The organism is Mycobacterium spongiae (genome assembly GCF_018278905.1).
Taxonomy (GTDB): Bacteria; Actinomycetota; Actinomycetes; order Mycobacteriales; family Mycobacteriaceae; genus Mycobacterium; species Mycobacterium spongiae.
In genome coordinates, this window is sequence record NZ_CP046600.1 from 4,265,074 (window position 1) to 4,495,759 (window position 230,686).

Consider the following 230,686-nt stretch of genomic DNA (forward strand, 5'->3'; position numbering starts at 1 on the left):
CGTCTTAGAGCACTGGTCCTTAGGAAATCTGAGGCTGGGAAGCGACGGCCAGTAGGAGCACCACCGAAGTGCGCGCCTGCAAGTCCGAAGACCTGCCAGCCGTGCCGGGCGCGCCGCGTCCGGCGGCTCATCGCCTCGTGGAGTGGGCGCGTGGCCGTACCCGGCGATGGTGTGTGCGCATATTCGCACCCGAGCTGGATCGGCGCTGTGTCAACGGGCGGTGACCATCCCGTCGATTGAAGGACAGCTCGTGACCCAGCTAGACCGTCGTCAACCTTTTACTGCAACCATTACCGGCTCCCCCCGTATCGGCCCGCACCGCGAACTCAAGCGTGCGACCGAGGGCTACTGGGCCGGGCGTACTAGTCGATCCGATCTGGAGTCCGTTGCCGCGACCCTGCGCCGCGACACGTGGTCGGATCTGGCCGCCGCCGGCTTGGACTCGGTGCCGGTGAACACCTTCTCCTACTACGACCAGATGCTTGACACCGCCGTTCTGCTTGGCGCGCTACCGGAACGAGTACTCGGGGTCTCCGACGAGTTGGACCGCTATTTTGCGGCCGCCCGCGGCACCGAGACCATCGCGCCGCTGGAGATGACGAAGTGGTTCGACACCAATTACCACTACCTGGTTCCCGAGATTGGGCCGGCAACCAGGTTCACGCTGAACGCGGACAAGGTGCTGTCCGAGCTGAAAGAGGCCCACCGGCAGGGGATTCCGGCGCGCCCGGTCGTCATCGGGCCGGTTACCTTCCTGCTGCTGAGCAAGGCGGTCGACGGTGCGCCCCGACCCATCGAACGGCTCGAGGAATTAGTCGGGATCTACTCGGAGCTGCTGTCGTTCCTCGCCGACGGCGGCGCCCAGTGGGTGCAGCTCGACGAGCCGGCGCTGGTGACCGATATCTGCGCCGACGCGCCCGCGCTGGCCGAGCGGACGTACACCGCGCTGGGATCGATGTCCAACCGGCCGGCCATCCACGTCGCCACCTACTTCGGTGACCCGGGCGCAGCGTTGGCGGCTTTAGCCCGCACGCCCGTCGAAGCGATCGGGGTCGACCTGGTGGCAGGTGCGCGCGCGGCAGTGGCGTCGATCGTCGGGGCACCAGAACTGGCCAGCAAGACACTGGTGGCCGGCATCGTCGACGGACGCAACATCTGGCGCACGGACCTGGAGTCGGCGCTGAGCCGGCTGGCAACGCTGCTGGGTTCGGCGGCGACGGTCGCAGTGTCTACGTCTTGCTCGACGCTCCACGTGCCCTATTCGCTGGAGCTAGAAACCGACCTGGATGACGATCTGCGCAGCTGGCTGGCGTTCGGGGCGGAAAAGGTGGCCGAAGTTGTGGTGTTGGCGCGTGCGCTGACCGACGGGCGCGACGCGGTCGCCGAAGCGATCGAGGCATCCAATGCCGCGGTGGCGGCCCGCAAACGCGACCCGCGCCTGCATAGCGAGCAGGTTCGCGCCCGCATCGACGCAATCGTCGCGTCCGGCGCGCATCGAGGAAACGCCGCCGACCGCCGCGCCAGCCAGGACGCGCGGTTGCACCTGCCATCGCTACCGACCACGACCATCGGCTCCTACCCGCAGACCGCGGCGATCCGCACCGCCCGCGCGGCCTTGCGGGCCGGCGCGATCGACGAGACCGAGTACGTCCGCCGGATGAAAGCCGAGATCGCCGATGTCATTGCCTTGCAGGAAAGGCTGGGACTCGACGTGCTGGTACACGGTGAGCCCGAGCGCAACGACATGGTGCAATACTTCGCCGAGCAGCTGGAGGGCTTCTTCGCCACCGAGAACGGTTGGGTGCAGTCCTACGGCAGCCGCTGTGTGCGCCCACCGATCCTCTACGGCGACGTGTCCCGCACCCATCCGATGACGGTCGACTGGATCACCTATGCGCAGTCGCTGACCGACCGGCCGGTCAAGGGCATGTTGACTGGACCGGTCACGATCCTGGCGTGGTCATTCGTCCGCGACGACCAACCGCTGGGCGAGACGGCCAACCAGGTAGCGCTGGCCATCCGCGATGAGACCGTGGATCTGCAGTCCGCGGGCATCGCGGTCATCCAGGTCGACGAGCCAGCGCTCCGCGAACTGCTGCCGCTACGACGCGCGGACCAGCGAGAGTACTTGCGCTGGGCCGTAGCGGCCTTCCGGTTGGCGACCTCCGGCGTAGCCGACTCGACTCAGATACATACCCACCTGTGCTACTCGGAGTTCGGCGAGGTGATCGAAGCCATTGCCGACCTCGATGCCGACGTCACCTCTATCGAGGCGGCACGTTCCCATATGGAGGTGCTCGAGGATCTGAACGCCATCGGCTTCGCCAACAGCGTGGGTCCAGGCGTCTATGACATCCACTCCCCGCGAGTGCCCAGCGCAAACGAAATGGCGGAATCGCTGCGTGCCGCGTTGCGGGCGGTGCCGGCTGGACGGCTATGGGTCAATCCCGACTGCGGGTTGAAGACCCGCAACGTCGAAGAGGTAACCGCGTCCCTGCAGCACATGGTTGGGGCTGCGCGGGAGGTCCGGACGGCAATCTAGTCCGCCGCTGGGGCCGAGACATCCGACAGCACCTGGACCGGCACATCGTCGGCCCAGGGCTGCCGGGTCACCATGTCGGCGACCCGCACATAGCCGCGCTCGAACTCACCAGTCGCGGCGTCGACCAGTCGGTACTGCTGAGTCTGCTTGTGAATCGGCTGCGCATCGAGCAGGACGACCCGCACCTCTCCCGGTTCGAAGTGGCAGCGCTGCTGCATCGCTTCGATCAGCTGCTCGTTGTGCATATGGCCGTCGCCGAAATTCCACCCGATGGCGGTGCTGCAGATCCGTTCCCCGTCGGTGATGACGTAGTCGTCCTCGTTTTCGCCGACCATCGCTCGGTGGGCCAGAGTGAACAGCGCCCTGCCATGCGTGTTGAAGCCGCGGAACGCGTACCCCATGTAGATCGGGATCTGGGCCGCTTCCGGACTGCCGTAGAAACGCTCCAGCTGTGCCTGCGGCATGCTGGCGATCGCGACGATGCCCCTGCCGATCTTCTCGTTCGCCGACGGCTTGAGGCACCACAGCGTGGTGTCCCAATTGCCCGCGTAATAGCGCATGCCCGGCAGGAACGAGACCTTGCGCGGGAACAGGTTGCCGACTACCACGATGCCCACAATCACCACGAACAGAATCGCCACTGGCACAGGGTTTTTCAGATCACTCAGCCCAAGCTTGGCATGCCCGACGAATAGGGACAGGACGCCGAAGATCATGAACACGTTCCACTCCAACGGCACTCCCATTGGGATCGCCGTCAGGATTGCCAGGTGGAACCCGATCATGATCGCCGCAGCCGCCGTCAACGGCCAGCCGGCGTCCGATAGGAACAGCACCACCGGTACGGCCATCTCGATGAGAGTGCCGGTGTGGGCGAAGAACTGCGACAAGTGTCCGGGCCGCAGGTCGTCGGGGAACTTCTTGAAGAACATCCGCTTGATGAACCGCGGCCGGAACAGCGGGTTGTTGGACATCATGGTGGAGATCACGAACGGGAAGTGGCGGTTGAGCTTCGATGTCGCCGCACCCAGCCAGATCACCAGAAAGACCAGTTTGGCAGCCACGATCATGTCGACTCCGCCAAACAGGAAGGTGACCGTCAGCGTGGCGTAGACCTCGCCGCGCGCGGCCAGGAAGATCACTTTGTCGCGCAATCCCAAGACTCCGAGAATGATCAGGATGATTACGATCTGCCAATTCGGCAACAACCCGACCGTGGTGCCGAGTTCCGGTACCGGGCCGGAACCGTCGGTGAACAGCGCCGACAGCAACATGGTCAGCAGCAGCGCATAGAGTGCGACATCCACCGGCGTGCGCTTGGTGCCCCTGGTTAGCGGCACGCGGCCCGGCCACGGTGGCAGCCGGATGGTGCCGAACCTCATCCAGTAGAGGATTGAGCCCATCGGCGGGAAGAACCGGTTGTTGAGCGGCCCGAACCCGCAGCCCAGCCCGATCACTTCGAACAGCATCGTGTAGAGCACGACCTTCTGGAAGACGATCGGCTCCGCATACCACGACGTGACATCGGTGAACCCGTTGATGCCTCTAGTGCTGAACACGATCAACCAGGCGAAGAGGATGTAGAGCGCAATCTTGACGACGTAGAACAGGTGCATCGCCACCGGGGTGCCGAATCCCACTTCGGCCCAGTGACGCGCCATGGGACGGATTTTTTCGCTGCGGGTGCCTTTGCTCCATTCGGCCATGTCGATGTCCGGCAGTCGCGGCTTCAGAAATCCCATAGCCCACAACATTAGAGCGCGTTGTCCGTTCTGAAGTGAGCGGCAGGCCGCTAAGAGTCGTCCTCCAGGTTTCGAAGCCACGTCGCGGCTGCCGCGCCGGCTCGGCGATGTCGGCGACGCGACGTCAGCAACCGTGGACTCACCGTTGCACCGGCCGCTGGGCTAGCCCAGGCAATCGACGGGAGCACCAGCGATTCCCCAGCTTCGTCTCAGCCTGGACTCAACTCTCGTGCCCATCCTGTAATCACCGGCCGCTGCCTGCGGTATCGGCGAAAGAGCTTCTCGACGCAAGGAGAGATTGGCATGGCACCGCTATCTACACAAAGCCCGGCATTCGCCTGGGATCAATTAGTAGAGTTGCCCGATCTCGGGGATCTGGATTGGCACCAGGGAAGCCAAGTGCTCAATTTTTTCCCCAAGGACAAAGACTATCGGGAGTTGCCATCGGCGCGCGCGATGGTGGCAAAATACTTCGGCAACGCTAAACCTCTCAACACCGATGCGGCAGTACTGAAGTACGCTTCCGACCACGTCACGCTGCGTGGCGCCTTCTTGGAAATGGGTGTGTGCACAGGAAGAACGATCAACTTTATTGCCGCGCTCAATCCAGAACAGCGGATCTGGGGATTCGACTCCTTCAACGGACTTCCCGAGCAATGGCTGCGCACCGACCTGGCCGTTCCTGAAGGGACTTTCGGGATCAAGGTCGACGGGTGGATGCCGCCCGTTCTCCACAATGTGAGCCTGGTAAAGGGCTTGTTTCAAGAAACTCTTCCAGAATTCAAGAACCGCGTTCTGAACACGACTCCGATCGCTTTCCTCCATATCGATTGCGACATTTATTCGTCCACGAAGGCGATTTTCGACCTGTTGGGCGACAACATAGTTCCGGGCACTGTGATTGCTTTCGACGAACTGTACAACTACCCGGAAGCCGAAGACCACGAGTTCAAGGCACTCCAGGAATTCCTGCGCCGGACGGGGAAGAAGGCGGACTACCTAGCCTTCAATCAGCGTTTCGAACAGGTGGTCATCCAGATAACTTAGAGTCAACCAACGCCCGCTGATCGCGCCCCGTGTAGGCGCTGAGCGGCCGGATCAACGCGTTAGCCGCGGCCTGTTCCATGATGTGCGCAGTCCAGCCGGTGATCCTGCTCATCACGAAGATCGGTGTGAAGCTAGCGATGTCGAATCCCGTCAGGTAGTACGCGGGACCGGTCGGAAAGTCGAGGTTCGGCTTGAGTCCGGTAGCCGCCAGCATCTCAGCCTCGAGAGTGTCGTAGATGTTCAGCCAGCGCTGACCGTCGCGGACCGAGGCGATACGAGCCAACGCCTGCCTCATGGTCGGCACCCGGGAGTCGCCGTGCTTGTAGACCCGATGCCCGAAGCCCATGATCTTCTCCTTGCGACCAAGCTTGCCGTGCAACCATTCCCGCACGTTGCCTGAATCCCCGATCTCGATCATGTCGTGCATAACGGCTTCGTTCGCGCCCCCGTGCAGCTGCCCCTTGAGCGCGCCGATCGCCGCGGTCACCGCGCTGTAGATGTCGGATTGGGTCGACGTCACCACCCTTGCAGCGAACGTGGAAGCGTTGAAGCCGTGTTCGGCGTAGAGGATCATCGACTGCTCGAACGCCGACACGATGGCGGGTTCGGGCACCTCGCCGAAGCACATCCGCAGGAAGTTCTCGGCATAGCCGAGCCCGCTGTGCGGTGCGATCGGAGCCAGCCCGCGACGCCGCCGCATATCGACAGCGACGATGGTCGGCAACACCGCCATCATGCGCAGCGCCTTGGCGCGGTTGGCCGATTCGTCGTCCTCGTCGGGGTCTTCCGCGCCCAGATAGCTCATCGCGGTTCGCACCACATCCATCGGATGACAGTTGTCCGGCATTCGTTCCAACAGCGACAACATCGAGCGGTCGAGTCGCCTGCCGGCGCGCTCCCGTTGACAGAACAACGCCAACTCCGGATCGGTGGGAAGCTCACCGCGCCACAGCAGAAAGGCGACCTGCTCGAAACTGCAGCGCTCGGCTAGTTCCTGAACCGCATATCCCCGGTAGGTGAGCGAATTGGTCTCCGGCACCACTTTGGAGATCGCTGTGGTGTCCACCACGACACCGGCGAGGCCTTTCTTGATTTCGGTCGTTGACGTGGTCACTGATCAGCCCCCCTCGAGCGTGAAGTTGTATGTCTGGGTGTCGAATTCGTTGTAGTCCTGGTAGCGGAGCAGCGCGTAGAGCCGATCCCGATGTTGCATTTGCTCCAGCAGACTCGATTGTGTTCCCGCTGAATGGATTTCGCGGAGCCCCGCCTCGATCGCGAACATCGCGAGGCGCAAGGTAGTGACCGGATAGATGACGGCGTTATAGCCAATGTCGCTCAGCTGCCGCGTGGTCAGCAGCGGCGACTTGCCGAACTCGGTCATGTTGGCCAGCAGCGGGACGTCGATGGCGGCACGGAACTTCTCGAAAGCGGCGACGTCAGCCAACGCTTCGGTGAAGATCATGTCCGCGCCCGCGTCGGCGTACGCGCGGGCACGGTCGATCGCGGCATGCAAGCCCTCGACGCCGGCGGCGTCAGTGCGGGCGCAGACCACGAAGTTGGGGTCTCGCCGAGCGGATACCGCCGCCCGCAACCGCTGGACCATGTCGGCCGCCGACACAACAGATTTCCCATCGAGGTGGCCACACCGCTTCGGGTTGACCTGATCCTCGAGATGACATCCGGCCAGACCCGCTTCCTCCAGGACCGATATCGTGCGCGCGGCGTTCAGCGGCGATCCGAATCCGGTGTCCGCATCGATCAGCGTCGGCAAGTCAGTCGCCGCGGCAATCTGGGCACCACTGGCAGCCACCTCGGTCAGTGTGGTCAACCCGATGTCCGGCAGACCGAGATTGGCCGCCAACGCCCCGCCGGAAACATAAACTCCTTCGAAGCGCGGGGGGCCAATGTCAGCGACGACCTTGGCCACCAGCGGGGAGAAGGCACCCGGAAGTCGCTGCAGCCGACCCGAATCCAAGCCGGCCCGCAATGCGGCACGCTTATCGGCGACGCTGACCGCCACACCTACCACCGGGTTCACCGGAAGATTCCCGACGAAATCACCGGCGCCTTGTCCAAGACCCGCGGCTCGATCAGCACATTGAGCCCGCCGAGGGCTCCGCCCTTGAGGTCGGCCAGGTTCTCCACAGTGGACAGGAACCTTTGCTGTTCACCGGATTCCACCACGGGTTCGGCAAGCTCGGCGAACTTGTGCAGGTATTGCTCCCGAGCAAACGGTCGCGCACCTAGCGGATGCGCGTCAGCCACGGCCAGCTCGTCGATGATCACCTCACCGCTCTTGAGCCTTACTTCCGCGCGTGCCCCGAAGGCCTTCTCGGCCGGGTCGGTCGAGTGATAGCGGCGCGTCCACTCGGGATCCTCGACCGTGGAGATCTTGTGCCACAACTCGACGGTGTCGGGCCGGTGCGCCCGCTCCGGCGCATAGGAACGCTCGTGGTGCCAGCTGCCGTCCTGCAGCGCCACCGCGAAGATGTAGGGCAGCGAGTGGTCGAGGGTTTCTCGAGAGGCGTCCGGATCGAACTTCTGCGGGTCCGCCGAGCCTGTGCCGATCACGACGTGGGTGTGGTGGCTAGTGTGCAGGACGATCGTGGCGACCTGGTCCAGGTCGCCGATGCGATCACGCATGCGGCGCGCCAGGTCAATCGGCGCCTGGCTCTGGTACTCCGCGGAGTGCTCCTTGGTGAAGCTGTCCAGAATGGCGCGCTTGGGTTCACCGGGAGCGGGCAACGGCACGTGGTAGATGTGTTCCGGGCCGCTGAGTAGCCATGCGATGACACCGTCCTCGCCCTCCCAGATCGGCGCCGGCGAGCCTTCACCGCGCATCGCCCGGTCGACGGCCTCGATGGCGACCTTGCCGGCATGCGCGGGTGCGAACGCCTTCCAGCTGGAGATCGCTCCCTTGCGCGACTGGCGCGTGCTGGTGGTCAGGTGCAGGGCCTGGCCGATAGCGGAGTAGATAGTCTCGGCGTCGAGCCGCAGCATGGTCCCGATGCCGGCGGCTACCGATGGGCCCAGGTGTGCGACGTGGTCGATCTTGTGCTCGTGCAAGCAGATTCCGCGGACGAGGTTGATCTGAATCTCATAGGCGGTCGCGATGCCGCGGATCAGGTCGGCACCGCGCACGCCGAGCTGCTGGGCGACGGCGACGAGAGGCGGAATGTTGTCACCGGGGTGGGAGTAGTCGGCGGCCAAGAATGTGTCGTGGAAGTCGAGCTCGCGCACAGCAACGGCGTTGGCCCAGGCCGCCCATTCCGCCGAATACGTCCCGTCGACGCCGAAGACCCGGGCACCCTGCCCCGCGCGATGCGGCAACGCCTGCTGGCGGGCAACCGTGACAGGGCGGCGCAGTACCGACGCCGCACTGGCGGCAGCGTTGTCGATGATCCGGTTCAGAATCATCTCGGCGGTCTCGGGCTCGACGGCGACCGGATCGGTGGCGACCTCGGCGATCTTGTAGGCCAGGTGTTCGGTGCGCGGGAAGTCGTCGGCGCTGCGCCGAGACCGAATCGCGTGCAACAACATGATTTGCACACTATGCAAGCTCGTCGGCGAAATAAATACCCTGCAAGTGCGTATTCTTGCGTCCTTAGCCGCAGCACGTTGCGAAGGTTGCGAACATACCGTCGAGTAATATCACAGCGGTGGCTAAGACGTTTTCCGGTGCTCGGCTGCGGCGACTGCGCGAAGAGCGCAGGCTCACCCAAGCGGCTCTGGCCGGCGCCCTGAACCTGTCCACCAGCTATGTGAATCAGCTGGAGAATGACCAGAGACCGATCACGGTGCCCGTGCTGCTGGCCCTCACCGAGCGCTTCGATCTGCCGGCGCAGTACTTCTCTTCCGACTCGGACGCCCGATTGGTGGCCGATCTCAGCGAGGTCTTCACCGAAGCAACGACCTCGCCCGCGATCGGCCCAAGCCAGATCGAGGAATTCGTGGCCCGAATGCCCGAGATCGGCCGCAGCCTGGTCGCGGTTCATCGACGGCTGCGTGATGCCACCGAGGAATTGGAGGGCTATCGATCTCGGGCGACAGCCGAGACGTCATCGCCTCCCGAGCGACCAATGCCGTTTGAGGAGGTACGCGATTTCTTCTACGACCGCAACAACTACATCGGCGATCTCGACACCGCGGCGGAACGTATGTTCGCCGAAAGCGGGATGCGTCCCGGCGGGTTGGACGTCCAGCTGCCTGAGCTGATGGCGGATCGGTTTGGCATTTCCGTGGTGATCGGCGACGATCTCCCGGCAACCACCAAGCGCCGCTACCACGCGGACACCAAAGTGCTTCGGGTGGCCCATTGGCTCCTGCCGGGCCAGCGCGCTTTCCAGATCGCCACTCAGCTGGCGCTGCTCAGCCAGTCGGAGCTGATCTCGGCGATCCTGGCGACCGACAGCGAGCTCAGCACCGAAGCCCGCGGGGTCGCCCGGATTGGGCTGGCGAATTACTTCGCCGGAGCATTCCTGCTGCCCTACGGCGAGTTTCAGGGTGCCGCCGAGGAGCTGCGCTACGACATTGACTTACTGGGCCGCCGGTTCGGGGTGGGCTTCGAGACGGTGTGCCACCGGTTGTCGACCCTGCAGCGTCCGCACCAACGCGGGGTGCCCTTCATTTTCGTGCGCACCGACAAAGCCGGGAACATTTCAAAGCGGCAATCGGCCACGGCATTTCATTTCAGCCGGGTGGGCGGCAGCTGCCCGCTGTGGGTAGTGCACGACGCATTCGCCCAGCCGGGACGCATCGTCGTCCAGGTCGCGCAAATGCCCGACGGTCGTTCGTACTTCTGGGTGGCCAAGACCACCGCGCCCGAAGGCCGCGGTTATCTGGGCCAGCACAAGAGCTTCGCCGTCGGGTTGGGTTGCGACCTCGCGCACGCCGACAAGCTGGTCTATTCAACCGGGGTTGTCCTCGACGACCAGACAACCGCGGTACCAATCGGAGCAGGCTGCAAGATGTGCAGCCGGACCGCGTGCGCCCAGCGCGCATTCCCGTATCTCGGCGGCCGCGTCGTCGTCGACGAGAACGCGGGCAGCAGCCTGCCCTACTCATCCACCGACTAACCGGCTTGATCGCCTGGGTCTCCAGCTTGGCAGTTGAAATCCCTTGTGTCACTTTAGTTTCACGAGCATCAGAACCAGGATTCTTGTCGGTACCGGATCATAGAATTAGAACATGCTTTCGAGTAGTCGTGAGGAGATCGTCGAGGTCTTTGACGCGCTCGATGCCGACCTGGATCACGCACGCGAGCTGTCGTTTGATGCGCTGACCACTCCAGAACGGTTGGCGTTGCTGGAACGCTTGGAGACGGTCCGCCGCCGGCTGCCCGCCATCGAGCATGGGTTGATCAATCAGATCTCCGAGCAGGCTGGCGAGACCGAGCTCGGCGGCCGGCTGCCCAGGGCATTGTCGGATCGGTTGCGCATCACCCGCGGCGAAGCCGGCCGGCGGGTGGCCGAGGCCGCCGATCTAGGGCGGCGGCGGGCACTGACCGGCCAACCGTTGCCGCCGCTGCTCACCAAGACCGCCCAGGCGCAGCGCGACGGACGTCTCGGTGACGGCCACGTTCGGGTCATCCGTGACTTCTTGCGTCGCCTGCCGGTCAGTGTCGATGCCGAGACCCGCGAGAACTCCGAGGCCCGGCTGGCCAAGCTGGCCACCCGGTTTCGCCCCGACGAGCTAGCCAAGCTAGCCCAGCGGCTTATGGACTACCTGCACCCCGATGGCGACTACACCGACGAGGAGCGGGCTCGCCGACGCGGGCTGACGTTAGGCAACCAAGACGTCGACGGCATGTCGAAGCTGACCGGCTGGTTGACTCCCGAAGCTCGGGCGACCCTCGACGCGGTGTTGGCCAAGCTGGCCGCACCCGGGATGTGCAACCCCGACGACCAGACCCCGGTCATCGACGGCACAGCTTCAGAAGAAACCGCCCAGCGGGATACCCGCAGCACTGCCCAACGCCAACACGATGGACTCAACGCGGCGCTGCGCGCCGTCCTATGCAGCGGAAAACTTGGGCAACACAACGGGTTACCGGCGAGCATTGTCGTGTCCACCACGCTCAAAGAGTTGGAATCGGCCGCGGGTAAGGCACTCACCGGTGGGGGCAGCCTGCTGCCGATGAACGAGGTGATCCGCTTGGCCCGGCACGCACACCATTACCTCGCACTCTTCGACCAGGGAAAAGCGATCGGGCTGTACCACACCAAACGCCTGGCATCATCCGGGCAGCGAATCGTGCTGTACGCCAAAGACCGCGGATGCACCCGCCCCGGTTGCGACGTGCCCGGCTACCAATGCGAAGTGCATCACATCACGTCGTACGCGGCCTGCCGCACCACCGACGTCAACAACCTGACGTTTGCCTGTGGCCAAGACCACTCGTTGGTCGAGCCTGGCGGCTGGACTACCAGAAAGCGCGCCAGCGGAAACATCGCATGGATCCCACCGCCCCACGTGGATCACGGCCAACCCCGCACCAATAGCTTTCATCACCCGGAGAAGCTCCTCGCAGACGGTGACGACAGCCCGCTAGGCCGCCAGGCGGCTAGGCCGGCGGGCGGTAGAAGATCAGCAACTGCCCCACAGCCCCGGCGAGGCCAAGCCCCGCCGCGATGATCAATCCCTGCCAGCCGTCGAACCAATTCCTGCCGAAGATCAGCCAATCGAGGCTGAGCTTGCCGGCACCCAGCATGGCGACGACGACGGCGCTGACCGCCAGCACCAGGTTGTACTCCCAGCCTTCGTTGACGATGAAAAAGCCGTTGGGGCGGTGCACCGTCCATGCCGCGACCAGCATCAGGGACACGAAGCCCGCGGCCGGGATCGGTGTCAGCAGCCCGGCAGCAAGCCCCAGTCCAGCAGCCGTCTCGGTGGTGGCGGCCAGGGCGGCGTGAAACGTACCGGGCTTCATTCCGATGCTCTCGAACCAACGTGCCGTGCCCGGTATTCGGCCGCCGCCGAAGAACTTGTTGAGGCCATGCGCGGCGAGGGTCAGGCCCAGCAACAACCGCAAGATCAGCAACCCGACGTCGTTTGGAGTCATAGCCGCAAACCTAGAACATTCACCGAGATTCCGCCGCAGCAGCGCCGCGCCGCTGACCCCGGCCAGCGGTGTGGGACTATGGCTGGCGTTGCGGCCTTTGTCCGAAAGGTACCGGCAGGAGACATCACAGCTTGGACAAGCCCGAGGGGGTGCACCACGACTCGCATCGCAGGAGGCACCACCGGGCCCAACGTGGTCTTGCTCGACGGCACGGGGAATCACCCGCGGGAGATCCTGGGCAACAAGGGCCACACCATTGATGCGATGCGACGGCACGGTTTTCCAGTACCGCCAGCGTTCTGTCTCACCACCGAAGTTGGCGTTCGATATCTCGCCGAGCCCGAACCGACCATGGCCGCGATCTGGGACGACGTACTGGACCGGATCAGCTGGCTGGAAGCCGAGACCGCGCGCACTTTTGGCGGGGCTTCGCGTCCGCTGCTGGTCAGCGTGCGCTCAGGCGCCACGCAGTCGATGCCCGGCATGATGGACACGATCCTGGATCTGGGCATCAACGACGCCGTCGAACAGGCCCTGGCGGAGCAGAGCTCGCTTGAGTTTGCCCGCGACACCAGGCGGCGGTTCACTCGCATGTATCGACGCGTGGTGGCGGGCGATCAGGCCAGCGAGGCTAGCGTTCCGGCCGACCCCTATGCGCAGCTCCGCGCCGGCATCGAAGCCGTGTTCACCTCCTGGAATTCGCCTCGTGCCATTGCCTATCGCGACCACTACGGCCTGGACGACCGAGGCGGCACGGCGGTGGTCGTACAGGCGATGGTATTCGGCAACCAGAGCGCGAACTCTGGAGCTGGAGTGTTGTCGTCGCGCAACCCGATCACCGGCGCCAGAGAACCGTTCGGCGAATGGCTGGCCGGCGGCCAGGGTGACGACGTGGTATCGGGGTTGGTCGACGTCGCACCAATCGCTGCGCTGCGTGATGAGCAACCGACCGTCTACGACGAGCTGACGGCCGCCGCCCGCCGCTGGGAGCAGCTGACCTCCGATGTCCAAGAGATCGAGTTCACCGTCGAGGACGGCAACCTGTGGCTGTTGCAGGCGCGCGCGGCGGCGCGGTCGGCGCAAGCCGCGGTGCGGATAGCGCTTCAGCTGCGCCACGAGCGTCGCATCGACGAGCTGGAGACGTTGCGCCGGGTGACGCCCGCGCACATCGAGGCTCTGCTCATGCCGGCCCTGCAGCCAGAAACACGTTTGGCGGCAACGCTTTTGGCCAAAGGTTTGCCCGCGTGTCCGGGCGTGGCGTCAGGTCGGGCGTACGCGGATGTGGATGAGGCGATCGACGCCGCCGACCGCGGTGAACAGGTCATCCTGGTACGCGACCACACCCGGCCCGAAGATGTCTCGGGAATGCTGGCCGCACGAGCGATCGTCACCGAGGTCGGCGGTGCCGCCAGCCACGCGGCCGTGGTCAGCCGCGAACTCGGCAGGGTCGCCGTGGTGGGTTGCGGCCACAATGTCGCGGAGTCGCTGGCCGGCAAGCACATTACCGTCGACGGCTGCACGGGCGAGGTACGCGCCGGCGAACTGGAGCTCTCTGCGTGGTCGGAAAACGGTACACCGGAACTGCGCGAGCTCGCCGACATCGCGTTGCGGGCCAGCCCCCTAAGGGTCCATGCCGCTGGCGACTACCCGAGGCTGGATGACCATTCGCAAGCCGCGGTGCGGGCCGCTCTAGCCGCCGGCAAGAGCGACGTTGTGTCGGCCAGGCCGCTGGTCACCATGTTGGTCGCGGCGCACCTGGCCGACGACGACACGACACCGCTGCGGCCAGATCCGTCTGCCACGAAGTGATTTCGTCCCAGCACCGACACGCGCCGATCGGCGGCTAGAGACATGCATTCAGCAGTTCTAGGTACGCATCGAGGTCAGGCACGGCCGACTCGGCCGCATGCACGCTGATCGCGATGGTGTCCCCGATACCATGCACCCCGTGGGTCAGGCTCATCGCCGGTGACAGCGCGGGGAACCCGGCCGTCAGTACCACGGGGGCACCGCCAAGACTCAAATCGGGTGCGCCGCGATAAACGCTGGACACCACGGTATTTCCGGCCACCTGGGTCGGCCGGGCTTCCGCGTCGAACCGCGATACGCCCCAACGCAGTAGCGCTGCCGGCACCGCCGCGAAGGCCTGATCGGCCGAACGCGCGGCCGGATGCTCGAAGCGGCGTCTGCCGTTGGCGAGGTCAGTGGCGATCCTGCGCAGTCGATCGTCGCGCCCCAGCCGCGGGTACAAGCCGACCACAACGTTGGCGAAATGGTTGTGCGCCTGCGGCACACCCGGTTTAGCCATCGGCACCTCGGCTCCAAGTGCGTCGGCGGAGGAGTTCACCAGCCGGGACAGCGCGGTGGACAGCGCCCCCAGCACGCTGACGGTGACCGTCGGGCCCTGCAGTTGCGAACGGTGACGGACCAGCGTGCGCAGTCCACGTGCGCCCTCGGGACGCGAATTCGTGGGCAACGGCGGGCGCGACCCGATTCCTGGTGCCACCAGCCCCGCTCTCGTATCGCGAATCAGCCGGCGATGGGCCCGGGCCGCAGCGACGGCTCGCCACGGCAAGAAACCCACGCGCGGGCTGGCCGGCGTGGGCACCGGGCGGGGCCGGCCCAGAAGCCAGGCCGCCATCGCGGATGCACGAGCACCGTCGCCCAGGGCGTGCGCGACTTGCATGACGGCGACCGAGCCGGGGCTGCCAACCCCGGGGATGCCCCGCACCGGGGTGAATACGTGCAGTCGCCAAGGCATTCGGCGAATGTCCAACTGGTCAGCGGCCAGCCCGACAATGGCCGCCAGGCATCCCTGCCAGGTCTGATCGGCGAGGTTGCGGTGAACCACCTGCTCGTCTCCGATGGCCGTCGGTACCCACCTCGGGTAACCCACGGTGCACCCGTCGTCAACGCGGATTCCTAGATCGGGGCACGCACGGGCTCGATCCCGGATCGGCTCGAGGGCACGCTCGATCTCTGTCGATTCGCCATCGAAGGCGTACAGCAGGAACTGGTCGTTGGGTATTTTGGCCGACATCCAATAGAACTGCGCGTCGACGGCCGCCATGCGGTGCACCGTCGCCACGTCAGCCAGGCGGGCCGGTGAATGCCAGGATCAGCTCGGCGACCTTGTCGGGCTGTTCGAGCTGCAGGAAGTGCCCGGCGCACTCGACGATGGCCACCTCGCTTCCGGGCGGCAACACCATTTCCGCCCAGTGCGTGAGGGCGGCGGTGGCGCAGCCGTCGTCGCGGCCGTGCAGGTACAAACTCGGCAGGAGCGGCGGCTCGGTCCACAGGAGATTCAGATCGGCATAGCGTGCGGGGGGCCGAGTGTTGCGCATCGTGGCTCGGTAGGGTCCGAGCGCGGCCCGCCAGCTCTCCGCGGTCCCAATGGCGGCATCCACATGGCGCAGATCCTCGTCGGCGCGATAGCCAGGCGACCAGCGCCGCCACAGCAGCGGCAGCACCCACGACGCGGAACGCTCCGGCAGCCAAGGTAATTGAAAGTAGAGGATGTACCAGCTGCGCAGGAGCTGGTGGGGCAGCTCGCGCACCAGCCGGGCTCGGTCGCGCACTCGGCCCAGGGGCCACAAAGCCGCGGCCGGCGGGACCGACATGATGACCGCCTTCTCGAACGGGCTGTCCGGCATCGCGGCCAGGCCACTGGCGGCAAGCGCTCCCCAATCGTGACCGATGACCACGTCGTGCTCGGTGGCCCCCGCGGCTGAGCGCACCAGCAAGGCGTCGTCCATCATGGCACCAACGTGATAGCTGCCGTCGGCCGGAATCGACGACGGCGCATAGCCGCGCATGAACGGTGCCACCACCCGCCAGCCGGATTCGGCAAGTCGGGGGGCGACCTTGCGCCACCCGTAGGCGGTGTCGGGAAAGCCGTGCAGACACAGCGCGATCGGGGCGTCGACCGGTCCCCAGGTCAGTGCCTTCAGGTCACCATTGGTGCTCTTGATGTCGATCCAGTGTGGTTCAACCATGGCAGGCTTGCTTCACCGCAATGACCCGCTCTCTGGGCTCTGGCCCCAGTGCCGCAGCTTCGTCTGCCATTGTTGACTCCCTTTCGCCACGTCCCGCCCGCATGCTCCAAAGTAATCGGCACACACCAGGGGCCCAACGCCGGCAACAACAGTCCAGTGCGGAGCCCCGTGTGGCCAGCAGAGGGTGGGTAATCGCGGCCGGCCGGGCCGTAGGAAAATCGCGGTTAGACGACCAGACTCGTGAGAGGAATGCCGGCAATCGTCAAGATTGCTTCCAGAAGGACAATGCCTTCAAATAGGCCCGCCACGGTCAGCAGGCCGAAGGCTGCTGCGATCGGATTGCCGACTGCATTGACGAGCCCGACTGGATCGCCGTTGACTGCTTGCTGGATCCCGTCCAGGAACAGGTTGAGACCGTAGGACGGGACCGAGGTCACACTGGCGTTCAGGATATCGGCCGTCGGTTGCAGCACCCCGTAGGCCGTCGCGGTGTCACCGGTGATCGTGTCGACGAACGCGGTGTTCGCGACCTTGATGGCGTTGATGACGTTGTTGATCGAGGAAACCAGGGACAACTCAGAAAGTTCGGACAGCTCGGTGGGAACGCCCAGGGTGTCGGGCGCCGGCAACGGCATCGAGGAAAGGGTGTTCGCGATGTCCGACGGTGACGGGACGGACGGCGCGAGCGAGCCCCCTTCGCTGAAGTGGCTCGCGAACGCGCTGATTCCCTCTTGGGTCCCGAGGGCCAGATAGCCAGGCATGGACGTGGTTGCGCTCAGCGGTGGGAACAGCCCGAACGGGGTGGGCACATTGGGTGGGCTCGTCGAGTAGCCATAGGCGGGGTCGCCGTATCCCCAGTTGACGAGGTACCTCAAATTCGGCTCGATCAGGTCGGCGATCGGGGGCCCCACAACTGGCACTGCACGCAGCGGGGTCAAGAGCGGCAGATGTTCGGTGGGAATGACGTAGTACTCGGTCGTGGTGGGTCCGACCGTGTTCGTCAATTGAACGGCCGTGTCAATCTGCGCGGGCGTGAGGTGCGGGTATGTGGGATGTAGGAAGAAGATGCCCGCGGCTGCGTTGAGGTTTGCGAGCATATTGATCGGGTAGCGCGGGAAGTCGGCGAAGCCGTCGTATTCGATCGTGTAGATGGTGGTCGGGAAGCTATTGGCCGGGGTCGCGCCGTAGAACGTCATGCCCAGACTCGGCAAGGTCAGCCCGGGAAAGCGGGCCAGGATCCCGCCGTTGGGATTCATGAGGTTAGCGGCCAGCACAAAGCTGGGGTTGTCGAATTGGCCGTTGCCGGTCGGGTCGAGGGCCTGCATTTGCAGGGAGGCAATAATCGTGCTCTGGGAGTAGCCCTGAACAGCGACCGGGATTCCGTCGCCAAGCGGCGGTAGGTTGTAATTCGAGGTGGGGAGATACGGGCGCAGCGCGTCATCCAGGATCTCGACGCCGCGTGCAACCGACACGTTCACGACCAAGTCCTTGACAGCGGTAAGCGGATACAAGCCCTCGGGCGTGTCAAGAGCTAGCGCGTTTGCCACCGTGAACATGGGTGAAACATGGGGGGCGACGTAGTTGTTGAACATGGTCGCGACGTAGTCAAGACCAGGTATCGGCCGGCCGCTGCCGCCCATGATCAACGTTGTATACGGCGTCGGTGTCAGTGACGGTGTCGCAGTGGCGGCTGGCGACATCACCATCGCGTCAGCGGGCGCGCTGAGCGCTCCCAGCGCGCCTGACACCGCGGCGGCGTTGGCAACCTCGGCGGCCGCGTAGGCTCTCGCAGCCGCGGCCAACGCATCAGCAAATTCATTGTGAAACGCTGCCGTTTGCGTGATGACAGCCTGATACTCCTGACCGAATGCGCTAAACAGCCTCGCGATGGCCGCTGACACCTCATCGCCGGCCGCGGCCACCAGACCCGACGTCGGGCCCGCCGCGGCGGCACTGGCCGCGCTGATCGTCGAACGAATTCCCGCCACATCCGCGGCCGCCGCCGCCATCAGCTGCGGCTGCGTCATCACAAACGTCATCGGCCCATCCCTTCCGGCGAGCAGGGCTCTTCTCGGCCAAACCGAATGGCTGTGCCAACCGCTGACCCGGGGCCTCATCCATCACGAGGCCAGCATCGGGCCAGCATAGAGCGATCCCACCCAGTCCGTCTGGCGTTTACCCAAAAGGCGGCTTGGTCGCCGCGGAGTCTGCCGGAGAAGGCCTCCCCGGCAACGGCGACAGACCCGTAGATTCCTAGGAATGGCGACCACCGTGCAGACCCATTCAACATCTGAGAAGGTATGGGCCAACTCGGGCGACTCGCACTTCATCGAGCCCGCCGACCTGTGGAGATCGCGGCTGCCCACCCGACTGGCCGATCTCGTGCCGCGAAGCGAGAAGGATCCCGACGGGCGATGGGAATCGATCTACGTGGATGGCCAGGTGTTCCGTCGCCGGCTTCCTAGCCTTGCTCAAGAGGAGTTCATGCGGTCGACGGTGGCCGCCGCGGGCGCCCGCGATGTCGACAAACGGCTAGCGGACCTCGACAACGAAGGGATCTGGTCGGAACTCGTGTTTCCGTCACTGGGAATGTGGTCGAGCGCGTTTCGCACCCCAGAGCTGTTTCGCGAGACGATGCGGGCATCCAACGATTGGGCGGCAGAAACCATCATGGAGCACTCACCGCGGCTCATCCCAACGGCGCAGGTGTCAACGCTCGATATCGACGATGCTGTCGAGGAGCTCCAGCGCTGCGGCGCAATGGGCTTCAAGGCGGTATTCCTCCCGGTAGCGCCGCATCCGGCGCAGCGCGACTACAACCATGCCGACTGGGAACCGTTCTGGGCGGCCGCCGAGGATATCGGCATTGTGATCGCATTCCACATCGGAACTGAGCCAATCGATTTCGCGGCGGGCAACTCCATAGGCGTGACCCACCACGGCCCGGGCGGCGCGGTGCTCAACTACACCGAGACGTCGTTCGGCGGCCAGCGTGCGGTGGTCAAGCTGGTCGCCTCGGGAGCGCTGGATCGCCACCCGCAACTCAAAGTGCTGGTCGCGGAAGGCGGAGCGACCTGGGTACCGTTTGTCGCCGACCGGATGGAGGAGGGCTATCGCCAACACGCCATGGTGGTGCGGCCCAAGCTCAAGCGCAGCCCGCGCGAGATCATCTACTCGCAGGTGTACGCGTCGTTCCAACACGACTCCTCGGCGATTGCGGCGATGACGGCGATGGGTTTCAACAATGTGCTCTGGGGCAGCGACTACCCACACATGGAAGGCACTTTCGGCCACACCCAAGAGACGTTGCACCAGCTATTCGACGGCCTCGACCAGCGCGTCACCGACCGCATCCTGACCGGCAGCTTTGCCGAGTTGTTCCCAGACGCCCCCCTACCCCCCAGAGGTGAGGGCGCCGACGACGCCCTCACACCAACTACGTAACGTCAGAACGCGTGAGTACCGTCAGCAGCCCTCACACGGTCGAGTTTTCCGGCGCCCAGGGGATCACCCTCGTCGCAGACGAATGGAATCGCGGCGCCGCTAGCGGTGGCCGACCAACGGTCCTCATGCTGCACGGCGGCGGCCAGAACCGGTTCTCGTGGCACAACACCAGCCAGATCCTGGCCGACGAGGGCTACCACGTCGTTGCCATCGACACCCGCGGCCACGGCGATAGCGATCGCGCGCCCGGCGCGGACTACGCCGTCGAAACGCTCACCACCGATGTCATACACGTCCTTGCTGCGATCGGGCGGCCGGTGGTGATCATCGGGGCGAGCATGGGCGGGCTGACCGGCATCCTCGTCGCCCACGAGGCCGGCCCGAACGTGGTCACCCGTCTGGTGCTGGTCGACGTGGTACCCCGATTCCAGAAAGACGGCAGTGCCCGCATCCGCGAGTTCATGTTCAGCAACCTCGACGGCTTCGACTCCCTGGAGCAGGCCGCCGACGCGGTCGCCGCCTATCTGCCGCACCGGCGGCGGCCGCGTAACCCAGAGGGCCTGAAGAAGAACCTGCGCCTGCGCGACGGACGCTGGTACTGGCACTGGGATCCGGCGTTTCTGACCAAGCCGGCCGACGACCCCGAGTTGCGCACCGAGAAATTCGAAGACACCGCTATGAGCCTGGCGATCCCGATCCTGTTGATCCGCGGAAAGCTCTCCGACGTGGTAAGCCCCGACGCTGTCCAGGACTTCCTGACGAAAGTGCCCAACGCGGAGTTCGTCGAACTGTCCGACGCCGGGCATACCGCGGCCGGGGACGACAACGACGCCTTCACCGAAGCCGTGGTGGCGTTCGTCAAGCGGGCCTAGTTAGCCGGTTTCTCGGCGTGGCCACCGAACTGCTTCCGCATCGCCGACAGCGCCTTGTTGGCGAAGTCGTCAAGATCCCGGGAGGCGAAGCGGGACTGCAGCGCGGTCGTCAACACCGGAGCGGGAACGCCTTCGTCGATGGCCGCGATGGACGTCCACCGGCCTTCTCCGGAGTCGGACACGCGCCCGGAGAATTCCTGCAGCTCGGGCGATTCGTGCAGCGCGATCGCGGTCAGATCCAATAGCCAGGAGCCGATCACGCTCCCCCGGCGCCACACCTCGGCGACCTCGCGGATATCGAAATCGTACTGATAGCACTCGGGGTTCGATAGCGGCGCGGTTTCGGCATCACCAGTGCGCACGCGGGTACCGATGTCGGCGTTGCGCAAAATATTCAGCCCTTCTGCAAGCGAGGCCATCATCCCGTACTCGATGCCGTTGTGCACCATCTTGACGAAGTGCCCGCCCCCGGCTGGCCCGCAGTGCAGGTACCCCTTCTCCGATTGCGCAACCTCGCCGTCTCGGCCCGGGGTACGCGGCGCCGCGGCCACCCCGGGGGCCACCGTGGCAAAGATCGGCTCCGCGTGCGCGAACGCGTCGTCATCGCCGCCGATCATGAGGCAGTAGCCGCGATCAAGTCCCCACACGCCGCCGCTGGTGCCACAGTCGAGCAGCCGAATCCCCTTATCGGACAACAGCTTTGCGTGCCGCATGTCATCGCGGTAGTACGTGTTGCCACCGTCGATCACGATATCGCCGGGGCCGAGCGTAGTGGCCAGCGCCTCGATCACCCCGGTGGTGATGTCGCCTGCGGGCACCATCACCCAGACGACGCGAGGCGCGGCGAGCTTGTCGCGCAGCTCGCTCAGCGAGGACACGCCCGTTGTCTGCGCCACCCCGGCCATGGCTTCGACCGCTTCGGGGTTGTGGTCGAAGACCACGCACTCGTGTCCACCCGCGACCAACCGGCGAACGATGTTGGCGCCCATCCGGCCCAAGCCGATCATCCCTAGCTGCATCTACTTCCGTCTCCTAACTGTCCTGAGTTGGCGCATTGGGACTGTTGGCGATTGGCGCGAACAGCGCCGGCATTCACCGGGTAACGCGGTGGTCGAAGATCACCACAAGATTCGAGGAGTGGCGGCGGCCGAAATCAACCCTACATCGCATGTAGCCCGACGGCCTTGCGCCCTCGCTGCCCTGGAAGGATGGACAGAATGCCGGGCGTCGCCGATGCGATCCACATCGCGGCCTACATTCTGGCCGTGGTCGCGGTGGCCGAAGCCGGTGGTGTCGTCGTGTTGTGGCGGCTTCTTGTCCGCAGTCGCCGTGAGGCCGACGAGCTTCGGGAGCGAGCCGATGCCCGCAACTGGCTATTCTCCAGCGGGCGCGAAGCAGTGAAGACCGTGTGGCAGACCGCCGACCTCGTTCTCAAGGAGGGCTTCGGGGCGGCGGTGCGAGGTTCCATCGAGGACCTCGCCGACTGGGCCGAGGTGGAACGGCCGGACCTGGCCCGGGTCACTCCTGACGGCCGCGTCGTGATCCTGTTCTCCGACATCGAGGCGTCCACCGCCCTCAACGAGCGGATCGGCGACCGCGCGTGGGTCAAACTGATCAGCGCGCACGACAAGCTGGTGCACGACCTCGTCCACCGCCGTGACGGACATGTGGTGAAGAGCCAGGGCGACGGATTCATGATCGCCTTCGCTCGCGCCGAGCAGGCAGTCCGGTGCGGTATCGACATCCAGGACGCACTACGCAAGGACGCAAAACGCAAACGGCGGACGGGAATCAAGGTGCGCATCGGGATCCATATGGGCCGCTCGGTGCGCCGCGGCGACGATCTGTTCGGCCGCAACGTAGCGATGGCCGCCCGGGTTGCCGCGCACGCGGTCGGCGGCCAGATACTCGTAAGCGAACCGGTGCGAGACGCCATCAGCAGGTGCGATGACCTCTGCCTCGACGACGGCCGTGACGCCGAGTTGAAAGGCTTCGCCGGCGACTACCGCTTGTTCGCGGTCGAATCAGCCGGTGAATCCGATCTGGTCCATTAGCCCTCCGGGTCGGATTCGGACAATCTTTCATGCAACTTGGCGCGGATCTCATCGGGTGTGTACGCGCGTCGCTTCCGTTGATCGCGCACCACCAGCGCGCCACCGGCGACGACTCCGGCCACCCCGGCCAGCCCCACCCATTTCCACATGCTGCGCATCAGCTCAGGCTAGCTCTGCCTATGGTGCTGGAGTGGACTTGAGCACGTTGACCCTCGATCAAGCACTCACCGAAACCCGGACCGGCGACCTGTGGTTGTTTCGCGGCCGTTCCCGCCCCGACCGCGCCATCCAAACCCTGACCAACAGCCCGGTCAACCACGTCGGCATGACGGTGGCCATCGACGACTTGCCGCCGTTGATATGGCACGCGGAGCTGGGCGACAAGCTGGTCGACATGTGGACGGGAACCCATCACCGCGGCGTGCAGCTCAACGATCTTCGCCAAGCCGTCCGGCAGTGGGCCGAGCGCTACCAGCAGCGGTGCTGGTTGCGCCAGCTCACCCCGTACGCCAACCGCGACCAGGAGAACGAATTGCTGCGGGTCGTTGCGCGAATGAACGGAACTGCGTTTCCGACCACTGTCCGACTGACTGGCAGATGGCTGCGCGGCCGGCTGCCGACCGCCAACGACTGGACGCGGGGAATCCCACTGGTGGACAGGAAGGTTCGCGAAAGAACGCGGCGACGCAAGGAAACCAAGCGCGGGATGAGTTTGGAGACCGCCTACTGCGCAGAAACCGTCGCTATCACCTACGAGGAAATGGGATTGCTCGATACGGACAAGGGCTCGAACTGGTTCGACCCGGGGTCGTTCTGGAGCGGTGACACGCTGCCTCTTGCGCCCGGCTATCAGCTCGGCGAGGAGATCGCGGTTGTGGTGACCTAGATCGGCTGACTCATCTGACCGACTAACGACCCGCAGCGCTACATCGCGGCCGGTCTTAGGTTATTCGACCGCCATCTCCCCCATCGCCGACCAGTCCGACGCGTCGATTGTCTGGCTGATGATCTTCGGCGTGGCTGTCAGCGCCTGCGGCAACTCCCGCATCGCCAGCTTGAAGTGATCGCTATTGACGTGTGCGTGGCCCGCGTCGCCGTCGCGGAATCCTTCGACGAGCACATATTCGGCCGGGTTGTCCAGGCTGCGCGACCACTCGAACCAGAGGTTGCCCGGTTCGGCGCGAGTCGCCTCGGTGAACGGCCTGACGAGCTCCGGCCAGCGGTCGGTCCACTCGGGTTTGGTTTCAAACTTGACAACGATAAAGATCACAGCCGGTCCTGTCTGGTCGTCGATCCGCGCGAGCAGCGTCAGGATACGTCGTCACGCGATCTCGGCGTTGGCCGTTGCCGGACACCACGGCGGCGGCACCCGGCCTCGCCCGATCCGCGTCCGGAGTGCCGGAATCCGGCCGCTCCCAGAAATTCGGTCATCAGGAATAATCCGGACGAACTCCGGCGCGAAAAACGCGGTCACAGCGTGACAAATTGAGGCAGCCATGCCCGCACGAGATTGTGATGCATGTCATACTCATTCTTGACGGGCCGGCCGTGGCAATCGAGGCACGCGAGATTAATGTGACCTGCGCCGCAATTTGTTTTTGTTGCAGAGCTCACTACTTCGCTAGCTCGAGCCGTTACGCATTTGTAATTTCGGGTGCGTCAGCAGGGTCCACATCGGGGGCCGGAATGGGTAGTTCCGGGGCAGGCTCATCAGCCAACGCGGGAGGCCCGCCCGGGGGCGGCACATCCACGGCAGGAGCACCCGGAGGCGGCGCATCCAAGGCGGGAGCACCTGGTGGCGGCGCATCCGGGGCAGGAGCACCCGGAGGCGGCACATCGAGGGCGGGAGCACCCGGAGGCGGCGGATCCATAGGAGGCGGACCCAGCGGCGGCGCGTCTACGACCAGACCTGCAGGATCCATCGGCAAGAACATGTGGTGGGTGAATTGCGGCTGGTAGGCGCCCCCACCACCGATGCGCACACCGCCACCTTCACCACTGGACACCGGGGTCCCATCGGGCAGGGTCACCGCCGTGTGGCCACCGTTCCAACCGATCACCAAGGCGTTGGGAGCAGTTCCGTAGTGGAAGCCACGCGCCATCAACGCGGCTTCTTCGTTCCCGGTATTGAATCTATCCCCGAAAACCGGACGGTCAGTCGCCGCATTCGATATCCACGATGCCAGCCCGGAGCAGTCGGTTCCGGCCGGAGAATCTCCGCCCGGAATATACGGAGTTCCGGAAACCTGATTAATGAGCGCCAACAGCGCTGCAATACCAATCATGGGCCGGAACGCTATCAATGGAATAAGTGCCAAATCAAAATTTGTGTCGCTTATCACCGGGGGTCTGAATATCATGTTTGCCCATGTACGCCGGCAACATTACATAATCGCATATAAAATGCAACGAATTAAATTCTATTCGGCTAACCTGCTTTATTAAATCGTTGCACGAGCGCACTAAACGGCCGTCGAACAGGGTACAGATCGTAGTTGGGAACTGCCGTGATGGGCGATAGCGACTCGCGACGCGATGCGAATCCGCACCCGCTCGCAACCCGCGTCCACGAGTTCGGCTAGCGACCCGCCTTTCCGCCGGAGGCCGTGTGGAAACGGAACTCCACGACATCGCCGTCGGCCATGACGTATTCCTTGCCCTCCATCCGGACCTTGCCGGCCGCCTTCGCGGCCGCCATGGATCCCGCGGCGATCAGGTCGTCGTAGGACACGATCTCAGCCTTGATGAAGCCCTTTTCGAAGTCGGTGTGGATCACCCCGGCCGCCGTCGGCGCGGTGTCGCCCTGATGGATCGTCCAGGCCCGCGCCTCCTTGGGGCCGGCCGTAAGAAAGGTCTGCAACGCCAGGGTGTGAAAACCCGCTCTGGCCAGAGCGTCGAGGCCGCGCTCAGTCTGACCGATCGATGCCAGCAGCTCACCGGCCGACTCGTCGTCGAGTTCGGCCAGCTCCGACTCGATGGCGGCGTCCAAAAAGACCGCGTCCGCAGGCGCAACGAGCGCGCGCAACTCGGCAACGCGCGCGTCGTCGGTCAGCACTGCCTCGTCGGCGTTGAACACATACAAGAATGGCTTGGTGGTCAGCAGGTTCAACTCCCGCAGCGGCGAGGCGTCCACGCCGGCGGCAAAGAGCGTCGTGCCGCCGTCAAGCAGCTGCTGGGCGGCCAATGCCGCCTCATACACCGGCTTGCGTTCCTTATTATTACGAGCCTCTTTCTCCAGGCGGCCGACGGCGCGTTCCAGGGTTTGTAGATCGGCCAGGATCAGCTCGGTCTCGATGACCTCGATATCGGACCTGGGATCGATCCGTCCGGCGACGTGCGTCACGTCGCCGTCGGCGAACACCCGCACCACCTGGCAGATGGCGTCGCATTCGCGGATGTGGGCCAGGAACTTGTTGCCAAGGCCGGCGCCCTCGGATGCACCGGCGACCAGGCCAGCGATGTCGACGAAGGTTACTGGTGCGGCGACGATGCGCTCCGATCCGAAGAGCTCAGCGAGGCTGTCCAGGCGCGGATCGGGCAGTGCAACGACACCCTCATTCGGTTCGATCGTTGCGAACGGATAGTTGGCCGCCACCACGTCGTTCCGAGTCAGCGCGTTGAACAGAGTCGACTTGCCGACGTTGGGCAGACCCACGATTCCCAGGCTCAAGCTCACAGAGAGCCAAGTTTAGGGCCCGGCGCCGGTGGCGGGCGCCGGGCCGTCCGCCGGTATCACCGGCGAGGCCGGTGCATGGCACGCCAGTGGTCATTGGCCAGGCATTTACGCGTCTTTCGGCCTATTGCCGGTACGGTCAACGTGTGTCAGCGCAGCGGGCGAGGTCGGCGGTACAGACCGGTCACCGCTCGATCCACCCCAACATCCCCGGTGTGCCGTCGTGGGGTGCCGTGCTCATCGCCATGACCGCTACTGCCGTGGGTTATGCAATCGACGCAGGTTCGGGTCACAAAGAGTTGACCCACGTCTTCGCCGCCTTCTACATAGGCGGTTGCCTCGCGGCGGTGCTGGCGGTACGGCAAGCGGCCGTGTTCACCGCGGTCATCCAGCCGCCACTGATACTCTTCTTCGCCGTTCCCGGCGCCTATTGGCTGTTCCACAGGAGCAAGATCGACAAACTCAAAGACCTGTTGATCAACTGCGGCTACCCGCTTATCGAGCGGTTCCCTCTCATGCTGGGCACTGCTGGTGTGGTGCTGCTGATCGGGCTGTTCAGATGGTATTTCGGAATGACACACCGCACCGGGGCGGTCGCGAAGTCCACCGACGATACCGCCGGCGCGGGCACCACGCCACGGTCGGCTGTCAGCGGGGTGGTTACAAAACTGCGGTCGCTGTGGGCCGATTTTTCCGACGACAGCTCCGACGAGGCCCAGACCACCGAGCCACCACCGGCTCATGCCAAGGGCCATCGCCCTTCAACGCGTCGAACGGCCCGCGGCAGCCGGCCGGACGAACGGCCCGCACGGACCCGCTCCCGGCACACCCGGCCGCCCGCTGAGGATAAGCACCAACCAAGGGGCGAGCGTCCGCGTCGGCACCACGACGTTGACCCTTCCGACCCACCCCGCCGGCGCGGCCGCCCCGCCGGGCCGCCGACCGATCCGAACCTGGGCATGCAACCACCCCGGCACGTGCGTCGAGACCCGCAACGGCGTGGCCCCTACGAGCGTCCCGCGCCACGCAGGGGCCGCTTCGATCCCAACGAGACACACGAGCGGCCGCAGAATTACGGGCCGGCACAGCGCTTCAACCCGTACGAGCGCTACGGGGCGGCCCATGAACCCCCTTACGAGCCATACCAGCCCCCGTATGAACCGTCGGGCCGGCACGCCACATCCTGGCCCGACAACCCGAATCCGGGGCACCACCCGATCTCGCAGGTCCGCTACCGGAAATCGCCACCGCAGGAGGAGCGCCGGGACACGTACCGCGATGAGCCGCGAAACGAACGAAGCCAGAATCGACGGAGCCGCCCGCGAACACCACGCAGACCACAGCCGGAATCGTGGGACTATGACGACTGAGACGGCCCGCCCAATCCCTCAGCGAGGTGGCCGGATCTCCCGGGGCAAGGCGAACACCAACGTCTCGTTGGCGGTCGTCACCGGCTGCACCACCTCGTAGCCATAGTCGGCGAGCCGTTCCAGCACACCCCGCACCAGCACCTCGGGGACCGACGCGCCCGACGTGACGCCCACCGTAGTGACGTCCGCCAACCACGCCCGGTCGATGTCCTCGGCCCAGTCGACCAAGTAGGCGGCGCGTGACCCGGCATCGAGCGCGACCTCAACCAGTCGCACCGAGTTGGACGAGTTGCGGGAGCCGACGACGATCACCAGTTCGCACTCGGGTGCCATCGCCTTGACTGCAACCTGGCGGTTCTGCGTGGCATAGCAGATGTCGTCACTGGGTGGGTCTTGGAGCTTCGGGAAACGACGCCGCAGTAGCTCGACGATCTCCATGGTCTCGTCGACAGACAAGGTGGTCTGCGACAACCAGACCACCTTGTCCTCATCACGAACCGTGACATGCTGCACCGAATCCACCCCGTCGACCAGCTGGACATGATCGGGAGCTTCGCCGGCGGTGCCGACAACTTCCTCGTGGCCTTCGTGACCGATCAGCAGGATGTCATAGTCCGCACGGGCGAAGCGCTTGGCTTCGTTGTGCACCTTGGTGACCAGCGGGCACGTGGCGTCGATGGTCTGCAAGTTACGTTCGGCCGCCGCCGCGTACACCGTCGGTGCCACCCCATGCGCAGAGAACACCACGATGGCCCCCTCGGGAACCTCGTGGGTCTCCTCTACGAATACCGCGCCGGCCTTGGCCAGGGTGTCCACCACGTGCCGGTTGTGCACGATCTCATGGCGCACGTAGACGGGAGGTCCGTGCTTCTCCAGCGCGCGTTCGACGGTTTCAACGGCCCGATCGACGCCCGCGCAGTAACCGCGCGGCTCGGCCAGCAGCACACGTTTGCGGTTCGGTTCGTCGACTGTCGAACTCCCAGACTTGGAAGCCCCGGGTAATCCCATGTCGACAGTTGGCGCCATGGTTTCAGGGTAGTCGGCTTGGAGTTCGCCGCCGCTTCAGGCAGTCTTGAACGCATGGGTTCTGCACCGTATGGGCTTCGGCTATTGGTGGGCGCGGCCACAGTCGCGGTCGAGGAGACGATGAAGCTACCACGAACCATCTTGATGTACCCGATGACGCTGGCCAGCCAGGCCGCGCACCTGGTGATGCTATTTCAGCAAAACCTGGCTGACCTGGCGGTCAAGGGAGACAGTACTTTGGAGACGCTGTTTCCGCCGAAGGACGAACAGCCGGAGTGGGCAACGTTCGACGAGGATTTGCCCGATGCGTTCGACGGGCCTTCGATTCCGTTGCCTGGCTCCGCAGGTGCCGACCCGATCGATAGCGACCGTCGGTCCGAAGGACGCTTCGCCTTGTACTCGGTGTCCGATACGGCCGACTCCGCCGACGCTTCGGCTGCCGACCGCCCAACGAAACCGGCGCCCGCCAGGCAACGGAAGAAGTCGACCTCCGACTCGACCGTCGCTGCCCCCGCCGTGGCGGCCGAACTCGACTACTCGGCGCTGACCCTGGCCCAGCTGCGGGCCCGGCTACAAACGCTCGATGTCGCCGACCTCGAGGCGCTGCTGGCCTACGAGCAGGCCACCAAGGCCCGAGCCCCGTTTCAGACGCTGCTGGCCAACAGGATCACCCGCGCGTCGGCGAAGTAGCCCGTTTCCGGCGTAGCTTGAACTCAATGGGCAACTCGGCCGAGAACCCCTTCCCGGTTCGCGCGGTAGCCATCCGCGTCGCCGGCTGGATCGACAAATTGGGCACCGTGTGGGTAGAGGGGCAATTGGCGCAGATCACGATGCGACCCGGCGCCAAGACGGTGTTCATGGTGCTGCGTGACCCGGCGGCCGACATGTCGCTGTCTGCAACATGTTCGCGCGAATTGGTGCTGGGCGCACCGGTGAAATTGGCCGAAGGCACGCAGGTGGTCGTGTGCGGCAAGCCTTCGTTCTATACCGGACGCGGAACATTTTCCTTGCGGCTCAGTGAGATTCGTGCAGTCGGAATAGGCGAACTGCTCGCCCGCATCGATCGGCTGCGGCGACTCCTGGACGCCGAGGGTCTCTTCCACCCGCGGCTTAAGCGACCGATCCCTTTCCTGCCCAACATGATTGGGCTTATCACCGGCCGTGCGAGCGCCGCCGAACGTGATGTGACGACGGTGGCCACCGACCGCTGGCCTGCAGTGCGTTTCGCGATTCGGAACACCGCCGTACAGGGGCCCAACGCCGTCGTGCACATCGTCGAGGCGCTGCGCGACCTCGACGAGCACCCCGATGTCGACGTGATCGTGCTGGCCCGCGGCGGCGGCAGCGTCGAGGATCTGCTGCCGTTCTCCGACGAGACGTTGTGCCGCGCGATCTCGGCGTGCCGCACACCGGTGATCAGCGCGGTTGGCCACGAGCCCGACAACCCGCTCTGCGACCTGGTCGCGGACGTACGGGCGGCCACACCCACCGACGCGGCCAAGAAAGCGGTCCCCGACATTGCCAGCGAACGACAACAGCTCAATGAGTTGCGCCGGCGCAGCGCCCAGGCGCTGCGCAATTGGGTATCCCGCGAGCAACGGGTGCTCGCCCAGTTGCGTGGCCGCCCGGTCCTGGCCGACCCGCTCCAGGCACTCACGGCGCGCGCCGACGGGATTCAGCGAGCCCGCACGGCGCTCCGGCGCGACATCACCCGATTGGTCGCCACCGAGACCGAACGCGTCGGACACCTGTCAGCGCGACTGACAGCATTGGGCCCGGCCGCGACACTCGCCCGCGGATATGCCGTGGTTCAGACGTTTCCTGGACCGGCCAGCGCACCCACGACGGTGTTGCGGTCGATTGACGATGCGCCGGCCGGCACCAGGTTGCGGGTGCGAGTCGCCGACGGCGCCATCGCGGCAACCAGCGAAGGACGTAGCGATGGCCCTTGATGACAACGCCGTCGACGGCCCTGATCCACCACAGTCCGCTACGCCTATTAGTCAGCTCGGCTACGAAGTTTGCCGAGATGAGCTAATTGAGGTGGTGCGACTTCTGGAACAGGGCGGGCTGGACCTTGATGCGTCGCTGCAGCTCTGGGAAAGGGGAGAGCAACTCGCCAAACGGTGCGAGGAGCACTTAGCTGGCGCGCGCCAACGGGTGACGGATGTGCTGGCTGGCGGCGAGGATTCTGACACTGAGGCAAACTGACGCAGGCTGGCCATCGCTCGTTCGGACGCAAGTTCTCACCCAAATTGGAACGCGTATTAGCTATGCTCGCCCGCATGGGTGATGCATCACTGACAACCGAACTTGGCAGCGTCCTGGTTACCGGCGGCGCGGGCTTCGTCGGCGCCAACCTGGTCAGCACGTTGCTCGAGCGTGGACACCGGGTACGCTCCTTCGACCGCGCCCCCTCGCCGCTGCCCGCACACCCCAAGCTGGAGGTGCTGCAGGGCGACATCACCGATGAGGCGGTCTGCGCCAAGGCGGTCGACGGCATCGACACGATCATCCACACGGCGGCGGTGATCGACTTGATGGGCGGGGCGTCGGTCACCGAGGAATACCGGCAGCGCAGCTTCTCAGTGAATCTGGGCGGCACCGAGAATCTGGTGTATGCCGGACGGAAGGCCGGGGTGAAGCGATTCGTCTACACCGCATCTAACAGTGTGGTGATGGGCGGCCAAAACATCGCGGGCGGCGACGAGACAATGCCCTACACCACCCGGTTCAATGACCTCTACACCGAAACCAAGGTGGCCGCTGAGCAATTCGTCTTGGGGCAAAACGGTGTTGAGGGCATGCTGACCTGCGCGATCCGGCCTAGCGGGATCTGGGGCACTGGCGATCAGACGATGTTCCGCAGGCTGTTTGAAAGTGTGATCGATGGCCATGTCAAAGTCCTGGTTGGACGCAAGTCGGCGTTGTTGGATAACTCCTACGTGCACAACCTGATTCACGGTTTCATCCTGGCCGGCGAGCATCTGGTGCCCGGTGGCAGCGCGCCCGGTCAGGCCTACTTCATCAACGACGCCGAGCCGGTCAACATGTTCGAGTTCGCCCGGCCGGTCGTCGAGGCCTGCGGGGAAAAATGGCCGCGGATGCGGGTTTCCGGCCGTTTGGTCCGCTGGATCATGACGCTGTGGCAGCGGCTGCATTTCCAGTTCGGCTTTCCCGAACCGCTACTCGAGCCGCTGGCGATCGAGCGACTGTACCTGGACAACTACTTCTCGATCGCTAAGGCGCGCCGCGACCTCAACTACGAGCCCCTGTTCACCACCGAACAGGCCCTCGCCGAATGTCTGCCGTACTACGTGGACCTTTTCCACCAGATGAAAAAAGAGGCCCAAGCAAAATAGACCGGCAAACCCGCCAACTCATGTGGCGGCTTGGTGGATCTGTCGGTCGGTGGCCACCTTGGCAACAGCCTCGCCGAGGAGTGCCCCGGCATAGTCATCGCTAGTCCGCACATACATGCAGATCCGCTCGCTGCTTGCGCCGAAGCGGCGCTTCTCGAGTTCGGCGTCCATACCCATCCGGAGCTTGCGCAGTGAAAGTTCGCAGGCTCGGCGAACGCAATGAAGCAGCGTCACGCGGTGAATGTCGCGATCCCGATAGGCGTCGTTCAATCCTAGAAGCAATGGCGCATAGACATCGCCGTGCTTGTGTGCTGCCCAGAACCCGACCGGTTGTTCCGGGCCGCCCGTGTCGGCGCGGATCCCGGCTCCGACGGGAGATTGTCGTCGTAGCACCTTTATCCCGCATACCCGACGTGGTTTAGACAATTGGCGGTCAGACCGCTATCCGGCATAGCATTGAGGTTTGCCCAAGGGGCGTCCGTCCGCAGGTAGACGCCAAAATGCGCAAACTCTTCATCAATGCATCACCGGAAACTCACCACCTCGCCGCCCCAGGCGGCCCGAATGTGCGCGTCGACGTCGCGCACGACAGCGTCGCTCTTGCCGATAATCAGGCAGGCGCGATGGGACCCCTCGTAACACGGCCAGGCTGGCTCACCATCGGGACCCGTGGGATTGGCCCACGTGGCGAAATTGATCCACCGCGTCCGTACTCTCTCCGAGACCGCTTTGGCGGCTTTGGCGCCGCCCAGCTTCAATGTTGGGTCCTGAGGGCCTCCGAGATTGCCCCAGACATAGGGCAACTCGGTACCGTGGGCGGCCCGGACCAACAGCAGTTTCAACAGTGGAGCCGAGTAGTCGAACCGGTACAGATACACCGGCGCCACCTGGCTGTGCCCCTCCGCCAGCCACACCGACGGCATCCGGAAGCCGACATCGGTAGCAATACTCAGTGGCCGTGCTTTGCGCCGCATTTGGGAGTAAGCCGACCCGATCTGCTCCTCGGTTGGCAATTGCAAGTCCGGCTGCTCGGCGGCAATCTGGGTGAACATCGACGTGATCGCGCGCGGAGTGATCGGCATCAGCGGCGACCTCAGCAGCCGGAACAGCGCGGCCTCGTGCTTGTTGGTGCCGATGATCAACGGAACCGGGTGCGAGCGGCCCTCCCGCGCCAGCTTGACCGGGTAGTCGGGCAGCAGCTCACCGTCGACGATCGGCACGAACGCCAACGTGCCGGGGTTACGGACCGGCACTTCGTTGAACACCTCGTTGGACGCGGCGAGGATTGCCGAGGTCGGCATTTCACGCAACCTGTCCGCGTCGGATGCGGGAATTCCCAGCTTGTCCAGGACACATACGGCGACCCGCCGAGCCCTGCCGTGGTCGTACACCGAGGTAGCCGGTGAGCTCTGCGCGATCGCGCCGGCGAACAGACCCGCAGCTGCCGGGGTAGCGAGCAGGGTCGTGATGATTCCCGCGCCCGCAGATTCACCGAACAGCGTGACCTTCTCCGGATCGCCGCCAAACACCGCAATGTTGTCGCGCACCCAACCCAACGCGGCCAGCACGTCACGCAGCCCGATATTCGAGTCGAACCGCCGCCGCGCGGTGTTGAACGACGACAGGTCAAGAAAGCCAAGCGATCCAAGCCGATAGTTGACCGTCACCACGACCACGTTGCCGCTGCTCGCCAGCCTGCGGCCGTCGTAGAGCGGCTGACTGCCGGATCCCATGATGTAGGCGCCCCCGTGCAGCCACACCAGCACGGGCTTGCGGTCACCAGGCTCGGTATCGGCTGACGCCCAGATGTTCAGACGCAAACAGTCCTCGCTCTGCGGCGCCCCCAAGTCGAGCGGCATGTTGGGAATCGCCGGTTGCGGGCAGGCCGGCCCGAAGGATGTGGCGTCGGCGACCGCGGCCCAAGGCTCCGGCGGCTCCGGCGCCCGGAAACGCAGGTCACCCAGGGGCGGCGCGGCATACCGAATGCCCTTCCAGGCTTTCACAGCCCTGAACCCGCCCCCTGTTAAGCCTCCGTCGGTGCCCCGGACCGGCCCGTAGCTGGTTTCGACCACACATTTGTCAGTTGCCATGCTCGTGAACTCCCGTTTGCCTACGTTGCCCTAGGCTAGTGGCCCGCCAATCACCGCATGACTGGCACACCACTGGCGGCTAGGGTTGCGCTCAACACCCGCGCATCATCGAAGTGGAGGGTGACCGTTCCCGCATGAACACCGAGTTCACGCTCACCCAGAAGCGCGCCCTGGCCGTATTCACGGCGATCGCCCTGCTGTTCGGTGCGTACTTCCTGCGTGGCTATTTCGTCCTTATCGTGGTGGCCGCCGTTGCGGCGTACCTATTCACCCCGCTCTTCAATTGGTTCCACAAGCGCCTCAACACGGGCTTGTCGGCCGCCGCCACCCTGTTGTCGGCGATGGCCATCGTTATCGTCCCGGTCGGACTGTTGGTGGTACTGGCGGTCGTTCAGATTGCCCGCATGGTCGACAACGTCGCCGATTGGGTGCAGACGACCGATCCAAGCCAGCTTGGCGACCAAGTTCTGCGCGTGGTCAATGACGTGGCGGCTCGAGTGCCGTTCCTCCACACGACGGTGACCGCGGAGACGCTGCGCAACGCGATGATTTCCGTGGCACAAACCGTCGGCAAGGGGCTGCTGTATTTCTTGCAGGACGCGGCAGGGAGTATCCCCGGCGCGATCGCGTCGGCCATCATATTTTTGTACGTCTTTGTCGCACTGCTGGTGAACCGCCAAAAAATGCGGACACTGATCGGCCAGCTCAACCCACTCGGAGAAGAAGTCACCGATCTGTATCTGAAAAAGATGGGTTCCATGGTGCACGGCACGGTCAGCGGCCAGTTCGTGATCGCGCTATGTCAAGGTGTCGCCGGCGCCGCATCAATCTACGTCGCCGGATTCCACCATGGTTTCTTCATTTTCGCTATTTTGCTTACCGCGCTGTCGATCATCCCGCTGGGTAGCGGTATCGTCACCATTCCGTTTGGCATCGGGATGATCCTCTACGGCAACATCGCCGGCGGTGCGTTCGTGGTCATCTGGCATCTCCTGGTGGTCACCAACATCGACAACGTTCTGCGACCGATTCTCGTACCGCGCGATGCCCGGCTGAATTCCGCGCTCATGCTGCTGTCGGTGTTCGCGGGTATCGCGATGTTCGGGCCGTGGGGCATCGTCATCGGTCCAGTGCTGATGATCGTCATCGTGACGACCATCGACGTCTACCTCGCCGTGTATAAGGGCGTTGAACTCGAGCAGGACGAAGAACCGAACGACAAACCCGAACAACCCGTTTGGCGCAGATGGCTGCCGCGCGGGAAGGTAAACCCGCCAGCTACTGCCGAACCAGCCGCTCAGTAAGGAACTCGACCATCCGCTTGCGGGCTTCGTAGGCGGGCTGGCCGTCCACCTCCCGGACCTCCTCAGTCAGCACCGAGTGCGCCATCCGGCCGAAGCCGTGCTCGTTGCCGGGGCTCGAGTCGATCTCGATCACCTCGAATGCGTCACCCAGCCGCCGTTTGAGCGTCTCGAACCGCTGTCCCGGAGCCATCTTGTCCTCGCTGAACCGCAATCCCAGCGCGCACAAACCCTCGTCGGTGCAGCGGTCAGCGACGATGGTCAACTCGGATTCACTCAACCCGGGATCGCGACGCTGTGCCGGGGTCATCGGCAACGGCACCGAAGGCTGGCTGAGCACCGGCGCCAGCACGATGTCGTCGACGGCGGCTGCCAACGCGAAACCCCCGGTGAAGCATTGGCCAATCACACCGACGCCGCTACCGGGCGTCGACGCGTTGAGGTCTCGTGCGAGTGCCCGCAGGAACATCGACACCGGACGCGCCTTGTTGGTGGCAAACGCCGCAAATTCCCTTGCTACACAGGCGCGCGTGAGGGATTGGGCCATATATCCGGGCGACACCGGCTTGCCGGGCTTGCCGAACAGCGACGGAATCGCGACGGTGAACCCGTTGTCTACCAGGTGATTCCCCAAGGCCAGCACGCCGGGATGGATGCCCGGGATCTCCGGAATCAGCACCACGCCCGGGCCCGCCCCCTTGCGATAGACGTCGTGGGTGTAACCACCACCGGTAAAGGGCTCACAGTTCCACCCGGTGAGGTCGGCTTCGGGTCCGTTCATGAGATGTCCTTTCTCTCGGCTCTATCGGCCTGCCGGCAGGGGTGATTGCGATTGCGTCGCCGATGCCAGCGTGCGGAACTGGTCGGCACTGCCCGCGCCGGTGATCGCGATCTGAGTGGGTCCACGCGTACTGCCGAGGCTGGTGGTCCACACCGGCTCGACGGTCGCCCCACTGTCGTCGGCGCCCTGGTAGACCACCCAGTCGGTACCGGCTACGTCGACCGAACCGCTCGGGTACATCGCCGCTTGGGGCGAGTGAATCGAGCCGACCAGCTTGTCTTCGTCGGCATTGCTCTGGGTCAGGCTCACGTACATCCCGGTCGGGCTGATGTAGCCGACGATCGATGTCGCGGCGTTGAGCCGCTGACCGGTGGCCGGGTCCGTTCGCCCATTCTCGATACCCCCTCGGCCACCGGAGTTGGGTTGCCAGCCGGCCGGCAGCCTGGGCAGCCGGATCGGGAACCCTAGCGTCTGCGCGTCTGCCCGCAGGGCCGCCGCGGCGTCGTAGGCCGGGACCGGCCCTTCGTTCGTCCGACCCGGCTGAAATGAGCACATCCCGACCATGCCTGCCAGCACGATGCACCCAATCACCAGCGGCGCGAGAGACCAGAACATGTCGCGACCGTCCTGGAGCAACCGTGGCTTGGCTGGCTTGGGGGTCGGCTGTGGCTCCGCGCTCGTCACCCCGCCAGTATGCAGGCCAGTATCCCAGCTCCAGGTCATCGACCTGCTTCTGGGACAATCACCAACCATGACAGCTCAGGGATCCGGTTCGTCGCCGGTCGCCGTTGCCGGTCGCGGCCCGTCGCAGGCCCGGGCGCGCGGGGAAGCTCCAGACCGCAACCTGGCTATGGAATTGGTGCGGGTCACCGAGGCCGGCGCCATGGCCGCGGGCCGCTGGGTGGGCCGTGGCGACAAGGAAGGCGGCGACGCCGCGGCGGTCGACGCGATCCGCGAACTGGTGAACTCGGTGTCGATGCGCGGCGTGGTGGTCATCGGCGAGGGCGAAAAAGATGATGCGCCGATGCTGTACAACGGCGAAGAGGTGGGCAACGGCGACGGCCCCAACTGCGACTTTGCCGTCGACCCGATCGATGGCACCACGCTGATGAGCAAGGGCATGCCCAATGCCATCTCGGTGCTGGCGGTCGCCGACCGGGGCGCAATGTTCGACCCGTCGGCAGTGTTCTACATGAACAAGATCGCCGTCGGACCCGACGCCGCACACGTGCTGGACATCACCGCGCCGATCGCCGACAACGTCCGGGCGGTCGCCAGGGTCCTGGGCTTGTCGGTGCCGGACATGACCGTGTGTATTCTCGACCGGCCCCGGCACGCGCAGCTGATCGCAGAGGTCCGGGCAACCGGGGCACGGATCCGACTCATCACCGACGGCGATGTCGCCGGCGCGATCTCGGCGTGTCGGCCCGAGTCGGGCACCGACATGCTGGCCGGTATCGGCGGCACCCCGGAAGGCATCATTGCCGCGGCAGCGATCCGTTGCATGGGCGGAGCGATCCAGGCGCAGCTAGCACCCAAGGATGATGCCGAGCGCAGCAAAGCGCGCGACGCCGGCTACGACCTCAACCAGGTCTTGACTACCGAAGATCTGGTGTCCGGCGACAATGTCTTCTTCTGCGCCACCGGCGTCACCGACGGCGACCTGCTCAAGGGGGTGCGCTACTACCCCGGTGGCTGCACTACCCAGTCGATCGTGATGCGGTCCAAGTCGGGCACTGTCCGGATGATCGAGGCCTATCACCGGCTTTCGAAGCTCGACGAATACTCGGCCATCGACTTCACCGGTGACAGCACGGCCGCCTATCCCCTGCCCTAGGGCGCGACACCACACATCCTCAACACAGCAAGGAACCCACTTCCATGGCAGACAGTGTCTCCACTAATCCGACGGACACCGAATACCGCATCGAGCACGACACCATGGGCGAGGTGCGGGTACCGGCAAAAGCGTTGTGGCGTGCGCAAACCCAGCGCGCGGTGGAGAACTTCCCGATTTCGGGCCGAGGCCTGGAGCGCACGCAGATCCGCGCGCTGGGTCTGCTGAAAGGCGCGTGCGCTCAGGTGAACAAAGACCTCGGGCTGTTGGCAGCGGACAAGGCCGACGCGATCATCGCTGCAGCCGGCGAGATCGCCGATGGCCAACACGACGACCAGTTCCCGATCGACGTCTTCCAGACCGGTTCGGGCACCAGCTCCAACATGAACACCAACGAGGTGATCGCGAGCATCGCGGCCGCGAACGGGGTCACGGTGCATCCCAACGACGACGTCAACATGTCGCAGTCGTCCAACGACACCTTCCCGACAGCCACCCACATAGCCGCTACCGAGGCCGCGGTGAGTCATCTCATCCCGGCGCTGCAGGTGCTGCACGACGCCCTGGCGGCGAAGGCTCTCGACTGGCACACGGTCGTCAAGTCGGGCCGCACCCACCTGATGGACGCCGTTCCGGTAACGCTGGGCCAGGAGTTCAGCGGGTATGCCCGCCAGATCGAGGCGGGCATAGAAAGGGTGCGCGCGTGCCTGCGCCGGCTGGGCGAGCTGGCGATAGGCGGCACCGCGGTGGGGACCGGCCTCAACGCCCCGGAAGGTTTCGGCGTCAGGGTGGTCGCGGTGCTTGTTGAACGGACCGGTTTGTCCGAACTCCGCACGGCGGCAAATTCTTTCGAGGCGCAGGCGGCTCGCGACGGTCTGGTGGAAGCCTCCGGCGCGTTGCGCACGGTCGCGGTGTCGCTGACCAAGATCGCCAACGACATCCGCTGGATGGGATCGGGCCCGCTGACCGGGTTGGCCGAAATCCAACTGCCAGACCTGCAGCCCGGCAGCTCGATCATGCCCGGCAAAGTGAATCCGGTTCTGCCCGAGGCGGTTACCCAGGTTGCCGCGCAGGTGATCGGCAATGACGCCGCGGTCGCCTTTGGCGGCGCCAACGGCGCCTTTGAACTCAACGTCTACATTCCGATGATGGCTCGCAACATTCTCGAGTCGTTCACCCTGTTGACCAACGTGTCGAAGCTGTTCGCCGCGCGCTGCATCGCTGGGCTCACGGCGAACGTCGACCATCTACGCGAGCTCGCCGAGTCTTCACCGTCGATCGTGACACCGCTGAACTCCGCCATCGGCTACGAGGAAGCGGCGGCGGTGGCCAAACAGGCACTCAAAGAACGCAAGACAATCCGCCAGACCGTCATCGACCGGGGCCTGATCGGCGACGCGTTGTCCCTCGAAGAGCTGGACCGCCGCCTCGACGTCCTCGCCATGGCCAAGGTAGAGCCAGGCGACTAGGCGGCCCGCCACTCACCGGTGGTCAAGGTAACGCTGACAGCGCTCATGTTGCCGCCCCCGCGTTGGCCGATCGCACGCGTCGGTGCCATCCTGGTCTGGCAAGTCCCGCAAGAGCGAGCGCAGCGGCCGCGCGGCACGCCGCGAGTGAGGGTGATTCAGCAATGACGGCTCCCCCCGGTGGCGGTCCCTACGATCCTGGACAGCAACCCAATTGGGGCGGCCAGCAGGGTGGTCCCCAACCGTACCCCCCGGGCGGTCCGTACGGAAACCCGCAGCCCGGCACGGGTCCCTACGGCGCCGGCGGATACCCGTACCAACAGTTCCCGCAGAGCGGTCAGCAACCTCCCCCCGGTTGGCCGCCAGGACCCTACTCCCCTGGGCCACCGCCGAAGGGACCGGGCTCGAAGACGCCCTGGCTGATCATCGCCGGGATCGCGGTGGTGGGTGTCATCTTGCTCGTGGTGATCGTGGTCATCGGGCTCAACTACAACAAGTCGACCCCGGCAAGTCCCGTGGGGCCTGGCCCATCGGGTCTCTCGTCGACGACCGGACCCCCAACGTCGCAGCCGAAGAACTCTGCGCAGACGGCCACGGGCTGCACCCCCAACGTGTCCGGGGGCGACCAACCCGGCGGTGGCACGATCAGCGCGGGCGAGCTCTGGTTTCCCGTCACAGCGGCACCGGGATGGATGGTGTTCGCCGACGACGTGAACCCCAACCTGATCGACGCGGTGGGGGTCGGCCAAGAAGTGCCCGGTGCCGACCAGTGGATGATGCAGGCCGAAGTGGCCATCACCAACTTCGTGGCCAGCATGGACCTCGCCGAGCAGGCATCGACGCTGATGCAATGCGTAGCCGACGGCCCAGGCTACGCGCAGTCGTCGCCCACTCTGGGCCCGATGACGACATCGTCGGTCACAATCGACGGAGTCAGGGCCGCCCGGGTGGACGCCGATATCACGATCGGCGACGCAGCCGCACGCAAGGTGAAGGGCGACTCCGTCACCATCATCGCGGTCGATACCAAACCGGTCACCATTTTCATGGCTGCCACACCCATCGGTGACGCTGATTCCGCGGCTGTCGTCGACGGGGTGATCGAAGCGCTGCGAGTCGCATCATGAGGCAGCCGCGCTAGCGCCTCTAGGGGTCAGCTACCGGCGCCGATACGTGGGTGGCCTCCGATCGGCCGCGCAGCACCGTGGAATAGGATCCGGTCCATCGCTTCTGCTCGGCAGTGTCGGCGCGGACAATGGCCGCCGCCGAACACAGGATTCGGCGGTCCGAGGTCTTGGCAAGATCGGCCAACCGCGCGGCCTCGTTGACCGCGTCGCCAATCACCGTGTATTCATAGCGATTTTCGGCGCCGATATCGCCCGAGAACACCCGACCCGCCGAGACGCCAATACCAAAATCGACAGCCGCAAGCTGGCTCAGCTGGACGCCCAATGCTCGTGCTGCCGCAAGCGCCGCCGACGCCGGTTCGTCCGTCCACAGCGGAGCGCCGAACACGACGAGCGCGGCGTCGCCTTCGAATTTGTTGATCAGTCCGCGATGTTCATCGACCACGCCGACGACGATCCGGAAGAAGTCGTTGAGCACCTCGGCAACCTCTTGCGGCGGACGACTTTCCGCAAGCTTCGTGGAGCCCACCAGATCGATATACAGGACCGCCGCGTCGACGACGTCACCCGAAAGCGAGGCACCCTCGTCGATCGCGCGGCGCGCGACATCGGCTCCGACGTGACGCCCGAAGAGATCGTGTAATCGGTCGCGTTCGGCGAGCCCGGTCACCATCCGGTTGAATCCGGTTTGCAGTCGCCCGATTTGGGACCGCTCGTATACCCCGACGTACGAAACGATGTTGCCGCGCTCGACCTCGGCCATCGCGTCGACGACCTCGCCGACTGGATCCGAAATAGAACGCGAGGTCAGAATCATGACCGGCAGCCCGAGGATCACCGCCGCCAGCGAGACCATCAAGACTGGCACGTCCAGCGATGCGGACTTCTCGATGAGCCAGCCGTACGAACGCAGCACCACGAAGGCAGCGATGATCGCGATGGGAAGTGCGCTACACAGAAACCAGAGCAGAACCAGGCGTGCAAAAACTCCCGGTACCTTTAGGCGCGGTTCGGCGCCTCGGGTGGCCGCGGCCATGATCGGCCGCAACGTATGTTGCGCGAGGACTAGGCCCGTACCCGCGGCGGCGGCGCCTCCGAACACCACACCCAGCACCACGGGGACCAACAGGGCGGCTCCTTGATCGAGATTCAACAGCAGGAGAGCTCCGCCGCACACCGCCCAGGTCACCGCGAGGATCACCGATTGACGGCCACCGAGTTTTATCGCCGCCTCCGCCTGATCCGGAGTCGGTTCGGCCCCAGCGACATACCACCGCAGGATCGGGGCAAGGATCAGCACACCGCTTAGCGTCACGGTGAGGGTGCCCAGCACGACCAGCACCACCACCGTCACCGTGTTCTTTGCCGCGAAGTCCGTGTTGGCCGTGGCAGATGCCTCGTTCCTGAGAGGGATCAAGATGGCCGACGCCGCAATAACGGAGAGAACGTAGGCCAGGGCGAGGGCGATCCCGTACTGAATCGACAGCACGCGAGCGCTCAGTCGGGGCCCAGTGCCCGTCGCGGCCGCCTTGGTCACGCTAACAAGGTAGCCCTGCGGGTCGCAGGCGCGCGCTAGGCACCGTTATTCGGCCCACCAGAGTTCTGCCCTGGAATGTCGGTGATGACCAAGTTGGGCATCGGCGTGGGCGACGGTGTATTGGGCAACCCAGGGATCTGGCCGGGCGGGATGTCATGGAGTTCGTTGGCAGGCGGCCCGTTTTCCCGGCCGCCGTAACTGCTGCCCGGTGCCCGTGGCCCGAGCAGCTCGCTGACAGTCACCAGCCGGTAGCCGTTGGCCTTGAGCACTGGGATGAATTGGTAGACAAGGTCGACGGTGCTGGAGTACGTGTCGTGGAACAGCACCACCGAGCCCGGCTTGATGTAGGTCATCAGCATGTACCGCGTGGCCCCCGTATCGGAATCATTGGCCCAGTCGAAAGGAATGACATCCCAGAGTATTTCGGCTTGTCCAAACCGGCTGGCGGCTTCGCGAACCGCATCGTTGGACAACCCGCCGGCCGGGCGGTACAACGTCGGCGTCCGGCCCGTCGCGGCGGCAATCGCGTCGTTGGCCCGAGAAAACTGGCCGGCGATCTCCGCGGGCGGAATAGTCGTCATGTTCGGGTGTTCCCACGTGTGGCTGCCTATTTCCATCCCGGCGTCCGCGATGCGCTGCGCGCCCGCCGGGTTGGCGGCCACTTTGTTGCCGATCAGAAAGAAGGTGGCCTTGGCATTGTTCTCCGTGAGAATGTGCAGCAGCCGGTCGGTGTACGGACCCGGCCCGTCGTCAAATGTCAGCGCGACACATTTGACGACCGCACAGCTCAGGTTGTCGGCACGGGTAACGCGCCCGGTCAAGCCGCCCACTACCAGTACCGCGCCGGCTACGACGATGCCGATAACCGTGCGCCAGTAACGCCAGGTCTGAGTATCGGCTTGTTTCCGCACTAAGAGAGTCTAGCGAACGGCGCCGTACCCACTACCAGCGCAAACCCAACCGTCGAGCAGTCCCACGGCCCGACTAAGGTCTGTCAATGCGGCCCTTTGATCTCCTCCAGCATCTCGGTGACCAGCGCCGCGATCGGCGAGCGCTCACTGCGCAGCAGCGTGATATGCGCGAACAGTGGGTGCCCTTTGAGCTTCTCGATCACCGCGGCAACCCCGTCATGGCGGCCAACCCGCAGGTTGTCGCGCTGCCCGATGTCGTGGGTCAAGACCACCCGCGACCCCGTGCCCAACCGGGACAGCACCGTCAGCAGCACGTTGCGCTCCAGTGACTGCGCCTCGTCGACGACGACGAACGAGTCGTGCAGCGACCGCCCGCGGATGTGCGTCAGCGGCAGCACCTCAAGCATGCCCCGAGAAAGCACTTCCTCGAGCACCGCCGGGCTCGCGAGCCCCTCGAGCGTGTCGAAAACCGCCTGCGCCCAGGGACCCATCTTGTCGCTCTCGCTACCGGGCAGGTAACCCAGCTCCTGACCACCGACGGCATACAGCGGACGGAAAACCACCACCTTGCGGTGGGTTCGGCGTTCCAACACAGCTTCCAGACCCGCACACAACGCCAACGCGGACTTGCCGGTGCCCGCTTTGCCGCCCAGCGAGACGATACCCACTGACTCGTCCAACAACAGCTCGAGCGCCACCCGCTGCTCGGCGGAGCGGCCCCGCAGACCGAACACTTCACGATCACCGCGGACCAGCTGAACACGTTTGGCCGGCGTGACCCGGCCCAGCGCATGTGAACTGCCACCCAGTAACCGAATTCCAGTGTGACAGGGCAGGTCCCGAGCTTCGACCAGGTCGATCTCGCCATCGGAGAACAGCGCGTCGATGTCCTCTGCAGAGGTCTCGATCTCGTCCATCCCCGACCAGCCGGAAGCGATGACGTCCTGCGCGTGATACTCGTCGGCGGCCAAACCCACTGCCGCCGCCTTCACACGAAGCGGGATGTCCTTGCTGACCAAGGTGACCCGCTTACCCTCGGCAGCGAGGTTGGCGGCGCAGCTCAAGATCCGGGAATCGTTGCTATCGGTGCGAAAGCCCGCGGGCAGTACCGCCGGATCCGTGTGGTTGAGCTCAACGTGAAGCGAACCGCCCTGGGCGCCAACCGGAATGGGCTGATCCAGCCGTCCGTGCTCCAACCGGAGATCGTCGAACAGCCGCAACGCCTGCCGAGCGAACCACCCCAGCTCGTGGTGGTGGCGCTTCGCCTCCAATTCGCTGATCACCACCAGCGGCACCACCACATCGTGCTCGGCGAACCGACTGCAAGCCCAGGGGTCGGATAGCAGTACCGAGGTGTCGAGCACATACGTGCGGGTATCGTTCACTGAACGCTCCTCGAGCGAATGATGCCCGCGCGGACCCACACGGGCATGTCGGCGGGAATGGCGGCGCCAGGACCGGGGCCGGTCCTTCCTGTGTCATGACAGTAGTCCTGACGAAAGGTGCCGCCCTGGCAGCAGAGCACGTCGCTGGCCATCGACTGCGACGCTACTCCGCTAGCGGCATCCCCGCAGAGCAGGCGCGCCGAGACCCGGACCAGACATGCCAGACGCTCCTGGCCAAGAATCCGCTAGCCGGTGACGAAGTGCTTCAGCTGTGGCTCGTCGGCCAATTCCCAAGCGGTGATGCGGTCGGAAATCACCTGGCGCAGCGCTGCCTGGTCGAAGATTCCCGCATCGGCCACCTTCTGCACCTTGTCCTGATAGGCCTCGATGTCGGCACCGAGGACAGCGAGGTCGGCGGCGCGGGCGGCAATCGCGGCGATCGTCTCCTCGCGGGTGTAGCCGAGGCAATGCGTGACCAGGTTGGCGAAGAACTCCTCGTGGCGGGCTTCGTCCTTGGCAATCCGGTCGATGAGCCCAGCCAGAATCGGCTCTTCGATCTGCGCGGCCAGATTGCGCGAATAGACGGCGTGGCAGCCCTCCAGCAAGGCCATGTGCGCCAGGGTCTCGACCTGCGTGTACTTGTCGGCGCGGTAACCCTTCATCACGTGCTGCACCCGAACGTTCTCGTTGGCGGTCGGATCAACCTCCCTGGTCACGACCAGGTATTCACGCAGCGCTATGGCGTGCAGATGCTCCTCCGCGGTCCAGCGGCCGAGCCAGCGGCCCCACCAGTCCTCAAGAATGAAGTGCTCAACGAGCTCGCGGTGATAGCCGGCCAGGTTGTCCTTGAGGATAAGCAGGATCTCGCAAGCGTCGGTGATCGTCCGGGGCAGCGTCGCCTGGGAGGGATCCCAATCGCGTCCGCCGAGGAACGCGAAGTTCTCACCCTGGTCGAACGGAACGTAGTCGTGAGCGAACCAGAGGTCCTCGGTGCCCAGGTGGCGGTCCATGTTCTGCTCAACCACGGGCTCGAGTTCGAGAGTCAGCGCATTAGCTACAGGTTTCTGTGCCATGCGGTAACTGTAACCCGCATACACAGGTTTCGCGAAATCCCGCGTTCCCGTGTCGCGATCCGCCTGCCTCGCTAGCGACCGACCAGACTCCAGTCCTCGAGCCCCTCGTAGAGCGGGAAGTCTCTGGCCAGCCGGGTCACCCGCTGGCGCAACGCCGGCACATCCACCCCGGATGCCGATTCGCCAGCGGCGAGCGCAGTGGCAATGATGTCGGCAACCTCGCTGAATTCAGCGTCACCGAACCCACGGGTAGCCAGCGCGGATGTTCCCACCCGCAGCCCCGAGGTCACCATCGGCGGCCGCGGATCGTTGGGGACCGCGTTGCGGTTGACCGTAATCCCGACCTCATGGAGCAGGTCCTCGGCGGCCTGGCCGTCGAGCGGAGAATTTCTCAGGTCAACCAGGACAAGGTGAACGTCGGTGCCGCCGCTGACCACCGATACTCCGGCCTTCGCGACATCGGGAGCCATTAGTCGATCGGCGATGAGCCTGGCACCAGATACCGTGCGCTGTTGCCGCTCGGCAAATTCAGGCGTGGCGGCGATCTTCAGCGCGACCGCCTTGCCGGCGATCACGTGCATGAGCGGTCCGCCCTGTTGGCCGGGGAAAACCGCGGAATTAATGATCTTGGCATACTCCTTTTTGCCCACGATCAACCCGGAACGCGCGCCACCGAGGGTCTTGTGCACAGTGGTCGACACCACATCCGCGTGCGGCACCGGCGATGGGTGTATGCCCGTGGCCACCAAGCCCGCGAAATGTGCCATGTCCACGAACAGCTTGGCGCCGACTTCGTCCGCGATCGCTCGAAACGCCGCGAAGTCGAGAACCCGGGGGTAGGCAGACCAGCCGGCGATGATCACGTGCGGGCGGAACTCGAGTGCGGTAGCCCGCACCGCGTCCATGTCGATCAGATGCGTTGTCGGGTCGACGCCGTAAAAGCCGTTCTCATACAACTTGCCCGAGAAGTTCAGCCGCATCCCGTGAGTCAGATGACCGCCATTGGCGAGGTCGAGGCCCAGGAGCCGCTCACCCGGCGACATCAACGCGTGCAACACCGCGGCGTTGGCCTGCGCACCCGAGTGTGGCTGCACGTTGGCGAACTCGGCGCCGAAGAGCTCCTTGGCCCGGTCGCGGGCAATGTTTTCCACTACGTCGACGTGCTCGCAACCGCCGTAGTAGCGCCGTCCCGGCAGACCCTCGGCGTACTTGTTGGTCAGCACGCTGCCCTGGGCCTGCAGCACAGCTCGCGGCACGAAGTTCTCCGAGGCGATCATCTCCAGGGTGTCGCGTTGCCGGGCAAGCTCCTTGTCCAGCATCTCGGCGATATCCGGGTCGATCTCGGCGAGTGGGGCGGACATTACGGAAGCGCCGGTGCGCGCGTCAGGGGTAGCAGTCACGGTCGCCAGTGTATCGAGCGCGCCGTGGCGAAATGGATCTGCTGGTACGCCCAGCCCCCAGCCGTCGAGCGCGCTCTCGCGGCTGCCAGACTGAAGCCATGCCGCGGCTTAGCGAGCCGAGCCCGTATGTGGAGTTCGACCGAAGTCAGTGGCGTGCGCTGCGCATGTCGACGCCGTTGGCCCTCACCGAAGAAGAATTGACCGGCCTGCGGGGCCTGGGCGAACAGATCGACCTTCTCGAGGTCGAAGAGGTGTACTTGCCGCTGGCCCGGTTGCTCCATCTTCAAGTCGCCGCCCGCCAGGGGCTGTTCGCCGCCACCGCGGAGTTCCTGGGCGAGCCGCAGCAGAATCCGGACCGGCCCGTGCCGTTCATCATCGGGGTGGCCGGCAGCGTGGCAGTTGGCAAGTCAACCACCGCTCGGGTACTCCAGGCGCTGTTGGCTCGCTGGGATCACCACCCGCGCGTCGACCTGGTCACAACCGATGGATTCCTTTACCCCAACGCCGAACTAGAACAACGAAATCTCATGCACCGCAAAGGTTTTCCAGAGAGTTACAACCGCCGGGCACTGATGCGGTTCGTCACTTCGGTCAAATCCGGTTCGGACTACGCATGCGCACCGGTCTATTCGCACCTGCACTACGACATCATCGGCGGGGCCAAGCAGGTGGTCCGGCATCCCGACATCCTGATCCTGGAAGGCCTCAACGTATTGCAGACGGGCCCGACCCTCATGGTGTCCGATCTGTTTGACTTCTCGCTCTATGTCGATGCCCGCATCGAAGATATCGAGCAGTGGTACGTGTCGCGGTTCTTGGCGATGCGTACTACGGCCTTCGCCAACCCGGAATCGCACTTCCACCACTACTCGGCACTGTCCGACCCGAAGGCCGTCGTTGCCGCCCGTGAGATCTGGCGGACAATCAACCGGCCCAACCTGGTGGAGAACATCCTGCCGACCCGTCCCAGGGCGACCCTGGTGCTCCGCAAAGACGCTGACCACTCCATCAACCGGCTGCGGCTGCGCAAGCTGTAGTTCTACGTCGTGCTGCGACCACCCCGAGCGGGCAGGCCGACGCGGGGCGCACCGCGATACGTGTCGCGACGACGCCCCGCGCGGCGGGGAGGGGAGTTACGCCGCCAGGCGACGCAATCCCAGGTATTGCAGACCAGCGAACACTGCCGTGTACACACCACTGGCCAGCGTCACAACCACGCCCGCCGTGGTCATTGGCACCAGTTCGGCGGCCACGATCGCTGTCACGGTGAACACGAGGTTTGCCGCGATCACCGCGATTCCGGCACGGCGCACGCGGGGCAACGCGGCCAGGGCGAACACCACCAGCCCATAGAGCACGAAAAAGGCGCCCGAGCTGTACTCCTGGCCAGACGTGAAGCCGGTGAGCCGGGAAATCGGGTCAGCGGCGGCGGCAACGACCAAGCCCGTCAACCCGGTCAACGTGGCGTCCGCGCGCATGGCGAACCGCAGCAGCGAGTCCTTTGATTCATACAGTGGCTTCGTTTCGAACAGGCGCTTGGTGTCGGTGCCGGGGATGGCGGTCATATTTCTTCACTCCTCGTTGGCTTGGCCCTCGTTGGCTTGGTCGAACACCTCTGAGAGTGCCGTCGTAGCACTGCCAGATCGATGCATGGCACTGCCAATCGCTGCCATGTATCGGATGACCAGGGGCTACGGCCGGCTATTCCCGGCGCGCATCCTCGTCGGGTTACTCGCTGGGGACGCTGACCCGCCCCCGCAGGTCCGCCGCAATCAGACGAGCCGCGGCGTTTTGCCAGTTATGCAACGAACGCTGCGGAACTTCGGTGACCAACCACTGCCAGGCTTGCCGGGCGGTGGGGTCCAAACCCGACGCGGTGGCGTTTTGCGCGTACGCCCGCACGCCGACAACATACGGAAAGTACAGCGAGTTGTAGTACCGCCACTGCTCGGTGGTTCCGAAGTCGCCGGCGTCACGCGGCTTGAGCCGCTCGATGCCGTCGGCTAATACCGCCTTGAGTTCATTGGCCCGCTCCAGCGGGTGATCCGGAGCGCCGCGGGCGGCCAGTCGCTCATCGATCACCGGCAACGCGGTGAGCGGGCTGGCGACCAGCTTGGTCAGATCACCGTAGTGGCCCAGCGCCCGGCGGGTAAGCCGAACGAAGGTGTCGTCGTCGACGCCGTCAAGCGGATTATCCGACCGCAGCGGCAATGCCGCCCCGGTGTGCCGCAGCGTTGCCCGGTCGGCTCGCAGGGTGGGCGATCGGGAGAATGCAAGTCGGTCCAGCAACCCCGCAAGCGGATCGGCCAGTACCTGCACGATGATCGCCACCGCGAGGCTGGTGAACAGCAGCACCGTCAGCGCGGTCTGCGTGGTGGCCTCATCGCGGGTCAACGCCAAGCCGATCAGCGCCTGCCCCCCGAACAGTGCCGCTACCGCCGTTGTGCCCGCAAACGAGCGGAGCATGTCGGCGCGCAGCGCCTGACCCTCGTCGAACGCGTCCCATAGGGCTACCGCGACCCCGAGCAGCAACAAGTCCAGACCCGTCGAGGCCAACGCCACCCAGCTGGGCAGCAAGCCCAGGGGAATCACCAGAATCGCGTTGCCGAGGGCGAAGAACAGCGTCGCTACGATGATGATTCCCAGACCATTCCGGGCGACCGACACCGGCTGGCTCGGCCGCCGCAGCGCGGCGACCATGGCGCCTAGGGTCGACGTTGAGATCACCACGGACATGAGCACGTGGCCGCCCCGCAGCGGTGGCTCGACGCTGCCAGCCAGCATCGCGCCCACTAGGGTCAGTGCGCCGACCGTGCCGACGAGAAAGAACTCGCCGGTACGTGCCCGCCAGCTATCGGATGGCCGCGACAGTTCGACGAGCACGGCAAACCATGCCACGCCGGGGATGGCAACCAGATAGATCTCGATCTGACTCAGCAACGCAGTGTGTACAACACTCGTTGTCCGCACCGCGTCCAGAGCCACCACCAGTGCGAAGCCGCACAGTCCGACCGCCGCCAGAACGAGCACCGGCTTGCGTGGATCACGGGCCAATAGGTACAGCCCAAGCCACCCGCTCAGCGTGAACACCACCGCCGACAGCGCAGCCACGCATCCAGTGTGGCATGGGCTGACCGACTCGGCAGCTACCCGTTGGGTCCAGGTAGCCCGGACAGCGACCCGCCGGTGCCGCCGGGCGCACCGTCGCCACTCGCACCGTTTCCGGCATCCCCGCTCCCGGCGGCGCCACCGGAACCGCCGGCCCCGCCGTTGCCGATCTGCTGGGCATTGCCGCCAATGCCGCCGTTGCCGCCGTCTCCGCCTTCGCCGCCGATAAAGGCGGGGAAGGCGGCCAGGCTATTGCCGCCCCGCCCGCCGGCACCGCCGGCCCCGCCATCACCGAAGAACGACCCGCCGCTAGCGCCGTTGCCGGCGTCGCCGCCGTTACCGGCGTTCCCACCGACACCGCCAAAGCCGCCCACTACGCCGCTACCCCCGCGGCCGCCGTCGCCCCCACTACCGCCGGAGCCCCACAGACCCGCGGCGCCACCGCTGCCGCCGCTGCCTGCGTCGCCGCCCATCCCACCGGTCCGGGGCGCTCCGCCGGCCACCTGCCAGGAGCCACCGCCGCCGCCATTGCCGCCGGTACCCCCGGCACCGCCATCGCCGAACAGCGATCCCCCGGCCCCTCCGTTGCCGGCGTTGCCGCCCTGTCCGCCGGCACCCCCGGCTGCGGGGGCGGCGCCGTTGGCGAGGCCGACGCCGCCCGCGCCGCCGTTGCCGCCGTTCCCAGCGGCGCCACCGTTGCCCATCAGCCCCGCAGCGCCGCCGCTACCCCCGTGGCCGCCGGCGCCGCCGTTTCCGCCTGTACCGAACGCGTTCGGGCCGCTGCCGCCTCGACCGCCGTTGCCGCCAGCGCCGCCGTCGCCGGACAGCGCCCCGCCGCTACCCCCGTTGCCGCCGTTGCCGCCGATGTTTCCGGTACTGCCGATGCCGCCGCCCCCGCCGGTGCCGCCAGTACCCCACAACGCGACGCTTCCGCCGTCGCCACCAGTCGCGCCGGTGCCGCCGACACCGCCCGCCCCGCCAGCGCCGATCAGGGCATCCCCGCCGTTGCCGCCGAGAGCGCCGACACCACCCCTGCCACCGGACCCGCCGTTGCCGAACAGCCCGGCGTCGCCGCCCTGACCGCCAGCAACGCCGGAGGTGGTGCTATCCCAGCCGTTGCCCCCGTTGCCGAACAAGAGTCCGCCTGCGCCCCCATTGGGGTTCGCGGCGGTGCCGTTGGCGCCGTCACCGAGCAGCGGGCGGCCCAGCAACGCCTCAGTGGGCGCGTTGATGATGTCGATCGGGGTCGGCAGGTTTGGCACGGGTCCCAGCAGCGTCCCGTCTGCGCCCGCGATGCCGTTGGGCAGGCCGTTGGAGCCAGTGCCAGCAGGGCCGCCGGCGCCGACCAGCCCGGCGTTGCCACCATCACCGCCGAACCCGCCGGCCGCAACCGGGGTGCCACCCATGAGGCCGTTGCCCCCGGCTCCGCCGTTGCCGAACAGCGCCCCGCCGAGCCCGCCGTTCCCACCGAAGCCGGGGCTGGAGTTGTTGGCGCCCGCTCCGCCGCCCGTACCCGTGCCGCCGGCTCCGCCGTTGCCGATCAAGCGGGCGTTGCCGCCGTTACCGCCCTGCCCGCCCTCGGCGAAGTTGCCGCCAATACCACCGGGCGTGCCGCCGTTACCGCCGTTGCCGCCGTCGCCATAGAACAGCGCGCCGGTCCCGCCGTCGCCGCCGGTCCCAGCTTCCCCGGCGAGGAAGCTGGCATCACCGCCGGCTCCGCCGTGACCGCCGTTGCCGAACAGCAAAGCCCGGCCGCCGAGGCCGCCGGTGCCTCCGGTGCCGGCGCTCGCCCCGCTGCCGCCCATGCCGCCGTTACCGCCGTCGCCAAACAACCCCGCCGCCCCGCCGAGGCCGCCGCTACCGGCGCTGCCGGCCCCGCCGACGCCACTGGCCCCGCCGGTACCGCCGTGCCCCCCGTCTCCCCAGAACCAGCCGCTGCCGCCATTGCCGCCGGCGCCGCCGCTTCCACCGGCGTTTGTCCCGCTGCCGCCGGTGCCGCCGTTTCCGCCGGCACCGGAGTCGCCGTATAGCAATCCGCCGCGCCCGCCGTCACCTCCGGACCCGCCCGCTGGGCCGGAGAAGGAACCCGAGGTACCGGCCTGCGCGCCAGCGCCACCGGCGCCGCCAGCGCCGATGAGCCCAGCAGATCCGCCGGCCCCGCCGGCCCCACCGGGACCACCGCCGATGCCACCCGACCCACCGATCCCCCCGTTGCCGTAGAGCCATCCGCCATTGCCACCGATGCCGCCGGCCCCACCGGTCCCTCCCGCCAGGGCCGTACCACCGGCACCGCCGGCACCGCCGTTGCCGATCAAGCCCGCGGACCCGCCAGCCCCGCCGACCTGCCCGGGCGCGCCGGAGCCACCGGCCCCGCCGTTGCCCCACAACAATCCGCCAGCCCCACCGGGCTGCCCGGTGCCTGGGGCGCCGTTGACACCATTACCGATCAGTGGGCGCCCCAACAACGCCTGGGTGGGCGCATTGATAACGCTCAGGATGTCCTGCTCCACGCTTTGCGCTGCCGACGCGTTGAGCGCCTCGGCAGCCGCGTAGGCTCCACTCGCTCCGGTCAGTGTTTGCACAAACTGTTGGTGCAACGACGCCACCTGGCTGCTCAGCGCCTGGTAGTCCAGGGCATGACCGGCAAACAGCGACGCCACCACAGCCGAGACTTCATCAGCACCGGCCGCAGGGAGTTCGGTCGTCGGTGCCGACGCCGCGGCGTTGGCCTCGCTGACCATCGCACCAATGCCGGACAAGTCCCTCGCGGCCCGGAGTAACGCGTCTGGCGCGGCAATCACAAAAGACATCAGTGCCTCCTCGATATACCGCCTGGGTGCAGCGTAGTTAGGCAGCGCGTGTCGCGACCATGCCCAGCTCAGGCGGCAATGGAGACAAGGTAATCACGCCTTCGGCTGCCCACACGGCTATCAACGTGACAACCTTCAGAGTGCACAATTGCCCAGCGTTCGGTGTGCACATTGCACACACACTCAGCGTCCGGAAATCCGGGGCGGATGGCCCGGGCGCCTAAGCACCGGCGAAAAGTGGTATCGCCGCGTCTCGACAGTCCTTAGCTGACGCCGGTTATCTCGGCGGAGAACGAATCGACGCCCAGTCCAACCCCGCCGCTCCACGGCTCAAAGCCGGCCTGAATGCTGGTCAGATACCAGGAGTCGGTGATCGGCTCCATGGTCCTGGTGTGCTCGACAAAGCTCAGCACATTGAAGTCCCAGGCTTCCATCGGCGAGGTCGTGACGTAGGACATCACGTTGTTCAAACCGTTATGGCCGTCCCACACCACAAAGTCTTGCCCGTCGATCGTGGTGTTGCCCACCACCGAACCCACCGGCTGGATCGGACCCTGCTGGTTGAACCAGATCATGATCTCCTGCTCATTGACCCCGGTCGTCGTCGGACTGGGATCCAGCCAGATGTCATAGGCAGCGTTCCACACGCCGGTGGTGGGATAGGCGTAATCGACACTGCTGGTGACGGATTCGATCTGACCGAGCTGCAACGGCAGCGTGGTCTCCACCGAACTGGTGCCCCAGTGCCAGCCTTCAAAGATCGACGGATAGCCCAGCGGCGCACCGTTGGTGGGCGCGGAGCCGTTGATCTCGGTGATGGCGAACCCGTCGGAACCAACAACAATGGTCTGACCCAAGGAGTTGTTCCACGCGTTGTTCTGAACCACGTAGCCGCCGGTGGTCGTCGTCGTTCCGAACTGATCAGAGATCACCGTCCCGCCGGTCGGCGGCTCCGGTGGAGGTAGCACTGGAGGTTCGCCACCGCTAACACCGGTTATCTCGGCGGAGAACGAATCAACGCCCAGCCCCACCCCGCCGCTCCACGGCTCAAAGCCAGCCTGAACGCTGGTCAGATACCACGAGTCGGTAATCGGCTCCATCGTCCGGGTGTGCTCGACAAAGCTCATCACATTGAAGTCCCAGGCCTCCATCGGCGAGGTCGAGACATACGACATCACGTTGTTCAAACCGTTATGGCCATCCCACACCACAAAGTTTTGGCCATCGATCGTGGCGTTGCCCACCACCGAACCCACCGGCTGGATCGGACCCTGCTGGTTGAACCAGATCATGATCTCTTGCTCATTGACCCCGGTCGTCGTGGCATCAGGATCTAGCCATATGTCATAAGCGGCATTCCAGATACCTTCGCTGGGATAGGCGAAATCAACACTGCTAGTGGCGGTTTCGATCTGACCGAGCTGCAACGGCAGCGTGGTCTCCACCGAACTGGTGCCCCAATGCCAACCCTCAAAGATCGATGGGAAACTCAACGGAGCACCATTAGTCGGGACAGAGCCATTGATCTCGGTAATGGCAAACCCATCAGAGCTGACAAGAATGGTCTGCCCAGCGGTGTTGTTCCAGGCGTTGTTCTGCACCGCATAGCCGCCGGTGGTCGTCGTCGTTCCGAACTGATCAGAGATCACCGTCCCGCCGGTCGGCGGCTCCGGTGGGGGTAGCACTGGAGGTTCGCCACCGCTAACACCGGTTATCTCGGCGGAGAACGAATCAACGCCCAGCCCCACCCCGCCGCTCCACGGCTCAAAGCCAGCCTGAACGCTGGTCAGATACCACGAGTCGGTAATCGGCTCCATCGTCCGGGTGTGCTCGACAAAGCTCATCACATTGAAGTCCCAGGCCTCCATCGGCGAGGTCGAGACATACGACATCACGTTGTTCAAACCGTTATGGCCATCCCACACCACAAAATTGCGCCCGCCGATGGTGGCGTTGCCCACCACCGAACCCACCGGCTGGATCGGACCCTGCTGGTTGAACCAGATCATGATCTCTTGCTCATTGACCCCGGTCGTCGTGGCATCAGGATCTAGCCAAATGTCGTAAGCGGCATTCCAGATACCTTCGCTGGGATAGGCGAAATCAACACTGCTAGTGGCGGTTTCGATCTGACCGAGCTGCAACGGCAGCGTGGTCTCCACCGAACTGGTGCCCCAATGCCAACCCTCAAAGATCGATGGGAAACTCAACGGAGCACCATTAGTCGGGACAGAGCCATTGATCTCGGTAATGGCAAACCCATCGCCAGTAACAACAATGGTCTGCCCGGCGGTGTTGTTCCACGCGTTGTTCTGAACCACATAGCCGCCAGTGGTCGTCTCCGTTCCGAACTGATCAGAGATCACCGTCCCGCCGGTCGGAGGCTCCGTTGGTGGCGGCTCCGTCGGCGGTTCACCACCGCTGACCGGTTCGCCGTTGATCAGCAGCTCTGTCGGCGCCACAAAGGTGCCCTCATGAGCGGCCTGGAAACCCACAGTGATCGACTCCCCAGGCGCGATCGTGCCGTTGTAGCTCTCGGGAGTCAGCGTGTATTGGGTGCCCGACTGCTCTAGCTGAGAACTCCACGCATTCGTAATCGACGTGTGTTCCGGCAGCGTGAATTGCAGCTGCCAATCACTCACCGCAGTCGCACCCGAATTGGTAATCGTGTAGTCGGCCACATAACCGCCATCCCACTGCGATGTCGCCCCGAACGTCGCCACCAAACCCGACTCACCAACAGGCGGCTCCGTCGGAGGCGGCTCGGTCGGAGGCGGCTCGGTCGGAGGCGGCTCGGTCGGAGGCGGCTCGGTCGGAGGCGGCTCCGTCGGCGGTTCGCCACCGCCGACCGGTTCGCCGTTGATCAGCAGCTCTGTCGGCGCCACAAAGGTGCCCTCATGAGCGGCCTGGAAACCCACAGTGATCGACTCTCCAGGCGCGATCGTGCCGTTGTAGCTCTCGGGAGTCAGCGTGTATTGGGTGCCCGACTGCTCTAATTGAGAACTCCACGCATTCGTAATCGACGTGTGCTCGGGCAACGTGAATTGCAGCTGCCAATCACTCACCGCAGTCGCACCCGAATTGGTAATCGTGTAGTCGGCCACATAACCGCTACCCCACTGCGATGTCGCCCCGAACGTCGCCACCAAACCCGACTCACCAACAGGCGGCTCCGTCGGAGGCGGCACCGTCGGAGGGGGCTCCGTCGGCGGCGGCTCGGTCGGAGGCGGCTCCGTCGGCGGTTCGCCACCGCCGACCGGTTCGCCGTTGATCAGCAGCTCTGTCGGCGGTACATAAGTGCCCTCATGAGCGGCCTGGAAACCCACAGTGATCGACTCTCCAGGCGCGATCGTGCCGTTGTGACTTTCCGGAGTCAGCGTGTATTGGGTGCCCGACTGCTCTAATTGAGAACTCCACGCATTCGTAATCGACGTGTGCTCGGGCAACGTGAATTGCAGCTGCCAATCACTCACCGCAGTCGCACCCGAATTGGTAATCGTGTAGTCGGCCACATAACCGCTATCCCACTGCGACCCCACCGCGAACGTCGCCGCTATTCCAGTGCCTGCGGAACTCGCGGAATTCGACTCGACCGCCGCGATTCCAGCGGCGTTGAGTAGGGGCGCCCTGCTAAAGGTGGGCGTTGCGGCCTTGGCGGCGGCAGTGACGGTGGCCGCGGGGGCACCGCCTTCCGGGTTGCTCGCGACGCTAGCCGAAGTCAGGCTGCCCACCTCGGCAGATCCACCCTGCCCGCCCGCGCCGCCAATGCCCAGCAGCTGAGCGGCCCTGCCGCCCGTGGTCACATTCACCACGCCCAGCACGTCGCGCGCGATGCTCTGCAAAGACGTCGCGTTGACCGCTTCGGCGGCAGCCAACGACTCTGCGCTGCCCGCCAATGCGCCCACAAAACGGCTGTGATACTGCGCCACTTGGGCACTGACTGTTTGATATTCGTTGGCTTGTGCATTGAACATTGCGGTAATGGCCGCCGAAACCTCATCGGCAGCTGCCGCCAGCACCTTCGTCGTTGCGTTAGCCGCCGCGCCATTCGCGGCGATCAGTGCGGAGCCGATACCAGCGACATCAGTTGCCGCCGCTGCCAGCGTCGCCGGATTGGCAATCACGTATGACATAAAGCCGCCCTTCGCGAGGTATAACAGATTTATATCGATACAATCATGAAACCATCACGACACCGAATGCCATTACTGACACAGCGTCGTTGCTGTTTCATCGCTAGAACGTATCACGGAGTTATCACGACTCCGAGACATCGGCTCCGCGACATTGAGGTGAACCGGTCGGGGTGTTCCAGTCGTTATGCGACTCTGTTGTCCGTGTTCGAGCAGGAAGAATCACCAACGACGTGGAATCGAACAAGCGCGGCGGCACACGCCGGATCAAATCGCCCGCAAACTCGCCGAGAGCCGCAATTTACGCATTGACTCTCCAATGGCGCGCGCGTAGTATCCGGCGACCACGGCTGAGCCGACGACTGCTAACCGTTGGGCCGGAGCCTCGCTCGCGGGTGCACGGGGCTCGCGGTGAACGTGGGACGCCGTCAGGAACCGGGTCCGGGCACGAGAGCCACACGGGTGTGCGACCCCGACGCCCACAGTGCGTGATCGACCAGCTGCCGGTTCGGACCTACTTGCCGTACCTGCGATGCCGAGCACTGAAATCCCGCAGCGCGCGCAGAAAATCGACCCGGCGAAATGCCGGCCAATGAGCCTCCGTGAACCACATCTCCGAATACGCGCTCTGCCACAGCAGAAACCCGGACAGACGTTGCTCCCCGGAAGTCCGAATCACCAAGTCGGGGTCGGGCTGACCAGACGTGTACAGGTTTTCCGAGATGCCTTCAACGGACACCGCATCGACGAGTTCCTCTGCGGTCGCACCGTTGGCAAGTTCTTTGCTCAACAACGCGCGCACCGCGTCGACAATCTCCCGACGGCCGCCGTAGCCCACAGCGACGTTGACATGCAGGGATCCAACCCCCGGCGTGGACTCCACCGCTTCGCGCAACCTGCGGGCGGGTTCCTCGCCAAGCAGCTGCAGATCGCCGACGGTGCGCACACTCCAGCGGTTGGCAGGCGCGCAGATCTCCTCGACCACATCGGTGATGATTTCGATCAGCGCGGCGAGCTCGTCGGGATCACGTTGCAGGTTTTCGGTGGATAGCAGGTAGACGGTGGTCATTTCAATGCCGGCTTCCTGGCACCACCGCAGCATCTCGGCGATCTTCGCCGCACCCATCCGATAGCCGAAGCTGACGTCCTCGTACCCGGCGTCGCGTGCCCAGCGCCGGTTTCCGTCGCACAAGACCGCGATATGCCGGGGAAGCGCGGATTTCGACGCCGCTAACCCCTGCCGCAGACGCAGCTCGTACAGCCGATACAACGGTTCTTTGAGCCGCGGCGGAATGATCTCCACGAGTACCCAGACTACTGTGATCTGGACCAAGTTCCGCCGGGCAGTTGGAGCAACCTCACCTCGCGTCGGGTGCCCTCGGGTGCCCATCCCGACTACCCTGGATCGGCGACAACCATCCATAGTCCCAAGACGGGGCGACAGTAGGTATTGAGCAGCCGGGAGCCGAAATGAGCAGCCGGGCAAGTCTGGCCACCAACGGGGAGCCCGAATCGCACGGGTTCACCCCATCCGATGCTGCCCACCAGATCGTCGAGGGCGTCACTCGGGTCCTGACCAAGCCCCGCTTTCGGGGCTGGATTCATGTCTATTCCGCCGGAACCGCCGTCTTCGCGGGTGCGTCGCTGGTCGCGGTGTCGTGGGCGCTCGCCTCCACCGAGGCGGGGCTTGCCACGCTGGCCTACACGGCGGCCACCGTGGTGATGTTCGCGGTCAGCGCCACCTATCACCGTGTCCACTGGCAATCCGCCACCGCTCAGAAATGGATGAAGCGGGCGGATCATTCGATGATCTTCGTATTCATAGCTGGCAGCTACACACCGTTTGCCCTGCTGGCCCTGCCTGGCCACGACGGGCGAGTGGTGTTGTCGATCGTATGGGGCGGCGCGGCGGCCGGCATCATTTTGAAAATGTGCTGGCCTTCGGCACCGCGCTGGGTCGGAGTGCCCCTTTATATCCTGCTGGGTTGGGTGGCGGTGTGGTACACCGGCACAATCCTGCACAACGCCGGCGTTGCCGCAATGGTGCTGCTGTTTGTCGGCGGCGCGTTGTACAGCATCGGTGGTGTCCTCTACGCACTGCGCTGGCCCGATCCCTGGCCGTCGACATTCGGCTACCACGAGTTCTTTCACGCCTGCACCGCGGTGGCGGCGATCTGTCACTACATCGCGATGTGGTTCGTAGTGTTCTGAGACGCTACGCCCGTCGCACATCTCAGTCACGGGTGATCATTCGGTGCCGCTAGGCACGTCCAGCGCGGCTGCGAGTTCAGCTGCACTGGTTACCGGCAGATCACAGACCCGGCCGCGGCATACGTACGCGGCGTCGACGCCGGCAACCCGATCCCGACCGATCAGCAAGGCGGAGGAGCCGGCGCCACCACCGATGACAATCGCACCGCCCGGAGCCAATCGGCGAGCGTCGGCCAGCAGTTGCGACTGCTCGCCGTCACACGCGACCGCGATCTGCAGCGGCCCGCACACCACAGCTTCGGCGACGGACAGCCAGTGTCCGGCCGAGCGGGGCGCACGCGCAAGCAGCGTCGAATGAGCGTCCAGGGTCGCGGCCACCGCCTCCAAGTAGCGCTCCGCGCGGACCTCGTCGACCAAATGCGCCGCGACCAACAGCGCTTCGCTGATCGAGGACGCACCGGACGGCGTCGCTCCGTCCAACGGGTCAGCGGGCCGCAGCATCAACTGCTCGGCGTCGTCGGCGGTGTCGAACCAGCGGCCACGACGCTGCGGGTCAGCGAACCGCTGCAGCGCACCATCCAGCAGGTCGGTGGCCCACGTGAGCCGCGCTTCGTCGCCGGTCAACTGGTACAGCGCCAGCAGTCCGGTGGCCAGCATCGCGTGGTCTTCGAGAATCGCGGCGCTATCTCCGACCACCCCGCCGAGGCTGGCTCGCCGCAGCCGGCCCTCGACAACGTGCAGGTCTAGCAGCGTGGTCGCGCAGTCCCCAGCGGCGTTGGCCAGCTGGGGATCTCCTAACGCCACGCTGGCCTCTACCAGCGCAGTGATCGCCAGCCCGTTCCAGGCCGTGACGACCTTGTCGTCGCGAGCGGGCTGCACCCGAGTAAGCCGCGCCTGAAGCAACGCGATCCGGATCCGTTCGAGCCGGTGGCGGTCGTCCGGATCGGTCGGTAGTTGCAGGACCGACGCCCCGCGTTCGAAGGTGCCGGATGACGTGACCGCGAAAACCTCGGCCGCCCACCTTCCGTCGTCGGCACCGAGCACCTCGTTCAGTTGCGCAGGCGTCCAGACATAGCTCGAACCCTCACGACCGTCGGCGTCGGCGTCGAGCGACGACGTGAACATGCCTCCATCGGCCAGCTCGTCGAGCAGAAACCGCGCGGTGTGCATGGCGACCCGGCGAGCCAGCGAATCGCCGGTGCGGCGCGCCCAGTGCGCGTACACCCGGAGCAACAGCGCGTTGTCGTACAACATCTTCTCGAAATGCGGTACCACCCAGGCATTGTCGACGCTGTATCGGGCGAAGCCGCCAGCCAGTTGGTCGTAGATGCCGCCACGGGCCATCGCGTCGCAGGTGTGTGTGAACGCGTCCAGCACCGCCGCTGACCCGGTGCGCTCGTAGTCGCGTAGTAGCCCCTCGAGCAGCGCCGATGGCGGGAATTTGGGAGCTCCGCCGAAGCCGCCGTGAACGGCATCTCGGTCGCGCAGCACACCTGCAACGGCGCTGTCACACAGCTCCGGCGCGATCTCTGGACCGCTGGCAGGCAGCCCCGAGAATGCCGACGTCATCGACCGCAACTCGCCGGCGATATGGTCAGACGCCTCCTCGACCTCACCACGGCGGTCACGCCAGGTGGCCGACACAGCTGAAAGTAGCTGCAGGAAAGCCGCTTTCGGGTAGTAGGTGCCGCAGTAGAAGGGGCGTCCGTCGGGCGTGAGGAAGCACGTCATCGGCCAGCCGCCCTGCCCGGTGAGTGCGACGGTGGCGTTCATGTAGACCGCGTCGATGTCCGGCCGCTCTTCGCGGTCCACTTTGACGCAGACGAAACCCGCGTTCATCGCGGCAGCCACCTCATCGTCTTCGAAGGATTCGTGGGCCATGACGTGACACCAATGGCATGCGGCGTAGCCGATGGACAGCAGGATCGGGACATCGCGTGCCGCCGCCTCAGCCAGAGCCTGCGGCGTCCACTGCTGCCAGTGCACCGGGTTGTCGGCATGCTGTCGCAGGTACGGGCTGGTGGCCAGCGTGAGGGTATTCCTGCCCGAAGAACTAGCCGGGCTCATCATCGGACCACGGTAGTCGGCCGGATTCGATGCCGTCGTCGCCGTCGTCGCCCTGGGACTCCTGCGCGCCGCCGACGATGTCGGTACCGGCGTCAGCGGCCTGATCGGGTTCCGGGTGCTGGCGGTCGAAAGATTCGGGGACTTTCTTCAGGCGCCGGTTCATCGACCGCAACAGAAACGACGTCGCGATCACCAGCAGTACAACCACCAACAAACCCAGCGGACTGGCCTTGCCGAAATCGGGTCCGGTGTTGGCGGGGCCGCCTTCCGCGATCACCCTGACACAAAGGGCGCTCACAGGTACGGCTCGATCCCGGCGAACAGTTCAGTCTCCGGTATCCGGGCCGGGACGCGAGATCGGGCCAGTTCATATTCCTCGGTCGGCCACAGTTTCCGCTGCCACGAGAGTGGAGCGGCAAAAAACTCCGCATTCGGGTCGATCTGGGTCGCATGGGCGCGCAGCGCATCGTCGCGCTGGGCGAAATACGCCGAGCACTCGACCCGCGTAGTTACCCGGTTCGCAAACGGGTCGTTCTCAGGCCGCCAATGTTTGAGCCACTTCCCAAACGGGCCTTCCTGGCCGCGCTTGATGAACTCGTCCTGCAGCATCTGCATGCGTTCGCGCAAGAAGCCGTGGATGTAATACAGCTTGGACACCGTCCACGGCTCGCCAGCGTCCGGGAACCGGTGATGGTCGCCGGCCAATTCGTAGGCGCCGATGGACACCTGGTGGCAACGAATGTGGTCCGGATGCGGGTAGCCGCCGTTCTCGTCGTACGTGGTCATCACATGCGGCCGGAACTCACGGACCACCCGCACCAGGGCCTCGATGGATGACTCCAGTGGCACCTGCGCGAAACAGCCTTCGGGCAGGGGCGGCGGCGGGTCGCCCTTGGGCAGTCCCGAGTCGACGAAGCCCAGCCAGGTGTGCTCGACACCGAGGATCTCGGCTGCCTTCGCCATCTCGTCGCGGCGGATGTGGGAGATGTGGCTATGTACGTCAGGCAGGTCCATAGCCGGGTTGAGGATTTCGCCGCGCTCACCCCCGGTCAGCGTGACCACGATTACCCGATGGCCCTCCTCCGCATAGCGGGCAAGGGTGGCAGCACCCTTGCTGGACTCGTCATCGGGATGGGCATGCACCGCCATCAACCGCAGTTTGCTCACGTGCCCCCTTGTCCGTCTGCGGGTCGGTCCGTCTGCCAGTCACCCCCTGGGCGTATAAGTGACCCTATAATTCCAGTTCCCGATCGTCTCGCGTGGTCGGCACGTCTCGTATGGTCGGCCACCCAACCAACCACGCATCCGGTATGAACCCAGATCCCGTCTCTCGTCCCGAAGGCCGCTACGGGCGTCCGCGGTTGTCCCCGCGAGCACGCCGGCGCGTCGCGATCGGGCTTGGTGTGCTGGTGGCCGCGGGCGCCACCGCCGTCGCCGTTTTCGGCTACCAACAACACGCCACCAGCGACGTCACCGGTTCACTGGCCGGGTATCAACTGATCGACGATGAGACCGCAAGAGTAACGATCAGCGTGACGCGGGCGGACCCGTCGCGGCCGGTGCACTGCATTGTGCGGGTCCGGTCCATCGATGGCAGCGAGACGGGTCGACGAGAGGTGCTCGTACCGCCCTCAAACGACACCACCGTGCAAGTGACGACGACGTTGAAATCGAGTAGGCCGCCGGTGATGGGAGACGTATACGGCTGTGGCACGGACGTACCCGCCTACTTGCGGCCGAACTAAGGGCACAACAAACGCCGAACTGGGGATATTCGAGTCACCAACCGTTTGTGCAGTGGTAACATAGGTGAATGCACGGTCCTGCTGGGACCGTGTATTGCTGCATTAGTGGCCGTGAGCAGAACGGAGCCGCAGCACCCGGGGAGGCGACCCGCATAAGCCCGATAGCGGGATCAGAGCTTACGCGACTACGCGGAACGACAAAGCAAGGAGCGCGACGAGATGACGGATACTCAGGTGACCTGGTTGACCCAGGAATCACATGACCGACTCAAGGCCGAGCTCGACCAGCTGATCGCCAATCGCCCGGTCATCGCCGCCGAAATCAATGATCGCCGCGAGGAGGGCGACCTACGCGAGAACGGGGGCTACCACGCCGCTCGCGAAGAGCAAGGCCAGCAGGAGGCCCGCATCCGGCAGCTGCAGGATCTGCTCAACAACGCGAAGGTCGGCGAGGCACCCAAGCAGTCCGGCGTTGCACTGCCCGGTTCTGTGGTGAAGGTCTACTACGACGGCGACAAATCCGATAGCGAGACATTCCTTATCGCCACCCGCCAGGAGGGCGTCAGCGACGGCAAACTCGAGGTCTACTCACCGAACTCACCGCTGGGTGGAGCCTTGATCGACGCCAAGGTCGGCGAGACCCGCAGTTACACGGTGCCAAATGGCAATACGGTGCAGGTCACCTTGGTCAGCGCGGAGCCGTATCACTCCTGATCTGCGCTGAGCAGTCGCAGAGCTAACCGAGCGCCTGCTCGAGATCTGCCAGAAGATCGGCGACATCCTCGATCCCGACCGAAAGCCGCACGAGGTCGTCCGGCACCTCCAATTGCGACCCGGCCGTGGACGCGTGCGTCATCGCGCTGGGGTGCTCGATCAGCGACTCCACGCCACCCAGTGATTCAGCCAAGATGAAGACCCGGGTGTTGGCGCAGAGATCCTCGGCAGCCCGGCGCCCGCCTCGCAGCCGCACTGAGACCATGCCGCCAAAAGCCCGCATCTGGCGCGCGGCGATTTCATGCCCAGGGTGACTGGGCAGTCCCGGGTACAGCACGGTGCTCACCTGAGGATGCCCAGCGAGGAATTCCGCGATCGTAGCGCCGTTCTCGCTGTGTCGCTGCATCCGCAGCACCAGCGTCTTCAGACCGCGCATCGTCAGGTAAACGTCGAATGGCCCCGGCACGGCGCCAGCGCCGTTCTGCAGAAAAGCGAAAGCGTCGTCGAGCTCTTCATCGTTCGTGGCCAGCGCACCGCCCACCACATCGGAATGCCCGCCGATGTACTTGGTCGTAGAGTGCAACACCACATCGGCGCCGAGCACCAACGGCTGCTGCAGCGCGGGAGACGCGAAAGTGTTGTCCACCAGTACTTTTACCGACCGTTCGGCACTCAGCTGCGCTATGCCAGGGATGTCGGCGATCGATAGCACCGGATTGGTGGGCGTCTCCACCCAGATCAGGCGGGTACGAGGGGTGATGGCAGCGCGGATCGCGTCGAGATCGCCAAGCGCCACCGGCGTGTACTCAACGTCCCACTGTGTGAATACCTTGTCGATCAAGCGGAATGTGCCGCCGTAGGCATCATCGGGAATGACGATGTGGTCCCCGGGCCGCAGCATTGCCCGCAACGCGCAGTCCGTGGCGGCCATCCCGGAGCTGAACGCCCGGCCGAAAGCCGCCTCCTCGACGGCGGCCAGGGATGCCTCCAATGCGGCCCTGGTGGGGTTGCCGGTGCGGGCGTATTCGAATCCGCCCCGTAGCCCACCTACGCCGTCCTGAGCGAATGTGCTGCTGGCATAGATCGGCGCGTTGACAGCTCCGGTCATCGGGTCGGGGCGGTAGCCGGCGTGGATGGCCCTCGTGGCCAGCCCACGTGCCGGTCCATCGCGGTGTGCTTCGCAGTCTTTGCGCATCGCTGACCCACCCTAATAGCCCTAATGGCAGACGCCACCCCGATCGCCAATTCGCGGTCGGGGTGGCCTACATCGTCGGGGTGGCCTACTACGTCGGTGTGGTGTTCACCGAAGCACTCAGGTGCGCAGCGAGTTTGCGTTCCCGCGTCAGATCGGCAGGCACACCGTGGTCATGATCTTGTCTGCCAGGGTTTGCCGTTTGGCGTCCCATAACGGAAACAGGAAACCGATGTAGCAGATAGCCGCGTCGATGAGGTGGGCGAGCTGGCGGACAACCGACATGCCGAAGCCCAACGGCTGTCCCGTCGTCTCGCTCACTACTTTGAATTTCATCACCGACTTGCCGAGGCTCGACCCGGTCGTGCCCTGGCGGTAGCCGTAGTCCCAGACCAAGTAGGCAAAAGCGACCATCAGGAAGAAAAACATTGCCAAGAGGCCGATTATCGAGGGCTCAGAAACGCAGAACTGGCCCATGTCGTACTCACTGATGTCGGTGACGCATGACGACGTTTGCGTAACCATCATGATCAGCCAACCAAACCCGATAATCACGTAGGCCGGAGCCGAGTCGATGAGTGCGGCGATGACCCGGGTGAACCACGGCGTGTAAGACTCGGGGGGCATGTCACGTACCGCCGGTCCGGGAGGTGGCGGCGCGTAGCCGCCGGCGGATTGCGGCGGCGGCGGGTAAGAACCGCCTGGGGGCGGAGGAGGCGGCGGCGGATAGCTGCCCGGCTGCGGAGGCGGTGGAGCGAAGGAGCCGCCGCCGGGCGCCGGGGGCGGGGGCGGCGGGTAGCCGCCAGGTGCCGGCTCGGAACCACCGGATGACCCAGGAGGAGGTGGCGGCGGCGGGGGGTATGACCCGCCGGGCGGCGGCTGTTCGGTCATGGGCGAACCTTCCACTGGGGAATTGTTGACGTAGGCGGGAATACAGTACCTGAGGACGGTGTTCGCTGAGCGACCGGGCGTGAGTCACGTCACAGTTCCACTCGGGGCCATTCTGGACGTCGTTCTCGACCGTGCCGAACTCCCCCAGCCTCCGCGGTCCACGGCGTGTTGGAGACGAATTAGTTTGCTCGATCGGCAGCGCGACTGGCCACTAACGCCGCGCCGTCCCCTCCGACAAGAAGCCCAACAGGTCGTATCGGGTAATGACCCCCACGGGCTTGCCTCCTTCGACGACCATCAACGCGTCCCAGTCACGCAATGCCCTACCGGCCGTGCTGACCAGCTCGCCGGCGCCGATCATCCGCAGTGGTGGGCTCATGTGCTCGGAGACCGCGTCGGCTAGCTTGGCGCGCCCGGCGAAAACGGCCGAGAGCAGTTCCCGTTCAGAGACACTGCCGGCGACCTCGCCAGCCATAACGGGCGGCTCGGCACCGACGACCGGCATTTGGGACACTCCGTACTCGCGCAGAATGCCGATCGCGTCCCGGACGGTCTCTGACGGGTGGGTGTGCACCAGGTCGGGCAGTGCACCCGACTTGCGGCGCAGAACATCGGAAACCGTCGACTGCTCGGTCGACCCGTCAAGCCGGCTCCGCAGAAACCCGTACGAGGACATCCATGCGTCGTTGAAGATTTTCGACATGTAGCCACGACCGCCGTCCGGAAGCAGTACGACGATCAGCGCATCGGGCCCAGCCTTCTCGGCGACCCGCAGCGCGGCTACCACCGCCATCCCGCACGACCCGCCGACCAGCATCGCTTCTTCACGCGCGAGCCGCCTGGTCATATCAAACGAGTCCGAGTCCGACACCGCGATGATCTCGTCGGGCACCGAGGGGTCGTATGCCGCCGGCCAGAAATCCTCGCCGACACCCTCGACCAGATAGGGCCGTCCACTACCGCCCGAATAAACCGACCCCTCGGGGTCCGCACCAATGACTCGAACTGGTCCTTCTGGCCTACCCCCCGAGATCTCTTTGAGATAGCGGCCCGCGCCGCTGATCGTCCCGCCGGTGCCGATACCAGCGACGAAATGCGTGACCCGACCGTCGGTATCTGTCCATATCTCGGGGCCGGTGGTCGCGTAGTGACTCGCCGGGCCTTCCGGGTTGGCGTATTGATCTGGCTTCCAGGCGCCATCGATTTCGGCGACCAATCGGTCGGAAACGCTGTAGTAGCTGTCCGGGTCTTCGGGCGGCACAGCCGTCGGGCACACGACTACCTCGGCGCCATAGGCGCGCAACACATTACGTTTGTCCTCGCTGACCTTGTCGGGGCACACGAAGACGCATCGGTACCCGCGGCGTTGTGCGACGAGAGCCAGACCAACACCGGTATTCCCCGATGTGGGTTCGACGATTGTGCCACCGGCCCGAAGCTGCCCGCTGGCCTCGGCAGCATCAATCATCTTGACAGCGATCCGATCTTTGGAACTGCCGCCCGGATTGAGATACTCCACCTTTGCTGCCACGGTCGCCGAGCCGTCGGGGACAACGGAGTTCAGCCGAACCAGCGGCGTGCCGCCGATGAGCTCACTAACGTGCTGCGCGATCCCCATGCGTTCATGGTGTCAGGCCGCTTCGGGCCGCGCACAGCTAGTCACCCCAGCAAGCCTCAGTCCACCTCGGGGCGCCCCGCCTATCAGGACATCGCGGTAGCCGCTAGCCGGTGGCCTCGCGGATGTAGTCACCGATTTGACGCAACGATCGCACCGCCTCCGGCAGCATCGGCGCAGCGAGTTGGAAGTCGTGAACCTGGCCGGGCCAAACCCGTACCTCTGCCGGCACGCCGACTGCGGCCAGCTTGCTTGCGGCCAGCTGCGCGTCGTGTAACAAGACTTCGGATCCGGACACGTGGATCAGGGTCCGCGGCAGTCCGGGTTCGATGTGTTCCAAGGGCTCGTAGACATCTTCGGGCTTGCCGTCTATGTCGTTCTTCGCGGCAGCGCCAGCAACCAATGCGTCGAGCGCATCGAATGCCTTCGCCGGAAACATCGCGTCGGTCTTAATATTGGGATGCGCCTGCTTGTGTTTCTTTGCTAGCTGCAGCAGCGGCGAGATTGCCACCAGCGCCGCCGGTGCCTCTGACTCGGCGCCCTCGGCTCCCTCGGCCAAGAGTCGTTGCGCGAGCGCCAGGCTGAGATACCCGCCTGCCGAGTCGCCCGCCAGCACAATCTGGTCCGGCTCATATCCCATCAGCCGAAGCCAGCGGTAGCCATCGTGACAGTCGTCGAGCGCCATGGTGATCGAGTGCTTCGGCAACAGCCGGTAGTTGACCACCAGAACGGGCGAATCAGCAAAACTCGAGAGCGTTTCGACGAGCCGACCGTGGGAGTTTGCTCCGCATGTCAGGAATGCACCGCCATGCAGATAGAGAATTACTCTGCGGGTACCGTCCGCGGGGAGCACCCCTCGAGCGCGGACAAGCTGTGCGGAGGCATTTGGCAAGCTCACCGCCGCCCGCACGGTGGTCGGCGCCGGCAGCAGAACCCGGGCGGCATGATCGATGAGACCCCATGGCCACGGCACCTGCGGAACGTAGCTACCGACAGCCAATATCGGCCTGATCGTCAGTCGCGACGTTAGCGCAGCTAACCGCGCAGGAATGCTTGGGCCCGACTCAACGACCTCGACAGGAGCACCATCGCTGATCGCGAACCTGCGTGTCTCAAGTCTACGTGCCTTCAGCACATCGCGCGGTCGAATGGCATCTCTGGGTGAACCAGATACCTTGCTAGGTGCGGTCATGCTCAACACTTCCTACGCCGTTGTAGTCCGATACAGCATGTGACGAAGTAGCCGAGCGTTCGGTTCACGTGCCCACCGTGGCGTCCAGCCAACCTCGCGAACTTAGCTTGACAGCTTATGTCATCGACAACATCTAGTGAGTCTGTTTCGATATCACATTTGATCCACACCGTAATCGCGTGATTCAACAGCAACCCCAGCTAAGTCGATCTAAACTGATCTTATGAGCATTCGTGCGCCGCGGCGTTCAACGATCGCCTTGGCCACAGCGGGTGCGCTTGCCTCGACGGGAACGGCCTTTATGAGTGCACGCAACCTACTGGTCGGCCAGGCGACGCACGCGCGCACCGTGATTCCGAAGTCCTTTGACGCCCCCCCTCGCGCCGACGGCGTGTACACCCGAGGCGGCCAGCCGGTGCAACGGTGGCGCCGGGGCACGCCCTTCGATGCACACCTGATGGTCTTCGGCGACTCCACAGCGACCGGCTATGGCTGCACCAGTGCCGAGGAGGTGCCAGGCGTGCTGATCGCCCGTCACCTTGCCCAGCAGACTGGCAAGCGCATCCGGCTCAGTACCAAGGCCATCGTCGGCGCCACGTCCAAAGGTGTTTGTGGGCAGGTCGATGCGATGTTCGTGGCCGGGCCGCCGCCGGACGTGGCGGTGATCATGATCGGCGCCAACGACGTCACGGCACTCAACGGCGTCGGTCCATCGGCGGAGCGGCTGGGCTCGGTAGTGCGCAAGCTGCGGGCCCGCGGCGCGGAGGTGGTCGTTGGTACCTGCCCGGATCTGGGAGTGATCACCGCCATCCCCCAGCCACTGCGCGTCCTTGCGCACGCTCGTGGGGTGCAGCTCGCTCGGGCGCAGACAGCGGCGGTCAAGGCTGCCGGCGGAGTCCCGGTGCCGCTCGGACATCTACTGGGCCCGAAGTTCCGGGCGATGCCTGAGCTGATGTTCTCCGACGATCAGTACCACCCTTCGGCCGCCGCGTACCGGCTAGCCGCCGATGAGTTGGTCCCGGCCCTTCTTGATGCACTGCGCGAGAAGATCGGTACGCCACCGCGTGCCGTGCCGGCACGTGCTGCCATCCCGGCGTTCACTGCTCACCACACGCGACGCAGCGTGGTGTCTCGGCTTTGGCGCCGCCCCGCGACCGCGTGTCCGACACCCGCGGCCGCTCCGGCTGGCGGGTAGCGCCGCTGCAGATCCCCCAGGTCGGCGCGGGTAGGCGGTACCCCCACCCCGATCGGTTCGCGACCGGCTCGTAAGGTCGGGGGTCGCCGGGTTAGATTCGGCTTGGCCACACCCCAACGGAGGGAGCACCATGCCAGAAGCCGTCATCGTCTCAGCCGCCCGCTCGCCGATCGGCCGCGCTATGAAAGGCTCGCTGATCAGCATGCGCCCTGATGATCTGGCCGCCCAAATGGTGCGCGCCGCGCTGGACAAGGTGCCCACCCTCAACCCGCATCAGATCGACGACCTGATCTTGGGTTGCGGGCTGCCCGGCGGCGAGTCTGGGTTCAATATGGCGCGCGTCGTCGCCGTCGCGCTCGGCTACGACTTTCTGCCGGGCACGACGGTCAACCGCTACTGCTCGTCGTCGCTGCAGACCACGCGGATGGCTTTCCATGCGATCAAGGCCGGCGAGGGCGACGCCTTCATCTCCGCCGGTGTAGAGACGGTGTCTCGAACCGCCAAAGGCAGCTCCGACTCCTGGCCGGACACCAAGAACCCGCTGTTCGACGAAGCCCAGGAGCGTTCCGCCGCCGCGGCCGCGGGCGCCGACGAATGGCACGACCCGCGCGCCGACGGAAAGCTGCCGGACGTCTACATCGCGATGGGCCAAACGGCGGAGAACGTCGCAATCATGACCGGCATCAGCCGCGAAGACCAGGACCACTGGGGCGTGCGCAGCCAGAACCGGGCCGAGGAGTCGATCAAGAACGGATTCTTCGAGCGGGAAATCTCACCGGTCACCCTCCCGGACGGCAGCACAGTCAGCACCGACGACGGCCCGCGCCCCGGTACCACCTACGAGAAGGTCAGCGAGCTCAAACCGGTGTTCCGGCCCAACGGCACCGTGACCGCGGGCAACGCCTGTCCCCTCAACGACGGCGCCGCCGCGGTGGTGATTACCAGTGACACGAAGGCCAAGGAGTTGGGCCTAAAGCCGTTGGCACGCATCGTGTCCACGGGGGTCAGCGGCCTGTCCCCGGAAATCATGGGGCTGGGCCCGATCGAGGCTTCCAAAAAGGCGCTGCAACGTGCCGCGATGTCCGTCAATGACATCGATCTGTTCGAGATCAACGAAGCCTTCGCCGTTCAGGTGCTGGGCTCGGCCCGGGAGCTTGGCATCGACGAGGACAAGCTGAACGTCTCCGGCGGGGCGATCGCCCTGGGCCACCCGTTCGGGATGACCGGCGCACGCATCACCACGACGCTGCTGAACAATCTCACCACGCACGACAAGACGTTCGGCCTGGAAACCATGTGCGTAGGCGGTGGCCAGGGTATGGCGATGGTGATCGAGCGGCTCAGCTAGTCCGTTCACACGAAAAAGCCGGCACGCGCGTGCCGGCTTTTTCTGTCGAAACAGGCTAATCGCTCTGCAAGTAGCTGAGCAGCCGCAGGATCTCGATGTAGAGCCAGACCAGGGTGACGGTGAGACCCAACGCGATACCCCATGCCGCCTTCTCCGGTGCGCCCGCGCGGATCATCTGGTCGGCCGCGTCGAAATCGATCAGGAAGCTGAACGCCGCGATACCAATGACCACCAGCGAGAAAATGATGGCCAGTGGTCCACCGCTGCGCAGGCCTAGGCCCTCGCCGCCGCCGACCCCGAACATGGCCAGCACCAGGTTGCCGATCATAAGTGCCAGCGCACCGAAGATCGCGGCGACGATCATGCGGGTGAACTTTGGTGTGACGCGGATGGCGCCGGTCTTGTAAACGACGAGCATGCCGAAGAACACGCCGATGGTGGCTAGCACCGCCTGGCCGATGAGCATTCCGGCGTTGGCGCCGGACACCATGAAATTGGCCATGACAAACGAGATCGAGCCTAGGAACAATCCCTCGAGCCCGGCATAGCTGAGCACGATCGCGGGGTTGTCCTGCTTGCGGCCGAAGGTGGCCACCAGCACGAGCGCCAAGCCACCCAACGCGCCCACCAAGGCCAGCGGCATCGCAAGTGCGACGTTCGATGCGACCAGGAAGTAGGAGACGACGGCCGTGGCCGACAAGACGGCCAGCGTCAGGCCGGTCTTGGTGACGACATCGTCGATTGTCAGTGGACGGGTGGCCCGAGAGTCGCGAGCCTCCTGATACGGAGCAGGGTAGGGATTAGCTTGGTACCCCCGCTGCATCTGGGCGGTGCCCGTTCCGAATTGCGCGTATCCGCCAGGCTGCTTAGGCAGCGAACGAAATACCGGGTTGCTTGTCTCCCGCACCGTCGGATCCTCTCTTGATGGCTCCCATATGAGTATTGCTTAGAGCTGTGCGAACATCTGCTCAACGCTCCACGGACCGCCCAGGTTCCCAGCCACGCTGGGCGTACTCTGCGTTCCCGGGCCCCAGTGTTGTCCAGAGTCGTCGTCAAGCTACCGATAAACCTACCGCCAAACCTACCGATAAAACCCTAGCCCCGCGGGCAGAGCGGAGCGAGCAACGCTCTAGATTGCTGATCAAACTCTCGCGCAGCATGTGCGCACCGCGACGGGCGGATACTCCGGTAAGAGAGGATGAGGCGTGGCTCTGGATCTTTCTAAGGATCTTTCCAAGACCGGTAATGGAGGATCCGACGAGGTCCTGACCCGCGTTGACGGCGGTGTCGGCGTGGTGACGCTCAACCGCCCCAAGGCGATCAACTCCCTCACCCACACCATGGTTGGCCTGTTGAGCAGGGTACTTACCTCCTGGGAATCCGACGATGCGGTGCGCGCGGTGGTGCTGGACGGCGCCGGCGATCGCGGACTCTGCGCCGGCGGCGACGTCGTGGCCGTGTACCACAGTGCACGCAGCGACGGAGTCGAAGCGCGCCGGTTTTGGCGGGAGGAGTACCTGCTCAACGGTCAGATCGGCAGGTTCGCAAAGCCGTACGTGGCCTTGATGGACGGCATCGTGATGGGCGGTGGTGTCGGTGTCAGCGCGCACGCAAACACTCGGGTGGTCACCGATACCTCCAAGGTCGCGATGCCGGAAGTGGGCATCGGATTCATCCCCGACGTTGGCGGGGTGTACTTGTTGTCACGAGCCCCGGGAGCGCTGGGGCTGCATGCCGCACTGACTGGGGCGCCGTTTTCCGGCCCCGACGCGATCGCTCTCGGATTCGCCGACCACCTCGTGCCGCACGACCAGCTCGCCGCGTTCAACCAGGCGATCGTCACTGACGGTCTCGACAGCGCGCTAGCTTCCTACGCCATCGAGCCTCCACCGAGCGCTCTTGCTACACAACGCGATTGGATCGACCAGTGTTATGCCGGCGACAGTGTCGCCGACATCGTGGCCGCGCTGCGCGAACACCCCACGGCGGCAGCCAACGATGCAGCCGACGTGATCGCGACCCGCTCCCCCATCGCGCTGTCGGTGACCCTGGAAGCGGTGCGGCGCGCCGCCAGCCTGGAGAAACTGGAAGATGTTCTGGTCCAAGATTATCGGGTGTCATCGGCGTCGCTGCGCTCACACGATCTCGTGGAGGGCATCCGCGCGCAGCTGATCGACAAGGATCGCAATCCGAAGTGGTCACCGGCGACACTCGACGCGGTTACGACGGCCGATGTCGATGCATATTTTGCGCCCGTCGACGACGATGTGAGCTTCTAGAAAGGCGGTTCGGTGTCAGACAACACGAATTACGAAACCATCCTGGTCGAGCGTGACGAGCGGGTCGGCACCATCACCCTGAACCGGCCCAAGGCGCTGAACGCGCTCAACAATCAGGTGATGAACGAAGTCACCAGCGCTGCAACCGAACTGGACGACGACCCCGGTATCGGCGCCATCATCATCACAGGGTCGGCCAAGGCCTTCGCGGCCGGTGCCGACATCAAGGAAATGGCCGACTTGACGTTCGCCGATGCGTTCGGCGCCGACTTCTTTGCCGGCTGGGGCAAGCTTGCCGCTGTCCGTACCCCCACCATCGCCGCGGTGGCGGGGCACGCGCTGGGCGGTGGCTGCGAACTGGCGATGATGTGCGACCTACTGATAGCCGCCGACACGGCGAAGTTTGGACAGCCAGAGATCAAACTAGGCGTTCTGCCCGGTATGGGCGGTTCACAGCGGCTGACTCGAGCCATCGGCAAGGCCAAGGCTATGGACCTGATTCTGACCGGACGCACCATCGATGCCGCTGAGGCCGAGCGCAGCGGACTGGTTTCGCGGGTAGTGCCGGCCGATGACCTATTAACCGAGGCCAAGGCCGTCGCCACCACCATTTCGCAGATGTCACTGTCGGCTGCGCGGATGGCCAAGGAAGCCGTCAACCGGGCTTTCGAATCGTCATTGTCCGAAGGACTTCTCTACGAACGCCGACTCTTCCATTCGGCTCTGGCAACCGACGACCAGTCCGAGGGGATGGCGGCGTTCATCGAGAAGCGCGCCCCCCGATTCACCCACCGATGACTGAGCCGGGTTCGGCGACGAGGACCGCCGCCGACGCCTCAGCCACCGACGAACCGCCGGCTGAGGCGGATGCGGCCGCCGAGGGCGCGGCCAGCCCTGACGCCGCAGCATCCGAACCGTCAGCGCCGCGACCGACCCGCAGTGCTTGGTGGATTCGGCACTACACCTTCTTCGGCACCGCGGTGGGCCTCATTTTTGTGTGGTTTTCGATGACTCCGTCGCTGCTACCGCGGGGACCGCTGTTCCAGGGTCTGGTCAGCGGCATTTCCGGTGCCATCGGCTACGGGCTGGGCGTCTTCGCCGTGTGGTTGGTCCGCTACATGCGCTCCCTGAATACCAGCCCGCCGCCGCCGCGGTGGGCGTGGCTGCCGTTGATCGCGGTCGGCGCGGTCGGAATGGTATTCATGGCTATCTGGTTTCGCGTCTGGCAGGACGACGTCCGCGACTTGATGGGTGTCGAGCACTTGAAATGGTTCGACTACCCGCTGGCCGCGGCGCTGTCGCTGATCGTGCTGTTCACGCTGGTCGAAATCGGCCAGGCCATCCACTGGCTGGTCCGTTTCCTGGTTCGGCAGGTCGACCGGATCGCGCCGTTTCGGGTCTCGGCGGCCATCGTGGTGGTTCTGCTCGTGGTGCTGACGATCACCCTGCTCAATGGTGTCGTACTGAAGTTCGCGATGAACTCGATGAACGGGACCTTTGCCTCGGTCAACGACGAGATGAGCCCCGATTTCGCACCGCCGACGACCGCATTGCGATCGGGAGGCCCGGAATCGTTGGTGTCGTGGGAGTCGTTGGGCCACCAGGGCCGAATCTTTGTCCAGGCGGGCCCCACTGTTGCCGACCTCAGCGCGTTCAACGGAACTCCAGCCATCGAGCCGATCCGGGCCTATGCGGGATTGAACTCCGCCAGCGGTATCGCGGCGACCGCGCAGCTGGCCGCGCGCGAGCTGCAGCGCACCGGTGGACTGAACCGCGCCGTCGTTGCGGTCGCGACGACCACCGGCACGGGCTGGATCAACGAGGCGGAAGCCGCGGCGCTGGAGTACATGTACAACGGCAATACCGCGATCGTGGCCATGCAGTACTCGTTCTTGCCCAGCTGGCTGTCGTTTCTGGTGGACAAGGAAAATGCCCGGCACGCGGGGCAGGCGCTTTTCGAGGCGGTTGACGAGCTGATCCGGCAGATGCCGGAATCGAACCGGCCCAAGCTTGTCGTATTCGGCGAGAGCCTGGGTTCTTTCGGCGGAGAGGCGCCGTTCATGAGCCTCAACAACGTTCTCGCCCGCACCGACGGCGCACTGTTCAGCGGACCTACGTTCAACAACACGGTCTGGACCAGCCTGACCGCCAACCGCGATGCGGGTTCACCGGAGTGGCTACCCATCTACGAGGACGGTCACAACGTTCGTTTCGCTGCCCGCGAGGGCGACCTACGGCGTCCGAATGCCCCCTGGGGCAAGCCACGGGTGGTGTATCTGCAACATGCGTCCGACCCGATCCCGTGGTGGCGGCCCGAGCTGTTGTTCAGCCAGCCGGACTGGCTTAAGGAAAAGCGCGGCTACGACGTCCTACCTCAAACGCGATGGATCCCGGTGGTGACGTTTATCCAAGTCTCGGCGGACATGGCAGTGGCGGTGCATGTCCCCGACGGGCACGGCCATCGCTACGTCGCTGAAGTCGCCAACGGCTGGGCCGCGGTGCTGTCGCCGCCGGGCTGGACACGGGAGAAGACCGAGCGGTTGCGTCCGCTGCTCCATGCCAACGCGAAGCCACCGCGGTCGCCGGAGAATGTCGGCTGAGCCGCGCCCTGGGCTTGCCCTGGCCGATCTACCGGTTCAGGTCGGCGAGCACTCCGGCGGCTGCCAGCGCGTGGTAGCCACCGACGACGTCGGTGGCGCGGTGCAGCCCGAGGTCGAGCAATGCAGCCGCGGCGAGGCTGGACGTGTAACCCTCCGAGCAGAGGATCACCCACTCGACGTCGTCCCCGGCGGCCTGCGGTAGCCGCGCGTCGCTCGTCGGGTCGCACCGCCACTCCAAGACGTTGCGTTCAATCACCAACGCCCCGGGAACCTCGCCCTCGTGGGCTCGCTGGGCCTGCGGTCGGATATCGACGAGCACGGCGCCGCGCCGCAGCGCCTCGGGTACTCGGTCGGCGTCAAGGCGTTGATACCGGCCGCGGGCCGCGTCCAATACCTGGTCGATCCGGCTCATCAAGACCCCTCGGGGTGATCGGTCAGTTCGGTGCGCTGGCGACGCAGCGTGTTGCGGTCGGTGACCTCGTAGTACGACATTGTGGTCAGCGGCGGCGAATAGGCATGCACGCTCAGTGTCGGAGGCATGCGGGTCGCGCTCGGGGCCGCGACCTGGACCTGCCGCGGCGCCCACACCACGTCATGGACCCATCCCAGCGGGAACCCGGCCTGATCGCCAGCGTCGAGGCGCCGGCGTCGTAGCCGCCGCCCGTCCCAGCGGAATTCGTTGAGCGCCCCGGACAGCACCGTCAGCGCTCCCAGCGACTCGCCGTGGTCGTGCAATTCGGTCGGGTGACCGGGAACCCAGCTGATCAACCAGACGTCGAGTTCATCGTCGCCATGAATACGGGTGAACCAGCGCTCCGTGTCGGGCAACCCGGCCTCGGGCAGCAGATGGTCGCACCGGCCACTGAGTACGTCGTCGGCGGCTTGATCGGTGGCGTGCAGCAGATCGGGCACGCCCAACCGGGCGCGACCCGCGGTGGGACCCGAGACGGGCACCGGGCGAGCGTGTGCGGCAAGAGGCTGAGCAAAGGGCTGGGCAAGAGGCTGAGCAAGAGGCATAGCCACGGGGGGACTCCAGAGCGTGAGACGGATTGGGCAGTTGGCGGCGCGTCAGAGCCGACAACACTCACAAAATCCGAACCACTGCGTCACGACCGACAGTGTTGCATAGATTGATACCGTGCGCTGGTGCCAGCATTGCCCCGTGCTGCGAGGTGTGGTTGTGGTCGCAGCCGGTTTGGCAATCTCGTCGTTGGTCATGGGCGTCGCGGGCTGCACGCGTGAGGGCACCAGCGGAACGGCCACATCATCGCCGGCGGGCCGGGTGTCCAGCACGCAGTCATCCGACATCGTCGGAATCTCGCCGGCCGGAGTAACGACCAGCGTGGATGCCCCAGCGGATTCGACCGAGGAAGAGTATTTCCAGGCCTGCCACGCCGCAAGGCTGTGGATGGACGCCCAGCCCAAGACCGGGGAGTCGCTGCTGGAGCCCTACTTGGCCATGGTTCAGACATCACAGGTAGGTGCCGCGGGCACCTGGAATATCCGGTGGGCGGATCTGACCCCGCCGCGGCAGGCGGCGGTAATCGTGGCCGCGCGGGCCGCCGTCAACGCCGAATGCGGCTAGCTGTCGGCGCAGGACCTTCGAACTGGTGTGCGATTGAGATCAGGGAGCACAAAAGTGCCGACCGGGTCGAAAATGCGCCGGTTCCACCGAGCAGAATGAAGGGATGTCAGGGCCAGCAGCCATGCGGTCGAGCAAGTCGTCGGCCACTCGGGTGGCGTTGGCGCTCGGCAGCGGCGGCGCCCGCGGCTACGCCCACATCGGGGTGATTCAGACGCTGCGTGAGCGCGGTTACGAGATTGTGGGGATCGCCGGCTCATCCATGGGAGCGGTTGTCGGTGGAGTGCAAGCGGCGGGACGGCTCGACGAACTCGCCGACTGGGCCACGTCCCTGACGCAGCGCACCATCCTGCGGCTATTGGACCCGTCGATTACTGCGGCCGGCGTGCTGCGGGCCGAGAAGATTCTCGACGCGGTGCGCGACATCGTCGGGCCGGTAGCCATCGAGCAACTGCCCATTCCCTATACGGCGGTGGCGACCGACCTTGTGGCGGGCAAGTCGGTGTGGTTTCAGCGCGGCCCCCTCGACGAGGGCATCCGGGCCTCCATCGCGATACCGGGAGTGATCGCCCCACACGAAGTTGGAGGGCGCCTGCTCGCCGACGGGGGCATCCTGGATCCGCTGCCCATGGCGCCGATCGCCGGGGTGAGCGCCGACCTGACGATCGCGGTGAGCCTCAACGGCGGTGACGCCGGGACCACCCGCGACGACGAGCCGGGGGTCACCGTCGAGTGGTTGAACCGCATGGTGCGCAGCACCTCCGCGTTGTTCGATGCCAACACCGCCCGGTCGCTGCTCGACCGTCCCACGGCCCGCGCCGTGCTGAACCGGCTCGGTGCGGCCACCCCGGACTTGGAGGCCTGGTCGGAAGCCGCAGACGCCGAGCGGGGTCCAGTCAGCCGCGACGAATCGAGTGATGCCGATGTCGCACCCGAAATCCCGAAAATGGGCAGCTTCGAGGTGATGAATCGGACCATCGACATCGCTCAATCCGCGCTCGCCCGCCACACGTTGGCGGCCTACCCGGCTGACCTGCTCATTGAGGTGCCGCGCTCAACGTGCCGAAGCCTGGAATTCCATCGAGCGGTGGAAGTGATCGCGGTCGGCCGAGCGCTCGCCACGCAAGCTTTGGACGCCCTCGAAGTCGACGATCAACCCACCGCGCCCGCGATCGAGGGGTGATCGAGGCCTGATTTAGGGACCCAGCGCGGCAGCGACCGCCGATGCCTGCCGCCTCCCTTGGTTACGCCCGGCCACTGCCGCGCCCATGCGGCAGCGCGGGTCCAGCGAATTGGGCCCAAAAGCCGCCAGCGACTCGTCGTCGGCAAACACGGCGAACGCCGTGCCGGTGAACGCAGCGATCTCGGCGGCCACCCCTGGGCCGAACGGCGATGGCCCGTCCGCGCCAGCGGGCACCATGACCACCGCCGTGTCACAGTCGGTCGCGACGCCAAGGTTGACCGAACTGGCCACCCCACCATCGATGTAGCGGCGATCCGCGATGGTCACCGGCGGCCACACGCCCGGCACCGCGCAACTGGCCGCCACCGCGTCGACGAGTTCGACACCGGAGTCGCGATCAAACACCACCAGTTCGCCAGCGGCGGCGTCGATCGCGGTGAGCCGCAGCGCCCGGTCCGGCCAGTCGTGTGCGGGCAAGCGCTGGGCGATCACCTCACGGCGCACGGACTCGGGGACTGTTTTGGTTGCCAGCGCCACCGCCCCGATTCGTTGCAGCCGCAGCTGGGTCCGATCGACGCCACGAGCTAAGCCACGAGTCCGCGGAGCTCGCAAGGCCGCCAGGAAGAGTTCGGAGATGGCATCGATGTCGACGCCCGGGTCCAGCTCCGCAGTGGTCTGCGCGACTTGCCGCTCGAACAACACGTCGAGGGCACAACCGCTACTGATCTGGGCGGCGACCGCCGCACCGGCGGACGTCCCGACGAGTACATCCGCCTCCAGCAGTCGTTGCGCCACGGTCGGCGATTCGTCGGCGATGCCGCACAGAACACCTGTCTCCCAGGCGATTCCCGCGAGTCCGCCGCCGGCCAATACGAGCGCGCGTCTGGTTTCCACGTCCAGTCAGTGTGCCAGCCCGCTCACTGACCCTTACGGCCGCGTGCGCGGCGCCTCGGGGGCCGCCGGCCGCCAGATTCACACCAATGCGATATTGCCGTGCACGGCGCCGCTGATGCTCTTGGCCACCTCGAAGGGGAACTCGACCAGCGCGGTGCCGACCTGTTCGGCGCCATCGTGGACCGCGTTGATGATCGTCGCCGGATCCCCGGTGAACAGGGACAGCCCGATGTCCCAGGCCGCATATTGCGGCGCCGTGATCAGGTCACGGACGTCGACGAATAGCGACGTCGGCAAGTTGGCCGGTCCGACAGGTACTCCGTTCCAACTCACCAGCGTCCAGCCGGCCTCGGGACTACCCTCCACGACGACAACGCCGGTGTTGGGCAGCGACTCGGTGAGGACAAGCAATGGATTGGGGTTTTCGACGTTCATCATGACCCCGGTCGAGATCGTGCCTGCGCTGGAGTACGCGACGGACGTGATATCGCCGCTCGCGGCCACGACCGGGTTAGCCAAGCTGGTGGTATAGATCGTTTCGAGTGCGCCGGTGAAACCGGTGTTGAAAACTACCCCGTTGAAGTCGGCGGAGCCGGGGGCCAGCATCGGCAACAGTGGGAATCCGAAGATCCATGCGGCCGGGCTCATCGCAATGAGCAGGCCCGCCGGGCTCACTTGCGGGAAGTCCTCGAAAACGCCGGCTTGGATCTCGTTGAGCGCCGGCAATATCTGCGCGGTCAGCCCAGTTGCCATCTCCAACGGCGCAGCGGTCATCTGCGTCCTGAGTAACTGCGAGTCGAAGATCGCCGCGTAGGGGCCCTGCGGGCCGAGTACGCCAGCGACAGCCGCCGCCTCTAGAAGGCCCGTTGCATTGAGCGGAGGCCCGGGCACCGCCGTATTCAACAAGTCTGCGACGTTGGCGTCCGTCTCCCCGTGCCGCACGAAGTCGATGACGATCGTCTGCCCGTTGCCGGGGATCGCCAGCGAGCCGGTGCCGCCATCGCCGATGAAGAACCCACCGCGACCGAAGGCCCCCGCAAGCCCGTCGCCGGCTGGACCGATCCCACCGGCCCCGCCCGACGCTCCGTTGCCGAACAACAATGCCTGGCCGCCAAAGCCGCCGGCACCACCGAACGCGCCCGCGACCGCTGTGTCACCGCCGGCGCCACCGATGCCGCCGTTGCCCATCAGCAAGCCGCCGTTGCCACCTAGCCCGCCGGTACCGCCGTCGAAGCCGATGCCGCCCGGCCCACCGTTGCCGATGAGCCCGGCGCTGCCGCCGGCACCGGCAGGCACCGCTCCCACGCCACCGGTGGGGCTGTAGCCGGCGCCCCCATCGCCGAAGAGGAACCCGCCGGCGCCGCCGGCCGGATCTGCGGCAGTGCCGGCGGCACCGTTGCCGATCAGATCACGCCCCAGCAGCGCGTTGGTCGGCCCGTTGATGATCGGGTTGACCGTCTCGCCCACCGGGCTGCTGATCCAGGCTTGGCCGGCGGCGTGAATCGGGCCATAGACCGCCGTCTGGAACCCCTGAGAAACGGCCACACCGATAACGTCGAGCGGATTAGCTCCGGTGCCAATCAGCGGGAGCACGGCCTGGGCTGGAATACTCACCGCGCCTGCCGCCGCTTGCATGGACGCGGCGGCGGCCGCCTCAGTGCTCACATACGATGCCGCCGCCGTGCTCAGGATGCGCACAAACTGCTGGTGATACGCCGCCGCCTGCGCAGCCGCCGCCTGATAGCCCTCAGCGTGCGCACCGAACAGCGACGCGATGGCCACAGACACCTCGTCGGCCGCCGCAGCCGCCACCCGAGTCGTTGACGCAGCCGCCGCCACATTGCCGGCACCCACAACCGAACCGATCCGCGTTACATCGGCTGCCGCCGTCTCCAACACATCGGGCACCGCAAGCACAAACGACATCGCCTACCTCCGTGTTATCGCCTCGTAGGCAACACTAGAGCGAAGGTTCGCCAAAGTCGTGCGTATCGGCAAAGTGAGTCGGCCTCACACCGACGGGTGCAGCGCCTCGTCAACCTCGGGCCGCAAATCGGTCCGGCGCAGTTGGTGCTTGGGCCGGTCGGGTAGCGGCAGACTTGGGGTGATCTGCAGCGCAGCGTCGACATGGACCAACTCCCCGGGCTCGAGCAAGCGCCACCGCGGATCGTCGTCCATCGGCTCGCTGGCGAACACCACCGAAGGCCGAGAACGCAGGCCTTCCGACCGCGCACCAATGCGCCTGGTCCGCAAGCGGAATTCGCGTTCCCGCGACAGCGCGCCGTCACGGCGGTCGAGGATGTAGAGCTCGTGGGCGTCTGGGTAGCGCAGCGCCCATACGTCGGTGGCCGTGCTCAGCACCACGTTGACGGCATAGATCGGCACATTCTCCGCAAGCCATGTCACCGCCTCGACCAGACCGGCGGATTCATCACCGGCGTGGGCGCGAATCGAACCGGTGATGAGGGCGAACACTCGCTCGGAGTCAGTTTGCCCCCGCACCAAACCGGCGGTACCAACGGCCCGCAGCCGCTCGTCGAGCGCGTCGGGGTCCCCGAGCGTGCCGTTGTGGGCAAAGATCCTGTCGTCTTGCAGGAACGGGTGCGTGTTGACCACCGAGTGCGCCCCGGTTGTCGCATAGCGAACGTGGGCGACGAAGGTGGTGCCGGTCATGTGGTGGGCCTCGGCAGCGAAGTCGGCGTCGTGCCACGCCGCAATCGGCTGCTTGCGCAGTTCCGGCCTACCTCGGCCGTCGAAGACACCCACGCCGGAGCCGTCCGGGTTCCTCCTGCTCTGCGCGGCAAGGTTATCCGGGGCATCCAGCAGCCAAAAGGTCGCGGCGACAACATCGGTTCCGGCGTGCAACGCAAAAAGTCGGCACATGACGCCGACGGTAACGGCCAACCGGCGCTCACCCCACCAGCTGTGGTGACCGCGACCGCGCGCCGCTGGTCAGCGCCTAAGCCCCGGAGCAGCCCGACCGGTGATCAGCGGCAGATCGAAGAAGGTCTGGATGCCTGCTGGCGCGGCGCACGTAGCCGGGATCGCATTGACACAGTGCGCCGCGGTCGCGACTATCCCGGGGTTGCTGACCAATCCGGCTTCCACACTGTCGGGCTGCCAGCCCTTGATAGTGACAAGAGTATCCGGGTTTCCGCGCACTTCGATCTCGTAGCGCTCCCCGGCCGGCCCGAACGACCAAGGCGGATCCAGATTTTCCGACCCCATCAGCCAGTTCACCGTGATCTGGACGACCACTGTTTCATCCACCAGCGCCTCCCAGTGGAAACGACGTCCGGCGACCTGTCCAGGCTTGATCACCCCAATGGGCGAGTCGATCGGCGCTGCCGCCACCGCGACTTCCTGCGACGTACGGATCTTGGGATCGGCGGCAAAGCCCAATCGGTCAACACACAAACGCACCGACTGGATGAAGCCGCCGTCCAGCAACTTTTGCATCGGTCCGGTCAATGCGCTGTCCGGCGTGCCACCGAAGCCCATCACATAGCGCAGCACATCGGGCGCTCCGTAGGTACGGAGGTCCGAAAACTCCTCGGCGCGAACGAAAGTCACGCCGGTCGACATCACCGACAGTAGTAGCGGGAACAGCTCGGTGACCGCTCCGGGCCCGATGCCGGCGCCGTGCAACGTCGCGTTGCCGGCCTGCGCGGCGACCTCCAGCGGGGCCGCCTCCTTCTCACTCGGGTAGAACCAGCCGAGCGGGGTGACCACGTTCTTGCCCGAACGCAGCAGTGCCGCAACCTCGTCGACACTGGGCATCAGCGGCGCATAGATCACCGCATCGGCCTGCAGCGCGAGCACCTCGTCGATGTTGTTGGTCGCAATCACGCCCAATGGTGACGTGCCGATGATTTCGCCGACGTCTTTGCCGTCTTTGGCCTCAGAATGCACCCAACAGCCGACGAACTCGAGTTCGGGATGCTCGAGCACGCCTTTGATTGCGGCCACACCAACCGATCCCGTTGCCCATTGAACTACCCGCAGCGTCACTGGTCCTCACCTTCCTCGCGAGCGCTCTTGTCAACTGCGTTCATCGATGACCCGGTAGTCGCCGTCGGCGTACCGGGACCGGATGGTCTTCTTGTCGTACTTGCCGACGCTGGTGCGGGGAATCTCGGTCACGAATGTCCATCGTTCGGGCAGCCACCACCGAACGACCTTGTCCGCGAGAAATGTTCGCAGATCGTTAGCCTCGACGGTGGCCCCTTCTTCGACGACGACAACGGCCAGCGGCCGTTCCTGCCAGCGTTCGTCGGGAACGCCGACGACCGCAGCCTCGACCACGTCGGGGTGGGCGATGAGGCGATTCTCCAGCTCGACCGAGGAGATCCATTCCCCACCGGACTTGATGACGTCTTTGGCGCGATCAGTCAGGGTGATAAAGCCGCGCTCGTCGACGCGGCCGACGTCGCCGGTGCGCAGCCAACCGGAGTCGAACTTGGACTCGTCACGCCCCCGGTAGTAGGAGCCGGTGATCCAGGGGCCTCGAACTTCCACCTCACCCACCGCTTTGCCGTCATTGGGCAGCACGTGGCCGTCGTCGTCGACGATCCGCGCTTCGACGCCGCACACCGGTTGGCCCTGGGTCACCCGGTACGCCCAGTGCTGGTCGTCCGGGGTCCCCGGCGGCGGCCACGCCATGGTCGCCAAAGGCGATGTTTCCGTCATACCCCACAGCTGCCGGATTTGGACGTGGTGCTTGTCTTCAAAAGTCCGCATCAGCGATTCCGGCACCGCCGACCCGCCACAGGCGACCAGACGCAACGACGACACGTCATGACCAGGATCCTTCTCGAGGTGATGCATGACGTCGTTCCAGATGGTCGGTACCGCACCGGCCAGCGTGGGTCGCAGGTTCTCCACCATGTGGATCAGCGAGCGAGCATCGAGGTGTCTGTCGGGTAGGACCAAGTCGGCACCTGCCATCAACGCGGCATACGGCAGGCCCCACGCGTTGGCGTGAAACATCGGGACGATCGGCAGCACCCGATCGGCGGCACCGACCCCGATGCCGTTCGCGGTGCATGTCACCATCGTGTGCAGATAGCTCGACCGATGGCTGTACACGACCCCCTTGGGGTTGCCGGTGGTGCCGCTGGTGTAACACATCGCCGCAGCGGTGTTCTCATCGATGTCCGGCCAGTCGAATTCGGTCGACTCGCCGTCGATCACCTCGGCGTAGCGCAGTACGGCCTTGCCCGATTCTTCCAGCGGTGTCGTGTCGCCCTCTCCGACCGCGATCACCGTGTGCACGGTGTCGAGGCTGGCCAACACCGGCGCCAGCAGTCCGGCAAGCGACAGGTCGAGGAGAACGACCCGGTCCTCGGCTTCGTTGGCGACGTAGGCGATTTGCTCAGGCATAAGCCGGATATTGAGGGTATGCAGCACCGCACCCATCGACGGCACGGCGAGGTAGGCCGTCAAGTGTTCGGTGTTGTTCCACATGAACGTCGCGACCCGCTCATCTCCGGCGATGCCCAGGCGCCGCAGCGCGTGTGCCAACTGGGCGGCCTGGTGGCCCACCTCCCGATAGCTGCTATGCCGATAGCCATCACCCGTCGCGGTAGTGACCGTCCGCAACCCATGGATACCGCAGCCGTGCCGCATGATCGCAGTGATGGTCAGCGGGACTTCCTGCATCGTGCCGTACATCGATGTACCGCCTTACGGGTCTAGGCGCCCATCACGTCATGGATCCGTCGGCCGAATGCTATCGCCGCACGAAGGCGGGGAGAAACCCGTTCCCCGCCAGAAGCGCCGTCACGCTGCGTCCGCTAGGCGAGCGCGGGTTCGCGCTCCAGCAGTTCAGGCATGACCCAGTCAGCCGAGGTGTCACTCGCGTCCTCCGCGAGATCCCCGACCGAATCCAGGGTCGAGGCAACACGTGTAAGGGTGACGGTGCCGGAATAGTCGCCGATGTAGAGATGCTTCCCGTCCGGGCTTTCGACCACACACGAGGGGCTCTTGCCGGTGACGGTGCCGATGACGTCGTGGGTGAGCGTGCACAGCACCGTGACGCGATCGCCGCTGACCAGGTAGGCACGGTCGCCGTCGTCGCTGAGCGTCAGGCGGGTCAGCAGGCCCCCAGTCTCGCCGATCTTGCGCGTGCTGGTGATCGTGTTGGTGCGGGTGTCGATGATGTCGACGGTGGCAGCAAAATCCGGACCACAGCTGGCGACATAGGCGATGTCGCCATCGGGACTCAGAGCGACGTCGCGGACGGGTGACCCGATCTCAATCGTGGCGGCGACGCGCAAACCTGGCTGCTCGCCGGTGGCACCCGAGGACTTGGAGCCCTTTCGGCGCTTGCGCGAGCGGCCGCCGCGCCCGGCGTCCTTCTCGGACTGCGCGCGGGTTGCGACGACGACCAGCTGACCACCCGATGGCCCGTTGGTGCCGACGTACAGACGACCCCCGTCCGGGGAAATCGTCACACACTCGGTCGTGGTGCCTGGCGAGGTCGCGATCTCGACCACCTCGACCCGCTCCGTCGTGGTGTCCAAGACCGCGACGTCGGCGCAGCGTGCACCATTCCGGCTGGCGTACACGTATTTTCCATCCGGGCTCACCGCCAGATCACTGACACTGAGCGCCAATGGATGGCTGTCGATGACCGCGTTGGTGCACGTGTCCACGACGGCGATCGAGTCATATGCCATGGACACGGTGCTGACGTAGGCCCGATTGGTTTCGAGACCGCCCATCGCGATCGCAAACGGCTCGGCGACGTCGGCGATGGTGTCCACGACACGGCCGGTGTCGGTATCGATGATGGAGAGGCTGTCGGAGCGGTAGTTGGTGACCATCACCCGGCTGCCATCGGGGCTGATGCCAATGCCGCTGATCGGACCGCTGTTCAGCGGAATCTCAATTTCGACCGGCAAGACCGGTGCACTGCCGAACTCGAAGACCTCGACGTCCCGGACATCCCGGCCACCTCGAGCGGCCCTCTGGTCGTTAACATCGCTCATCCTGGCACCGCCTTTTCTGCATCCCTGTCCCTTGGACCCGCAGGCGGCATCAGCGTCCGCTCCGCCCCGTCCAACCGGGATAACCGAATTTCGGCGCTAAAAGCGCCGATTTGACTACGACTTGACTGCGTCCCGAGAGAGTCTATCTGTCGAATACCGATCGAATAGCGCCTTAATTACGCGCTGTTACCCACCTCACAGGGCAAACTCAGGCTCCACTCAGGCCGCGGTGGATGAAAATGTGGAGCCAGAATGGCGAGCAAACACGTCTGTACGTCTTTTACTATGACTTTCTTCCGAGTAGCTAATCAAAGGTGCTCGGGCACGGGACGTGCTCAATAAGAAATTCTTATAATCCCGTCCCGAAAGAGGTAAATATCACAATCGCGTCCAAGTGCGCGCGTTACGCCGGCACGATTTACCGAGTCGGATGCGAACCTCAGCGCCGCGCCGATCCAATCGTCAACCCGGCTAAGCCCCGCTAAGCCCCCTCCCTAGCCGAAATGGGTACGCGGCCGGGGCAGCGGGACGCCGTCGACGATGATGTCGAGCTTTTCGTTGTAGAACGCCACCAGGCCGGCGATCGCGGTCACGGCGGGCAACGGGTAGTGGTAGGTCCAGGCGAGATCCGAATGTAGGGCGTCGCCGATGCGCACCGCCCAGTAACCCGAGGTCGTTCCCTTGTACGGACACAGCGTCTGCGTCGCGGTGGGTTCCAGATGTTCGAAGGCGACATCGCCCGGATCGATGTAGTACCGGGTGGGTAAACCCGTTTCGAATAACAGGACGGGCGATCGCGTATCGGCGAGCGGGGTGCCGTCGAGCTCGACTCGCACGTGGCGGTGCGAGCGCAACGCGTCGACCCGCGAATACGGATTGCGCGGATGGCCGTAGATCGGCTCCTCCTCCTCGAACCAGCGCAGCGGGTTCCATTCGAATCGGACCGTGCCCGAGACGGGGCTGTCCGTGCCGGCATCGAACACCCGCGCAGCCGATCGGAACGTTTGGCCCGCACCGACCAGCGAGTGCAGCCGCGACGGGCCCAGCTGCACCCGCTGCGGGTGGTTCTCGTCGCGCAGGAACTCCGCGCGCACATCAGCCAACGGGACGTAGTACTGCGGGTAGTACGGCAGCTCCCAGACATAACGCGCGGCCGTGGTGTCGAACACCAGCTCAGGACCGAGATAGCCGCGGACTCGCCGCGGAGCTGGCTCGATTCGTCCCCGGGCGGCCGCCATTGCCGGGTAGTCGCGGTCTTCATCCATGGGCGATTCCCAAGGTATCCGAACTGTCGTGCACGGGCCTAGGCACTGGCTGGCCTCCCGGCACCCGCTGCCGCGTTGTCGCGGCTCAGCGCCGCCGATCTCGCACCTTGTAGGTCGAGGGCCACGACTTGCGGGAGGCATCGCCGGTCAGCGGCGTCCCCATGCCTCCGACCTTCACGTTGTAGGCCTCCTTGCCCGGGCCGACTTCGCGATCGGCGTGTTCCTGGGCGAGGTAATACAGTTCGTCGATCGTGGCCTCGTCGTAGGCGACGAAAGACGTGCTCCGTACGATGTCGTCGGCCCCGGCGAGCATCCGGTCGAGCAGGACCCGCGAAACCACGATTACCGCGCCAAACAGCGAGAACGGAATGACCCACGAACAGACGAACGACAGGGGGGTCGTCGCGTCGCGACCCGTGACGTGATGTCCGAAGAGCTGCTGCGCCAGCGGCGGAATCGCCGCGGACACCGTCATGCCGGCGAACACCGCAATCCAGGCCCAGCTCACCAGCTTGGTGATGCGATCGAACAACTCGGTCTTGACCACGTCGGGAGGGTGCTCTGCTGCGGCGAACTGACGGACGAAGGGCCTACCGACCAGCTGGCCGACCAGCGCCACGAGCAGGATCCCGGCGATACTCAGCGACAACAGCCATTGCTGGACAACCGATTCGCCAACCGCAAACGTCACCACGGCCAGTACAAGAAAAGTTGCAACAGAACCGACTTCAAGCCAGTGCTCCGAGTGCCCGGCGGTTCGCCCGATCGCGAGCACCGCGACCGCGATCGCCAGCGCGACCACCACGGCCAGGGTGGCCTGAACATTGCCGATCAGCACCCAGTAGACGATCCACGGCGCAAGGCCAACCAGCATGCCCACGATGGTTCAGTGTATTTCCGATTACGGGCGGTTCGACGGCGCCGCGTCAGCAAACAGGCGGACAACGGGAATCAGAAGACAGGCGTTGCGCGCGGCGGCGAGGCGATGATCGCGGGCAGCACAAATGTCCGCGCATAGCGACGGACCGTATCGGGGTCGTTTGTTCCCGGAACGACATCCATGAGGAGCGACAGCGCAACAGCGAGGATGTAGTGTCCGACATCAGCGGGTTCCAAGCCCGGGCGCAATTGGTCACGGAACAGAACGAACACCTGCTCGTAGAGCCCAGCGACCTTGGCGCTCAGGATTGACGAGTTTGCCAGCAAACTCGCGAACCCATGTTCGCCACTTGCGGCCAGCAGTATGAGTAGCGGATCACGACTGACGACGGTCGTCACGAACACCAATGATTCGGTGATCAGATTCTCCACGTCGTCGGTTGGCATCAAGTCCCGCACCACCTGCGCCACATAGCGATCCATCACCTTCACGGCCACCGCGACCACGAGTTCCTCGCGTCCGGCAAAATGCCGGTAGAGAACGGCCCTGGTCACGCCCGCTTCTCGAGCGACCTCCGCCATGGTCGTCTCCATCCCCCGCTGGGCAAAGCAGGCTTCGGCCGCATCCACCAGCAGCCGCCGGGCCTGTTCGGGAGTGTTTCCCCCACCGAGCGGCCGGCCGCGCCGACGGGCCAGGTCGCCCCCACTCTTCTCCAAGTTCGTTGACTTTTTAGTTGACATCAATCCTATTATGTCTATTATTTGTGGATGGACACTCAGCCCACCCAGGCACGGTACGGGCAATTGCGGACCGGGGTTCGGGCGCTAAGCCATGTCTTCGGGCTCACGTTCAATCACGACCAGGTCTTCGAGGCGGTCGTGGCGTTCGGGTACCCGACACTGCATCGCGCCTTCCGCGAACTCGCCGAACTGCCCGAAGGACGTCGTCTGCTGACACAGAAACCCGACCTTTTGGCACTACTCGGCAACGATGAGTACCTGGCCAACCTACCGCCGGGCTCACTGGGCGCGGCATACCGCGACTTCCTGCGCCAGCACCGCCTGGATGCGGGAGTATTCGACGCTCGGGATGTCATTCAGCCCGTCATCGACCGCAACGGTTGGGACCCGGACTTCGGTTACATGATCGTGCGGGGGACGGCCCTGCACGACATGTTCCACGTCCTCGGCGGCTACGGACCGGATCTGGGCGGCGAGATCGGCAACTTGGGCTTTCACCACGGTCAGCTGGGAAAGTGCCGGACAACCGCGGTCTTCGGGCTGCTTGCGTGTGCAGTGGTGCGCGGCGGCTCTTGGCGGCGTAAACGAGCGTTCTTCCGCGAGGCCGTGGCGCGAGGACAAGCCGCCCGCAACTTGATGGCGGCCCCTTACGAAGAGCTGCTGGACCAACCGCTGTCTGAGGTGCGCGAGAAGCTCGGCATCGCAGCATCGCGGACCGCGCATCCGGCGGGGCATTTCTTCACCAGGTGGCAACTGCCTACCCGCGGTAACTCCGCACCCTGTGAGCCGTGGGACTACGAGGCGGCCTGGGCACAAGAACCAGCGACGGCCAGCACCTGACCCGTACCCCCAATCGGACTGGAACCGACACTTGACGGATTTTGAGTCTGCAATTCTGTCCGACCAGGGTTGCTATAACGCGTACGGGTGGCCCAATGTCGCGTTCCAATCACATGGTCTGACATAGGCAAACTACGTCCAACCGACTTTAGATCCCCCCATCGAGAGTTTGCCCAACATTCCTGCCCGCCTGGCCCGGTCCCAACGTCGACCTCACCGAGATCGATCCACGGATCGAGGCTAAGGCTGCCCGTTGAGCCCGTTTTGGCCGAGCAGCAGCCCGCCGCCGCCGCCGGCGCCCGGGCTGCCGATCACCGCACCGACGCCGGCGTTGCCGCCGTTACCACCCGTGCCGAACAACACGGCACCGCCGCCGATGCCGCCGTCCCCACCGCTGGCGGTGCCCTCGCCGCCGGCCCCACCGGCCGCGCCGCTACCCCACAACAGTCCCCCGGCGCCACCGGCCCCACCGGACCCGCCAGAGGTTGCGGGCGCCACCCCGCCAGACCCGCCAGACCCGCCAGCCCCGCCGAAGCCTATCCAGCCAGCACCCCCACCAGCCCCACCACGCCCACCGTCGCCGCTGCCTGACACGTCGCTCGCGCCGGCCCCACCGGACCCGCCGGACCCGAACAGCAGCCCAGCGCCACCACCAGCCCCACCGTTCCCAGCGGGACCGCCCGACCCGCCGTCCCCGCCTTCCCCGCCGGCCCCGCCGGACCCGAACAGCAGCCCAGCGCTGCCACCGACACCCCCGACACCCCCGCTGGGGCCCCCTCCGCCGGTCCCGCCGGCCCCGCCCGGGCCGCCGAAGAGACCTGCGCTACCGCCGGCACCACCGGCACCACCCACGGTGCGGCCGAAGCCACCGGCACCACCATCGCCGCCGCCCGCGCCGACCAGCCCGCCGAGCAAACCACCCGCACCGCCTACACCACCGTCCCCGCCGGTGCCATCACCGCTGCCTACTAAGCCACCGGCTCCGCCATGCCCGCCCGCGCCCAGCAGACCGCCAGCGCCGCCGACACCACCGACACCAGCAACCCCGTCCATCGTCTGCACCCACCCACCGGTGCCGCCCACTCCGCCGCTACCCGATAACCAGCCACCGGCCCCACCAGCCCCACCAGCCCCACCGTCAACGACTAGTGAGCTCCCCCCGGCCCCACCGGTGCCGCCGGTGCCCCATAACCCGGCCGACCCACCGGCCCCGCCGTTGCTGCCGGTGCCCTCCGCTGCGGACCCACCGGCCCCGCCATCCCCGAACAGCCACCCACCAGCAGCGCCGTCAGCGCCGCTACCGGCCGCCCCAGGGGTCCCGTTGCCGATCAGCGGGCGCCCGGTCAGGTCCTGGATCGGCGCGTTGATCGCGCCCAGCACTTGTTGTTGCAGAGCATGAAGCGGTGAGGTGCTCGCCGGGGCATTGAAACCGTCCAGCCCCAGCAAGAGCCCGCTGATTCCCCCGACACCGGTGGCTCCTGGCATGGTGCCGAGCCCGCCCACGCCCGCATTGCCGCCATTGCCGATCCACACCGCGTTGCCCCCGGCCCCACCGTCACCACCGGTCCCGGCGACACCGGTCCCGCCGATCCCGCCGGTGCCGCCGGCACCGCCGTTACCCAGCAGCAGCCCGGCGGTGCCCCCAGCCCCGCCGACGCCACCCACGCCGCCGCCGACACCGATGCCGCCACTCCCGCCGACACCGCCATTGGAGAACGCTAGTCCGCCGTTACCGCCCGCCCCACCAGCACCACCAGAAATGCCATCCGCGCCAGACACCGCGGCCCCACCTTCCCCGCCGACTCCGCCATCAGCAAAGAACAGACCGGCATTACCCCCAGCGCCACCATCGCCACCGCTGGAGTTGCTGGCGCCGCCGTCGCCGCCGGCCCCACCGGCACCAAACAACCCACCGCCGGCACCGAACAACCCACCGGCGTTACCCCCGGCACCACCGGCGCCCCCGTCATCGCCGCCGAATCCGCCGTCCCCCCCGGCGCCACCCGAGCCACCGAAGAACCCGGCATTACCCCCCGCGCCACCAACACCACCAGTAACTCCGCTAGCCCCGCCGTTGCCGCCGTCGCCGCCGCCAGCGCCGACCAACCCCGACATCACGCCCCCGGCCCCGCCAGCACCACCAGCGCCACCGGTGACGCCGCGTCCGCCGCCACCACCGAGACCGCCGCCACCGAACAACCCCCCAGCCCCACCAACACCACCAGCCCCACCAACACCATCAGCAGCAGACGCGACGCCGCCGACACCACCAGCCCCGCCGTCACCCCACAACCAGCCCCCAGCACCCCCAGCCCCACCAGCCCCAGCAGCACCCGCCGCTGAGTTGCCGCCGGCACCGCCGGCACCGCCGATCCCCAACAACCCCGCGGCCCCCCCGGCCCCACCGTTTTGCCCGGCCGCACCCGAGCCACCAGCCCCGCCATTGCCAAGCAGCCACCCCCCCGCAGCCCCATTGGCCCCGCTGCCGGGCGCCCCGTTGGCACCGTTGCCAATCAACGCACGCCCAGTCAACGCCACACTCTGCGCATTGACCCCATCCAGCAGCTGCTGCAACGGACCAGTGTTGGCCGCCTCCGCGCTTGCATAGGCTCCGCCCGCGGCGCCCAGCGCTTCGACGAACTGATCATGAAACAACCCCACCTGCCCGGCGAGCGCCTGATAGGCCTGGCCATGAACGGACAACACCGCCGCGATCGCCGCCGACACCTCATCCTGGGCCGCCGCCACGATCTCGGTCGTCGACGCCGAAGCCGCCGAATTCGCCGCACCCAGCGACGAACCCAGAGTTGCTATCTCGCTCGCCGCTGCCGCCAACGCCTGCGGTGCCGCACCGACCATCGCCATGTCATACCTCCGCTGGGCAACCGGGGTCGATCGATAAATCATCGACGCATGTTGGTACCGGCGACAAAGTCCGCCGAAACCCCACCCTACGATCTCCGAAACCCCTACCACACGCTCTTTTGCGCCATATGTTCATGAGAATTTGCTCGTAGTTGGGGTGAGCCAAGGGCCGCGGGCATGCGCCATGTGCCATGCGCCATGCCGGGTACCGCCACAACCCCCAGCAGCCGCGCTGTCGACCATCGGCGAAGCTTTTCCCAGCCATATGAAACCTGACTTCTATCAAGCTAGTGCGCACCTACGTCGTGAATTTGGGCGAGTGCTTCGTCGGGGTCGGGAGGTGGGGTTCGGCTGCAGTCAAGGTCTGACTCCCGGCTTGGATGGCTACAGTGCGGCATCGGCGAGCGGTCCGGACGAATTTCTTGATGCTCCATCCGGTTTGGTGCTAGACCCAGCGGGATAGGGCCATCGCGGCGAAGACGACAATCAGGTGTGCGTCGATCGAATCGCGGGTGCGATGGTAGATCGGACGAGCTTGCACGTCGTGTTGAGACATGCGGAAGGCCCTGTCGATGCGCCAAAGCTGGTGGTAGGAGTCGATGACGAACTGTGCTGACTGCGCGGTGAGGTTAGCGGTGTAGCCCTTCCACCGGACGCAACAACATCGGTGCCCCCACTGGGACTCGAACCCAGACTTGACGGATTTTAAGTCCGCTGCCTCTGCCAATTGGGCTATGGGGGCCCGCTGGGCGAATCTAGCGCGCGAACAGTCGTCCCGGGGCACCAACCCCATGGCACCCCCGGCATGCGTCTCGGCCACCCCTCACGTATGATCCGCGCGCTGCGCAGCTCATAAGGATGCCGCTCTCCGACAGCAGATTTCACCGCAATGTCACCCACCAAGAAGGTGTTACATCTGTCGACGCCAGCGTTAACACGACGTAAACGTATGCCTCCCTAGGGCCTTCCGTCGCGACTCTAGAGCCCTGGCTGGTTAGCGTTACGCCAACACACAGGGGCTCTTACGCAACTACTCAGCGTCGGCCAGGGGTGACGACGGTCGGCAGGTCTCACACAAGGAGTTATGGATGTCGTTTCTCACCACAGTGCCCGAAGAGTTGCAAGCCGCGGCCACGCAGCTCGGGGCCATCGGGTCCACCATGGCAGCCCAGAACGCTGCCGCGGCGGCTCCTACATCGGCCATTGCGCCGGCAGCCCTTGACGAGGTGTCGGCGTTGCAGGCGGCGCTGTTCACCGCGTACGGCACCCTGTATCAGGAGGTCAGCGCCGAGGCTCAGGCCATGCACGAAATGTTCGTGAACACCCTCGGCATCAGTGCTGGCACCTATGGCGCGACCGAGTCCCTCAACTCATCCGCGGCAGCGACACCACTCTCCGGTGTGTCAAGCATCATCCAGGGTATGACGAACGCCATCCCGGCGGACATCAACGGCAATCTCGCCAACATCCTCAATATTGGGGCCGGTAACTGGGCGTCGGCCACGTCGACTCTGGTCGGCCTCGCAGGCGGTGGTCTACTGCCCGCCGAGGAGGCCGCCGAGGGCAGCGCCGCTATCGGCGCCGCCGAAGGTTTGGGCGAATTGGGTGCCATCGCTGCGGCAGAGGGAGCACTCGGCGCCGGGGCTCCGATCGCGGCCGCCGCGGGTGCGGCAGGCTCGGTCGGCATGTTGTCGGTGCCGCCCACCTGGGCCGGACCGGCCACCCTGGTCTCCAGCACGACCCCGCTGACGAGCGCGGGCTTGACCGCCGGCGCAGCCAGTGGCGCGCCGGGGACGTTCATGGGGATGCCGGCGGGGTTGGGTTCTGCCGCACGCAACAGTGCGGGCTTCGGGGCGCCGCGCTACGGCGTCAAGCCCATCGTCATGCCAAAGCCGACCGCTGTCTAGGAATCAGGGGCGCAGCAGCGCCATCGACAATCGAAATATTCATCCAAAACTATTCATCAAAAAGAGGGATAAATAATGGATTTTGGAGCTCTACCCCCTGAGATCAACTCGGCCAGGATGTACGCCGGCGCGGGTGCCGCGCCGATGCTGGCCGCCGCGGGGGCATGGAACGGCCTGGCCGCGGAGTTGAGCACTACCGCCACCTCCTATGAATCGGTGATCACCCAGCTGACCACCGAATCGTGGATGGGTCCGGCGTCGATGGCCATGGTTGCCGCTGCCCAGCCCTACCTGGCCTGGCTGGCCTACACGTCGGAATCCGCCGCGCAGGCCGGCGCGCAGGCGATGGCGTCGGCGGCCTCCTATGAGGCGGCGTTCGCGATGACGGTGCCACCACCCGAGATCGCCGCCAACCGGGCTCTGCTCGCGGCGCTGGTCGCGACCAACTTCCTCGGCATCAATACGCCGGCCATCATGGCTACCGAGGCCCACTACCTTGAGATGTGGGCGCAGGACGCCATGGCCATGTACGGCTACGCGGCCTCCTCAGCGGTTGCCGGGGTGCTCAACCCGCTGACGCCGCCGGCCCCGTCCACCAATCCGGCCGGGGCGGCCGTCCAGGCCGCCGCCGTGGGCCAGGCCGCCGCGGCCGCAACCACACAAGCGGTGGGCCTCGAGGGCCTGATCGGCAACCTGTCTGGCGCGGTCATGAGCCTCGCGTCTCCGATCACTTCGGTTGCTGAGGCAACCGGGTTGACCGGAATCATCGCGGACATCGAAGAACTGCTCGGGGTGCCGTTCATCGCCAACATCATCAACAGCGGCATCAACACCGCGGCGTGGTATGTCATGGCCGCCATCCCCACCGCGATATTCCTGGGCAACACCGTCGGTGTTGCCGCGCCAGTAGAGGCAGCCGAAGCCGCCGTCGGGGGCGCCGCGGGCGTGGCTGCCGCAGCCGGCGCAGCGGGCGCAGGCCTGGCGGACTCGGTGGCGCCGGCGGGCATTGGGGCCGCTCTGGGCGAGGCCTCGCTGGTCGGCAAGCTGGCCGTGCCGGCGAGCTGGGCTTCGGCCGCCCCCGAGGCGACAGCCGGCGCGACCGCCGCGGCGGGCAGCGGCTGGACCGTCGCCGAAGAAGCCGCACCGGCTACCGGGGTAGCAGCGATGCCCGCGGGAATGGGTGCGGCCGCCAAGGGCGCGGGAGTCGGCGCCGGGCCGCGGTACGGGTTCAAGCCCATTGTGATGCCTAAACAGGTCGTCGTGTGATGTCGAAAAAAGAGGAGGACATGTCACTCGTTTAAGGCCCACAGCTGACCACCAGGTCGTAATGTATCCGCTAGACGGCTACAACCGCGTACATCAGAAGTAAGCAGAACTATCCAGAAGTAACCAAGTCCAAGACTTCAGACTAAGGAGATAGCCAACATGGCAACGCGTTTCATGACCGACCCGCACGCGATGCGGGACATGGCGGGCCGCTTTGAGGTGCACGCCCAGACAGTGGAGGACGAGGCCCGCCGGATGTGGGCATCCGCGCAGAACATCTCGGGTGCGGGATGGCGCGGTCTGGCCGAGGCGACGTCGATGGACACCATGACGCAGATGAACACGGCCTTCCGCAACATCGTGAACATGCTCCACGGGGTGCGCGACGGTCTGGTGCGCGACGCGAATCACTACGAGCAGCAAGAGCAGTCGTCGCAGCAAATCCTTAGCAGCTAGCCCACCAGCGTCGAGTCAGGAGGACAACAGCAATGACCATCAATTACCAGTTCGGCGATGTCGACGCCCATGGCGCGTTGATTCGCGCGCAGGCCGCATCGTTGGAGGCCGAGCACCAGGCCATCGTTCGCGATGTGCTGGCTGCTGGTGACTTTTGGGGCGGCGCCGGTTCGGTGGCGTGCCAGGAGTTCATCGCCCAGTTGGGTCGCAACTTCGCGGTGATCTACCAGCAGGCCAACGCCCACGGGCAGAAGGTGCAAGCCGCCGGCAACAACATGGCGAGCACCGACAGCGCCGTCGGCTCCAGCTGGGCCTGACGCCACACCGTCCCACAGCGTGGCCGCACACCGTTTGGTGTGCGGCCACGTTGTTGTGTGCACAGTTGTGCACGGTTCCAGCGAACTCGGCGGCCGTCCGCATGTGAGAACGATATGAATTCAGCGACACCTGCATGTGTGGATGACACAATGCGGGAGCATTCCTGCATGTCGGGTAATGCGCGCAATCAACGTCCGCGCCAGGCCATCCTGGGCAAGCTGCCCAAGATTTTTCGTGCCGATGGGTCACCGATCCGGGTACTGCTCGTCGACGACGAACCGGCACTGACCAATCTGGTCAAGATGGCGCTGCACTACGAGGGCTGGGAAGTCGAGGTCGCCCACGATGGGCGGGAGGCCATAGCCAAGTTCGACAAGGTCGGCCCCGACGTGCTGGTGCTCGATATCATGCTGCCCGACGTCGACGGGATGCAGATCTTGCATCGCGTCCGGGAATCCGACGCGTACACCCCCACTCTGTTTCTCACCGCACGCGATTCCGTGATGGATCGAGTCACCGGTCTGACCGCGGGCGCCGACGACTACATGACAAAGCCGTTCAGCCTCGAGGAACTCGTCGCCCGCCTGCGGGGTTTGCTGCGCCGCTCCAGCCATCTGGCCAAGCCCGCCGACGAGACCCTCGTGGTCGGAGACCTCAAGCTCGACGGGGCGAGCCGCGAAGTCAACCGCGACGGCACGCTGATCTCCCTCTCGTCGACCGAGTTCGAACTCCTTCGATTCCTGATGCGCAACCCACGCCGTGCGCTGAGTCGCACCGAAATCCTCGACCGGGTCTGGAACTATGACTTCTCCGGCCGCACGAGCATCGTCGACCTGTACATCTCCTATCTCAGGAAGAAAATCGACGCCGACCGAGAGCCCATGATCCATACCGTCCGCGGGATTGGATACATGCTACGGCCACCGGAATGAGCACACTGTGACGCGCAACCGAGGCATGGCCTGGTCCAAAGCCTGGTCGAAACGGATTTCCCGGTGGCTCCCGACTTCGTTGCGCCGTCGGCTGCTGTTGGGCGTCGTCACCGTCGTGACCTTGGTACTGGTGGCTGTCGGCTTCGTCTCGGTGCTCAGTCTGCGCGACTACGTCAACGCGATGAACGACGCCGCGCTCGTGGAGTCCCTGCACACGATGGACCACTCGTACACGCGGTACCGCACTGGCGCATCCACCGTGCAACATCCCGGCAGTCGATCGGTGTCGGAGGCCGTGCTGGAGTTCACCGGCCAAACACCGGGAAACCTCATTGCCGTATTGCGAGACGGCGTCGTCATCGGCTCCGCAGTCTTTTCCGAAGACGAGCCACGACCGGCCCCGCCCGACGTCATCAGAGCGATCGAGGCAGAGACCTGGGTCGACGACGGCCCAGCACGTGTCGAAGACCTGGGCAGCCTGGGTCCCTACCAGGTGGGTAGCCGCGCCAACGGATCCGACATGCTCGTCGTCGGGATATCGCTAGGGCTGACCAACGACGTCATCGCCCGCAAGTACATCGCTACCACGGTGCTGGTCGCGGGCGCGCTGCTGGTCACCGCGGCACTCACGGTAGGGCTGGTCGGCTATGCACTTCGGCCACTACGCCGGGTCGCCGCAACCGCCGCCGAGGTCGCAGGGATGTCGCTCGCGGATGAGGAGCACCGGATCCACGTGCGGGTGCGGCCAGAGGACACCAACCCTGACAACGAAGTCGGCATCGTCGGGCACACGCTGAATCGATTGCTGGACAACGTCGATAGCGCGCTGGCGTATCGTGTCGATGCCGATCTGCGGATGCGCCAATTCATCACCGATGCCAGCCACGAGCTGCGTACCCCGCTCGCCGCGATCCAGGGCTACGCAGAACTGACCCGGCAAGACAGTTCGAACCTTCCGCCGACGACCGAATACGCCCTGGCCCGCATCGAGTCCGAAGCGCGCCGGATGACGTTGCTGGTCGACGAGCTGCTGCTACTCTCCCGCCTGAGTGAAGGGGAAGACCTAGAAACCGAAGACTTCGACCTGACTGATCTGGTCATCAACGCGGTGAATGACGCGGCGGTGGCGGCGCCGACCCACGACTGGGTACGCAACCTGCCCAACGAACCCGTGTGGGTCAACGGGGATCATGCGCGGCTCCATCAGCTCGTCAGCAACCTCCTCACCAACGCCTGCGTGCATACGCCACCCGGGGTGACGGTAACCACCGGAATCACCTGCCACCGCCGCGGCCCCGACGCACCCTACGTGGAGTTGACGGTTGCCAACGACGGCCCCGAGATCGACCCCGAGGTCCTACCGCACCTCTTCGATCGGTTCGTGCGCGCCAGCACGTCGCGGTCCAATAGGTCCGGTCATGGACTGGGTTTGGCGATCGTCAACTCAATCGTCAAAGCCCACAACGGATCTGTTGTGGCAGAGTCGGCCGACGGCCAAACGGTGTTTCGGGTACGACTCCCGATGATCGTTCAGCCAACGGCCAGACCGCAACCCTCGCCGACGGGATCGTGACAGACGTGCGCCGCCTAAATAACTCAGGCGCCCAGTGACAACGCGATACCGTCCAGGATGTCGTGTTCACTGACGATCAACTCATCGATGCCGGCCCGAGCGCGCAGCTCACGCGCCAACTCCTCGACCACGATCGCGCCACCGCCGATCACGTCGACCCGGCCCTCGTGCATGGGCGGCAGCGCCGCGCGCTGCGTTCGCGTCATACCGATCAGCTGCTCACACACGGCCAGCAGTCTGCCGCCCGCTACCCGCGAAAGGTGGATTGCCGCAGCATCATACGACGGCAGGTCCTGGGCCAGCGCGGACAGCGTGGTCATCGTCCCGGCCAGCCCGACCCAGGTCCGAGCCCGCTGCAGCGGCACCACGCGAAGGGCGGGCTCAAGTCGCTCGCGGACCAGCTGGCGCGCCGCGAGGACTTCCTCGGGCGTCGGGGGGTCGGATCGCAAACAGCGCTCGGTGAGCCGGACGCAGCCGATGTCGGCCGAGTAGCCGGCCACCACTCCCCTTCCCTCCAGCCCCTCGCCCAGCACGATCTCCGTAGAGCCGCCACCGAGGTCGACGACGACGAAAGGTGCATCGGCGCTGGGTAGTTCGCCGACGGCGCCACGAAACGACAATTCGGCTTCCTCGGTGCCGGTGATCACCTCGGCCACTGCGCCCGGGATCACAGGGTCCAAGACGTCGGCGGTCATCCCGAAGAAGGCGTCGCGATTGGCCACATCGCGGGCGGCCGAGGTGGCGACCATCCGCACCCGTTGGACGCCGTGAACCTTCAGAAGTTCCGCGTAATCGGTCAGTGCCGCCCGGGTCCGCGCCATCGCCTCCGCCGCGAACTGGCCGGTGGCGTCCACCCCCTGGCCCAGACGAACGATCCGCATCTCCCGGTGCACGTCGCGTAGCCGCCCACTCTCGGCGTCGGCTATCAACAAGCGAATCGAGTTGGTACCACAGTCGATCGCAGCGACCCGGTTCATCGCCACTGCCCAACCACCAGCGTCGCGGACCGTTCGAGCTCGAGGCTCGGTTCGCCGGCCAACAACGCCAGCGCCTCGTCGCCGAACGGGTTCACACCGGGGCCCTTGGCCAGTGAATGCGCGATCACAACATGTAAGCACTTGACACGGTCGGGCATGCCGCCGGCGGAAAACGTTGTGCCCAAAGGTTCAATCGCGTCCCGTTCGGCCAGATACGACTCGTGGGCTCGCCGATAAGCGGCGGCCAATTCCGCATCGTGGCGCAGTCGCTGGGTCATCTCGCGCATGAGTCCACTGGTTTCCAACCTACTAGCCGCCACCGTGAGCGTCGGATGCGTCAGGTAGTACAACGTCGGAAACGGGGTGCCGTCAGGAAGTCTCGGCGCGGTCTTGACTACCCCAGGTTCGCCGTTGGGGCAGCGATAAGCGATCTCAAGAACGCCGCGGGGTTGGCGACCGAGCTGGCGCGCGACCACCTCCAGATCGGCGTGATCAACCACCGGGCGGTACGGGATTCTCCGAAGCCGGCGGCGCCGGATCGGGTGGTCCGGACTCCGGCGCCGGTGGTGGGATGGCCGCTGGAGGCAGGTGGGGCTCGTCGGCGATCGTGTGCCACAACGAGGTGTACCAGGGCTCGTTCTTGGCCCGGGTGACCTCGTCTGACCCCGGTTGTTGCGGCACCGCCGCCGTCGCCGGAAGCTGCACCTGGAACGGGGTTTCCCCGGGCATCACAAAGCCAAGTCGTTCGCGGGCCTGCGCGGCGATGTACGCCGGGTCAGCGAGCCTGCCCTCCTGCGCCTCGAGTTCGGCGATCTGTTGGCGCAGCGCGGCTTCGGTAGCGGCGAGCTGATCCATTTCGGTGCGCTGCGCGAAGTAAGTGCGCACTGGTCCCGCGATGGTCAGTGTCAGTACGCATACCACTGCGGCAAGGACCGCCGCGCGCCGCGCGGTGAATCCCAGCCGCTCCTCGGCCCGCTGCTCGATCGATTCGGAGAACGACCGCTTGATGGGTTCGGTGACGCTGTCCTGGGGTGCGCGCGCCGCGCCACGGCTGGCATGGGGTGAGGGCGTGGATGGCTTGGAGGCCGGTTTGGTGGAGCGGCGGCCCCGCGTTGAGTCGCCCTTACCCGGGCGCGATGCCGGGGCACGACGCTTCGATTCGGGCCGGTTCGCTTCGGGCATCGACCTATTTCGTCTCCAGGAGGTAGCGGGGGAAGGCCAGATCACCGGCGTAGCGGGCGGCGTCGCCCAGCGCCTCTTCGATGCGCAACAGCTGGTTGTACTTGGCAACGCGCTCACTACGGGCCGGTGCCCCCGTCTTGATCTGGCCACTGCCTACCGCCACCGCCAGATCGGCGATCATCGTGTCTTCCGTCTCGCCGCTGCGGTGACTCATCATCGTGCGATATCCGGAGTTGTGAGCCAGCGCCACCGCGTCGAGGGTCTCGGTAAGTGTCCCGATCTGGTTCACCTTGACGAGCAACGCGTTCGCCACGCCACGTTCGATGCCCTCGTCGAGCCGCTCGGGGTTCGTGACGAAGATGTCGTCGCCAACGATTTGCACCCGGTCGCCGATCGATGTGGTAAGGGCTGCCCAGCCGTCCCAATCGTCTTCGGACAGTGGGTCTTCGATGGACACCAGGGGGTACGCGTCCAGCAGGCCGGTGTAGAACTCGGTCATCTGGCCAGCGCTACGGGTGGCGCCCTCGAAGGCATAGCCGGTGCCGTCGGTATAGAACTCGGTGGCCGCGGCGTCCAGGGCCAGCGCCACGTCGGCGCCGAGCCGCAGGCCCGCCGCCTCGATCGCCTGGCTGATCAGGTCCAACGCCGCCGTGGTGCCGGCCACATCCGGCGCGAAGCCACCTTCGTCACCCAACCCGGTGGACAACCCCTGCTTCTTCAGGACCGACTTGAGGGTGTGATACACCTCCGCCCCCCACCGCAGCGCCTCGCTGAAGCTGGGTGCGCCGATCGGCGCCACCATGAACTCCTGGATGTCGACGGCGGTGTCGGCGTGTGCGCCGCCGTTGAGGATGTTCATCATCGGCACCGGCAAGATGTGCGCATTCGGCCCACCGACATAGCGGAACAGCGGCAACTCCGCGGACTCCGAGGCCGCCTTGGCAACCGCCAGCGATACACCCAGGATGGCGTTGCCGCCCAGGCGGGACTTGTCCGGCGTTCCGTCAAGGTCGAGCAACGCCTGGTCCACCAATCGCTGATCATCGGCATTGAGTCCAATGACCGCCGGGCCGATCTCATCGAGGACAGCTTCCACGGCCTTCTTGACGCCCTTGCCGCCGTAACGGTCACCGCCGTCGCGCAGCTCGACAGCTTCGTGCTCGCCCGTCGACGCACCGGAAGGCACTGCGGCACGGGAGAAAGTCCCGTCAATCAGCGCCACCTCGACCTCGACCGTCGGGTTGCCGCGGGAATCGAGGATCTCACGCGCACCCACCTGCTCGACAATCGGCACTGGGTTTCTCCCTTCGTCGTTTGCTGCTGCGTGGACGTCGGAATACATCCTGCTACAGGGGATGGCCGGCCGCGTAGGCGGTCGCCCAGTCCCGGACGGCCCGAGCGTAGATGCCGGAGTTGTTGTAGGCCCGAAGTGCGGTGATCCATCCGCGCGGCGTCGCCAGATCTTTTCCGCGCCAGCACAAGTAACCCGCGGCCGAGAGCGCAGCGTCGTCGATGTTGTCCGGGCTGACAATGCCGTCGTTGTTGGCGTCGACACCGTACAGCCGCCACGTCTCGGAGATGAACTGCATCGGTCCCATCGCGCGGTCCACCCCGGCGTCGCCGTCCATATCGCCCGCATCGCTGTCGACAATGCGCAGCGTGCCGCCGGTACCGTCAAGTCGAACGCCACGAATCGGCGGGCGCACGTCACCGTTGGGCGCTAACGTGGCACCCCGGTAGGTGCCGTGGTGGCTCTCCACCTGCCCGATGCCCGCCAGGGTTGTCCAGGCCAGATGGCACTTCGGGTTCTCCACCTCGGCGACGCGAGCGGCATAGGCGTAGGCCTCCAGTGCGATGACCGGAATCTCCAGTGCCGAGGACCGGCTCTCTGCCCATTCACGCAACTGATCCGCGGGTCGGCCGCTGGCATAGGTGTCGACCGGCGGGACGGGATCTCCCGGCGGGGGCGGCACGCCATCGGGGATAAACAGGCTGAGTTGCCACGTGCAGCTGGACGCCATGAGCATCGCGGTCGCGCCCATCACGGCGGCCGCGCGCAAGAAACGTCCCGGCGACACGATGCTTCCTATGGCTCCTCGGTTGTTCCCATTTGCCCACTGCGACCACGATCATCGTCGCATGGGTTCGGCAAGCGCCCCACCGCGTTCCAACCTCAGCACACTGAATCTGGCCCGATCTCCCACGTGGACCGATTACCGGGAACCCGTCTAGCGATGATCAATCTATGCTCTAAACTATGAATATACTGCTGTCGCAAACTATGTTGCGATTGCTCAGCACCTAGGGACTCGCAGTTCTGGCAAACATCGGCCGACGAGGTCTCACGGCGCAGTCAACCGGCGGGCGTGCGCTGTGGAGCCGCTTGCGCGTTATCTGCGGCCCTTGCGCTTCGTGGAGCCGCGGGTTGCTTGGGGAATCTCCGCGACCCGGGCCACCGCGACATCAGATGCCCCCATCGACCTCGGCACGGCAGCGCCGTCGTGGCTCGGCTCCCCGGAGGGCCAGTAGGTGAGCCACTCCTGCACCGTGATCGCCCCCAGCCCAGTCATATCGAGCTGTTCGGCAACGCCGCCGCGCGCGACGGCGATGGCCTTCTCGGCCATGCCAACGGTATCCACAAAATCCAAGACTGCCGCCCGTAGCGTGTTTTCCGTATCACCATCGGCCGACACGGAAATCGAGGTGATGGCCTCCGGAATCAGGTGAGCGGGTAGACCAGCTTTCTCGACTCGCCGAATCACCTTCTGCGCCAACGCTAATGCCGGCTGACCCGTATTCACATCGGCCAACAACGAAGTTTGGGATTTTCGCGACCTTTCCGCCGCCTTGGCTTCCTCCCATTGAGCCAGCTGGTCCTTGAGCGAAATGGACTCGCCCGCAAGTACTCCCGGAACCCTGTTGGCGAGCTTGCGCATCAAGGTATCGGCGACGTCGTCGATCGTGAACGGCAACTGCGTGGCATCCTCGGCGATGCGGGCGTGAAACAACACCTGCAGCAACAGATCACCCAGTTCTTCCCGAAGCTCGTCAACATTGCCGCGCTGCACCGCATCCAGCAGCTCGTAGGTCTCCTCCAGCAGGTACCTGCGCAGCGAATCGTGGGTCTGCTCGCTCTCCCAGGGCCCGTCGGTGCGCAGTGTGTCCATCATCGCGACCGCGTCGACGAGTCGTTCGCCACGATGTCGATCCGGCGCGGCAATCAACCGGGCTCCCGCGGCCAGTCGGGCGACCACCACGGGGTGGTCCGGGTCCGATGACAGCAAGACCGGAGCGTCATCTCCAGTATGCGCGGGGTGAGCCGCCGGCAGCGACCACGGCACGGCGATCGGCAGCTCTTCGGTGTATTGCACCTGGCCGCCAAGCAACTCGATGGCTTCGACGGGCACCAGCGACGGCCGGCGGGGGTCAACCAGGATGACGGTCTTCACGCGTGCCGCTCCTGCACCGGCGTGCTGCGGTCCGTATCGTCGCGCGTCGGGTTCGAACTCGTCATACCAATATCCTGCTGTGGCACCCCGGCCAGCGCGGTCACCACGTTGGCAACCATCTGGACCAGCTCGACGTCGCGGATGCGCGGCGCCCCCATTCCCCCGGCCCGCGGGATCGGCACCTGGACGGTGGACGTCGTGGCGCGGTAGCGCGCTCCGGGATACAGTCGCGCCAGCCGCACCTGCGCGGAATCGACCAGCGTCAGTGGCGAGAGCCGCACACTAGCGGCTGACGACGCCGTCACCTCGGTGATACCGGAAGCGCGGCATAGCAGCCGCAGCCGCGCCACCGTCACCAACCGCCTTGCCGGTTCGGGCAACGCACCGTAGCGGTCGGTCAGCTCATCCACGACGGCCTGCACAGCCGCATTGTCGGCGGCGGCCGCCAATCGCCGGTAGCCCTCCAGCCGGAGTCGGTCGCTGCCGATGTAGTCCGTTGGCAGGTGCGCGTCAACCGGCAAGTCGACGCGCACATCTTTGGGCTCCTCGGCGGTGATCACAGTCTTGCCGTCGGCGGCGGCTCGATACGCCTCAACGGCCTCGCCCACCAGCCGCACGTACAGGTCGAAACCAACCCCGGCGACGTGTCCGGATTGCTCCACCCCGAGGACGTTGCCCGCCCCACGGATCTCCAGGTCCTTCAGCGCGACGGCCATCCCCGCGCCCAGCTCGTTGTTTTGCGCAATGGTCGCCAACCGGTCGTAGGCGGTTTCGGTCAGCGGCGCCTGCGGCGGGTACAAGAAGTAGGCATACCCGCGCTCGCGACTGCGGCCGACCCGGCCACGAAGCTGATGTAGCTGCGACAACCCGAAAGTATCGGCGCGCTCAACGATCAACGTGTTGGCGTTGGAAATATCGAGGCCCGTCTCGACGATCGTGGTGCACACCAGAATGTCGCATTCACGATTCCAGAACCCCGCCACCGTGCGCTCCAGCAGATCCTCGGGCATCTGACCGTGCGCAACAACAACACGCGCCTCGGGCAGCAAACCGCGTACCCGCGCAGCGGCCTGATCGATGGAGCTGACGCGGTTATGCACATAGAAAGCCTGCCCGTCGCGCAGGAGCTCCCTGCGTAGCGCGGCGGCCACCTGCTTGTCGTCGTGTGGGCCGACGTACGTCAGCACCGGGTAGCGGTCTTCCGGCGGGGTCAGGATCGTCGACATCTCACGAATCCCGGCCAGGCTCATCTCCAGAGTCCGCGGTATCGGGGTAGCACTCATGGTCAACACGTCGACGTGGGTGCGCAGCGATTTGATGTGTTCCTTGTGCTCGACGCCAAACCGTTGCTCCTCATCGACCACGACGAGGCCCAGGTCTTTCCAGCGCACCCCGGTCTGCAACAGCCGGTGGGTGCCGATCACGACGTCCACCGACCCGTCGGCCAGACCATCGGTCACCGCGCGCGACTCGGCGGCGTCAGTAAATCGGGACAGACCCTTGACCGTCACCGGGAACCCGGCCATCCGATCGGCGAACGTCTGCAGATGCTGGTCAGCCAGCAAGGTCGTGGGCACCAGTACCGCGACCTGCTTGCCGTCCTGGACCGCCTTGAACGCGGCCCGCACCGCGATCTCGGTCTTGCCGTAGCCGACGTCACCACAGATCACCCGGTCCATCGGCACCGGCTTCTCCATGTCGGCTTTGACCTCGGTGATCGCCGTCAACTGGTCCGCAGTCTCGGTGAAACCGAACGCGTCCTCCATCTCGCTCTGCCACGGGGTGTCCGACCCGAAGGCGTGGCCGGCACTAGCCTGCCGCTTGGCGTAGAGCGCCACGAGCTCACCCGCGATTTCGCGCACCGCCCGGCGCGCTTTTGTCTTGGTGTTCGCCCAGTCGCTGCCACCGAGCCGACTCAGCGCCGGCGCCTGGCCACCGACATAGCGGGACAGCTGATCCAGTGAATCCATTGGGACGTAAAGTTTGTCGGACTGCTGGCCACTCTTGCTCGCCGCCTTGCTCGACGCGTACTCGAGCACGAGATATTCACGGCGGGCTCCACCCACGGTGCGCTCGACCATCTCAACGAACCGTCCAATGCCGTGCTGATCGTGCACCACGAGGTCGCCCGCCGACAGCGCCAATGGGTCCACGGTGTTGCGTCGCTTGACGGCCAACCGTTTGCCCTCAACGGACGTGGCCCGGCTGCCGGTCAGATCACTTTCCGTGATGACCACCAGATTCGCGCCGGGAATGACCACACCGTCGTGCAGCGGACCCTTGAGCACCCCAACCAGCCCCGGCGTGAGACTCGTGGAACCGGCGCCGGCCGGCGCATCAGGTTCCAGCATGGCCGCAGGGGTATCGGACTCAGCCAGGCGCTCCACCACTCGATGCGCCGTGCCGGCCCCCGGCGCCACCACTGCCGCGTACCCCCCGGTCGCGACATGCGCGCGCAGCATCGCGAAAATGCCGTCGATGTCGTGCTGATGACCACGCGCCGAGGGTGCAGGCCGAATGTCCAGCTCCAACGCCGACTCGTCGGACAGTTGGCTCAGCGTCCACCAGGGATGGCCGGATTGACTTGCCGCGGTTCGCACCTGGTCCAGTTCGACGAACCCGGATCCGCCCAGCTGGGCAACGTCGACCGGGGCCTCGCTTTCGGTGCCCATGGCTGCGACCGACCACGACGCTTCCAGGAATTCACGACCGGTCTTGATCAAATCGGCGGCCCGGGAACGCACCTTTTCCGGATCGCACACCAACACCGGCGTACCCTCGGCGAGCTGATCGGTCAGCAGCGCATGATCGTCGGGCCGCAACACTGGCAGCAGTGCCTCCATCCCGTCGACCGGGATGCCGGCGGCCAACTTGGCCAGCATGTCCGAAACACTGCCGGTGATCGAGCCCTCGGCCGCGGGATGCTGTTTGGCCAGCTCGGCGGCCCGCGCCCGCACGTCATCACTGAGCAACAGTTCACGGCAAGCCACCGCAACCAGGGTGGGAACCTCGATCTCCGGAATCGATCGCTGGTCGGCGACCGAGAACATCCGCATTTCGGTGATCTCGTCACCCCAGAACTCGACGCGCACCGGGTGCTCGGCAGTGGGAGCGAAGATGTCGAGAATCCCGCCGCGAACGGCAAACTCGCCCCGCCGGCCGACCATATCCACCCGGGTGTACGCCAGGGCGATCAACCGAGCGATTACCTGCTCGAAGGCAATCTCTTGGCCGACACGCAACGTGACGGGTTCCTGTTCGCCCAGCCGGGGCGTCATGGGCTGCAGCAGCGAGCGCACGGACGTAACGACCACCCGCAGTGGCGGCCCCAACCAGGCTCCGTCGGGATCGGGATCCGGACGGGCCAACCGGCGCAGCACCATCAGCCGCGCTCCGACGGTATCCACCCCGGGTGAGAGCCTTTCGTGCGGAAGCGTCTCCCACGACGGGAAGGTCGCCACCGCGTCACCGAAGGCCCCCCGCAGTTCCGCGGTCAAGTCATCGGCTTCGTGTCCGGTGGTGGTAACCACCAGCACCGGACCTTGCTGGGCGAGAGCACTGACGACGAACAGCCGTGCGCTGGCCGGCCCGACGAGTGTCAACTCGTCTGGCCGATTCTCGGCACGCTCGATGAGCTGCCGGAACGTCGGCGCGGTCAATGCCAGCTCGACGAGCCCCGCGATCGGGGTATCTGGGCTAGCAGGCCCCGGTGCGGTCATGATGCGGCCATTCTAGGGCGGTGTCGGCCAGGGGATCATTGGCGGATCCCGGCGAATCCCCGGCTGGGAGGGCGCCTATTCGTCTTGGAGTCGCGGATCGGCTTCCAGATGCGTCAGGCCGTTCCAGACCAGGTTGACCAGGTGCGCGGCGACCACTTCCTTCTTCGGCTCCCGTGCATCGAGCCACCATTGCGCCGTCATCGACACCGATCCGACCAGCGCTTGCGCATACAGCGGGGCGAGGTCGGGGTCTAGGCCGCGCCGGGAGAAGTCACCGGCCAGGATCGAGGCGACCTGGCTTACCGCGTCGTTGAGCAGGCTGGAATAGGTGCCCGAGCTGATCGAGGCTGGCGAGTCGCGGATCATGATGCGGAATCCGTCGGTGTGTTCCTCCACGTAGGTCAGCAGGGCCAGCGCCACCCGTTCGACACGCACTCGCGATCTGTTGTTGGTCAGCGACGAGGTGATCCCGTCCAGCAAGGCCGACATCTCGCGGTCGACGACCACCGCGTAGAGGCCCTCTTTGCCACCGAAGTGCTCATAGACGACCGGTTTGGATACGTTGGCCCGCTGGGCGATCTCCTCGATCGCGGTCCCGTCGTAACCGCGTTCGGCGAACAACGAACGAGCGATCCCGATGAGTTGGTGGCGGCGCTCGCTACCGGTCATCCTGGCGCGCGGCGCGCGCGATTCTTTGTCCGGCCTACCATCGGGCCTTCTGTCGGGCACCGCCACGCCAACAGGGTATCGGTTGCGGTGCCGGACACGCTCGACCCGTCACCCAAAACCGCTGGGCAACCCGTGCGGTGGGACCGCCCGATGCGGTGAGGTCACCACTGGCGGGTTCACCGTCTAAAGTCACATATGGTGGCGACAGCCAGCATTGGTCGACCCACTGCCCGCACCAGCGTGGGCAATCCGTCGTGGTGTAATCGGCAGCACCTCTGATTTTGGTTCAGAAAGTTCAGGTTCGAGTCCTGGCGACGGAGCCCTTGACGGAATCACTCCCTATGGACCGGCTCGTTGCCGCGAGCATGCACGAAATGACACTCTTGACGGCGTGTGGTCGATCTGGATAAATACTCCGGCACAGGTGGGAGCCGCGCCCGACTTGTGCGCCCAGGCCTAAGGAGAGTCGATGACATTTCGCGGTGATACTGCGGTCCTGGTCTTAGCGGCCGGACCGGGCACCCGGATGCGATCGGACACCCCCAAGGTGTTGCACACCCTCGGTGGACGCAGCATGCTGTCTCATTCCCTGCACACCATGACCAAGCTGGCGCCGCAGCATCTGGTCGTCGTGCTCGGGCATGATCACGAGCGCATCCGCCCGCTGGTCGGCGAGCTCGCCGACACTTTGGGTCGCACCATCGATGTGGCGTTGCAGGATCGGCCGCTCGGGACCGGACATGCGGTGCTCTGCGGACTTTCCGCGCTGCCCGATGCCTACTCCGGGATCGTCGTCGTCGCCGCCGGTGATACTCCGCTGCTGGACGCGGACACCCTCGCCGATTTGATCACCACGCACAGCACAACATCGGCTGCGGTGACCGTGCTGACCACCACGCTGAACAATCCCTTCGGCTATGGACGGATCCTGCGCACCCAGGACCATGAAGTGATGGCGATCGTGGAACAAACCGACGCCACGCCCTCACAACGCCAGATCCGCGAGGTCAACGCCGGCGTGTACGCCTTCGACATCGCCGCGCTGCGATCGGCGCTGGGCCGGCTGAGCTCCAACAACGCCCAACAGGAGCTCTACCTCACCGATGTCATCTCGATCCTGCGCAGCGACGGCCAGGTCGTACATGCCCGCCACATCGACGACAGCGCCCTGGTGGCCGGCGTCAACAATCGCGTCCAATTGGCCGAACTGGGCGCCGAACTCAACCGCCGCATCGTGGCCGCCCACCAGCTGGCCGGCGTCACCGTCATCGACCCCGCCAGCACCTGGATCGATGTCGACGTCACTATCGGGCGCGACACGGTCATCCACCCCGGAACCCAGCTGCTCGGCCGCACCCGGCTGGGCGGTCATTGTGTCGTCGGCCCGGACACCACCCTGACCGACGTCACCGTCGGCGACAATGCCTCCGTCGTGCGCACCCACGGCACATCGTCCTCGATCGGTGTCGGCGCCACAGTTGGCCCGTATACATATCTCCGTCCGGGAACGGTATTGGGAAGCGACGGCAAGCTCGGCGCATTCGTGGAGGCCAAGAACTCGACCATCGGCACCGGCACCAAGGTGCCGCATCTGACCTACGTCGGCGACGCCGACATCGGCGAGCACAGCAATATCGGCGCATCCAGCGTGTTCGTCAACTACAACGGCATATCCAAGCAGCGCACCAGCATCGGATCGCACGTGCGCACCGGGTCGGACACCATGTTCGTGGCGCCGGTGACAATCGGCGACGGCGCCTACACGGGCGCGGGCACCGTGGTGCGTGAAGACGTCCCACCCGGAGCGCTCGCGGTGTCCGCGGGGCCGCAACGCAACATCGAAGACTGGGTCCAGCGCCGACGGCCCAACAGCGACGCGGCTCAGGCCGCCGAGAGGGCCTCAGAGAGGGGCTCAGGGAGAGCGTCCGCACAGGAAACCCAGGAGAGCACCCACAGACCCGGATCCGATCAGACACCGTGAGTTCGCCTCCCGGCTACCCGGCGACAATTCCCGGCGCTTCGCTTACTACCATGGGTCATCCATTTCGATCCCCAACGGCGAGGGCGGCACGTTGAGCCACGACTGGACCGATAACCGCAAAAACCTGATGCTCTTCAGTGGCCGCGCCCACCCGGAGCTAGCCGAGCAGGTAGCCAAAGAACTCGACGTCCACGTCACCGCGCAAACGGCGCGGGAATTCGCCAACGGCGAGATCTTCGTGCGGTTTCACGAATCGGTTCGTGGCTGTGACGCGTTCGTCCTGCAATCGTGCCCGGCACCAGTGAACACCTGGCTGATAGAGCAGTTGATCATGATCGATGCGCTCAAGCGGGGAAGCGCCAAGAGGATCACCGCGGTCATGCCGTTCTATCCCTATGCCCGACAGGACAAGAAGCACCGTGGCCGGGAACCGATCTCGGCGCGGTTGGTCGCCGATCTGCTCAAGACCGCCGGTGCCGACCGGATCGTGACCGTGGATCTGCACACCGACCAGATCCAGGGTTTCTTCGATGGACCCGTCGACCACATGCGAGGCCAGAATCTGCTCACCGGCTACATCCGGGACAACTACCCCGACGGCAACATGGTGGTGGTCTCCCCCGACTCGGGCCGGGTGCGCATCGCTGAGAAATGGGCCGATGCACTCGGCGGCGTTCCGCTGGCCTTCATTCACAAGACCCGTGACCCGCGGGTGCCCAACCAGGTGGTGTCCAACCGCGTCGTCGGTGACGTCGCCGGCCATACTTGTGTGCTGATCGATGACATGATCGATACCGGAGGCACCATTGCCGGGGCGGTGCAGCTGCTGAAAGACGACGGCGCCGGCGACGTGATCATCGCGGCGACCCATGGTGTGCTCTCCGACCCGGCCGCGCAGCGGCTGGCACAATGCGGCGCCCGGGAAGTGATCGTCACCAACACCCTCCCGATCGGCGAACAGAAGCGCTTCGCTGCGCTTACGGTGCTGTCCATCGCACCGCTCTTGGCCAGCACTATCCGGGCGGTGTTCGAGAACGGCTCGGTGACAGGCCTGTTCGACGGAGATGCCTAGATGCCGGCCGGCCCGAGCGGCGCGCCGCACGACGCAGTCATCTACCACAACCCGCGCTGCAGCACGTCCCGGAAGACGCTGGATCTATTGCGGGACAATGGCTTTGATCCCACAGTAATCCAGTATCTCAAGACTCCGCCGACCCGGAGCGAGCTGGCCACCATGATTCGCGATGCCGGAATCACGGCACGCGCCGCGGTACGCAAACGCGAACCGTTGTATGACGAACTCAACCTCGCCACCGCGACCGATGACGAGGTGCTCGACGCCATGGCAGAACATCCCATCCTGATCGAACGGCCATTTGTCGTCACACCGAAAGGCACCCGGCTGGCCAGGCCGGTCGACACTGTCCGCGAGATTCTGTGACCCACCCAGCACGCAGCCGGGTCGCGCAGCAGTTCGCCGCTTGTGCCGCGGTAGCCGCACTGGCGATTCCGACAGCCGCGTGCGCACCGAAATCCCCGGATTTCCAGTCGATCTTGACCACGACTTCGACGACGAGCGTCGCCCCGACGACGACGGAAAAGCCCGAACCCATATGGAGCTATCTCGCCAGTGTCGGCGTCGCCGGAAAGCAGGTGGAGCCAAGCGAGCTGACCGACCTCTCCGTGTCCCTCCCGACGCCACCCGGCTGGTCGACGTACACCAACGAGAACATCACGCCAGAAACGGCGATGATCTCGAAGGGCGACGACTATCCGACGGCCATGCTGATGGTGTTCATGTTGCGCGGAGAATTCGATATTGCCGAAGCGATCAAACACGGCAACGCCGATGCCCAGCTGTCCAAGAACTTCAACCAGCTGGACGCCTCGACCGCCGACTTCAACGGCTTTCCGTCGGCGATGGTCGAAGGCAGTTACGACCTCGCCGGTAAGCGGTTGCATTCGTTCAACCGGATCGTCATCGCCACCAGCGCGCCGCCCGCCAACCAGCGATACCTGATCCAGCTCACCGTTACCAGCCTGGCCACCGAAGCCTATTCGCAGTCCGACGACATCGAGGCGATCATCGCCGGATTCAGCGTCTCCGCCAATCACTAAAATGGACACCCATGACCGAATGGACAGCCGCCAACTTGCCGTCGTTCACCGAGCGCACGGTGATCGTGACCGGCGCCAACAGCGGCCTCGGCGCCGTGACTGCCCGCGAGTTGGCCCGCCGGGAGGCGACAGTCATCGTGGCGGTGCGCAACACCGCCAAGGGTGAGGCCGCCGCGCAACAGATGCGCGGTGCCACAACTGGCCCGGTCCTGGTACGTGAACTCGACCTGCAGGATCTGTCCTCGGTGCGGCGGTTCGCCGAACAGGTGGACAGCGTCGACGTCCTGATCAACAACGCCGGCATCATGGCGACGCCGTACGCGTTGACTGCCGACGGTTTTGAGGGCCAAATCGGCACCAACCACCTTGGTCATTTCGCGCTGACCAACCTGTTGCTGCCGAAGCTCACCGAACGGGTGGTGACGGTGTCCTCGATGTTGCACCGGATGGGCAGCATCAGTCTTGGCGACCTGAACTGGAAGTCCCGGCAATACCGGCCGTGGCTAGCCTACGGTCAGTCCAAGCTCGCCAATCTGTTGTTCACGAGCGAGCTGCAGCGACGTCTCGAGGCCGCGGGTTCGCCGGTGCGGGCGCTGGCGGCTCACCCCGGATACTCGCACACGAACTTGCAAGGGCACTCCGGGCACAAGTTCCGCGACGCACTCGTGTCGGCAGGCACCCGGGTGGTGTCCACCGACGCCGATTTCGGCGCCCGACAAACCTTGTATGCGGCGTCGATGGATTTGCCGGGGAACACGTTCGTCGGCCCCAAGTTCGGTTTTGTCGGCCGCACCCAACCGGTTGGCCGCAGCAAACAGGCGCAAAGCGCCCACACTGCCGCCGCGCTCTGGGAACAGTCAGAGCAGCTCACAGGTACCAAATTTCCCCTCTGAGGTGCTCATGCGCTAACCTGTCGGGCGTCACGGCGAGGGTGGCTGGCGGTTCGGTGTGCTCCCGAAGTACCTCCGAATGCCCCAGGACACCGTTATCGACGGAGACCGGCGTGTTGTCGCGATCCTGGCCGTGCCCCGATTCACACAGGAGCGACACATGGCTAAGTCTTCAGGGTCTTCGGTGGCCAACGAATTGACGGTCACCACGCGTACCAAGACCGGCAAAGGCGCCTCGCGGCGCGCCCGGCGCGATGGCAAGATTCCGGCGGTCCTCTACGGTCACGGCGCCGATCCGCAGCATCTTGAGTTGCCCGCACATGACTACGCGGCCGTGCTGCGGCACTCCGGCACGAACGCGGTGCTGACCCTCGACATCGGCGGCAAGGAGCAGCTGGCGTTGACCAAGGCGCTTGATATCCACCCAATCCGCCACACCATCCAGCACGCCGACCTGCTGGTCGTGCGGCGCGGCGAGAAGGTCGTCGTCGAGGTCAGCGTGGTCGTCGAGGGCGAGGCCGGGCCCGACACTCTGGTCACTCAGGACGCCAGCGCTATCGAGATCGAGGCTGAGGCGTTGTCGATCCCCGAGCAACTGACCATATCCATCGAGGGTGCCGAGCCAGGCACCCAGGTCACCGCCGGGCAGATCGCGTTGCCGGCTGGCGTGACCCTCGCTTCCGACCCCGACTTGCTGGTGGTCAACGTGGTGAACGCACCGACCGCGGAAGAACTCGAGGGCGAGGCCGAAGCCGAGGGCGAGGAAGCTGCCGAGGGAGAGGGCGCAGCGGCCGGCGATGCCGGCGCCGCAGACGAGTCCGAGTAGGCGGCTCAGGACGTGGCCGAACCCGCCCCCACAACCAGGCGGTGGCCTCATCTGGTGGTCGGCCTGGGCAACCCGGGAGAAAACTACTCCCGGACCCGGCACAACCTCGGATTCATGGTTGCCGACCTTCTCGCCGCCCGGCTGGGCTCGAAATTCAAGGCGCACAAGCGTTCCGGCGCCGAAGTCGTCGCGGGCCGGCTCGCCGGACATCCGGTGGTATTGGCCAAGCCACGCTGCTACATGAACGAGTCAGGTCGCCAGTTGGGACCGCTGGCGAAGTTCTACTCGGTGCCCCCCGCCGACATCATCGTTATCCACGACGAGCTCGATCTCGAGTTCGGTCGCATCCGGCTCAAGCTGGGCGGCGGCGAGGGCGGCCACAACGGGTTGCGTTCAGTGGCGGCTTCGCTGGGTACCAAAGACTTTCAGCGGGTACGCATCGGGATCGGCCGGCCGCCTGGACGCAAAGATCCCGCGAAATTCGTGTTGGAGAACTTCACCGCCGCGGAGCGACCCGAGGTCGCCACGATCTGCGAGGAGGCTGCCGACGCCGCCGAATTGCTCGTCGACGTGGGACTCGAGCCAGCGCAAAACCGCGTCCACGCCTGGTAGTTCCAGTGCGAGAAACACACCGCGAGGCCCTGTCAGCGGGCGCCATCATCGGCCGGCAACGAGCGCTCGCCGCGCCGGCGCACTGCGCCCCACCCGATCGCGATCGCAGTCAGCACAACCAGCGCGCCAAGCATTGGCCAAATACCTAGGGCGTCGACATGGCGTGCGAGCCAACCCTGCACTAACCCCGCGGTCCTGACGATCGGGTCATCTGGGCTGGCGTCGGTGAAGAACAGGCGGATTTCGTAGTAGCCGTAATACACGACGTACAGCCCGGTCAACAAGACGATCGCGCCGGCGATCCTGCTGGCATGCGGGAGAATTCGGCGAAGGCCGCCCGCCGCAGCGGAGCCAGCAAGGGCAACAACCAGCGCGGCCACCCCGACGGTGATGGCCATTCCGGTGGCATACGCAAGGAAGGCCACGACACCGGTGAACATTGATCCCCGTTTGAACGTCATGCTGATCACGGCGAGAAAAGGCGCGATCGTGCATGACAGCGAGGCGATGGCGTAGCCCACGCCGTAGCCGTACATCGAGCGCAGCCGCGCGGTGGGCGTACCCACAAACGCCTTGGGCAGCATCACGGTGAGCGATTTTCCCACCAACAGCCACACCCCCAGCGTCACCAGCAGTGCGCCGATGATCACGGTAGCGAACGGCAGGTAGCGCTGCGCGGAGGCGATCAACGGCGAGATCAGCACCCCGAAGATGCCGAACACCGTGACGAATCCGGCGGACATGGCCACGGTTGCCGCTCCCGCACGGGCCAGCACCACCGCGCGTGACGACTCCTCGTTGCCGCCCGCGATCACCAAACTCAGATAACCCGGCAGAAAGGCAAAGCCGCACGGATTCAGCGCTGCGACCAACCCCGCCCCGAGAGCGAATCCGATGGCGGTGGTGTCGATCACTGGTTCGCTAGGGCGGTTACCCGCTCGGTCAGGTCCGCCTCCGACACCCGCCCTTTGACGACGTCGATGCCGCCGTCGGACCGAACGAACGCATACGCGGGTTGTTGCGTGACGCCGAACTTCGCCCAGACCGACCCATCGGTGTCGGCCAACTGGGTAAATCCGTTCACCGAGTACCTGTCGACGAATTCGCGCATGGCCGGCACCTGATCCAACCCGCCGACACCGACAAAAGTCACGGTCGGGTGCGAGACCGCGACCTCGCTGACACCGTGCGCTTCGCCCTGACACGTCGGGCACCACGGCGCCCAGAACCACAACACCGCCGGCCTGCCCAACAAGCTTTCCCCGCGGAAATCTTGCCCATCAAGGGTTTTGGCGGTGAACTGCAGCTGCACGGGAACCGTTCGGGCCATAGGCCCTTGGCCGACGACCCCCGATGCGGTCGGCGACGCCGCTGACGGCTCCGAGTGCGAACCGCACGCGACGAGCACCAGCGCGGCAACCGCGACGGCGCCCATCGATCGCAGGTAGCTCGCGATCATCGAGAGCTACCAAGCGAACGCTGGATGTTCAGCAGTTCAGCTACCGACCATTGATCGTCGGCGTAACGACCATAGTGCACGGCCACCACCGTTCCATCGGGATCGATCAGAAAGTCGGCCGGCAAACCCAAGTGTGTGCTGCCATCGCCCAGCGTGACACCGGCCCGGTCGGGATCGTTGCGATGCAACATCGCCGTCCCGCCGCGCATCGCGGCCCACCACGATCGTGGATCGGCCACCGCGCGCAATCCCGTCTCGACCCCGAATTCGCGGTAGTGCACGCGGTCGGGATCAGCGATCACCGCGAACGGCAGCAAGGTGTGATAGCCCCGCAGCTCCTCGACCGGCGAGTGGAAGAACACCACCTCGGTGATGCCGGCGTCGGAAACCTCTGGATGCCGGTCGGCGAAACTACGTAGATGCAGATGGCAGATCGGACAGCCTGCGAACCGCCGGAACTGCAGATGTGTCCGTCCGGTCGACGCAGGAACCTCCACCGACTGGCCGGTGATGGTCTCGAGGCGCCGTACTGGAACGGCTGCACCGCTGGACAATTGGGTAGCCATCGCCCCACCCTACCGACCCAGGGCGCACCCCTGACCGACTGTCTGTCAGCCCGCTGACAGTGTGCGCAACGGCGATCCCAGCCCTGTCACGGCGCCGACAACACCCAAGCCCCGCACGCTGTGTCACCCTGGTTGCGAAGAGGAGCCCCCGAGAGGAGCCCCCGGTGGTTCATCGCCCGCACACCGTCGTCTTCGATGTCGTCGAGACGTTGATGACGTTGGAACCGTTGCGCCGGCGCTTTGTCGAGACGGGTTTGCCTTCCTCCGCGGTAGAGCGGTGGTTTGACCGGATGTTGCGCGACGGTATGGCGTTGACGCTTGCCGGTGGCTATCAGCCGTTCCCTACGGTGGCCGAGTCCGCGCTGCGTGTCATTGGCGGCGCTCATATCGGCGACGACGAGGTGGACTACATTCTCGGCGGCTTGGGGTCGCTGCCGGCTCAACCCGATGCCGAACCGGCGATGAGGCTCCTGGCAGATGCCGGGCTACCGATGGTATGCCTGACCAACGGGGCCAGCGAGGCCACCGCGGCATTCCTGGATCGCACCGGGCTCAACCGCTTCGTCGATCGGGTGATCAGCGTGGCCGAAGTACGGATGTGGAAGCCGGGGCTCGCCGTCTACCAGCACGCCCTGTCACGCATCGGCCGTTCGGGCGACGACGTGGCGTTGGTGGCTGTGCACGCCTTCGACTGCCACGGCGCACATGCGGCCGGGCTGACCACGGGCTGGGCCGCGCGATTGGAGAAGCACTACCCGAAGATCTTCACCGCTGCCGATGTGATCGGTGCCGATCTCGTCGACGTGGTCACTGGGTTGATCGCGCTGCCCGACCGTCGGGCGGCGGCAGATGATCGGTAAACCCCGGGAGTAGTACTGCGAGCTGGACGGCAGCATGTCACTCGACGAGGAGATCGTCACCAACGGTCAGGCGGTCTCACCGCCCTGCACGGCGCGGATCACCCGTGACCACCAGCGCGGCCGCCCGCGGTCACGTCGACTCGAGAGCATCTCGCTAGCGCGGTCGGGGAACTCACGTGCCACCGCGGCAGCGACCTCGCGCACACTCGGATTGACCAGGGCCACGCCGCCGACGAACACCGTCGGAACGGTTTCGTCACCACCGGTGACCGCGCGGACACGCTCGGCGGCACCCGGGTCCTTCCAGATGTCGATCTCGGTCGTTGGGATGCCGCGTCGACGCAGCCCATGACGCAGCTTCACACAGAACGGACATCCCGGCCGCCACAACACCTCGACCCCATCGACATAGCCGGCACGACTCATATGCTGCTCCCGGTCTACTGTTTCGCCGCGGCTTCGGCGATTGCGTGGACTTCTTGCGATAGCTGCCGTCCGGCATCGCTCAGCGCGGGATCGACCGCGGTGAACATCGGCGCGGGATCGAAGTAGCTGATGTGCGCGGGGCTGCGGCCGTCAGACCACACGTGCACCCGCCCGGGAACCACCGCGGCGATCGCTTGAGTGGCGCCAAAAAGCGTCGTGCCCATCTGCGGATCACCGACAAAGAAACTGTGCGCACGCTGCGATTGCAGCCCGATCGCCTCCAGGCGAGTTTCCTGGTTCACGTCGCCGAGGATGGTCATCCCGTGCTCGGCGGCCGCATCATGCAGCGAACCAATCGTTGCTTCGAACGAACCCACCGCATCGACCGTGATGAACGTCGTCTCGACCGCGGTTGTTGTCGTTGGGCCGCCGCCGCCCGCCGCGGCTTCGGCAATCGTGCGGATCGCTTGCGATACCTGTTGTCCGCCATCGCCAAGATCCGGATCGACGGCCGCGAACTCCGGCGCTGGATCAAAGTAGCTGATGTGCGCTGGACCATCGCCGTCCACCCAGACGCTGACCCGCACCGGAATCACCGCGCCGATCGCCTGCGTGGACTCGAAGAATGTCTTGCCGATCTTCGGATTGCCCACAAAGAAACTGTGCGCACCGGGCAATTGCAGTCCGGTAGCCGCCAGCTCGGCGTCCTGATTGACATCGCCGACGATCATCATCCCGTTGTCGGCGGCCGCCTTGTGCAACGCATCCACCGTCGCCTCGAAATTTTGGCCGGAGGCGTAGCTGATGAACGTCGTCGAAACGGCCCGCGGCGCATGTGCCGATTCAGCATCGCCGGCCGCCGCTGCACTCGTTGATTGCCCGGTGCCACCGTCACTTCCGCCGGTGCAGCCAGCCACCAGGAAAGCGACGACCGCCGCGCCGGCGACGAGCCGGGCGACTACCGGGCGTGATGCGAACGACATAGATGCTGCTCCCTTCGGTATTCGATGCGGACGACGCTGCGGCAGCGGGAACTGCGGAAGCGACAAGACATCATCGGGGCCAGCCCCGTATCGGTGAACCAGACCATTGGACCATCAGCTCGGTTGACCTTCGTCGCTCCCTGATGTCGATTCGCTCGGCATCCTTGTGGGGCAGCTAACCACGGACGGGCGCAACTCGGGAACAATTGTCAGCGCGATGACAGCATCGCCTCCCTGCCCGGACGGCCTCGGAGGTCTGAGCAGGTCTGGGAAAGTCGGGGAAAGTCTGGGAAAGTCGGGGAAGGTCTAGGAGGGCCTAGAGAGGACCTCGGCGAATGATGTCAGACCGGCCGGTGGGCCCGATCCGACATCTCATGCACGCGGTGAGCGGTGGTCCGCACGCGTCCGAGGCCCAGATGCGCCACGCCGCGTGGATTGCGCGCTGCGTCGGCCGTGGCGCATCGGCACCACTGCATTCCGATGACCTGTCCGCACTCGCCGGGACACTTCGGGCGGTGGAATTCGTTCCTGGGACGGTGGTGTTTTCTGCCGACCATGATGCGAACGGGGTATGGGTTGTCCGGCAGGGCCTGATCGAACTCGCGGTTGGCTCTGGGCGACGGCGCGCTGTCGTGGATGTTCTTCGCCCCGGCGACGTCGACGGTGACATTCCCCTATTGCTCAACATGCCACTGGCCTATACAGCCCGCGCGTTGACCGATTCGACGTGCCTGTTCTTGGACCGGAACGCTTTCGAGCAGCTCCTCGCCACTCATCCGGCCATCTCCCGACGGTGGCTGTCGAGTGTGGCACAACGTGTTTCGGCCGGCCAAGCCCGGTTGATTGGACTGCTCGGCCGGCCCCTGCCCGCGCAGGTGGCCCAGCTCCTGCTCGACGAGGCCACCGAGATGCGTGTCGAACTTGCCCAACGGACCCTGGCGGCCATGCTCGGGGCGCAGCGTCCGTCGATCAACAAGATCCTCAAAGAGTTTGAGCGGGATCGGTTGGTCAGTGTCGGATATGCCGTCATCGAGATCACCGACCCGGACGGGTTGCGCGCTCGTGCGCAGTGAGGTGTCGGTGGGAACGGGTGGATTGTCCGGCGGCTGACACTTGGCTACCGCGCCCGAAACGCGCGGTGATGGGGTAGCTGCACGGCCACAAGGAAGTGAGGGCATCGGGTGACAACGGTGAAGCGGGACAGCGATGAGGTGTTCGTCGAATACACCAAGAGCATCTGCCCGGTGTGCAAGGTGGTGGTGGACGCGCAGGTCAACATCCGCGACGGCAAGGTGTTCCTGCGCAAGCGATGCCATGACCACGGCCGTTTCGAGGCCCTGGTTTACGGGGACGCCCAGATGTACATGGATTCCGCCCGCTTCAACAAGCCGGGCACGATCCCGCTGCATTTTCAGACCGAAATCCGAGACGGCTGCCCCAGCGACTGCGGGCTGTGCCCCGATCACAAACAGCACGCCTGCCTGGGTCTGATCGAGGTCAACAGCGGCTGCAATCTGGACTGCCCGATCTGCTTCGCCGACTCCGGTCACCACAGCGACGGATACGCGATCAGCGCGGCCGACTGTGAGCGGATGCTGGACGCCCTCGTGGCGGCCGAGGGCGAGCCCGAAGTCGTGATGTTCTCCGGCGGCGAACCGACCATTCACAAGCAGATCCTCGATTTCGTCGACGCCGCCCAGGCGCGACCGATCAGGACGGTCGTCATCAATACCAACGGGATCCGGCTGGCGTCCGACCGGCGCTTCATCGATCAGCTCGCCGAACGCAACCGCCCCGGCCGCCCCGTTCACATCTACCTGCAGTTCGACGGGCTCGACGAGGGAACCCACCGCCAGCTGCGGGGCCGTGATTTGCGGGAAGTGAAGCAGCGCGCCCTTGACAACTGCGCGGCGGCGACACTCAGCGTCACTCTGGTCGCGGCTGTGGAGCGGGGCGTGAACGAGCATGAACTCGGTGCCGTTATTCGCCACGGCATGGCAGCACCCGCGGTGCAGTCGGTGGTGTTTCAGCCGGTCACCCACGCCGGCCGGCATGTGCAGTTCGACCCATTGACCCGGTTGACCAACCCCGACATCATCGCCGGCATTGCCGCACAGCTGCCGGATTGGTTTGCCGCCAGCGACTTCTTCCCGGTGCCGTGCTGTTTTCCGACCTGCCGATCGATCACCTACCTACTCACCGATGGTGAGCATGCGGTCGCGATCCCGCGGCTGCTCGATGTCGAGGATTATCTTGATTACGTCTCCAACCGGGTCATCCCCGATCTAGCGATCCGCGAGGCGCTTGAAAAGCTGTGGTCCGCCTCCGCGGTGCTGGGCACCGAAGAAACCGCACGACCGCTGGAAAAAGCGGCGCGAGCGCTCAATTGCGCCGACGCGTGCGGCGTCGACCTGCCCGAGGCGCTGCAGCATCTCACCGATCGGGTTTTTGCGGTCGTGATCCAGGATTTCCAGGATCCATACACCCTCAACGTCAAACAGCTGATGAAGTGCTGCGTGCAGCAGATCACCCCGGACGGGCGGCTGATCCCGTTCTGCGCATACAACTCGGTCGGATACCGGGAGCAGGTCCGCGAGCAGCTCACCGGCGTTGCGGTGCCCGATATTGTGCCTAACGCTGCGCCGCTGGCCGCGATGCTCGCCGACTCACCTCACGGATCCAAGATGGCCGACTCGGACGGCATGCAGCGCAACGGAACTACGCGCGATGCCACGAACACCGGACGCCGAGCCGTACGCCAATGACCGAGCCAGCCGAGACGATCAAGGCATGCTGCGCCGAGGCGTATTCCCGCGACGTGGTGGCGCTCCTGCTTGGCGACTCCTATCATCCCGGGGGTGCGGCGTTGACCCGCGAGCTGGCCCGTCGGTTGGGGTTGCGCTCGGCCGGCGAACGCCGGCGGGTGGCCGACATCGCGTCCGGGATTGGCGCCACGGCCACGCTGCTCGCCAGCGAATACCACGTGACCGTCGACGGCGTCGATATCAGCGAGGTCAACGTGAACCGCGCCCGAATCGCGGTCGCCGAGAGCGGGCTCAGTCAACACGTACGATTCCACCACGGCGACGCCGAGGAATTGCCGCTGCCCAACAACACGTTTGACGCGCTGGTGTGCGAATGCGCGCTCTGCACCTTTCCGGACAAGGACGCCGCAGCCCGCCAGCTCGCGCGAATCCTGCGCCCCGGCGGACTGGCCGGCATCACCGACGTCACCGTCACCGACGCCGGCCTCCCGCAGGAGCTGACGACACTCACGGCGTGGGTCGCCTGCATCGCCGACGCACGCTCGATCAGCGACTACACCGACATCCTCGCCAGGGCGGGACTGTCCACCCGGCACGTCGAGTCACACGACGGGAGTCTGTTGGCGATGATCGACCGCGTCGACGCCCGGATTACCGCTCTGCGCATCATGGCGCCCACCGTTCTCGCCGACAACGACGTGTCACCCGACTCGGTTCTCGCCTTCACCGCACTCGCACGCGAAGCGGTCAAGGCCGGGCGGATCGGCTACACGCTCATCATCGCGCACAAGGCCGACGCGTAGCGGCACGCTGATCCGTTTCTGGGGCGGCTGTGAGGCGTCTGTGCGGCGCTACGTGACCAGGGTGACCGAGTTTGCCCGGCGCAGCTTGCCCGACGGCGTTTTCGGTATGGTCCCCGGACCGAGGACGACGACGTTGCGCGGCCGCACATCAACCTCGGCGACCACCTCGTGAGCTACTTGGTGCTCGATGCGGCGCACCTCGGCGGGATTTTCAAAGTTGTTCGACTCGACGGCGACGGCGAAGGTTTCCCGCGAGTGACCGGCGTCCAGCCGTACGGCCACCGCACAACCCGGCCGCACACCCTCGACGCGGCCCGCCGCTCGCTCGATGTCGGTCGGGTAGATATTCCTGCCGGCCATGATGATGACGTCTTTGACGCGACCACATACCACGACGTGACCGTTCTCCATCCGATACCCGAGGTCGCCGGTGTCATACCAGCCGTGCCCATCCTGGGCCGGCATGAACCCGCCCATCGTGAGGTAGCCGGGGCTGACCGATTCGCCGCGCAGCTCGATCACTCCAACACCCCGCGACGGCAGCACGTTGCCGTCCTCGTCGACGATGCGTGCCTGGATACCCTGCAACAGCGGCCCGAGCGACGCCAGCCGGCGAGTGTTGCCCTTACTGGCCGGCACCGCACGGCGCAGTGCGGCCATAAGGTCGGTGTCCACCTCATCGACGACCAAGCCGGCGCCGCATTCGGAGAACGCCACGGCGAGGGTGATCTCGGCCATGCCGTAGGCCGGCAAGATTGCCTGCGGCTTCAGCCCGAACGGCGCGCCAGCGTCGCAGAGGTCCTCGACGTCCGCCGGCTCAACTGGCTCGGCGCCGGAAAGTGCGAAGCGCAAGCTGGACAGGTCGAACTGGCCGGGCTGGGCCTGCTTTCGCAGCCGCTTGGCGAACAGCGAGTACGCAAAGTTGGGCGCAGCCGTCATCGTCCCCTGGTACTTGTCGATCAGCTTGGCCCACAGCAGCGTGTCCCGCATGAAGTCCATGGGTGTCACCTTGACCAACTCGCCGCCGAAGTACATCGGCACCGTCAGGAACCCGATCATGCCCATGTCGTGGAACAGCGGTAGCCAACTGACCATCACGTCGGTTTCTTCGTTGTACTCCGCGCTGATGTACATCGCCTCGAGATTGGCGAAGAGGTTGCGGTGGGTGATCTGGACTGCCTTCGGCGATCCGGTGGATCCTGACGTCAATTGCATGAGCGCCAGATCGTCCTCCCCGGTCTCGATGGGGTCGATCGGGTCCGACGCCAGCAGCTGATCAACGGTCAGCACCGTGATGCCGCGCTCTTCCAGCACTGGCACGGCCGCGAGGAACGGGTCGGAGACGACGACCGCCTTAGCCTCGATCATGTCGACAACGGTCGTCGTGTCCTCGGCCCACAAAACCAAGTCGGTGCGGGGGGTGGGCTGATGCAGCATGGTCAGGCTGGCGCCGCGAATCCATAGCCCTTGGGCAGTCGGGGCAATCTCGACCGGGGCGCCGGCCAGCACACCGACCGCGTCGCCGTGACCCACCCCGAGCGCAGCCAACCCACCGGCAATCCGGCGGGCGCGCTCATGCACCTCGCCCCAGGTGTGTCGGACCGCGGTGTGCGGCTCACCGGTGACCATGCCCTTGGTGCTCTCGCGGGCGTTGCGGAACATCTTTTGGGTAAACCTGCTCACAGGGACCTCCTCGGTTCCAGCGCTTTCCCCAAGGCCGGGAATCTTATGTTCTACCTGCGCAACGTCACTTCGCGGCAGGCGCGCGCAAACAGTCGCGCAGCAATTAGGTCTCGAATCGGTGATAGACCGCCGCCGGGCCGTCCGGCGGACGCGGGCATCACCTGCTCTTGCTCATCGGTAGTCGTCACCGAGAGTTATCTTAAGCATCTCTTAACTAACTGCCAAAACGCTCATGAAATTTGAGGGCGATGTCACAGACGCTAGGCATCTGATGACGACGACGGAGGCGCGGGCACGACTCGGGCACCGGGAACCGGTCCGGTGGCTACTCGGACCGTGCGGCAGACGCCCGCCCCAGACAGCTGCGCCCCGACATCGATCGCCGCGGTCGCCGAGGCGCACAAGAAAGCGCAGGTCGGACCCGATCCAGACACGATGCCCGCCAGCGCACCCGCCTCAACGCCGGCACGTAAGGCACGCCGCAGCGCCGGGTCTAGGCTCACCGCCGCCGCTTGCATTTCGTTGCCCAGCAACGGTGCCAGCTGGTCCGGGTCGCCGGCGGCCAGCGCCGCCAGAATTGGTCCTGGCTCACCAAGTCGTGGCGGATCTCCGACATCCCGGAGGCGATCAAGCTCGACGAACACCGCGGGGGTGGGCAGCCCACTATCCGCAAACGCCAGCACCCAGTGAAAGGTGTTTCGCGACAGCACGGTCGCCAGCTCTTCGCCCCGGCCGGTGCCCAGCGCGGTGCCACCATGCAGCGCGAAGGGCACGTCGCTGCCAAGCCGCGCGGCGAGCATCCGCAGGTCACGCCGCGGCACGCTGAGCTCCCACAGCGCGTTCATCGCAACCAGAACCGCGGCCGCATCCGCGCTTCCACCTGCCATCCCACCCGCGACAGGAATGGACTTGTCGATCATGATCGAGACGTCGGGCGCCCGACCTACGTGGTCGGCCATCAGCTCAGCCGCCTGCCAGGCAAGATTGCGTTCGTCGGTGGGCAGCTGCTCCGCCCCCTCACCGACCAGCTCGAGCGAGAGCACATCAGCATTGCGCACGGTTACCTCGTCGACCAGCGAAACCGCATGAAACACCGTGGTCAGCTCGTGATAGCCGTCCTCACGGCAATCACCGACCGCCAGATAGAGGTTGACCTTTCCGGGCACTCGAACGGTGACTGACCCGGTTGGCACCCAGAGTTCGGCGGTGTTGCCGTCAGATGCTGACACCGAAGCAGATTAACGCTGCGAGGGGCCAACCACACGCAGTGGCGCTCCGCTGGCCGGCTCGGCGGACGCGCTGCCGGGGGCTGCCGTCCGCTGCGAATCGGATGCGGTTGATCGTTGCAGCAGCCGCACGAAGTCGTCGATCGACAGCGTCTCACCCCGCCGGGAGGGGTCGATGCTGGCCGCGAGCAATCGATTCGCCGACTCGTTACCCGAACCTGCCCACTGTAGGAACGCATTGCGAGATGTCTTGCGCCGCTGCGCGAAGGCGATGTCGACCAGTTCGAATACCTGCCGACGAAACGCGTCGTCGGTGGGCCAGGGTGACGTTTCGTAGCGATCGATCCGTACCAGCCCGGAATAGACCCGGGGAGCGGGCCAGAAGACGGCCGGGGCCACCGTGCCGCACCGGCGAACCTGCCCGAAGAAGCGCATCTTCACGCTCGGCACGCCGTATTCCTTACCCCCCGGCTCGGCGGCAAGTCGCTCGGCGACCTCGGCCTGCACCATCACTGTCACGACGCGAATCGACGCAAACTCGGCCAACAGATGCAGCAGCGCCGGAACCGCGACGTTATAGGGCAGATTGGCAACCACTGCTGTGGGCTCGGCCGCCAGATCTTCCCTGCGCAAGGAAAGTATGTCGCGATTGACCACCGTCAGCCGCGCAACCTCGCTGTGCGAGTGCTCCGCGACGGTTTGCGCCAGCCGATCGGCCAACAATGGATCGATCTCGACAGCGGTTACGTGAGCGCCGCGGTCGAGCAATGCCAAGGTCAGCGAGCCAAGCCCCGGCCCAACCTCCAGAACCTGGTCAGAACGGCCGACCCCGGAGGCGGCAACCACCCGGCGCACCGTGTTCGCGTCATGGACGAAATTCTGTCCAAGAGACTTTCGCGGCCGAAAATCGAGCTCTCTGGCCAGCCGCCTGATCTCGGTGCGTCCGAGTAGCTGAATGGTCAGCGCAAACCCGCTTGCGAACTGCACACAGGCCAGGCGCCCCAACCCTGGCGTTGGCGGGTTACCTCTGCGATGGCGATCTGCTCCTCACGCGTCGCGAGATCGGCGCGAGGGGCGTAGCGCAGCCCCCCGTTGGCCACCCAGGTGCCCTGGTCGAATTGCACACCGCCGTAGTACCCGTTGCCGGTGTTGATCGCCCAGTTGCCGCCGGCCTCGCAGCCGGCGATCGCGTCCCAAATGGACCCGTCGGTTACCGGCGGAATGTCGGTGCCGGGCTTGGTGCCCACCCGGACCACCGCTTCGCGCGCCGGCGTCAACACGACATTGGAGACCGGCAGCCTGCCCACCTCGACGCCGTTGACCCGCGCGACTGCGAACGTCACGTCCTGTGTGCCCGGGGTGCCCGGGTCTTCGACGACCCGCCTACTGACGTTCATCTCAGGGTCCTCGACGTGGCGTTCGCCCGGCGCCAACGGCATTCGCTCGGTGACCCGCTCGATGCGGTTACGCGTCACCTGGATCTGCATGCCGTCGACGATGACAGCCGTCGCACTGGGCACCACCTGGTCGTTCTGCAGCAGTGGTACGCCGGCCGCGCGCAGCAGCCCCGCGACATTCGGTGCCGGCAGATGCACCATGCGAACCGCACCGCCGTCGTTGATCTGCACCGTCTTGGCACTGACCACCGGAAGCGCCATGCCGGACAACGGCACGCGGCTGCCACGGGATGCTGCCGCCGGGGCGGTGTCGGTCATCGCAAGTTGGGCCAGTGCCTCGTCGACGGTGGATGCTGTGGTCCACACCTCTTTGACGTCGCGCCCATCGAGCGAGATCTGCAAGGGCCGGCTGCGCCGCAGCACGATGTTGTCGGCGTCGTGGACGCGTACGCCCGCGGCCGGGTACAGATCGTCACGCTCGCCCACGGAGAACCCGTTCTCTTGGACGATATCGATCACCCGCGATTTCATCGTCGTCACCCGCATGGCGGTTCCGTCGATGGTCAATGTCACCGTCTTGGATGCGGACACCGCATAGCCGCCGGCGAAAGCCAGGGCCACCAGCAGGGCGCCGACCACTAACCGCAACATCAACGATTCGGTTTGATGGAGTTTCGTAAGCAGATTCAAAGTATGTCTATCCCAAACTCAGCAATAACGACAGCAACGACTGGAAGACCTTTTCAGCTGTAAGTCACGAAGCGCGCCCACAGGCTTACGCTTCGATCACAAGACGGTAACGAACCGGCCACTGTTGGGCAACTCCGGCCCGACCGGGATTGGAGTGAGCTAGACCGCTCGGCGGCTAGTTGCGGCTAGTGATTGGGGTATCCAGACTAGCCGGGGCCCAGCCGGTACGCGCGGCGGGCATTGTTCGTGGTGATGTGTGCTAACTCCTCGGGAGGTCGATTGACCAGCTCAGCTAGGGCTCGCACGGTGTAGGGCAAACAGTATGGCTCGTTCGCTGCCCCGCGGTAGGGATGCGGAGTCAAAAAGGGTGCATCGGTTTCCACCAGAAGCTGCTCCATTGGTATCAGCGGAACGGCGTCTCGTAGGTCGCGGGCGTTGCGGAAACTCACCGTCCCCGACAGACTCAGCAACCACCCCGCCGCCACGCAGACACGAGCCATCGCACTATCCGACGAGAAGCAGTGAAAGATCACGGTGTCGGGCGCGCCCTCGGCCCGCAGCACGTCGAGCACCTCACGATCGGCCTGCCGATTGTGGATCATCAGCGGTTTGCCGGTCCGCTTGGCCAGGTCGATATGCCAGGCGAAGGCTTCCTGCTGCGTCAACGGCTGCGCGCACCCGTCAAGGCGGCCCGGCCAATACATATCCATTCCGGTCTCACCGACCGCAACCACCCGCGGATGGTTCACCAACCGCTCGATTTCGACACGAGCAGCATCGGTCAGCGCTCCCGCACGGGTCGGGTGCAACGCCACCGCGGCGTAGACCCGTGGATCCCACTCTGCCGCCGCCGTCACCCAGCGCGCCGAATCCATGTCGTCGGCGACGGTGACGACCGCGGTCACCCCGACGGCCGCGCCACGATCGACGATGGCGCGCGCTCCATGCGCACCCTCGGACTTGGTGGCGCCACAGGCGTCGAGGTGGGTGTGGGCATCGATCAGCGGCGCCAGGGGTTCCGGAGCGGGAGGGGCTTCGCGTTTCGCGCGGCGGTCGGAGCTCACGCGCACACGATAGGTTCACCCGAGCAGAAAGGGCCACAACGGCGCGACGGCTCCCCAACATAGGGTGGAGTTCCGATGAAGCCCTATTACGTCACCACCGCAATCGCCTATCCCAACGCTGCGCCCCACGTCGGACATGCCTACGAATACATAGCGACCGACGCGATTGCCCGGTTCAAACGGCTGGACGGCTACGACGTGCGCTTCCTGACCGGCACCGACGAACACGGCCTGAAAGTCGCTCAAGCCGCCGCCGCCGCGGACATACCAACCGCGCAACTTGCCCGCCGCAATTCAGATGTTTTTCAGCGCATGCAGGAGGCGCTCAATATCTCCTTCGACCGGTTCATCCGCACCACCGACGCCGACCACCACGAAGCATCTCAGGAGATCTGGCGCCGGATGGAGGCTGCCGGCGATATCTACCTCGACACGTACTCGGGTTGGTATTCGGTGCGCGATGAAAGGTTTTTCGTCGATTCGGAAACCCAGGTCGTCGACGGGACCAGAGTCGCTGTCGAGACCGGCACGCCGGTGACCTGGACCGAGGAGCGGACCTACTTCTTCCGGCTGTCGGCCTACACCGACAAACTGCTGGCCCACTACAAAGCCAACCCCGAATTCATCGCACCGGAAGTTCGCCACAACGAGGTGGTGAGCTTCGTTTCCGGCGGGCTCAAAGATTTGTCGGTCTCGCGCACGTCGTTCGACTGGGGCGTAGCGGTGCCCGGGCATCCCGATCACGTCATGTATGTCTGGGTCGACGCGTTGACCAACTACCTCACCGGGGCGGGCTTCCCAGACACCGAGTCGGACCTGTTCCGTCGTTACTGGCCGGCCGACTTGCACATGATCGGCAAGGACATCATCAGGTTTCATGCCGTCTACTGGCCGGCATTCTTGATGTCAGCCGGAATCCCTCTGCCGCGAAAGGTTTTTGCGCACGGTTTCTTGCACAACCGCGGCGAAAAGATGAGCAAGTCGGTGGGCAACACCATTGACCCGCTGGCGCTGACAGAAGCCTTCGGCGTGGATCAGGTGCGCTACTTCCTGTTGCGTGAAGTGCCGTTTGGCCAAGACGGCAGCTACAGCACCGAGGCCATCACCACCAGGATCAACACCGACTTGGCGAACGAATTGGGCAATCTGGCCCAACGGTCGCTGTCGATGGTGGCCAAGAACCTCGACGGCGTGGTCCCCGAGCCCGGAGAACTCAACGATGCCGACATGGCACTGCTAGCCGCGGCCGATGGTTTGCTGGAGCGGGTTCGGGCCAATTTCGACGGGCAAGCCATGCATCTGGCACTCGAGGCGATCTGGCTCATGCTCGGGGAAGCGAACAAGTACTTTTCGGCGCAGCAGCCATGGGTACTGCGCAAGAGCGAGTCGGAAGCCGATCACATCAGGTTCCGCACCACTCTCTACGTCACCTGCGAGGTGGTCCGCATCGCTGCGCTGCTGGTGCAGCCGGTCATGCCGGAGTCGGCGGGGAAACTGCTGGACTTGCTCGGCCAAGCCCAGGACCAGCGGGCGTTCACCGCCGCAGGCGTGCGGCTGGCTCCCGGCACGGCGCTACCGCCGCCCACCGGCGTGTTTCCCCGCCACCAGCCCCCTTCCCTCCCCGAAGCCGAGTGAGCGGAACGAACGCAGTGAGTGACGGGAACGAGGCGAGCAATCAGACCCGAAGCCGAGTGAGCGGAACGAACGCAGTGAGTGACGGGAACGAGGCGAGCAATCAGACCCGAAGCCGAGTGAGCGGAACGAACGCAGTGAGTGACGGGAACGAGGCGAGCAATCAGACCCGAAGCCGAGTGAGCGGAACGAACGCAGTGAGTGACGGGAACGAGGCGCACGGTGAGTGACGGGAACGGTAGGCAATGGCGATGAGCGGGTTCCCAGAGTGGGCGCGGGAACTTGATCTGGCACCACACCCGGAAGGCGGCTGGTATCGCGAGACCTGGCGCAGCGAACTGACCATAGACCACTCGGCGTTGCCACCTGAATACAGCGGACCGCGCAGCGCGGGCACCGCGATACTCTTCCTTCTGATGCCAGGCCAAGAATCGGCCTGGCACACCGTCCTCAGCGCCGAGCTGTGGCTCTATCACCGCGGTGGCACCCTGGTCCTGGAGATCGGTCAGGATCGACACGCTGCCCGCTCCTGTTTGCTGGGAAGCGATATCGTTGCCGGCGAGCACCCACAGATCGTGGTGCCGCCTGGGCACTGGCAGCGGGCACGTCCGCTCAATGACGAGCCTTGCCTGGTGAGCTGCGTCGTCACCCCCGGATTCGACTTCGACGACTTCGCGCTCCTGCGGCAAGCACCCTGCTCGTAGCCCCTGGACAGCAGCGGGCATCGAACGACGCGGTGCGCGCGGCCCGGTCCGTCCGCGGTCACTGCGTATTGACCGAGGATTGCGCGTCGCGCGGAATATCAAGTGTTGCGATGGGGTAGAAGCCCGCGGTGTCGCGCCCGTCGCGCGCCAACTGCATCGGCGGGTAGTTCATCACGTGGGTCCCGTTGGGTTTGTGCTGCTGCCAGTCGACCGATGCCCGCAGCGTGTAGTGACCGGCCGGCAAGCCCGCCAGATCGACGCGCACCGTCTCGGTCGCCGATGCCGGTAGGGGTTGGTCACTGGTCCGATCGCCGGGCTGATCGGGGACCAGAGCCCGCAGGTCCACGGTCGCTGGAAGCGTTCGGATCACCTGCCCGGCGAAGTCCACCAGCCGGTAACCGGGCACCCATTTCTCCGTGGCAGCCGCGGATCCGTAGTTGGTCCAGGCGACCGAAATCGCAGCGACTTGGCCATCCAACGATTGCGATCCCGGTCGAGCTTCGACCGAGTACCGATATCCCGCAGTGGCGTTGGCCTGCGCCCACAGCACATACAGCTCGGGGTCCATGGGTGAGCCTGCACGCTGGTCTGGGAAGTTTCTGCTCGACGTCATCGACACGTGATATTTGATGACATCGTGCAAACCCCTTGCGTAGTAGGACTCCGGAGATGTTCCGCTTGGCAACCGGCACCACTCGGTAATCACTGGCGCCGTCGCCAGCCGCTGCCGGAGCGTGCCAACCACCACGTCCTTGGTTTGCACATACTCGGAATCGCTGGCCTCCGCCCAGTTCGGCATCGGCGCCTCGACACCGAGGCAGTCTGAGCGGACACCCACTGGCGCGGACAGTTTCTCCGTAACGTCATCGGCGAACAACTCCCGCACGATCTCCGGGTTCGCCGGACTCGTCACCAATTGGGTATGCGGGAAGGCGCTGACGTTCGCCGCAATCAGTTGATGTATCGACGCTGCGGTGATGTTCTGGTCGCGGAACTGGCTGTAGTACCCCAACCGCGCGACGCTCTCGTCCGGCGCTGGTCCCGGCGCGCCCAGCCTGTCACGCAAATACGCGACGTGGTTTTCGCTGGAGTCGCCGTATCCCGAAAACTCGAAAACGCTGAGCCGCTCGTCGTTGTCATATCGGCGGCCGAGGGCGGCGAGCAGCTGCGCGAAATCGTTCAGATAGGTGGGGTCATTGAAGTTCGGTACCACCTGCGTCACCCCGGCCGAGGGACCTTTGGCCGGCCCCGGAAAGCTGGTACTGGTGCCCGGAACGGCGCGCAACCAATCCGGAATAGCGATATTCGTGTTGTCCGGATAGGAAGCGTGGCAACACGAGCTGTATGCGTCAATCCGAAGCATTAGCCGCATGCCGCGGTCGGCCAGCCTGGCGAGCGCGTCGTCAATCACGCGGAAATCGAACTTGCGATCGTCCGGAGCATCCGGGGGCAGCGACGCCGGATCGGCGGGCTGCAATTGCCGCCACGAGACGCGCAAACTCGCGTCGTACGACGCAGGCCAGGCCGGGTAGCGCTGCTGCACGGGTTGGCCTTGCGGGAAAAGCGGCTCCATGAGGTCTTCGTACTGACCGCGCAGCGGGTTGGATATCTCCTGCACAGTTGATGGAATGGCCGGGCTAACCATCGCGGTCAATGGACCAGTGTCGGTCTCGCGGCTACATCCGACGAGCACCAACGCCAGGCACGCGACAACGACCAGCATGTTGCTCTTGATATTCCGAACCATTCTTCGCTAGGCCTAGGTGTTCGTCACGGGCGGTTGTGAATTCGCGGGCGCTCGATCGGTGTGTTCCGCCGATGCGCGTGTGGCGTCGGTGGTGATTGTAGTGGCGCAGCCTGCACGAGCAGTTCGCTGCGCGGACAGCCAGGAAGTGGTACGTCTCGGACGACTCCACCCGACCGGATCCCTGGGGCGGCGTGAAACGGGTCACAGTGGCGCACCTGGATGTCACACCCGGCGGGTCCGCGGTGTCTGAAGGGCATCGGTAACACAGTTGTCCCAGCAGAAGCCCGCCAATAGTAGGACCGCCAATAGTAGGAGTAGTGACATGACCAACCACCGCACTCGGGTCGTCGTTGTCGGAGGCGGCTACGCCGGCACGATGGCCGCCAACCACCTGCGGCAGCGCTCCGACCTCGATATCACCCTGGTCAACCCGCGTCCGGTCTTCGTGGAGCGAATCCGGCTGCACCAATTGGCCGCCGGTAGCGGCACCGCGACTGTCGATTACGACACCCTGCTCGGCGACGGCATCCGACTGGTCGTCGACAGCGCCGAGCGAATCGACACCAGCGCCCGACAGGTACTGCTGACCTCGGGTGACGCGTTGGAATACGACTACGTGATCTACGCGGTGGGCAGCACCGCCGCCACGCCCTCGGTGCCGGGCGCGGCCGAGTTCGCCTATTCGGTCGCCGAACTCGAAGGCGCCACCGGGCTGCGTGATGCCCTCGCGGGTGCGACCCACGATGCGGCCGTGGTCGTGGTCGGTGGCGGGTTGACCGGCATCGAGACAGCCGCCGAGCTGGCCGAGCGGGGCCGCCGGGTGACCCTGGTCTGCGGCGGAGCGTTGGGTCCGTCGTTGAGCAATCGGGGTCGGCGATCGGTCGCCGGGCAGCTACGCAAACTTGACGTCACAGTGCTCGAGTACGTCGCAGTTCGCCGGGTGCACGGCGATGCGGTGATGCTCGCCGATGGCAGAACACTGTCCAGCGCGGTGACGGTGTGGACGGCCGGATTCAGCGTGCCCGGGCTGGCCAGCCGCAGCGGGATTCGCACCGACGCCATGGGCCGACTGCTCACCGACGAAACACTGACCAGCCTCAGCGACATGCGGGTCGTTGCTGCCGGCGACGCCGTCGCACCGTCCGGTGAACCGCTGCGAATGAGCTGCCAAGCCGCTCAGCCGTTGGCCGCGCAGGCTGCTAACACCGTGCTCAGTCGGATCGCCGAGCAGACGCCCGCGGTGTTGAACCAGGGCTTTGTCGGCCAGTGCATCAGCCTGGGTCGCAGCTACGGCACCTTCCAGCTGGCCCGCACCGACGACGCTCCAATCAACGTCGCAGCGGGCGGCCGGGCTGCCGCAGCGATCAAGGAGTCGATTTGCAAAGCGACGCTGTGGGCCATTCGGCGCGAGGCGACCAAACCGGGCGGGTACCGCTGGCGCAAGGGCGGCAAGCGGCCGGCGCAACGACCGGCCGACCGGCAGGTGGCGATCCAATGACTGTGTCATCCTCATCGACCGGCTCATCAGCAGCGGGCGAGCACGCCGAGCGCTTTACCCTGCTACGCCCGCTGCTGTTCACGATCGCCTACGAGATCCTCGGCTCGGCGACCGAATCAGATGACGTATTGCAGGACAGCTACCTGCGGTGGGAGGCCGTTGACCTGTCATCCGTGCGGGATACCAAGTCCTACCTGGCCCAACTGGTCACCCGCCAGGCACTCAACGCGCTACGCGCCAGCGCCCGGCGCCGTGAGGAGTATGTGGGCCCGTGGCTACCCGAGCCGCTGCTCCTCGAGGACACGGATCCGTCAGACGATGTCGTCTTGGCGGAGTCGGTGTCCATGGCAATGCTGGTCCTGCTGGAAACACTGGGCCCAGACGAACGGGCGGTGTTCGTGCTGCGCGAGGTGTTCGGATTCGACTACGACGCGATTTCGGCGGCGGTCGGCAAGCCGGCACCTACTGTGCGACAGGTCGCGCACCGAGCGCGCGAACACGTCCGGGCACGCCGGAAACGCGTTGACACGGTGGATCCACACCGCGCCGAGCAGATAACGGCCCAATTCCTGGAAACGGCGGTCAGCGGCGACGTGGACGCACTCATGGCGATGCTCGCGCCTGACGCAACCTGGATGGCCGACGGCGGCGGCAAGGTGTCCGCGGCCCGTAGGCCCGTGGTCGGCGCCGAACGGGTGGCCAGGGCCATCGCCGGACTGATGCGCAAGGCGGGCGCGCAGCTGAACGTCCGAATGGTCACGTGCAACAGCGCTCCCGCGGTCGTGGTCTACCTCGCCGGACACCTCGAAGGGGTGATCACGCTAGAAATCGTCGAGGACAAGATCACTAATTTCTATGTGATGCGCAACCCCGACAAGCTGGCTGGCCTGACCAGCACATACGAGATCAGCCGGGGCTAGTTTGGATGCGAGCCGTCCCCCACTCGTGGGTGGCACCCGTCCCTGTAGGCACCGTTCGGCAACTCTCGAACGTTCTGGATCGGCGAGCCAGACCGAACGACACGGCTCGCGCTGCGAAAATCTTGCGTTCTGTCAAGCTAGGGCGGTGCGAATCGACCCGCTCGGCGACCTCGGCGCCGCACCACAGGTGTTGCGGGCCGTCGGCGACGCCACCCGTCGCCTCGATTTGCCCACGCCGGCCGCGCTGACCGGCGACTGGTTCGGGGCATTGGCGGTGATCGCACCGAGCCTGGCAGTGCAACCTGTGGATGTCAGCACCGCCTTCGCGGTCCACCCGGGCTTGTCACCGTCCAATACGCGGCCGGACTTCCCTGCGATCGGCGGCGGCTGGATCGGCTACCTTTCTTACCCGGACCCCGGGGCCGATGGCCGGGGAAACCGGATTCCCGAGGCAGCCGGTGGTTGGACCGACTGCGTGCTGCGCCGCAGTTATCACGGACAGTGGTTCTACGAGAGCCTGTCCGGTGCGCCCATGCCGAAATGGCTGGTTGACGCGTTGGGGACGACACCGACAGCGTCCGCCGAACTGGTATCGGCTTACCAGATCGACTGGGACGACGCCGACCGTTCCGCACATCACAGCGGGGTGATGGCCTGCCTGGACGCTATCGCCGCTGGCGAGGTCTACCAAGCGTGTGTGTGCACCCAGCTCGCTGGGACTGTCGCCGGCGCTCCGCTGGACTTCTTCATTGACGGGATCGCCCGTACCTCCCCTGCCCGCGCGGCATTTGTCGCTGGTCAGTGGGGTGCCGTGGCATCGCTGTCCCCGGAGCTTTTCCTGCGGCGACGTGGTGGCGTGGTGACGTCGAGTCCGATCAAGGGCACCCTGCCGCTGGACGCTTGGCCGTCGGCGCTACGCGCTTCGCCAAAGGAAGTAGCCGAGAACATCATGATCGTCGACCTGGTCCGCAATGACCTGGGCCGGGTGGCGATCACCGGTACGGTGTCAGTGCCCGAGCTGCTGGTTGTGCGCCGTGCGCCCGGTGTCTGGCACCTGGTGTCGACGGTGTCGGCGCGGGTTCCGGTCGAACTGCCAGTGTCGACCCTGCTGGACGCGGCTTTCCCGCCGGCATCCGTCACCGGTACCCCCAAAATTCGTGCCCGACAACTTATTTCACAATGGGAGCAGCATCGTCGCGGGATATATTGCGGCACAGTGGGGTTGGCATCCCCGATCGCTGGATGCGAGCTCAATGTTGCGATTCGCACCGTCGAGTTTGACTCGGCCGGCAACGCTGTGCTCGGGGTGGGAGGCGGGATCACCGCGGACTCGGACCCTGACGACGAATGGGCCGAATGCCTGCACAAAGCGGCCCCGATCGTGGGGCTTCGGCCCGCCGCAGCTGCGGCTCGGGTAAGTTAGGCAGCCAACTCGCAGCAACGTAGGTGCGGTGCAATTTCGCGTAACGCCCACAGGGCGGGCTCAGAGCGCCTAAGCTCAGGCTATTGGCCTGGGTCAATCACGCATGGACGGGGAGGGTTCGGTTATGAGGATCGGTGTCGTTGGCGTCGCGGCTGCCGCCATGGTGGGCGGCACGCTCGCGGTTGCGCCGTTGACGTTCAACGGGCCGATGAGGGCGCCGACCGAGGGGACATGCACCCCGGGCCAACAGTGCGATCGGCTGGCCTCGGTATTGATGCCGGACCCGACGGGTCCGGCTAGACCAGCCGTGGCTGACCCCGCGGTCCCGACCCCGTTTGAGCCCGCGGCCGAGGAGGTGGCGCCGGCTGTGGCGCCACGTCTGGCGCCGCGAGCAAGCGCTCCCGCGGCCGCCCGCATCGCGCCCGGGGTTATTGAGCCAGGGGTACGTGCGCCAGTAGTCCCGGAACTACCTCCGGCGGCCGCACTGCCCGACGCCGCCTTGCCGCCTCTGCCTGGCGGCGTGCCCGGCCTCGCTTTGCCCGGCGTTCCCGACATCAATGCCCTCGCTGGCGTTGGCGCCGGCCTCGTTGGCCTACCTAACGGGGTGGCCACGGCCAACGCCGTGATCAACGGCGTCCTCGGCGCGGCAGGCGGCGCGGCGGCCGTCATCACTTCGGGAGCGCTCGCGGTCACCTATGTCGTGCTGGCGTACAACGCACTGCAGGATTCGGGCATCCTGCCGGCGGCCAACGCCGCAGCCAGCTCGGTCGGCTCGATGCTGTTGCCCGCCGCAATACCAGCGGCGGCGGCAGCATTGCCGGGCCTACCTGGCGTTTCGCCGGCAAGCCTGGTGGGTCTGGTGGCGGCCGGCGCCCTGCCTGGTGTGGGCTTCCCGGCTCTGGCCGGCGTGTCGCCGGTGGATCTGGTCGCGCTCGCGGCTGCGGCAGGTCTGCCGACGAGCCTGCCGGGCTTGCCGCCAATCTCGCCGGCGGATGCGGCCGCTCTGGTGACCGGTGGCCTACCGATGCTCGCCGCTGCGGCGGGTCTGCCGGCTGGTCTGCCGCCGCTGCCGGGTGTGGATCCCGCAGCGCTGGCAGCTGCCCTGCCGGCACTCGCGGCTGGCATACCGGCGGGTCTCCCGGCTCTGCCTGCTGGCTTGCCGCCCCTACCGGCGCCTGCCCTCCCGCCGCTGCCCCCGTTGCCGGCGCCGGCGTTGCCACCGCACCCGCCGATGTGCACGCCGGGATTCGGCCCGATCGGGGTGTGCATCCCCTGAGCCGACGGCGCCTACGGAGCCCCGCTCACATCACTGCGACGTGACCGCAGAATCGCGTCATAGAGCTGACGGGTGCGCACGCCCGGATGCGCCGCGGCCACTTCGCTACAGGCGTCCTTGACGCGAACTCCGCCCGCGACCAGGTCTTCCACTTGGGCCACCAGGTCAGCTACTCCGTCAGCGCCCAGTGCCGCCAGATCGGTGTGCGGGACCGCGCCAGCGAGGACCACGGTGATCTCGCCGAGCACGCCTTCGGCGGCCCAAGCGGCCAACTCGTCGAGCGGGCCGCGCAGCACTTCCTCGTGCACCTTGGTCAGCTCGCGGCAGATCGCGGCCTGACGTTGGCCGCCGAGCTGATCGACCGCGTCGCGCAGGCACGCCGCCAGTCGGCGAGGCGATTCGAAAAACACGCAGGTACGGGGTTCGTTGACCAGCGAGGCCAGCCACGCTCGGCGAGCCGCGCCCTTCCGCGGCGCGAAGCCCTCGAAGCAAAACTTCTCCGACGGCAGACCGGAGACCACCAGAGCGGTGGTCACCGCTGATGGCCCCGGTAGGCACTGGACCGTCAGGCCCGCATCGATACAGGCCACGACCAGCCGATAGCCCGGGTCGCTGATCACCGGCATCCCGGCGTCGCTCACCACCAGCACCGTGGCACCGGTGCCGATAGCGTCGACCAAGCTGGCCACGCGCAACGGTTCAACCCGGTCGAACAGGCTCACCACGCGGCCACCAATCCGAATGTCGAGAGCCTTGGCCAAATCTCGCGCCCGACGGGTGTCCTCGGCGGCGACCACATCCGCGTGGACCAGCGCATCGATCAAGCGCGGCGATGCATCCGACGGCTGGCCCAACGGGCTGGCACCGAGCAACAGGCGACCGGGGGTCATGACGAACAGCCTACGATCGACGAGATGACTGCCCCGCCCCGCGAAGCGCCTCTCGTCGCCGAGGAGCCCAGGGCGCCCATGGTCAGTGCGGGGCCGCTAGTACCGATCCCGGACTTCGGGCCGGTCGACCGGGTGCGCGGCTGGATCGTGACTGCGGCGATCACCGTGCTGGCGGTGGTGACCCGATTCATCAATCTGGGTTCGCCGACGGACGGCGGCACCCCTATCTTCGACGAGAAGCACTATGCCCCCCAGGGCTGGCAGGTGTTGAACAACCATGGGGTAGAAGACAATCCCGGTTTCGGCCTGGTCGTCCACCCCCCGGTCGGTAAACAGCTGATCGCGGTCGGCGAAGCCGTGTTCGGCTACAACGGGTTCGGTTGGCGGTTCACCGGGGCTCTGCTGGGCGTTGTCCTGGTGGCGCTGGTGGTGCGGATCGTCCGGCGGATCAGCCGGTCCACATTGGTCGGCGCGATCGCCGGCTTGCTCATCATCTGCGACGGCGTCAGCTTTGTCACCGCGCGGACCGCGTTGCTCGACGGCTTTCTGACGTTTTTCGTGGTAGCCGCGTTCGGTGCGCTGATGGTCGACCGGGATCAAGTCCGGGAACGGATGCACATCGCGTTCCTGGAGGGCCGCAGTGCCGATACCGTGTGGGGCGCGCGGCTGGGAGTGCGCTGGTGGCGATTCGGGGCCGGGGTGCTACTCGGGTTGGCGTGCGCGACCAAATGGTCCGGCCTGTACTTCGTGCTGTTCTTCACTGCGATGTCGCTGGCGTTCGACGTGGCGGCTCGGCGCCAGTACCAGGCGCCCAGACCGTGGCTGGGGACTGTGCGGCGCGACCTGGTGCCCGCCGGATATGCGCTGGTGCTGATCCCGTTCGCCGTGTATCTGGCCAGCTATGCGCCCTGGTTTGCGTCAGAGACAGCGATTGACCGCCATGAGGTGGGCCGCTCGATCGGAGCCGACAGCGTCGTCCCCCTGCCCGACGCCATTCGATCGCTGTGGCACTACACGGCGAAGGCTTTCCACTTCCATGCGGGCCTGACCAACGCCGCGGGCAACCACCACCCGTGGGAATCGAAACCCTGGAGCTGGCCGATGTCGTTACGGCCGGTGCTGTATGCCATCGACCAGCAGGATGTTCCCGGCTGTGGCGCGCACTCGTGCGTCAAGGCTGTGATGTTGGTCGGCACACCCGCCATGTGGTGGCTGGCGGTGTTGGTCCTCGCGTACGCCGCCTGGCGGATGCTTGTTCGACGGGACTGGCGCTACGCGGCTGTTTTGGTTGGCTACTGCGCCGGCTGGCTGCCATGGTTCGCCGACATCGACCGGCAGATGTACTTCTTTTACGCGGCGACAATGGCGCCGTTCCTGGTGATGGCCATCGCGCTGATTCTGGGCGACATCCTCTATCACCCAGTTCAGGGCTATGAGCGGCGCACGCTCGGGCTAATCGTCGTCTCCTGTTATGTGGCTTTGGTGGCCACGAACTTCGCGTGGCTGTTTCCGGTGCTCACCGGTCTGCCGATCTCACAACAGACCTGGAACATGGAGATGTGGCTGCCCAGCTGGCGATGACCGTCGCTGAGGCGCCGAGAGTGCCGTGAGAGCTGTGCTACCGACGGACACGCGAAGCCCTGCACCGGCGGCATCCGCCACGACCACGGTAGGAAATCTCGACGTTAGGACAACGGATCGCGCGCGGCCGGACAGCACATGCAGCGCGGGCCGCCACGGCCGGTACCCAGTTCGGAGCCCGCGATGGCGAGCACCTCGATCCCCGCTTCTTCGAGGCGGGCGTTGCTCTGCACGTTGCGCTCATAGGCAACGACCACACCGGGCGCCAGCGCCAACGTGTTGTTGCCGTCGTCCCACTGTTCGCGTTCGGCGACGACGGGGTCGAGTCCGGTATGGATGACACGCAACTTGTCGATGCCCATTGCCTTCGCGGCGGCTTCGGGGAAGGGAGCCGAATCGCTGATGGTTACGCCGTCGGGCGTGCGCTTGATGGTGAACGCCGAGAGCCTGTCGACAACGTGGGCGTACATCACGACCGTGTCGGTATCGACCATGGTGCATACCGTGTCCAAGTGCATCTGCGCTCGGTTCTGGGCTATCGGCACAGCGAGTACCGTGTGTGCAAGGTCGTCGTCGAAAAGGCTGCGCGCCAATGCTTCCGCGCCGGCAGGGGTGGTCCGCTCCCCTACTCCGACGGCGACCACTCCCGGAGCCAACAGCAGCACGTCACCACCCTCGACCGGGGCGGTGCGCGATTCGTAGGCGCGCCGCACCCCGGTGAATCGGGGGTGATGGGCGTAGATGAGGTCGGTCAGCGACGCTTCTCGAACCCGGGCCCGCAGCGCCAGCGACGGGATCACGACGCGCGGCCCGATCCATATCGACGAGTCCCGGGTGAACACCAGGTTCGGCAACGGCTCGATGACGAAATCCCCACCATGGTGCATGCGAAGCACCAACGACACCGCGGTCCGGGTCTCCCGCGGGAGCTCGTTGAAGGTCATGCCGGCGGTAAGCACATGTGCCAGCCGGACCGGGTCGACACTGCGCAGATAGGCCGAAAGCTCCTGCGCTAACGGCAGTCCGAGCCGGGGCGCGTCGACGGCCGCAGCCACCGCCTGCATCCGGGCAGCCCCGCTGTGCTGCAACGCCTCGACGAGCAGCTCGGACAGCAGGAGCACCTCGACGCCGCGCGACCGCAGCAGCTCGGTGAACGCATCATGCTCATCTTGTGCGCGGGATACCCAAGGCAGCCCGTCGAACAACAGCTGGTCATTGTTTCGCGGCGTGAGCCGGCGCAACTCCGCGCCCGGGCGGTGCAGGATGGCAACGCGCAGCGCACCCACCTCGGAATTGGACCCCAACTCGACAGCCACAGCTCAAACGGTAGCCGTGCCGGTGTCGACTGACGCGCCGTACGCCCCGTCATCGAACGGATGTGCGATAAACTTCAGTCCGTGGCGATCGCGATTCAGGGCTCGCTATTCGAGCACAATGAGCGCAGGCAACTCGGCGACGGCGCCTTCGTCGACATCCGCTCGGGCTGGCTAGCCGGCTGTGAAACAGACACTGAAGGCCTGCTCGGCACGCTGCTGGCGAACGTACCCTGGCGAGCCGAACGCCGCCAGATGTACGACCGCGTGGTCGACGTCCCTCGGCTGGTCAGTTTCTTCGACCTGACCGTCGACGATCCACCGCATCCGCAGCTCGCGCGGCTGCGCCGACGCCTCAACGACATCTACGGGGGCGAGCTGGGAGAGCCGTTCACCACGATTGGATTGTGTTGCTACCGCAACGGTTCCGACAGCGTCGCGTGGCACGGCGACACCATCGGTCGGAGCAAGACCGAGGACACGATGGTCGCGATCGTCAGCCTGGGCGCCACCCGAGTCTTCGCCATGCGCCGGCGCGGCGGCGGCCGGTCGTTGCGACTGCCCTTGGCGCATGGCGATCTGCTGGTCATGGGCGGATCCTGTCAACGCACGTGGGAGCATGCGGTTCCCAAGACGACGGCACCCGCAGGTCCGCGCGTCAGTATCCAATTCCGGCCGCGCGACGTGCGGTAGCTATCAACTCCGGACCAACGTCACCGCCTTGACCAATAGGTCGCGAGCACGCTCTGTGTCGACCTTCGCGACCGGCTGGCCGGGGATCACCAGCGGATTGGCGATGACATTCACCTGATAGTCGCCGAACTGCGCAGAGTAGTCATAGAGTTCGCCGGTACGGGCCGACCCGCCGACGACCGCCTGCAGCACACGGTGCACGCCCAAAGTCTGGGTCCCTTCAATGCGCGGCGCCTCAACGACCTCGATTCCGCCCCGCAGCTGTGCGCCGGAAAATGCGACCTTGGTGCAGTCCTTCCCCGGGTCGTTGGGGGGTAGTGGCTCGGAAGTCTCCATCGCGATCACGACGAACCTATTGCCGTTACCTTCGGCCGAGACGGCCGCCATATTTCCCTGTAGCCCGTTCGGCAGCTCCGGCCCCGCGGCCACCTTCGCGCAATCCGCCGGATCGAACGTCAGCCCCTTGGGTAGCGTGCGCGCGGAGAAGAACTTGGGATCGATGGCCCCGGGGGCAACGTCGGTGACGGTGAACTCGGGCCCAAAGCTCGATTTCAGGTCAGCGATCTTGGCGATGTCGCCTGTCGCTGCGGAATTGGCGCCTGATGAGCAGCCGACCAGCCATCCGATGGAACCTACTGCGAGCAACACCTTGCGCATTGTGGCCAATGTACCCAACGCGGCCACTCAGCTTCGTAGCGTCGCCACCGTTTTGACAAGGAGATCAGCAGCGAACTGCGGTGCCAGCGGTGGATGCATCGATCCGGGGTCGGTGGTGAGCGCCGTGAATGCGTACGCGCCGCCTAGATAGGCCACGAATGTGTATGTCCGCGATTCGATTTCGGTGCCGGACTCGACGGAGGTCCGGATATCGGCCACCATGCCTAGGGTTTCGGCCCCGTCGATGGCTGGCGCCTCGCTGAGACCGACGTGCGCGGTCGTCCGCCCCCCGGTCACGGTCCAGTGCCCGCAGGCCGCAACGGCCTCGTGGTCCAGGTCAACGGGGGCCGGCGACACGACGACCACTACCGCGTCGACGATGCCGCCGGCACCTGAGCCGGAAATTCCCTGAGCGGCCCGGTCGCTTCTGCCGGCCGGATCAGCGAGGCTCATGCACTGCGGCGGCTTCGCCTGCAGATGGGCTGTCGCGGCTCCCAGCCCCCAGATCACGCTTGGCGTGTCCGCGCGTGGGACGCTACTTACCTCGTAACCGGGCGGCAGTTCGCGACCGACCCGTCTGATGTTGTCGGGGTTAACGACGCCGGAATGGGCAGCCGGTGACTGTGCAGTGGGCGCCGGCCCAGGCGGCGGCTGCTGACTGCATGCGGCCGCTAGCAGCGCCACGATTGGGATCGCTAGCGCAGCAATCCACACCGGCCGCATGCCCGTTCATATCACGGCGGGCGCGCTTCGGGTAGCGCGACGACCGCAGGCGCGGGCCGCTGATCGCCCACGTGACGGGTTGGTTCGCCAGCCGCGGACACTGTCCTGAGACTTTCTCCCGACCAGGCGATGTCAGCCGACAGCCTCGATGACCTGCCGCGCGACTCGCTTGATCTGATCCGCCGTTTCGCGCTTTAGGCCCACGTCGCGTTCGCCCGGCACATCGATCACTGTGGTAATGACCCCGTCGTCCTCACGCTCCCAGGCCGCGCCATGGCGGTCCATGATCGTGCGCATCGGCAGGTTGTCGGAAAGCATCCGCGCGGAAAACCTTTCGACGCCACCGACCCGCGCGGCGACCGACAACGCACCGATCAGGAAGCTTCCGATCCCCCGGCCCTGGTACGCGTCGGCGACCGTGAAGGCGATCTCGGCCAGCGTCGGGTCAGACTCATCGCGCACGAAGCGGGCCTCGGCCACCGGGGCCCCCGAATCGATCACCACCCAAACGAAGTGGTCGACGTAGTCGACCTCGGCGAGGTAGTGCATCAGCTCCGGGCTGGGAACCCGAGCTGACATGAACCGGCGATAGATCGTCTCGCTGGAGAATTGGACGTGCCCGCGAACTGTGCGTTCGCTATCGCCGGGAAGGACCGGGCGCAGCATCAGCTGGCTTCCGTCGCGAAGCCGCAAGGGTATCGGCGTGACAAACGCGGCGAGGCGTTGTCGGGCCGTGCGCACCAGCCGTTCCATAATTCCAGGTATTCCGGCCATCCGCGCAAAGGCGTCGCTGCCACCCATCCATCCCGTCAATGGCTCGATTGCGGTCACAGTCGCGGTTCGCGGAATGCCGCGCAGCAGCGCAATTTCTCCGACGATCATGCCCGGCGATACTTGTTCGACGATCGTTACGCCATCGTCACCAATGTGGGTGACCTCGGCGCTGCCCGACGAGACCAGAAGGAACGAAACGGGTTGCTCGCCCTGCTGCATCAAGACCTGACCCGCCGTCGCGCGAAGCGGCACAACCCCAGCCGCCAACGACACCAGCTCCTGCGCCGAGCAGCCCTCGAAGATGTCCATTCCGGCGAGATCTTCGGCCCCCGCACCGCTTAATTCGGCCATCGGTGTCCAATCCGCCGCAGTGTCCAGCGCAATTCGCGGTCCGGCACAGGCTATGGCGCCGGGTGCCGCGGCGGCAAGAACGCCGACGGGGCCACACCCGCCAGCTGCAATCCCTCGGCGCCGAAACATGAAACGCCGATGGTTGTTTCGACGTTCGCAGGCCAAGGCCCGGAGAGAGTTCGGACACGCGCTACGATGCGGCCTCGCAAATGCCGAGGAGCCGAACCACCGGCGTACCCGCCTCATACTCCACGATCCATTGATCATGGTGCTTGACCGGCTCCGAGGTGAGCTTGATCATGACGGGTCGGCCGGTTCGCTGGGACATCTGCGTGCAGTCGACCTGAAACAGCCGGTACTCGCCGTCATCGCGGACTGCCAGCGAGAAGCCCGGACGGACGGATTCGACGGGTACCTTCTGCAGGTAGTACTTGGTGCTCATGCTCCGACACTAGGAGTGCGCCGATCAAGTATCGACGCGCGCCACGCCTGTCTTAGCAAATCTTCAGGTGAATCTTGGTTCCCCATCAGGCGGCGCGCCGGATCCCTTCCGCCACAGTGTTTTACACTTGCGTACCAGGCTTGGTTGCCCCTCAATACAGCCACGCCATCACCACGAAACGCGCTAGCATGAAGGCCACGTGATGACGACGGTGAGCCGACGTCTGGACGCCAGCATGAACCGCTAGTGTTCTTCCATCATGGTCGACAGCTTGGGCGTGCGATGACGATCGCCGCCTTTGTCCTTGGCGTCGTCGCAACCGTGCTCGCGGCGGCATCGCTCGCCTGGCAGGTGGTCAGGTTGCTGCGACGGAGGGCACGGCCGCGGCTGACGCCGATCGTCGGTCTACTGACATCCGACGGGCTGGTGACCAACGAGGCCGGTACCGACGTTCGCTCGGCCTTAGCCGACGCCGCGGCAAAACTGTCGTCGGACCGGTTCGTCGTCGGCGTCGAGGTCGCCAACGCCGGAACGGCCCCCTTCCACGTCACCGGGTGGGCGATCCGCGCTGATCCCGGCGGCACGTCACTGCTGCCCATCGATCCACCGATCGGCGGGAGCGAGGTTCCGCACGAGGTAGCACCCGGCTCCAGTGCAAAGTTCATGACCGAGCTGCAGCGAGCCCAGCGCTTCGCCGAGGCCGCCCAAGGCCACGAAGGCCGACCGCCCCGATTCGTTCTGACCGTGTCGTCTGCTGCACGTACTTACGCGACCAAACCCGTGGTGCCCGCTGTGTTTTCGCTCGGATCGCCGCAGCGCAGCGGTGAGCAGCCACGATGATCGGGCGATGAAGACAGGTCGTCACCTCGGCTGTCGGTCGCTTGGTCGGCTCGCTGGCCGAGGACGCCGTGGCCGCCAAGATGCCATGAGCCCGAAATAGCCGCGACACCCAATGCAACGACGCTAGGATGCTGTCCATCGTCTCCCGGGGTGCGCCGATGCCGTCGAAACACGTGCCCCACTCAAGAATCTTGGAAGGTGTGCGATGACGTTGCTGAGTGTGGCCCCGCAGGCCGTGGTAGGCGCGGCCGGTGAGCTAAGTGGTCTGGGTGACGTCGTTGGTGCGGCGAACACCACCGCCGCCGCGGCCACCACCGAAGTGCTGGCCGCGGGCGCCGACGAGGTATCGGCGGCGATCGCAGCGGTGTTTTCCGCGCACGGCCAGGCTTATCAGGCTGCCGGTGCCCAAGCGACGCTGTTTCATGCCCAATTCGTGCAGGCCCTATCGGCAAGCGCAGGCGCCTATAGCGGTGCCGAGGCGGCCGAGGCGGCGGTGTTGGCCGGCTCGGTGCGGTCGGCGGTCAACGATTTCCTGGCCGGGATCAATGCGCAAACCCTTGAACTGACGGGGCGTCCGCTGGTTGGCGACGGCGCCGACGGCACTCCCGGAACGGGGCAGAACGGGTCCCCGGGCGGGTGGTTATTCGGCAACGGCGGCGACGGCGCCAGTAACCTCGATGGCAGTGGCGGCCACGGCGGCAGTGGCGGGTTCCTGTTCGGCAACGGCGGCAACGGCGCCGACGGCGCTGCCGCACAGTACGCCGGCGGGGCGCAGACATCCCCGGCCGGCAATGGCGGCAACGGCGGCAATGGCGGGTGGTTGTACGGCAATGGCGGTGCGGGAGGCAGCGGCGGCGGCGATTTGAACACTTTCCTCAATGACGGTATGGGATCGGCAGATGCGTTTAGCGGATCCGGCGGCAACGGTGGGCACGGAGGCTGGCTTGGCGGCAACGGCGGCCATGGCGGCGGCGGCGGATTCGCCCAATCATTCAATGGCAATGCCACCAGCGGTGACGGCGGGTCCGGCGGCAGCGCCAGCATCGGCGATGGTGGGCGCGGCGGCTTCGGCGCGAACGCCGCCGCCGCCGCGAACGGGCTGGCCCTGGGCGGTGCCGGCGGTTCCGGCGGCGACGTGCTGCTATTCGGCAACGGCGGAAATGGCGACGGTAGCGGTGGTGCCATCAACAACCTGAATTCGGCAGAGCCCGGAGCCAATGACGCCACCGGGTTCGCGGGGGGCCGCGGCGGCCACGGCGGACTGCTCGGCGGCGACGGCGGCACCGGCGGCACCGGCGGCACGGCCAACTCAGCAAACGGGAACGCCACCGGGGGCGCCGGTGGTGCCGGTGGCGCGGCATTTTATGGCGACGCGGGCGGTGGCGGCCGCGGTGGTGAAGGAACGTCGACCAATAGCGTGGGGCGGGGCGGCGCCGGCGGGGCGGGCGGCAACACCATTGCCTTCGGCAATGGCGGCACCGGCGGCGACGCGGGGCGAAGCGGCAACGGTATGAACTCCCCCGAGCCAGGGGCCAATGACATCACCGGGACGGCGGGCGCCGCCGGCGGCCACGGCGGTCTGTTCGGTGGAGACGCGGGTTTCGGAGGCGACGGTGGCTCGGCCTCGTCAACCAACGGAAACGCCACGGGGGGTAGGGGCGGCGCTGGCGGATTTAGCTTCAACGGCGACGCCGGCCATGGGGGGCTAGGCGGTGAAGCGAGCAGCTTCATCACCGGCACCACCGCCACCGGCGGCGCTGGCGGCACCGGTGGCTTCGCGATCATCGGGACCGCTGGCGACGGCGGCACCGGCGGCTTTGGTCAAACAAACTCCGGCAGCACGCAAGGCGGGACCGGTGGGAGCGGCGGCAACGCGTTCATGGGCAATCCCGGCGAAGGCGGGATGGGCGGCCAGGCTGGGTTCGCCGACACAGCCGCCGGCGGTAACGGCGGTAGCGGCGGCAACGCGATCGGCATCGGCACCGGCGGGGCAGGCGGCACCGGCGGGAGTGCGGAGACCTTCGATGGCAATGCCACCGGCGGTAACGGCGGCGCCGGCGGCACCGGCGGACTCATGAGCAACGGCGGTGACGGTGGCACCGGCGGCGATGCGGCTGTGATCGGCGGCGGAACCGGAACCGCGAACGCAGGCACCGGCGGGGCCGGCGGCCCGGCCGGGCTCGGCGGCACCCAGGACGGCGCTACCGGCCAGGACGGGACGGTCATCTAGCGCAGCCTCGTGGAGCTAAGCGGATTCAACCCCACAAAAACGGGCTAAAACACCAGTTGAACTGCGAAAAAACATCGTGGAAGTACACAAAAATACGCGAAGCTACCTGGGTAAACGCCAAGGTATGTTGATCTCTTCAACACCGGACTGGGGTTGCTTGCCATGGGCGTCAATGACGTCAGCTCGGAGGAGACCGCGGCCGGCGCCACGGTCGGCGAAGACACAACGATCGTGCCGGCCGAGGTCCGCACTGAGGCCGCCACGGAGCTTGCATGGTCGGCCGACCACTCTCGCGATGATCCCTGACCTCGATCGTGGCGCGCCACGTGTCGAACTGCCTTGGCGCTGTCGCGGTCTGTATTGCGGCGGCCGGGGCGGTTGTGGTTTGGCACAGTAGTTGGCCGGTCGCCCGGGACTACCAGGAGCCTCCGGCCGACAACGGCGAATCCGCGTCGGTGCGCACGCCGGCGCCGACACCCGCGCCGCCAGGCGCATTCCCCGACTGTGGCGGCGCCGCCAAATACTGCCGAGCGCCTTAAGCCGCCGCCGGCCAGGTCGCCTGTAGCGGCAGGCCCGAACAGGGACGCCACCTCCATAGCCACCCTCAAGAGCTATGGGCTGACGATCACCGATCCGAACCCAGCTAGTGCCGACGGCAAGCTCATGTGTGTCCTGATCAGACAAGATCGCCCAGGAACGGAAGTGGCCAATGCGTACATGTCCAGCAACCCGACGATGCGGCTGATTGATGCGGCGGACGTCGTGTTCGCCGCCGTCAGTGCGTACTGCCCGGGACCTCATAACATCGTTGCGGTGCGGGTTGTAAACCCAACCTTGAGGACCTAGAGGTTGTAAAGGGATCCTTTACATGTAGAGATCAGAGAAAGCGCCCGCAAGCACGACATCGCGGACGCCGACATGCTCCACGCCTGGCGTAACCAATTGCGCTACGAGCTGCTGGAATTCGACGGCGAACTCCGCATGCTCGTGATCGGCCCCAGCCGCAGCGGATCATCCACCCGGACAACCTGCGGCCCAAGGTCTACAGGTACCTGCAGTCAGGTGGTGATGACGATGGCGAAGAACATTGACGAGTGGCTCGATAGCGTCGAGCCCGAGGGTCCGGCGCGTGATGCCACGCATATCCGGCGAATCATCGCCGCGGCCGAAGCGCTTGAGGCCGCCGACGGCGAGCTGACCGCCGCGGTGGCCGCCGCGCGCGAGGCCGGCGATACCTGGGACGCCATCGGCGTCGCACTCGGCACGAGCCGGCAGGCTGCGTATCAGCGGTTCGGTAAGCAAGGAGTCAGCGGGTCGCGAAAGACCGGCCAGCGGCGGCCGCGACGCTCGACCACTACCGGCAAGAAAGCTGCCCCCAAGAGAAAGGCATTGGCCGCCAACAAGAGAAAATGACGAAAGCCCCCGGCCAGGTGCATGGGCTGGCTGCGGTTAAGCTCCGCGACGGATCCCAAGAACGTCGAATTGCTGCAGCAGCTGGACTCATTACAATTCCTCGACCACCCCGGAAATCTCCTCATTGGGGTGCCGTCAGTGCTCCGTGGCTAGCCATTCCAGCACTATGTCACCGACCTGCGGGTCGAAGGCCATTGTGATGGAATGCGCACCGGTCCCCATGGGCACAAACGTTGTTGGTCCACCCAGACTGTCGGCAACTTCACGCCCCGCCATAACCGGGAGGAGAAAGTCGCGTTTGTGGTGAACCACCAATGCTGGGCACCTAATTGACGACAGCTCATCAACGAAGCGTGGACGGGCGGCTACGGTGTCTGCTGCCGGCCAGAAGTCGCTCCACGCGCTGTTACGCCACCGCTCCATCAGGGCGTCCGCATCCTCTGCGTTAGCGGTGCCGTACTTCGCGAAGTGACCGTATAGGACCGGGTCTGGCCCGACACTGCACCACACTGCCATGCCCTCATCGAGGGCAGCGTTCTCACCTTCCGGCGCAGCGTCTGCACTTGGACCAAGCAGGACCAGCCGCGACACCCTCTCCGGTGCGCACATCGCGGTGCGCATCGCCACGATGCCACCTATTCCCTCTGCCAGGAACGTGAAGCTCCCAATGCCGAGATGGTCTGCTAAGCCCAGTGCGTCGGCGGCGACGTCGAGGTAGGTGTGAGGGGACTTGTCATACACGGTTTGGCCGTGCCCGCGAAAGTCGAACGCCACCACGCGGTAACCAGCTTCTACGAGCCGTGCCGTCAAGGGTTCAAGCGTCACGATATCCATCAAGAACGCATGCGTCGCGATCACCGCCGCCCCATCGCCGCCGCTGTCGGTGTAGTGGATCTGCTGGCCGTTAATGGGCGCTATCGGCATGGCGTCACGGTAGCGGCTCCCGTTCGGCTTGCGAATCACAGCAGTCGCCACCGCAATTCACCCGGCGAGGGCTACCAAGCTTGCGCCGGCGCCCACGGATAGAGGCCGCGCCGACACCACGAGCCGGCGCGGGTGTTGATGCCAATGTTGATGTGATTCGACGGGTTGAACGCTAAGCCTCTGACCAGCTGTTTTGGTTCGTAATCTGGTGGAGCTAAGGGGATTCGAACCCCTGACCTACTCGATGCGAACGAGTCGCGCTACCAACTGCGCCATAGCCCCTGATCGGTTGCAGGCTACCAGCCGCGATGGCAATGACCGAACCGCGAGGGCCGAACCGCGAGCCCTTCTACTGACCGACGGCGCGAGGTAGGTCCCGGGGCCAGCCGTAGGACCGCCCGGGCGTCGCATAGTCCAGATGCGCGAAGGCAGGGTCCTCGTCGTCGATTTCGAGAACCACCGCGCCCGGGCGCCGTAGCCGCTCCGGCACGACGTCGTATGCGCGGTCATGGGTGTTCTCGACGCCGAGGCGTGAACGCGCCATCCGTTGCGCCCGGCGGCGACGTACCTTCGCCTCGATCCGGGTCTGCCGGCGCAGATACCCCAGGTAGAGCACCGTCACCGCGGTGGCGATGCCGCATATCCACCATGCGCTCGGCGTGATTTCAAACGCCGCAACCGCCGACCCGACAAGCACCGCCGCCATGACCATCAATACGCGCTTTCTGAAGGCGTACTTGCGGGCACTGACGGCAGCCGCAGTCGACGTGTCGAACCGGCGCCGTCTCGAGCTACCCATCGCGACCGTCGGCGATGCGTCGTAGTCGTGTTGTGGATCGTCCTCGTCGGGCTCCAAGCCGGACGAATCCTCCACGTATTCGTACTCGTATTCGTCGGCGGCCCTGTCGTGGTCGCGTTCCAGATCGGCTCGGTGGCGCGTCCCGTCGTCGGCCTCATAGTCGCCTTCGGCCTCAACGTCGTCGGCCTCCACCTCGGCTTCGCCGATCGCGCCATCGACCGCGAGCACCCCCGGCTCAGCCCCGCGCGCACTGGCTCCCGCCGGAAGGGCTCCGGAATCCTCATCGACAACGTCAACGTCGAGGTAGTCCGGCTCATCGTCCCCAGCGGTCTGGCGTCCGGCAAACGTCATGACGCTGACGTCGCCTCGGCGCTTCTCATGGGCGTCTTGTCCCTGGTCCGGGTCCTGCTCCCGTTCCTCGTCTTGGCCGTCCGCCACATCGTCATCATCGAGCTCCTCATCAACCGGTTCGTGACGCCAGGGTTCGTCGGGTTTCCAGTCGGGGTCGCTGCGATGGCCCGTGGCCGGACCACCACGCTTGAGCAGGCGGGCACCGGCCCCGCCATTGAGCACCCGGGTGGCCAACGCGACATCACTGGTGCGCCGCACCGCGTCGCGTTTGCTGATCAGCATGGGGACCAGCACGAACAGCCAGAGCACCACGAGTGAAATCCACAACAACGATTGCGGGATGCTTGGCATGGTGACCTGCTCCTTTCCCCGCGAGGGACATCTTGGCCGAGGTAGCGGCCACGTCACAATTACACACCTGTAATTTGCCTCCCACAAGCACCACACGCCACACGTGTCGCGATAGCCACAGATTTCGTGGGGATCTGGTCGGGTTGGCAGCAGGCGTGGGCGACAGCGGATCGCGCCTCGGGGCTACCCGTAGCGTTTGCCTCGGTCGCTTGGTGCCGTCCCCGGTCCGTCACGGCCAGCTAGCATGGCCAGCCCGAACGAGTGCGGCCGTGACGGAGTCGTAGACCTCTTCGACCGTCATGGCCACCAATAAGTGGTCTCGCCAGGCACGATCGACCTCGAGGTAGCGCCGCAACAGCCCCTCTTCGCGGAACCCCACTTTGGCTAGCACGGCACGGCTGGCCACGTTCTCTGGGCGCACGGTGGCCTCCACACGATGCAGCTTGACAGGGCCGAAGCAGTGGTCGAGACCCAGCGCCAAGGCACCGGTAGCCACCCCGCCTCCGGTCGCCGAGCTCGGTACCCAATAGCCGATCCAGGCCGACCGCAGTGCCCCATGGGTGACATTGCCGATGGTCAACTGGCCACAAAATCGGCCGTCGAGCTCGATCACATAGGGCAACATGCGGCCTTTGCGGGCCTCAGAACGGAGGCCTGAACACACCGCCGGCCACGCAGCGACCGAGTGGCGGGTCGTCCAATCGCCGTCGGTGCTGGGCTCCCACGGCTCCAGATATGCCCGGTCGGTCAATCGGATCCGGCTCCATTGCGCACCGTCGCGCATTCGCACGGCCCGCAGCCGGATGACACCCGCCGCGACCCGCAACGGCCCGGCACCCGCGGGCCACCCCGGATGCCGAGAGCTATGGCGACGCGGATTCACGAGAAGTTGCCGGCGTCCCACTCAGCCGTGCTGAGCCAGGAAAGCGACATCGACGATCTCGCCAATACGAATCTGCTCGGCACCAGTGGGAACCACAACCAGACAATTCGCCTCAGCGAGCGTCGCCAGCAGGTGCGATGACGCCCCCGGGGCGCCGCCGAGAGCCTGCACCAGGTACTCGCCACTGTCTTGATCACGCATCAGCTGCCCACGGAGGTAACCCTTGCGCCCGGCCACCGAGGCAATCGGCGATAGGGTGCGGGCCTGCACGACGCGGCGCATCGGGTGCCTCTTGCCCAGCGACAACCGGATCAACGGCCGGACCATCACCTCGAAGACCACCAGAGCGCTGACCGGATTGGCCGGTAACAAGAATGTCGGAACACCATCAGGGCCGAGCTGACCGAAGCCCTGAACGGATCCTGGATGCATGGCCACGCGGACGACTTCCAAGTCGCCGAGCTCGGAAAGCACGGACCTGACTGCCTCCGTCGCGGCGCCGCCGACCCCGCCGGCGATCACCAGGACTTCGGAGCGACCGATCTGACCCTCGACGATCTCGCCGAGTTCGGTGGGGTTGTTGCTGACGATGCCGACCCGGTTCACCTCAGCTCCGGCATCGCGGCCAGCGGCTGCTAAAGCATAGGTATTCACGTCGTACACCTGCCCGTTGCCCGGGGTCCGCGAGATGTCGACGAGCTCCCCGCCCACGGCCATGACCGACAGACGCGGACGCGGGTGCACGAGTACCCGCTCACGGCCGACGGCCGCCAGCAGACCCACCTGGGCCGCGCCGATCACCGTCCCTGCACGCACCGCAATGTCACCCGGCTGCACATCATCACCGGTGCGCCGCACATACGCACCGGGCGGCGCGCCACGCAGCACACGCACGCGGTTCATCCCGCCGTCGGTCCACCGCAACGGCAACACGGCGTCGGCCAGGGCCGGCAGCGGCGCCCCAGTCTGAACCCGGACAGCCTGATGGGGCTGCAGCCTGCTGGGTGTGCGGGCACCGGCCTCGATGGTCCCCATCACCGGCAGGGTCAGCGCATCGTGATTGGCTTCGCTGCCGTCGATGCCGGCAAGCACTTCGACGCCGCCAGCATCGCCGACGCTCGCCACATCGACACTGCGCACCGCGTAGCCGTCGATCGCCGCTTGATCGAAACCGGGCAAAGGACGTTCGGTGACCACTTCCTCCGCACACATCAATGCCTGCGCTTCGGCAATGGCCACACGTATCGGCCTCGGGGCCACAGCGGCAGCCGATATCCGGGCCTGCTGTTCCTCCACAGAACGCACAGCGCGCCTTTCCGTCGAGCCACGTGTGGGGCGAACTGTGCCCGATCGCCCGACTACTGCTCCGTCAGGCCCAATCGCGCCACCAACCATCGCCGCAAATCCGGGCCATAGTCGTCACGATCCAATGCAAAGTCAACCGCAGCCTTGAGGTAGCCTCCGGGATTTCCCAAGTCGTGTCGGGATCCGCGGTGCACAACGACATGGACCGGGTGGCCTTCGGTGATCAACAGCGCGATCGCATCGGTGAGCTGCACTTCGCCGCCAGCACCGCGGTCGATGCGCCGCAACGCATCGAAGATGGCGCGGTCCAGTACATACCGGCCGGCCGCCGCGTACCTCGATGGGGCATCTTCAGTTCTGGGCTTTTCAACCATGCCCTTGACCAGCAGCACATCGGGGTCATCGGCGTCAGGCACAGGCTCGACGTCAAAGACCCCGTAGGCACTGATCTCCTCGGGTGCTACCTCAATCGCGCACAGCACCGTGCCGCCCAGGCGCGCGCGGACCTTCGCCATCGTCTCCAGCACGCCCGCCGGCAACACCAAGTCATCGGGCAGCAGCACCGCGACCGAGTCCTCGTCAGGCGCCAGCGTGGGCTCTACGCAGCCAATAGCGTGGCCCAGGCCAAGCGGCTCCGCCTGCACCACCGATTCGACTTTGATCAGCTCAGGGGCGCGGCGCACCTTAGCCAGCATGGCCTTCTTGCCGCGTGCGGCGAGCGTGCCCTCAAGCACCAGGTCTTCGACGAAGTGCGCAACAACGCCGTCCTTGCCCTCGGACGTGACAATCACCAGCCGCTCCGCGCCGGCCGCGGCGGCCTCTTCGGCGACCAGCTCGATGCCGGGCGTATCGACGACCGGCAGCAGCTCTTTCGGCACCGTCTTGGTTGCCGGCAGGAAACGCGTTCCCAGGCCAGCTGCCGGGACAATCGCCGTATGCGGCATCGGTTGTTCTGGGCGAGACATCGTTCACACGATAACCCGCACCCGCAGCGCGGGATTTGCCGAGTCAATGTGGCGCCGCGAAGGCCGGAGCTGTCAAGGTTGAGGACATGGAGCCCGCGAGCAAGGCCGGGTTGCGGGCAAAACTGTTGGCCGCCCGCGGTGGCGTCGCCGACGACGTCCGGGTCGCCGAGGCCGAGATGCTGGGCAGACATCTGGAGCACGTCGTGAACGGAGACAGCACAGTCTGCGCTTACGTGCCGGTGGGTACCGAGCCCGGCTCGATCGATATGTTGAATGTGTTGCTCGCGCAAGCACGGCGAGTGTTGTTGCCGGTAGCGCGGACCACGGACGACGACGTTCCGCTGCCGCTGCGGTGGGGCGAGTACCGTTCCCATGCACTGGTACCGGGCCGCTGGGGCCTCCTCGAACCGGCGATGCCCCACCTGCCCGAGTCGGCGATCGCCGAGGCCAGCCTGGTGCTGGTTCCGGCGTTGGCGGTCGATCGCCGGGGTGCGCGGCTGGGCCGAGGCGCGGGCTTCTACGATCGCTCGCTAGCCGGCAGGGACCCGCAAGCACGCGTGGTCGCGATAGTGCGCGACCAGGAGCTGATCGACGAGTTGCCGTCCGAACCACACGATGTAGCGATGTCTCACGCGCTCACGCCACGGCGCGGCCTCATCGCACTACCGAACCGGGAATGATCCAGCTCACGTGGCGGTTCTAGCACTTGAGACGGTAGAGTGCTAACACGGCCTGACATTTCCGGAGGTTTCTGTGCCCACCTACAGCTACGCGTGTACCGAGTGTGCCCACCGCTTCGACGTTGTGCAGGCCTTCACTGACGATGCGCTGTCCACGTGCGACCGCTGCTCCGGTCGGCTGCGCAAGCTGTTCAACGCCGTGGGGGTCGTGTTCAAGGGCAGCGGTTTCTACCGCACCGATAGCCGCGAGTCAGCCAAGACATCGAACGGTTCTCCCAACGGATCCTCAGGCAACGGCTCAACGTCGAATGACAGCAAGGCGTCAAGTGAGAGCAAGGCGTCAACCGAGCGGACGACGTCAAGCTCGACCGAAAAATCCAGCAGTAGCCCGGCGCCGTCCACCGCGGCCGCTTCGAGCTAGCAGGTTATCCACAGCCAGACATCGGGCCGGCACGGCCGCGACCGCATGCGGCCTACCGTGTGCGGCGTGGGGGAATCATCACTGAATCCGACGATCCTCAGCCGTATATCGACATCGCTGCGCCCCGACTGGACGCGGACCATCCTCGCCCGGCGCGTCGCCGCCGCGGGTCTGGTCGTGCTGGCCTGCGTCACGGCCGTGCGGTCGAACCCGGACGGTGATCAGGTCGAGGTGGTCGTGGCCGCCCGCGACCTAAAGCCCGGAACTGCGTTGACGGCCGACGACCTCGGGGTGGAAACGCGCCTGGCAACGACACTTCCCGACGGCTGCCAAGCCAACGTGGCCGCGGTAGTCGGTTCGACACTGGCCAGCCCGACACGCCGTGGCGAGGTGCTTACCGATGTCCGCCTGCTGGGGCGCCGGCTGGCCGAGTCGACAGCCGGGCCCGGCGCCCGCATCGTGCCGCTGCATCTGGCCGACACCGCGCTGGTCGATCTTGTCCGGGTCGGCGACGTCGTGGACGTACTGGTCGCGCCGGCCAGGGACAAGCCGACGGCGTCGCGGGTCCTCGCCACCGAGGCCATCGTGGTGCTCGTCTCGGCCAAGCAGAACATGCAGCCAACCGACGACGATCGGGTGGTGTTGGTGGCATTGCCACACCGGGTGGCAAATACAGTCGCCGGTGCCGCCCTGGGTCAGGCGGTCACCCTCACGCTGCGCTGAACAGCCGGATACTAGGTTGAATTCATGGCCACACCGATGAGCTTCCTCACCAAGGGAAGGCTGTGCGACCCCGAATTCGTCACTACTGTCCGAAATGATCTGGCTCGAATCGCGGAGCTGATCCGCCACGAGATCGACCAGAGCGAAGAGATGTTTCATGCCATGGTGAATCACAGTGATACCCCTGGCACCCGCCTTAGGCCAGTACTCACGGTACTTGCAGCACACTTCGGCGCTCATCCCGGCGCGTGGCAGGTCACGGTCGCCGGGGCAGCCCTGGAGTTGATGCATCTGGCGGCGCATGATCACAACCGCGTCGCCGATGTGCCCATGACGTGCAGTAACACTTCGAGACCCAGCAACCGCAACAGCAATAACCTCGCCATTCTCGCCGGCGACCATGCGTTCGCGATCGCCTCCCGGCTGAGCTCGCGGCTGGGCACCGACGCCTACCGGACTATCGCGGACACATTCACCGAGATGGTCACGGGGCAGATGCGCGAGACCTGTGGCCCTGCGCGTCACGCCGACGCGCTCGAACACCGCCTGCGGGTGGTACACGAGAAGACCGGATCGATCACCGCGGCGGCCGGGCAACTCGGAGCAACGTTCGCCGGGGCGACCGAGAACGAGATCTCTCGCCTCTCGCGTGTGGGCCGCTTGGTCGGCACTGCATTTGAGGTCTCCGATGACATCCTGGCCATCGCCGGCGACCACAATGAATACAACATGCAACCCAGTGAATACCTGCCTCGGGGTGTCGAAAGCGTGCCCGTGCTCTGCGCTCTCCGCGAGCAGGGACCAGACGCAAACCGGCTGCGCGAGTTGCTGGCGGATCCGGTCGACGGTCACCACGCTGCCGAAGCGATCACACTGTTGCGTTCCTCATCGGGCATCGACGATGCCAAGAATGTGGTCGCCGGGGTTGCCGCGCAAGCACGCGAGGAACTCGCTTCCTTACCTGACTGCACGGCTCGCCGGGCTATCTCCACACTGATCGACGCCTCGATCTCCCGGCATCGCTGAGGGGCCAGTACGCACCCGAATCGCCGACCCCTGGTGTCGTGACTGGCCTACGGCTTTCATCACGCGCGCTACCAAATATTTCATATACAGGGCGATGTACAGGGTGGAGGCGGGCTCAAGATGCACTCGACGGGGGCTGCCCCCAGGTTGGTTGACACTTGGGGTGTGTCGTAACTAGGCCGCTTGTGCGGCCGTGTAGATGGTCCCGAACTCGACCGGGGTGAGGCGGCCCAGGGCACGTTGACGACGACGGCGGTTGCGCGCACGGCATAACGGCGTATGGGCACCCGACTCAGCACGAGGCAGATTCGAGATGACGTAACGCAGAGTTATCGGCATTCTCAGCCGGGTGGGCCGGGCGAACTCGCGTTACCAAACAATTGGCCACCGCCGCCTCCGGCCCCACCAGGCGCGGGCGGGAAACCACCGGACCCGGACCCGCCATTGCCGCATTGCCGATCAGCTGGGCGTTGCCGCCGACACCGGCGGGCGCGGGGTCGACGCCGGCCCCGCCGCTGCCGCCGTTACCGCCGTTACCGATCCACGCGCCGCGACCGCCGTCACCGCCGACCGAGCCTGGGAAAGCCAAAGGCCGCTACTACTACTACCACCACCACCAACTACCACCACCAGCGCCGCCAGCGCCGCCGGCCCCGCCGGCGGGGCCGATGAGCCCACCGCTGCCACCGTCCCCGGCGGCACCACTGGTTCCGTTGCCTCCCGCGGCACCACCGCCATGGGCCGCGGCGATCACGCGCCAATCTGGAGTTTCATCGGCCAGAATGACTTGTGCAGTACAGTCCCAGCGGAGTTGGCGGATTGGGCCGTATTGGTACCCCGGGTTCGGTGGTACCGGCGGGTTCTTCTTCGGCGACAACGGGCTCAGCGGCTTGACGTCGCTCGCGCAGAGCATCCGGGGCCGTTTGTTGGGCCGGCGTTGTGGGCGCGGTGCCGAATAGGACCGTGATGTCAGTGCCTCGGTAGGCGTTGCAGTCGACGGTGAGCCCTGCGATGTCTGCGCTGTTAGTGAATTGCTGTGCGGCCGGGGTAGTTCCCCCGTAGGCGGCCCATCCTTCGCCGGTATTGCCGCCAGAGTTCGCGTAGATGGTTGAGGCGTAGCCGGTCCCGCCCGGGTAAACAGACGACACTAGCGCGTTGGCCAGGCCCGAAAGGTTGCCGCCGCCCTGTTGGCTCCAGTACCACTTGGGGTAGTAGCCCAGCTGCACGGTAATCCCGGCAGCATTGAACGCATCGACTACGGCGCTAAGGTTCGACAAGTCGCCGCCGTTTTCTTCCCAGTGCAGCATCGCCCGCTTTCCGCCGTTGTTGCCGTGCCAGGTTTGAGCCTGCGAAGCGGCGTTGTCGGTGGTCACGTAGTGGTAGCCGATGAGTGGGAGATTGTTGTACTGGCATCATTGCTGCACCGTCGGCCAGTAGGGGTCCTCGTAGTAGTTGCCCTCAGATACTTTGTGGCACATGCCGCCAAAGCCTTCTGGAACCAGCTGGTGCAGGAAGTCAATCGTGGCCTGTGTCTACGACCAGTTGTTGTTGCTGCAATCCGGGTAGAAGAGTGTCACGATTTGCGCCAATGGCTCGTGTGTGCAAGATGTTTCGTAGTGCGGACCAACCCGTCGCGCTCGCGACGCACCTCCCAGCGCAGCCTGTTGTCGGTCTTTACCGCGGTCGCGACCGCCCCAGTCTGCCGGCGGACTTCCCCAGCGCGTGTGGGCGTACCCTTTTCGTTCATTGGCGAATTCCCTTCTCTGTGCGTTGTCACCATCGCGTTGCGATGGGATCGTCGAACACGTCGTAGCCACCGGTGGTCTTCCATTGCTCCAGGGCCTTGTGTGGGGTGCCGAACCAGCGGACGTGTGGGGCGACCTCGGCGGGCGAACGTGCTGCGTCGCTGAGGTGCCCGGTGGGGATTTCTTCGGGTGTGAACGGTGTCAGCAAATAGGGGTGTTGGACTCGGGCGCCGAACACGATCAGGTTATGGCTTCCGGGTAGCGCGGCCGAGGGCGAGATCATCGCCGCCACTCCCCTGGCTCGAATGTCGTCGGCCAGTGCCTGCGTCGAGCTGTAGTCGTCTGCGACGAGCTCATCGGGTGTTATCCTGTTCTCGGCGCAGTCGCCAAAGTCGATTTGCAGCAAGTCTTTATCCTCGACATCGAGCACTGCGGCCCACAGATTCAAGATGACCTCGTCGGGATCGCCGGCGGGGCCCACGTTGTGGCGAAGCATCTCAGCGGCCGGGCCCAACGGATGTAGACACCAGTACTGAACGGTGTGGCTTCCCGCGCGGTGGTAGCGGCCACTGCGCGAGCTGGGAAAGGCCCACCACGGCGAGTCGTATGCCGCGTGCCGAAATACCGTCAGCTTCATGCCGTCGTGGCACGAGCGGCGGTCGCGGCCTCTAGCACCTGTGGGACGCACAGCGGGTCATCGAGCAGCTCAATCGGCGGCCGGCCCAGCACCGGGTGCGTGCGATAGAACCAGGCCACGACTCCCGGGCCGGTGAATGAGTGCCGTAGCTGGTTGACGACTTGCCCAACCGCTCGGATACGTGCGGCATCCTCTGCGGTGGGCTCACGGCCTTGATGGGCCAGCCAGCGCTGAAGCTGGCGAACCGACACTCCGAGCAGCTTTGCCAGAGTCGGCTGCGGGGCGGCCAGGATCTGGGCGGTGCTGGCTAGCACGTCACGCACCGGCACATGATCGTTGTAGGGCTGGTTTTCGGTGATGTCACGCAAGGCATGGCGGAATTGCTCCAGCGCCATGCGCACATCACGACGCTGGCTCTTGGCGTTTTCATGGCGCAGTGCCTTATCCGCGCGAAACGCCGCCTCCCACAGGGCGGTGGTGAGGTAGGGGTCGGCTTTCAGTGGGCTCAGTGACTCGAAGCTGTCGATGAGCTTGGCAACCTCGGCGGGAACCGTCTTGGACCGTTGCAACTGCTTGGTTGCGTCATTGACCCGGTCGAGCAAGCCACCAAGTTCCGAGCTTGGCGTAGTCATGTCACTATCATACGACATATCTACGCCATGAGCTGCAATCCTTGCGAATATGAGGGTGTAATCGGGTAGCGGAACCATGTGGAGCCTTGCCCGCAAATGCATGCGAGCGGCAAGACCAGGCCTTTCCGCACCACTCCACTCCCAACCAGACTTATCGGGCAGAGCGCTTCATCGCCTATCGACGCCTCGGCTGGGATTCCACCCTAGAAGCCATCGACGCATGGGCTGAGGATCGCGGCGACAGCGACGGGCAGGTCACCGTGCCGCCCCCGGCACCGCAAGAACCGAAACACACCTGGCGCTCACCTTCCTCGATTGCGGCGGTTCGTCGATCTCATCCTCCTGGCCTCTTTCGTCGATTACTTCTCGCTCGCTAGGGCTGGGATTGTCGAGCAGCTGCTGGCACCGGTGCGCGAAACGCTCATTGGCTATCTCCTCGGTATCGCCGCAGTATGTTGGTGCTCTCTGAACCTCTTGGCGCTCGTTTTTGCGTTGTATGCGGAAGGTGGTGAAGGTGACGATGCGCCGTTGCGGCTCGATCCGTATGGGTAATACGTTGATTCACCCGCTCACAGCGAAACCGCAACTCCCACAACAGATTATTTAGCTTTCGGCTATGCGGCAATCTCTCTTCGGCACCCTCTTCGCCGGCGAAGAGTTCGGCGGGGCGGGCCGGCTGCTACTGACCGGCTCCGATGCCACCAGCGCCGCCATCGCCGCCATCGCTGACATTGACCGGTTCGGAACCAGGTTGGCCCGGCCCACCGGTGCCGCCTATCCCGTTGTCGCCGCCGTCGCCACCCTCGCCGCCCGTGCCGCCGACGACCCCGTCGCCGCCGTCGCCGCCGTCACCGCCGTTCCCGCCAAGGTCGTGCCCGGTGCCGCCGTTGCCGCCGGTGCCGCCGTCGCCGCCGGAATCGCTGTTGACGATGTCGCCGGGCCCGCCGGTCCCGCCGGTGCCGCCATTGCCGCCGACGCTATGGCCGTCGCCGCCGTCGCCACCCTCGCCGCCGGTCCCGCCGGGCCCGAACAGGCCGGCGCCGCCGCGACCGCCGTCGCCGCCGTCGCCGCCAGCTGTGCCCACGCCGCTGCCGCCGTCGCCGCCGTCGCCGCCGTTGCCGCCGTCGCCGTCGCCTACGTTGGTGCCGCTGAAGCCGCCGTTGCCGCCGTTGCCGCCGTTGCCGACCAGACCGCCGTTGCCGCCGTCGCCGCCCCAACCGCCAGGCCTGTCGGGGAGGGCGGTATTGCCGCCGTTGCCGCCATTGCCGCCGGTGCCGCCGGTGGTGGGAGTGGCGCCTTGGGTGCCGGTGTCGCCGGGGGTGGAGCCGGCTCCGCCGGTGCCGGGGTCGCCGCCTGCGCCGGGGTCACCGCCGTCGCCGCCATCACCGCCGTCACCGAAGTTGCTGCTGGTGGTGACTCCGTGGCCGCCGTTGCCGCCGTCGCCGGCAGTGCCGCCCATGCCGCCGTCCCCACCAACACCGCCAGCACCCTGACTGCCGTCGTTACCGGAGTCGGCCAGGGCCATCCCGGCCGCGCCACCGTCACCGCCGGTACCACCGCTCCCACCCTGGCTACCGTCAGCGCCGGTACCACCGGTGCCGCCCCTCCCGCCGCCGGAATCACCGGCGGCACCGTCAGCGCCGGCCCCACCGACCCCGCCGACCCCGCCGGTACCACCGGCACCGCCGGTACCGCCGTCACCGCCGTCACCGGCATGAGATCCCCCGGCCCCGCCCGCACCACCGCTACCACCAACCCCGCCGGCGCCGCCGACCCCGCCAGTAGTGCCGTCGGCACCGGCATCGGTGGGCGTGGCACCGGCAACACCGGTGCCGCCGGCACCTCCGGCGCCACCGTCACCGCCGCGCCCGCCGTTACCGACCAGCCCGGCATCACCGCCTCGACCACCGGCAGCGCCGTCGCCACCACCATCGTCCTCGACGCCGGTGGCGCCCTGGGCGCCGTTGCCGCCGGCACCACCGTTGCCGCCGGTACCGGGCCCGAAGTCGCTGGCAGTAACACCTACCGCTGCGGTGGTGCCATCACCGTTGTCGCCGCCGTCGCCGCCGACTCCGCCGGCACCGGGGTCACCGCCGTGGCCGCCGGCACCGCCGACACCATCGTTGAATCCCCAGTCGCCGGCCGCACCGATGCCGCCATCGCCGGGGGCCCCGCCCAATCCGCCGTCACCGCCGACCCCACCAGCCCCGTGCGCGCCGGCCTGGCCCGCCGATGAGGCCCCGCCAACACCGCCGTCGCCACCAACGCCGCCGATCCCGCCGGCACCACCGTTGCCTCCAGTTCCGCCGACGCCGTCATCGACACCGGCCACACCGCCGGTACCGGTGGCCCCGATACCGCCGGCACCACCGACCCCGCCGGCGCCACCATTCCCGCCGTCGCCGCCGTTACCGGAATGGATTCCCCCGAGCCCGCCGGCCCCACCATTGCCGCCCGCGCCACCCGTGCCGCCGGTACCCCCGTCAGCCCCCGCAGTGGCAGCCGCGGTACCCACCACACCCACCGTGCCCTGGCCGCCGTTACCGCCGCGCCCGCCGTCACCAACCAGCCCGCCGTTACCACCTTGACCACCATGACCGCCGTCAGCACCACCAACAAGGGCCTCGCCGCCGTTACCACCGGCTCCGCCGTTCCCGCCGGTACCCGGCCCCACATCACCGCCATCGGCGCCACGAACACCGCCATGACCACCGGACCCGCCCGCAGCACCGGGATCACCACCAGCCCCGCCAACGCCAGGATCTCCCCCAATACCACCTGTCCCGCCGGTACCTCCGGTCAACCCGGCGCCGCCCACACCGCCGTTGCCGCCGTCACCGGCAGCCCCACCCACACCGCCAGCACCGCCGGCACCGCCGTTGCCGGCGTTCCCGACTCCCCCGAATAGGCCGCCGACACCGCCTGCGCCACCGGCGCCGCCAGCCCCACCGTCACCGCCGATCCCACCGTCACCGCCGACCCCGCCTTCGGCACCGTCACCGCCGGCCGCCGTGATGCTTGCCACACCATGCCCGCCCACACCGCCATCGCCGCCAACCGCACCCACCCCACCCACACCGCCAACACCACCAACACCCCCGGCGCCGCCGCGACCGATCAGCACACCGCCGCGACCACCATTGCCACCCGCACCACCATCACCACCACCACCGCCGGCGGACCCCGTCCCGCCCTCGCCACCACCAACACCGGTTTCACCGTCAGCACCCGCATCGCCCGGCCTAATCCCAGCCTCCCCATCGGCACCCACACCGCCGGCTCCGCCAGCACCCCCCTGACCAATCACCCCGGCATCACCACCGGCGCCACCGGAACCGCCACCGGAACCGCCCACACCACCAGCACCACCATCACCGAACCACCCAGCACGACCGCCAGCGCCACCAGCCCCACCCACGCCAGCTGCGACGGCGCCGCCTGCTCCGCCTGTTCCGCCGCTGCCGAAAAGCACCCCCCCGTTGCCCCCGGCGCCCCCGGCCGCACCGGCCCCACCAACACCGCCGACACCGCCGTCACCCCATAACCAGGCACCACCACCGATACCACCCCCACCGCCCGCACCCCCGGCACCGCCACCACCGCCACCACCCCACAACCACCCGCCAGTACCCCCAGCACCCCCAGCGGCACCCGCACCGCCCGCACCGCCAACACCGCCACGCCCGATCAATCCCGCCGCGCCACCAGCACCCCCGGCCTGCCCAACCCCACCAGAACCGCCCGCACCACCATTGCCCCACAACAGGCCACCAGCCCCGCCGGCTTGCCCGCTGCCGGCCGCCCCATCGGCACCATGACCAATCAACGGACGCCCCAACCACGTCTGCACCGACGAATTGACCACACCTAACAAGCCCGCCTGCGCGCTGACCTCCGCCTCGGCATACGCTCCCGCGCCCGCCTTCAGCGTCTGCACAAACCGCTCCTGAAACGACCCGACCCGCGCACTCAACTCCTGATACTCGCGACCATGAGCACCGAACAACGCCGCAACCGCCGCCGATACCTCATCAGCGGCCGCCGGCACCATCTCCACCGTCGACGCCACCGCCGCATTAGCCGCACCCACCGCCGCGCCGATACGCGCCACATCCGCCGCCGCCACCACCACCAACTCCGGCGCCACCGTCAACAACATCGCATACCTCACTTCATAGGCAATCCAAAATCGTATACCTAAATAAATGACCACCGCCCAACCTATCCCCAAATCAGCACCACAACGGCACGATTTGCCGAAATCAACCGCGCCGCGCCAAGGACTACCCAATCCGGATAGACGAGGCCCGACACGCCCAGCGTTAACCCGGCAGAAACAGACTGACGATGACCCAAACGATGCTGCGCGAGAGCAACTTCCCACCGCTGCGGATGAGTGATCTTTGGTGGTCGCGGGACTGGCAAGCCACCTTGGGATTGTTCGACAGCTTTGCGGCTACCTCCCTTTCGCGCTTCACAGCCAAGCCCCCCGGCGACGCCGGGTATTATGGTTGGCTCCACGCTTTATGGCGGCCCAACTGGGGCCGACGGCGGTGGATGGCTCCTCCCACCGCGCGAGGTCGATCACGGCGTTGTCGTCAGGCTGGTGGGTGGCCGAACAACTACCGCATTTCGATTCGTCGGCCCAGCCGAGCTCCTGCACATGCCGGCAGGTGTGACGGGTTTTCACCCGGCAGCCCCTTTGCCGCAACGTCGCGGCGGCGTCCAAGCCGTGGGCTTTAGCCAATCGTGTCGCCATCGGCGTACGTCTCTCTCGAACACTCCGACCACCACACCGCACCGGTCTCGGCGTTGACGCACACGTTGTATTTGACGATGTTCCAGCGTGCCTAGCACCCGCAGCGATAGTTTCGCGGTCTCGACTCCAGTCCCGGCACGGTTGGATGTCGGTTTTCAGGGCCGCGATGTCCAATTGAGTGCCTTACGGTGGGCACCGAAATGCCACGCCAGCGAACGTAGGTCGCTTGACCCGACCTGCCCATGTCTTGTCCTTTGGCGTTGCGAACTGCTGCTTCGACCCACGTCGATCGTCACGGATTCGAATGCTTGGGTCACTGTCAGTCTGTTTCTGCCGGGTTAACGCTGGGCGTGTCGGGCCTCGTCTATCCGGATTGGGTAGTCCTTGGCGCGGCGCGGTTGATTTCGGCAAATCGTGCCGTTGTGGTGCTGATTTGGGGATAGGTTGGGCGGTGGTCATTTATTTAGGTATACGATTTTGGATTGCCTATGAAGTGAGGTATGCGATGTTGTTGACGGTGGCGCCGGAGTTGGTGGTGGTGGCGGCGGCGGATGTGGCGCGTATCGGCGCGGCGGTGGGTGCGGCTAATGCGGCGGTGGCGTCGACGGTGGAGATGGTGCCGGCGGCCGCTGATGAGGTATCGGCGGCGGTTGCGGCGTTGTTCGGTGCTCATGGTCGCGAGTATCAGGAGTTGAGTGCGCGGGTCGGGTCGTTTCAGGAGCGGTTTGTGCAGACGCTGAAGGCGGGCGCGGGAGCGTATGCCGAGGCGGAGGTCAGCGCGCAGGCGGGCTTGTTAGGTGTGGTCAATTCGTCGGTGCAGACGTGGTTGGGGCGTCCGTTGATTGGTCATGGTGCCGATGGGGCGGCCGGCAGCGGGCAAGCCGGCGGGGCTGGTGGCCTGTTGTGGGGCAATGGTGGTGCGGGCGGTTCTGGTGGGGTTGGGCAGGCCGGGGGTGCTGGTGGCGCGGCGGGATTGATCGGGCGTGGCGGTGTTGGCGGTGCGGGCGGTGCGGGTGCCGCTGGGGGTGCTGGGGTACTGGCGGGTGGTTGTGGGGTGGTGGCGGTGGTGGCGGTGCCGGGGGTGCGGGCGGTGGGGGTGGTATCGGTGGTGGTGCCTGGTTATGGGGTGACGGCGGTGTCGGCGGTGTTGGTGGGGCCGGTGCGGCCGGGGGCGCCGGGGGCAACGGGGGGGTGCTTTTCGGCAGCGGCGGAACAGGCGGAGCAGGCGGTTTGCCCGGAGCCGGCGCGGCCGGTGGCGCCGGTGGCGCCGGGGGAAACAGTGGATGGCTGTTGGGTGATGGCGGTGTCGGCGGTGTTGGTGGGGCGGGCGCGGCGGGTGGTGTCGGCGGTAATGCCGGGTTAGCGGGTCATGGTGGTGCTGGCGGCGGGGGTGGAGCCGGCGGTGGGGCTGGTGGCGCTGGCGGTCGTGCTGGGTGGTTCGGTGATGGTGGTGCTGGTGGTGTGGGCGGTTCCGGTGGCGGTTCCGGTGGCGCCGGTGGTGATGCCGGGGTGATTGGTCAGGGGGGTGCTGGCGGAGCCGGCGGTGTGGGTGCCGATGGGGAGGCTGGGATTAGGCCGGGCGATGCGGGTGCTGACGGTGAAACCGGTGTTGGTGGTGGCGAGGGCGGGACGGGGTCCGCCGGCGGTGGTGGTGGTGATGGTGGTGCGGGTGGCAATGGTGGTCGCGGCGGTGTGCTGATCGGTCGCGGCGGCGCCGGGGGTGTTGGTGGTGTTGGCGGTGTGGGTGGGGTGGGTGCGGTTGGCGGCGATGGCGGTGTGGGCGGGCATGGTGTGGCAAGCATCACGGCGGCCGGCGGTGACGGTGCCGAAGGCGGGGTCGGCGGTGACGGTGGGATCGGCGGTGACGGTGGGGCTGGCGGCGCCGGTGGCGCAGGCGGTGTCGGCGGCCTATTCGGGGGAGTCGGGAACGCCGGCAACGGCGGTGCCGGCGGTGCTGGCGGTGTGGGTGGGGCTGCCGGTGACGGCGGCAACGGCGGTGACGGCGCCTTCGGCTTGACCGCTGGGCATGGTGGCAACGGTGGTATTGGGGGAGATCCTGGCGTTGGCGGGGCTGGTGGTGATCCCGGTGCTGCGGGCGGGTCCGGTGGTCATGGCGGTGTTCGTGGCGCCGATGGCGGTGATGTGGGGCCGGGTACCGGCGGGAACGGCGGAGCCGGTGGTAACGGCGGCGAGGCCCTTGTTGGTGGTGCTGACGGCGGTCATGGTGGTCAAGGTGGTAACGGCGGGCTGGTTGGTGACGGCGGGCGCGGCGGTAACGGCGGCCAGGGCACGGTGGGTGTGGTGGGTACCGCGGCTGCCACTGCGGGGGCTGACGGGGGTACCGGCGGCACGGGTGGCGCGGGCGGCAATGGTGGGGCCGGCGGGCTCGGGGGAATCCATTCCGGTAACGGCGGCGACGGCGGGAATGGTGGCGCCGGCGGGGTCGGTGGTGCCGGCGGTATCGGGGCCACCGGTACCGGCGGTGTGGCCGGTGTCGATGACGGCGTCGGCGGAACTGGAGGCAACGGTGGTGCCGGCGGGATCGGCGGCGTTGGTGGCGACGGCGGTGTTGGCGGGGCCTCATCGGCGGGCCAGGCCGGCGCGCACGGGGCTGGTGGGGTCGGCGGTGACGGCGGATTGGGCGGGGCCCCCGGCGATGGCGGCATCGGTGCGGCCGGCGACTGGGGATTCAACGATGGTGTCGGCGGTGCCGGCGGCCACGGCGGTGACCCCGGTGCCGGCGGAGTCGGCGGCGACGGCGGCGACAACGGTGATGGCACCACCGCAGCGGTAGGTGTTACTGCCAGCGACTTCGGGCCCGGTACCGGCGGCAACGGTGGTGCCGGCGGCAACGGCGCCCAGGGCGCCACCGGCGTCGAGGACGATGGTGGTGGCGACGGCGCTGCCGGTGGTCGAGGCGGTGATGCCGGGCTGGTCGGTAACGGCGGGCGCGGCGGTGACGGTGGCGCCGGAGGTGCCGGCGGCACCGGTGTTGCCGGTGCCACGCCCACCGATGCCGGTGCCGACGGCACTACTGGCGGGGTCGGCGGCGCCGGCGGGGTTGGTGGTAGCGGTGGTGCGGGCGGGGCCGGGGGATCTCATGCCGGTGACGGCGGTGACGGCGGTACCGGCGGTGCCGGTGGTACCGGCGGGGTCGGCGGGGTCGGTGGGGCCGGCGCTGACGGTGCCGCCGGTGATTCCGGCGGCGGGAGGGGCGGCACCGGTGGTACCGGCGCTGACGGTAGCCAGGGTGGGAGCGGTGGTACCGGCGGTGACGGTGGCGCGGCCGGGATGGCCCTGGCCGACTCCGGTAACGACGGCAGTCAGGGTGCTGGCGGTGTTGGTGGGGACGGCGGCATGGGCGGCACTGCCGGCGACGGCGGCAACGGCGGCCACGGAGTCACCACCAGCAGCAACTTCGGTGACGGCGGTGATGGCGGCGACGGCGGTGACCCCGGCGCAGGCGGCGACCCCGGCACCGGCGGAGCCGGCTCCACCCCCGGCGACACCGGCACCCAAGGCGCCACTCCCACCACCGGCGGCACCGGCGGCAATGGCGGCAACGGCGGCAACGGCACTACCGGGAGCGACGCCAGCACCTTTAGTAGCGCCACGGACGGCGGATCAGGTGGTTGGGGCGGCAATGGCGGTAACGGCGGTCTGGTCGGCAACGGCGGCAACGGCGGCGACGGAGGCACCGGCGGCACTGGTGGCAACGGCGACTTCATACACAACAACGGCTGGGGTGGCGATGGCGGCATTGGCGGCAGGGGCGGCGACGGCGGCAGCGACGTGGGCACGACCGGCGGCGACGGCGGGACCGGCGGCGTAGGAGGCATCCCGGGCGACACCGCTGGCCAAATCGGCAACGGTGGCAACGGCGGCACCGGAGGGGATGGCGGCGACGGCCAGAGTGTGGGCGGCAATGGCGGCACCGGCGGCGCCGGGGGCCACACCCAACATGTCGATGCCCGCGGTGGCGGCGGTGGCAATGGCGGCACAGGCGGTAGCGGCGATGTGCTCGGCGGCAATGGTGGTACCGGCGGCGACGGCGGCGCCGCCGTAGCTTTCGGAGCCGGCGGACACGGTGGAGACGGCGGCTCCGGCGGAGACAACAGCACCGACACCGGCGGAGGCGGCGATAGTGGCTCCACTGCACCGACAGGCAATTCCGACGGCGGGGCCGGCGGCACCGGCGGCACCGGAGCCGGTCAATAGACGTCAGCCCGTGTTGCTCCGGGACGTCCGACGATGACGACAGGGTTGCGAGCTGATGCGGGTGGAGCGGGTTGTGTCCACCAAGGTGGTGTACGAGTCGCATCTGAGGCTCGGGGCGGGCGAGTCGTGGCCAGGGGTGAAGGTCATCGCATGATTCTCCGAGAGACCCACCAAAGTCACGCGAGCAAAGAAATCACTGCGATGACCACTGCCCGCGGTGGCAAGGTTCCCATTTCCCGCGCTGGCTACTGGTTCGACGCAAACGCGTCCAGCGGGCCCTGACCACCGTCGTGGCTACCTGTTGTCTGCTCGGGGTCACAATACGGCGGATGGACAAACTCGCGCATGGACAAACCTAGACGCCGGCCCATAACACGTCCATCGCCGCCGGCCCCTTGGTGCTCACGGTGCGTGAAGCCGGTCGGTTAGTCAATGCGCACGCATTTCGCCGTCGGGGTCAATGCCGATGGCGACCGCAAAATCCTAGGCCTCGACGTTTGATGACGTTCGTCGAAATTCCCCAGGTGTGCTCATCGAACTCCCCCACCCGAGAGCAGGGTTCAGTTTGGCGGTTTCTCGGGCTGCGGCCGGGCGCGGCGCAGACTGTCGGCGGCGGCCGGGGTGGTCATATATACGGTCGCAGTTGCTTTCGCGGTTGATGACGACCGATCGGTGCAGAGGTCTGTCGAGCGTGGCGGCCGCGACCCCGGTGCTGCCGAAGACTTCTCCGCACGAACCGACGCCAGGTTGGTGGTGATGACGATGGAAGACTTCAAATATCGTTGTGAGACAGCCTGAAGCAATGCCGCGGCGGCCTCAGCGGGCAGCGGTAGGTAGCCCAATTCGTCGGTCATCCAAAGCGGGGGTCCTGCGCAGAACCGCATGAGGGCAGCCCATCGGCCCTCGATCGCAGCGCGGTGACAGCGAGCAACCAGTTGGGCGGCGGTGGCGGAGTGGGTGCGGTGGCTGCCGTGCGCAGTGGCATTGACCTCCACGGCCAGCAGCTTCTCCAATGCCGCGGTCCAGCGAAACCTGTCGGGCGTTGGCGTGTGCCGTGCCACAACTATGCCAGCCGCGGTGGCGATGTCGATGAACTCCCCACGCACGGGGTGCGACACCACCACCGAGGCTGCGGCCAGCTCCTGCTCCACCGAATAGCGTTGCCTCGGACCGACGGTGCCGGCGGGGCCGGCGGGTTGCTGTTCTCCAATGGTGGTGTCGGCGGGGCCGGCGGATCCAACACTGTTGGTTTTGGGGGTGTTGGGGGTGCCGGGGCCCGGCGGGGCTGCTGATCGGTAACTGCGGGGCCGCGTGCCGCTGGGTGGCGCGGCGTTGCCCGGCCACGCGGCAGGCGAAGCGTCAACTAACCCCCAGCACTCACTGGAGATGACAACGGCCCCGGTGTTTCGGGCCTAGAAGTTTCCCTTCGCGATCTCCTTGAGCGCGGCCTTCTCCACCGCGGCGGGGTCGGCGCACAACCTGAAGCCAAGAAAACCAGCAGCTCCTCGGCCGCAAAACGGTGCGGGCGTGCCTGTTCGCTGTAGTAACATCAGTACACATCTGAGGGTAGGGCATGATACGAGAGCGCAGGGTGGGGAATTGGCTAGAAAGGCGTCCGAGGGTGCTAAGAACTCCGAACTGGCGGAAAAGCTCAACAAACTCTTCGATCTCATGCGAGTGGGGTCAAAGCCGCCACTGTCGAACGCGGCCGCGGCTGAAGCCATCACCCGGGAAACAGGTATATCCATCAGCCCCGCCTACCTATGGCAGCTTCGCTCGGGTATAAAGACCAACCCGACGGTGGCCCATCTGCGCGCGATCGCCCAATTCTTCGGCGTCACACCGTCATACCTCGTCGACCCCGGCATCCACCCCGAAATCGACGCCCAGCTCAACCTCCTTCAGGCCTTGCGCGATAGCGGTGTGCGCGACCTGGCGTTGCGTGCATCAGGACTCACCCCCCAGGCAATCCAGAGCCTGGCGACCATGGTCGATCACGTTCGAGAACTCGAGCAGTTGCCGCCCGTGTCCCCCACCGCAGAGGAGCCGTAAATGGCGCTCTCTAACAATGAAATTCTCGCAATCGCACGCGAGCTGCCGATCCCAGTCCCCTGGGATCGCGATCGCTTCATCCAAAATCTCGCCACATTGCGAGGACGGCCGATCAAGCTGATCGCGACCGACACCGTAACCCTGACCGACAGCCCCTGCGGATTATTACTGACCCGCGACGACGACGATCTGATCCTCCACGAGAGCGGCACCTCCGACTACCACATCGACCAGATCGTATGCCACGAAATCGGACATATGGTTCTCGGCCACAACAGCACCCGCGGTGTCGGCGCCGACAAACAACGCGAGATCGATATGTGCCGCAAGGTCTTGCCCGACATTGACCCCGCCACCGTGCACGCTGTGCTGGGACGCACAAACTACGCCAGTGACCAAGAACGTGATGCCGAGATGTTCGCCACCATCTTGATGATGACCGCAGCTGAAGCTGCCGATCAACAGTCGATGATGCGCAGCGTGTTCTTTAGATCCCGATGACCACCAACGTACCGGCCCATCTGACCTGGCCGCCGCTGACCTATCTGGGATGGCCGCTACTGGTATTCATGGCCGCCGTCGTGATCGTGCGCTACATATTCTTCAACACCAGCCAGTATGAAACCTTCCTCAACCACAGCCTGGCATTCATCCTCGCCGGCAATCTGCTCAGCGAGGGCGCCGTCGAGGACTTTCTCGCCTACCACCAGATCCTGACACCGACTGCAGCACAACAACTGGCGTGGACCGCCATGATCTTCACCACCGCCGAATTCATGGGCTTCATCACCTTGTGGTCACGATCCTCACCGAAGGAAACACGGCGCCGGCATCGCTACCATCGCATCGCAGCGATAGTCCTGGCGGCGGGGTTCCTCATTGCCGCGACACCAGCGCGAGCAGCCGGCCAGCCCCTAGAAGCCTTCGGCGGATGGTCCACCGTCCTGGCATGGGCGCTCCTGGCAGGCATGCTCGTGGCCCTATCAATACGCCTGCTCCGAATGTCGATCAAGGAACTAACCCGCCCCAACGCCAAGCGGCAAGAACGCCTCATCGCTGCCGGTGGCCTGGCGATCGGCATCACCGTCGGAACGACCGGTATTGACGCCGTCGTCCTGGCAGCCTGTGAAGAACTGGGCTGGATCCACAGCATCGACTACCGGCTTACCGTAAACGGTTACTCTCCCTTCTGGGAATCCGTCGCTACCTGCCTACTGGCCTCCGTACCAGCGCTCCTCGCTTTGCTCGCCCGAACCGGTCTCAACTCCACCAGCCGCCACTGGCGTCAACTACAACCGCTGCGCAACAGCATGGCCGACGCCGTCCCAGAAAGCGCATTCGAACTCAAGGCGCCCAGCAGCCGCCGCCAAAAAACACTTCTAGACCTGCACCAAACCACCATCCAGATCCGCGACGCGATCCTGCAGCTGCGGGCCTACTTCCCTGACATCGACCCCGCCGAAGCCAACCAGTGCTACCAGCGCTACCTAGCGCCGACAGGCCAACCCGAAGCAGCCCATCACGCACTCCAACTCGCCCACGCCATCCACGCCAAATCGTCCAACGTCACGCCAACACCACTCGATGCCGCAGCAATCATAAAGTCGAGGTCAACCAACCTCGAGCAAGAAACAGCCGAACTGCTACGACTGGCCAAGTGCTGGCCACACGCCCAGTCAGCCGTAGAGCAGGCCCGCCGCCGCACCCTCCTCCCGGCGTTCGCTGACTGATCGGAGTCTGCCCTCAGCTTGCGCAGATAATCAGCTTGCCCAGGCTAAACAAGCCCGAGTTGCCGGTGCCCGTACTGAAAAGCCCTAGCCATCAATGGGCGAGTCGTACTACAACAACCGAAATCGGCGAGCATCCTGGGTAACCCGATACAAGCCGCCTGTATGGTGACGTCAGCGAAATCGGGCGTATCGGCTGGTCAGAAGGATCGATTCGCCGGCACAACGCTCTTGCTACCGGAGTTTCACTGGTCGTTGCCGCCGATCCCGCCGCTGCCCCCGGTACCGCCGGCACCGCCGTTGACCCCGTCATTGGGTGAACCGTCTTCGCCCGGAGAGCCGGGGTCGCCGGGGAATTCGACGCCGCTGAAGTCTGCGGTGCCGCCCGTTCCGCCAGTGCCGCCCTGGCCGCCCTGACCGCCGCTGCCGCCAACGCCGCCGGCGCCGCCTTCGCCGCCGGTTCCGCCGGTGGCCCCGGTGCCGGCCTGGCCGTCTTCGACGGGGATGCCAGTGCCGCCGGTGCCGCCAATGCCGCCGGTACCGCCATTGCCGCCGACACCGGTGGTGCCGGTGCCGCCATTTCCGCCCGTGCCACCGGTGCCGCCAACCCCGGGCGGGGTCCACGCAAAGCCTGCTGTGCCCAGACCGCCGGTGCCACCGGTTCCGCCGTCGCCTCCGATGGCACCGCCACCGCCCTCGCCACCGCTGCCGCCGCGGCCGGGTCCAACAGTGCGTTGGGAGTCGGCCCCAGTGCCGCCCTGGCCACCGGTCCCGCCGGTGCCGTCGCTGCCCTGTGCTCCAATCGCGCCCGTGGTTAGACCATCGCCGCTAGTGCCACCGACGCCGCCGGCCCCGCCCACGCCGGCCTCACCACCTTTGCCGCCGGTGCCCCCACTGACCGTAAGCGGGTCACCGGCGGCGCCGCTACCGCCGGCGCCGCCAGTTCCACCGGTTCCGCCGGTTCCTCCCGTTCCGCCCGCTCCGCCAGCGCCGGCACTGCCGTCGGTGAAAAACCATGTTCCGTGGGTGCGCCCAGCGGCCCCACCGTCGCCGCCGGCTCCGCCGGATCCACCAGTTCCGCCGGTAGCACCGGTTCCGCCGGTTTCGCCGGTGCCGTCGTTGCCGGCAGAGCCGGGGTTGCCCTGGTTGCCCTGGCCGCCTGCGCCGCCGACACCGCCGGCACCGCCATCACCACCGTTGCCGCCGAGAATGCCGCTGTCGGCGCCGGTCCCGCCCGTACCGCCCGCCCCGCCGTCCCGGCCGGCTAAGCCAGTATCGAGGGGCATGAGTCGGCTAGATCCGCCGTTGCCGCCGGCCCCACCGTCGCCACCGTCGCCGAACAGTGCTGCGGCCCCGCCGGTACTTCCGTTGCCGCCCCTGCCTCCTTGTCCACCCGGGCCGGCCTCCCCGCCAGCGCCGCCTTGCCCACCGTTACCGCCGCTGCCAGCTACGAACCCGCTGCGCCCGCCTTGTGCACCGTTGCCGCCTTGGCCGCCGTTTCCGCCGATACCACCCTGTCCGCCGCTGCCGCCGGCACCGCCGTGACCCACTACGACCCCAGCTTTGCCGCCTGGGCCGCCGTTGCCGCCCATTCCGCCGCCTGGGCCTAGGCCGCCATCGGTGTTGCCGGTGTCGCCTGACCCGCCGTCGCCGCCATTGCCGCCGGCACCGCCGGCGCCGAACAGCTCCCCGGCGGCCCCACCTGCTCCGCCGGTCCCACCGGTTCCGCCGGCCGCGAGGTCGCCACCATTGCCGCCCTGTCCGCCCTCGCCGCCTGCCCCACCGGTACCCCACATCCCGGCGCTACCGCCCATACCGCCGCCACCGCCATTGCCGCCCACGGTATTTGCGGTCTGACCGTTGCCGCCGCTACCGCCGGCGCCGCCGGTGCCGCCGTCGCCGAACAGCAATCCGCCGCTCCCGCCGGCACCACCGACACCGCCGCCCGGGGCACCGGTTGTGGTTTGGTCGTCGCCGCCGGTCCCGCCGGTACCGCCGTCGCCACCGTCGCTAAACAGCAAGCCGCCCTGCCCTCCGCTGCCACCGGCTCCGCCGACTCCCCCGTGGCCACCGGTACCGCCTTGGCCACCAGCGCCTCCCTGGCCCCCGGCACCGCCGTCGCCGCCGCGGCCGTACAGCACCCCGCCGCGCCCACCGACGGCCCCGTCGCCGCCCCGAGTACCGTCGGCGCCGATGCCATTGGCGGTGTCACCGTCACCGCCTTGGCCACCGGCTCCCCCTCGGCCGCCGGCGCCGCCGTCGCCGCCGCTACCGGCCAGGAAACCGCCGCGCCCGCCAGCGCCGCCGCCGGAAGCGGCGCCGGTTTGTCCACCATCGCCGCCGAGGCCGTTGTCGTTGCCGTTGCCGCCTTGTCCGCCGTCGCCGCCCTGTCCGCCGTCGCCGCCACCACCACCGGAGCCAAACAACCCGGCTGCCCCACCGGTGCCAGCGTCGCCGCTGGCGCCGCCAGCTCCACCGCCGCCACCGGTACCGCCGCCGGTGGCGCCGGCGCCGCTGCCCACGCCCCCCTTGCCGCCATTGCCACCTTGGCCGGCGGCCCCACCGGCCCCGCCGTCGCCGACCAGCAACCCCCCGGCCCCGCCGACCGCGCCATCTCCGCCACGACCTCCCGCTCCACCGGTGCCCCCGTTGCCCCCGTTTTCCAGTCCATCGCCGGCGACGCCGCCCTGCCCACCTTTGCCGCCGGCCCCGCCGGCCCCGCCGTTGCCGACCAGCAATCCGCCGGCCCCGCCGGCCGCGCCGTCCCCGCCAGCGCCGCCGGCACCGCCGGCGCCACCGACAGGGCCGAATAGAACGCCGTCGCCGGCGATCCCGGCCGCCCCACCGGCCCCACCAATGCCGCCAACCCCACCGTCGCCAAAGAGCAATCCGCCCGCCCCGCCAGCCGCGCCGCCCCCGCCAGCACCACCGGCACCGCCAGCGCCACCCCTGCCGAACTCCAGGCCGTCGCCACCGTTGCCGCCTGGCCCACCTGCACCACCGGCCGCGCCGACCCCGCCGTTGCCGAACAGCAACCCGCCGCGCCCGCCGGCCGCGCCGTCACCACCGGCGCCGCCAGCCCCGCCGATGCCGCCCAGATTGGGTGCGTTGGCTGCGCTGCCGCCCCCTCCGCCCGTGCCGCCGGCCCCGCCGGCCCCACCAGCGCCGAACAACCATCCCCCGGCCCCGCCCACCGCGCCGGCCCCACCGGTGCCGCCGACTCCACCGCGACCCCCGAATAGTCCATCGATGCTCCCGCCACCACCGCTGCCGCCTTGGCCTCCGGTACCGCCAGCGCCGCCGGCCCCCCACAGCCCGGCGGCACCGCCCACGCCACCGACGCCGCCAGCACCACCCACGCCACCGAGGACACCGGTGCTACCGGTGCCGCCGTTGCCGCCGCTGCCGCCGGCACCGCCGTTGCCGAACAGCCATCCACCGCGTCCCCCGGCGCCGCCGGCCCCACCGTCGCCGCTGGCGGGGCTATAGCCGGCCCCACCCGCGCCGCCGTTGCCGATCAGCCCCGCGCTGCCCCCGTTACCGCCTGCTGGGTTGGCGGCATCGCCGACCCCCCCGGGCCCACCGTTGCCCCACAACAACCCGCCGGCCCCGCCGCTTTGCCCGGGCGGCCCGCCGGCCCCGTCACCGATCAACGGACGTCCTAGCAGGGTCTGGGTGGATCCATTGATCGCCGCGAGCAGATCTTGGCCAGCACTGTGCAGCACGGAGGCGTTGGCTGCTTCCGCGACCGAGTACGAACCCGCACCTGCCGCTAGAGCATGCACGAGCTGCTGATGAAACTCGGCCATCTGGGCGCTGAGCTTCTGATAGTCGAGAGCATGGGCGGAAAAGAACGCCGCGATAGCTTCCGACACCTCGTCGACGCCGGCGGCGGGCAGGCTGACCGTCCAGGTGGCCGCCAACGCATTGGCCGCCGTGAGCGCCTCCCTGATCCCCGCCACATCCCATGCTGCCGCAGACAATATCTCTGGGGTCACCACAACAAACGACATGATCATCCTCACTCTGGGACCGTTTAACGGCAACCTAGGGCGTTAGGCAAAAAGGCTCTCGATATCGTTGATGTTGTCGGACAGGGCCCTCACCACCACCAGGAATCCAACACCGCCCGCGATCGCGGTCAATCCCACGTCGGCCGCGATGGGAAATCCGACGGCGTTGATGAGGTTGCCCTGGGCAAGCTGGTCGACGAACAAAGTGGTGTTGTACAACGGCAACGTGGTTGCGTAGGCAAGAGCGATATCGGCCGCGGGAAGCAGCACGGCATAGTCGTCGGAGACGATCTTGGTGAATGTGTTGACGACCTCGGTCGGCGTCGGGGCGGACAACAGCGCCGCCCCTGGGTTCAGCGTTGGAAACGTCAGCTCCGGCAACGTGGGCGGTTGGGACAAGATGTCACTCATGTCGGCCGAGAAGTCCCCGATGCCCTCGTGGGTGCCCGCCACCAGCGCATCGAAAATCACCTGCGGCGGCACATCCGGCCACAAACCGAACGGCGTCGTCACATCGGCGGGGCCCGTCGAATAGCCAAAGTTGGGGTCGCCGTAGCCCAAGTTAACGATCACTTTCAAGTTCGGCTGGACAAGGTTGGCAATCGGGTCCCCAATAACCGGAATCGCCCGTATCGGCTCCAGGAGGGGCAGATTTTCCGTCGGCAGCATGTAGTAACTGGTGACGCCCGAGTAGCCCGGCGACGTCGGTAGCTCAATAGCGGCATCAACCTGCGCGGGAGTCAGGTCGAAATACGTGGGGTGCACATAGATGATTCCCATGACCGCGTTCAGAGAGGAAATGAAATTCAGCGGGTATTGCGGGAAGCTGGCGAAGCCGTCGTATTCGAGCGAATAGATGGCCGTTGGATAAATCGTATCCGAAGGCGTCCCACCGTAGAATGTCAGCCCCAGACTCGGGATGCTCAGATTCGGAAAACGCGCCAGCATGCCCCCGTTGGGGTTCATCTCGTTCCCGGTCAGGACGAAGTTGAGCTGATCCGCGGTCGGAGCGGCCGCCCCCATCGCGGCGAGCCTTTGCATCTCCAGCGAGGCGATCACGGCGCTTTGCGAAACCCCGAAAACAGTTACGGTGTTTCCGGGAATCGCGAGTTGTGCCTGGATCTGGTTGTCGAGGATGGTCAACCCCTCGGCCACCGACGCGTCCAGGGTCATGCTCTTGACCCCGGTCAGTGGGTACAACTCCTCGGGTGTGTCGAGCCCTTGCACAGTGTTCATCGACCGGACATAGAGCTCATTGGCGAGGTTGATGAATTGTGGTCCGGGTATGGGAATTCCGGTGCCACCCATGACCAGGGTCGTCAGGTTGGCCGGGAACGGCGGAATCATTGCGGCAGCGGGCGCGGCAGCGGGCGCGGCCGTGGGCAGGACGGGCGCCAGCGCCCCCTGCAACGCCGGCGCGACCGGCGCCAGCGCTGACTGCACGGCCGCGGCACCGGCGGCCTCGGCTTGCGTATACGCGCTTGCGGCGACGGCCAACGTTCGTTGGAATTCGCCGTGGAACGCCGCCACCTGCGCGGCGGCAGCCTGGTATTCCCGCCCGTATGCGGCGAACAGGTTCGCGATATTGGCGGACACCTCGTCGCCGGCGGCCGCCAACAATCCCGAAATCGGCGCTGCCGCAGTGGCATTGGCCGCGCTGATCGCCGAGCCAATCCCCTCGATATCGGCAGCAACCGCTGCCATGATCTGCGGCTCCGCAACCAGAAACGCCATCATCACCCGTCCTTTCCATCACCAAACCAGAATCCCATTTACACCCGTATCCAAAACAAACTGATATGTGTACTGATGTGATCATACTGGTTCCTGGTCGAACCCGAGACCCCGGAACCGAGTGGTCTCTGGATGGACGGAGTTGGAGGATAGCGATGTCGTATGTGGCGGTGGTTCCAAAGTTGCTCGCCTCGGCGGCGGATCTGGAGGGTATCGGCTCGGCGCTGAGTTCGGCGAATGTGACCGCGGTGGCTCCGACGACCGAGATGCTGGCCGCCGGCGCCGATGAGGTGTCGGCAGCTGTCGCGGCCGTGTTCTCGGGTCACGCCCTGAACCATCAGATGCTCAGCACCCAGATGGCCACGGCAACACCGCGAGTTGCGACTTCGTCGCTCATCACACCTCCTCTAGCGTTCGGGTGTCGATTGGATCAGGCGGCGGCGGGCGGGTAGTCGCCGTAGACGCCGCGCCCGTCGCCTTCGGCGACCAAGGCGTTCTGGCGGTCTGCATCGGCGACCAGTCGGGCATCGCGGTGGCGGCGCCGGCGGATGACCCAGACGGTGGCCGCCGCCAGTGCCAGGAAGGGAGCCAGCCATTCCCACTGCCACCCCCCTTGCAGGCGATCCAGAACACGGTTGGGGTGGTCCAGACGGGGTGGCGTTGCGGTCAGTCTTTTGCGGGCGGGGCTGCGACGCGTACGGGAATGACGTTGGGCGCGGCGAGCGCATGCGTGCATTGCCCTCCGCCCCAAAAGCGTTGTTGGGCACCGCCTGTGGATCGGGATACCAGACTTCGGGTGGGTGGTTCCTCGGAACCTCAGCCAGCGGAGCTGTTGGTTTGGTGGCTTCAGGTCTGCAAAAACGGTGCCGGCGGACCCGTTCGTTGTGTTAACGTCAGTACATGTATAAGGGTAGCATCTGATACGAGGGCGTATAAGGTGGAGAATTGGCTAAACCGGCGTCCGAAGGTGCTGAGAACTCCGAACTGGCGGAAAGGCTCGACAAACTCTTCGATCTCATGCGAGTGGGGTCAAAGCCGCCGCTATCGAACGCGTCCGCGGCCGAAGCCATCACCCGCAACCAGAATGTCAGCAGCCGATTGCGGTCAGAAACGCGTGCTGCCCATGTGCGAGTTCTGTCCCCCGGACCAACGAGGACATGGTTTCAGAAGAAGGAGGACGAAATGCCGGTCCCAAGCCGGACATTGACGCCGGTGGCGGTCGGCGTGGTCCATAGGTTAGGCATCTGGTGAGCACAACCGACGAGCAGTTGGACGCGTTCCTGGCCGCCTTGCCCGAAGTACGTAAGGCGGAGACCGAGGAGGAGCGCGAGGCGATTTTCGCCTTCCGCTACCAGGTCTATGGTGAGGAGCTTGGCCGCAAACTCGGCACCGAGAAAGGCGTGAAGCGCACCCACGACGACGAGGATGACAAGCCGTATTCGACGCTGTTGTATACCGCCGATGAGAAAGGCATCACCGGAACTTCGCGCATGCGCGTGTGGGAACCAGGTGAGGTGCCGGCGAAGGATTTCGCGAAGTTTTCGATGGAGCGCCTGCCAGGAATCGAGCGACTCCGCACCGGCGAGGGTGAGCGCCTGATGGTGCGTCCCGACCAGCGAAGTGGCCTAGTGATAGCGGCGCTCAGCCTCGCGGTATTGGATCTGGGAAGGCCTGACTGGTATATCGACCTGCTGTTTGGTTACTGCACGCCCGGTCTGGTGCCCTATTACTTGAACATGGGGTGGCGCCGCTATGCCGGCCGCATGATTCCGACGCCTGATGGGATCCACGCACCGTTGGTCCTGGTGATATCCGACGTCGAACACTTCCGCTCGGTCGGATCATTTCTGGCCGCTCCAATCGAACGTGAAAACTTTGAGCCGCTTGATACCGCGCCGTTCACCGAGCTTTTCGAGGAGCGCAACCTGCCGGTGCAGTTTGACAAGGAGCTGGTCCGGGCGGCGATTGATCGTGGCGTGGCGGCCGATGTTGGTTTCCTCGCAGGCATATCCACCGAAGCGATTGAGACGCTAGCCGAGAAGGGCTTCGTTATCCAATTGCCCTCGGGCGAGTTGCTGACCGAGGCCGGGCTCGGCGAGCGCGAGCTATTCGTCATCATCGACGGCGAGTTCGAGTCGTTCAGCGAAGAATGCGTCTTGCGCCGCATGGGGCCGGGAGAGGTGGTCGGCGAGGTCGCCTTCTTCAGTTCCGACGGTCGTCGAACCGCGTCGGTTCGCAGCGTCCGTGACGGTCGCGTCCTGGTGCTGCGTCGCCGAGTGGTCGACGAGCTGCGCGATTCGGCGCCGGCCGTGGCCGCCGAAATTCTTTTCCATCTTGCCCGCACCTTGGCCGACCGTACCGGTCGCGCGCACGTGGCGTCCTCCACCGCGCAGGAGATGCACAACCCCAATCCTGTCGGTGAGTTCTGAGTGGCATCCACCTGGGCGGCGCCCCCGTCGTTGGCTGAGATGGCCCCAGCGCGGGCGGCCGGGGCGGATCGCCGCCCCCAGCGTGTCCGCAGCGTCGGAATATGGGAGGAGTGAGGCGATGCCGGAGCCGACTTACCGCACTATGGCGATCATGGCCCGCACGTTCTTCTTGGCTACCGGAGCGCGCCTCACCTACATCGGCGAGGAAAACATCCCTGATCAGGGCGGCGTCGTGGTCGCTATCAACCACACCAGCTACGTCGATTGGCTGGCTGCCGCGTTGATTGCCCAGCGCCGGCGCCGCCGCGTGCGATATATGGTCAAAGCTGAGCTGCAGCAGGTGAAGCTGATCAACTTCATTATCAAACACACCAAGGCGATCCCGGTGGATCGCAGCGCCGGTGCTGGGGCCTACGCCGTGGCGGTGCAGCGGTTACGCGAAGGGGAGCTGGTCGGGCTTTATCCGGAGGCCACCATCAGTCGCAGCTTTGAGTTGAAGGAATTCAAGACCGGGGCAACCCGAATGGCCGCTGAAGCAGATGTCCCGATCGTGCCAGCGATTGTCTGGGGTACTCAGCGAATCTGGACCAAAGGCCACCCAAGAAATCTCCGCTACAGCAGGGTGCCGGTCACTATAGCGGTTGGCGAGCCGTTGAATGACGTACACGACGCCGCACGGGCCGAAGCCGCGCTGCGTGAATCGATGACTGCGCTGCTAAACCAAGTACAGCAAGACTATTCGCACCCCGCTGGGGAGTACTGGGTGCCGCACCGTCTTGGCGGCGGGGCACCGACTCTTTCCGAGGCGGCGCAGATGGACGCCGAGGATGCCGCAGCCAGAGCACTGAGCCGAACCCGGCGACGATAGCGGGCAGCACAGCCTGAACACGTCAAGCAGGCTTTGGCCCGCGATGCGCCGCCTTGCTACACGCGGCTAGAACACCACCACTTACACCAACCGCCGAAGGCGGCTTTGTCGCAGCGAGGTTAACGCTGGCTCCGTCTCGGGCGAAGCTCACCGATGGACCAGCCAGACCCGCGACGAGGTCGTCAAGTGCGTTGTCATCACGCGCCGGGGAGTGATGGGTAATCGCGAGCTGTCGCGCTCCCGCAGCTACAGCCAGCTCCAACGCGTACTCGATAGTCGAGTGTCCGAAGGCAATCGCGATCTCGCGCTCTTCGTCCTTGAAGGGCCCGCCGTGGATAAGAAGGTCTACTCCCTCGCACAGCTCCATCGCATTATCGTGCAGAACGCCCGTCGTCCGTCCTTTGGGGACCAAAGCGCCGTGATCGGGGAGATAGGCGAGAGAAGGGCCGTCGTTTGACGCCTGAACGCGGAATCCCAGTGTGCGGCCACCTTTGTGGGGTATCTCCTTCGCCAGTACGGAGTAACCCCCCCACTCGGCCCATCCCTCCGGGGTGCCGTGTGTTGCCCATTCTCCATTCAGACCGTCGACGCCGATTGGGAATACGGGCGGAGACATCGCTCGGTGAAAGATCTCGACCGCGGAAGCGGTCGTCTCCGCGGGGAGCACGACATCGGTCCGCGCACCCTCCCGGTCTGCGCCTTGGAAGAACGGCAACCCCTGGAAGTGGTCCCAGTGCATGTGGGTGACCACTACAGCGCCCCGGAAGGGCGCACCCCCGAGCAGCGCTGTCACATTCCGGATCCCGGTGCCGGCGTCGAGGAGCAGGGTTGGTGGTTTGTCGGGTGGCCCGATTGCCACGGATGAGGTGTGACCTCCGAATCTGACGAATTCGAGTCCGGGTGCGTTGGTCGACCCTCGCACTCCACACAGCGTCACGCGCATGTCCGCACTCATCTGGCGATTTGCGATTCGACGTCGGCGATCTTGGGAACCGAGGTGAACACCGCGACATGGCCCCGCCCGGATTCGCTGTCCGGTTGGACCTTCGCCAAGTAACTGCGTCCGTCAATCTCGATGGCGACATCGTCGAAGGGAGCAAGCGCCAGCTCAGTATCGACGCGCACCGCCCGCCCCGACAACGCCAGCACCCGCGCAGCATGCGGCTTGTCGAGTTTGGAATTCACGATCAAAGCGATCGTCGCTGACGGCGGTGGGACGAGTTCCTGCAAATCATGACCCTGGGTAGCCAGCTCCGACGGCGGCTCCTCGCCCCCACGCATGCCCAAGAGCTCAACAATCTGAACGTGACCACTGCTGCCCTTGAAATGCACGTCGCGAGGCTCCCCCAGCACCGCATCAGCACCCAGAGCCCTCGCCGTGGTCTCCGAAATCAGGATCTGACCCCCCACAGTCTGACTCTCAATACGAGCCGTCAAATTCACATGCGAACCCACCGCAGCGTATTTCTGCCGAGTCGACGAGCCGATCGTGCCGACCACCGCCTCACCGGTGTGGATACCAATACCGATCTCCAAGGTCGGCAATCCCAACTCCCGGTTTCGCTCGTTGAGCTCAGCCATCGCCATCTGCAGCTCCAGAGCCGCTCGCGCAGCGTGTTCGGGAGCGTGCTCGTCGACCAGCGGCGCCCCGAACAACACCAGCAACCCATCCCCCAGAATCTCGTTAATCGTGCCATTGCGAGCCAAAATCACCGACGAAGCCTGCTCAAAATACCGATTAAGAACCGCTACAGACGTCTCGGGCTCATGCTCCCCAACCAACCGAGAGAACCCTCTAATATCTGCCATCAGTATCGTCACCACTCGCCGCTCACTTCGCCCCTCACCCTCAGGAGAAGAAAGCAAAACCCTCTTAACCTCTTCACTCACATACCGGCCAAAAGTCTTCTCAATAAACCGATTACGCTCCTCAAGACTCATCGCCCGCTCCGCCGCATCCGAACCAGCACGAAGCTCCCGAACCAACGAAACAGCCTTGGCGATCGTGACCTTAAGGTCCTTCGCATCAAACGGCTTCACCTGAAAATCAAAAGCACCATGCATCATCGCCGCACGAATGTTGCTCAGATCACCATAAGCCGTAACCACAATCACCTTGAGTGGCCGATTCAAACCCTGCACACGCTCCAACAACTCAAGCCCATGCATCTCCGGCATATTCAAATCAGTGATCAAAACCTCAACGTCACTGTGCTCCTGTAGACTCGCCAGCGCCAACTCCGGATTCGTGAAAAACGTCAGCTCAAGCTGACCGGAGCGAATCTCACGGCGAAATCGCAACCGGAACATCGTCTCGACATCCGGCTCATCATCGACCACGACAAGCCGAATCGCCGGAGCATCCGACCAGATGGCTAGCACCTCTTCCTGCCGCCTATTTCCCATCGTCCCTCACTGACCCGGGCCCCTGCCGACCCATCGTAGGCTAGCCCGAAACCCCCCCGTCGAGCAGCCAAATCCACCCGCCCACAACCCAATCTCGCCACCAACACACCCGCAACAGCCACCCCCACCCACACCCACGATCAACGCCCCCACGGTCGACCCTTAGGAACCTCCACCACCACCTCAGTCCCCTCCCCAACCCGAGAACCAATCCGCAACGAACCTCGATGCTCCACCTCAACAATCTCCCGACTAATCGAAAGACCAAGACCCGTCCCCTCTCCGGGGAGCTTCGTCGTAAAAAACGGCTCGACGACGCGAGCGAGGTCGGCCTCCGCTATTCCCATTCCGTTGTCTTTCACCGCTATCTCTACGGAGTCTCCGCGGTCCTTGGTTGTCACCGTGATTGCCGGCGCGTAGTCGGCCACCTTCTGGCTCAATGCTGCCTCCCTCGTCGCGTGAAGGGCGTTGCTCACCAAGTTCAGAACGACGCGGCCCAGCGCGCGTGGGTCCAAGACCACGGCTTCTAGAGTCGGGTCGTACTCCGTTTTCACCGATACGCGGAAGCCACGGAATTGGGCTCGGGCACCGTGATAGGCAAGGTTGACATACTCTTGCGTCAGAGCGTTGAGATCGGTCGGCTCGAACACTGGCTCGCCGGTGCGGGCCTGTTGGAGCACACTCTCCACTATGCCAGTAGCTTTCCTGCCGTGGTCGGCAACCTTACCGGCCACCTCGATAATCTCGCCCAGCATGTCGTCGATAGTTTCAGCTGTCTGAGCACCCATGCCCTCCGGTGCCGATTTGACGACCTCACCGAGCTCAGCTGCCAAGTCCCTAAGCAGGTCACCAAAATTGATGACGAAGTTCAAGGGATTACGCAGCTCGTGAACGATACCCGCCATCAGTGCGCCGAGGGAGGCCAACTTCTCTTGCGCCACGAGCTGCTGTTCGAGTACGGCCCCACGATCGATCTGCGCTTCGAGACGATCAGCCACCGTCGCTTGCGATTTCGCGGCAACGGGCTGCGGGTGGACGTGCGCGCGATCATCGGACACATCCGCTGCGCCTTCTTCGTCGTTCACGTCGCTTTCCCTTCAGGACACCTTGCGATGCTTGCCAGGTCATGGAAGCTTGTCATGAGCCACTGGTGCAAAATTGGCGATTGGAGCTTGGCGGTCTGGGTGCCGATGGTGCCTAGTGCGAGTTCGCGGTGCCGACTCGACGCGTTGGCGCCGGCGGCGGTGCACGCAGGCACGATTTGCTGCTTGGCCACGCAGTCCAACTTCGGGCGTACCCCTGCGCGAGGGCACGTGGCGAAACGGTTCCACGTTGCCCGGACGGCCGATGTCGAAATTGTCGATAACCGGGGCTCCACAGAAATCCACCGAAAACCTGTTCCCGTCAATGGACTAGCCGTTCGCGCCGCTGCTCACTAGCTCGACCGTGGGAACTCAGGTCGTCGTTGCTGGCCGACCATCGGAGAGAGTCGAGCTGACCACTGATGTCCCGGCTGAGCTGATGAGTTCGCCCCGCCGCCTGGTATAGGTCGCATTCGCCGCGGTACAGCGTTCGATCAACGTCATATTCAGAAAAACTGTCCAGAATCGCGTGAGCGAAGTTCTGAATGAAGTTGAGCGGATTTGCCACCTCGTGCAGGACTCCATTACTCACCCGGCCCAGGGCTGCTGCGGTTTCGGCCTTCGAGGTTTCGATTCGTTCCTGCCGTAATTTTTGTAGCAATGACCGCGAACGGCGCATTTTCTCCAACGCCAACGAAAACGTATTCGGTATCAGCACGAGAGCCGCCAATACCGCCAACAACAGCACGGATCCTGCCGCTAGCAGCGACGGGTCCAAAGTAATGGGCTCGAGTGCAAACGGGTCAATCGCAACCAATCCCACGAACGCGATGATTGCTGTCGGCACGGCCACCTCAAGCGAAAGCCGCAGACCAGCGAATCCGTAACCGACTGCGAACGCGATCACAAGCATCCCTATCGGCGGGTAATCGTTCCGCAGCGCGCTTATCAGCGGGAAATCAACCGTCCCCCGGGTAACCGCGAGTACAATGGCTCCCACGCCCACCGAATAGCTCACTACCCGCGATGCGATGCCGAACCGTGCCCGCGGGTTCTTTTCGAACCACGCCCAGCTCGCTACCGACACGGCCACCAGAATCGCCAGAATCACAATCCAAATCTTTTGACCGTATGCGAGCCCGAACCCCACGATTGTCAGCGTGAGTATCGTGAGCACGGTTGCTACGCGATATCGATCCGTACAGTATGTTTCGCGGGTCACAAGACTGTCGGGAAACTCTGCCGGTGTGACCGCCGGGCTCGGAGCATGTTGGAGTGTTTCGGCAGGCTTCGATCGGCTCGGTTCAGCGGTGGATACGGCAACCGGCAATGTGGCGGTAGCCACTGCCCCCCCATGGCCCGTCACGGGTTCCAGCCTGAGGTCACCACCGAGCTCGGCCAGAGTCGAACTGGCCGTCAACAAACCCAACCCCGCGCGCCCGCTGGTGGGAGGTTTCGTGGTGAAAAAGGGCTCGAAATAGGCTTCCACTTTGCTCGGATCGACTCCGATCCCGTTGTCGATCACCTCGATCTCGACATCACTGCCGGAAACCCGTCCCCGCACGCACACACGGCCGTGAAATTCGTCATCGGATCGTCCGGCCATTTCTTGAACCGAATCAGTGGCATTGGTGATCAAGTTTTGCAGCATCTCCGCGAGCGCGCCGTACCGACCCACCACCAGCGTCGACGCCAGATCACCGACCTCAGTAACGATTGCAACCCGCGCTGACCCCACCACGTTGAACCCGGCCGCAAGCACCTGAGCCTGCTCCTGAATCAACGAACCGACGTCGACCAGCTCATCGGCGACGGGGCCATCCCGGTCAATATCAAAGCGTGTCATCGTCTGAGCAACCGCGCAAGCACGGGCACTATGGCGCTGAATTGTCTCCCACCCTATTTCGAGGTCCTCGACGAAGTCCCTGGGTTCGCCTTCACGCTCCGTTTGAGCCAACTGCCCAGCAAATCGGGAGGCCCGCTCGGCGATGTCTTTGAGTTCCACCAGCATAGGCCCGATCTCATGTCCCAGCGCCGCGGTTCTGCGGCCAGTCTCCGCAAGGCGATACTGCGAGTTCAGCCGGTCAGCGGCATTCTCTTCAAAACTTGACACGACCGTGAACTCTTCTGCCGCCCGATACTGCCGATCGATAGCCCACACCGCCGCGACCCCGGCACCGCCCACCAACGCCGTAGCGACGATACTGACCGCAGGCGGCCCGAAAGCGTTGGGCGCGACGACGGGGACAAAGAAGCTCAAGAAATAGACACCAATGTTGACAAGTGCGTAGATAACAGCGATTCGTTTCCCAAGCAACAACCACACGGCCGCCACAATGAAAATCACATGGAGCCCGGAAATTGCGGCTTGGACGTCTGTGAAAATAACGAAAGACACCCATAGGATCGCGGTTTCAAAGCCAATACAGATGTGCGCCGCGAGCCGATACCTCGTCTTCCACGAACGGCGTGCCCAAAACCACGTTGCCACGAGTGCCAAGCACCCAACTAATGCCGGCACCGCGGAGCGATTATGAACTCCGATTTCGCTGGCGGCGGCGGCGGCCACAAACACGCAGAATAGGATGAAGATCCCCGTAATCCGCCTGAGCCGCGATGCTTCGGCGATTTCAGCCAATAAACCTTGCAGACGCCGATCCATCCGAGGATCGAGGTAGTCCGAAGTCAGCCGACCAGGATCGCCAGACCGAGCAGTTTTCGTCATAGGACGTCGCTCTCCCCAGACAAAGTCGAAAGCCCACCGGCAAACCTACGACTCATTGATTTCCAGTGACGCACACTACTCTGGAATTCGTCAAGCCAGCTCAGGCGCGGCTAAATCGTCTTGAGATCGCCGGATAGGGCAACCGGTCAATCTGAATGAGGCTCCATCCGGCGTTCGGGGGATGTCGGTGTACCGGCTACCGCTTTCGCCTGCCCGGCCGCCATCGCCGCCGCAGCCGCACCCTGCCAGGAGTCACCGGCCAACCCCGAGATCACCGACGAGAACGACGACGCCGCTGCCCCCAATTCCGATGCCAACCCGTTCCAAGCCGCAGCGGCGTTGAGCAGCGGCACCGACCCCGGACTTGCAAACATCCGCAACGAATTGATCTCCGGCGGCAACACCGAGTAGTTCATGACGCTCCTCCATTTTCGTGAGTGCACGTACCAGGTTCCTGCCGGAGATGTCCAGACCGCCCGCAGTGCGTGCTACCGTCTACTGTTTATATCAGTACATACCAGGATTGTCGGCAGGTACGCTCCTGATTGAGACCCGATCCTTCTTGAGTGTCGCGGAGGAACGACGATGCGTAAGGCGAGCCAGGTTGTAGCCCCTCGATGTGCTGGCCAGGTGATCCCGCAACCGTGTGGCTCCGCGTGCTGGGAATCAAAGCATCGCAACGGGATACGATGAGCCGCGCCTCGTGAGCACTCGACCGCGACAGCCGGAACAACCTGCGGCTGATAAGCGAGCCGTGCTTCGTAGAGTTCCGATGCTCGTTGGTGTCGCTGACAAACAGCTCGATCAACTCTTGACCGCCATAGATCGCCACCACGTCCCGGCCGACGAGTGGCTCTTTCACGTCGGTGACCCATCGGATGCCATCTATATCGTTGACTCGGGGAGGTTCGCGGCCGTTGGTGCCGACGGACAGATAATTCGCGTGATGGCGTCCGGTGACTCGATCGGGGATTTGGGCGTCATCGCCGGCGCGGCCCGCTCGGCCGGGGTGCGAGCTCTTCGTGACGGCGTCGTCTGGAAGATCGCGGCTGACACGTTCACCAAGGTGCTCGCGCGGGCTCCACGATTGCAGTCGGCGATGCTGCAAGCGATGGCGGGGATGCTTCAGGAGTCACGATCTGCCAGCATCTCTCAGCGTCCCCGGGTCATTGGTGTTTTGTCGACCGGGGATACCGCCGCGATCCCGACTGCTGACGCGATCGTGACTCGACTGGGCTCCTACGGCCGGGCTGCGGTGGTGGCTCCACCCGTTGACGCCACTGCAGAAGTCCCCAGTTACGCCTATCTTGTCGAAGCATTCAGCGAAGTCCTTGATCGGGCGGAACGAGACAACGATTGGGTCTTGGTGGTGGCCGACCGAGGCTCCGGCGACAACTGGCGGCGATTCGTCGCGGCGCAAGGCGACCGACTTGTGGTCCTTGTCGATCAGCCCCGTCCGCCAGACTCGTTCGAACTCGTTTCCCAAGGTCCGGTTCACTTGGTCACGTGCATGGTGGAAGCCGACTCGATTTGGTGGGATGTCCTGGCGCCGGTCTCGCATCATCGCGCTGATGACGATGGCATGGGCGCACTGGCCCGCAGGATCGCGGGGCGGTCCCTCGGGCTGGTGATGGCGGGTGGGGGTGTTCGGGGCCTCGCGCATCTCGGTGTGTACGAAGAGCTCACCCGGGCGGGCATCGTCATAGATCGGTTTGGCGGAACGAGTATCGGTGCTATCGCCGCTGCGGCCTTCGCGCTGGGAATGAACCCCGAAGCTGCGATAGCCGTGGCATTAGAGTTGACCACGCAGAGCAACCCTTTAGGCGACCTCGCGGTCCCCGTCGTGGCCCTCACCCGAGGTGGACGCTTCGATCGGCTGCTGGAGAAACTCCTCGGCAATAGCTTGATTGAGCACCTGGAAAAAGAATTCTTCTGCATATCCGCGGATCTGATATCTGGCGACCAGGTCATCCACCGGCGGGGGCGGGTGGCCGACGCTGTGCGGGCATCGATCTCGATCCCGGGTCTCTTGCCGCCAGTTCAACGCGGCGACCAGATCCTCGTCGACGGTGCGCTGGTGAACAACCTCCCGGCCGACGTGATGTGCGCCGACCCTGACGGCGAGGTTATCTGCGTGGATCTACGTCGAAGGTTTGAGCCGTCGACCGGCTTCGATTTGCTGCCGTCAATCCTCCGGCCTCCCGGATTCGTTCGGCGAGTCTTGACCGGCGCGGATGTCGGTTTGCCGTCGTTGCCGGAGACGTTGCTTCGCAGCATGGATTTCTCGTCCGGCAGCCGGAACCTACATGAGTTTCCCCGAGTTGCCGCTGTCATCGAACCCGACGTCACCGAGATCGGAATGTTGAATTTCAAACAGGTTGAAGCCGCGATGGACGCCGGGCGGACCGCAACTCGAATGGCTCTCGACGCACACCCGCGGCTCGGTTGCTGAGCGCGGGGCCACAGGATCAGTGTCCGGCTCAATGTTGTCGTGACGAGAAGCGTTGTACGCGAGCAGCCCCCGGGTCGGGGGTCCATAGACCGTGCGGCAGGTGAGCGCTACACCGCCGCGGACCAAATTCTGTGAACGCCGAACCGAACCCTTCCTCAACTCCGGGTGGGTTCGTGCTAGGTTTCTGATAGTGATGCCTATCACAACATTTCCTCTGGTGGACGCGATCGTTGGCGCGCGCCACCGAAGCCTCGATGGTGTGGTTCTTATCGCTGCCCAACATTTGCTGGAGACGACCCATGCGATGCTGCGCTCGCTGTTTGGGGTGGGGCTTGACCCGCGCAACGTAGCGCTGATCGGTAAGTGCTACTCAACACACCTTGGTGTGGTTGAGGCGATGCGTGCCGACGGCATCTATGTCGACGATTCCAGCGATGCCTATGCGCCCCACGAACCTTTCGACGCCGAGTACACGCGCAACGTGGAACGGTTCTTCGGCGAGTCCTGGGATCGGCTGGTGGCCGGGCGGAGCGCGCGAGTAGTGCTCCTCGACGACGGCGGATCGCTATTGGCCACGGCAGGGGCGGTGCTCGATGGCAGCGCTGACGTGATCGGTATCGAGCAGACGTCCGCCGGCTACGCGAAGATCCTCGGTTGCCAACTCGGGTTTCCCGTTATCAACATCGCACGCTCGTCGGCGAAGTTGTTATACGAGTCGCCAATTATCGCCGCACGCGTGACGCAGACGGCCTTCGAGCGTATTTCGGCGGTTGACTCCGGCAATGCGATCCTGATTACGGGCGCGGGCGCAATCGGGACTGCGCTGGCGCAGGTGCTGCGTCCTTGTCACGACCTGGTGGACTTGTACGACCCGCGCTCTGGGGACACGGCCGCGATCGATCTACCGGAGGTGATCGGCGACTACGACGTGATCATTGGCGCCACCGGGGCAACGAGTGTGCCCGCCGCAATGCACGAATTGCTGCGCCCCGACGTGGTGTTGATGTCGGCGTCTTCGTCTGACCGTGAGTTCGATGCCGTCGCGTTACGCCAGCGCGCGACGCCGAATTACGACTGCCATGCAGATCTCGAGATCTCCGACGGAAGCGTTAACGCAACGTTGTTGAATTCGGGGTTCCCGGTCAACTTCGACGGTTCCGCGATGTGTGGTGACGCGTCGATGGCGCTGACGATGGCTTTGCTGGCGGCCGCAGTGGTGCATGCCGCAAGTGCAGTAGTCACCGATATCGCCAGCGAGCACCCGCATCTCGGGCTGCTCGACCAAGGTGACATCGTGGCATCGTTTTTGAACATCGATGTTCCGCTGCAAGCGCTCAGCCGGTTACCGTTGCTCTCGATCGGGGGTTATCGGCGTCTTGAGGTGCGCTCCGGGGAGATTCTCTTCCACCAGGGCGATCAAGCCGATCACTTCTTCGTCGTCGAATCCGGCGAGCTCGAGGCGCTCGTCGACGGCGAGTTCACGCGCCGGCTCTGCGCTGGCGACCATTTCGGTGAGATCGCTTTGCTCAACGCCTCGCGGCGCACGGCGACGGTGCGGGCGCGTGACCCGTCGGTCCTGTGGGCGCTCGACGGCACGGCTTTCAGCGAGGCTGTCAACGCGGATACCGCGATGCGCGACATCGCCAACGGTGTTGTCACCGCACGCCTCGATCACGCCGCACCTGCCTCGGAGGGTTAGACGCCGCATCGCGGCTCAAGCGGATCGGCGGGGGCTTCACCGTCTTCGGTCGTATTCCCCAGCGCAGTGACTGAGGACATCAGCGGCGCCGTGCATGGCACCATCTCACTGGTGCGATGTCGGGCCCAGATTCCCGGCGGTGTGGGCACGATCTGGGCGCTGCACCCTGGGACGCACATCCGACGACCGGCGGCTACGCCGAAACGACACGTACCACATCCACCGGCATACCGCCGACTACCGATGCGCCCTCCCGCATACCCGGGTGTGTCGCTGGAGTCACAATTCCTGCTGAGGCTTCGTTGCCTGCCCCACGGAAAGCAGCTCATCTCTGCTGGCGGACCATCGGAGGGAGTCGAGCCGGCCATTAATATCCACGCTGAGGCGATGAGTTCTCACTGCTGCTTGGTATAGATCGTGTTCGGATCGGTACGCTGCCGAATCAACATTGTATTCGGTGAAACTGTCGAGAATAACCTTTGCGAAGTTTTGAATGAAATTCAGAGGATTTGCGACCTCATGCAAGACTCCGCTGCTAACCCGGCCCAGCGCGGCTGCCGTTTCAGCGTTCGATGTCTCGATTCGCGCCTCACGCAATTTTTGGAGCAGCGCCCGCGATCTATTCGCGACTTCCGACGCCACCGAAAACGAATGCGGCATTAACATCAGAGCCGCCAATACCGCTAGCAACAGCACGGATCCTGCGGCTAGCAGCGACGGGTCCAAAGTAATGGGCTCGAGTGCAAAAGGGTCAATCGCAACCAATCCCACGAACGCGATGATTGCTGTCGGCACGGCCACCTCAAGCGAGAGTCGCAGACCAGCGAATCCGTAACCGACTGCGAACGCGATCACAAGCATGCCGATCGGCGGGTAATCGTTCCGTAGCGCGCTTATCAGCGGGAAATCAACCGTGCCTCGGGTAACTGCCAGGACGATCGCCCCCAGGCCCACGGAATACGACACTATGCGCGATGCAACGCCGAATCGTGCCCCTGGATTGCCTTCGAACCACGCCCAGCTCCCGATCGACACGACTATCTGGGTTGCCAGGATCGCAATCCAAATCTCTTGGCCGTCAGCGAACCCGAATCCCACGATGGTCAGTGTGAGTATCGTCAGCACTGTAGCCACGCGATATCGATTCGTACGGTATCTCACAAGTTCCGCATCGGTCTCCGAAACCTCCGATGACTCAGACGGCTGGACCGAGGGCGTTTCAACAGGAGCAGCTGGGGGCGCCTCAGCGTGCGGCCGATTGCTCTGCTCGGCGGCGGACACGGCAATTGGCAGGGTGGCAGTGGCCACGGCCCCACCTTGGTGCGGCTCGGGCTCCAGGGTGAGTTCACCACCAAGCTCGACCAGGGTCGCCCTGGCCGTCAGCAAACCCAGGCCCGCGCGGCCACTAGTAGGCGGTTTCGTGGTGTAAAACGGCTCGAAATACGCTTCAATTTTGCTCGGGTCAAGACCTAGCCCGTTGTCGATCACTTGGATCTCGACCTCGCTAGCCAGCAAACGACCCGTTATTTGCACGCAGCCTTGAAATTCGCCGCTCGTTCGTCGCGTTTTCTCTCCGATTGAATCGACAGCATTCGTGATCAAGTTTTGCAGCATCTCGGCGAGCGCACCATACCGGCCTGCAACCAACGTTGACGTCAGCTCGTCGACATCAGTAGCGATCGGGACGTGTGCCGAGCCTTCGACGGTGAACACGGCCGAAAGCACGAGAGCTTGCTCCTGAATCAACGAACCGATGTCGACTAGCTCGTCGGCAGATGGTCCATGTCGATCGATCTCTGAGCGCGTCATCGTCTGGGCAACCGAGGAGGCGCGAACACTATGGCGCCGAATCGTCTCCCACCCGATCTCGAGATCGTCAACGAACTCCCTCGGCGCACCCGCATTTTCTCTGCGCGCCAATCTTCCGACAAACCGGCAAGCGTCCGTAGCGATGTCGGCAAGTTCCTCGAGCATGGGCCGAATCTCATGTCCCAGTGCGGCGGTTCTGCGGCCAGTCTCCGCTAGGCGATACTGAAAGTCCAATCGAACCGCAGCATTCTGCTCGAAACTCAACACGACCGCCAGCTCAGCCGCGGCTCGATACTGTCGATCAATAGCCCACAGCGCTGCAATGCCGGCGCTTCCTACTATTGTCGCGGCGACAATGCTGGACAGACGTGGCCCGAAAGTGTGCGACGCGGCATCCGGCGAAATGTATCGCAACGAGTAGACAGCCGTCGCCACGAGCCCCCAAATAATAGCGGCTCGTTTCCCAAGGAGTAACCACGCACCCGCGGCGATAAAAAATGCATAAAGCACCGTAGTTTGGTGTTGGTAGCCGATGAAAATTATGAATAATACCCAAAGTGTAGTAATTTCAAGACCGATGCAGATGTGGGCCGCGATGGGATATCTCGTCTTCCAGGAACGGCGCGCCCACAGCCACGTTGCCACAAGAACCGAGAAAGCGACTAGGGCCGCAAAGGCGAAGCCGTTATGAACTCCGATTTCATTGGTGAAAGCACCAAACATAAAGCCACCAAAGAGGATGAAGACCCCTGCGATTCGCCTGAGCCGCGATGCTGCGGCTACTTCAGCCAATAAACCTCGGAGACGACGATCCATCCGGGGATCGAGGTAGTCGAAAGTCAACTGACCAGGATAGCCGGATCGGGCGGTTTCCTTCATCACTGGCATGCTCCTTCAGGTCAAGGTGAAGCCTTGAATTTCATTGTTAGAGAGCGGCATTTACGGCTCCTCGTCCGCGGTGCTAGACGGGCGGCAGCTGGAGCTTTTCCGCCAGGTCGGAGTTCTCAGCACCTTCGGACGCCCATTTAGCCAATTCTCCACCTCATATGCTCTCGTATCATGCCTTACCTTCAGGCGTGTACTGATGTTACTACGGTGAACGGGTCTGCCCGCACCGTTTTTGCAGACCTCAAGCCACGAAACCAACAGCTCCGCTGGCTGAGGTTCAGCGGCCTGACCCCGATCGGTTGATCCAGGAGGTCTGTACCCCGTTCGTAGGTCCACCGTTGTGAGAGTTGGGGCAAAGGGATCATCGAAGGTCACATGCCCCGTATGTATCGGGCCGGTGTGTGCCGGCAAATCGTTTCTCGGCTGCCTTGGGGCGAGGTGGTCGCTGCGATCGCGGCCGAGACCGGCATAGCTCAAGCCACGTTGTTTCGGTGGAAGCGTCAGGCGTTGATCGATGCCGGTGTCATCCAGGGCATTCCCAGTGTGGAGGCCGACGAGCTAGGCACAGCCCACGAACGCATCGCGGCGCTGGAGGCCGAGCTGACATTGACCCGGGACGCGTGCGAGCTGTTCAACGAGCGGGCGGTGGTGCCGCCAAGACGCCGACGCGCGATCGTTGAAGACTGATTAGGCGAGGGCACTCCGCTCGAGCCGCTTGTCGGATAACAGGATTGGCCAGTTTCGGTGGTGGCATGCGGTCCCCACGAATTTGTTCATCCTCCAACCGGTTCGGTGCTCGATGTCGTGGCTGGCAGCCAGCGCGGTGACCACGAAGCTCAAGTGCGCCTCGATGGATTCGCGCAGGTGGTCATAGATCGGAGCGCCTCCGCGCGGCGGACGGGTTGCTCAACCGGTTGCGTTGGTGCGCGCCAGTCGCGGTGTCGCGTAGGTGTGAGCCCGGAGAGGCCACCAGAACCAGCGACCCAGCAGGGTCGCAACCGACGGCATCACAAAGGACCGGACCACGACGATGTCAAACAAGAGTCCGATCATCACCGTGGTACCGAATTGGGCTATGCCACGCAGGTCGCTCGCGGCCATTGAGCCCATCGTCAAGGCGAACACGACGCCGGCGGTGGTGACGACTCCGCCCGTGTTGGCGATAGATCGAATGATGCCGGTTTTTGGGCCCGCTCCGATTTCCTCCCGGAATCGGGCGACCAGTAAGAGGTTGTAATCCGATCCGACTGCGAGCATGACGATCGTGGCCAAGGGCAGCACCATCCAGTGGAACGGCATATGCAGGATGTGCTGCCAGATAAGGATCGATATTCCGAGGGCGGAACCCAGTGAGCCCGCGACCGTCCCGACAATGACTGCGGCGGCGACGACGCTACTGGTGATGGTCAGCACTATCACGAAGATGAGGCACAGCGACGCTACGACGGCAATCATGAGGTCGTAAGTGGCGCGATCATGGATATCTTTGTAGGTCGATGCCGCCCCGGCCAGGTAAATGCGTGCGGTCACTAGCGGGGTTCCCTTCACGGCATCGTCGGCGGCATACAAAATCGGGTCGATATGCGACATTCCTTCGAGGCTGGCCGGTTCGCCTTTGTGGGTGATGATAAATCGCGCTGACTTGCCGTCGGGGGACAAGAAGTGCGTCAGGCCACGTTGGAAATCTGGATTGTCGAAAGTTTCAGGTGGTAGATAGAACGAATCATCATTCTTAGCCGCGTCGAACGCTTGACCCATAGCTGAAACGTTCCGGGTGACGTCCTCCATTTGAGTGACAAGTCCCGCGAAGGTGCTTGCCATTGTTTGAGAAATGCTCTTCACGGCCCGCATCGTCGCGATCATTTGCGGCAACTGGGCGAGGAGTTGAGGCTGGATGACGTCGACTTGATCAAGGTTATGGACGAGATTGCCGACATCCTCGCTGAGTCTGTCGACGCCATCAAGGCCGTCCAGCAAAGAGCGCAGCGACCAGCAAATGGGAATGGCAGAACAATGGCGTTCCCAGTAGAAGTAACTGCGTATCGGTCGCCAGGTATCGTCGAAGTCAGCGAGATGATCTCGGAGCTCGTTGGTGTTGACCTGCATCGTCTTGGCGTCAGCGTCCATGTCATGCACGACGTCGGTGAGTTGTCGCATCAAGCTGTCGATGCGCTCGGTGATGTCGATCATGTGTTGCAGTTCATCGGTTATTCTTCGCATATCGGCGACGCTGTCTTTGAGGAGCTTTAGGTTCTGAATAGTCATGGTGCCTTGGAGCCCTATTTGAAACGGGATCGAACTATGGTCGATCGGAGTGCCCAACGGTCTGGTAATGGTTTGCGTCCTCGCGACGCCAGGACTGTGAAATACGCGTTTGGCGATTCTATCCAGTACCAGCATGTCTGTTGGGTTGCGCAGGTCGTGATCGGCCCCGATCATCAGCAGCTCGGGTGCCAGGCGGGCTTGTGGAAAATGTCGTTCGGCGGCGTTGTAACCAATGTTGGATGGCGCGTCGCGGGGGATATAAAACCGATCGTTGTAGTTAGCGTGATATTTTGGCAAGGAGAGCAGCCCGATCGCCATTACCAGGGTCGCTGCGACCAATACCGGGACAGGCCATCGAACGACAACGGTGCCGGTCCGTCGCCAAAACCGGGTCCTCTGTGGTCGTCTGGACTCGAGGAACCCGAATCGGCTCGCGACGGTGATTATGGCCGGAGCGAGGCTCAAGGAGGCCAGGATCACCATGAGCAAACCGATCACGCTGGGCAATCCAGGGTTGCTCAAGTAGGGAAGCCTGGTAAAGGTTAGGCAGAACATCGCCCCGGCGATGGTCAGTCCTGAACCCAGGACCACGTGGCTTGTCCCGTGAAACATGGTGTAGTACGCAGCTTCCCGGTCCTCGCCAGCTGCGCGTGCTTCCTGAAAGCGCCCGATAAGAAAGATGAGATAGTCGACGGACGTCGCTATCGTCAACGCCACGAGGGCACTGACGCCGAAACTCGACAAGCCGAGGATTCTGTGCGTGGCCAGGGCAGATATCACACCCCGGACCGCAACCAGCTCGATCCCGACAGTAAACAGCACGATAAGGACTGTCGCGATAGAGCGGTATGCGGCTAACAGCGTGATTGCGATCACCAAAAAGGTGATGCCGGTAATCCTTTTCAGGCTACGGTCGGCGTAATCACGTCGATCCGTGGACAGCGGACCCGTGCCGGTCACATAAGCCTTGATCCCCGGAGGCGGCGGCACGCTGTCCACAATGCGTTGGACTGCAGCAGCAGACTCGTTGGCCTCCACGCCGCCCTGATCGCCAGCAAGATACAGCTCGACATAAGCAGCTTTGCCGTCGGAGCTCTGCGACCCTGCCGCTGTGAGGGTATCGCCCCAGAAGTCATCGATATGCTGGATATGCGCCTTGTCTTCTGAGAGTCTCTCGATCAGAGTGTCGTAGAACCGGCGCGCCTCATCACCAAGCCTGTCCCTGCCCTCCAACACAATCATCGCTGTGGTGTTGGAGTCGAATTGCTGAAAATCCTTGCCGATGCGCTTCATGGCGATCAGCGACGGAGCTTCCTCTGGAGCGAGAGACACTGAATGGTTCTTGGCGGCAACATCTAGCTGTGGCACAAAGACATTCACGGCGACGGCCAGTGCCAGCCAAAACAGAATGACCGGCAGCGACAACGACCGAACTATCCGCGCGGCGGCGTTGGGGAACCCAGACGCATGTTCGGTACTCACGCGGACTTCACCAAGCACGTGGTCAGAGCATGATGAGCTGACACGAAACGCTCATCGCGGGTCACGCCATTGACCGTGATCCGACAACCCAAGGTCTTACTGTCGCTCTGTGCCACCACGTTGGCTACCACCGAGGTCAGCGTGGTCACGATCGCAAGCGACCACGGTAGGGCTACCCCATCGAGCTGGTGTGGCTGGGCTTCAGCATCGAGATAGTTGATGCCAGCGACCTTGCCCGGCGGGCCCAGGATCTCGTAGAGAATGCGCTTAGGGTTGAACGAGACAATGGTGTCGGGCTCGCCGGAGCCTGACACACTTTGACGGAATCCGAGTGTCTCGTGCAGCCGCAAGACGATGACGGCCGCAACTGCCACAACGAGGACCCCGATCAGCGGTGTCGAAATGCGTCCGATCAGGCCGATCCCGGTTTGACGTGGCAATTTGCGGTCTGAAACCGCGAAGCGCGAAATGCCAGGCGGTCGTTGCGATCCGGAATCCGCTGTTGTGTCGGGGACTGCACCTTCCTGCGCTCTCTGCGCTTTCCGGTCTTGCACGAGTAGCCCGTGACCGTAGATGAAGAACAAAACGGTACCAATGAGCACCGACGGTGCCATCGCCGCCACGACGTGCGGCGTGCCCATCAGGAAGTGGCCCACCGCGAGCCACACCACCAACACCATCGACGTCACGGAAGGAGCAACCACCGAACCCGCCAGAGGACTTGCCGACCAGCGATACAGGCGCTCGAGCACCGAAACCAGCACCAGCGTGGCGATGAAAGACAGGATTGCCTGCGTCATGCCCGCATGCAGGGCCACCGCCGAGCCATAGTGATGATGGGCGAACGCGGCCCAGCCGCCGTACGCGGCTGCGGAAACCAGCGCGATCAATATCGGCCGACCATGGCGTAACAGCCACCGGCGTGCGACAAGAACGCTCATTGAGCTACCCACGTGCTCTCAGAACGATCGCGCCGGTTGTACAACGCTCTTGTTGCCCGAGTTTCACTGGTCGTTGCCGCCGATCCCGCCGCCGCCCCCGGCACCGCCGGCACCGCCGGCACCGCCGTTGACCCCGTCGTTGGGAGAGCCATCGTCGCCCGGAGAGCCGGGTTCGCCTGGGAATTCAACGCCGTCGAAATCTGCGGTGCCGCCCGTTCCGCCGGTTCCGCCAGCGCCGCCGGTCCCAACGGTGCCACCTCGGCCGAATTCCAGGCCGTATGCGGCAAACAGGTTCGCGATGTTGGCGCACATTTCGTCGCCGGCAGCTGCCAGCAGGCCCGAAATTGGTCCTGCCGCAGCGGCATTGGCCGCCCTGATTGCCGAGCCAATGCCCTCGATATCCGCCGCAACCGCTGCCATGACCGGTGGCGCCGCAACCAGAAACGCCATCATCGCCGTCCTTCCCATCGCCAAACCAGATCGCATTTACGGGCGTATCCGATACGGCCTGCTGTATGTACTGATATAACCATAGCTGGTTCCCGTCGAACCCGAGACCCTGGAACCGCGTAAACCGATACCCGCCGCTACCACCCTGGTGCGGACGGCGGGTCCGGGATTGGAGGAACGTGAAAACATGGCCAAGGGCTGGCATCAGTTCACACTGGCGCTGGAATCGTCGGCCCGCTCCAGCGGGACAACGGTGGTGAAGGCGCCGGCAGCGTTTACCTCGCAACGCTGCCTATTGACCGGACTAACCGACGAGACACCGCACGATCTGCCCGACTTTTCGGCGGCCGACGGTAGTCGTCGATGGCATGGTGCTATCGCATGACGAGGCGGAAGGAGATTAGCGCTCTAGCTCTAGCTAGCTCAGCGCTTCGAGCAGCGCGGCGACACGACTTGCCAAATTCCCGTGTCGAGGAAAGACTGGTGGTTGCCCAATCTGGATCTGCGGGTCAAACTCCGTTGTCGGAGTCGCCGCCAAACGTCAACCCGTACCATCGCCGGAACCTGTACGGCGCATTCGCAGCGACTGTGGGCATTGTCGTCGGCAGCATGGCCCCGTGGGCAGATCGATCAGCGATTTACGCCGCAGGTGTGGGCCTTGAACCCGCGAATTGGCGTGTGGCGGCGTTGATCCTCGGCGCCGTGTCGGGTGTTGCCCTGCTCATCGTGCTGTTCTGGGCCAGGAACGCGTTCTGGCCGCGTTGGGCTCTTCCGCTCACATGGAGCGTGTTTGTCGCTGGGGCGGCGTGTTTGACCGCCGGGGTAATCAGCATCACCAGGGTGATGACGGCCAACGTAGCGGCGTGCTCCCATTTCGTGATCGATCAACACGTAGCGGAGTGCTCTGATATCCCAATTCCGGGTGTTGGATGGGGGCTTTGGCTTGTCGGGTTTTCCTCCGCAGCGTGGTGCGTGACTGCGCTAGTAGTGGCGGTCCAACTCACCAAAACGGATCACCAAACACGACGCAGCGCGGGCAAGCCGCGTCCTGGGTGAGCCCAAGATTGCCGAGTCACGTCCCGTGGCGTGGTGTAAATCGAGCGGGCGTTTCGCCTGAGGCTCTGCGGGGTTTCCACTATGCCGTGATTGCGGCGTGGACGGCAACGGGACAGCGCAGTGCCAGTTTTCGGGCAAGGACATCGCTAACGAACCGCATCGCACAAAACCAGGCGTTGATCCATCTGATGAAATATGCGGCACTTTCACATGCATAACAGAGGTTATCCATTTTCTTGTCAGGAAGAGGCGATGTTGTGGTCTTGGTTATCGTGGCGATGCTGCTTTGGCCAACCTCGCTAGCAGGCAAGACCGTAGCTTCGCGCGATCTAGGCGTCCGAATCGTCATCGGACACACCCGGCTGATCGACGCCATACAAAGTCCATTGCGCAAGTGAGCGAGTCAGCACCTCGAGGGGAGGGGCATCGGCAAGGGTCAAATAGGAAATAGGGGTCGTCACCAGGCCGGAAATGCACTTGAAAGCCTTGCGCTTCATCGGCATCGAGAGCAGCGGTCACCTCATCGCCATTGATCGGTGTGGCGGCGGGGATGCACTGCATAGACGCCACCGATGGTCAACTCACGCCCGTCGACAACCACGACGAACGGTCCAGCCGGGGTGGACGCGTCGGGCAAAGCTAGCTCATGACCGTTCCAGGCAAACGCAGGGTCTGGGCTGTCCCGCGCGACGGTGATGGCGTAGCTACCCCGGCGTGCCAGGCGCGCCAAAGAGCTGCCCGCCAGCCCCGCCGGCCCACCGGTGCCCCACAGCCCGGCGGCGCCACCGACACCCCCGCTGCCGCCGGTCGCGCACGTGGGGCCGGCCGCAACGCCGATGCCGCCGGTCCCGCCCATGCCGCCGGCGCTGCCGTTGCCGTCCAGCCATCCGCCATGCCCACCAGCGCCGCCCGCCCCGCCGGCCGCCTCGGCGGCCGGGCTGAAGCCGGCCCCGCCGTTGCCGATCAGGCCGGCATCCCCACCACGACCCGGCCCACGGCTCGGTGCAGTATTTACTTCCGTATCCTGTGCAATCCTTTCCATGTACTGATATAAACAGTGACGGCGGCACGCAGGCGGGCGGTCTCGAAGTCTCGGGCAAGAACCGGGTACGTGCACTCAGAAGAATGGAGGAGCGTCATGAACTACTCGTTGGACAGCGGTGGACGTGTTGTGAAGAGGCTGTGATGTTGTTTGTTACGGCGGCCCCGGAGACGGTGGCCGCGGCGGCAACCGATTTCGCCAGGATCGGTTCGGCGCTGAGCACGGCGAATGCGGGCGCGGCGGCCACGACTACGCAGATCGTCGCCGCGGCCGAGGATGAGGTTTCGGCGGCGATCGCAGCGGTGTTTTCTGCCCACAGCCACGGCTACCAAGGGATCAGTACGCACGCGGCGGCGTCTCATGCCCGGTCTGTGCAGGCGTTGACCGCGGGCGCGGACGCCTATGCCAGCGCGAAAGCCGCCAGTGTCTCACCGTTGCATGGGGTGCTCAACGCCATCGACGGGCCCGTTCAGACGCTGACCGGGCGCCCGCTGATCGGCAACGGCGCACGCGGGGCTCCGGTGACGGCGGTGAAGGCGGCGTCAGCACCACCGGGGCAGGCACGAGCGGCGCGACGGGCGGCACCGGCGGCACCGGCAGCACCGCCGGCAGCCCCAGCGCCGGCGGCAACAGCGGGCTCTTGGTGGGTGAAGATGGGCTCAACGGATTGGCGTAGCCGGGCCGGGCACCGCGTCGCCATATCTATCCGCCCCCAACATCGGGCCTCGCAGCCTCGGCCGTGGATTCCTAGCATTCGTGCGAATGAGCGAGTCCGCTCGCGTAGACAGTTCATCCGATCCGCCACCCAAGGATGCAAGAACCATGGACAGCAAACTCATCGGGATGATCAAGGACGTCGTCGATGCTGGCAAGCGACGCGGGTTGTTGCATCTCGACAGCAAGGATGAGGAGCTTGACGGACGGTCCATCACTCTTGACGGGCGACCCGTAACCTCCTTTTCCTCGTGCTCTTATCTGGGCCTGGAGTTCCATCCCGCGTTGGTCGATGGCGTGGCCGAAGCGGTGACACGGTACGGAACCCAGTTCTCCTGCTCGCGGGCCTACGTCTCGAACCCGCTCTATGCAGAGGTAGAGGCGCTACTGTCCGAGCTCTTCGGCGGGTACGCGTTGGTGACCCCTACCACCACGCTTGGGCACCTGACGGCCCTGCCGGTTCTTGCTGACGAGCGGGACGCGATTGTGCTCGACCACCAAGTTCACCATTCCGTCCACCTCGGCGCCAACCAGGCCCGGGCGGGCGGGACCCGGGTAGAGCTAGTCCGCCATGATCACCTTGACCAGGCCTGTGACACCATCCGCCAACTGGCGAATCGTCATCGAACGGTGTGGTTCGGCCTCGACGGGGTGTACTCGATGTTCGGCGACATGGCCCCAACTCAGCTCCTCGAGGAGATCCTGGCCGTCGCGCCCAACGTGCGGCTTTACGTCGATGACGCCCATGGAATGTCGTGGACTGGGCGCCACGGGCGGGGCAGCTTCCTTAGCAGGTTCCCACTCAACGACCGTGTGGTGATCGCCACCTCCCTGAACAAAGGATTTGGCGCCGGCGGAGGCTGCTTGGTATTCAGCGATCCCGAAGAGCGGGATCTGGTACGGACCACCGGCGGTCCGCTGATATTCAGCGGACCGATGCAACCACCGATGATGGGTGCCGTCCGAGCTGCCGCGCTCATTCATCTGAGCCCCGAAATTATCGGGCTACAAGCCGCCCTGCGGGCCGGGGTGGACCGAGTCAACACACGGCTGTGCGATACCGGCCTGCCACCCATGGCCGTGAATGAGTCCCCGATCTTCTTCCTGCAGTGCGGGCTTCCGCGCGTCGTCTACGAGGTCGCCAAGCGGATGCTCGACGATGGCCTGTATGTGAATTGCTCGGTGTTTCCTTCCGTCCCGATGAAACGCGGAGGCATTCGACTCAGCGTCACCGCGGCACACACCCTTGCTGAGATCGACCAGGCCATCGATCGACTGGCCTTCCATATCCCCGCGGTCCTGCGCGACTTCGGGGTCGCCGACGGTCAACTCGCCGATGACTTCGCGAACGCTATTCCGCGCGAAGCCGTCGCGGATACGCCGCCGGAAGGCAACGGATTACGGATGCAGAGCGCGACCTCAATTCACCAGATCGATCGCGCCACCTGGGACGCCGTTCTAGGAGCCGCAGCGCATTGCAGCTGGGACGCGATGGCGGCGGCCGAGGCGATCTATGGCGGCGAGAACGCTGCGCCCGAGCACCGTTGGCGTTTCCGCTATCTCGTTATCCGCGATCGGTCCGGGCAGGTAGTCGCCGCGACTTTCCTCACCGCGCTCCTGGCGAAGGACGACATGCTCTCGGCCGAGGATGTGTCACGCGAGATTGAAGAGCGCCGGACGACAGATCCCTACTACCTTACGTCCAAAGTGATTATGGCCGGGTCCACCTTGTCGGAGGGGAATCACATCTATCTGGACCGCACCGGTCCCTGGCGCGACGCATTGCGAATGATTGTGGCCGCCGCTGAGGAGGAAGCCGAGCGCTGCGAAGCGAGCACGATCATGCTGCGCGACCTGCCCGATGGGGACACCGAAATGGACGCCTTCATGCTCGACGAAGGCTTCGCCAAGGTGCCGATCCTGGACACCCACACGCTAACGCTCGACGGCGCCGACGAGAAAACCTGGTACGCCGGGCTCGACAAGAAGAAGCGCAACCAGCTACGCCCCGCTCTCGAGCACGTGGACGACACCGAGGTGAGCTTCCACGGTTCCGGCCTCGCGCCACTAACCACGGAGGAGACTGTGCACCTGCATGACCTCTTCGAACAACTTGCAGCAAGAAAGTTGCGGATCAACGTTTTTCGGGTGCCCCCCAGCCTCCTGCCCGAAATGCTGCGCAACCCCGCATGGGAGCTGGGGGTTGTGCGGATTCGCACCGACGCCGCCGGCCCGCAGCAGCCGGTCGCGTTCTGGGCCGCGCACAAGCACGGCCATACCTACGCACCCTTGCTCTGTGGGCTAGACGACGCCTGGAGACACCGTGACATTTACCGCTCGATGCTCCTCCAGATTGTTCGCCGAGCCCGTGCCCTCTCGATGCGCAAACTGCGGCTCGGTATGGACGGCGAGATAGAGAAGCGCCGCCTCGGCGCCCGCACCGAACGGATCTGCCTCTATGTGCGGACCAGCGATGACTATCACGGGGCACTCCTCAATGACACAGTCGCCGCGGTAGCCACCGGCCGGAAGAGCCACTAGCCGCAGAGAAGACTATGCCGCCTGGCCATTGACGCCAACCAACACCGGCCACCCCCGGGTTCACTCCGGCCGCACCATTACCCCCGTTGCCATACAACAACCCGCCCGCCCCACCGGCCTGTCCCGGCGCCACCCCATCCGCACCATTGCCGATCAGCGGGCGCCCCAACAACGCCAGAGTGGGCGCGTCAATCGCGGCCAACACCTCGTGCTGCACGCCCGCCAACGACGAAGCGTTGACCGACTCGCCCGCGGCATACGCGCCGCCGGCACCGGTGAGGGCCTGCACAAACTGGGCGTGAAACCCCGCCATCTGCGTATTCAGCACCTGATAGGCCTGCGCGTGAGCAGAAAACAGCTCCGCTACCGCCGCCGACACCTCATCAGCACCCGCGACCAACACACCGGTCGTCGGCACCACCGCAGCCACATTGGCCGCAGTCAACGTCGAACCAATACCCGCCAAATCCGTTGCCGCCGCCGCAACCACCTCGGGGACCGCCACCACATACGACATCGCTAGCCTCCCACCGGTCTGGCCATCGTCGACACACCACCGCCACCTTCAAGGCAATCGCCGCACCGGCGCCCCCGGCCCACCGTTTCCACCAGCCGCCCCGACCTCCCACGCCACCCGCTCACCCAACAGCCCGACAACATGGTGTGCAACCTACAAACCCGGCCCCAACCCCCGCCGCAAAAGAACCTGGACACAGGGCGAACTGCCCAGCAGCACCAGCTCTACAGTGCACAGCGCACACCCGCCCCGGAGGACAGCAACGTGCATTGACATAAGGCGCGATTATCGAGCGAACGTACCTGTCTGCTTGTCACAGAGATCACCATCGCCGAATGGGGTCCTAATGGTTCAACACCGAGCGCCCGCATGACCGCCACTTCGAATCGCTGCTGGAAGCCCGCGTGATGATCGAAGACTGGCGTCGCGACTACAACACCAACAGACCCCACACCGCCCACGACGAACTCACCCGCACCGAATTCGCCCTACAATGGACCACGACCCATCAACCCCAAGCCGCATAGCGTTGGACAAAAACCGGTCCCCCTCAGCGGAGCCACCTCCGCCGAACTCACGGGCCCGCTCCAGAATAGCCAGTCATTTCAACATATCCCGAACCGCTAAGCGGCATGTTCAGATAGCTGCCGTCGATGTCCACCGCCCCCTCCCAATAGGTTGTCGCGTTCCGCCACTCCGAATTCGGTATCAATGCCGTCGCAGTCAGCCTAAAACCCAACTTTTCAATGTCAATTTCCCAGGTAGTCGGATAGCTAGCGCCGCTGTGCTCACTGATCCAATGATCCCCCGCACTCATTTTCCAATCGGATAGCTCCAGGTGAGTTACCTTCCCGTCGCTGGCTACGAAAGAACCGCCGGAAAATGGACTTACCCGCCCATCTGCACGCCGAATCTGATAAAGCATCAACGCAGTCCCGTTGTCAAATTGTAGGCCGAACCAGTCCCAACCCACATCTTCGCTGGCCATAGCGTTCGTCATGTACTCGTGGTCTTTCCAACTGACGCCACTAACACTAAACCGATGACCACCGACGGACACCGTGCCGACTGTTTCTTGCTGAACTAGAGAATAGTAGTACGATGCATTCCCGGTCTCTCTGTTCTTGACACTTAACCCCAGATCGCCGTGCAGCACAGGGGGAAGCGTTTGCCGCACTCTCAGATCAAGAGAAACTTTTTCCGTTTGCGCAACGAGTTCCACCAGGCCTTCTTTGGTTTCGCGAGCACGCCAATCCCCTAGCCAAACGTCGTACGGGAGCGCCCTGGCGCCGGCGAGACCCAACGCTTCCCGACTAAACTTCTCCGCTTTGTGAAAGACGCCATCGGCGATATCGCTCAGTGCAAAGTGCGCCATATACACCTGATTGGTGCGCCATGACGCAGCGTCGCCTCCGTCTTGCGCCTCACCGGGTGGCGCCAAAGCCCGACGGAAAAACGTAAGCTGGTAGCCAAAACGTCGCCCGGAACTGGTTTTCAAATTCCCTGTGTAATACCACCATTCGGTTTGGTAGTCGTAGTGCGGCCCTAGGTCCCGCGGAAACCTCATCGCCCCGGGCGCTGTGGCGACGGAGTACCCGGCGTTGTTCTCATCGGCAAGCATCCCAAGCAACGGGTCGGTAGCCACGGCACCCGTCGTTGGTCGCTGCCACCACCAAAAAGCGGTCAGTGTCAGCACGACCGTCAGCAACAGCCCGCAACCAGTCAGAGGTGCTTTACGCATACAATCTCATTCCTCACGAATTGCCGCGCTAATACTCATCCGCGACAAACGCCACGCGGGATAGAGGCCCGCCGCCAGGGCGGCCACCACAGCCACCAAGACACCACGGACAACGTATTCCCATTCAAAATGCATCTGCACAGTCCAGCCGAATGAACGTAAATTGATGGTACGGCCAAGAATCCACGCCAAAACAATCCCCGTAGGCAAGGCCAACAATCCAGCTATTCCCCCCATAAGGCCGGTTTCAAGGAGAATCAGTCTGCCCAGTTGGCGAGGAGTCATGCCAATAGCTCGAAAAACACCGAGTTCACGGGACCTTTCCAATTCCAAGCTCACCAATGTACTCAATATCGCGACAAACGCAACCACCGTGGCCACCAGTCGTAGCGCGATAGTAATGGCAAAGCTGCGGTCAAAAATCGCCATTGATGCCTCGCGCACACTGCGAGTCGATTGAATGATGAGATCTTCGCGTCCGGCGAATTCCGCGCGCAGCTCATCGAGCAAAGCATCCGCATTTGTATCTGGCGCCACAAAGAGGAACATAGTGGTCACGTTCTTATCGTGCCACTGAGCACGGTAGCTGGCTTGGTCCATCAATACCACACCTTGGTCGGAGGTGTAGTCGCTGAAGACCGCAAGAACAGGGAATGTTTGCAGCCCAAAATCCGTCAGCAGCGTGATCGGCTGGGGTGGAGTTCTCAAATGTTGACGCGTCATCATCGGTTCCGACAACATGACGCCTTCACCCGCCAGGAAGCGTCCCCACAGCGTTTCGCTATTGCCGTCGATCCATTGATAGCTTCGCTTGCCGGCGGACATATCCCCCGTCACCGCCATCAATTCCACCTCACGCCCCCAGGTTGGCGCGAAAACGGCACCATAGCTGGCCGTAATGGCGTCGAGCACGCCCGGCCACGCGCTCAACGTCTCGACGGCATCTGGCGGCAGGCTACCGCTGGGACGACCTGACGCAAGCGTCGGCGGAGACACGTAGATGTCGGCCTTCAAAGTCGCCGCTAGCCAGTCAGCCAACGTTTGGCGAAGCGAACCCACCGACATGGAGACGCCGACGATCAGCGACACCGCCATCATCAATGCTGCAATGGCGATGGAGGTGCGGCTCGAGGAGCGCGCAATATCCCGTGGACCCATTCGCCCCAGTGGACCGAAGAGACGGCCGAGCGCAGGAGCGACCCGCAGCATTGCAAACCGGGTCAGCGGTGCCGTAATGAGCGCAAAAGCGGTCAAGACGGCAAAGAGACCGATAATCGCCATAACGAGCTTTCCGCCGGGCCACCACAGCATCACCAAGCCAAAGGTTCCGAAAGCAGCCGAAGCCGCCCACATCCACGGCATGAGTCTGGATACCTTGCCCTCTAGTGAGGACCGCCGCAAGGTGGTAGCGGGGGCGGTGCGCGTCGCTTCTATAGCCGGCGGAACGGTGGCCAACACGGCAGCACCTATGCCAACAATCAACCCCTTCGACAAACTTTCGGTGGAGATAGCCATCTCGTGAACATTGACGACAAAATAGAAATCATTGATCGTTTGTGCCACGAGGCCAATCAGGCCCTCGCCAAGCCAAATGCCAGCCGCAAGACCTAGGCCAGCGCCAATCACGCTCGCAATAGCGGATTCCGTCATTATCAGCCAGAATAATTGCGCTCGAGTAACGCCCAAGCACCGCAGGACGGCAAAGAGGGGGCGGCGGTGCACGACATTGAAAGTTACCGTATTGTAGATGAGAAAAGCACCGACCAGTAAGGCGACCAGACTGAGCCCGGTCAAATTGACCGTAAACGCGTCGGTCATGTGTTTAACCGCGTCGCTCTGGGCGTTCGCCTTTTCTAAACGGACGCCTGGCGGCAGGCGTTGCTTGAGTCGCTTCGCAGTGGCCTGGTCTTTCACAATAAGATCGATGTGACTCAGCCTGCCCGGCATGTTAAATAGCTCTTGGGCAGTGGCAATATCCGCGATGATGAGGTCACGCAATTTCTGCTTACCAATTTCGTTCGGTGGTGTCGCCAGGCCTACGAGAGCAACAGTCGTGGGTGCGCCTTCGACCTGCAGAACAAAGCTATCGCCCAGCGCCAGGCCATACTCCGCCGCCACCGATCGGCTCAGAACAACGGCATTGGGCCGAGTCAAGAAGCTCTCTAGCTCGGCTACATCGTGGTTCGACCATAGAGACAAGCGAAAAGGCGGCTCGGCAAACGGGTCGATGCCCATGAGGCGCATCGGACGGTTTCCGACTCCGCGCGCCAACACGTAGCCTTCGATGACCGGCGCGGACAGGTCGTAACCTTGTCTGCGCAGGTCAATATAGAGCCGTTGGTCGATGCCGGCGGGGCCGCCAACCAGCCGATGGGTGGCTTTGCCCGTGACGGCCTGAGCCGAGAGGTCAAAGGCCCGTTGAGCCGAGCGACTAGATAGGTCGATGGCCACGATCATCGCTACACCCAGGGCGATTCCCAAGACCAAGAGCACAAACTGAAACGGGCGTTGACGCAGACGGCGCGAGGCCGCGCGCACCAACGGCAGATAGGAGGCTGCCGCGCGACTATCGAGATAGTTCATCCAATTGGTTCACGTGATGGGTAAGGAACCCATGTGAGCTGTCGCGGGGTTTTCGGGAGACATGCCGGGTATCAATTTGCCGCCTTCTAGATTGAGGACCCGGTCAGCATGATGAACCACCTGGCGGCTATGCGTGGCCATGATTAGCGTCTTACCCGCTTTATGCGTGAGATCGAGTAGGAGAGCAAGTACTCTATCTCCCGTATTGTTGTCAAGGTTACCCGTGGGCTCATCGGCGAGCACCAGTATGGGGTCGTGCGCCAACGCTCGAGAAATGGCCACCCGTTGCTGTTCGCCACCCGAGAGTTTGTCGGGAAAAGAGCTTTCGCATCCCGCCATGCCCACTTTCTTCAATAAGTCACGGGCCACGCCGGCCGCTCTTCTTTGAGGTACCCCTCCCAGCTCCTGGGGCAGGGTAATATTTTCGAGCACGGTAAGCGTCGGGATCAGGTTGAAAAATTGGAACACGATGCCAATCTGATCACGCCGAAAGAGTGTCCGATCCCGCTCGCTTTTCCTGGTCATCGCGAAGCCGTTGATAGTGACGTCACCTGTGCTCGGCTTTTCGATGCCACTGATGAGGTTCAGCAAGGTGCTTTTGCCACTCCCGCTATGACCCAGTAACGCGACAAACTCACCTGGTTCAAAATCAGCGGTGATGTGGTCTAAGACTTGTCGTTGGGTGTCGCCCTCTTGAAAGCAACGGCTGAGGTTCCTGAGCTGAACGATGGGTTGCTGGCCCATGAACCTCCTTTGGTGGACAGCGCGGCGAGTGGTGACCGAGTCATGACTAGCTGGTGGAGTTTCTTGGTTCGGGTGCCGGCCGGCGCATCCCCGGCGGCGGCTTCAGCAGATTTTTACCAGGGCATGGGACCCACCACAACCCCCTACGAGCCATGGCAGCCACCTAAAGTATCCAATCGACTCCATTCGGCCACATCGCCTTCGGCCGCAAACCTGTGGCGCGCTTCAGCGAATCTTCAACGTGCTGAGGCACTCCCGCGGTCACAATGACGCCGAGGCCGCCTCGTCATCTCCGCGGATCGACAGGTCCACGAGCGCCCGGAGGGCAAGTCCGTCGGTATGAATTCATCATTCGGAGTCCCCGGGGCGGTCGACGACGCGGCCAGAATGAACCCGGATCCCAAGAAGGGAAATGGCGCCACGGCCGGGCAGATCACCGGTAGTCCCCGGCTCAGCGCACGAGGGTGGTGCGCCCATCAGGTGCGAATCACCAGCCGAGCGAGGTAGTGGCAGGTTCCGTCCTTCGATGAGCAGCTACCCACGCTGGCAAAGCCCGAAACAACACGATCTCGCCGGTCACCGGGGCGTGATGTGCAATCCGGACTCAGATGTCCAGGCTCGACAACTGGCCGATGATATTGGAGGCCAGCGGATTCAACGTCGCCATTCCGTCACGAACCGCGTACCGGGATCCGGCGAGGTTGACCACCAACGTGCTGCCAGACATACCCGCCACACCGCGCGACAATCCGGCGTCGATGATTCCGGCTGACAACCCCGAGGCGCGGACCGCCTCGGCGATGCCCAGGATTTCCCGGTCGAGAATGTCCCGGGTGGCCTCCGGGGTGACATCACGAGGCGTCACTCCCGTCCCCCCGACGGACACCACCAGATCCACCCCGCCGATCACCGCCGTATTCAGCGCATTGCGGATCTCGACCTCGTCCGCTGCGACCGCGACCACTCCGTCGACCACGAAACCCGCCTCCGTGAGCAGCTCAGTGACAAGCGGACCGCTGTGGTCTTCATCGCCGTGCGCGGTGCGATCGTCCACGACGACGACAAGTGCCCGGCCGACTACCAATTCCGCGCGCTGTTCCATGGGTGCAACCGTATATCCGGGCTCTGACCACTGTGCGTCGACCTTCATTACTGCTCCGCCTTGCCTAGGGTGACCTCCACCTTGCGGCTGCCCCCAGAGGGATCCTGATAGGTCAGCACCACTTTGGCACCCGGTGCCTTGGACCGCACCGCAGCAACCAACGCGTCGGCGCTGTTGATCGGCCGGTCATCGACCTTGGTAACCACTACCCCCTTGGGCACTCCGGCGTCAGCAGCCGCACCACCGGCCACCACTTCGACAATCTTGGCGCCCGGCGTGGCCTTGTCATTGGTCACCTGCACGCCCAGGGAGGCATGTGATGCGGTGCCGGTGCTGATCAACTCATCGGCGATGCGCTTGGCTTGGTCGACTGGAATCGCGAATCCGAGGCCGATCGAGCCGCTCTGCGCATCGGCCGAGTCCGCGCCCAGCGTGGCGATGGCTGAGTTGACGCCGACGAGTTGACCACTCATGTTGACCAGTGCGCCGCCCGAGTTGCCGGGATTGATCGCCGCGTCGGTCTGGATGGCGTCCAGCACGGTGTTTTGGTTTCCGGCCTCACCTGTCGTCGATACGGGCCGGTTGAGTGCGCTGACGATCCCTGTGGTCACGGTGCCCTCCAAACCCAGCGGTGACCCGATGGCGAGCACCGGCTGGCCGACCCGCAGGTCCGCCGACGAACCGACGGCGATCGGGGTGAGGCCGGACACGCCCCGAACCCGGACGACGGCGATATCACTGGTCGGATCGGCACCGACCACCGTGAACGACGCGGTACGGCCGTCTGAGAAGGTCACGGTCGTCTTCGGCTCCGGACCGTTGGCGGGGGGTTTGGCTGCGGCCGCAACCACATGGTTGTTGGTCAAGATGAGCCCGTCGGCAGACAGGATGATGCCGGAGCCCTCCTCCGATTGACGGCCCATATCGGTCTCCAGCATGACCACACTAGGCACCACCTTGGCGGCAACCTGCTCGACCGAGCCCGCCGGCATGTTTGCGGCCGGGACACTGGGAGACGAGCTGGCAGCTATGGTGTCGCCGCTGCCACCCGCGGGCGACCGGTTCAACTCAACGATCGATGCGGCCGCGCCGCCGATCCCGGCGGATACCACCGCGATGGCCAATGCCCCGATGGCCAACATGCCACCACGAGGTCGTCGTTGGGGGACCACAGCCGGAGGCGGCGCCATCGGCGGAAGCATCCCGGGTATCGCACCCGGTCCGGTCCCCGGCCCGGTAGCCCCGGACACCGGACCCGACCCGGCAGCACCGGGCAACGGACCCGGGCCGCTGCCACTGAGCGCGTCGAACGACTGCCGGTATTGGGTCGGCTGGGATTGCTGGTAACGCCAGTCGAACTGTTGGTTGTACGCTTGCTGCCCTTGGGCATACGCGGGCGGCACAGGCTGATTAGGCGCGTTACGGTATCCCGGTTGCTGCGGCGGTGGCGAATACCTCGGGTGATTCGTCATGTCGCTATGTCGCTCTTCCTCTAGTCCCTCTAGTAGTCCCTCTAAGCGCCCCTGTGGGAGGCTTTCCCATGCGAGGCTTTGTGGCCATGCATGACCTGCATGAGCTCAGTTTTAACAGTAACTGCACACCTACCTTGCGCGCGCTGACTGAGAATCCACTGAGATAACGTTCGCGGAACCCCGAAAGTTCGCGCCGTCGTCAGATCCGTCGTCGACGGACTCGGCTTCGTCGCTCGTTGGGTACTCCACGGTCGGCATGGGGCGCCCGGGTAGGAGTATGTGAATCGACGTCCCTGGGGGCTGGCGTCCCGGAACGGTATCCGCCAGGCGCACGGATCCACCGTGGTTGAGCACGACCTGTTTGACGATGGCCAACCCCAGACCGGAACCCGGCATGGCCCGGGCTGACGCTGATCGGTAGAAGCGTTCGAACACCAGACGCCGCTCCGAGAGGGGAATGCCCGGGCCATCGTCCGACACCACCAGCTCTGCGTGTGACGGGTCCAGCTGCTTCAATTTCACGACCACCTGGCCGCCCGGCGGGCTCCATTTGGCCGCATTGTCCATGAGGTTCAGCGCCGCCCTCGACAACCCTGCGGAATCGCCGTACACCTGCCAGGGATCCACCTGCACGTCGAAGTCAATATCGTTGCGGCGCCGCCTGACTCGTTCCAGGGTGCGGTCAATGATGTCGGTCATCTCGACCGGCTCGTGCACGGCCTCACCGGCATCGCCTCGAGTAAGGTCCACCAGATCGCCGACCAGCGTGGACAATTCCTCAATCTGGGCTAGCACATCGGCCCGTAGATCGACCATTTCCTGCTCAGGTAGCCGGGGCGCTCCGGGTTCCATCGATGCCATCAGCAGTTCGACGTTGGTACGTAGCGATGTCAGCGGGGTGCGCAATTCGTGTCCGGCGTCAGTAACGAACCGTGCCTGTCGTTCCCGAGATTCCGCCAATGCCCGCAGCATCAAGTTGAACGCCTCAGTGAGCCTAGCCAGCTCGTCGCTGCCAAAAACCGGGATGGGCCGCAGGTCGTCGGTGCGTGCGACTCGTTCGGCGGCTTCGGTCAGCCGACCGACCGGCCGCAACCCGGCCCGGGTGACCATCCCGCCGGCTATCGCGGCAATCGACACCCCGACGCCGCCGACCATCAGCAGCACAAAGCGCAGTTTGCTCATCACGGCTTCAGTCGGCCGCAAGCTCTTGGAGATGATCAGCGAACTGCCGTTGGGCAGGTGGATGGCAAGCACCCGTTGGTCGGCCGCGGTGCGCTGCGACATGAACAAGTCGCCGTGGATCACTGCCTTCTCCGGCCCGCCGACCGGGAGGGTCTGGCCCGGTTGTTGGGCGGTATAGATCGACCGGCCCGGGTTCACCAGCATCGCGTTGACATCCGAATAGGCCGTGCCCTCGATAGCCTTTGCCGGATCGGCGGCCAGCGAACCGCTGGTGATGAGCAGCTGAGCGCGACTCTGCAGCTGGTCATCGATATCGCTATACAGTGCCGCGGAGATCACCGCGTAAACGGCGAACGACATCAACACGACGACCATCGCCACCATGGACATTGCCAGCAGCATCACCCGCCACCGCAGGGACAGCGAGCTCGTGGCTCGAAGCGGAGCCCGGCCACCCCGCCGTGACCGGCCGAAAGAGAACATCAGGGCGGTGTTTCGCGTAGCACGTAGCCCACTCCGCGCACGGTGTGGATCAGCCGCGGCTCGCCATCGGCCTCGGTCTTGCGGCGTAGATACCCCACGTAGACTTCCAACGCGTTACCCGAGGTGGGAAAGTCGAATCCCCACACCTCCTCAAGGATGCGACTGCGGGTGAGCACCCGTCGCGGGTTGGCAATCAGCATCTCGAGCAATGCGAATTCAGTGCGCGTCAGGCTGATCCGCCGCTGCCCCCGGGTGACTTCGCGGGTTGTCGGGTCGAGCGTGAGGTCGGAGAACCTCATTGCCACCGACTCGACGGTGTCATCGGGCTTGGTCCGGCGCAGCAGCGCCCGCATTCGCGCCAACAACTCTTCGAGTGCAAATGGCTTCGGCAAGTAGTCGTCGGCGCCGGCATCGAGGCCGGCAACCCGCTCAGAAACCGAGTCTCGAGCGGTCAGTACCAGGATCGGCAGGTCATCCCCGGTGCTGCGCAGCTGACGGCATACCTCGAGGCCGTCCAAACGCGGCATCATGACATCGAGGACCAGCGCGTCGGGCCGATCGCTGGCGATCATGTCGAGGGCTTCGACCCCGTCATGGGCAAGCTCGACGGAGTAACCGTTGAAGGAAAGCGATCTGCGCAGCGACTCGCGCACCGCGCGATCGTCGTCGACGACCAGAATCCGCACGGACCCTAGTTTCGTACGAGCGCCTGAGACTGGCCTGAGAGGCGCGCCGGTGTACCGCTATTTGCTGATGGTTCTCGTCACATCCGCCACACTAGCCTCCGCAGGCAGGGTTACTCTCGCTGCCCGCACAACCTATGTTCGCCGGCACCGAGACGGCCGTGGCAGTTGTGACCGTTGCGACGTACCGCGACGTGAGGGCCGGCCCCGTCCGCTAGCGGCGATCCAGATCGATGAGACCCAGACGGGCCGCCTTGAGGAGCCGCCGCGGCACCTTGTGCTTCTGCCCAGCCACCGTGACGCTGACCAGCTCGGGCCGGTCGGCCTTCCACTGCGAACGACGGCTTCGAGTGTTCGCTCGCGACATTCTGCGCTTGGGTGTGGCCATGGTCGGGCCTAACTCCTCGGTTGGGGCTTCACTGGGGCAGGTCGCGCGACGCGGCCAACAGCCGAACGGCGACGATTGCAGTCAAGGGTAGTCGGTTGACCTGCTGCTCACCAAAACGGCCGGCCGAACGGGCAGGATCAATTTGGTGTGAACCAGCGACGACGGCGGCGACTTGCGGTACCGTGACCCCCGCTAGGCTGACCTACCGGTTGGTTGGCGTCGTGGCAGGTGCTCGACAACATGGAATCCCAACGAAGGGAGGATTCGCATGGCCTCTCACTCTGGTCACTCTGGTCACTCTGGCCATTCTGGCGCCGTGCGTATCGGGAACTGCTCGGGCTTCTACGGCGATCGCCTGTCAGCGATGCGCGAAATGCTCACCGGTGGCGACCTCGACTACATCACCGGCGACTACCTGGCCGAGCTGACCATGCTTATTCTCGGCCGCGACCGGATGAAGGATCCCGACCGCGGCTACGCCAAGACCTTTCTCACCCAACTCGAGGAATGCCTGGGACTGGCCCAGGACCGCGGAGTGCGCATCGTCGCCAATGCCGGGGGGCTCAACCCGGCGGGGCTGGCCAGCGCGGTACGGGCATTGGCCGAGCGTCTGGGCATCCCGGCGCGCATCGCCCACGTCGAAGGCGACGACCTACAGCCCCGCGCGGCTGAACTGGGATTGGGCACCCCCCTGACGGCAAACGCCTACCTGGGTGCGTGGGGCATTGTCGACTGCCTACAGGCGGGTGCCGACGTCGTCGTCACCGGCCGGGTCACCGATGCCTCGGTGATCGTCGGGTCCGCGGCGGCACACTTCGGTTGGGCCCGCGACGACTACGACCAGCTCGCCGGCGCTGTGGTCGCTGGCCACGTTATCGAATGCGGCGTGCAGGCAACCGGCGGCAACTACGCGTTCTTCACCGAGGTCCCGGCAATCCCGGGCCTACTGCACGCCGGTTTCCCACTGGCCGAGGTGCATGCCGACGGCTCGTCGGTCATTACCAAGCATCCCGGTACCGGTGGTCTGGTCAGCGTCGACACAGTCACTGCGCAGCTGTTGTACGAAATCACCGGAGCCCGGTATGCCAACCCCGATGTGACGGCCCGGATGGACAGCATCGAACTGGCCAGCGACGGCCCCGACCGGGTGCGCATCAGCGGCGTGATCGGCGAACCACCGCCGCCCACGTACAAGGTTTCGTTGAACAGCATCGGCGGATTCCGCAACGCCATCACATTTGTGCTCACGGGCCTGGACATCGAGGCGAAGGCCGACTTGGTCCAGCGTCAGCTCGAGGCCGCACTGACCGTCAAGCCCGCCGAGCTGGAGTGGACCCTGGCCCGCACCGACCATAGCGACGCCGACACCGAGGAAGCCGCGAGCGCGTTGTTGCACTGCGTTGTCCGTGATCCCGATCCGGCCAACGTCGGGCGCCCATTCTCCTCCGCGGCGGTCGAATTGGCGCTCGCGAGCTATCCGGGGTTCACAGTCACCGCCCCGCCCAGTGCGGGTCAGGTCTACGGCGTCTTCACGCCCGGCTATGTCGACGCCACCGAGGTGCCGCACGTCGCCGTGCACGCCGATGGGACGCGCACCACAATCCCGTGTGCCACCGACACTCTCGAGTTGGCTCCAGCCGACACCCCGGCGCTTCCCGACCCGCTGCCGGCCGGCCCGACGCGGCGGGCGCCGCTGGGCCTCGTCGCGGGTGCCCGCAGCGGCGACAAGGGCGGGTCGGCCAATGTCGGGGTCTGGGTACGCACCGACGAGCAGTGGCGCTGGCTGGCCAACGAGCTAACCGTCGAGCTGCTCAAGCAGCTGCTGCCCGAGGCGGCCGACCTCTCTGTGACGCGCCACGTGCTGCCCAGTTTGCGAGCGGTGAACTTCGTCATCGATCAGATCCTCGGGGAGGGAGTCGCCTACCAGGCGCGATTCGATCCGCAGGCCAAGGGGCTGGGCGAATGGCTGCGCAGCCGCCACGTCGATATTCCCGAAAGGCTCTTGTGAACATCTGGAATACACCGGAGCGCGTCCAACTGCGAAAGACGGTGCGTGCATTCGCCGAGCGGGAAGTCCTGCCGCATATCGACGAGTGGGAGCGCATCGGCGAGCTGCCGCGCGACCTGCACCGCCGGGCCGCTGAAGCGGGGTTGCTCGGCGCGGGTTTTCCCGAGGCGGTGGGTGGTGGCGGCGGTGACAGCGCCGACCCGGTCATCATCTGCGAGGAACTGCACCAGGCCGGTGCACCGGGCGGGGTCTTCGCCTCGCTGTTCACCTGCGGCATCACGGTGCCCCACATGATTGCCTCGGGCGACCCGCGGCTGATCGACACCTTCGTGCGGCCGACGCTGGCCGGCGAGAAGATCGGCGCCCTGGCAATCACCGAACCCGGGGGCGGTTCGGACGTCGGGCATCTGCGGACGTCCGCCGTCGTCGATGGCGACCACTACATCATCAACGGCGCCAAGACCTACATCACATCCGGGGTGCGGGCCGATTATGTCGTCACCGCGGTGCGCACCGGCGGACCTGGCGCGGGCGGAGTTTCCCTGGTTGTGGTCGAAAAGGACGGCCCCGGCTGCTCACCTGGCTTACAAGTCACCCGCAAGCTGGACAAGATGGGCTGGCGCTCGTCTGACACCGCCGAGCTGTCCTACACCGACGCGCGTGTGCCCCGAGCCAATCTCGTGGGCGCCGAGAACACCGGATTCGCCCAGATCGCCCACGCCTTCGTTTCTGAACGCGTCGGCCTTGCCGCGCAGGCGTATTCCAGCGCGCAGCGGTGCCTGGACATCACCGCCCAGTGGTGTCGCGACCGGGAGACGTTCGGCCGCCCTTTGATATCCCGCCAGACGGTGCAAAACACGCTCGCCGAGATGGCACGCCGCATCGACGTCGCTCGTGTCTACTGCCGCAATGTGGTGGAGCGCCAGCTGGCCGGGGAGACCGATTTGATCCCCCAGGTATGTTTCGCCAAGAACACCGCTGTCGAGGCCGGGGAATGGGTTGCCAACCAGGCCGTGCAGCTGTTCGGCGGCATGGGCTACATGGCCGAATCCGAAGTCGAACGCCAGTATCGAGATATGCGGATCCTGGGCATCGGCGGAGGCACCACCGAGATACTGACCGCACTGGCCGCCAAACTCCTGGGGTATCAATCATGATTGCACCGCCTCTTGGGCATCGTTCCCGTCTGCACCGTCGGCGGCGCTCATGACCACACTGCAGTCCATGCTCGACGCAACCGCCGACACATTCACCGAGGCGGCCTTGGCGGCGACGACAAAGCTCGACGAGATCAACGCCGAACTCGCCCTGGCCCTCGGGGGCGGCGGTCCCAAGTACGTCGACCGGCACCACAACCGGGGCAAGCTCACCCCGCGCGAACGCATCGAACTGCTCGTCGACCCCGACTCCCCGTTCCTGGAGCTGAGCCCCCTCGCGGCCTGGGGCAGCTCATTCAAGGTCGGCGCCAGCCTGGTCACCGGGATTGGGGCGGTGTGCGGCGTGGAATGCATGATCGTCGCCAACGACCCGACCGTCAAAGGCGGCACGAGCAACCCATGGACGCTGCGAAAGATACTGCGAGCCAACCAGATCGCGTTCGAGAACCGGCTTCCAGTCGTCTCGCTGGTGGAATCCGGCGGGGCGGACCTGCCCACTCAGAAGGAAATCTTCATCCCGGGTGGTCAGATGTTTCGGGACTTGACCCGGCTTTCAGCGGCCGGAATCCCCACCATCGCATTGGTATTCGGTAACTCCACTGCCGGTGGCGCCTACGTTCCCGGGATGTCCGATCACGTCGTGATGATCAAGGAACGGTCCAAGGTCTTTCTGGCCGGCCCGCCGCTGGTCAAGATGGCCACCGGCGAGGAATCCGATGATGAGTCCCTTGGCGGTGCCGAAATGCATGCCCGAATATCGGGTTTGGCCGACTATTTCGCTGTGGACGAGCTAGATGCGCTGCGCATTGGACGTCGTATCGTGGCGCGGCTGAACTGGGTCAAACAAGGGCCCGCGCCGCGACCGGTAACCGAACCGCTCTTTGATGCCGAGGAGCTGATCGGCATCGTGCCGGCGGATCTGCGTATCCCGTTCGATCCGCGGGAAGTGATCGCGCGTGTCGTCGATGGTTCCGAATTCGACGAATTCAAGCCGTTGTACGGGTCTTCGCTGGTGACCGGCTGGGCCCGGCTGCACGGCTATCCGCTGGGCATCCTGGCCAACGCTCGCGGCGTGCTGTTCAGCGAAGAATCGCAGAAGGCCACCCAGTTTATCCAGCTGGCCAACCGGTCCGACACGCCACTGTTGTTCTTGCACAACACCACCGGTTACATGGTGGGCAAGGACTACGAAGAGGGCGGGATGATCAAGCACGGGTCGATGATGATCAACGCCGTCTCCAATTCTGCGGTGCCACACATCTCGCTGCTGATCGGCGCGTCCTATGGCGCGGGCCACTATGGCATGTGTGGACGCGCCTATGATCCGCGGTTCCTGTTCGCCTGGCCCAGCGCGAAATCGGCGGTGATGGGCGGCGCCCAGCTGTCGGGTGTGTTGTCGATCGTGGCCAGGGCGGCCGCCGAAGCCCGCGGGCAGGAAGTCGACGAGGCGGCCGACGCCGCAATGCGAGCCGCTGTTGAAGGCCAGATCGAAGCCGAGTCGCTGCCGCTGGTCTTATCCGGGATGCTCTACGACGATGGGGTGATCGACCCGCGCGACACCCGCACCGTCCTGGGAATGTGTCTGTCCGCCATCGCGAATGGCCCGATCAAGGGGACGTCGAACTTCGGCGTCTTTCGGATGTGATACCGATGCCAATTACTCGAGTCTTGGTAGCCAATCGCGGCGAGATCGCCCGGCGGGTGTTCGCCACCTGCCGACGGTTGGGATTGGGAACCGTGGCCGTTTACACGGACCCCGACGCCGCCGCGCCGCACGTGGGCGAGGCGGATGCACGGGTGCGCCTGCCGAAGACCAACGACTATCTCAACGCCAACGCGATCATCGCGGCGGCGCGCGCGGCCCGCGCCGACGCGGTGCATCCCGGCTACGGATTCCTTTCGGAGAATGCCGAGTTCGCGACGGCAGTGCAGGCCGCCGGCCTGACCTGGGTCGGGCCTCCGGTGAACGCGGTGCGCGCGATGGGCTCCAAGATCGAGTCCAAGAAGCTCATGGCCGGCGCCGGGGTGCCGGTCCTCGACGAACTCGACCCCGGCGCCGTCACCGAAGCCCAACTGCCGGTGCTGGTCAAGGCATCCGCGGGCGGCGGCGGTCGCGGCATGCGCGTGGTTCACCAATTGTCCGCCCTACCCGCCGAAGTCGAGGCCGCCCGGCGCGAGGCGCAGTCCGCGTTCGGCGACCCGACCGTGTTCTGCGAGCGCTACTTGCCGACCGGTCACCACATCGAGGTCCAGGTCATGGCGGACACCCACGGCACGGTGTGGGCCGTCGGGGAACGTGAGTGCTCCATTCAACGCCGGCACCAGAAGATCATCGAGGAGGCGCCGGCTCCGCTGGTGGAACGCACACCCGGTATGCGCGCCAAGCTGTTTGACGCAGCCCGGCTGGCCGCAAGCGCCATCGGCTACACCGGTGCTGGGACGGTGGAGTTCCTCGCCGATGATGATGGCGAGTTCTATTTCCTGGAGATGAACACCCGGCTGCAAGTCGAGCATCCCGTCACCGAGGAAACCACCGGGCTGGATCTGGTCGAACTGCAACTCGCGGTCGCCGACGGCGCTGCGCTGGACTCTGAACCTCCACCAGCGCGAGGGTATTCGATCGAGGCCCGACTCTACGCGGAGGATCCCGCCCAGGGCTGGCAACCACAGGCCGGCCTCGTGCACGCGATCGAGTTGCCCGCGGTTCGAGCCGAGTTCACCTCGCTCGGACAACGGACCGGGATTCGGTTGGATTCCGGCATTGTCGCAGGCTCGGTGGTCTCAATTCACTACGATCCAATGCTTGCGAAGGTCATCTCGTATGCGCCGACGCGTCAGCAATCGGCGCTGGTGCTCGCCGACGCGCTGGCCCGCGCCCGGGTGCACGGGCTGCGGACCAACCGGGATCTGCTGGTTAACGTGCTGCGCCATCCGGCATTTCTCGACGGCGCCACCGATACCGCGTTTTTTGACACCCACGGCCTGGCAGAGCTGGCGGAGCCGCTAGCGGATACCACGACACTGCGACTGTCCGCGATCGCCGCGGCGCTAGCCGATTCCGCGCACAACCGCGCGACCGCAACAACATTCGCCTCGATACCCAGTGGCTGGCGCAACCTCGCATCGGGCCATCAAGTCAAGTCCTACCGCTGCCACGGTGGGAACAGTGAAACCGAGCACCGGGTCGAATACCGCTTCACCAGGACCGGATTAATGCTGCCCGGCGACGCGGGGGTGCAACTGGTATCGCACTCCTCGGATGAGGTCGTGCTGGCCTCCAACACTGGGGCCGACGGAGTCGCGTACCGTTTCGCGGTAGCCAGATACGGCGACGACATCTATGTCGACTCGGCGCGCGGGCCGGTTCACCTCGTCGCGCTGCCACGGTTCCCCGAGCCTGGATCGGCCGTCGAACAGGGTTCGCTGGTGGCACCCATGCCAGGCAATGTGATCCGGCTCGGCGCGCAGATCGGCGACACCGTCACATCCGGCCAGCCACTGATCTGGTTGGAGGCAATGAAGATGGAACACACCATCGCGGCGCCGGCCGACGGTGTGCTCGCGGAACTCAACGTCAAGACCGGCCAGCAAGTCGAAGTCGGCGCCGTCCTCGCACGAGTTGAGGCGTCAGGCGCCCAATAGGGCGACCATAAAGGACCACAAAGGAGACATGTCATGACCGATACCAGCTTTATCGAAAGTGAGGAGCGCCAGGCGCTACGCAAGGCGGTGGCAGCCCTGGTATCCAGCTACGGCCACGAGTACTACCTGAACAAGGGCCGCAAGCACGAACACACCGACGAGTTGTGGTCGGAAGCGGGCAAGCTGGGCTTTCTGGGAGTGAACCTGCCCGAGCAGTACGGCGGTGGCGGTGCCGGAATGTACGAGCTGTCGCTCGTGATGGAGGAAATGTCAGCGGCGGGTTGCCCGTTGCTGATGATGGTGGTGTCGCCCGCTATCAACGGCACCATCATCAGCAAGTTCGGCACCGACGAGCAAAGGCAGCGCTGGTTACCGGGTCTTGCCGACGGCTCGGTGACGATGGCGTTCGCGATCACCGAACCCGACGCTGGTTCCAATTCCCACAAGATCACCACAACTGCGCACCGCGACGGCGGCGACTGGGTGATCACGGGCCAGAAGATCTATATCTCCGGCGTGGACCAAGCGCAGGCCGTGCTGGTCGTCGGCCGGACGGAAGAGGCCAAGACCGGCAAGCTCCGCCCGGCATTATTCGTGGTGCCCACGGACACTCCCGGCTTCACCTACACACCCATCGAGATGGAAATGATCAGCCCCGAGCGGCAATTCCAGGTCTTCCTTGACGAGGTCCGGCTGCCCGCTGATGCCCTCGTCGGCGCCGAGGACGCTGCCATCGCGCAGCTATTCGCGGGCCTTAACCCCGAGCGCATCATGGGTGCCGCAAGTGCCGTGGGCATGGGGCGGCTGGCACTGGGCCGGGCCGTCGACTACGTCAAGACCCGCAAGGTCTGGTCCACGCCGATCGGCGCGCACCAGGGCCTGGCGCATCCGTTGGCGCAGTGCCACATCGAGGTCGAACTGGCGAAGCTGATGACGCAGAAGGCAGCCACACTCTACGATCACGGCGACGACGCTGGCGCGGCTGAAGCTGCCAACATGGCCAAATACGCTGCGGGCGAAGCATCGACACGCTCTGTCGACCAGGCCGTGCAGTCGCTGGGCGGCAACGGGCTGACCAAAGAGTACGGCGTTGCCGCCATGATGACCGCGTCCCGGCTGGCGCGGATCGCCCCGATCAGTCGCGAGATGGTGCTGAATTTCGTAGCGCAGACCTCGCTGGACTTGCCTCGATCCTACTGAAGCCCGGCTCATGGATAATCTCGTCGACTACGCCGGCCCAGCCTCGTGTGGAGGTCCGGTTGCCAAGCTGACCCTGAACTCACCGCACAACCGCAACGCGCTGTCCAGCGCACTTGTCAGCCAACTACATCAGGGGTTGCGCGAGGCTGCGGCAGATCCATCGGTGCGGGTGGTGGTGCTGGGGCACACCGGAACCACGTTTTGCGCCGGCGCGGACCTGAGCGAAGCCGGCACCGGCGACCCGTACGACATGGCCGTCGCGCGAGCGAGCGAAATGACCGCGCTGCTGCGCGCAATCGTCGAATCACCGCTGCCGGTCATCGGTGCCATTGATGGACACGTAAGGGCCGGCGGGTTCGGCCTGGTCGGTGCGTGCGATATCGCGGTCGCCGGTCCGCAGAGCACTTTTGCGCTGACCGAGGCCCGCATCGGCGTCGCCCCGGCGATCATCTCGCTAACGCTGCTACCGAAGCTGTCTGCTCGCGCAGCCGCCCGCTACTACCTGACCGGCGCGAAGTTCGGCGCCACCGAAGCTGCGGAGATCGGATTGATCACGATGGCCGCCGACGACGTGGGCGCCGCCGTGGCCGCGCTGGTCGCCGACGTGGGCCGCGGATCGCCCCAGGGTTTGGCAGCGTCGAAAGCGTTGACCACCGCGGCGGTACTCGACGGATTCGACCGCGACGCCGAGCGGCTCACCGAGGAGTCGGCCCGGCTGTTCGTTTCCGACGAGGCGCGCGAGGGCATGCTCGCGTTCCTGCAGAAGCGCCCTCCCAGCTGGGTCCAACCCGACGGCGACGCGGGCCGCTAACATCGGGCGGGGCCGGCGCTGCTGGCCGCATCGACGGGCAGATGTTCGCAGTACCCGGCGCACCCGATGGACCCGGGCAGCCTCCGTGATCGACCAGCACTGCTTGGTGCCGCGCCATCGGACCCGTCCAGCGCGACGAATGTTGCGGTTTCGCCATCACCTCTTGCAGCGAAATCGTGAAGTCGTAGGCTCATAGGTGATGAGCAACCCGGCGCACAGTGACGCAAGGAAAGCCCGCGACGACTTTTCGCGTGCGTCGGACACCGACCGAATACAGATCGCGCAGTTGCTGGCCTACGCGGCTGAACAGGGTCGCCTACAGCTGACCGACTACGAAGACCGGCTCACCAAGGCCTACGCGGCAACCACGTACCAGGAATTGGATCGACTCCGAGCCGATCTCCCGGACGCGGCACTAATCCCGCGTCGAGGCGGCGAGTGCAATCCGGCACCGTCTACCCTGCTGCTGGCGCTGTTGACCGGATTCGAGCGTCGCGGCCGGTGGAATGTGCCGAACAAGCTGACCACCTTCGCGTTGTGGGGAAACGGCGTGGTGGATCTGCGCTACGCGGACTTCACGTCCACCGAGGTCGAAATCCACGCGTACTCGATCATGGGCATGCAGACCATCGTGCTGCCACCCGAAATCAACGTCGAGATCCGCGGTCGCGGCGTCATGGGCGGCTTCGATCGCGAGGTCGCGGGCGAGGGTTCCCGTGGTGCACCAACGGTGAAGATCCGCGGCTTCTCCTTTTGGGGCGACGTGGGCATCAAGCGTAAGACGCGCAACCCACGCAAGTAGGCGAGCGCCCGTCATCACCTGCTCCGTTGCCGCGGAGTGCGCGGAAACCGCGTTCACAACGGCACGTGGGTAATCTGTAGCAGCGATGGATGAACCGCTGCGGTATGAGAAGCGCTCCGACGGTGTCGCAATCGTCACCAACATGGATGCGCCGCTGAATCGGATGGGTCTGGCCTACATCGAGCGACTCAGCGAGGTCGTCGACGACATCGCCGGCGACGAGGAAATCCGCGCCTTCGTCATCACAGCGCAGGGACTCGACAACTTCTCGGTCGGGATGAACCTCAAAGAGCTGGCTAAGGGCATCGCGGCCGCCGGCGACATCGACACGTTCTTCGACCGCCGCCTCGATCTGATCCAGCGCATCGAGACCATGGGCAAGCCATCGGTGGCCACCCTGTTCGGGCATTGCCTCGGCGCAGGCATCGAGCTTCCGCTGGGCTGCACGTTCCGGCTCGCCGCCACCGACGGCGCGTCCATTGGTCTGCCCGAGATGCACCTGGGCGCGACTCCCGCCTGGGGAGGTTCGGCTCGGCTGGCCAAAACGGTCGGGCGCCAACACGCCCTGGACATGATCCTGCGAGCGAAGACTCTCGGCGGACCAGCGGCACACGCCATCGGTCTCGTCGACGAGGTGTGGCCAATTGGCGAGCTCAAGAGCCGAGCGACGGACCTTGCCGTCGAGCTGGCCCGGCAACCCGCGCTCGCCGTCCGCGGCGTGCTCGACACTCTTCACGACTGCGAGAGCCGCACGCTGACCGATCTGCTCGCCGCGGAGCGACGGGCAGTTCACGCAACCCTGGGATCCGACGATGCCCGGGAGGGGATGCTCGCGTTTCTCGAGAAGAGAACGCCGGTGTTCAATCGCAATCCGGGCAGCTCTGCACCGACCTGATAAGACTTCCACGGCGCTATCGCCTCCGGCGCGAGCGCAGGTAGTCGCCCACCACCGCCGCTCCCAGACCGTCGAGGTCGGGCACCACGACACGTCCTTCCACGCGCCGCGCAACCTGGTCGATGAACCGCGCCAGCCCCGGGTCACTGCCCAGCCGGAAAATCGTCACTTGCGCACCCAACCGGGCCATGTCATCGAACCCACGCACCGTGTGGGCAATGGTCCGCGGGTGCGGCGGGTAGTCAAAAAAGACCGCAGACCCCTCCCCGTCGAAGTCTTCGAGGTGCGCGGTCGGCTCACCATCGGTAACCACGAGCAAAACCGGCTGCGCGTTAGGGTGCCGGCGCAGATGCCGGCCAGCCAACGCCAGCGCGTGATGCAGGTTGGTGCCCTGCTCGTAGACGCCCTCCAATCCGGTGAGTTCGGCGGCAGTAACCGTCCGCGCGTAGCGGCCGAACGCGATGATCTGCAAGGCGTCCGACCGGAATCGCGTGCACACCAGGTGGTTGAGGGCCAGCGCCGTTTGCTTCATCGGCAGCCAGCGGTTCTCCATCACCATCGAAAACGAGGTGTCGACCAACAACGCGACTGCGGCCTGTGTTCGTGTCTCGGTCTCGGAGACTTCGACGTCATCGACAGCGATCCGGAGGGGACCGGCCGAACCGTCGAGGCGTGCGGTTCCCGCTCGTCGCAGGACCGCATTGGTCAATGTGCGCGAGATGTTCCACGGCTCGGTGTCGCCGAATTGCCAGGGCCGGGTCGCGCCGGTCAGCTCGCCAGCCGCCCCGGCACGTCGGTGGTCCCGTTCGCCATGACGTCCGGAAAGTTGTTGCGCCACATCACGCAGCGCCGTTTCGCCGAGCCTGCGCATGGCTTTGGGCGAAAGTCGCCATTGGCCGTCGGACCCGCGGTCCAAGAAACCCTGATTCACCAGTGCGCGTTCCAATTCGGCAAGGGTGCGGGCATCGATGGCGGCCTGGTCGCCGAGCTGGCGTGCCAGCGCATCGAGGTCGACGTCATCCATCGTCGCACCCGGATAGCTCTGGGAGAGCTGCTCGGCCAGCTGTTCCAGCTCACCGATATCGGCGAGCGCTTGGGCACCTTCACCCATGCCGAACGGATTGTCACCGGAGAACTGCTGC

190 protein-coding genes, 3 tRNA genes, 12 pseudogenes and 1 riboswitch (2 of these 206 running past the window's edge) are annotated in these 230,686 nt (G+C 65.2%); of the genes and pseudogenes, 91 read left to right on the forward strand and 114 right to left on the reverse strand.

All coding sequences use genetic code 11. The features are described from left to right. Positions 1 to 114, forward strand: a riboswitch (cobalamin riboswitch); it begins 104 nt to the left of the window's first position. A 136-nt stretch (positions 115 to 250) separates the two neighbouring features. Next, positions 251 to 2,542 carry a 5-methyltetrahydropteroyltriglutamate--homocysteine S-methyltransferase gene (gene metE / locus F6B93_RS17295; protein ID WP_211696174.1) on the forward strand — a complete coding sequence of 764 codons (2,292 nt, stop codon included), beginning with the start codon at positions 251 to 253 and terminating at the stop codon, positions 2,540 to 2,542. Here the strand turns inward: metE and F6B93_RS17300 are convergent. Then, the gene (locus tag F6B93_RS17300; protein WP_211696175.1) at positions 2,539 to 4,284 is read right to left on the reverse strand and encodes a DUF3556 domain-containing protein; all 1,746 of its coding nucleotides are present in this window, start codon (positions 4,282 to 4,284) and stop codon (positions 2,539 to 2,541) included. The two genes, metE and F6B93_RS17300, sit on opposite strands and share 4 nt — an antisense overlap. 303 nt (positions 4,285 to 4,587) lie before the next feature. On the opposite strand from F6B93_RS17300, the gene F6B93_RS17305 reads away from it, so the two are divergent. Next, the gene (locus F6B93_RS17305) at positions 4,588 to 5,331 is read left to right on the forward strand and encodes a TylF/MycF/NovP-related O-methyltransferase (RefSeq protein WP_211696176.1); all 744 of its coding nucleotides are present in this window, start codon (positions 4,588 to 4,590) and stop codon (positions 5,329 to 5,331) included. Here F6B93_RS17305 and F6B93_RS17310 read toward each other — a convergent pair. From F6B93_RS17310 to prpD, 3 genes are read right to left on the reverse strand one after another with little or no spacing between them, the layout of a single operon-like run. After that, a complete protein-coding gene (locus tag F6B93_RS17310) occupies positions 5,315 to 6,445 on the reverse strand; it encodes a bifunctional 2-methylcitrate synthase/citrate synthase (protein WP_211696177.1) in 1,131 nt (376 codons plus the stop codon). The genes F6B93_RS17305 and F6B93_RS17310 overlap by 17 nt on opposite strands. Positions 6,446 to 6,448: 3 nt before the next feature. Continuing rightward, a complete protein-coding gene (prpB, locus tag F6B93_RS17315; protein WP_211696178.1) occupies positions 6,449 to 7,369 on the reverse strand; it encodes a methylisocitrate lyase in 921 nt (306 codons plus the stop codon). After that, complete coding sequence (prpD, locus tag F6B93_RS17320; protein WP_211696179.1) at positions 7,366 to 8,871, reverse strand: 2-methylcitrate dehydratase PrpD; 1,506 nt, start codon at positions 8,869 to 8,871, stop codon at positions 7,366 to 7,368. The genes prpB and prpD overlap by 4 nt, the downstream gene beginning before the upstream one ends. A gap of 95 nt (positions 8,872 to 8,966) precedes the next feature. Between prpD and F6B93_RS17325 the strand changes: the two genes are divergently transcribed. Further along, positions 8,967 to 10,406, forward strand: coding sequence for a short-chain fatty acyl-CoA regulator family protein (locus tag F6B93_RS17325; protein WP_211699570.1), 1,440 nt, complete (start codon positions 8,967 to 8,969; stop codon positions 10,404 to 10,406). Positions 10,407 to 10,518: 112 nt separating this feature from the next. Then, positions 10,519 to 11,964 (forward strand): HNH endonuclease signature motif containing protein, encoded by a 1,446-nt coding sequence (locus tag F6B93_RS17330; protein WP_211696180.1) that lies wholly within the window; start codon positions 10,519 to 10,521, stop codon positions 11,962 to 11,964. On the opposite strand, the gene F6B93_RS17335 is transcribed toward F6B93_RS17330, so the two are convergent. After that, positions 11,894 to 12,391, reverse strand: a complete 498-nt coding sequence (locus F6B93_RS17335) for a DoxX family protein (RefSeq protein WP_211696181.1) — start codon at positions 12,389 to 12,391, stop codon at positions 11,894 to 11,896. The genes F6B93_RS17330 and F6B93_RS17335 overlap by 71 nt on opposite strands. A 123-nt stretch (positions 12,392 to 12,514) precedes the next feature. Between F6B93_RS17335 and F6B93_RS17340 the strand changes: the two genes are divergently transcribed. Continuing rightward, the gene (locus F6B93_RS17340; RefSeq protein ID WP_425518563.1) at positions 12,515 to 14,200 is read left to right on the forward strand and encodes a pyruvate, phosphate dikinase; all 1,686 of its coding nucleotides are present in this window, start codon (positions 12,515 to 12,517) and stop codon (positions 14,198 to 14,200) included. A 34-nt stretch (positions 14,201 to 14,234) separates the two neighbouring features. On the opposite strand, the gene F6B93_RS17345 is transcribed toward F6B93_RS17340, so the two are convergent. From F6B93_RS17345 to F6B93_RS17355, 3 genes are all read right to left on the reverse strand, one after another. Further along, a complete protein-coding gene (locus tag F6B93_RS17345) occupies positions 14,235 to 15,461 on the reverse strand; it encodes a WS/DGAT domain-containing protein (protein ID WP_211696183.1) in 1,227 nt (408 codons plus the stop codon). A gap of 19 nt (positions 15,462 to 15,480) precedes the next feature. After that, positions 15,481 to 16,386 carry an alpha/beta fold hydrolase gene (locus tag F6B93_RS17350; RefSeq protein ID WP_211696184.1) on the reverse strand — a complete coding sequence of 302 codons (906 nt, stop codon included), beginning with the start codon at positions 16,384 to 16,386 and terminating at the stop codon, positions 15,481 to 15,483. Between the two features lie 224 nt (positions 16,387 to 16,610). After that, positions 16,611 to 18,425, reverse strand: coding sequence for a PE family protein (locus tag F6B93_RS17355; protein WP_211696185.1), 1,815 nt, complete (start codon positions 18,423 to 18,425; stop codon positions 16,611 to 16,613). Positions 18,426 to 18,645: 220 nt separating this feature from the next. Between F6B93_RS17355 and F6B93_RS17360 the strand changes: the two genes are divergently transcribed. Beyond that, positions 18,646 to 19,830: an amidohydrolase family protein gene (locus F6B93_RS17360; RefSeq protein ID WP_211696186.1), complete on the forward strand. Its 1,185-nt coding sequence runs from the start codon at positions 18,646 to 18,648 to the stop codon at positions 19,828 to 19,830. Positions 19,831 to 19,841: 11 nt separating this feature from the next. Next, positions 19,842 to 20,702: an alpha/beta fold hydrolase gene (locus F6B93_RS17365; protein WP_211696187.1), complete on the forward strand. Its 861-nt coding sequence runs from the start codon at positions 19,842 to 19,844 to the stop codon at positions 20,700 to 20,702. On the opposite strand, the gene gnd is transcribed toward F6B93_RS17365, so the two are convergent. Continuing rightward, on the reverse strand, positions 20,699 to 21,721 hold the full coding sequence (gene gnd / locus F6B93_RS17370) for a phosphogluconate dehydrogenase (NAD(+)-dependent, decarboxylating) (protein ID WP_211696188.1): 1,023 nt from the start codon (positions 21,719 to 21,721) through the stop codon (positions 20,699 to 20,701). The genes F6B93_RS17365 and gnd overlap by 4 nt on opposite strands. Before the next feature lie 198 nt (positions 21,722 to 21,919). On the opposite strand from gnd, the gene F6B93_RS17375 reads away from it, so the two are divergent. Continuing rightward, entirely contained in the window at positions 21,920 to 22,756 is an 837-nt protein-coding gene (locus tag F6B93_RS17375) for an adenylate/guanylate cyclase domain-containing protein (protein WP_211699571.1), read from the forward strand. Here the strand turns inward: F6B93_RS17375 and F6B93_RS17380 are convergent. Beyond that, positions 22,753 to 22,914, reverse strand: a complete 162-nt coding sequence (locus F6B93_RS17380; protein ID WP_211696189.1) for a hypothetical protein — start codon at positions 22,912 to 22,914, stop codon at positions 22,753 to 22,755. The two genes, F6B93_RS17375 and F6B93_RS17380, sit on opposite strands and share 4 nt — an antisense overlap. Before the next feature lie 47 nt (positions 22,915 to 22,961). On the opposite strand from F6B93_RS17380, the gene F6B93_RS17385 reads away from it, so the two are divergent. Then, the gene (locus F6B93_RS17385) at positions 22,962 to 23,642 is read left to right on the forward strand and encodes a guanylate cyclase (protein WP_425518564.1); all 681 of its coding nucleotides are present in this window, start codon (positions 22,962 to 22,964) and stop codon (positions 23,640 to 23,642) included. A gap of 60 nt (positions 23,643 to 23,702) precedes the next feature. Here F6B93_RS17385 and F6B93_RS17390 read toward each other — a convergent pair whose 3' ends face one another. The 3 genes from F6B93_RS17390 to ychF form a co-directional block, all read right to left on the reverse strand. Next, on the reverse strand, positions 23,703 to 24,026 hold the full coding sequence (locus tag F6B93_RS17390; RefSeq protein WP_211696191.1) for a putative quinol monooxygenase: 324 nt from the start codon (positions 24,024 to 24,026) through the stop codon (positions 23,703 to 23,705). 364 nt (positions 24,027 to 24,390) lie between these two features. After that, positions 24,391 to 25,098, reverse strand: a complete 708-nt coding sequence (locus F6B93_RS23070) for a peptidoglycan endopeptidase (RefSeq protein ID WP_425518565.1) — start codon at positions 25,096 to 25,098, stop codon at positions 24,391 to 24,393. Positions 25,099 to 25,334: 236 nt separating this feature from the next. After that, on the reverse strand, positions 25,335 to 26,432 hold the full coding sequence (ychF, locus tag F6B93_RS17400; RefSeq protein ID WP_211696192.1) for a redox-regulated ATPase YchF: 1,098 nt from the start codon (positions 26,430 to 26,432) through the stop codon (positions 25,335 to 25,337). 143 nt (positions 26,433 to 26,575) lie between these two features. Between ychF and F6B93_RS17405 the strand changes: the two genes are divergently transcribed. Further along, on the forward strand, positions 26,576 to 27,799 hold the full coding sequence (locus tag F6B93_RS17405; RefSeq protein ID WP_211696193.1) for a DUF6542 domain-containing protein: 1,224 nt from the start codon (positions 26,576 to 26,578) through the stop codon (positions 27,797 to 27,799). An 18-nt stretch (positions 27,800 to 27,817) separates the two neighbouring features. Here the strand turns inward: F6B93_RS17405 and F6B93_RS17410 are convergent, their stop codons facing one another. Beyond that, entirely contained in the window at positions 27,818 to 28,825 is a 1,008-nt protein-coding gene (locus F6B93_RS17410; RefSeq protein ID WP_211696194.1) for a 4-hydroxy-3-methylbut-2-enyl diphosphate reductase, read from the reverse strand. 54 nt (positions 28,826 to 28,879) lie between these two features. Here F6B93_RS17410 and F6B93_RS17415 point away from each other — a divergent pair, with 54 nt between their 5' ends. From F6B93_RS17415 to F6B93_RS17430, 4 genes are all read left to right on the forward strand, one after another. After that, on the forward strand, positions 28,880 to 29,515 hold the full coding sequence (locus F6B93_RS17415; RefSeq protein ID WP_211696195.1) for a lipid droplet-associated protein: 636 nt from the start codon (positions 28,880 to 28,882) through the stop codon (positions 29,513 to 29,515). Between the two features lie 26 nt (positions 29,516 to 29,541). After that, positions 29,542 to 30,777 (forward strand): exodeoxyribonuclease VII large subunit, encoded by a 1,236-nt coding sequence (gene xseA / locus F6B93_RS17420; protein WP_211696196.1) that lies wholly within the window; start codon positions 29,542 to 29,544, stop codon positions 30,775 to 30,777. Next, positions 30,767 to 31,036 carry an exodeoxyribonuclease VII small subunit gene (locus F6B93_RS17425; RefSeq protein ID WP_211696197.1) on the forward strand — a complete coding sequence of 90 codons (270 nt, stop codon included), beginning with the start codon at positions 30,767 to 30,769 and terminating at the stop codon, positions 31,034 to 31,036. The genes xseA and F6B93_RS17425 overlap by 11 nt, the downstream gene beginning before the upstream one ends. 62 nt (positions 31,037 to 31,098) lie before the next feature. Continuing rightward, positions 31,099 to 32,187 carry a 3-beta-hydroxysteroid dehydrogenase gene (locus F6B93_RS17430; protein WP_211696198.1) on the forward strand — a complete coding sequence of 363 codons (1,089 nt, stop codon included), beginning with the start codon at positions 31,099 to 31,101 and terminating at the stop codon, positions 32,185 to 32,187. An 18-nt stretch (positions 32,188 to 32,205) separates the two neighbouring features. Here the strand turns inward: F6B93_RS17430 and F6B93_RS17435 are convergent, their stop codons facing one another. Further along, positions 32,206 to 32,580, reverse strand: coding sequence for a GNAT family N-acetyltransferase (locus tag F6B93_RS17435; RefSeq protein ID WP_246540825.1), 375 nt, complete (start codon positions 32,578 to 32,580; stop codon positions 32,206 to 32,208). Between the two features lie 131 nt (positions 32,581 to 32,711). Next, the gene (locus F6B93_RS17440) at positions 32,712 to 34,277 is read right to left on the reverse strand and encodes a carboxylesterase/lipase family protein (RefSeq protein WP_211696200.1); all 1,566 of its coding nucleotides are present in this window, start codon (positions 34,275 to 34,277) and stop codon (positions 32,712 to 32,714) included. Positions 34,278 to 34,411: 134 nt separating this feature from the next. Here F6B93_RS17440 and F6B93_RS17445 point away from each other — a divergent pair, with 134 nt between their 5' ends. Next, positions 34,412 to 35,581, forward strand: a complete 1,170-nt coding sequence (locus F6B93_RS17445) for an AI-2E family transporter (RefSeq protein ID WP_211696201.1) — start codon at positions 34,412 to 34,414, stop codon at positions 35,579 to 35,581. Here the strand turns inward: F6B93_RS17445 and F6B93_RS17450 are convergent. Beyond that, entirely contained in the window at positions 35,556 to 36,359 is an 804-nt protein-coding gene (locus tag F6B93_RS17450) for a dienelactone hydrolase family protein (RefSeq protein WP_211696202.1), read from the reverse strand. The two genes, F6B93_RS17445 and F6B93_RS17450, sit on opposite strands and share 26 nt — an antisense overlap. 21 nt (positions 36,360 to 36,380) lie before the next feature. Then, entirely contained in the window at positions 36,381 to 37,082 is a 702-nt protein-coding gene (locus F6B93_RS17455) for a DUF4245 domain-containing protein (protein ID WP_211696203.1), read from the reverse strand. A 28-nt stretch (positions 37,083 to 37,110) separates the two neighbouring features. Here F6B93_RS17455 and glpX point away from each other — a divergent pair, with 28 nt between their 5' ends. From glpX to F6B93_RS17470, 3 genes are all read left to right on the forward strand, one after another. Beyond that, on the forward strand, positions 37,111 to 38,196 hold the full coding sequence (glpX, locus tag F6B93_RS17460; protein ID WP_211696204.1) for a class II fructose-bisphosphatase: 1,086 nt from the start codon (positions 37,111 to 37,113) through the stop codon (positions 38,194 to 38,196). A gap of 44 nt (positions 38,197 to 38,240) precedes the next feature. Then, positions 38,241 to 39,665, forward strand: a complete 1,425-nt coding sequence (locus F6B93_RS17465) for a class II fumarate hydratase (protein WP_211696205.1) — start codon at positions 38,241 to 38,243, stop codon at positions 39,663 to 39,665. A gap of 161 nt (positions 39,666 to 39,826) precedes the next feature. After that, on the forward strand, positions 39,827 to 40,789 hold the full coding sequence (locus F6B93_RS17470; protein ID WP_211696206.1) for a hypothetical protein: 963 nt from the start codon (positions 39,827 to 39,829) through the stop codon (positions 40,787 to 40,789). A 19-nt stretch (positions 40,790 to 40,808) separates the two neighbouring features. On the opposite strand, the gene F6B93_RS17475 is transcribed toward F6B93_RS17470, so the two are convergent. The 5 genes from F6B93_RS17475 to glyA form a co-directional block, all read right to left on the reverse strand. Then, complete coding sequence (locus F6B93_RS17475; protein ID WP_211699572.1) at positions 40,809 to 42,275, reverse strand: adenylate/guanylate cyclase domain-containing protein; 1,467 nt, start codon at positions 42,273 to 42,275, stop codon at positions 40,809 to 40,811. A gap of 86 nt (positions 42,276 to 42,361) precedes the next feature. Next, entirely contained in the window at positions 42,362 to 43,237 is an 876-nt protein-coding gene (locus F6B93_RS17480) for a polysaccharide deacetylase family protein (protein WP_211696207.1), read from the reverse strand. An 83-nt stretch (positions 43,238 to 43,320) separates the two neighbouring features. Then, positions 43,321 to 44,622 carry an RNA 5'-3' helicase PhoH2 gene (phoH2, locus tag F6B93_RS17485; RefSeq protein ID WP_211696208.1) on the reverse strand — a complete coding sequence of 434 codons (1,302 nt, stop codon included), beginning with the start codon at positions 44,620 to 44,622 and terminating at the stop codon, positions 43,321 to 43,323. Between the two features lie 245 nt (positions 44,623 to 44,867). Further along, positions 44,868 to 45,695, reverse strand: coding sequence for an acyl-ACP desaturase (locus F6B93_RS17490; RefSeq protein ID WP_211699573.1), 828 nt, complete (start codon positions 45,693 to 45,695; stop codon positions 44,868 to 44,870). A gap of 71 nt (positions 45,696 to 45,766) precedes the next feature. Beyond that, positions 45,767 to 47,056, reverse strand: coding sequence for a serine hydroxymethyltransferase (gene glyA, locus F6B93_RS17495; RefSeq protein ID WP_211699574.1), 1,290 nt, complete (start codon positions 47,054 to 47,056; stop codon positions 45,767 to 45,769). 137 nt (positions 47,057 to 47,193) lie between these two features. On the opposite strand from glyA, the gene coaA reads away from it, so the two are divergent. Continuing rightward, complete coding sequence (coaA, locus tag F6B93_RS17500) at positions 47,194 to 48,132, forward strand: type I pantothenate kinase (protein WP_211696209.1); 939 nt, start codon at positions 47,194 to 47,196, stop codon at positions 48,130 to 48,132. Between the two features lie 96 nt (positions 48,133 to 48,228). On the opposite strand, the gene F6B93_RS17505 is transcribed toward coaA, so the two are convergent. From F6B93_RS17505 to F6B93_RS17540, 5 genes are all read right to left on the reverse strand, one after another. Beyond that, the gene (locus F6B93_RS17505) at positions 48,229 to 48,660 is read right to left on the reverse strand and encodes a hypothetical protein (RefSeq protein WP_211696210.1); all 432 of its coding nucleotides are present in this window, start codon (positions 48,658 to 48,660) and stop codon (positions 48,229 to 48,231) included. A 163-nt stretch (positions 48,661 to 48,823) separates the two neighbouring features. Continuing rightward, positions 48,824 to 50,206, reverse strand: a complete 1,383-nt coding sequence (locus tag F6B93_RS17510; protein WP_211696211.1) for a hypothetical protein — start codon at positions 50,204 to 50,206, stop codon at positions 48,824 to 48,826. Positions 50,207 to 50,241: 35 nt separating this feature from the next. Continuing rightward, entirely contained in the window at positions 50,242 to 53,013 is a 2,772-nt protein-coding gene (locus F6B93_RS17515; RefSeq protein WP_211696212.1) for a PE family protein, read from the reverse strand. A gap of 263 nt (positions 53,014 to 53,276) precedes the next feature. Continuing rightward, positions 53,277 to 57,146 carry a GH12 family glycosyl hydrolase domain-containing protein gene (locus tag F6B93_RS23815; RefSeq protein WP_281426103.1) on the reverse strand — a complete coding sequence of 1,290 codons (3,870 nt, stop codon included), beginning with the start codon at positions 57,144 to 57,146 and terminating at the stop codon, positions 53,277 to 53,279. Between the two features lie 514 nt (positions 57,147 to 57,660). Beyond that, on the reverse strand, positions 57,661 to 58,449 hold the full coding sequence (locus F6B93_RS17540; RefSeq protein ID WP_211696213.1) for a (2Z,6E)-farnesyl diphosphate synthase: 789 nt from the start codon (positions 58,447 to 58,449) through the stop codon (positions 57,661 to 57,663). Positions 58,450 to 58,616: 167 nt separating this feature from the next. Between F6B93_RS17540 and trhA the strand changes: the two genes are divergently transcribed. Further along, positions 58,617 to 59,357, forward strand: a complete 741-nt coding sequence (trhA, locus tag F6B93_RS17545; RefSeq protein ID WP_211696214.1) for a PAQR family membrane homeostasis protein TrhA — start codon at positions 58,617 to 58,619, stop codon at positions 59,355 to 59,357. Positions 59,358 to 59,393: 36 nt separating this feature from the next. Here trhA and F6B93_RS17550 read toward each other — a convergent pair whose 3' ends face one another. Genes F6B93_RS17550 through mca form a run of 3 tightly spaced genes read right to left on the reverse strand, consistent with a single transcriptional unit; the run spans position 59,394 to position 62,591 of the window. Continuing rightward, complete coding sequence (locus tag F6B93_RS17550; protein ID WP_211699576.1) at positions 59,394 to 61,424, reverse strand: thioredoxin domain-containing protein; 2,031 nt, start codon at positions 61,422 to 61,424, stop codon at positions 59,394 to 59,396. Continuing rightward, positions 61,411 to 61,722: a hypothetical protein gene (locus F6B93_RS17555; protein WP_211696215.1), complete on the reverse strand. Its 312-nt coding sequence runs from the start codon at positions 61,720 to 61,722 to the stop codon at positions 61,411 to 61,413. The genes F6B93_RS17550 and F6B93_RS17555 overlap by 14 nt, the downstream gene beginning before the upstream one ends. Beyond that, positions 61,719 to 62,591, reverse strand: coding sequence for a mycothiol conjugate amidase Mca (gene mca, locus F6B93_RS17560; protein ID WP_211696216.1), 873 nt, complete (start codon positions 62,589 to 62,591; stop codon positions 61,719 to 61,721). Before mca ends, F6B93_RS17555 begins: the two co-directional genes overlap by 4 nt. Before the next feature lie 143 nt (positions 62,592 to 62,734). Here mca and F6B93_RS17565 point away from each other — a divergent pair, with 143 nt between their 5' ends. Next, positions 62,735 to 63,169: a DUF4307 domain-containing protein gene (locus F6B93_RS17565; RefSeq protein WP_211696217.1), complete on the forward strand. Its 435-nt coding sequence runs from the start codon at positions 62,735 to 62,737 to the stop codon at positions 63,167 to 63,169. A gap of 219 nt (positions 63,170 to 63,388) precedes the next feature. Next, the gene (greA, locus tag F6B93_RS17570; RefSeq protein ID WP_211696218.1) at positions 63,389 to 63,883 is read left to right on the forward strand and encodes a transcription elongation factor GreA; all 495 of its coding nucleotides are present in this window, start codon (positions 63,389 to 63,391) and stop codon (positions 63,881 to 63,883) included. Between the two features lie 22 nt (positions 63,884 to 63,905). Here greA and F6B93_RS17575 read toward each other — a convergent pair whose 3' ends face one another. The 4 genes from F6B93_RS17575 to F6B93_RS17590 all read right to left on the reverse strand — a co-directional run bounded on the left by F6B93_RS17575 (position 63,906) and on the right by F6B93_RS17590 (position 68,773). After that, a complete protein-coding gene (locus F6B93_RS17575) occupies positions 63,906 to 65,078 on the reverse strand; it encodes a cystathionine gamma-synthase (RefSeq protein WP_211696219.1) in 1,173 nt (390 codons plus the stop codon). Positions 65,079 to 65,225: 147 nt separating this feature from the next. Further along, the gene (locus tag F6B93_RS17580) at positions 65,226 to 65,966 is read right to left on the reverse strand and encodes an RDD family protein (protein WP_211696220.1); all 741 of its coding nucleotides are present in this window, start codon (positions 65,964 to 65,966) and stop codon (positions 65,226 to 65,228) included. A 211-nt stretch (positions 65,967 to 66,177) separates the two neighbouring features. Then, entirely contained in the window at positions 66,178 to 67,584 is a 1,407-nt protein-coding gene (locus F6B93_RS17585) for a cystathionine beta-synthase (RefSeq protein ID WP_211696221.1), read from the reverse strand. 103 nt (positions 67,585 to 67,687) lie between these two features. After that, positions 67,688 to 68,773, reverse strand: a complete 1,086-nt coding sequence (locus tag F6B93_RS17590) for an alpha/beta hydrolase fold domain-containing protein (RefSeq protein WP_211696222.1) — start codon at positions 68,771 to 68,773, stop codon at positions 67,688 to 67,690. 223 nt (positions 68,774 to 68,996) lie between these two features. Here F6B93_RS17590 and F6B93_RS17595 point away from each other — a divergent pair, with 223 nt between their 5' ends. Both F6B93_RS17595 and F6B93_RS17600 read left to right on the forward strand, forming a co-directional pair. Further along, positions 68,997 to 69,968: an SGNH/GDSL hydrolase family protein gene (locus tag F6B93_RS17595; RefSeq protein WP_211696223.1), complete on the forward strand. Its 972-nt coding sequence runs from the start codon at positions 68,997 to 68,999 to the stop codon at positions 69,966 to 69,968. Between the two features lie 130 nt (positions 69,969 to 70,098). Further along, on the forward strand, positions 70,099 to 71,316 hold the full coding sequence (locus F6B93_RS17600) for an acetyl-CoA C-acetyltransferase (RefSeq protein WP_211696224.1): 1,218 nt from the start codon (positions 70,099 to 70,101) through the stop codon (positions 71,314 to 71,316). A gap of 55 nt (positions 71,317 to 71,371) precedes the next feature. Here F6B93_RS17600 and F6B93_RS17605 read toward each other — a convergent pair whose 3' ends face one another. Then, positions 71,372 to 72,223 (reverse strand): Bax inhibitor-1/YccA family protein, encoded by an 852-nt coding sequence (locus F6B93_RS17605; RefSeq protein ID WP_211696225.1) that lies wholly within the window; start codon positions 72,221 to 72,223, stop codon positions 71,372 to 71,374. Between the two features lie 304 nt (positions 72,224 to 72,527). Here F6B93_RS17605 and F6B93_RS17610 point away from each other — a divergent pair, with 304 nt between their 5' ends. The 3 genes from F6B93_RS17610 to F6B93_RS17620 are packed head-to-tail and all read left to right on the forward strand — an operon-like array spanning position 72,528 to position 76,195. Further along, positions 72,528 to 73,595 (forward strand): enoyl-CoA hydratase/isomerase family protein, encoded by a 1,068-nt coding sequence (locus tag F6B93_RS17610; protein ID WP_211699577.1) that lies wholly within the window; start codon positions 72,528 to 72,530, stop codon positions 73,593 to 73,595. A gap of 12 nt (positions 73,596 to 73,607) precedes the next feature. After that, positions 73,608 to 74,393, forward strand: a complete 786-nt coding sequence (locus F6B93_RS17615; protein WP_211696226.1) for an enoyl-CoA hydratase — start codon at positions 73,608 to 73,610, stop codon at positions 74,391 to 74,393. Further along, a complete protein-coding gene (locus tag F6B93_RS17620; protein ID WP_211696227.1) occupies positions 74,390 to 76,195 on the forward strand; it encodes an alpha/beta hydrolase in 1,806 nt (601 codons plus the stop codon). The genes F6B93_RS17615 and F6B93_RS17620 overlap by 4 nt, the downstream gene beginning before the upstream one ends. 28 nt (positions 76,196 to 76,223) lie before the next feature. Here the strand turns inward: F6B93_RS17620 and F6B93_RS17625 are convergent, their stop codons facing one another. Then, positions 76,224 to 76,607, reverse strand: a complete 384-nt coding sequence (locus F6B93_RS17625; protein ID WP_211696228.1) for a rhodanese-like domain-containing protein — start codon at positions 76,605 to 76,607, stop codon at positions 76,224 to 76,226. Then, the gene (locus F6B93_RS17630) at positions 76,607 to 77,212 is read right to left on the reverse strand and encodes a cupin domain-containing protein (RefSeq protein ID WP_211699578.1); all 606 of its coding nucleotides are present in this window, start codon (positions 77,210 to 77,212) and stop codon (positions 76,607 to 76,609) included. Before F6B93_RS17630 ends, F6B93_RS17625 begins: the two co-directional genes overlap by 1 nt. Before the next feature lie 121 nt (positions 77,213 to 77,333). Between F6B93_RS17630 and F6B93_RS17635 the strand changes: the two genes are divergently transcribed. Next, positions 77,334 to 77,780, forward strand: a complete 447-nt coding sequence (locus tag F6B93_RS17635; RefSeq protein WP_425518467.1) for a lipoprotein LpqV — start codon at positions 77,334 to 77,336, stop codon at positions 77,778 to 77,780. A gap of 103 nt (positions 77,781 to 77,883) precedes the next feature. Further along, positions 77,884 to 78,960: a patatin-like phospholipase family protein gene (locus tag F6B93_RS17640; RefSeq protein WP_211696229.1), complete on the forward strand. Its 1,077-nt coding sequence runs from the start codon at positions 77,884 to 77,886 to the stop codon at positions 78,958 to 78,960. Positions 78,961 to 78,972: 12 nt separating this feature from the next. Here F6B93_RS17640 and F6B93_RS17645 read toward each other — a convergent pair whose 3' ends face one another. The 9 genes from F6B93_RS17645 to F6B93_RS17685 all read right to left on the reverse strand — a co-directional run bounded on the left by F6B93_RS17645 (position 78,973) and on the right by F6B93_RS17685 (position 89,731). Further along, entirely contained in the window at positions 78,973 to 79,854 is an 882-nt protein-coding gene (locus F6B93_RS17645) for a patatin-like phospholipase family protein (RefSeq protein WP_211696230.1), read from the reverse strand. Positions 79,855 to 79,932: 78 nt separating this feature from the next. Beyond that, positions 79,933 to 81,780, reverse strand: coding sequence for a PE domain-containing protein (locus F6B93_RS17650; RefSeq protein WP_211696231.1), 1,848 nt, complete (start codon positions 81,778 to 81,780; stop codon positions 79,933 to 79,935). A gap of 84 nt (positions 81,781 to 81,864) precedes the next feature. Beyond that, entirely contained in the window at positions 81,865 to 82,737 is an 873-nt protein-coding gene (locus tag F6B93_RS17655; RefSeq protein WP_211696232.1) for a class II glutamine amidotransferase, read from the reverse strand. 69 nt (positions 82,738 to 82,806) lie between these two features. Then, on the reverse strand, positions 82,807 to 83,865 hold the full coding sequence (locus F6B93_RS17660) for an NAD(P)H-dependent amine dehydrogenase family protein (RefSeq protein WP_211696233.1): 1,059 nt from the start codon (positions 83,863 to 83,865) through the stop codon (positions 82,807 to 82,809). Positions 83,866 to 83,895: 30 nt separating this feature from the next. Then, entirely contained in the window at positions 83,896 to 85,527 is a 1,632-nt protein-coding gene (locus F6B93_RS17665) for a long-chain fatty acid--CoA ligase (RefSeq protein ID WP_211696234.1), read from the reverse strand. Positions 85,528 to 85,649: 122 nt separating this feature from the next. Further along, positions 85,650 to 86,846, reverse strand: coding sequence for a YncE family protein (locus tag F6B93_RS17670; protein WP_211696235.1), 1,197 nt, complete (start codon positions 86,844 to 86,846; stop codon positions 85,650 to 85,652). A gap of 494 nt (positions 86,847 to 87,340) precedes the next feature. Beyond that, complete coding sequence (locus tag F6B93_RS17675; RefSeq protein ID WP_211696236.1) at positions 87,341 to 88,111, reverse strand: DUF427 domain-containing protein; 771 nt, start codon at positions 88,109 to 88,111, stop codon at positions 87,341 to 87,343. An 85-nt stretch (positions 88,112 to 88,196) separates the two neighbouring features. After that, complete coding sequence (locus F6B93_RS17680; protein WP_211696237.1) at positions 88,197 to 88,991, reverse strand: hypothetical protein; 795 nt, start codon at positions 88,989 to 88,991, stop codon at positions 88,197 to 88,199. 71 nt (positions 88,992 to 89,062) lie between these two features. Next, positions 89,063 to 89,731, reverse strand: a complete 669-nt coding sequence (locus tag F6B93_RS17685) for a TetR/AcrR family transcriptional regulator (RefSeq protein WP_211696238.1) — start codon at positions 89,729 to 89,731, stop codon at positions 89,063 to 89,065. A gap of 27 nt (positions 89,732 to 89,758) precedes the next feature. On the opposite strand from F6B93_RS17685, the gene F6B93_RS17690 reads away from it, so the two are divergent. Next, on the forward strand, positions 89,759 to 90,571 hold the full coding sequence (locus F6B93_RS17690) for a ubiquinone biosynthesis protein COQ4 (protein ID WP_246540827.1): 813 nt from the start codon (positions 89,759 to 89,761) through the stop codon (positions 90,569 to 90,571). A gap of 240 nt (positions 90,572 to 90,811) precedes the next feature. Here F6B93_RS17690 and F6B93_RS17695 read toward each other — a convergent pair whose 3' ends face one another. The 3 genes and pseudogenes from F6B93_RS17695 to F6B93_RS17705 all read right to left on the reverse strand — a co-directional run bounded on the left by F6B93_RS17695 (position 90,812) and on the right by F6B93_RS17705 (position 94,178). Further along, complete coding sequence (locus F6B93_RS17695; RefSeq protein WP_211699581.1) at positions 90,812 to 93,436, reverse strand: PE family protein; 2,625 nt, start codon at positions 93,434 to 93,436, stop codon at positions 90,812 to 90,814. A 287-nt stretch (positions 93,437 to 93,723) separates the two neighbouring features. After that, positions 93,724 to 94,085 (reverse strand): annotated as a pseudogene (locus tag F6B93_RS17700) (IS1634 family transposase); the annotation flags it as partial. 19 nt (positions 94,086 to 94,104) lie between these two features. Beyond that, positions 94,105 to 94,178, reverse strand: a tRNA-Leu gene (locus F6B93_RS17705). 346 nt (positions 94,179 to 94,524) lie between these two features. Between F6B93_RS17705 and F6B93_RS17710 the strand changes: the two genes are divergently transcribed. From F6B93_RS17710 to F6B93_RS17735, 6 genes are all read left to right on the forward strand, one after another. Then, positions 94,525 to 95,343, forward strand: coding sequence for a PPE family protein, SVP subgroup (locus tag F6B93_RS17710; protein ID WP_211696239.1), 819 nt, complete (start codon positions 94,525 to 94,527; stop codon positions 95,341 to 95,343). Between the two features lie 75 nt (positions 95,344 to 95,418). Continuing rightward, entirely contained in the window at positions 95,419 to 96,609 is a 1,191-nt protein-coding gene (locus F6B93_RS17715) for a PPE family protein (protein WP_211696240.1), read from the forward strand. Between the two features lie 159 nt (positions 96,610 to 96,768). Beyond that, positions 96,769 to 97,065, forward strand: coding sequence for a WXG100 family type VII secretion target (locus tag F6B93_RS17720; RefSeq protein ID WP_211695767.1), 297 nt, complete (start codon positions 96,769 to 96,771; stop codon positions 97,063 to 97,065). Between the two features lie 32 nt (positions 97,066 to 97,097). Further along, positions 97,098 to 97,382 carry a WXG100 family type VII secretion target gene (locus F6B93_RS17725; protein WP_211696241.1) on the forward strand — a complete coding sequence of 95 codons (285 nt, stop codon included), beginning with the start codon at positions 97,098 to 97,100 and terminating at the stop codon, positions 97,380 to 97,382. A gap of 168 nt (positions 97,383 to 97,550) precedes the next feature. Beyond that, positions 97,551 to 98,315: a response regulator transcription factor gene (locus F6B93_RS17730; RefSeq protein WP_211696242.1), complete on the forward strand. Its 765-nt coding sequence runs from the start codon at positions 97,551 to 97,553 to the stop codon at positions 98,313 to 98,315. 25 nt (positions 98,316 to 98,340) lie between these two features. Continuing rightward, positions 98,341 to 99,888 (forward strand): sensor histidine kinase, encoded by a 1,548-nt coding sequence (locus F6B93_RS17735; RefSeq protein WP_211699582.1) that lies wholly within the window; start codon positions 98,341 to 98,343, stop codon positions 99,886 to 99,888. Between the two features lie 23 nt (positions 99,889 to 99,911). Here F6B93_RS17735 and F6B93_RS17740 read toward each other — a convergent pair whose 3' ends face one another. The 8 genes from F6B93_RS17740 to F6B93_RS17775 all read right to left on the reverse strand — a co-directional run bounded on the left by F6B93_RS17740 (position 99,912) and on the right by F6B93_RS17775 (position 109,884). Continuing rightward, the gene (locus F6B93_RS17740; RefSeq protein ID WP_211696243.1) at positions 99,912 to 100,871 is read right to left on the reverse strand and encodes a Ppx/GppA phosphatase family protein; all 960 of its coding nucleotides are present in this window, start codon (positions 100,869 to 100,871) and stop codon (positions 99,912 to 99,914) included. Next, positions 100,862 to 101,365 (reverse strand): DUF501 domain-containing protein, encoded by a 504-nt coding sequence (locus F6B93_RS17745; RefSeq protein ID WP_211696244.1) that lies wholly within the window; start codon positions 101,363 to 101,365, stop codon positions 100,862 to 100,864. The genes F6B93_RS17740 and F6B93_RS17745 overlap by 10 nt, the downstream gene beginning before the upstream one ends. Beyond that, the gene (locus F6B93_RS17750; protein ID WP_211696245.1) at positions 101,358 to 102,047 is read right to left on the reverse strand and encodes an FtsB family cell division protein; all 690 of its coding nucleotides are present in this window, start codon (positions 102,045 to 102,047) and stop codon (positions 101,358 to 101,360) included. Before F6B93_RS17750 ends, F6B93_RS17745 begins: the two co-directional genes overlap by 8 nt. A gap of 4 nt (positions 102,048 to 102,051) precedes the next feature. Next, positions 102,052 to 103,341 carry a phosphopyruvate hydratase gene (gene eno / locus F6B93_RS17755; RefSeq protein ID WP_211696246.1) on the reverse strand — a complete coding sequence of 430 codons (1,290 nt, stop codon included), beginning with the start codon at positions 103,339 to 103,341 and terminating at the stop codon, positions 102,052 to 102,054. A gap of 52 nt (positions 103,342 to 103,393) precedes the next feature. Beyond that, positions 103,394 to 104,125: a lytic transglycosylase domain-containing protein gene (locus F6B93_RS17760; protein ID WP_211696247.1), complete on the reverse strand. Its 732-nt coding sequence runs from the start codon at positions 104,123 to 104,125 to the stop codon at positions 103,394 to 103,396. Positions 104,126 to 104,437: 312 nt separating this feature from the next. After that, on the reverse strand, positions 104,438 to 105,496 hold the full coding sequence (locus F6B93_RS17765; protein ID WP_211696248.1) for a nucleoside triphosphate pyrophosphohydrolase: 1,059 nt from the start codon (positions 105,494 to 105,496) through the stop codon (positions 104,438 to 104,440). Beyond that, the gene (gene mfd, locus F6B93_RS17770; RefSeq protein WP_211696249.1) at positions 105,493 to 109,215 is read right to left on the reverse strand and encodes a transcription-repair coupling factor; all 3,723 of its coding nucleotides are present in this window, start codon (positions 109,213 to 109,215) and stop codon (positions 105,493 to 105,495) included. The genes F6B93_RS17765 and mfd overlap by 4 nt, the downstream gene beginning before the upstream one ends. Positions 109,216 to 109,290: 75 nt before the next feature. Continuing rightward, complete coding sequence (locus F6B93_RS17775) at positions 109,291 to 109,884, reverse strand: TetR/AcrR family transcriptional regulator (RefSeq protein ID WP_211699583.1); 594 nt, start codon at positions 109,882 to 109,884, stop codon at positions 109,291 to 109,293. A 248-nt stretch (positions 109,885 to 110,132) separates the two neighbouring features. On the opposite strand from F6B93_RS17775, the gene F6B93_RS17780 reads away from it, so the two are divergent. The 8 genes from F6B93_RS17780 (at position 110,133) to pth (ending at position 116,311) form a co-directional block, all read left to right on the forward strand. Beyond that, positions 110,133 to 110,204 (forward strand) — tRNA-Gln (locus F6B93_RS17780). Positions 110,205 to 110,353: 149 nt separating this feature from the next. Further along, entirely contained in the window at positions 110,354 to 111,865 is a 1,512-nt protein-coding gene (gene glmU / locus F6B93_RS17785; protein WP_211696250.1) for a bifunctional UDP-N-acetylglucosamine diphosphorylase/glucosamine-1-phosphate N-acetyltransferase GlmU, read from the forward strand. Between the two features lie 91 nt (positions 111,866 to 111,956). After that, positions 111,957 to 112,937 (forward strand): ribose-phosphate diphosphokinase, encoded by a 981-nt coding sequence (locus F6B93_RS17790; RefSeq protein WP_211696251.1) that lies wholly within the window; start codon positions 111,957 to 111,959, stop codon positions 112,935 to 112,937. Then, positions 112,938 to 113,306 (forward strand): arsenate reductase (glutaredoxin), encoded by a 369-nt coding sequence (gene arsC, locus F6B93_RS17795; RefSeq protein WP_211696252.1) that lies wholly within the window; start codon positions 112,938 to 112,940, stop codon positions 113,304 to 113,306. Continuing rightward, positions 113,303 to 113,983, forward strand: a complete 681-nt coding sequence (locus F6B93_RS17800) for an LpqN/LpqT family lipoprotein (RefSeq protein ID WP_211696253.1) — start codon at positions 113,303 to 113,305, stop codon at positions 113,981 to 113,983. The genes arsC and F6B93_RS17800 overlap by 4 nt, the downstream gene beginning before the upstream one ends. A gap of 11 nt (positions 113,984 to 113,994) precedes the next feature. Then, positions 113,995 to 114,876: an oxidoreductase gene (locus F6B93_RS17805; protein ID WP_211696254.1), complete on the forward strand. Its 882-nt coding sequence runs from the start codon at positions 113,995 to 113,997 to the stop codon at positions 114,874 to 114,876. A gap of 157 nt (positions 114,877 to 115,033) precedes the next feature. Next, the gene (locus F6B93_RS17810; protein WP_211696255.1) at positions 115,034 to 115,699 is read left to right on the forward strand and encodes a 50S ribosomal protein L25/general stress protein Ctc; all 666 of its coding nucleotides are present in this window, start codon (positions 115,034 to 115,036) and stop codon (positions 115,697 to 115,699) included. Positions 115,700 to 115,711: 12 nt separating this feature from the next. Continuing rightward, positions 115,712 to 116,311 (forward strand): aminoacyl-tRNA hydrolase, encoded by a 600-nt coding sequence (gene pth, locus F6B93_RS17815; RefSeq protein ID WP_211696256.1) that lies wholly within the window; start codon positions 115,712 to 115,714, stop codon positions 116,309 to 116,311. Between the two features lie 32 nt (positions 116,312 to 116,343). Here pth and F6B93_RS17820 read toward each other — a convergent pair whose 3' ends face one another. The 3 genes from F6B93_RS17820 to F6B93_RS17830 are packed head-to-tail and all read right to left on the reverse strand — an operon-like array spanning position 116,344 to position 118,336. Further along, positions 116,344 to 117,225: a cytochrome c biogenesis CcdA family protein gene (locus F6B93_RS17820; protein WP_211696257.1), complete on the reverse strand. Its 882-nt coding sequence runs from the start codon at positions 117,223 to 117,225 to the stop codon at positions 116,344 to 116,346. Further along, entirely contained in the window at positions 117,222 to 117,770 is a 549-nt protein-coding gene (locus tag F6B93_RS17825; RefSeq protein WP_211696258.1) for a redoxin domain-containing protein, read from the reverse strand. The genes F6B93_RS17820 and F6B93_RS17825 overlap by 4 nt, the downstream gene beginning before the upstream one ends. Next, positions 117,767 to 118,336, reverse strand: coding sequence for a peroxiredoxin-like family protein (locus F6B93_RS17830; protein ID WP_246540828.1), 570 nt, complete (start codon positions 118,334 to 118,336; stop codon positions 117,767 to 117,769). Before F6B93_RS17830 ends, F6B93_RS17825 begins: the two co-directional genes overlap by 4 nt. A gap of 164 nt (positions 118,337 to 118,500) precedes the next feature. On the opposite strand from F6B93_RS17830, the gene F6B93_RS17835 reads away from it, so the two are divergent. Continuing rightward, on the forward strand, positions 118,501 to 119,196 hold the full coding sequence (locus F6B93_RS17835) for an HAD family hydrolase (RefSeq protein ID WP_211696259.1): 696 nt from the start codon (positions 118,501 to 118,503) through the stop codon (positions 119,194 to 119,196). Positions 119,197 to 119,262: 66 nt separating this feature from the next. Here the strand turns inward: F6B93_RS17835 and F6B93_RS17840 are convergent, their stop codons facing one another. Both F6B93_RS17840 and F6B93_RS17845 read right to left on the reverse strand, forming a co-directional pair. Next, positions 119,263 to 119,622, reverse strand: coding sequence for a glutaredoxin domain-containing protein (locus F6B93_RS17840; protein ID WP_211696260.1), 360 nt, complete (start codon positions 119,620 to 119,622; stop codon positions 119,263 to 119,265). Between the two features lie 14 nt (positions 119,623 to 119,636). Continuing rightward, a complete protein-coding gene (locus F6B93_RS17845; protein ID WP_211696261.1) occupies positions 119,637 to 120,605 on the reverse strand; it encodes a DUF302 domain-containing protein in 969 nt (322 codons plus the stop codon). A 338-nt stretch (positions 120,606 to 120,943) separates the two neighbouring features. Between F6B93_RS17845 and F6B93_RS17850 the strand changes: the two genes are divergently transcribed. The 3 genes from F6B93_RS17850 to F6B93_RS23080 all read left to right on the forward strand — a co-directional run bounded on the left by F6B93_RS17850 (position 120,944) and on the right by F6B93_RS23080 (position 124,173). Then, positions 120,944 to 121,678 carry a Crp/Fnr family transcriptional regulator gene (locus F6B93_RS17850; protein ID WP_211699585.1) on the forward strand — a complete coding sequence of 245 codons (735 nt, stop codon included), beginning with the start codon at positions 120,944 to 120,946 and terminating at the stop codon, positions 121,676 to 121,678. Between the two features lie 108 nt (positions 121,679 to 121,786). Next, a complete protein-coding gene (locus F6B93_RS17855) occupies positions 121,787 to 123,370 on the forward strand; it encodes a radical SAM protein (RefSeq protein ID WP_246540829.1) in 1,584 nt (527 codons plus the stop codon). Further along, complete coding sequence (locus F6B93_RS23080; RefSeq protein ID WP_246540830.1) at positions 123,367 to 124,173, forward strand: class I SAM-dependent methyltransferase; 807 nt, start codon at positions 123,367 to 123,369, stop codon at positions 124,171 to 124,173. The genes F6B93_RS17855 and F6B93_RS23080 overlap by 4 nt, the downstream gene beginning before the upstream one ends. A 48-nt stretch (positions 124,174 to 124,221) precedes the next feature. On the opposite strand, the gene F6B93_RS17860 is transcribed toward F6B93_RS23080, so the two are convergent. The 5 genes from F6B93_RS17860 to F6B93_RS17880 all read right to left on the reverse strand — a co-directional run bounded on the left by F6B93_RS17860 (position 124,222) and on the right by F6B93_RS17880 (position 130,239). Further along, a complete protein-coding gene (locus F6B93_RS17860; RefSeq protein ID WP_211696262.1) occupies positions 124,222 to 125,856 on the reverse strand; it encodes a fatty acyl-AMP ligase in 1,635 nt (544 codons plus the stop codon). Between the two features lie 260 nt (positions 125,857 to 126,116). Continuing rightward, positions 126,117 to 127,085: a 4-(cytidine 5'-diphospho)-2-C-methyl-D-erythritol kinase gene (locus F6B93_RS17865; RefSeq protein ID WP_211696263.1), complete on the reverse strand. Its 969-nt coding sequence runs from the start codon at positions 127,083 to 127,085 to the stop codon at positions 126,117 to 126,119. 9 nt (positions 127,086 to 127,094) lie between these two features. Next, a complete protein-coding gene (gene rsmA, locus F6B93_RS17870; RefSeq protein WP_246541155.1) occupies positions 127,095 to 128,078 on the reverse strand; it encodes a 16S rRNA (adenine(1518)-N(6)/adenine(1519)-N(6))-dimethyltransferase RsmA in 984 nt (327 codons plus the stop codon). Continuing rightward, positions 128,042 to 129,169 (reverse strand): resuscitation-promoting factor, encoded by a 1,128-nt coding sequence (locus F6B93_RS17875; RefSeq protein ID WP_211696264.1) that lies wholly within the window; start codon positions 129,167 to 129,169, stop codon positions 128,042 to 128,044. Before F6B93_RS17875 ends, rsmA begins: the two co-directional genes overlap by 37 nt. A 206-nt stretch (positions 129,170 to 129,375) precedes the next feature. Beyond that, entirely contained in the window at positions 129,376 to 130,239 is an 864-nt protein-coding gene (locus F6B93_RS17880) for a TatD family hydrolase (protein ID WP_211696265.1), read from the reverse strand. A 69-nt stretch (positions 130,240 to 130,308) separates the two neighbouring features. Here F6B93_RS17880 and metG point away from each other — a divergent pair, with 69 nt between their 5' ends. From metG to F6B93_RS17890, 3 genes and pseudogenes are all read left to right on the forward strand, one after another. Next, positions 130,309 to 131,868, forward strand: a complete 1,560-nt coding sequence (gene metG, locus F6B93_RS17885; RefSeq protein ID WP_211696266.1) for a methionine--tRNA ligase — start codon at positions 130,309 to 130,311, stop codon at positions 131,866 to 131,868. After that, positions 131,865 to 132,029 (forward strand): annotated as a pseudogene (locus F6B93_RS23085) (acyl-CoA carboxylase subunit epsilon); the annotation flags it as partial. The gene metG and the pseudogene F6B93_RS23085, both read left to right, overlap by 4 nt. Before the next feature lie 87 nt (positions 132,030 to 132,116). Then, a complete protein-coding gene (locus tag F6B93_RS17890; protein WP_211696267.1) occupies positions 132,117 to 132,569 on the forward strand; it encodes a cupin domain-containing protein in 453 nt (150 codons plus the stop codon). 58 nt (positions 132,570 to 132,627) lie between these two features. Here F6B93_RS17890 and F6B93_RS17895 read toward each other — a convergent pair whose 3' ends face one another. Further along, entirely contained in the window at positions 132,628 to 134,316 is a 1,689-nt protein-coding gene (locus F6B93_RS17895) for a hypothetical protein (protein ID WP_211696268.1), read from the reverse strand. A gap of 322 nt (positions 134,317 to 134,638) precedes the next feature. Between F6B93_RS17895 and F6B93_RS17900 the strand changes: the two genes are divergently transcribed. From F6B93_RS17900 to F6B93_RS17915, 4 genes are all read left to right on the forward strand, one after another. Then, positions 134,639 to 135,814: an NAD(P)/FAD-dependent oxidoreductase gene (locus tag F6B93_RS17900; protein WP_211696269.1), complete on the forward strand. Its 1,176-nt coding sequence runs from the start codon at positions 134,639 to 134,641 to the stop codon at positions 135,812 to 135,814. Beyond that, on the forward strand, positions 135,811 to 136,734 hold the full coding sequence (locus F6B93_RS17905; RefSeq protein ID WP_211696270.1) for an RNA polymerase sigma-70 factor: 924 nt from the start codon (positions 135,811 to 135,813) through the stop codon (positions 136,732 to 136,734). Before F6B93_RS17900 ends, F6B93_RS17905 begins: the two co-directional genes overlap by 4 nt. 145 nt (positions 136,735 to 136,879) lie before the next feature. Further along, positions 136,880 to 138,157, forward strand: coding sequence for an aminodeoxychorismate synthase component I (locus F6B93_RS17910; RefSeq protein WP_211696271.1), 1,278 nt, complete (start codon positions 136,880 to 136,882; stop codon positions 138,155 to 138,157). A 124-nt stretch (positions 138,158 to 138,281) separates the two neighbouring features. Continuing rightward, entirely contained in the window at positions 138,282 to 139,433 is a 1,152-nt protein-coding gene (locus F6B93_RS17915) for a hypothetical protein (RefSeq protein WP_246540831.1), read from the forward strand. Between the two features lie 11 nt (positions 139,434 to 139,444). On the opposite strand, the gene rsmI is transcribed toward F6B93_RS17915, so the two are convergent. Next, a complete protein-coding gene (gene rsmI / locus F6B93_RS17920) occupies positions 139,445 to 140,323 on the reverse strand; it encodes a 16S rRNA (cytidine(1402)-2'-O)-methyltransferase (protein ID WP_211696273.1) in 879 nt (292 codons plus the stop codon). A gap of 24 nt (positions 140,324 to 140,347) precedes the next feature. Here rsmI and F6B93_RS17925 point away from each other — a divergent pair, with 24 nt between their 5' ends. After that, positions 140,348 to 141,904 carry a dolichyl-phosphate-mannose--protein mannosyltransferase gene (locus F6B93_RS17925; protein WP_211696274.1) on the forward strand — a complete coding sequence of 519 codons (1,557 nt, stop codon included), beginning with the start codon at positions 140,348 to 140,350 and terminating at the stop codon, positions 141,902 to 141,904. A 104-nt stretch (positions 141,905 to 142,008) separates the two neighbouring features. Here the strand turns inward: F6B93_RS17925 and arcA are convergent, their stop codons facing one another. Next, positions 142,009 to 143,220: an arginine deiminase gene (gene arcA / locus F6B93_RS17930; RefSeq protein WP_211696275.1), complete on the reverse strand. Its 1,212-nt coding sequence runs from the start codon at positions 143,218 to 143,220 to the stop codon at positions 142,009 to 142,011. 81 nt (positions 143,221 to 143,301) lie between these two features. On the opposite strand from arcA, the gene F6B93_RS17935 reads away from it, so the two are divergent. Next, on the forward strand, positions 143,302 to 143,910 hold the full coding sequence (locus tag F6B93_RS17935; RefSeq protein ID WP_211696276.1) for an alpha-ketoglutarate-dependent dioxygenase AlkB: 609 nt from the start codon (positions 143,302 to 143,304) through the stop codon (positions 143,908 to 143,910). Between the two features lie 3 nt (positions 143,911 to 143,913). Here the strand turns inward: F6B93_RS17935 and F6B93_RS17940 are convergent, their stop codons facing one another. From F6B93_RS17940 to F6B93_RS17955, 4 genes are all read right to left on the reverse strand, one after another. Further along, positions 143,914 to 144,567 (reverse strand): DUF5642 family protein, encoded by a 654-nt coding sequence (locus tag F6B93_RS17940; RefSeq protein WP_211696277.1) that lies wholly within the window; start codon positions 144,565 to 144,567, stop codon positions 143,914 to 143,916. Positions 144,568 to 144,594: 27 nt separating this feature from the next. Then, positions 144,595 to 145,290 carry a DUF5642 family protein gene (locus tag F6B93_RS17945; RefSeq protein ID WP_211696278.1) on the reverse strand — a complete coding sequence of 232 codons (696 nt, stop codon included), beginning with the start codon at positions 145,288 to 145,290 and terminating at the stop codon, positions 144,595 to 144,597. 132 nt (positions 145,291 to 145,422) lie between these two features. After that, a complete protein-coding gene (locus F6B93_RS17950) occupies positions 145,423 to 146,415 on the reverse strand; it encodes a GNAT family N-acetyltransferase (protein ID WP_211696279.1) in 993 nt (330 codons plus the stop codon). Positions 146,416 to 146,605: 190 nt separating this feature from the next. Then, complete coding sequence (locus F6B93_RS17955; RefSeq protein ID WP_211696280.1) at positions 146,606 to 146,857, reverse strand: hypothetical protein; 252 nt, start codon at positions 146,855 to 146,857, stop codon at positions 146,606 to 146,608. Between the two features lie 282 nt (positions 146,858 to 147,139). Between F6B93_RS17955 and F6B93_RS17960 the strand changes: the two genes are divergently transcribed. From F6B93_RS17960 to F6B93_RS23600, 5 genes and pseudogenes are all read left to right on the forward strand, one after another. Next, positions 147,140 to 147,697 (forward strand): hypothetical protein, encoded by a 558-nt coding sequence (locus tag F6B93_RS17960; protein WP_211696281.1) that lies wholly within the window; start codon positions 147,140 to 147,142, stop codon positions 147,695 to 147,697. A 205-nt stretch (positions 147,698 to 147,902) separates the two neighbouring features. Continuing rightward, positions 147,903 to 149,927: a PE family protein gene (locus F6B93_RS23460; RefSeq protein ID WP_211696282.1), complete on the forward strand. Its 2,025-nt coding sequence runs from the start codon at positions 147,903 to 147,905 to the stop codon at positions 149,925 to 149,927. Between the two features lie 162 nt (positions 149,928 to 150,089). Beyond that, a complete protein-coding gene (locus F6B93_RS17970; RefSeq protein ID WP_211696283.1) occupies positions 150,090 to 150,233 on the forward strand; it encodes a hypothetical protein in 144 nt (47 codons plus the stop codon). Positions 150,234 to 150,431: 198 nt separating this feature from the next. After that, entirely contained in the window at positions 150,432 to 150,773 is a 342-nt protein-coding gene (locus F6B93_RS23820; RefSeq protein WP_211696284.1) for a DUF732 domain-containing protein, read from the forward strand. Positions 150,774 to 150,995: 222 nt separating this feature from the next. Then, positions 150,996 to 151,223, forward strand: a pseudogene (locus F6B93_RS23600) (hypothetical protein); the annotation flags it as partial. A 252-nt stretch (positions 151,224 to 151,475) separates the two neighbouring features. On the opposite strand, the gene F6B93_RS17985 reads toward F6B93_RS23600, so the two are convergent. The 6 genes from F6B93_RS17985 to F6B93_RS18010 form a co-directional block, all read right to left on the reverse strand. Then, entirely contained in the window at positions 151,476 to 152,264 is a 789-nt protein-coding gene (locus F6B93_RS17985; RefSeq protein ID WP_211696285.1) for an alpha/beta fold hydrolase, read from the reverse strand. A gap of 206 nt (positions 152,265 to 152,470) precedes the next feature. Then, positions 152,471 to 152,546: transfer RNA gene (locus F6B93_RS17990), tRNA-Ala, on the reverse strand. A 67-nt stretch (positions 152,547 to 152,613) separates the two neighbouring features. Then, positions 152,614 to 153,765, reverse strand: coding sequence for a divisome protein SepX/GlpR (gene sepX, locus F6B93_RS17995; protein WP_211696286.1), 1,152 nt, complete (start codon positions 153,763 to 153,765; stop codon positions 152,614 to 152,616). Between the two features lie 229 nt (positions 153,766 to 153,994). Next, positions 153,995 to 154,648, reverse strand: a complete 654-nt coding sequence (locus F6B93_RS18000) for a GNAT family N-acetyltransferase (RefSeq protein ID WP_211696287.1) — start codon at positions 154,646 to 154,648, stop codon at positions 153,995 to 153,997. Positions 154,649 to 154,669: 21 nt separating this feature from the next. Further along, positions 154,670 to 155,953, reverse strand: coding sequence for a molybdotransferase-like divisome protein Glp (glp, locus tag F6B93_RS18005; protein ID WP_211696288.1), 1,284 nt, complete (start codon positions 155,951 to 155,953; stop codon positions 154,670 to 154,672). 53 nt (positions 155,954 to 156,006) lie between these two features. After that, the gene (locus tag F6B93_RS18010) at positions 156,007 to 156,918 is read right to left on the reverse strand and encodes a UTP--glucose-1-phosphate uridylyltransferase (RefSeq protein ID WP_211696289.1); all 912 of its coding nucleotides are present in this window, start codon (positions 156,916 to 156,918) and stop codon (positions 156,007 to 156,009) included. Positions 156,919 to 157,004: 86 nt separating this feature from the next. On the opposite strand from F6B93_RS18010, the gene F6B93_RS18015 reads away from it, so the two are divergent. The 4 genes from F6B93_RS18015 (at position 157,005) to F6B93_RS18030 (ending at position 159,768) form a co-directional block, all read left to right on the forward strand. Then, positions 157,005 to 157,598 carry a 5-formyltetrahydrofolate cyclo-ligase gene (locus tag F6B93_RS18015; protein WP_211696290.1) on the forward strand — a complete coding sequence of 198 codons (594 nt, stop codon included), beginning with the start codon at positions 157,005 to 157,007 and terminating at the stop codon, positions 157,596 to 157,598. Between the two features lie 73 nt (positions 157,599 to 157,671). Next, positions 157,672 to 158,019, forward strand: coding sequence for an FmdB family zinc ribbon protein (locus F6B93_RS18020; protein ID WP_211696291.1), 348 nt, complete (start codon positions 157,672 to 157,674; stop codon positions 158,017 to 158,019). Between the two features lie 66 nt (positions 158,020 to 158,085). Continuing rightward, entirely contained in the window at positions 158,086 to 158,742 is a 657-nt protein-coding gene (locus F6B93_RS18025) for an SAF domain-containing protein (RefSeq protein WP_211696292.1), read from the forward strand. Positions 158,743 to 158,766: 24 nt separating this feature from the next. Further along, positions 158,767 to 159,768 carry a polyprenyl synthetase family protein gene (locus F6B93_RS18030; RefSeq protein ID WP_211696293.1) on the forward strand — a complete coding sequence of 334 codons (1,002 nt, stop codon included), beginning with the start codon at positions 158,767 to 158,769 and terminating at the stop codon, positions 159,766 to 159,768. A 292-nt stretch (positions 159,769 to 160,060) separates the two neighbouring features. Here F6B93_RS18030 and F6B93_RS18035 read toward each other — a convergent pair whose 3' ends face one another. The 5 genes from F6B93_RS18035 to F6B93_RS18050 all read right to left on the reverse strand — a co-directional run bounded on the left by F6B93_RS18035 (position 160,061) and on the right by F6B93_RS18050 (position 162,782). Further along, on the reverse strand, positions 160,061 to 160,357 hold the full coding sequence (locus F6B93_RS18035; RefSeq protein WP_281426104.1) for a hypothetical protein: 297 nt from the start codon (positions 160,355 to 160,357) through the stop codon (positions 160,061 to 160,063). 15 nt (positions 160,358 to 160,372) lie between these two features. Then, positions 160,373 to 160,522 (reverse strand): hypothetical protein, encoded by a 150-nt coding sequence (locus F6B93_RS23465; protein ID WP_281426105.1) that lies wholly within the window; start codon positions 160,520 to 160,522, stop codon positions 160,373 to 160,375. A 16-nt stretch (positions 160,523 to 160,538) separates the two neighbouring features. Further along, the gene (locus F6B93_RS18040) at positions 160,539 to 161,141 is read right to left on the reverse strand and encodes a hypothetical protein (RefSeq protein ID WP_211696294.1); all 603 of its coding nucleotides are present in this window, start codon (positions 161,139 to 161,141) and stop codon (positions 160,539 to 160,541) included. Between the two features lie 400 nt (positions 161,142 to 161,541). After that, positions 161,542 to 162,150 (reverse strand): RES family NAD+ phosphorylase, encoded by a 609-nt coding sequence (locus tag F6B93_RS18045; RefSeq protein WP_211696295.1) that lies wholly within the window; start codon positions 162,148 to 162,150, stop codon positions 161,542 to 161,544. Next, positions 162,147 to 162,782 (reverse strand): hypothetical protein, encoded by a 636-nt coding sequence (locus tag F6B93_RS18050; protein WP_211696296.1) that lies wholly within the window; start codon positions 162,780 to 162,782, stop codon positions 162,147 to 162,149. The genes F6B93_RS18045 and F6B93_RS18050 overlap by 4 nt, the downstream gene beginning before the upstream one ends. A 315-nt stretch (positions 162,783 to 163,097) precedes the next feature. Between F6B93_RS18050 and F6B93_RS18055 the strand changes: the two genes are divergently transcribed. After that, a complete protein-coding gene (locus F6B93_RS18055) occupies positions 163,098 to 163,334 on the forward strand; it encodes a hypothetical protein (RefSeq protein ID WP_211696297.1) in 237 nt (78 codons plus the stop codon). Between the two features lie 127 nt (positions 163,335 to 163,461). Here the strand turns inward: F6B93_RS18055 and F6B93_RS18060 are convergent, their stop codons facing one another. Then, entirely contained in the window at positions 163,462 to 166,941 is a 3,480-nt protein-coding gene (locus F6B93_RS18060) for a PE family protein (protein ID WP_211699586.1), read from the reverse strand. 595 nt (positions 166,942 to 167,536) lie between these two features. Beyond that, a pseudogene (locus tag F6B93_RS23825) lies at positions 167,537 to 167,756 on the reverse strand (IS607 family element RNA-guided endonuclease TnpB); the annotation flags it as partial. 290 nt (positions 167,757 to 168,046) lie between these two features. On the opposite strand from F6B93_RS23825, the pseudogene F6B93_RS23470 reads away from it, so the two are divergent. Next, positions 168,047 to 171,759, forward strand: a pseudogene (locus F6B93_RS23470) (PE family protein). A gap of 221 nt (positions 171,760 to 171,980) precedes the next feature. After that, positions 171,981 to 172,257, forward strand: a pseudogene (locus F6B93_RS23125) (transposase); the annotation flags it as partial. 62 nt (positions 172,258 to 172,319) lie between these two features. On the opposite strand, the pseudogene F6B93_RS23130 reads toward F6B93_RS23125, so the two are convergent. Next, positions 172,320 to 172,742: pseudogene (locus F6B93_RS23130) on the reverse strand (ATP-binding protein); the annotation flags it as partial. A gap of 177 nt (positions 172,743 to 172,919) precedes the next feature. Between F6B93_RS23130 and F6B93_RS23475 the strand changes: the two are divergent. The 4 genes from F6B93_RS23475 to F6B93_RS18090 all read left to right on the forward strand — a co-directional run bounded on the left by F6B93_RS23475 (position 172,920) and on the right by F6B93_RS18090 (position 175,541). Then, positions 172,920 to 173,051 (forward strand): hypothetical protein, encoded by a 132-nt coding sequence (locus F6B93_RS23475; RefSeq protein WP_281426107.1) that lies wholly within the window; start codon positions 172,920 to 172,922, stop codon positions 173,049 to 173,051. Positions 173,052 to 173,358: 307 nt separating this feature from the next. Continuing rightward, positions 173,359 to 173,811, forward strand: coding sequence for a helix-turn-helix domain-containing protein (locus F6B93_RS18080; RefSeq protein WP_211696298.1), 453 nt, complete (start codon positions 173,359 to 173,361; stop codon positions 173,809 to 173,811). Further along, on the forward strand, positions 173,812 to 174,312 hold the full coding sequence (locus F6B93_RS18085) for a hypothetical protein (protein WP_211696299.1): 501 nt from the start codon (positions 173,812 to 173,814) through the stop codon (positions 174,310 to 174,312). Continuing rightward, the gene (locus tag F6B93_RS18090; protein WP_211696300.1) at positions 174,309 to 175,541 is read left to right on the forward strand and encodes an MAB_1171c family putative transporter; all 1,233 of its coding nucleotides are present in this window, start codon (positions 174,309 to 174,311) and stop codon (positions 175,539 to 175,541) included. Before F6B93_RS18085 ends, F6B93_RS18090 begins: the two co-directional genes overlap by 4 nt. A gap of 242 nt (positions 175,542 to 175,783) precedes the next feature. Here F6B93_RS18090 and F6B93_RS23480 read toward each other — a convergent pair whose 3' ends face one another. Both F6B93_RS23480 and F6B93_RS18100 read right to left on the reverse strand, forming a co-directional pair. Then, positions 175,784 to 179,551 carry a PE family protein gene (locus F6B93_RS23480; RefSeq protein ID WP_281426108.1) on the reverse strand — a complete coding sequence of 1,256 codons (3,768 nt, stop codon included), beginning with the start codon at positions 179,549 to 179,551 and terminating at the stop codon, positions 175,784 to 175,786. A gap of 42 nt (positions 179,552 to 179,593) precedes the next feature. Further along, entirely contained in the window at positions 179,594 to 181,285 is a 1,692-nt protein-coding gene (locus tag F6B93_RS18100; protein WP_211696302.1) for a PE family protein, read from the reverse strand. Between the two features lie 155 nt (positions 181,286 to 181,440). On the opposite strand from F6B93_RS18100, the pseudogene F6B93_RS18105 reads away from it, so the two are divergent. Then, positions 181,441 to 181,653 (forward strand): annotated as a pseudogene (locus F6B93_RS18105) (PE family protein); the annotation flags it as partial. A 62-nt stretch (positions 181,654 to 181,715) separates the two neighbouring features. Here the strand turns inward: F6B93_RS18105 and F6B93_RS18110 are convergent. Further along, positions 181,716 to 182,021 (reverse strand): hypothetical protein, encoded by a 306-nt coding sequence (locus F6B93_RS18110; protein ID WP_211696305.1) that lies wholly within the window; start codon positions 182,019 to 182,021, stop codon positions 181,716 to 181,718. A 511-nt stretch (positions 182,022 to 182,532) separates the two neighbouring features. Here F6B93_RS18110 and F6B93_RS18115 point away from each other — a divergent pair. Together F6B93_RS18115 and F6B93_RS18120 are read left to right on the forward strand one after the other, a co-directional pair. Further along, positions 182,533 to 183,714, forward strand: coding sequence for a cyclic nucleotide-binding domain-containing protein (locus tag F6B93_RS18115; RefSeq protein WP_211696307.1), 1,182 nt, complete (start codon positions 182,533 to 182,535; stop codon positions 183,712 to 183,714). 118 nt (positions 183,715 to 183,832) lie between these two features. Continuing rightward, complete coding sequence (locus F6B93_RS18120) at positions 183,833 to 184,582, forward strand: lysophospholipid acyltransferase family protein (RefSeq protein ID WP_211696308.1); 750 nt, start codon at positions 183,833 to 183,835, stop codon at positions 184,580 to 184,582. A 22-nt stretch (positions 184,583 to 184,604) separates the two neighbouring features. On the opposite strand, the gene F6B93_RS18125 is transcribed toward F6B93_RS18120, so the two are convergent. The 5 genes and pseudogenes from F6B93_RS18125 to F6B93_RS18145 all read right to left on the reverse strand — a co-directional run. Next, positions 184,605 to 185,441 carry an MBL fold metallo-hydrolase gene (locus F6B93_RS18125; RefSeq protein WP_211696309.1) on the reverse strand — a complete coding sequence of 279 codons (837 nt, stop codon included), beginning with the start codon at positions 185,439 to 185,441 and terminating at the stop codon, positions 184,605 to 184,607. A 92-nt stretch (positions 185,442 to 185,533) separates the two neighbouring features. Next, on the reverse strand, positions 185,534 to 186,988 hold the full coding sequence (locus tag F6B93_RS18130) for an adenylate/guanylate cyclase domain-containing protein (RefSeq protein WP_211696310.1): 1,455 nt from the start codon (positions 186,986 to 186,988) through the stop codon (positions 185,534 to 185,536). A gap of 140 nt (positions 186,989 to 187,128) precedes the next feature. Beyond that, positions 187,129 to 188,073 (reverse strand): sensor histidine kinase, encoded by a 945-nt coding sequence (locus tag F6B93_RS18135; protein ID WP_211696311.1) that lies wholly within the window; start codon positions 188,071 to 188,073, stop codon positions 187,129 to 187,131. A gap of 319 nt (positions 188,074 to 188,392) precedes the next feature. After that, a complete protein-coding gene (locus tag F6B93_RS18140; RefSeq protein ID WP_211696313.1) occupies positions 188,393 to 190,732 on the reverse strand; it encodes an ATP-binding protein in 2,340 nt (779 codons plus the stop codon). A gap of 269 nt (positions 190,733 to 191,001) precedes the next feature. Continuing rightward, positions 191,002 to 191,211, reverse strand: a pseudogene (locus F6B93_RS18145) (PPE domain-containing protein); the annotation flags it as partial. Between the two features lie 287 nt (positions 191,212 to 191,498). On the opposite strand from F6B93_RS18145, the gene F6B93_RS18150 reads away from it, so the two are divergent. Next, complete coding sequence (locus F6B93_RS18150; protein WP_211696317.1) at positions 191,499 to 193,247, forward strand: patatin-like phospholipase family protein; 1,749 nt, start codon at positions 191,499 to 191,501, stop codon at positions 193,245 to 193,247. A gap of 190 nt (positions 193,248 to 193,437) precedes the next feature. Continuing rightward, positions 193,438 to 194,946, forward strand: coding sequence for a cyclic nucleotide-binding domain-containing protein (locus F6B93_RS18155; RefSeq protein ID WP_211696319.1), 1,509 nt, complete (start codon positions 193,438 to 193,440; stop codon positions 194,944 to 194,946). Between the two features lie 279 nt (positions 194,947 to 195,225). On the opposite strand, the gene F6B93_RS18160 is transcribed toward F6B93_RS18155, so the two are convergent. Beyond that, entirely contained in the window at positions 195,226 to 197,634 is a 2,409-nt protein-coding gene (locus F6B93_RS18160) for an ATP-binding protein (RefSeq protein WP_211696320.1), read from the reverse strand. Positions 197,635 to 198,018: 384 nt separating this feature from the next. Here F6B93_RS18160 and F6B93_RS18165 point away from each other — a divergent pair, with 384 nt between their 5' ends. Continuing rightward, complete coding sequence (locus tag F6B93_RS18165) at positions 198,019 to 198,330, forward strand: transposase (RefSeq protein WP_211696321.1); 312 nt, start codon at positions 198,019 to 198,021, stop codon at positions 198,328 to 198,330. Positions 198,331 to 198,549: 219 nt separating this feature from the next. On the opposite strand, the gene F6B93_RS18170 is transcribed toward F6B93_RS18165, so the two are convergent. The 3 genes from F6B93_RS18170 to F6B93_RS18180 all read right to left on the reverse strand — a co-directional run bounded on the left by F6B93_RS18170 (position 198,550) and on the right by F6B93_RS18180 (position 202,781). Further along, a complete protein-coding gene (locus tag F6B93_RS18170) occupies positions 198,550 to 201,390 on the reverse strand; it encodes an MMPL/RND family transporter (RefSeq protein WP_211696323.1) in 2,841 nt (946 codons plus the stop codon). After that, complete coding sequence (locus F6B93_RS18175; protein ID WP_246541157.1) at positions 201,387 to 201,812, reverse strand: MmpS family transport accessory protein; 426 nt, start codon at positions 201,810 to 201,812, stop codon at positions 201,387 to 201,389. The genes F6B93_RS18170 and F6B93_RS18175 overlap by 4 nt, the downstream gene beginning before the upstream one ends. A gap of 582 nt (positions 201,813 to 202,394) precedes the next feature. After that, the gene (locus tag F6B93_RS18180) at positions 202,395 to 202,781 is read right to left on the reverse strand and encodes a PE family protein (RefSeq protein WP_211696324.1); all 387 of its coding nucleotides are present in this window, start codon (positions 202,779 to 202,781) and stop codon (positions 202,395 to 202,397) included. A 187-nt stretch (positions 202,782 to 202,968) separates the two neighbouring features. Between F6B93_RS18180 and F6B93_RS18185 the strand changes: the two genes are divergently transcribed. After that, positions 202,969 to 203,166 (forward strand): zinc ribbon domain-containing protein, encoded by a 198-nt coding sequence (locus tag F6B93_RS18185; protein ID WP_211696326.1) that lies wholly within the window; start codon positions 202,969 to 202,971, stop codon positions 203,164 to 203,166. Between the two features lie 1,000 nt (positions 203,167 to 204,166). Here F6B93_RS18185 and F6B93_RS18190 read toward each other — a convergent pair. Further along, entirely contained in the window at positions 204,167 to 204,334 is a 168-nt protein-coding gene (locus F6B93_RS18190; RefSeq protein WP_211696328.1) for a hypothetical protein, read from the reverse strand. Positions 204,335 to 204,357: 23 nt separating this feature from the next. Next, on the reverse strand, positions 204,358 to 204,879 hold the full coding sequence (locus F6B93_RS23485) for a hypothetical protein (RefSeq protein WP_281426110.1): 522 nt from the start codon (positions 204,877 to 204,879) through the stop codon (positions 204,358 to 204,360). A 143-nt stretch (positions 204,880 to 205,022) separates the two neighbouring features. Here F6B93_RS23485 and F6B93_RS23140 point away from each other — a divergent pair. After that, positions 205,023 to 205,241: pseudogene (locus tag F6B93_RS23140) on the forward strand (PE family protein); the annotation flags it as partial. 107 nt (positions 205,242 to 205,348) lie between these two features. Here F6B93_RS23140 and F6B93_RS23145 read toward each other — a convergent pair. Then, a complete protein-coding gene (locus tag F6B93_RS23145; RefSeq protein WP_246541187.1) occupies positions 205,349 to 205,579 on the reverse strand; it encodes a hypothetical protein in 231 nt (76 codons plus the stop codon). Between the two features lie 122 nt (positions 205,580 to 205,701). Between F6B93_RS23145 and F6B93_RS18205 the strand changes: the two genes are divergently transcribed. After that, positions 205,702 to 208,134 (forward strand): bifunctional aminotransferase class I/II-fold pyridoxal phosphate-dependent enzyme/GNAT family N-acetyltransferase, encoded by a 2,433-nt coding sequence (locus F6B93_RS18205; RefSeq protein WP_211696329.1) that lies wholly within the window; start codon positions 205,702 to 205,704, stop codon positions 208,132 to 208,134. Here F6B93_RS18205 and F6B93_RS18210 read toward each other — a convergent pair. Beyond that, a pseudogene (locus F6B93_RS18210) lies at positions 208,118 to 208,651 on the reverse strand (PE family protein); the annotation flags it as partial. The gene F6B93_RS18205 and the pseudogene F6B93_RS18210 sit on opposite strands and share 17 nt — an antisense overlap. Before the next feature lie 380 nt (positions 208,652 to 209,031). On the opposite strand from F6B93_RS18210, the pseudogene F6B93_RS18215 reads away from it, so the two are divergent. After that, positions 209,032 to 209,178, forward strand: a pseudogene (locus tag F6B93_RS18215) (integrase core domain-containing protein); the annotation flags it as partial. A gap of 47 nt (positions 209,179 to 209,225) precedes the next feature. Here the strand turns inward: F6B93_RS18215 and F6B93_RS18220 are convergent. From F6B93_RS18220 to rpmF, 8 genes are all read right to left on the reverse strand, one after another. Continuing rightward, positions 209,226 to 210,392 carry a lipocalin-like domain-containing protein gene (locus tag F6B93_RS18220; protein ID WP_211696334.1) on the reverse strand — a complete coding sequence of 389 codons (1,167 nt, stop codon included), beginning with the start codon at positions 210,390 to 210,392 and terminating at the stop codon, positions 209,226 to 209,228. Positions 210,393 to 210,398: 6 nt separating this feature from the next. Next, positions 210,399 to 212,975 carry an ABC transporter permease gene (locus F6B93_RS18225; protein WP_211696336.1) on the reverse strand — a complete coding sequence of 859 codons (2,577 nt, stop codon included), beginning with the start codon at positions 212,973 to 212,975 and terminating at the stop codon, positions 210,399 to 210,401. Between the two features lie 9 nt (positions 212,976 to 212,984). After that, on the reverse strand, positions 212,985 to 213,719 hold the full coding sequence (locus tag F6B93_RS18230; protein WP_211696337.1) for an ABC transporter ATP-binding protein: 735 nt from the start codon (positions 213,717 to 213,719) through the stop codon (positions 212,985 to 212,987). Positions 213,720 to 214,323: 604 nt separating this feature from the next. Continuing rightward, a complete protein-coding gene (locus F6B93_RS18235; protein WP_211696338.1) occupies positions 214,324 to 214,869 on the reverse strand; it encodes a MogA/MoaB family molybdenum cofactor biosynthesis protein in 546 nt (181 codons plus the stop codon). Then, entirely contained in the window at positions 214,869 to 216,293 is a 1,425-nt protein-coding gene (locus tag F6B93_RS18240; RefSeq protein WP_211696339.1) for a S1C family serine protease, read from the reverse strand. The genes F6B93_RS18235 and F6B93_RS18240 overlap by 1 nt, the downstream gene beginning before the upstream one ends. 129 nt (positions 216,294 to 216,422) lie before the next feature. After that, positions 216,423 to 217,958, reverse strand: a complete 1,536-nt coding sequence (locus F6B93_RS18245; protein ID WP_211696340.1) for a HAMP domain-containing sensor histidine kinase — start codon at positions 217,956 to 217,958, stop codon at positions 216,423 to 216,425. Beyond that, on the reverse strand, positions 217,958 to 218,644 hold the full coding sequence (gene mprA, locus F6B93_RS18250) for a two-component system response regulator MprA (RefSeq protein ID WP_211696341.1): 687 nt from the start codon (positions 218,642 to 218,644) through the stop codon (positions 217,958 to 217,960). The genes F6B93_RS18245 and mprA overlap by 1 nt, the downstream gene beginning before the upstream one ends. 211 nt (positions 218,645 to 218,855) lie before the next feature. Continuing rightward, positions 218,856 to 219,029, reverse strand: a complete 174-nt coding sequence (rpmF, locus tag F6B93_RS18255; RefSeq protein ID WP_211696342.1) for a 50S ribosomal protein L32 — start codon at positions 219,027 to 219,029, stop codon at positions 218,856 to 218,858. 316 nt (positions 219,030 to 219,345) lie between these two features. Between rpmF and F6B93_RS18260 the strand changes: the two genes are divergently transcribed. The 8 genes from F6B93_RS18260 to F6B93_RS18295 all read left to right on the forward strand — a co-directional run bounded on the left by F6B93_RS18260 (position 219,346) and on the right by F6B93_RS18295 (position 229,544). Further along, a complete protein-coding gene (locus F6B93_RS18260) occupies positions 219,346 to 221,037 on the forward strand; it encodes an acyclic terpene utilization AtuA family protein (RefSeq protein WP_211696343.1) in 1,692 nt (563 codons plus the stop codon). Beyond that, a complete protein-coding gene (locus F6B93_RS18265) occupies positions 221,034 to 222,194 on the forward strand; it encodes an acyl-CoA dehydrogenase family protein (protein ID WP_211696344.1) in 1,161 nt (386 codons plus the stop codon). The genes F6B93_RS18260 and F6B93_RS18265 overlap by 4 nt, the downstream gene beginning before the upstream one ends. Positions 222,195 to 222,243: 49 nt before the next feature. Continuing rightward, positions 222,244 to 223,839: an acyl-CoA carboxylase subunit beta gene (locus tag F6B93_RS18270; RefSeq protein ID WP_211696345.1), complete on the forward strand. Its 1,596-nt coding sequence runs from the start codon at positions 222,244 to 222,246 to the stop codon at positions 223,837 to 223,839. A 5-nt stretch (positions 223,840 to 223,844) separates the two neighbouring features. Further along, positions 223,845 to 225,836 (forward strand): acetyl/propionyl/methylcrotonyl-CoA carboxylase subunit alpha, encoded by a 1,992-nt coding sequence (locus F6B93_RS18275; protein WP_211696346.1) that lies wholly within the window; start codon positions 223,845 to 223,847, stop codon positions 225,834 to 225,836. 33 nt (positions 225,837 to 225,869) lie between these two features. Further along, positions 225,870 to 227,036: an acyl-CoA dehydrogenase family protein gene (locus F6B93_RS18280; RefSeq protein ID WP_211696347.1), complete on the forward strand. Its 1,167-nt coding sequence runs from the start codon at positions 225,870 to 225,872 to the stop codon at positions 227,034 to 227,036. A gap of 10 nt (positions 227,037 to 227,046) precedes the next feature. Beyond that, complete coding sequence (locus F6B93_RS18285) at positions 227,047 to 227,847, forward strand: enoyl-CoA hydratase family protein (protein WP_211696348.1); 801 nt, start codon at positions 227,047 to 227,049, stop codon at positions 227,845 to 227,847. A 199-nt stretch (positions 227,848 to 228,046) separates the two neighbouring features. Then, positions 228,047 to 228,649, forward strand: coding sequence for a DUF1707 SHOCT-like domain-containing protein (locus tag F6B93_RS18290; protein ID WP_211696349.1), 603 nt, complete (start codon positions 228,047 to 228,049; stop codon positions 228,647 to 228,649). Positions 228,650 to 228,734: 85 nt separating this feature from the next. After that, complete coding sequence (locus tag F6B93_RS18295) at positions 228,735 to 229,544, forward strand: enoyl-CoA hydratase/isomerase family protein (protein ID WP_211696350.1); 810 nt, start codon at positions 228,735 to 228,737, stop codon at positions 229,542 to 229,544. Between the two features lie 16 nt (positions 229,545 to 229,560). Here the strand turns inward: F6B93_RS18295 and F6B93_RS18300 are convergent, their stop codons facing one another. Beyond that, positions 229,561 to 230,686, reverse strand: the 3' portion of a protein-coding gene (locus F6B93_RS18300) for a vWA domain-containing protein (protein ID WP_211696351.1). It continues 866 nt past the right edge of the window; the window shows 1,126 of its 1,992 coding nt (coding positions 867-1,992); its start codon lies beyond the right edge, outside the window — the gene reads right to left on this strand; the stop codon is at positions 229,561 to 229,563.

Coding starts and splice junctions, on each gene's coding strand:
- F6B93_RS17410 (WP_211696194.1), bottom strand. CDS start 28,825: ATGGCGCCAACTGTCGACATGGGATTACCCGGGGCTTCCAAGTCTGGG.
- F6B93_RS17970 (WP_211696283.1), top strand. CDS start 150,090: ATGGGCGTCAATGACGTCAGCTCGGAGGAGACCGCGGCCGGCGCCACG.
- F6B93_RS18290 (WP_211696349.1), top strand. CDS start 228,047: ATGAGCAACCCGGCGCACAGTGACGCAAGGAAAGCCCGCGACGACTTT.
- F6B93_RS17905 (WP_211696270.1), top strand. CDS start 135,811: ATGACTGTGTCATCCTCATCGACCGGCTCATCAGCAGCGGGCGAGCAC.
- F6B93_RS23080 (WP_246540830.1), top strand. CDS start 123,367: ATGACCGAGCCAGCCGAGACGATCAAGGCATGCTGCGCCGAGGCGTAT.
- metG (WP_211696266.1), top strand. CDS start 130,309: ATGAAGCCCTATTACGTCACCACCGCAATCGCCTATCCCAACGCTGCG.
- F6B93_RS17380 (WP_211696189.1), bottom strand. CDS start 22,914: ATGCGCAGCATGTGGAAATGGGTGGGGCTGGCCGGGGTGGCCGGAGTC.
- F6B93_RS17850 (WP_211699585.1), top strand. CDS start 120,944: ATGTCAGACCGGCCGGTGGGCCCGATCCGACATCTCATGCACGCGGTG.
- gnd (WP_211696188.1), bottom strand. CDS start 21,721: ATGCAGCTAGGGATGATCGGCTTGGGCCGGATGGGCGCCAACATCGTT.
- F6B93_RS18165 (WP_211696321.1), top strand. CDS start 198,019: ATGCCCCGTATGTATCGGGCCGGTGTGTGCCGGCAAATCGTTTCTCGG.
- coaA (WP_211696209.1), top strand. CDS start 47,194: ATGCCGCGGCTTAGCGAGCCGAGCCCGTATGTGGAGTTCGACCGAAGT.
- F6B93_RS17600 (WP_211696224.1), top strand. CDS start 70,099: ATGCCAGAAGCCGTCATCGTCTCAGCCGCCCGCTCGCCGATCGGCCGC.
- F6B93_RS17960 (WP_211696281.1), top strand. CDS start 147,140: ATGACGATCGCCGCCTTTGTCCTTGGCGTCGTCGCAACCGTGCTCGCG.
- F6B93_RS18060 (WP_211699586.1), bottom strand. CDS start 166,941: ATGTTGTTGACGGTGGCGCCGGAGTTGGTGGTGGTGGCGGCGGCGGAT.
- mfd (WP_211696249.1), bottom strand. CDS start 109,215: ATGACCGCACCGGGGCCTGCTAGCCCAGATACCCCGATCGCGGGGCTC.
- F6B93_RS18130 (WP_211696310.1), bottom strand. CDS start 186,988: ATGGGAAATAGGCGGCAGGAAGAGGTGCTAGCCATCTGGTCGGATGCT.
- F6B93_RS17350 (WP_211696184.1), bottom strand. CDS start 16,386: ATGGTTGAACCACACTGGATCGACATCAAGAGCACCAATGGTGACCTG.
- F6B93_RS17830 (WP_246540828.1), bottom strand. CDS start 118,336: ATGGCTACCCAATTGTCCAGCGGTGCAGCCGTTCCAGTACGGCGCCTC.
- F6B93_RS17725 (WP_211696241.1), top strand. CDS start 97,098: ATGACCATCAATTACCAGTTCGGCGATGTCGACGCCCATGGCGCGTTG.
- F6B93_RS23815 (WP_281426103.1), bottom strand. CDS start 57,146: ATGTCATACGTGATTGCCAATCCGGCGACGCTGGCAGCGGCGGCAACT.
- F6B93_RS18225 (WP_211696336.1), bottom strand. CDS start 212,975: ATGAACTATCTCGATAGTCGCGCGGCAGCCTCCTATCTGCCGTTGGTG.
- F6B93_RS17345 (WP_211696183.1), bottom strand. CDS start 15,461: ATGGCGGCCGTCGACGCGCAGTTCTATTGGATGTCGGCCAAAATACCC.
- F6B93_RS17775 (WP_211699583.1), bottom strand. CDS start 109,884: ATGACCGGTAGCGAGCGCCGCCACCAACTCATCGGGATCGCTCGTTCG.
- F6B93_RS17550 (WP_211699576.1), bottom strand. CDS start 61,424: ATGAGCCCGGCTAGTTCTTCGGGCAGGAATACCCTCACGCTGGCCACC.
- F6B93_RS18295 (WP_211696350.1), top strand. CDS start 228,735: ATGGATGAACCGCTGCGGTATGAGAAGCGCTCCGACGGTGTCGCAATC.
- F6B93_RS17805 (WP_211696254.1), top strand. CDS start 113,995: ATGACCGAATGGACAGCCGCCAACTTGCCGTCGTTCACCGAGCGCACG.
- F6B93_RS18015 (WP_211696290.1), top strand. CDS start 157,005: ATGGAGCCCGCGAGCAAGGCCGGGTTGCGGGCAAAACTGTTGGCCGCC.
- F6B93_RS17580 (WP_211696220.1), bottom strand. CDS start 65,966: ATGACCGAACAGCCGCCGCCCGGCGGGTCATACCCCCCGCCGCCGCCA.
- F6B93_RS18230 (WP_211696337.1), bottom strand. CDS start 213,719: ATGGGCCAGCAACCCATCGTTCAGCTCAGGAACCTCAGCCGTTGCTTT.
- F6B93_RS18085 (WP_211696299.1), top strand. CDS start 173,812: ATGGCGCTCTCTAACAATGAAATTCTCGCAATCGCACGCGAGCTGCCG.
- F6B93_RS17375 (WP_211699571.1), top strand. CDS start 21,920: ATGCCGGGCGTCGCCGATGCGATCCACATCGCGGCCTACATTCTGGCC.
- F6B93_RS17425 (WP_211696197.1), top strand. CDS start 30,767: ATGGCCCTTGATGACAACGCCGTCGACGGCCCTGATCCACCACAGTCC.
- F6B93_RS18160 (WP_211696320.1), bottom strand. CDS start 197,634: ATGAAGGAAACCGCCCGATCCGGCTATCCTGGTCAGTTGACTTTCGAC.
- F6B93_RS18240 (WP_211696339.1), bottom strand. CDS start 216,293: ATGACGAATCACCCGAGGTATTCGCCACCGCCGCAGCAACCGGGATAC.
- F6B93_RS17710 (WP_211696239.1), top strand. CDS start 94,525: ATGTCGTTTCTCACCACAGTGCCCGAAGAGTTGCAAGCCGCGGCCACG.
- F6B93_RS18180 (WP_211696324.1), bottom strand. CDS start 202,781: ATGGCGTTTCTGGTTGCGGCGCCACCGGTCATGGCAGCGGTTGCGGCG.
- F6B93_RS18275 (WP_211696346.1), top strand. CDS start 223,845: ATGCCAATTACTCGAGTCTTGGTAGCCAATCGCGGCGAGATCGCCCGG.
- F6B93_RS17840 (WP_211696260.1), bottom strand. CDS start 119,622: ATGAGTCGTGCCGGCTATGTCGATGGGGTCGAGGTGTTGTGGCGGCCG.
- F6B93_RS18205 (WP_211696329.1), top strand. CDS start 205,702: ATGGACAGCAAACTCATCGGGATGATCAAGGACGTCGTCGATGCTGGC.
- F6B93_RS17430 (WP_211696198.1), top strand. CDS start 31,099: ATGCTCGCCCGCATGGGTGATGCATCACTGACAACCGAACTTGGCAGC.
- glpX (WP_211696204.1), top strand. CDS start 37,111: ATGACAGCTCAGGGATCCGGTTCGTCGCCGGTCGCCGTTGCCGGTCGC.
- sepX (WP_211696286.1), bottom strand. CDS start 153,765: ATGCCAAGCATCCCGCAATCGTTGTTGTGGATTTCACTCGTGGTGCTC.
- arsC (WP_211696252.1), top strand. CDS start 112,938: ATGCCGGCCGGCCCGAGCGGCGCGCCGCACGACGCAGTCATCTACCAC.
- F6B93_RS17670 (WP_211696235.1), bottom strand. CDS start 86,846: ATGAGCGATGTTAACGACCAGAGGGCCGCTCGAGGTGGCCGGGATGTC.
- F6B93_RS18270 (WP_211696345.1), top strand. CDS start 222,244: ATGACCACACTGCAGTCCATGCTCGACGCAACCGCCGACACATTCACC.
- F6B93_RS17685 (WP_211696238.1), bottom strand. CDS start 89,731: ATGTCAACTAAAAAGTCAACGAACTTGGAGAAGAGTGGGGGCGACCTG.
- F6B93_RS17360 (WP_211696186.1), top strand. CDS start 18,646: ATGGCGACCACCGTGCAGACCCATTCAACATCTGAGAAGGTATGGGCC.
- rsmI (WP_211696273.1), bottom strand. CDS start 140,323: ATGACCCCCGGTCGCCTGTTGCTCGGTGCCAGCCCGTTGGGCCAGCCG.
- F6B93_RS17890 (WP_211696267.1), top strand. CDS start 132,117: ATGAGCGGGTTCCCAGAGTGGGCGCGGGAACTTGATCTGGCACCACAC.
- F6B93_RS17470 (WP_211696206.1), top strand. CDS start 39,827: ATGACGGCTCCCCCCGGTGGCGGTCCCTACGATCCTGGACAGCAACCC.
- F6B93_RS17355 (WP_211696185.1), bottom strand. CDS start 18,425: ATGACGTTTGTGATGACGCAGCCGCAGCTGATGGCGGCGGCGGCCGCG.
- F6B93_RS17650 (WP_211696231.1), bottom strand. CDS start 81,780: ATGTCGTTTGTGCTTGCGGTGCCCGATGTGTTGGAGACGGCGGCAGCC.
- F6B93_RS17445 (WP_211696201.1), top strand. CDS start 34,412: ATGAACACCGAGTTCACGCTCACCCAGAAGCGCGCCCTGGCCGTATTC.
- F6B93_RS23460 (WP_211696282.1), top strand. CDS start 147,903: ATGACGTTGCTGAGTGTGGCCCCGCAGGCCGTGGTAGGCGCGGCCGGT.
- glmU (WP_211696250.1), top strand. CDS start 110,354: ATGACATTTCGCGGTGATACTGCGGTCCTGGTCTTAGCGGCCGGACCG.
- F6B93_RS17440 (WP_211696200.1), bottom strand. CDS start 34,277: ATGGCAACTGACAAATGTGTGGTCGAAACCAGCTACGGGCCGGTCCGG.
- F6B93_RS17690 (WP_246540827.1), top strand. CDS start 89,759: ATGGACACTCAGCCCACCCAGGCACGGTACGGGCAATTGCGGACCGGG.
- F6B93_RS17585 (WP_211696221.1), bottom strand. CDS start 67,584: ATGGGGATCGCGCAGCACGTTAGTGAGCTCATCGGCGGCACGCCGCTG.
- F6B93_RS17675 (WP_211696236.1), bottom strand. CDS start 88,111: ATGGATGAAGACCGCGACTACCCGGCAATGGCGGCCGCCCGGGGACGA.
- prpD (WP_211696179.1), bottom strand. CDS start 8,871: ATGTTGTTGCACGCGATTCGGTCTCGGCGCAGCGCCGACGACTTCCCG.
- F6B93_RS17950 (WP_211696279.1), bottom strand. CDS start 146,415: ATGGCCGAATTAAGCGGTGCGGGGGCCGAAGATCTCGCCGGAATGGAC.
- F6B93_RS18245 (WP_211696340.1), bottom strand. CDS start 217,958: ATGTTCTCTTTCGGCCGGTCACGGCGGGGTGGCCGGGCTCCGCTTCGA.
- F6B93_RS23485 (WP_281426110.1), bottom strand. CDS start 204,879: ATGGAAAGGATTGCACAGGATACGGAAGTAAATACTGCACCGAGCCGT.
- glyA (WP_211699574.1), bottom strand. CDS start 47,056: ATGTCCGCCCCACTCGCCGAGATCGACCCGGATATCGCCGAGATGCTG.
- F6B93_RS17415 (WP_211696195.1), top strand. CDS start 28,880: ATGGGTTCTGCACCGTATGGGCTTCGGCTATTGGTGGGCGCGGCCACA.
- F6B93_RS17575 (WP_211696219.1), bottom strand. CDS start 65,078: ATGCGCAAAGACTGCGAAGCACACCGCGATGGACCGGCACGTGGGCTG.
- F6B93_RS18190 (WP_211696328.1), bottom strand. CDS start 204,334: ATGAAGCGCAAGGCTTTCAAGTGCATTTCCGGCCTGGTGACGACCCCT.
- F6B93_RS17490 (WP_211699573.1), bottom strand. CDS start 45,695: ATGGCACAGAAACCTGTAGCTAATGCGCTGACTCTCGAACTCGAGCCC.
- F6B93_RS17465 (WP_211696205.1), top strand. CDS start 38,241: ATGGCAGACAGTGTCTCCACTAATCCGACGGACACCGAATACCGCATC.
- F6B93_RS23145 (WP_246541187.1), bottom strand. CDS start 205,579: ATGGCGACGCGGTGCCCGGCCCGGCTACGCCAATCCGTTGAGCCCATC.
- F6B93_RS17955 (WP_211696280.1), bottom strand. CDS start 146,857: ATGAGCACCAAGTACTACCTGCAGAAGGTACCCGTCGAATCCGTCCGT.
- F6B93_RS17945 (WP_211696278.1), bottom strand. CDS start 145,290: ATGCGGCCGGTGTGGATTGCTGCGCTAGCGATCCCAATCGTGGCGCTG.
- F6B93_RS18235 (WP_211696338.1), bottom strand. CDS start 214,869: ATGAAGGTCGACGCACAGTGGTCAGAGCCCGGATATACGGTTGCACCC.
- F6B93_RS17590 (WP_211696222.1), bottom strand. CDS start 68,773: ATGACCGCACCTAGCAAGGTATCTGGTTCACCCAGAGATGCCATTCGA.
- F6B93_RS17825 (WP_211696258.1), bottom strand. CDS start 117,770: ATGATCGCGAGCTACCTGCGATCGATGGGCGCCGTCGCGGTTGCCGCG.
- F6B93_RS18110 (WP_211696305.1), bottom strand. CDS start 182,021: ATGCACGCATGCGCTCGCCGCGCCCAACGTCATTCCCGTACGCGTCGC.
- F6B93_RS17300 (WP_211696175.1), bottom strand. CDS start 4,284: ATGGGATTTCTGAAGCCGCGACTGCCGGACATCGACATGGCCGAATGG.
- F6B93_RS17655 (WP_211696232.1), bottom strand. CDS start 82,737: ATGTGCCGACTTTTTGCGTTGCACGCCGGAACCGATGTTGTCGCCGCG.
- F6B93_RS17450 (WP_211696202.1), bottom strand. CDS start 36,359: ATGAACGGACCCGAAGCCGACCTCACCGGGTGGAACTGTGAGCCCTTT.
- F6B93_RS18120 (WP_211696308.1), top strand. CDS start 183,833: ATGCCGGAGCCGACTTACCGCACTATGGCGATCATGGCCCGCACGTTC.
- F6B93_RS17630 (WP_211699578.1), bottom strand. CDS start 77,212: ATGCCTCTTGCTCAGCCTCTTGCCCAGCCCTTTGCTCAGCCTCTTGCC.
- F6B93_RS18010 (WP_211696289.1), bottom strand. CDS start 156,918: ATGTCTCGCCCAGAACAACCGATGCCGCATACGGCGATTGTCCCGGCA.
- F6B93_RS17330 (WP_211696180.1), top strand. CDS start 10,519: ATGCTTTCGAGTAGTCGTGAGGAGATCGTCGAGGTCTTTGACGCGCTC.
- greA (WP_211696218.1), top strand. CDS start 63,389: ATGACGGATACTCAGGTGACCTGGTTGACCCAGGAATCACATGACCGA.
- F6B93_RS17335 (WP_211696181.1), bottom strand. CDS start 12,391: ATGACTCCAAACGACGTCGGGTTGCTGATCTTGCGGTTGTTGCTGGGC.
- F6B93_RS18090 (WP_211696300.1), top strand. CDS start 174,309: ATGACCACCAACGTACCGGCCCATCTGACCTGGCCGCCGCTGACCTAT.
- F6B93_RS18050 (WP_211696296.1), bottom strand. CDS start 162,782: ATGACTACGCCAAGCTCGGAACTTGGTGGCTTGCTCGACCGGGTCAAT.
- F6B93_RS17715 (WP_211696240.1), top strand. CDS start 95,419: ATGGATTTTGGAGCTCTACCCCCTGAGATCAACTCGGCCAGGATGTAC.
- F6B93_RS17505 (WP_211696210.1), bottom strand. CDS start 48,660: ATGACCGCCATCCCCGGCACCGACACCAAGCGCCTGTTCGAAACGAAG.
- F6B93_RS17750 (WP_211696245.1), bottom strand. CDS start 102,047: ATGCCCGAAGCGAACCGGCCCGAATCGAAGCGTCGTGCCCCGGCATCG.
- F6B93_RS17735 (WP_211699582.1), top strand. CDS start 98,341: ATGGCCTGGTCCAAAGCCTGGTCGAAACGGATTTCCCGGTGGCTCCCG.
- F6B93_RS17900 (WP_211696269.1), top strand. CDS start 134,639: ATGACCAACCACCGCACTCGGGTCGTCGTTGTCGGAGGCGGCTACGCC.
- F6B93_RS18045 (WP_211696295.1), bottom strand. CDS start 162,150: ATGAAGCTGACGGTATTTCGGCACGCGGCATACGACTCGCCGTGGTGG.
- rpmF (WP_211696342.1), bottom strand. CDS start 219,029: ATGGCCACACCCAAGCGCAGAATGTCGCGAGCGAACACTCGAAGCCGT.
- F6B93_RS17565 (WP_211696217.1), top strand. CDS start 62,735: ATGAACCCAGATCCCGTCTCTCGTCCCGAAGGCCGCTACGGGCGTCCG.
- F6B93_RS17620 (WP_211696227.1), top strand. CDS start 74,390: ATGACTGAGCCGGGTTCGGCGACGAGGACCGCCGCCGACGCCTCAGCC.
- F6B93_RS17845 (WP_211696261.1), bottom strand. CDS start 120,605: ATGTCGTTCGCATCACGCCCGGTAGTCGCCCGGCTCGTCGCCGGCGCG.
- F6B93_RS17640 (WP_211696229.1), top strand. CDS start 77,884: ATGTCAGGGCCAGCAGCCATGCGGTCGAGCAAGTCGTCGGCCACTCGG.
- F6B93_RS17305 (WP_211696176.1), top strand. CDS start 4,588: ATGGCACCGCTATCTACACAAAGCCCGGCATTCGCCTGGGATCAATTA.
- F6B93_RS17940 (WP_211696277.1), bottom strand. CDS start 144,567: ATGCGCAAGGTGTTGCTCGCAGTAGGTTCCATCGGATGGCTGGTCGGC.
- F6B93_RS17695 (WP_211699581.1), bottom strand. CDS start 93,436: ATGGCGATGGTCGGTGCGGCACCGCAGGCGTTGGCGGCAGCGGCGAGC.
- F6B93_RS18100 (WP_211696302.1), bottom strand. CDS start 181,285: ATGGCGTTTCTGGTTGCGGAGCCGCAGATCATGGCAGCGGTTGCTGCC.
- F6B93_RS18140 (WP_211696313.1), bottom strand. CDS start 190,732: ATGGATCGGCGTCTGCAAGGTTTATTGGCTGAAATCGCCGAAGCATCG.
- F6B93_RS18285 (WP_211696348.1), top strand. CDS start 227,047: ATGGATAATCTCGTCGACTACGCCGGCCCAGCCTCGTGTGGAGGTCCG.
- F6B93_RS18030 (WP_211696293.1), top strand. CDS start 158,767: ATGGCCACACCGATGAGCTTCCTCACCAAGGGAAGGCTGTGCGACCCC.
- F6B93_RS23480 (WP_281426108.1), bottom strand. CDS start 179,551: ATGTCGTTTGTTGTGGTGACCCCAGAGATATTGTCTGCGGCAGCATGG.
- F6B93_RS17515 (WP_211696212.1), bottom strand. CDS start 53,013: ATGTCTTTTGTGATTGCCGCGCCAGACGCGTTACTCCGGGCCGCGAGG.
- F6B93_RS17810 (WP_211696255.1), top strand. CDS start 115,034: ATGGCTAAGTCTTCAGGGTCTTCGGTGGCCAACGAATTGACGGTCACC.
- F6B93_RS17985 (WP_211696285.1), bottom strand. CDS start 152,264: ATGCCGATAGCGCCCATTAACGGCCAGCAGATCCACTACACCGACAGC.
- F6B93_RS17720 (WP_211695767.1), top strand. CDS start 96,769: ATGGCAACGCGTTTCATGACCGACCCGCACGCGATGCGGGACATGGCG.
- F6B93_RS17925 (WP_211696274.1), top strand. CDS start 140,348: ATGACTGCCCCGCCCCGCGAAGCGCCTCTCGTCGCCGAGGAGCCCAGG.
- F6B93_RS17915 (WP_246540831.1), top strand. CDS start 138,282: ATGAGGATCGGTGTCGTTGGCGTCGCGGCTGCCGCCATGGTGGGCGGC.
- F6B93_RS18185 (WP_211696326.1), top strand. CDS start 202,969: ATGGCCAAGGGCTGGCATCAGTTCACACTGGCGCTGGAATCGTCGGCC.
- F6B93_RS17455 (WP_211696203.1), bottom strand. CDS start 37,082: ATGACCTGGAGCTGGGATACTGGCCTGCATACTGGCGGGGTGACGAGC.
- F6B93_RS17895 (WP_211696268.1), bottom strand. CDS start 134,316: ATGGTTCGGAATATCAAGAGCAACATGCTGGTCGTTGTCGCGTGCCTG.
- xseA (WP_211696196.1), top strand. CDS start 29,542: ATGGGCAACTCGGCCGAGAACCCCTTCCCGGTTCGCGCGGTAGCCATC.
- F6B93_RS17595 (WP_211696223.1), top strand. CDS start 68,997: ATGAGCATTCGTGCGCCGCGGCGTTCAACGATCGCCTTGGCCACAGCG.
- F6B93_RS18280 (WP_211696347.1), top strand. CDS start 225,870: ATGACCGATACCAGCTTTATCGAAAGTGAGGAGCGCCAGGCGCTACGC.
- F6B93_RS18220 (WP_211696334.1), bottom strand. CDS start 210,392: ATGCGTAAAGCACCTCTGACTGGTTGCGGGCTGTTGCTGACGGTCGTG.
- F6B93_RS17730 (WP_211696242.1), top strand. CDS start 97,551: ATGTCGGGTAATGCGCGCAATCAACGTCCGCGCCAGGCCATCCTGGGC.
- trhA (WP_211696214.1), top strand. CDS start 58,617: ATGAGCAGCCGGGCAAGTCTGGCCACCAACGGGGAGCCCGAATCGCAC.
- F6B93_RS17665 (WP_211696234.1), bottom strand. CDS start 85,527: ATGTACGGCACGATGCAGGAAGTCCCGCTGACCATCACTGCGATCATG.
- F6B93_RS17625 (WP_211696228.1), bottom strand. CDS start 76,607: ATGAGCCGGATCGACCAGGTATTGGACGCGGCCCGCGGCCGGTATCAA.